This window comes from Nonlabens sp. MB-3u-79, assembly GCF_002831625.1.
Classification (GTDB): Bacteria; Bacteroidota; Bacteroidia; order Flavobacteriales; family Flavobacteriaceae; genus Nonlabens.
The window spans coordinates 2,960,244-3,184,776 of sequence record NZ_CP025116.1; the positions used below are offsets into that span (position 1 = coordinate 2,960,244).

186 protein-coding genes and 1 other RNA gene (1 of these 187 running past the window's edge) are annotated in these 224,533 nt (G+C 37.6%); 87 read left to right on the forward strand and 100 right to left on the reverse strand.

The features are described 5' to 3' along the window. Both CW736_RS13060 and CW736_RS13065 read left to right on the forward strand, forming a co-directional pair. A protein-coding gene (locus CW736_RS13060; RefSeq protein ID WP_101014794.1) for a T9SS type A sorting domain-containing protein crosses the window boundary here: on the forward strand, positions 1-9,100 show its 3' portion. It extends 5,840 nt beyond the left edge of the window; only the last 9,100 of its 14,940 coding nucleotides appear in the window; the start codon falls outside the window, past its left edge; it ends in the stop codon at positions 9,098-9,100. Positions 9,101-9,854: 754 nt separating this feature from the next. Beyond that, a complete protein-coding gene (locus tag CW736_RS13065) occupies positions 9,855-10,520 on the forward strand; it encodes a DUF5932 domain-containing protein (protein WP_101014795.1) in 666 nt (221 codons plus the stop codon). 239 nt (positions 10,521-10,759) lie between these two features. On the opposite strand, the gene CW736_RS13070 is transcribed toward CW736_RS13065, so the two are convergent. The 13 genes from CW736_RS13070 to CW736_RS13130 form a co-directional block, all read right to left on the reverse strand. Then, entirely contained in the window at positions 10,760-11,779 is a 1,020-nt protein-coding gene (locus CW736_RS13070; RefSeq protein WP_101014796.1) for an NAD(P)-dependent oxidoreductase, read from the reverse strand. A gap of 2 nt (positions 11,780-11,781) precedes the next feature. Beyond that, positions 11,782-12,432 carry a hypothetical protein gene (locus tag CW736_RS13075; RefSeq protein ID WP_101014797.1) on the reverse strand — a complete coding sequence of 217 codons (651 nt, stop codon included), beginning with the start codon at positions 12,430-12,432 and terminating at the stop codon, positions 11,782-11,784. A gap of 388 nt (positions 12,433-12,820) precedes the next feature. After that, positions 12,821-14,209: an MBL fold metallo-hydrolase RNA specificity domain-containing protein gene (locus CW736_RS13080; RefSeq protein WP_101014798.1), complete on the reverse strand. Its 1,389-nt coding sequence runs from the start codon at positions 14,207-14,209 to the stop codon at positions 12,821-12,823. Then, positions 14,184-15,035 carry a restriction endonuclease gene (locus CW736_RS13085; RefSeq protein ID WP_101014799.1) on the reverse strand — a complete coding sequence of 284 codons (852 nt, stop codon included), beginning with the start codon at positions 15,033-15,035 and terminating at the stop codon, positions 14,184-14,186. The genes CW736_RS13080 and CW736_RS13085 overlap by 26 nt, the downstream gene beginning before the upstream one ends. A gap of 154 nt (positions 15,036-15,189) precedes the next feature. Further along, positions 15,190-16,041 carry a universal stress protein gene (locus CW736_RS13090; RefSeq protein WP_101014800.1) on the reverse strand — a complete coding sequence of 284 codons (852 nt, stop codon included), beginning with the start codon at positions 16,039-16,041 and terminating at the stop codon, positions 15,190-15,192. Positions 16,042-16,104: 63 nt separating this feature from the next. Continuing rightward, the gene (locus CW736_RS13095; protein ID WP_101014801.1) at positions 16,105-16,953 is read right to left on the reverse strand and encodes a universal stress protein; all 849 of its coding nucleotides are present in this window, start codon (positions 16,951-16,953) and stop codon (positions 16,105-16,107) included. 55 nt (positions 16,954-17,008) lie between these two features. Beyond that, positions 17,009-17,860, reverse strand: coding sequence for a universal stress protein (locus CW736_RS13100; RefSeq protein ID WP_101014802.1), 852 nt, complete (start codon positions 17,858-17,860; stop codon positions 17,009-17,011). Then, entirely contained in the window at positions 17,860-18,714 is an 855-nt protein-coding gene (locus tag CW736_RS13105; RefSeq protein ID WP_101014803.1) for a universal stress protein, read from the reverse strand. Before CW736_RS13105 ends, CW736_RS13100 begins: the two co-directional genes overlap by 1 nt. 11 nt (positions 18,715-18,725) lie before the next feature. After that, a complete protein-coding gene (locus CW736_RS13110; protein ID WP_101014804.1) occupies positions 18,726-19,523 on the reverse strand; it encodes a universal stress protein in 798 nt (265 codons plus the stop codon). Positions 19,524-19,628: 105 nt separating this feature from the next. Next, entirely contained in the window at positions 19,629-20,435 is an 807-nt protein-coding gene (locus tag CW736_RS13115; RefSeq protein WP_101014805.1) for a universal stress protein, read from the reverse strand. Positions 20,436-20,539: 104 nt separating this feature from the next. Continuing rightward, positions 20,540-21,586 (reverse strand): response regulator, encoded by a 1,047-nt coding sequence (locus CW736_RS13120; protein WP_101014806.1) that lies wholly within the window; start codon positions 21,584-21,586, stop codon positions 20,540-20,542. After that, positions 21,583-22,821, reverse strand: coding sequence for a PAS domain-containing sensor histidine kinase (locus tag CW736_RS13125; protein ID WP_101014807.1), 1,239 nt, complete (start codon positions 22,819-22,821; stop codon positions 21,583-21,585). Before CW736_RS13125 ends, CW736_RS13120 begins: the two co-directional genes overlap by 4 nt. A gap of 59 nt (positions 22,822-22,880) precedes the next feature. After that, positions 22,881-23,636: a hypothetical protein gene (locus CW736_RS13130; protein ID WP_101014808.1), complete on the reverse strand. Its 756-nt coding sequence runs from the start codon at positions 23,634-23,636 to the stop codon at positions 22,881-22,883. Positions 23,637-23,752: 116 nt separating this feature from the next. Between CW736_RS13130 and CW736_RS13135 the strand changes: the two genes are divergently transcribed. From CW736_RS13135 to deoD, 8 genes are all read left to right on the forward strand, one after another. After that, complete coding sequence (locus CW736_RS13135) at positions 23,753-24,160, forward strand: hypothetical protein (RefSeq protein ID WP_101014809.1); 408 nt, start codon at positions 23,753-23,755, stop codon at positions 24,158-24,160. Positions 24,161-24,170: 10 nt separating this feature from the next. After that, entirely contained in the window at positions 24,171-25,052 is an 882-nt protein-coding gene (locus tag CW736_RS13140; RefSeq protein WP_101014810.1) for a DnaJ C-terminal domain-containing protein, read from the forward strand. Continuing rightward, positions 25,052-25,342 (forward strand): chaperone modulator CbpM, encoded by a 291-nt coding sequence (locus CW736_RS13145; protein WP_101014811.1) that lies wholly within the window; start codon positions 25,052-25,054, stop codon positions 25,340-25,342. Before CW736_RS13140 ends, CW736_RS13145 begins: the two co-directional genes overlap by 1 nt. Further along, positions 25,342-25,806: a DinB family protein gene (locus tag CW736_RS13150; protein ID WP_101014812.1), complete on the forward strand. Its 465-nt coding sequence runs from the start codon at positions 25,342-25,344 to the stop codon at positions 25,804-25,806. Before CW736_RS13145 ends, CW736_RS13150 begins: the two co-directional genes overlap by 1 nt. Before the next feature lie 290 nt (positions 25,807-26,096). Further along, positions 26,097-26,984, forward strand: coding sequence for a DUF3298 domain-containing protein (locus CW736_RS13160; protein WP_101014813.1), 888 nt, complete (start codon positions 26,097-26,099; stop codon positions 26,982-26,984). Positions 26,985-27,025: 41 nt separating this feature from the next. Beyond that, positions 27,026-27,298, forward strand: a complete 273-nt coding sequence (gene trxA / locus CW736_RS13165; protein ID WP_101014814.1) for a thioredoxin — start codon at positions 27,026-27,028, stop codon at positions 27,296-27,298. Positions 27,299-27,318: 20 nt separating this feature from the next. Beyond that, positions 27,319-27,963: a deoxyribose-phosphate aldolase gene (deoC, locus tag CW736_RS13170; protein ID WP_101014815.1), complete on the forward strand. Its 645-nt coding sequence runs from the start codon at positions 27,319-27,321 to the stop codon at positions 27,961-27,963. A 42-nt stretch (positions 27,964-28,005) separates the two neighbouring features. Then, on the forward strand, positions 28,006-28,704 hold the full coding sequence (deoD, locus tag CW736_RS13175; protein WP_101014816.1) for a purine-nucleoside phosphorylase: 699 nt from the start codon (positions 28,006-28,008) through the stop codon (positions 28,702-28,704). 18 nt (positions 28,705-28,722) lie between these two features. Here the strand turns inward: deoD and CW736_RS13180 are convergent, their stop codons facing one another. Together CW736_RS13180 and CW736_RS13185 are read right to left on the reverse strand one after the other, a co-directional pair. Further along, on the reverse strand, positions 28,723-29,022 hold the full coding sequence (locus CW736_RS13180; RefSeq protein ID WP_101014817.1) for an HPF/RaiA family ribosome-associated protein: 300 nt from the start codon (positions 29,020-29,022) through the stop codon (positions 28,723-28,725). Positions 29,023-29,172: 150 nt separating this feature from the next. Then, positions 29,173-29,745, reverse strand: a complete 573-nt coding sequence (locus CW736_RS13185) for an outer membrane beta-barrel protein (protein WP_157810970.1) — start codon at positions 29,743-29,745, stop codon at positions 29,173-29,175. A gap of 135 nt (positions 29,746-29,880) precedes the next feature. Here CW736_RS13185 and CW736_RS14335 point away from each other — a divergent pair, with 135 nt between their 5' ends. The 5 genes from CW736_RS14335 to CW736_RS13205 all read left to right on the forward strand — a co-directional run bounded on the left by CW736_RS14335 (position 29,881) and on the right by CW736_RS13205 (position 33,949). Further along, positions 29,881-30,006 (forward strand): hypothetical protein, encoded by a 126-nt coding sequence (locus tag CW736_RS14335; RefSeq protein WP_262493800.1) that lies wholly within the window; start codon positions 29,881-29,883, stop codon positions 30,004-30,006. Positions 30,007-30,028: 22 nt separating this feature from the next. After that, positions 30,029-31,111, forward strand: coding sequence for an efflux RND transporter periplasmic adaptor subunit (locus tag CW736_RS13190; RefSeq protein WP_101014819.1), 1,083 nt, complete (start codon positions 30,029-30,031; stop codon positions 31,109-31,111). Next, positions 31,104-32,366 (forward strand): ABC transporter permease, encoded by a 1,263-nt coding sequence (locus tag CW736_RS13195; RefSeq protein WP_101014820.1) that lies wholly within the window; start codon positions 31,104-31,106, stop codon positions 32,364-32,366. Before CW736_RS13190 ends, CW736_RS13195 begins: the two co-directional genes overlap by 8 nt. Position 32,367: 1 nt before the next feature. After that, positions 32,368-33,051 (forward strand): ABC transporter ATP-binding protein, encoded by a 684-nt coding sequence (locus CW736_RS13200; RefSeq protein ID WP_101014821.1) that lies wholly within the window; start codon positions 32,368-32,370, stop codon positions 33,049-33,051. A 133-nt stretch (positions 33,052-33,184) separates the two neighbouring features. Continuing rightward, complete coding sequence (locus CW736_RS13205; protein ID WP_101014822.1) at positions 33,185-33,949, forward strand: patatin-like phospholipase family protein; 765 nt, start codon at positions 33,185-33,187, stop codon at positions 33,947-33,949. Positions 33,950-34,148: 199 nt separating this feature from the next. On the opposite strand, the gene CW736_RS13210 is transcribed toward CW736_RS13205, so the two are convergent. The 9 genes from CW736_RS13210 to CW736_RS13250 form a co-directional block, all read right to left on the reverse strand. Next, positions 34,149-35,153: an MlaD family protein gene (locus tag CW736_RS13210; RefSeq protein WP_101014823.1), complete on the reverse strand. Its 1,005-nt coding sequence runs from the start codon at positions 35,151-35,153 to the stop codon at positions 34,149-34,151. A gap of 6 nt (positions 35,154-35,159) precedes the next feature. Next, positions 35,160-35,912 carry an ABC transporter ATP-binding protein gene (locus CW736_RS13215; RefSeq protein ID WP_232735366.1) on the reverse strand — a complete coding sequence of 251 codons (753 nt, stop codon included), beginning with the start codon at positions 35,910-35,912 and terminating at the stop codon, positions 35,160-35,162. Then, the gene (locus CW736_RS13220) at positions 35,909-36,691 is read right to left on the reverse strand and encodes an MlaE family ABC transporter permease (protein WP_101014824.1); all 783 of its coding nucleotides are present in this window, start codon (positions 36,689-36,691) and stop codon (positions 35,909-35,911) included. Before CW736_RS13220 ends, CW736_RS13215 begins: the two co-directional genes overlap by 4 nt. Before the next feature lie 229 nt (positions 36,692-36,920). After that, positions 36,921-37,769, reverse strand: a complete 849-nt coding sequence (locus CW736_RS13225; protein WP_101014825.1) for a universal stress protein — start codon at positions 37,767-37,769, stop codon at positions 36,921-36,923. Positions 37,770-37,913: 144 nt separating this feature from the next. After that, complete coding sequence (locus CW736_RS13230) at positions 37,914-40,139, reverse strand: response regulator (protein WP_101014826.1); 2,226 nt, start codon at positions 40,137-40,139, stop codon at positions 37,914-37,916. A gap of 624 nt (positions 40,140-40,763) precedes the next feature. Next, positions 40,764-44,015, reverse strand: a complete 3,252-nt coding sequence (locus CW736_RS13235; protein ID WP_101014827.1) for a S41 family peptidase — start codon at positions 44,013-44,015, stop codon at positions 40,764-40,766. A gap of 221 nt (positions 44,016-44,236) precedes the next feature. Then, positions 44,237-44,626, reverse strand: coding sequence for a YchJ family protein (locus CW736_RS13240; protein ID WP_101014828.1), 390 nt, complete (start codon positions 44,624-44,626; stop codon positions 44,237-44,239). A 24-nt stretch (positions 44,627-44,650) separates the two neighbouring features. Continuing rightward, the gene (locus CW736_RS13245) at positions 44,651-45,079 is read right to left on the reverse strand and encodes a hypothetical protein (protein ID WP_101015143.1); all 429 of its coding nucleotides are present in this window, start codon (positions 45,077-45,079) and stop codon (positions 44,651-44,653) included. Positions 45,080-45,308: 229 nt separating this feature from the next. Then, entirely contained in the window at positions 45,309-45,668 is a 360-nt protein-coding gene (locus tag CW736_RS13250) for a hypothetical protein (protein ID WP_101014829.1), read from the reverse strand. 81 nt (positions 45,669-45,749) lie between these two features. Between CW736_RS13250 and CW736_RS14225 the strand changes: the two genes are divergently transcribed. The 5 genes from CW736_RS14225 (at position 45,750) to CW736_RS13270 (ending at position 51,079) form a co-directional block, all read left to right on the forward strand. After that, a complete protein-coding gene (locus tag CW736_RS14225) occupies positions 45,750-45,914 on the forward strand; it encodes a hypothetical protein (protein ID WP_169934544.1) in 165 nt (54 codons plus the stop codon). A 108-nt stretch (positions 45,915-46,022) separates the two neighbouring features. Continuing rightward, positions 46,023-46,850, forward strand: coding sequence for an alpha/beta hydrolase (locus tag CW736_RS13255; protein ID WP_101014830.1), 828 nt, complete (start codon positions 46,023-46,025; stop codon positions 46,848-46,850). Between the two features lie 209 nt (positions 46,851-47,059). Then, positions 47,060-48,649 carry a protein adenylyltransferase SelO gene (locus tag CW736_RS13260; RefSeq protein ID WP_101014831.1) on the forward strand — a complete coding sequence of 530 codons (1,590 nt, stop codon included), beginning with the start codon at positions 47,060-47,062 and terminating at the stop codon, positions 48,647-48,649. Positions 48,650-48,819: 170 nt separating this feature from the next. Then, positions 48,820-49,470: a GNAT family N-acetyltransferase gene (locus CW736_RS13265; protein ID WP_232735367.1), complete on the forward strand. Its 651-nt coding sequence runs from the start codon at positions 48,820-48,822 to the stop codon at positions 49,468-49,470. 208 nt (positions 49,471-49,678) lie between these two features. Continuing rightward, on the forward strand, positions 49,679-51,079 hold the full coding sequence (locus tag CW736_RS13270) for an exonuclease domain-containing protein (protein WP_232735368.1): 1,401 nt from the start codon (positions 49,679-49,681) through the stop codon (positions 51,077-51,079). A gap of 357 nt (positions 51,080-51,436) precedes the next feature. Here CW736_RS13270 and CW736_RS13280 read toward each other — a convergent pair whose 3' ends face one another. From CW736_RS13280 to CW736_RS13310, 7 genes are all read right to left on the reverse strand, one after another. Beyond that, positions 51,437-51,937 carry a pyridoxamine 5'-phosphate oxidase family protein gene (locus CW736_RS13280; RefSeq protein ID WP_101014834.1) on the reverse strand — a complete coding sequence of 167 codons (501 nt, stop codon included), beginning with the start codon at positions 51,935-51,937 and terminating at the stop codon, positions 51,437-51,439. Positions 51,938-52,185: 248 nt separating this feature from the next. Next, on the reverse strand, positions 52,186-53,025 hold the full coding sequence (locus CW736_RS13285) for a biotin-dependent carboxyltransferase family protein (protein ID WP_101014835.1): 840 nt from the start codon (positions 53,023-53,025) through the stop codon (positions 52,186-52,188). Continuing rightward, entirely contained in the window at positions 53,018-53,731 is a 714-nt protein-coding gene (locus tag CW736_RS13290; RefSeq protein WP_101014836.1) for a 5-oxoprolinase subunit B family protein, read from the reverse strand. The genes CW736_RS13285 and CW736_RS13290 overlap by 8 nt, the downstream gene beginning before the upstream one ends. Then, the gene (locus CW736_RS13295; RefSeq protein ID WP_101014837.1) at positions 53,724-54,458 is read right to left on the reverse strand and encodes a LamB/YcsF family protein; all 735 of its coding nucleotides are present in this window, start codon (positions 54,456-54,458) and stop codon (positions 53,724-53,726) included. The genes CW736_RS13290 and CW736_RS13295 overlap by 8 nt, the downstream gene beginning before the upstream one ends. 1 nt (position 54,459) lies before the next feature. Next, positions 54,460-55,656, reverse strand: a complete 1,197-nt coding sequence (locus CW736_RS13300; protein WP_101014838.1) for an Nramp family divalent metal transporter — start codon at positions 55,654-55,656, stop codon at positions 54,460-54,462. Beyond that, entirely contained in the window at positions 55,646-56,779 is a 1,134-nt protein-coding gene (locus CW736_RS13305; protein ID WP_101014839.1) for a DUF2891 domain-containing protein, read from the reverse strand. The genes CW736_RS13300 and CW736_RS13305 overlap by 11 nt, the downstream gene beginning before the upstream one ends. Before the next feature lie 232 nt (positions 56,780-57,011). Next, positions 57,012-58,676, reverse strand: coding sequence for an alpha-amylase family glycosyl hydrolase (locus CW736_RS13310; RefSeq protein WP_101014840.1), 1,665 nt, complete (start codon positions 58,674-58,676; stop codon positions 57,012-57,014). A gap of 132 nt (positions 58,677-58,808) precedes the next feature. Here CW736_RS13310 and CW736_RS13315 point away from each other — a divergent pair, with 132 nt between their 5' ends. Then, positions 58,809-59,696, forward strand: coding sequence for a sterol desaturase family protein (locus tag CW736_RS13315; protein WP_101014841.1), 888 nt, complete (start codon positions 58,809-58,811; stop codon positions 59,694-59,696). 87 nt (positions 59,697-59,783) lie between these two features. On the opposite strand, the gene CW736_RS13320 is transcribed toward CW736_RS13315, so the two are convergent. Both CW736_RS13320 and ffs read right to left on the reverse strand, forming a co-directional pair. Next, complete coding sequence (locus CW736_RS13320) at positions 59,784-60,587, reverse strand: SDR family oxidoreductase (RefSeq protein WP_101014842.1); 804 nt, start codon at positions 60,585-60,587, stop codon at positions 59,784-59,786. Positions 60,588-60,632: 45 nt separating this feature from the next. Then, positions 60,633-60,732: signal recognition particle sRNA small type (ffs, locus tag CW736_RS13325), an RNA gene on the reverse strand. Positions 60,733-60,819: 87 nt separating this feature from the next. Here ffs and CW736_RS13330 point away from each other — a divergent pair. Genes CW736_RS13330 through CW736_RS13340 form a run of 3 tightly spaced genes read left to right on the forward strand, consistent with a single transcriptional unit; the run spans position 60,820 to position 63,811 of the window. Next, positions 60,820-61,869 carry a glutaminyl-peptide cyclotransferase gene (locus CW736_RS13330; protein WP_101014843.1) on the forward strand — a complete coding sequence of 350 codons (1,050 nt, stop codon included), beginning with the start codon at positions 60,820-60,822 and terminating at the stop codon, positions 61,867-61,869. Next, positions 61,869-62,276, forward strand: coding sequence for an acyl-CoA thioesterase (locus CW736_RS13335; RefSeq protein ID WP_101014844.1), 408 nt, complete (start codon positions 61,869-61,871; stop codon positions 62,274-62,276). Before CW736_RS13330 ends, CW736_RS13335 begins: the two co-directional genes overlap by 1 nt. After that, a complete protein-coding gene (locus tag CW736_RS13340) occupies positions 62,273-63,811 on the forward strand; it encodes a hypothetical protein (protein ID WP_101014845.1) in 1,539 nt (512 codons plus the stop codon). Before CW736_RS13335 ends, CW736_RS13340 begins: the two co-directional genes overlap by 4 nt. Before the next feature lie 177 nt (positions 63,812-63,988). Here the strand turns inward: CW736_RS13340 and htpG are convergent, their stop codons facing one another. Continuing rightward, entirely contained in the window at positions 63,989-65,878 is a 1,890-nt protein-coding gene (gene htpG / locus CW736_RS13345; RefSeq protein ID WP_101014846.1) for a molecular chaperone HtpG, read from the reverse strand. Between the two features lie 346 nt (positions 65,879-66,224). Between htpG and CW736_RS13350 the strand changes: the two genes are divergently transcribed. Together CW736_RS13350 and CW736_RS13355 are read left to right on the forward strand one after the other, a co-directional pair. Then, entirely contained in the window at positions 66,225-66,950 is a 726-nt protein-coding gene (locus CW736_RS13350; protein WP_101014847.1) for a class I SAM-dependent methyltransferase, read from the forward strand. Between the two features lie 84 nt (positions 66,951-67,034). Beyond that, positions 67,035-67,814 carry an SDR family NAD(P)-dependent oxidoreductase gene (locus tag CW736_RS13355; RefSeq protein ID WP_101014848.1) on the forward strand — a complete coding sequence of 260 codons (780 nt, stop codon included), beginning with the start codon at positions 67,035-67,037 and terminating at the stop codon, positions 67,812-67,814. A 173-nt stretch (positions 67,815-67,987) separates the two neighbouring features. Here CW736_RS13355 and CW736_RS13360 read toward each other — a convergent pair whose 3' ends face one another. Beyond that, complete coding sequence (locus CW736_RS13360) at positions 67,988-68,587, reverse strand: DNA-3-methyladenine glycosylase (protein ID WP_101014849.1); 600 nt, start codon at positions 68,585-68,587, stop codon at positions 67,988-67,990. Positions 68,588-68,683: 96 nt separating this feature from the next. Here CW736_RS13360 and CW736_RS13365 point away from each other — a divergent pair, with 96 nt between their 5' ends. From CW736_RS13365 to CW736_RS13375, 3 genes are all read left to right on the forward strand, one after another. Further along, positions 68,684-69,823, forward strand: coding sequence for a DEAD/DEAH box helicase (locus CW736_RS13365; protein ID WP_101014850.1), 1,140 nt, complete (start codon positions 68,684-68,686; stop codon positions 69,821-69,823). 302 nt (positions 69,824-70,125) lie between these two features. Then, positions 70,126-70,371: a hypothetical protein gene (locus CW736_RS13370; RefSeq protein ID WP_101014851.1), complete on the forward strand. Its 246-nt coding sequence runs from the start codon at positions 70,126-70,128 to the stop codon at positions 70,369-70,371. 87 nt (positions 70,372-70,458) lie between these two features. After that, entirely contained in the window at positions 70,459-70,839 is a 381-nt protein-coding gene (locus CW736_RS13375) for a hypothetical protein (RefSeq protein WP_101014852.1), read from the forward strand. 322 nt (positions 70,840-71,161) lie between these two features. Here the strand turns inward: CW736_RS13375 and msrB (CW736_RS13380) are convergent, their stop codons facing one another. After that, positions 71,162-71,539 carry a peptide-methionine (R)-S-oxide reductase MsrB gene (gene msrB, locus CW736_RS13380; RefSeq protein WP_101014853.1) on the reverse strand — a complete coding sequence of 126 codons (378 nt, stop codon included), beginning with the start codon at positions 71,537-71,539 and terminating at the stop codon, positions 71,162-71,164. A gap of 115 nt (positions 71,540-71,654) precedes the next feature. Next, entirely contained in the window at positions 71,655-72,185 is a 531-nt protein-coding gene (gene msrB, locus CW736_RS13385) for a peptide-methionine (R)-S-oxide reductase MsrB (protein WP_101014854.1), read from the reverse strand. Positions 72,186-72,582: 397 nt separating this feature from the next. On the opposite strand from msrB (CW736_RS13385), the gene purE reads away from it, so the two are divergent. The 5 genes from purE to CW736_RS13410 all read left to right on the forward strand — a co-directional run bounded on the left by purE (position 72,583) and on the right by CW736_RS13410 (position 76,447). Continuing rightward, positions 72,583-73,077: a 5-(carboxyamino)imidazole ribonucleotide mutase gene (gene purE, locus CW736_RS13390; protein WP_101014855.1), complete on the forward strand. Its 495-nt coding sequence runs from the start codon at positions 72,583-72,585 to the stop codon at positions 73,075-73,077. Then, on the forward strand, positions 73,070-73,309 hold the full coding sequence (locus CW736_RS13395; RefSeq protein WP_101014856.1) for a hypothetical protein: 240 nt from the start codon (positions 73,070-73,072) through the stop codon (positions 73,307-73,309). The genes purE and CW736_RS13395 overlap by 8 nt, the downstream gene beginning before the upstream one ends. A gap of 82 nt (positions 73,310-73,391) precedes the next feature. After that, positions 73,392-75,455, forward strand: a complete 2,064-nt coding sequence (locus CW736_RS13400) for a M3 family metallopeptidase (RefSeq protein WP_101014857.1) — start codon at positions 73,392-73,394, stop codon at positions 75,453-75,455. A 178-nt stretch (positions 75,456-75,633) separates the two neighbouring features. Continuing rightward, positions 75,634-76,197: a sigma-70 family RNA polymerase sigma factor gene (locus CW736_RS13405; RefSeq protein ID WP_101015144.1), complete on the forward strand. Its 564-nt coding sequence runs from the start codon at positions 75,634-75,636 to the stop codon at positions 76,195-76,197. A 4-nt stretch (positions 76,198-76,201) separates the two neighbouring features. After that, positions 76,202-76,447 (forward strand): hypothetical protein, encoded by a 246-nt coding sequence (locus CW736_RS13410; RefSeq protein WP_101014858.1) that lies wholly within the window; start codon positions 76,202-76,204, stop codon positions 76,445-76,447. A 115-nt stretch (positions 76,448-76,562) separates the two neighbouring features. On the opposite strand, the gene CW736_RS13415 is transcribed toward CW736_RS13410, so the two are convergent. Beyond that, positions 76,563-77,417, reverse strand: coding sequence for a hypothetical protein (locus CW736_RS13415; RefSeq protein ID WP_101014859.1), 855 nt, complete (start codon positions 77,415-77,417; stop codon positions 76,563-76,565). Between the two features lie 158 nt (positions 77,418-77,575). Here CW736_RS13415 and gcvP point away from each other — a divergent pair, with 158 nt between their 5' ends. The 3 genes from gcvP to CW736_RS13430 all read left to right on the forward strand — a co-directional run bounded on the left by gcvP (position 77,576) and on the right by CW736_RS13430 (position 83,747). After that, the gene (gene gcvP / locus CW736_RS13420; protein ID WP_101014860.1) at positions 77,576-80,416 is read left to right on the forward strand and encodes an aminomethyl-transferring glycine dehydrogenase; all 2,841 of its coding nucleotides are present in this window, start codon (positions 77,576-77,578) and stop codon (positions 80,414-80,416) included. Positions 80,417-81,327: 911 nt separating this feature from the next. Next, a complete protein-coding gene (locus tag CW736_RS13425; RefSeq protein ID WP_101014861.1) occupies positions 81,328-82,386 on the forward strand; it encodes a 3-oxoacyl-ACP synthase III family protein in 1,059 nt (352 codons plus the stop codon). A gap of 185 nt (positions 82,387-82,571) precedes the next feature. Continuing rightward, positions 82,572-83,747, forward strand: a complete 1,176-nt coding sequence (locus CW736_RS13430; protein WP_101014862.1) for a cytochrome-c peroxidase — start codon at positions 82,572-82,574, stop codon at positions 83,745-83,747. 105 nt (positions 83,748-83,852) lie between these two features. Here CW736_RS13430 and CW736_RS13435 read toward each other — a convergent pair whose 3' ends face one another. Next, the gene (locus tag CW736_RS13435) at positions 83,853-84,578 is read right to left on the reverse strand and encodes a peptidylprolyl isomerase (protein ID WP_101014863.1); all 726 of its coding nucleotides are present in this window, start codon (positions 84,576-84,578) and stop codon (positions 83,853-83,855) included. On the opposite strand from CW736_RS13435, the gene CW736_RS13440 reads away from it, so the two are divergent. Together CW736_RS13440 and CW736_RS13445 are read left to right on the forward strand one after the other, a co-directional pair. Next, entirely contained in the window at positions 84,569-85,216 is a 648-nt protein-coding gene (locus CW736_RS13440; RefSeq protein WP_232735369.1) for an NUDIX hydrolase, read from the forward strand. The genes CW736_RS13435 and CW736_RS13440 overlap by 10 nt on opposite strands. 61 nt (positions 85,217-85,277) lie before the next feature. Continuing rightward, the gene (locus tag CW736_RS13445; RefSeq protein ID WP_101014864.1) at positions 85,278-86,081 is read left to right on the forward strand and encodes a lysophospholipid acyltransferase family protein; all 804 of its coding nucleotides are present in this window, start codon (positions 85,278-85,280) and stop codon (positions 86,079-86,081) included. Positions 86,082-86,149: 68 nt separating this feature from the next. Here the strand turns inward: CW736_RS13445 and CW736_RS13450 are convergent, their stop codons facing one another. The 4 genes from CW736_RS13450 to CW736_RS13465 form a co-directional block, all read right to left on the reverse strand. Next, entirely contained in the window at positions 86,150-87,787 is a 1,638-nt protein-coding gene (locus CW736_RS13450; protein WP_101014865.1) for an ABC-F family ATP-binding cassette domain-containing protein, read from the reverse strand. Between the two features lie 192 nt (positions 87,788-87,979). Next, complete coding sequence (locus CW736_RS13455; protein ID WP_101014866.1) at positions 87,980-89,149, reverse strand: THUMP-like domain-containing protein; 1,170 nt, start codon at positions 89,147-89,149, stop codon at positions 87,980-87,982. Beyond that, positions 89,150-90,250 (reverse strand): AI-2E family transporter, encoded by a 1,101-nt coding sequence (locus CW736_RS13460; protein WP_101014867.1) that lies wholly within the window; start codon positions 90,248-90,250, stop codon positions 89,150-89,152. A 3-nt stretch (positions 90,251-90,253) separates the two neighbouring features. Further along, positions 90,254-90,895 carry a DUF4159 domain-containing protein gene (locus CW736_RS13465; RefSeq protein ID WP_101014868.1) on the reverse strand — a complete coding sequence of 214 codons (642 nt, stop codon included), beginning with the start codon at positions 90,893-90,895 and terminating at the stop codon, positions 90,254-90,256. Between the two features lie 127 nt (positions 90,896-91,022). Between CW736_RS13465 and CW736_RS13470 the strand changes: the two genes are divergently transcribed. Further along, positions 91,023-91,787, forward strand: a complete 765-nt coding sequence (locus tag CW736_RS13470) for a DUF1223 domain-containing protein (RefSeq protein ID WP_101014869.1) — start codon at positions 91,023-91,025, stop codon at positions 91,785-91,787. Here CW736_RS13470 and CW736_RS13475 read toward each other — a convergent pair. Next, the gene (locus CW736_RS13475; protein WP_101014870.1) at positions 91,774-92,481 is read right to left on the reverse strand and encodes a 16S rRNA (uracil(1498)-N(3))-methyltransferase; all 708 of its coding nucleotides are present in this window, start codon (positions 92,479-92,481) and stop codon (positions 91,774-91,776) included. The two genes, CW736_RS13470 and CW736_RS13475, sit on opposite strands and share 14 nt — an antisense overlap. Next, complete coding sequence (gene tsaD / locus CW736_RS13480) at positions 92,481-93,497, reverse strand: tRNA (adenosine(37)-N6)-threonylcarbamoyltransferase complex transferase subunit TsaD (protein WP_101014871.1); 1,017 nt, start codon at positions 93,495-93,497, stop codon at positions 92,481-92,483. The genes CW736_RS13475 and tsaD overlap by 1 nt, the downstream gene beginning before the upstream one ends. A gap of 85 nt (positions 93,498-93,582) precedes the next feature. Between tsaD and CW736_RS13485 the strand changes: the two genes are divergently transcribed. Continuing rightward, complete coding sequence (locus CW736_RS13485) at positions 93,583-97,995, forward strand: translocation/assembly module TamB (protein WP_101015146.1); 4,413 nt, start codon at positions 93,583-93,585, stop codon at positions 97,993-97,995. A gap of 43 nt (positions 97,996-98,038) precedes the next feature. Here CW736_RS13485 and CW736_RS13490 read toward each other — a convergent pair whose 3' ends face one another. From CW736_RS13490 to recF, 3 genes are read right to left on the reverse strand one after another with little or no spacing between them, the layout of a single operon-like run. After that, a complete protein-coding gene (locus tag CW736_RS13490) occupies positions 98,039-98,338 on the reverse strand; it encodes a DUF721 domain-containing protein (RefSeq protein ID WP_101014872.1) in 300 nt (99 codons plus the stop codon). Then, positions 98,328-98,735 (reverse strand): lipocalin family protein, encoded by a 408-nt coding sequence (locus CW736_RS13495; RefSeq protein WP_101014873.1) that lies wholly within the window; start codon positions 98,733-98,735, stop codon positions 98,328-98,330. The genes CW736_RS13490 and CW736_RS13495 overlap by 11 nt, the downstream gene beginning before the upstream one ends. After that, the gene (gene recF, locus CW736_RS13500) at positions 98,732-99,811 is read right to left on the reverse strand and encodes a DNA replication/repair protein RecF (RefSeq protein WP_101014874.1); all 1,080 of its coding nucleotides are present in this window, start codon (positions 99,809-99,811) and stop codon (positions 98,732-98,734) included. The genes CW736_RS13495 and recF overlap by 4 nt, the downstream gene beginning before the upstream one ends. A 186-nt stretch (positions 99,812-99,997) precedes the next feature. On the opposite strand from recF, the gene CW736_RS13505 reads away from it, so the two are divergent. Together CW736_RS13505 and ribH are read left to right on the forward strand one after the other, a co-directional pair. After that, on the forward strand, positions 99,998-100,789 hold the full coding sequence (locus CW736_RS13505) for a tetratricopeptide repeat protein (RefSeq protein ID WP_101014875.1): 792 nt from the start codon (positions 99,998-100,000) through the stop codon (positions 100,787-100,789). 6 nt (positions 100,790-100,795) lie between these two features. Further along, entirely contained in the window at positions 100,796-101,317 is a 522-nt protein-coding gene (ribH, locus tag CW736_RS13510; RefSeq protein ID WP_101014876.1) for a 6,7-dimethyl-8-ribityllumazine synthase, read from the forward strand. A gap of 321 nt (positions 101,318-101,638) precedes the next feature. On the opposite strand, the gene CW736_RS13515 is transcribed toward ribH, so the two are convergent. From CW736_RS13515 to pheT, 4 genes are all read right to left on the reverse strand, one after another. After that, positions 101,639-101,827, reverse strand: a complete 189-nt coding sequence (locus tag CW736_RS13515) for a hypothetical protein (protein ID WP_101014877.1) — start codon at positions 101,825-101,827, stop codon at positions 101,639-101,641. Continuing rightward, positions 101,820-102,014 (reverse strand): hypothetical protein, encoded by a 195-nt coding sequence (locus CW736_RS13520; protein WP_101014878.1) that lies wholly within the window; start codon positions 102,012-102,014, stop codon positions 101,820-101,822. Before CW736_RS13520 ends, CW736_RS13515 begins: the two co-directional genes overlap by 8 nt. 88 nt (positions 102,015-102,102) lie before the next feature. After that, entirely contained in the window at positions 102,103-102,822 is a 720-nt protein-coding gene (locus CW736_RS13525) for a hypothetical protein (protein ID WP_101014879.1), read from the reverse strand. A gap of 521 nt (positions 102,823-103,343) precedes the next feature. Then, a complete protein-coding gene (gene pheT / locus CW736_RS13530) occupies positions 103,344-105,767 on the reverse strand; it encodes a phenylalanine--tRNA ligase subunit beta (RefSeq protein ID WP_101014880.1) in 2,424 nt (807 codons plus the stop codon). Positions 105,768-106,011: 244 nt separating this feature from the next. Here pheT and CW736_RS13535 point away from each other — a divergent pair, with 244 nt between their 5' ends. From CW736_RS13535 to CW736_RS13550, 4 genes are all read left to right on the forward strand, one after another. Further along, a complete protein-coding gene (locus CW736_RS13535) occupies positions 106,012-106,686 on the forward strand; it encodes an SIR2 family NAD-dependent protein deacylase (RefSeq protein ID WP_101014881.1) in 675 nt (224 codons plus the stop codon). 227 nt (positions 106,687-106,913) lie between these two features. After that, positions 106,914-107,474, forward strand: coding sequence for an adenylosuccinate lyase (locus tag CW736_RS13540; protein WP_101014882.1), 561 nt, complete (start codon positions 106,914-106,916; stop codon positions 107,472-107,474). Between the two features lie 57 nt (positions 107,475-107,531). Beyond that, entirely contained in the window at positions 107,532-108,872 is a 1,341-nt protein-coding gene (purB, locus tag CW736_RS13545; RefSeq protein ID WP_101014883.1) for an adenylosuccinate lyase, read from the forward strand. A 261-nt stretch (positions 108,873-109,133) separates the two neighbouring features. Continuing rightward, positions 109,134-109,304 carry a YqaE/Pmp3 family membrane protein gene (locus CW736_RS13550; RefSeq protein ID WP_101014884.1) on the forward strand — a complete coding sequence of 57 codons (171 nt, stop codon included), beginning with the start codon at positions 109,134-109,136 and terminating at the stop codon, positions 109,302-109,304. 32 nt (positions 109,305-109,336) lie between these two features. Here CW736_RS13550 and CW736_RS14340 read toward each other — a convergent pair whose 3' ends face one another. Both CW736_RS14340 and mazG read right to left on the reverse strand, forming a co-directional pair. Beyond that, positions 109,337-109,468, reverse strand: a complete 132-nt coding sequence (locus CW736_RS14340) for a hypothetical protein (protein WP_262493801.1) — start codon at positions 109,466-109,468, stop codon at positions 109,337-109,339. A gap of 84 nt (positions 109,469-109,552) precedes the next feature. Then, positions 109,553-110,326 (reverse strand): nucleoside triphosphate pyrophosphohydrolase, encoded by a 774-nt coding sequence (mazG, locus tag CW736_RS13555; protein ID WP_101014885.1) that lies wholly within the window; start codon positions 110,324-110,326, stop codon positions 109,553-109,555. Between the two features lie 184 nt (positions 110,327-110,510). On the opposite strand from mazG, the gene CW736_RS13560 reads away from it, so the two are divergent. The 4 genes from CW736_RS13560 to CW736_RS14175 all read left to right on the forward strand — a co-directional run bounded on the left by CW736_RS13560 (position 110,511) and on the right by CW736_RS14175 (position 113,511). Beyond that, complete coding sequence (locus CW736_RS13560) at positions 110,511-111,263, forward strand: thioredoxin family protein (protein WP_101014886.1); 753 nt, start codon at positions 110,511-110,513, stop codon at positions 111,261-111,263. Positions 111,264-111,306: 43 nt separating this feature from the next. Continuing rightward, a complete protein-coding gene (locus tag CW736_RS13565; protein WP_101014887.1) occupies positions 111,307-112,086 on the forward strand; it encodes an O-methyltransferase in 780 nt (259 codons plus the stop codon). 571 nt (positions 112,087-112,657) lie between these two features. Then, positions 112,658-113,359, forward strand: coding sequence for an ABC transporter ATP-binding protein (locus CW736_RS13570; protein WP_101014888.1), 702 nt, complete (start codon positions 112,658-112,660; stop codon positions 113,357-113,359). Then, positions 113,347-113,511, forward strand: a complete 165-nt coding sequence (locus CW736_RS14175; protein WP_157810971.1) for a hypothetical protein — start codon at positions 113,347-113,349, stop codon at positions 113,509-113,511. Before CW736_RS13570 ends, CW736_RS14175 begins: the two co-directional genes overlap by 13 nt. A 252-nt stretch (positions 113,512-113,763) precedes the next feature. Here the strand turns inward: CW736_RS14175 and CW736_RS13575 are convergent, their stop codons facing one another. The 4 genes from CW736_RS13575 to CW736_RS13590 form a co-directional block, all read right to left on the reverse strand. Next, positions 113,764-114,567, reverse strand: coding sequence for an alpha/beta hydrolase (locus tag CW736_RS13575; RefSeq protein ID WP_101014889.1), 804 nt, complete (start codon positions 114,565-114,567; stop codon positions 113,764-113,766). A gap of 28 nt (positions 114,568-114,595) precedes the next feature. Beyond that, the gene (locus CW736_RS13580) at positions 114,596-116,224 is read right to left on the reverse strand and encodes an acyl-CoA carboxylase subunit beta (protein WP_101014890.1); all 1,629 of its coding nucleotides are present in this window, start codon (positions 116,222-116,224) and stop codon (positions 114,596-114,598) included. Positions 116,225-116,333: 109 nt separating this feature from the next. Continuing rightward, entirely contained in the window at positions 116,334-117,143 is an 810-nt protein-coding gene (locus CW736_RS13585; RefSeq protein ID WP_157810972.1) for a M23 family metallopeptidase, read from the reverse strand. 221 nt (positions 117,144-117,364) lie between these two features. Next, complete coding sequence (locus tag CW736_RS13590; RefSeq protein ID WP_101014892.1) at positions 117,365-119,005, reverse strand: SulP family inorganic anion transporter; 1,641 nt, start codon at positions 119,003-119,005, stop codon at positions 117,365-117,367. Between the two features lie 148 nt (positions 119,006-119,153). Here CW736_RS13590 and CW736_RS13595 point away from each other — a divergent pair, with 148 nt between their 5' ends. Beyond that, positions 119,154-120,395, forward strand: coding sequence for a hypothetical protein (locus CW736_RS13595; protein ID WP_157810973.1), 1,242 nt, complete (start codon positions 119,154-119,156; stop codon positions 120,393-120,395). 154 nt (positions 120,396-120,549) lie between these two features. Here the strand turns inward: CW736_RS13595 and CW736_RS13600 are convergent, their stop codons facing one another. Further along, complete coding sequence (locus CW736_RS13600; protein ID WP_101014894.1) at positions 120,550-120,888, reverse strand: single-stranded DNA-binding protein; 339 nt, start codon at positions 120,886-120,888, stop codon at positions 120,550-120,552. A 301-nt stretch (positions 120,889-121,189) separates the two neighbouring features. Between CW736_RS13600 and CW736_RS13605 the strand changes: the two genes are divergently transcribed. From CW736_RS13605 to CW736_RS13655, 11 genes are all read left to right on the forward strand, one after another. Beyond that, positions 121,190-121,954, forward strand: a complete 765-nt coding sequence (locus CW736_RS13605; protein WP_101014895.1) for an alpha/beta hydrolase — start codon at positions 121,190-121,192, stop codon at positions 121,952-121,954. Positions 121,955-122,399: 445 nt separating this feature from the next. After that, positions 122,400-123,407: an alpha/beta hydrolase family protein gene (locus CW736_RS13610; protein ID WP_101014896.1), complete on the forward strand. Its 1,008-nt coding sequence runs from the start codon at positions 122,400-122,402 to the stop codon at positions 123,405-123,407. 752 nt (positions 123,408-124,159) lie between these two features. Beyond that, on the forward strand, positions 124,160-125,152 hold the full coding sequence (locus tag CW736_RS13615; protein ID WP_157810975.1) for a hypothetical protein: 993 nt from the start codon (positions 124,160-124,162) through the stop codon (positions 125,150-125,152). Positions 125,153-125,642: 490 nt separating this feature from the next. Beyond that, positions 125,643-128,864, forward strand: coding sequence for an ice-binding family protein (locus CW736_RS13620; RefSeq protein WP_101014898.1), 3,222 nt, complete (start codon positions 125,643-125,645; stop codon positions 128,862-128,864). Between the two features lie 629 nt (positions 128,865-129,493). After that, a complete protein-coding gene (locus CW736_RS13625; protein ID WP_101014899.1) occupies positions 129,494-129,847 on the forward strand; it encodes a hypothetical protein in 354 nt (117 codons plus the stop codon). Positions 129,848-130,456: 609 nt separating this feature from the next. Continuing rightward, positions 130,457-130,975, forward strand: a complete 519-nt coding sequence (locus CW736_RS13630) for a hypothetical protein (protein WP_101014900.1) — start codon at positions 130,457-130,459, stop codon at positions 130,973-130,975. A gap of 250 nt (positions 130,976-131,225) precedes the next feature. Beyond that, positions 131,226-132,164: a hypothetical protein gene (locus tag CW736_RS13635; protein ID WP_101014901.1), complete on the forward strand. Its 939-nt coding sequence runs from the start codon at positions 131,226-131,228 to the stop codon at positions 132,162-132,164. A 154-nt stretch (positions 132,165-132,318) separates the two neighbouring features. Continuing rightward, positions 132,319-133,647: a T9SS type A sorting domain-containing protein gene (locus CW736_RS13640; RefSeq protein ID WP_101014902.1), complete on the forward strand. Its 1,329-nt coding sequence runs from the start codon at positions 132,319-132,321 to the stop codon at positions 133,645-133,647. Positions 133,648-134,227: 580 nt separating this feature from the next. Further along, positions 134,228-134,416, forward strand: coding sequence for a hypothetical protein (locus CW736_RS13645; RefSeq protein ID WP_101014903.1), 189 nt, complete (start codon positions 134,228-134,230; stop codon positions 134,414-134,416). A 293-nt stretch (positions 134,417-134,709) separates the two neighbouring features. Continuing rightward, on the forward strand, positions 134,710-136,017 hold the full coding sequence (locus CW736_RS13650; protein WP_101014904.1) for an ectonucleotide pyrophosphatase/phosphodiesterase: 1,308 nt from the start codon (positions 134,710-134,712) through the stop codon (positions 136,015-136,017). A gap of 68 nt (positions 136,018-136,085) precedes the next feature. Beyond that, the gene (locus tag CW736_RS13655; RefSeq protein ID WP_101014905.1) at positions 136,086-136,598 is read left to right on the forward strand and encodes a DUF4442 domain-containing protein; all 513 of its coding nucleotides are present in this window, start codon (positions 136,086-136,088) and stop codon (positions 136,596-136,598) included. 24 nt (positions 136,599-136,622) lie between these two features. Here CW736_RS13655 and CW736_RS13660 read toward each other — a convergent pair whose 3' ends face one another. Then, complete coding sequence (locus CW736_RS13660) at positions 136,623-137,303, reverse strand: class I SAM-dependent methyltransferase (RefSeq protein WP_101014906.1); 681 nt, start codon at positions 137,301-137,303, stop codon at positions 136,623-136,625. Between the two features lie 242 nt (positions 137,304-137,545). On the opposite strand from CW736_RS13660, the gene CW736_RS13665 reads away from it, so the two are divergent. Continuing rightward, a complete protein-coding gene (locus CW736_RS13665; protein ID WP_101014907.1) occupies positions 137,546-138,544 on the forward strand; it encodes a DUF6588 family protein in 999 nt (332 codons plus the stop codon). Between the two features lie 179 nt (positions 138,545-138,723). On the opposite strand, the gene rplT is transcribed toward CW736_RS13665, so the two are convergent. The 4 genes from rplT to thrS form a co-directional block, all read right to left on the reverse strand. Next, entirely contained in the window at positions 138,724-139,068 is a 345-nt protein-coding gene (rplT, locus tag CW736_RS13670; protein WP_101014908.1) for a 50S ribosomal protein L20, read from the reverse strand. A 107-nt stretch (positions 139,069-139,175) separates the two neighbouring features. Continuing rightward, positions 139,176-139,373, reverse strand: coding sequence for a 50S ribosomal protein L35 (rpmI, locus tag CW736_RS13675; protein ID WP_101014909.1), 198 nt, complete (start codon positions 139,371-139,373; stop codon positions 139,176-139,178). A gap of 442 nt (positions 139,374-139,815) precedes the next feature. Further along, positions 139,816-140,328, reverse strand: coding sequence for a translation initiation factor IF-3 (gene infC / locus CW736_RS13680; protein ID WP_262493815.1), 513 nt, complete (start codon positions 140,326-140,328; stop codon positions 139,816-139,818). Positions 140,329-140,383: 55 nt separating this feature from the next. Beyond that, positions 140,384-142,330: a threonine--tRNA ligase gene (gene thrS / locus CW736_RS13685; RefSeq protein ID WP_101014911.1), complete on the reverse strand. Its 1,947-nt coding sequence runs from the start codon at positions 142,328-142,330 to the stop codon at positions 140,384-140,386. A gap of 521 nt (positions 142,331-142,851) precedes the next feature. Here thrS and CW736_RS13690 point away from each other — a divergent pair. The 3 genes from CW736_RS13690 to CW736_RS13700 all read left to right on the forward strand — a co-directional run bounded on the left by CW736_RS13690 (position 142,852) and on the right by CW736_RS13700 (position 147,097). Further along, a complete protein-coding gene (locus tag CW736_RS13690) occupies positions 142,852-143,268 on the forward strand; it encodes a hypothetical protein (protein WP_101014912.1) in 417 nt (138 codons plus the stop codon). 146 nt (positions 143,269-143,414) lie between these two features. Beyond that, positions 143,415-144,698 (forward strand): DEAD/DEAH box helicase, encoded by a 1,284-nt coding sequence (locus tag CW736_RS13695; protein ID WP_101014913.1) that lies wholly within the window; start codon positions 143,415-143,417, stop codon positions 144,696-144,698. A gap of 188 nt (positions 144,699-144,886) precedes the next feature. Further along, positions 144,887-147,097: a response regulator gene (locus CW736_RS13700; protein WP_101014914.1), complete on the forward strand. Its 2,211-nt coding sequence runs from the start codon at positions 144,887-144,889 to the stop codon at positions 147,095-147,097. A gap of 99 nt (positions 147,098-147,196) precedes the next feature. Here CW736_RS13700 and CW736_RS13705 read toward each other — a convergent pair whose 3' ends face one another. Continuing rightward, positions 147,197-147,814: a hypothetical protein gene (locus tag CW736_RS13705; RefSeq protein ID WP_101014915.1), complete on the reverse strand. Its 618-nt coding sequence runs from the start codon at positions 147,812-147,814 to the stop codon at positions 147,197-147,199. A gap of 873 nt (positions 147,815-148,687) precedes the next feature. Here CW736_RS13705 and CW736_RS13710 point away from each other — a divergent pair. Continuing rightward, a complete protein-coding gene (locus CW736_RS13710) occupies positions 148,688-149,026 on the forward strand; it encodes a single-stranded DNA-binding protein (protein ID WP_101014916.1) in 339 nt (112 codons plus the stop codon). 387 nt (positions 149,027-149,413) lie between these two features. On the opposite strand, the gene CW736_RS13715 is transcribed toward CW736_RS13710, so the two are convergent. The 6 genes from CW736_RS13715 to CW736_RS13740 all read right to left on the reverse strand — a co-directional run bounded on the left by CW736_RS13715 (position 149,414) and on the right by CW736_RS13740 (position 159,077). Beyond that, positions 149,414-150,877 carry a magnesium chelatase gene (locus CW736_RS13715; protein WP_101014917.1) on the reverse strand — a complete coding sequence of 488 codons (1,464 nt, stop codon included), beginning with the start codon at positions 150,875-150,877 and terminating at the stop codon, positions 149,414-149,416. Positions 150,878-151,212: 335 nt separating this feature from the next. Then, positions 151,213-153,318 carry an ATP-dependent DNA helicase RecG gene (gene recG, locus CW736_RS13720; RefSeq protein WP_101014918.1) on the reverse strand — a complete coding sequence of 702 codons (2,106 nt, stop codon included), beginning with the start codon at positions 153,316-153,318 and terminating at the stop codon, positions 151,213-151,215. Between the two features lie 663 nt (positions 153,319-153,981). Further along, on the reverse strand, positions 153,982-154,578 hold the full coding sequence (locus CW736_RS13725; RefSeq protein WP_101014919.1) for a hypothetical protein: 597 nt from the start codon (positions 154,576-154,578) through the stop codon (positions 153,982-153,984). A 47-nt stretch (positions 154,579-154,625) separates the two neighbouring features. Beyond that, entirely contained in the window at positions 154,626-155,447 is an 822-nt protein-coding gene (locus tag CW736_RS13730) for an SDR family oxidoreductase (RefSeq protein ID WP_101014920.1), read from the reverse strand. Between the two features lie 149 nt (positions 155,448-155,596). Then, complete coding sequence (locus CW736_RS13735) at positions 155,597-156,568, reverse strand: 3-oxoacyl-ACP synthase III family protein (RefSeq protein WP_101014921.1); 972 nt, start codon at positions 156,566-156,568, stop codon at positions 155,597-155,599. A 178-nt stretch (positions 156,569-156,746) separates the two neighbouring features. Continuing rightward, complete coding sequence (locus CW736_RS13740) at positions 156,747-159,077, reverse strand: ATP-dependent helicase (protein WP_101014922.1); 2,331 nt, start codon at positions 159,075-159,077, stop codon at positions 156,747-156,749. 308 nt (positions 159,078-159,385) lie between these two features. Between CW736_RS13740 and CW736_RS13745 the strand changes: the two genes are divergently transcribed. Then, the gene (locus CW736_RS13745; protein ID WP_101014923.1) at positions 159,386-159,904 is read left to right on the forward strand and encodes a hypothetical protein; all 519 of its coding nucleotides are present in this window, start codon (positions 159,386-159,388) and stop codon (positions 159,902-159,904) included. 305 nt (positions 159,905-160,209) lie between these two features. Here CW736_RS13745 and CW736_RS13750 read toward each other — a convergent pair whose 3' ends face one another. Beyond that, positions 160,210-162,309 (reverse strand): M1 family metallopeptidase, encoded by a 2,100-nt coding sequence (locus tag CW736_RS13750; RefSeq protein ID WP_101014924.1) that lies wholly within the window; start codon positions 162,307-162,309, stop codon positions 160,210-160,212. A gap of 404 nt (positions 162,310-162,713) precedes the next feature. Here CW736_RS13750 and CW736_RS13755 point away from each other — a divergent pair, with 404 nt between their 5' ends. Then, positions 162,714-163,244 carry a methyltransferase gene (locus CW736_RS13755; RefSeq protein WP_101014925.1) on the forward strand — a complete coding sequence of 177 codons (531 nt, stop codon included), beginning with the start codon at positions 162,714-162,716 and terminating at the stop codon, positions 163,242-163,244. A 3-nt stretch (positions 163,245-163,247) separates the two neighbouring features. Beyond that, positions 163,248-164,120 (forward strand): glycosyltransferase, encoded by an 873-nt coding sequence (locus CW736_RS13760; RefSeq protein WP_101014926.1) that lies wholly within the window; start codon positions 163,248-163,250, stop codon positions 164,118-164,120. On the opposite strand, the gene CW736_RS13765 is transcribed toward CW736_RS13760, so the two are convergent. Both CW736_RS13765 and pafA read right to left on the reverse strand, forming a co-directional pair. Continuing rightward, positions 164,117-164,608, reverse strand: coding sequence for a DUF6646 family protein (locus CW736_RS13765; RefSeq protein ID WP_101014927.1), 492 nt, complete (start codon positions 164,606-164,608; stop codon positions 164,117-164,119). The genes CW736_RS13760 and CW736_RS13765 overlap by 4 nt on opposite strands. 50 nt (positions 164,609-164,658) lie before the next feature. After that, on the reverse strand, positions 164,659-166,356 hold the full coding sequence (pafA, locus tag CW736_RS13770; protein WP_101014928.1) for an alkaline phosphatase PafA: 1,698 nt from the start codon (positions 166,354-166,356) through the stop codon (positions 164,659-164,661). A 97-nt stretch (positions 166,357-166,453) separates the two neighbouring features. Here pafA and CW736_RS13775 point away from each other — a divergent pair, with 97 nt between their 5' ends. Together CW736_RS13775 and CW736_RS13780 are read left to right on the forward strand one after the other, a co-directional pair. After that, positions 166,454-167,191, forward strand: a complete 738-nt coding sequence (locus CW736_RS13775) for an MlaE family ABC transporter permease (protein WP_101014929.1) — start codon at positions 166,454-166,456, stop codon at positions 167,189-167,191. Further along, complete coding sequence (locus CW736_RS13780; RefSeq protein WP_101014930.1) at positions 167,191-167,955, forward strand: ABC transporter ATP-binding protein; 765 nt, start codon at positions 167,191-167,193, stop codon at positions 167,953-167,955. Before CW736_RS13775 ends, CW736_RS13780 begins: the two co-directional genes overlap by 1 nt. A 456-nt stretch (positions 167,956-168,411) precedes the next feature. On the opposite strand, the gene CW736_RS13785 is transcribed toward CW736_RS13780, so the two are convergent. The 3 genes from CW736_RS13785 to CW736_RS13795 are packed head-to-tail and all read right to left on the reverse strand — an operon-like array spanning position 168,412 to position 171,544. Next, a complete protein-coding gene (locus CW736_RS13785) occupies positions 168,412-169,872 on the reverse strand; it encodes a DUF389 domain-containing protein (protein ID WP_101014931.1) in 1,461 nt (486 codons plus the stop codon). Next, the gene (locus CW736_RS13790) at positions 169,872-170,951 is read right to left on the reverse strand and encodes a mannose-1-phosphate guanylyltransferase (protein WP_101014932.1); all 1,080 of its coding nucleotides are present in this window, start codon (positions 170,949-170,951) and stop codon (positions 169,872-169,874) included. The genes CW736_RS13785 and CW736_RS13790 overlap by 1 nt, the downstream gene beginning before the upstream one ends. Continuing rightward, positions 170,948-171,544 (reverse strand): SprT-like domain-containing protein, encoded by a 597-nt coding sequence (locus CW736_RS13795; RefSeq protein ID WP_101014933.1) that lies wholly within the window; start codon positions 171,542-171,544, stop codon positions 170,948-170,950. Before CW736_RS13795 ends, CW736_RS13790 begins: the two co-directional genes overlap by 4 nt. 188 nt (positions 171,545-171,732) lie before the next feature. On the opposite strand from CW736_RS13795, the gene CW736_RS13800 reads away from it, so the two are divergent. The 5 genes from CW736_RS13800 (at position 171,733) to miaA (ending at position 179,624) form a co-directional block, all read left to right on the forward strand. Further along, a complete protein-coding gene (locus CW736_RS13800) occupies positions 171,733-172,422 on the forward strand; it encodes a TIGR00730 family Rossman fold protein (RefSeq protein WP_101014934.1) in 690 nt (229 codons plus the stop codon). Positions 172,423-172,553: 131 nt separating this feature from the next. Continuing rightward, the gene (locus CW736_RS13805) at positions 172,554-175,379 is read left to right on the forward strand and encodes an aminopeptidase (RefSeq protein ID WP_101014935.1); all 2,826 of its coding nucleotides are present in this window, start codon (positions 172,554-172,556) and stop codon (positions 175,377-175,379) included. Positions 175,380-175,435: 56 nt separating this feature from the next. Further along, positions 175,436-177,853 (forward strand): thiamine pyrophosphate-dependent enzyme, encoded by a 2,418-nt coding sequence (locus CW736_RS13810; RefSeq protein WP_101015147.1) that lies wholly within the window; start codon positions 175,436-175,438, stop codon positions 177,851-177,853. Beyond that, positions 177,854-178,717, forward strand: a complete 864-nt coding sequence (locus CW736_RS13815) for an ion transporter (protein ID WP_101014936.1) — start codon at positions 177,854-177,856, stop codon at positions 178,715-178,717. Further along, entirely contained in the window at positions 178,710-179,624 is a 915-nt protein-coding gene (miaA, locus tag CW736_RS13820) for a tRNA (adenosine(37)-N6)-dimethylallyltransferase MiaA (protein ID WP_101014937.1), read from the forward strand. The genes CW736_RS13815 and miaA overlap by 8 nt, the downstream gene beginning before the upstream one ends. A 4-nt stretch (positions 179,625-179,628) precedes the next feature. On the opposite strand, the gene CW736_RS13825 is transcribed toward miaA, so the two are convergent. The 16 genes from CW736_RS13825 to CW736_RS13900 all read right to left on the reverse strand — a co-directional run bounded on the left by CW736_RS13825 (position 179,629) and on the right by CW736_RS13900 (position 206,727). Further along, positions 179,629-180,345 carry a response regulator transcription factor gene (locus tag CW736_RS13825; RefSeq protein ID WP_101014938.1) on the reverse strand — a complete coding sequence of 239 codons (717 nt, stop codon included), beginning with the start codon at positions 180,343-180,345 and terminating at the stop codon, positions 179,629-179,631. Positions 180,346-180,362: 17 nt separating this feature from the next. Next, the gene (locus tag CW736_RS13830; protein WP_101014939.1) at positions 180,363-181,886 is read right to left on the reverse strand and encodes a sensor histidine kinase; all 1,524 of its coding nucleotides are present in this window, start codon (positions 181,884-181,886) and stop codon (positions 180,363-180,365) included. Positions 181,887-182,002: 116 nt separating this feature from the next. Then, a complete protein-coding gene (gene coaE, locus CW736_RS13835) occupies positions 182,003-182,596 on the reverse strand; it encodes a dephospho-CoA kinase (RefSeq protein WP_101014940.1) in 594 nt (197 codons plus the stop codon). Beyond that, positions 182,597-183,526 carry a hypothetical protein gene (locus CW736_RS13840; RefSeq protein ID WP_101014941.1) on the reverse strand — a complete coding sequence of 310 codons (930 nt, stop codon included), beginning with the start codon at positions 183,524-183,526 and terminating at the stop codon, positions 182,597-182,599. Continuing rightward, positions 183,527-184,519 (reverse strand): glycosyltransferase, encoded by a 993-nt coding sequence (locus CW736_RS13845; RefSeq protein ID WP_101015148.1) that lies wholly within the window; start codon positions 184,517-184,519, stop codon positions 183,527-183,529. A 79-nt stretch (positions 184,520-184,598) separates the two neighbouring features. Continuing rightward, positions 184,599-191,243, reverse strand: coding sequence for a fibronectin type III domain-containing protein (locus tag CW736_RS13850; protein WP_101014942.1), 6,645 nt, complete (start codon positions 191,241-191,243; stop codon positions 184,599-184,601). A 327-nt stretch (positions 191,244-191,570) separates the two neighbouring features. Beyond that, complete coding sequence (locus tag CW736_RS14380) at positions 191,571-191,804, reverse strand: glycosyltransferase family A protein (protein ID WP_410503955.1); 234 nt, start codon at positions 191,802-191,804, stop codon at positions 191,571-191,573. A gap of 94 nt (positions 191,805-191,898) precedes the next feature. After that, the gene (locus CW736_RS13860) at positions 191,899-198,753 is read right to left on the reverse strand and encodes a fibronectin type III domain-containing protein (RefSeq protein WP_101014943.1); all 6,855 of its coding nucleotides are present in this window, start codon (positions 198,751-198,753) and stop codon (positions 191,899-191,901) included. A 498-nt stretch (positions 198,754-199,251) separates the two neighbouring features. Beyond that, complete coding sequence (locus CW736_RS13865) at positions 199,252-200,058, reverse strand: enoyl-ACP reductase (protein WP_101014944.1); 807 nt, start codon at positions 200,056-200,058, stop codon at positions 199,252-199,254. A gap of 30 nt (positions 200,059-200,088) precedes the next feature. Beyond that, entirely contained in the window at positions 200,089-201,768 is a 1,680-nt protein-coding gene (gene recN, locus CW736_RS13870) for a DNA repair protein RecN (protein WP_101014945.1), read from the reverse strand. A gap of 84 nt (positions 201,769-201,852) precedes the next feature. Continuing rightward, on the reverse strand, positions 201,853-202,755 hold the full coding sequence (locus tag CW736_RS13875) for a DUF4835 family protein (protein ID WP_101014946.1): 903 nt from the start codon (positions 202,753-202,755) through the stop codon (positions 201,853-201,855). Continuing rightward, positions 202,730-203,938, reverse strand: coding sequence for a bifunctional phosphopantothenoylcysteine decarboxylase/phosphopantothenate--cysteine ligase CoaBC (gene coaBC, locus CW736_RS13880; RefSeq protein WP_198519391.1), 1,209 nt, complete (start codon positions 203,936-203,938; stop codon positions 202,730-202,732). Before coaBC ends, CW736_RS13875 begins: the two co-directional genes overlap by 26 nt. 13 nt (positions 203,939-203,951) lie before the next feature. Next, on the reverse strand, positions 203,952-204,278 hold the full coding sequence (locus CW736_RS13885; protein WP_101014948.1) for a DNA-directed RNA polymerase subunit omega: 327 nt from the start codon (positions 204,276-204,278) through the stop codon (positions 203,952-203,954). A 5-nt stretch (positions 204,279-204,283) separates the two neighbouring features. Next, positions 204,284-205,093: an outer membrane protein assembly factor BamD gene (locus tag CW736_RS13890; protein ID WP_101014949.1), complete on the reverse strand. Its 810-nt coding sequence runs from the start codon at positions 205,091-205,093 to the stop codon at positions 204,284-204,286. Between the two features lie 241 nt (positions 205,094-205,334). Further along, positions 205,335-206,213: a 4-hydroxy-tetrahydrodipicolinate synthase gene (gene dapA, locus CW736_RS13895; protein WP_101014950.1), complete on the reverse strand. Its 879-nt coding sequence runs from the start codon at positions 206,211-206,213 to the stop codon at positions 205,335-205,337. A 1-nt stretch (position 206,214) separates the two neighbouring features. After that, complete coding sequence (locus tag CW736_RS13900; RefSeq protein ID WP_101014951.1) at positions 206,215-206,727, reverse strand: DUF6913 domain-containing protein; 513 nt, start codon at positions 206,725-206,727, stop codon at positions 206,215-206,217. Between the two features lie 53 nt (positions 206,728-206,780). On the opposite strand from CW736_RS13900, the gene CW736_RS13905 reads away from it, so the two are divergent. From CW736_RS13905 to CW736_RS13915, 3 genes are all read left to right on the forward strand, one after another. Next, on the forward strand, positions 206,781-207,578 hold the full coding sequence (locus CW736_RS13905; RefSeq protein WP_101014952.1) for a 5'-nucleotidase C-terminal domain-containing protein: 798 nt from the start codon (positions 206,781-206,783) through the stop codon (positions 207,576-207,578). A 21-nt stretch (positions 207,579-207,599) separates the two neighbouring features. Next, the gene (locus tag CW736_RS13910) at positions 207,600-208,526 is read left to right on the forward strand and encodes a bifunctional metallophosphatase/5'-nucleotidase (protein ID WP_101014953.1); all 927 of its coding nucleotides are present in this window, start codon (positions 207,600-207,602) and stop codon (positions 208,524-208,526) included. Between the two features lie 534 nt (positions 208,527-209,060). Continuing rightward, entirely contained in the window at positions 209,061-210,344 is a 1,284-nt protein-coding gene (locus tag CW736_RS13915) for an ammonium transporter (protein WP_101014954.1), read from the forward strand. A 119-nt stretch (positions 210,345-210,463) separates the two neighbouring features. Here the strand turns inward: CW736_RS13915 and ligA are convergent, their stop codons facing one another. Next, complete coding sequence (ligA, locus tag CW736_RS13920; protein ID WP_101014955.1) at positions 210,464-212,533, reverse strand: NAD-dependent DNA ligase LigA; 2,070 nt, start codon at positions 212,531-212,533, stop codon at positions 210,464-210,466. A gap of 49 nt (positions 212,534-212,582) precedes the next feature. Here ligA and CW736_RS13925 point away from each other — a divergent pair, with 49 nt between their 5' ends. Genes CW736_RS13925 through CW736_RS13935 form a run of 3 tightly spaced genes read left to right on the forward strand, consistent with a single transcriptional unit; the run spans position 212,583 to position 218,092 of the window. Continuing rightward, the gene (locus tag CW736_RS13925) at positions 212,583-214,880 is read left to right on the forward strand and encodes a beta-N-acetylhexosaminidase (RefSeq protein ID WP_101014956.1); all 2,298 of its coding nucleotides are present in this window, start codon (positions 212,583-212,585) and stop codon (positions 214,878-214,880) included. 1 nt (position 214,881) lies between these two features. Further along, entirely contained in the window at positions 214,882-215,613 is a 732-nt protein-coding gene (locus CW736_RS13930) for a copper homeostasis protein CutC (RefSeq protein ID WP_101014957.1), read from the forward strand. Further along, positions 215,603-218,092 (forward strand): beta-mannosidase, encoded by a 2,490-nt coding sequence (locus tag CW736_RS13935; protein ID WP_101014958.1) that lies wholly within the window; start codon positions 215,603-215,605, stop codon positions 218,090-218,092. The genes CW736_RS13930 and CW736_RS13935 overlap by 11 nt, the downstream gene beginning before the upstream one ends. Before the next feature lie 288 nt (positions 218,093-218,380). Here the strand turns inward: CW736_RS13935 and prmC are convergent, their stop codons facing one another. The 3 genes from prmC to CW736_RS13945 form a co-directional block, all read right to left on the reverse strand. Continuing rightward, complete coding sequence (prmC, locus tag CW736_RS13940; RefSeq protein ID WP_101014959.1) at positions 218,381-219,226, reverse strand: peptide chain release factor N(5)-glutamine methyltransferase; 846 nt, start codon at positions 219,224-219,226, stop codon at positions 218,381-218,383. A gap of 147 nt (positions 219,227-219,373) precedes the next feature. Continuing rightward, positions 219,374-219,523 carry a hypothetical protein gene (locus CW736_RS14180; RefSeq protein ID WP_157810976.1) on the reverse strand — a complete coding sequence of 50 codons (150 nt, stop codon included), beginning with the start codon at positions 219,521-219,523 and terminating at the stop codon, positions 219,374-219,376. 1 nt (position 219,524) lies between these two features. Then, positions 219,525-220,001: a GNAT family N-acetyltransferase gene (locus CW736_RS13945; protein ID WP_101014960.1), complete on the reverse strand. Its 477-nt coding sequence runs from the start codon at positions 219,999-220,001 to the stop codon at positions 219,525-219,527. Between the two features lie 140 nt (positions 220,002-220,141). Between CW736_RS13945 and ribD the strand changes: the two genes are divergently transcribed. After that, positions 220,142-221,155: a bifunctional diaminohydroxyphosphoribosylaminopyrimidine deaminase/5-amino-6-(5-phosphoribosylamino)uracil reductase RibD gene (gene ribD / locus CW736_RS13950; RefSeq protein ID WP_101014961.1), complete on the forward strand. Its 1,014-nt coding sequence runs from the start codon at positions 220,142-220,144 to the stop codon at positions 221,153-221,155. Beyond that, a complete protein-coding gene (locus CW736_RS13955; protein WP_101014962.1) occupies positions 221,152-222,018 on the forward strand; it encodes an EamA family transporter in 867 nt (288 codons plus the stop codon). The genes ribD and CW736_RS13955 overlap by 4 nt, the downstream gene beginning before the upstream one ends. 49 nt (positions 222,019-222,067) lie before the next feature. Here the strand turns inward: CW736_RS13955 and CW736_RS13960 are convergent, their stop codons facing one another. After that, entirely contained in the window at positions 222,068-222,646 is a 579-nt protein-coding gene (locus CW736_RS13960; RefSeq protein ID WP_101014963.1) for a hypothetical protein, read from the reverse strand. 82 nt (positions 222,647-222,728) lie between these two features. Between CW736_RS13960 and CW736_RS13965 the strand changes: the two genes are divergently transcribed. Next, on the forward strand, positions 222,729-223,334 hold the full coding sequence (locus CW736_RS13965) for an IMPACT family protein (protein ID WP_101014964.1): 606 nt from the start codon (positions 222,729-222,731) through the stop codon (positions 223,332-223,334). Here CW736_RS13965 and CW736_RS13970 read toward each other — a convergent pair. After that, complete coding sequence (locus tag CW736_RS13970; protein ID WP_101014965.1) at positions 223,331-223,876, reverse strand: pyridoxamine 5'-phosphate oxidase family protein; 546 nt, start codon at positions 223,874-223,876, stop codon at positions 223,331-223,333. The two genes, CW736_RS13965 and CW736_RS13970, sit on opposite strands and share 4 nt — an antisense overlap. A gap of 64 nt (positions 223,877-223,940) precedes the next feature. Continuing rightward, the gene (locus CW736_RS13975) at positions 223,941-224,345 is read right to left on the reverse strand and encodes an acyl-CoA thioesterase (RefSeq protein ID WP_101014966.1); all 405 of its coding nucleotides are present in this window, start codon (positions 224,343-224,345) and stop codon (positions 223,941-223,943) included. Positions 224,346-224,533 lie beyond the last annotated feature (188 nt).

Sequence of the window (224,533 nt, forward strand, 5' to 3'; positions counted from 1 at the left end):
TCCATATACAGTAGATATTTGTGCAGGATATGCCATTACCTATAGATGGACAGCTACAGATAATTGTGGTAACAGCTCAGAGGTGTCAACAACCTTTAATGTGTTGCCTGATACCTTAGCGCCAACTTTTGATGCAGCACCTAGCGCTGTTTCAGATATCGCATGTGATGCTACATTACCAGTTCAGCAGACTTTAACTGCCAGCGATGATTGTTCCACACTCTTAGTAGTACCTAGTGTAGATCCATATACAGTAGATATTTGTGCAGGATATGCCATTACATACCGATGGACAGCGACTGATAATTGTGGTAACAGCTCAGAGGTGTCTACAACATTTAATGTATTGCCTGATGGCGATGCACCAGTTTTTGATGCAGCACCAGTAGCAATTGGAGATATCGCATGTGATGCAACATTACCGGTTCAGCAGACTTTAACTGCCAGCGATGATTGTTCCACACTCTTAGTAGTACCTAGTGTAGATCCATATACAGTAGATATTTGTGCAGGATATGCCATTACATACCGATGGACAGCGACTGATAATTGTGGTAACAGCTCAGAGGTGTCTACAACATTTAATGTATTGCCTGATGGCGATGCACCAGTTTTTGATGCAGCACCAGTAGCAATTGGAGATATCGCATGTGATGCAACATTACCGGTTCAGCAGACTTTAACTGCCAGCGATGATTGTTCCACACTCTTAGTAGTACCTAGTGTAGATCCATATACAGTAGATATTTGTGCAGGTTATGCCATTACATACCGATGGACAGCGACTGATAATTGTGGTAACAGCTCAGAGGTGTCAACAACCTTTAATGTGTTGCCTGATACCTTAGCGCCAACTTTTGATGCAGCACCTAGCGCTGTTTCAGATATCGCATGTGATGCTACATTACCAGTTCAGCAGACTTTAACTGCCAGCGATGATTGTTCCACACTCTTAGTAGTACCTAGTGTAGATCCATATACAGTAGATATTTGTGCAGGATATGCCATTACATACCGATGGACAGCGACTGATAATTGTGGTAACAGCTCAGAGGTGTCAACAACCTTTAATGTATTGCCTGATGGCGATGCACCAGTTTTTGATGCAGCACCAGTAGCAATTGGAGATATCGCATGTGATGCAACATTACCGGTTCAGCAGACTTTAACTGCCAGCGATGATTGTTCCACACTCTTAGTAGTACCTAGTGTAGATCCATATACAGTAGATATCTGTGCAGGATATGCCATTACATACCGTTGGACAGCAACGGATAATTGTGGTAACAGCTCAGAGGTGTCAACAACCTTTAATGTATTGCCTGATGGCGATGCACCAGTTTTTGATGCAGCACCTAGCGCTGTTTCAGATATCGCATGTGATGCAACATTACCGGTTCAGCAGACTTTAACTGCCAGCGATGATTGTTCCACACTCTTAGTAGTACCGAGTGTAGATCCATATACAGTAGATATTTGTGCAGGTTATGCCATTACATACCGATGGACAGCAACTGATAATTGTGGTAACAGCTCAGAGGTGTCAACAACCTTTAATGTGTTGCCTGATACTTTAGCGCCAACTTTTGATGCAGCACCTAGCGCTGTTTCAGATATCGCATGTGATGCAACATTACCGGTTCAGCAGACTTTAACTGCCAGCGATGATTGTTCCACACTCTCAGTAGTACCTAGTGTAGATCCATATACAGTAGATATCTGTGCAGGTTATGCCATTACATACCGATGGACAGCCACTGATAATTGTGGTAACAGCTCAGAGGTGTCAACAACATTTAATGTGTTACCAGATACCTTAGCGCCAACTTTTGATGCAGCACCTAGCGCTGTTTCAGATATCGCATGTGATGCAACATTACCGGTTCAGCAGACTTTAACTGCCAGCGATGATTGTTCCACACTCTTAGTAGTACCGAGTGTAGATCCATATACAGTAGATATCTGTGCAGGATATGCCATTACATACCGTTGGACAGCAACGGATAATTGTGGTAATAGCTCAGAGGTGTCAACAACATTTAATGTGTTGCCTGATACTTTAGCGCCAAGTTTTGATGCAGCACCTAGCGCTGTTTCAGATATAGCATGTGATGCAACATTACCGGTTCAGCAGACTTTAACTGCCAGCGATGATTGTTCCACACTCCTAGTAGTACCGAGTGTAGATCCATATACAGTAGATATCTGTGCAGGTTATGCCGTTACATACCGATGGACAGCAACGGATAATTGTGGTAATAGCTCAGAGGTGTCAACAACATTTAATGTATTGCCAGATACCTTAGCGCCAACTTTTGATGCAGCACCTAGCGCTGTTTCAGATATAGCATGTGATGCAACATTACCGGTTCAGCAGACTTTAACTGCCAGCGATGATTGTTCCACACTCCTAGTAGTACCGAGTGTTGATCCATATACAGTAGATATCTGTGCAGGTTATGCCATTACATACCGATGGACAGCCACTGATAATTGTGGTAACAGCTCAGAGGTGTCAACAACATTTAATGTGTTACCAGATACCTTAGCGCCAACTTTTGATGCAGCACCTAGCGCTGTTTCAGATATCGCATGTGATGCAACATTACCGGTTCAGCAGACTTTAACTGCCAGCGATGATTGTTCCACACTCTTAGTAGTACCGAGTGTAGATCCATATACAGTAGATATCTGTGCAGGTTATGCCATTACATACCGATGGACAGCCACTGATAATTGTGGTAACAGCTCAGAGGTGTCAACAACATTTAATGTATTGCCTGATGGCGATGCACCAGTTTTTGATGCAGCACCTAGCGCTGTTTCAGATATCGCATGTGATGCAACATTACCGGTTCAGCAGACTTTAACTGCCAGCGATGATTGTTCCACACTCTTAGTAGTACCGAGTGTAGATCCATATACAGTAGATATCTGTGCAGGCTATGCCATTACATACCGATGGACAGCAACTGATAATTGTGGTAATAGCTCAGAGGTGTCAACAACATTTAATGTGTTACCAGATACCTTAGCGCCAACTTTTGATGCAGCACCTAGCGCTGTTTCAGATATCGCATGTGATGCAACATTACCGGTTCAGCAGACTTTAACTGCCAGCGATGATTGTTCCACACTCTTAGTAGTACCGAGTGTAGATCCATATACAGTAGATATCTGTGCAGGCTATGCCATTACATACCGATGGACAGCCACTGATAATTGTGGTAACAGCTCAGAGGTGTCAACAACATTTAATGTGTTGCCAGATGGCGATGCACCAGTTTTTGATGCAGCACCTAGCGCTGTTTCAGATATCGCATGTGATGCAACATTACCGGTTCAGCAGACTTTAACTGCCAGCGATGATTGTTCCACACTCTTAGTAGTACCTAGTGTAGATCCATATACAGTAGATATCTGTGCAGGATATGCCATTACATACCGTTGGACAGCAACGGATAATTGTGGTAACAGCTCAGAGGTGTCAACAACCTTTAATGTATTGCCTGATGGCGATGCACCAGTTTTTGATGCAGCACCTAGCGCTGTTTCAGATATCGCATGTGATGCAACATTACCGGTTCAGCAGACTTTAACTGCCAGCGATGATTGTTCCACACTCTTAGTAGTACCTAGTGTAGATCCATATACAGTAGATATCTGTGCAGGATATGCCATTACATACCGTTGGACAGCAACGGATAATTGTGGTAACAGCTCAGAGGTGTCAACAACCTTTAATGTATTGCCTGATGGCGATGCACCAGTTTTTGATGCAGCACCTAGCGCTGTTTCAGATATCGCATGTGATGCAACATTACCGGTTCAGCAGACTTTAACTGCCAGCGATGATTGTTCCACACTCTTAGTAGTACCGAGTGTAGATCCATATACAGTAGATATTTGTGCAGGTTATGCCATTACATACCGATGGACAGCAACTGATAATTGTGGTAACAGCTCAGAGGTGTCAACAACCTTTAATGTGTTGCCTGATACTTTAGCGCCAACTTTTGATGCAGCACCTAGCGCTGTTTCAGATATCGCATGTGATGCAACATTACCGGTTCAGCAGACTTTAACTGCCAGCGATGATTGTTCCACACTCTTAGTAGTACCGAGTGTAGATCCATATACAGTAGATATCTGTGCAGGATATGCCATTACATACCGTTGGACAGCAACGGATAATTGTGGTAATAGCTCAGAGGTGTCAACAACATTTAATGTGTTACCAGATACCTTAGCGCCAACTTTTGATGCAGCACCTAGCGCTGTTTCAGATATCGCATGTGATGCAACATTACCGGTTCAGCAGACTTTAACTGCCAGCGATGATTGTTCCACACTCTTAGTAGTACCGAGTGTAGATCCATATACAGTAGATATTTGTGCAGGTTATGCCATTACATACCGATGGACAGCCACTGATAATTGTGGTAATAGCTCAGAGGTGTCAACAACATTTAATGTGTTACCAGATACCTTAGCGCCAACTTTTGATGCAGCACCTAGCGCTGTTTCAGATATCGCATGTGATGCAACATTACCGGTTCAGCAGACTTTAACTGCCAGCGATGATTGTTCCACACTCTTAGTAGTACCGAGTGTAGATCCATATACAGTAGATATTTGTGCAGGTTATGCCATTACATACCGATGGACAGCCACTGATAATTGTGGTAATAGCTCAGAGGTGTCAACAACATTTAATGTGTTGCCTGATACTTTAGCGCCAAGTTTTGATGCAGCACCTAGCGCTGTTTCAGATATCGCATGTGATGCAACATTACCGGTTCAGCAGACTTTAACTGCCAGCGATGATTGTTCCACACTCCTAGTAGTACCGAGTGTTGATCCATATACAGTAGATATCTGTGCAGGATATGCCGTTACATACCGATGGACAGCAACGGATAATTGTGGTAATAGCTCAGAGGTGTCAACAACATTTAATGTGTTGCCTGATACTTTAGCGCCAAGTTTTGATGCAGCACCTAGCGCTGTTTCAGATATAGCATGTGATGCAACATTACCGGTTCAGCAGACTTTAACTGCCAGCGATGATTGTTCCACACTCCTAGTAGTACCGAGTGTAGATCCATATACAGTAGATATCTGTGCAGGTTATGCCGTTACATACCGATGGACAGCAACGGATAATTGTGGTAATAGCTCAGAGGTGTCAACAACATTTAATGTATTGCCAGATACCTTAGCGCCAACTTTTGATGCAGCACCTAGCGCTGTTTCAGATATAGCATGTGATGCAACATTACCGGTTCAGCAGACTTTAACTGCCAGCGATGATTGTTCCACACTCCTAGTAGTACCGAGTGTTGATCCATATACAGTAGATATCTGTGCAGGTTATGCCATTACATACCGATGGACAGCCACTGATAATTGTGGTAACAGCTCAGAGGTGTCAACAACATTTAATGTGTTACCAGATACCTTAGCGCCAACTTTTGATGCAGCACCTAGCGCTGTTTCAGATATCGCATGTGATGCAACATTACCGGTTCAGCAGACTTTAACTGCCAGCGATGATTGTTCCACACTCTTAGTAGTACCGAGTGTAGATCCATATACAGTAGATATCTGTGCAGGATATGCCATTACATACCGTTGGACAGCAACGGATAATTGTGGTAATAGCTCAGAGGTGTCAACAACATTTAATGTGTTGCCTGATACTTTAGCGCCAAGTTTTGATGCAGCACCTAGCGCTGTTTCAGATATAGCATGTGATGCAACATTACCGGTTCAGCAGACTTTAACTGCCAGCGATGATTGTTCCACACTCCTAGTAGTACCGAGTGTAGATCCATATACAGTAGATATCTGTGCAGGTTATGCCGTTACATACCGATGGACAGCAACGGATAATTGTGGTAATAGCTCAGAGGTGTCAACAACATTTAATGTATTGCCAGATACCTTAGCGCCAACTTTTGATGCAGCACCTAGCGCTGTTTCAGATATAGCATGTGATGCAACATTACCGGTTCAGCAGACTTTAACTGCCAGCGATGATTGTTCCACACTCCTAGTAGTACCGAGTGTTGATCCATATACAGTAGATATCTGTGCAGGTTATGCCATTACATACCGATGGACAGCCACTGATAATTGTGGTAACAGCTCAGAGGTGTCAACAACATTTAATGTGTTACCAGATACCTTAGCGCCAACTTTTGATGCAGCACCTAGCGCTGTTTCAGATATCGCATGTGATGCAACATTACCGGTTCAGCAGACTTTAACTGCCAGCGATGATTGTTCCACACTCTTAGTAGTACCGAGTGTAGATCCATATACAGTAGATATCTGTGCAGGTTATGCCATTACATACCGATGGACAGCCACTGATAATTGTGGTAACAGCTCAGAGGTGTCAACAACATTTAATGTATTGCCTGATGGCGATGCACCAGTTTTTGATGCAGCACCTAGCGCTGTTTCAGATATCGCATGTGATGCAACATTACCGGTTCAGCAGACTTTAACTGCCAGCGATGATTGTTCCACACTCTTAGTAGTACCGAGTGTTGATCCATATACAGTAGATATCTGTGCAGGTTATGCCGTTACATACCGATGGACAGCCACTGATAATTGTGGTAACAGCTCAGAGGTGTCAACAACATTTAATGTGTTACCAGATACCTTAGCGCCAAGTTTTGATGCAGCACCTAGCGCTGTTTCAGATATCGCATGTGATGCAACATTACCGGTTCAGCAGACTTTAACTGCCAGCGATGATTGTTCCACACTCCTAGTAGTACCGAGTGTTGATCCATATACAGTAGATATCTGTGCAGGATATGCCGTTACATACCGATGGACAGCAACGGATAATTGTGGTAATAGCTCAGAGGTGTCAACAACATTTAATGTGTTGCCTGATACTTTAGCGCCAAGTTTTGATGCAGCACCTAGCGCTGTTTCAGATATCGCATGTGATGCAACATTACCGGTTCAGCAGACTTTAACTGCCAGCGATGATTGTTCCACACTCCTAGTAGTACCGAGTGTTGATCCATATACAGTAGATATCTGTGCAGGATATGCCGTTACATACCGATGGACAGCAACGGATAATTGTGGTAATAGCTCAGAGGTGTCAACAACATTTAATGTGTTGCCTGATACTTTAGCGCCAAGTTTTGATGCAGCACCTAGCGCTGTTTCAGATATCGCATGTGATGCAACATTACCGGTTCAGCAGACTTTAACTGCCAGCGATGATTGTTCCACACTCTTAGTAGTACCGAGTGTAGATCCATATACAGTAGATATCTGTGCAGGTTATGCCATTACATACCGATGGACAGCCACTGATAATTGTGGTAACAGCTCAGAGGTGTCAACAACATTTAATGTATTGCCTGATGGCGATGCACCAGTTTTTGATGCAGCACCTAGCGCTGTTTCAGATATCGCATGTGATGCAACATTACCGGTTCAGCAGACTTTAACTGCCAGCGATGATTGTTCCACACTCTTAGTAGTACCGAGTGTTGATCCATATACAGTAGATATCTGTGCAGGTTATGCCGTTACATACCGATGGACAGCCACTGATAATTGTGGTAATAGCTCAGAGGTGTCAACAACCTTTAATGTGTTGCCTGATAAAGAGAAACCAGTATTAATTGGTGTACCTGCTGATATAGTATTATGTGATAACGAAGAGCTTACCTTTTCACTTCCTAATGCGCCTTATGCGAGAGATAATCATGCAGGTGTGGTTACCGTAAATTATGTACGTTCAGATGGACTCGCTTTAGATGCGCCTTACACTGTTGGTATAACGACTATTACTTTTACTGCAACAGATACATGTGAAAATTGGGCTAGCGAAAGTTGTAAGGTTACTGTTAATGAAAGTCCGTCTTGTAATATTACAAGACCAAGCGATATCGTTTCTGGCACCAATTATAATAATAACAATCTGGTTGTTTACCCAAGTTATGATTCAGGCTTTGGTATTGGAGGTTTCACTTATAGTTGGAGTATTGATCAAACAGGTATCGACAACGGCTGGAGTGTGAATGAAGGAGGTGATGCAGAAACTATGAACTTTATAGCAGGTACTGGTCCAGCTGCGTTTACTGCTACCGTTACTGATGCAAATGGTTGTTCAACCATTTGTTCCATTAATCTTGATTCCCTTGTAGTTGACGGTGAATTCTGTACGTTCACTCAAGGGTATTATGGTAATGCCGGTGGTATCCAATTTGGTATGACCACATTAGATATTATCCAAGCAGCATTGAGTAAAGACATTGATGGCGACGGTATTGCAGATCCTTTAGTAGTAGGTGTGCCTGGTAGATCAATTTCCTTTGATCTTGCAGCCGCACAATGTATTATAGACCGATTACCAGGGAATGGACGACCTGTTGCACTTCCTGATAATTTAGGTAATCATGTAGTCGATGCAGCAACTTGCAGTGTAGGCAGCATTCCTTTAGGTAGCGGTAGTAGGATCAAAAATAACTTCTTGACACAGACCATTACCTTGATGTTAAACACCAGATATGATCCAACACTACTGTTTTTGAAACTAGGAGATATTGACTGTGTATCTTTTCCTAATGCTCTCTTTAGAAAACTAGGTGCTAATGCAACTATATATGATTTGATTATTTGCGCTAATGAAGTATTGGGAGGAGAAGATGGATGCGGATTAAAACCTGGCCAGCTCACCGATGTTATTGGCCAGATTAATGATCGCTTTGATGAATGTCAAAGTATAGGTTCTGGTTGCCCTATTGCCTCACGGAATGAAGTATTAGCTGATAAAGAAGAGGCATTCAAGCCAATCGAGATGAGTGCATATCCTGTTCCGTTTAATACTGAACTAAACTTAAGTATCAATATTTCTTACGCATCAAAAGTTAAAGTAGAGCTTTTTGATCTTCAAGGAAGATTGATTATAAGCGTAAATGATAAAGCAGTAGTAAGTGGTAACAATGTGGTTCAATTAAGATTCGATGACAGAAGATTACCTGAAGGATTATTTATGGTAAAAGTGAGTACTAACAAAGAGGTACTAATGAAGAAAGTATTCTCCAAAAATAATTAATAACCACCAAATTATTTATTAACTAAAGCGCCCTATGGGCGCTTTTTTTACTTCCTTTTGATAACTTAAATAAGACCTATGGGAGTTTCTGTAAAGCGAGTTTAATTTGTAGTGCCTTAAGAAAGAAACTGTTTACAGAGATATAAAATCTTTTTTTCTTTAAGAAGTGTAAGCTTTTTTAGATCTAAAATCCTGGAAAGCCATATCGATCATATCAAGGATAAAACTTTTGTTGTTTCATTTTGTTAGTTAACAAACAAAGCACTAACAAAAGCAACTAAAGTATGACACCTTATTTACACCTCTAAGGCTTCAATCCTAATGATTACAGAAATAATTACTTTCTGTATTGGGAAGTAAACCCAAAAAAGTACCTCAACCTATCTTTTTTAAACCCTAGTTCTAAAATAAGCAGGCCTGCTGTTATACCTATTCAAGAAAAGAATGATCCTGCTACCAATAGAAATTCTAACATCAAAATCAAAGAAGTGCTCTCCCCTATTTCTATAAGAGCCCTAATATATATCAAGCGTTTCAAGAACTCTTGACCAACAAAGGGAAGCATAAAAACACCTACATTGTTCAGTTCCATTTCTCATAGGAACTAAAAAATCACCATTAGCTACAAGGAGAATGTAATATAAAAAAGGAATGGCCTTCAAAATACGGGAAACCGTACCGCTTCTATAAATAGAACCATTATTTTTGACTTAGAAAAGGATAAAGGCTTTCAAGTAATAATTACTATTTAACAATGTTTCAAAAAGTATTGATATCAGATGACTTTGGCAGTATTAATCAAGGCGTGCTAAACGTGTTAGAGCAATTAGGTATTCCAGATGTTCAACAAGTGCAATACTGTGATGATGCCTATTTACAAATAAAGAGTGCTCTAAAGAATAAGGATCCTTTTGACCTATTCATTACTGATCTCAATTTTAAAATAGATCATCGGGAACAAAAGTACTCCTCTGGGGAAGCTATTATTGAGCAATTAAAAAAAGAAGTGCCGCAGCTTAAAATCATCGTTTACTCTGTAGAAGATCGATTGCAAAAAGTCAGACAGCTGGTCAATCAACTCGAAATAAGTGCTTACGTATGCAAAGGTAGAAACGGACTAGTTGAGTTATCAAAAGCCATTACGGCTGTTGATGACGACCACTTATTTTTATCTCCTCAAATTGAACAGGCGCTACAACCTAAAAACGATCTGGAAATAGATGATTACGACATAGAGCTTCTAAAATATTTGGCCTTAGGTCATCCTAAAGAAACGATCAGTGCACTTTTTAAAAATACGGGTGTTTCACCTAGTAGTTTGAGCTCTATAGAAAAAAGGCAAAGCAAATTATTTATTCAATTTAGTGCCAATAACGCAGCGCATCTAATCGGTATAGTTAAAGACCTTGGACTCATTTAATTAGACCAATTGAGGAAACCCGTAAGTTTTTTTTAAAATCGCTTCTTATGTTTGTATCATAAATTAGCCGCAAGGCTATTTCCTTAGGGGGAGACGAAGCACATACTGTTACAGTGTGTGCTTTTGTGTTTTTATAGGTTTCGCTTTCGCGAAAGCGAAATAAAATCAAATTAAGTCAATAACATGATACCTCAGCATTATAAAAAGGTTTTAAGTTAAAACCACTTCCCCAACAGATTTTAGTGGTCATCAACATGAACTTGATTTGCTGGCAATAAGGTGTTTTTAGGATGGCGGCCTTGTTGCCAACTGCTCAAATTTTCGACAGTGGTTTGTGCAATATTTGCCAGTGCCTCTTTTGTAGCAAACGCCTGATGCGGTGTGAGAAGAATACGATCCTGGGTAAGCATTTTATCCAGGGTTGCATCATGAGGCTTATTTTTTGACCTGTCGTAAAAGAACACACCACTTTCTTTATCGTACACATCTGTCGCATAACCGCTGATGCGGTTTTTATCCACATATTCCAGCACATCTTGGGTATGTACAACGGCACCTCTTGCTACATTAATCAATAAAGTTTCTTTCTGCATCAAATCGAGTTTTGACTTATCGATAAGATGAAACGTATCTGAAGTTAACGGAACACTTAAAATAATGACAACGCATTGTTCGATCAAGTTGTCCAAGTGAGTATAGGATACATAAAACCGTTTTTTAAGTTCCTCTTTTTCAAAAGGATCTACGGCCATAATACGACAACCGAATCCGTTTAAAATTTGTACAATAACACTTCCTATTTTCCCTGTTCCTATAACGCCTACTGTTTTATCTTTAAGATCAAATCCAATAAGCTTATCAAGGGTGAAGTTGTAATTTTGGGTTTGTTTTCGTGCAAGCGTCACCTTCCTATTTAAGGCTAACAAGAGCGTTATGGCTTGCTCTGCAACAGCATGTGGAGAGTAACCAGGTGAATTTGCTACTTTAATATCCAATCGTTTTGCGACTTTAAGATTGATATTATCGTGCCCCGCTGAGCGCAGCGTTATGTATTTCACCCCAAAATCCTTGAGCTTTTCCAGTACAATCCCACTGGCATCATCTGCAGAGAAAATAGAAATTGCTTCAAATCCTAGGGCCATCATGGCGGTGTTTGTGGTCAGCCTATCTGTGATGTATTTAAAAGTGTGTACGTCCTTATTTGCTTCCTCTAAAAAGGGGATTTCAAAATCTTTTGCAGAGTAGATAAGTGTTTTCATAATTAAAATTTAGAGCTACTGATTAACAGATTTTGTTCTTCAAGAGTCCATAAGAGCATTTTTATATATTCTTTAATGGCTTTTTTGTCAGAGTCTAATTTGGTCACATCTATCGATGCGCGCCATATCACTTGTCGCTCTTTCTCTGGGCAGATACAGTAAAGAACACTTTGCGCATGATATACCACATATTTCTCTATTTGATCTTCTTGGGTGTATAAGTCTTGGCTGGAATAATAATCACTTCCAAAATCCTCAAAGCTCCTGCTGAGGTTGCGATAGCTTTGTACTAGAGTTACCTTGTCTTCAGCACCTAGGACTTTAGAAACTAATATAGCATCATAACCCTCTAAAAGCAATTGAGTTTCCAGAGCTTCCAAATCTTCTTCTGTATAGGGTCTATCAGCTTCATAATCCATAAAAAAGGCATCGCTATTCAATGCATTGACACCTTTAGCTATAAGTTCATTCACGAGCCTTTTTTCAAAAACACTCCTGTTTTCCTTATCATTATATAACGCAAGCACCAGTACTTTCTGTGCTTGAAAGGAGTCTATCTCTGGATTTTTCCAGTTTTCTACTAACTCTGAATCTGAGCAACTAAACAATACAAAGCAAGACAGGACTGCAACATATAGGAATTGGTTTTTCATTATAAAAAAGTTTATTTATAAAATTTTGAGGGCTCCTCTGGGTATAGATGAATTCACAATTGGTTTCAATTTCTAGAATACAGCGCTTAAAAATAAAAAAGGAGACAAGTCCCTACTCCCCTATAAAATAGGAACTGTCTCCTAACGCATCCAATTGGATGGTTTTATTGTAACTTTTATACACTGTTTTAAAAAAAAAATCTGCATGAGGTATGAGATACCAGATACAAAAAGAACCTAAATGCTAATTCCATTTATTATATTGGGATAATAGCTGTCGATTGATCTTTTTAATCAATGTAAAAATAAAGGGTGTACACTTCAAAAAATATGATAAAAATCAGTTAGTGGATCAATTAGAGAAATAAAAATTCTATGATCTTAGATTTTAAACTTCAATGCGTACTACTTCGTTAAGTTCTGGAATATGTATGCGCCACTTTTTTTCTGTTTGTAGTTTTACACGTAAAGTGTCAGCAGCAGAAGCCTCACCATGAACGAGATAGGTCATATCAGGAGCTGATTCTAAATGGTCCAGCCAGTCTAGTAACTCACGTTGATCTGCATGTGCTGATAGACTCCTTAATTGATGCACTTGAGCCTTTACTGGAAAATACTTGCCATATAGCTTGACCTCATGAACGCCTTCTTGTAGGTGTCGACCTCGAGTTCCTTCTGCTTGATACCCTACTAGCAGTATTTGTGTACTTTCCATATCAATCATCTGTTTTAAATAGGTTAGCACCCGCCCACCAGTGACCATACCACTTCCTGCAATTACAATCTTAGGCCCTTGTCGATCTATAACTTCCCAAGTTTCTCTATATGATGTCACGATATTGATGTGATCACACATCGCATGATAATCTTCCAGGGACAGTTTGTGCCATTTAGGAAATTGTTCAAAAACAGCGAGTACGTTATTGCCCATAGGACTATCCGCATAAACGGGAACATTAGGTATTCTATTACGCTGGTACAATTTCCATAGAACATACATAAGGGTTTGTAAACGCTCTACGGCAAAAGAGGGAATAATAAGCGTGCCTCGATTCTCTATAATCTTGTTCACCAGTGCTATAATTTTATGTTCTGGCACCTCCTCCTCATGGAGTCTATCACCATAGGTGCTTTCTAAAAAAAGATAGTCGGCTCGCACTGGTTTTTCTGGAGGATCTAATAAATAATCGTTTGGCCTTCCTATATCACCTGAAAAAACAAATCGTTTCCCATAGATTTCCAGTTCAATAAAGGTCGCACCTATAATATGACCTACCGGTTGAAACCTACATGTTATATGTTGGCTTAATGTGATCCAACTTCTCTCTATTATAGGTTTAAAGAACCGCAGCGTGGCAGCAGCTTCTTTTTGATTGTAAAACGGCTTTGCAGGATGGTGTTTTGTATACTGTTCTTCATTAGCTCGCTTGGCATCCTCTTCATGAATTCGCGCACTGTCTTCTAGTATGATACGAGCAATTTCTAATGTAGGTGCTGTACCCATGATCGTCCCTTTAAACCCTTGTTGCACCAATCTAGGTAAATACCCAGTATGATCCAGATGCCCGTGAGTAACCAGCACCATATCAATAGCCGAAACATCAACAGGTAAATCCACCCAATTGCGCTCTCTGAGTTCTTTAAGACCTTGAAACATACCGCAATCGATTAAAATATGAACTTCTGGTGTTTCTAAAAGGAACTTAGAGCCGGTAACCGTCTTTGCTCCTCCTAAAAAGTGAATTTTTAGACTATGTTTTTCTTTTGGTGGTTTCATTACAAAGGAGTTTTATTTCATGAAGTATTTTTGTTTTTCTCGTAGCTGCAATTCCTAAATGATCCAAATAAAAGCGGTCGTTGAGTAATTGTTTACACAAGACTATATCTCTGCTCAGCAAGAAGTTTTTTTCTCGACTAGAAAGAAGTGTAGATACTGTAATGGGATAAAGACCTAATTGATCAATGCGGTCTTTAAGGCCGCTTTCTTTAGGATAATCCCAACTCAAAAGTTTTAAGCCTACGCAGTTTCCATAAGTAACAGCGTCTATAGTGAAACGAGTATTAGTAACCACCCAACCTTGTGTATGATTTTTATCAAGCTTGTTTTGTTTCTCTACAATATCCTGATATCTAGAATGTATATATAAAGGTATTTTTACATCGCAATTGCGCCCCTCTTCACCGTGAAATTTACATTCTATATATAATTTTTCAGTCCCTAAAGTGGCCACTACATCCACTTCATGCTTCACACATTTACCTTGCAACAGCTCTCCTATTTCTGTCTTATATCCAGAATAATAGAATACTTGACCTATAAATTTTTCAAACGGAAAACCTGTAGGACCCAACTCATAAATTGCCTTTTTAAGTTTGTATTTAGAAGCAAAAACCGATTTCTTCTTTCTGAGTAATTCATAGGCCTTATTGTAAATTTCACTGGTTGGAATCCCTTGGTACAATTCGTCTCTAACGACATCAAGAATGTGCTGCACATCCTTTTCAGTTGCTCCACTATGCCTTAGTGATGACCTCAATTTATCTAGGGAAAAAGCGACCTTTTCTCCAGATGATTTTTCTATAATAATATTAGAACTAGACAATAGCGAGTGTTTAAGATGGTTGATATGTTGTATAGGATTTTGTTTTTTTCCGCTTTCGCGAAAGCGACATAAAACAAAAAGCGCTATCGCAATGAGTTATAGGATGCTCTTGGAAAAAAGGGTATTCCAATGCTGCGTCCGAAAACTCCTGCGATCAATTGCGTAAATCGTGCATGACTAACAAGGGCACTTTACTAAACATACCTAGTTCTTTCACCATAGGTTTTGAAAATATATTATTAAAAAAGCTATGTTTTCTATTGATAAAAGCGACCATATCACTATTGCGACTTTCAACAAATCGCTGTACCCCATTTGCAACATTAGAGCCGCCGAGCTCGTGAAAAGTGAATGACGATCCTTCCAGACATTCTTCTAGAAGTTCTTTGTCTTCTTTTTGCTCCTTATCCAACTCCTGGTTTTCACTGACGTGCAATACGCATATAGTAGCGGCTTGAATTTGTGCGAGCTCTACCAGATATAACAACTCTCTTCTTTTGTAATGCGTTTTAAAACTAGTAGGAAAAACAATCTCTTTTAAATGTACCACACGCGCATCTAACGGAATACCGAGTATAGGACAAGTCCGTAATTCTTCCATAACCCTAACGGTGTTACTACCAAAGAGTCTATTCTCATAATCACTTGCTCCTTTTGTTCCCATAACGACAAGTCCTATGTCTCGCTTTTCTACCACTGAATGGATCGCACTTAAAGGATCGTTAAATTGAGAAACTGTGCTATAGCTGTGTTTATGGTTTTTCTCTCTAAAATCAAGCATGCTCATGACTTTTGCCAGTCCTTCTTCTGACTTTGCTTTTGCAGTATCATAAGAAAGAGTTCCAGGCTCTGAAACCATCATCTCACTGGTACTATATGCCGTGGAGCCATGAGCATTCAGTAAGTAAAAAACACATTCCTTGTCTTTAAAAAGGTCTGCAGCGTAAATGATGGCATTCCAAGCGTTTTTTGAAAAGTCTGTTGGAATAAGTATTTTCTTTTTCATTTTTAAGTCTTTAGATGGAGACATAAAATTAACTAGCCCACGAGTAGTTTACTATGATATTTGTCAGACGCTGTCTGGCAGTATAAGCAGAGGTAGCTCTAAATGAAAGCTGGCTTTTTCTACAAATGACGTTTTGAGTATGCTCTTTAAAAAGCTGTACTTATGGTGCCTGAGTACCAATAAATTAATATGGTGACTCTCACAAAATTCAGTAAGCGTTTCTTCTATTTCTTTATCACTGGCAATCCAGTGCGTGGTATAAGCTACTTCTTGTAATCTATTTTTAAGATTGGTATAATGCAGTTCTGCACCAGGAGCAGCCTTAGAAGGATGGTAAACATGTGCCAAGTGAAAATTTGACTGGTGTTCCTTTATTATCTTTTTTAATAAAACGAACTGATTTCTTTGATAATCATTTCTAAGATCTGCTGCATAAACGATGTTTTTAGGCAACATAAAGTCTGCCTTTTCAGGTATTAAAAACAGCGGAATAGGAGTGATGTTTTTGACCACCTTGACTGCTTGACTTCCTATAAAAATTTCTTTTAAACCAGAGGCTCCTTTAGTCCCCATAACGACAAAGTCGACATCCACGTTATCGATTAAATCATTGATAATATCATTCAAAGGTAATGCGCCGTAGTAGAATTCAACGATAAGAGTTATTCCTTCGCAATCCCTTATAATCTTATGTTTTACAATTTCTAGTTGATCATAAACCTCTGCTCTCATTTCATTTGCAATAGCATCATTTACACGAGTATCTAGTCTGCTTAAAGCTTCCGAAAGTTGGTCTCCATAGGAATGAACTAAGGAAATTTTACAAACTTCACTAGGAATTAATCGCGACGCATAAAATAAAGCATTGTATGCATTATCTGAGAAGTCAGTAGGTACAATTATAGATGCCATAATAGTTGTTTTAAGAGTTAAAGCTACACACTACTATTTTCATTTTCTATGCTAATCAACAGTTAGGAGTAGGTAGTATTAAAAATGGTAACGAAGTATGAAAAGTGATGTTTTTAACGATGGATTTTCCCATCAAACGATCAAAGAAATTCAAAGGATAGTCTATTAAAACCATGAAGTCAATTTCTAAATCTTCCTCAAATACATGAATGCAATTCTCTAAGGAAGAAAACTTAGGAATGACATGAAAACTACACGGAATATCTTTTAATATGGTTTTTAAATGCTGTAGGCGATCTTTTTCTAAAGTACTCAAGTCTGGATTGCTATATACTTGAACGAGGTGTAAAGTTGCTCCCCATATTTTTGAGAGTTGGAGTAAGGGCTGCAACACTGCTTTGCTATAACTTTTCTTAAAATCTGTTTCTAATCCAATTTTTTTTAGAGTATTAAAGCTTGCCTTTTCAGGTATAATAAGAATAGGGATTTCTTGTTGTAAAGAGACGACGCTATAGGTAACACTGCCTAAAAATATTTCTTTAAGTCCTGTAGCACCTTTACTTCCCATAATGATATAGTCGTATGCTTCCTTTTCAAAAGCAGCTATCCCTTCCGTGAGATGTCCTTCATAAGCCTGCATCGCATACTGATGCAATTCTGGCTGGTTTGTTTTAAGAATTTGGGATTGAAGGGCGTTTAATCGTTGAACAGACTTTAGCTTCCAGTCTTGATAGATGGTAGCTAAGCGTTGTGGACTGATATTACCCAGCATCTGAAGGGCAGTGGGCTCATAAGCATGAAATAAAGTAAACTCTACCGCTACTTTTGAAAACAGCTGTTGCGCATAAGATAATGCGTTATAGGAGTGTGTACTAAAATCTGTGGGAAGAAGAACTCGCAACATCATTATGCTTTTTTATAATGTGGCAAAATCAAAAAAGGAACATCAGAGTGATGTACTATTTTTTGAACCATTGGCGTAAAAAGTAAATTCTCAAAAAAGTTGTGTTTATTATGTACCAGTGCCAGTAGTTCTATGTTGTGTTCAGATTTAAAGTCTTCCATCGCATCTAACACTTCCACTCCTTTTACAACATGTGTGATAGAAGTATCTTTTTTAAAGAAGGCTTTTAGGGCTTTTTGATTTTCAATTTGCTGCTCTGTGAGGTGTACACCTTGAAAAACATTTAAAAATATCAACCTAGAAGTGTTTTTTGAACACAACTCTTCTAATAAAGCCAATCCCTTTTGATGAGTGTCTGTTTTAAAATCTGTTGTGAAAAGTATGTCTTTAGGGCTGCTGTAAGCATAGCCTGCTGGCACTCCTATGACAGGAATTTTTGCATCCTTTATAACATGCATGGTCTGTGAACCAATGAAGACTTCTTTTAACCCAGAAGCCCCCTTAGTCCCCATGACTATAACATCAATACCAAGGTTTTCTACCTGTTCTTCCACCTCTACAATCAACATATTAAAAGAGGAAACCCCATGGAAAACATGCTTGGTATCGGGGAATTTTAAAGCGACCTCATCTATTATTTTTTGCACTTTTTTTTCTGAGGTATGCTTAAAAATTTCTCCTATTTCCATATTCAGACCAGGATCCATTCCATAAGCTGTTGCAGAGTATAAGGCTACGGGTTCATATGTATTAAGTACATAAAAAACACAGTCTTCACCTCTAAAAAGCTGTACAGCATATTCAATAGCATTTAAAGAAACATCAGAAAAATCAGTAGGTAACAGGATATTTTTCATAACAGAGTGTTTTATCTAGGTAGATTTTGAAGTATTAGAAAAGGAATTTTTAAATTCAGGCTTAACGAATCTATAGTTGGTAATTGCAGGAAAGACTCCAAAAAAGAATGTTTTGAATTTACTAGTATTAGTAGATCTATATGGTTTTGAGAGATCAAATTATTGATGACTGTAGTAGGAACACCTAAATCGTGATGCTGGTATGTTATTTCGCTTTCGCGAAAGCGAGACTCTACTAAAGCCTTGATTTGTAGCTGACGCTTTGATAAGGAATCAAATTTTGCCATATGGAGTAACCTTAGCTCTGAGCCATGGTGGAGTGCCATACTGCTTATAAGATCTAGCTCCCTATTTTTAAATGGGATCAATAATTCTGAAGGTAATAAGATATGGTCAGGGCTTTTAAACTCCAACTCTAATGGAATGGCCAGTACTGGACATTTCACCTTTTTTATCACCTGTAGTGTGTTACTGCCAAAGCTTAACTTGCGGTCTGCTGTCCTTCCTTGGGTTCCCATAACGACTAGGTCAGCGTTTTGAATATCTACTAGATCATTCAACTGAGTAATGAAGTTGCCACAAATAACTTTAGTTTCAAAATTATGAAGTGGGTTATCCGTTAGATACTCCACTCGTTCGAGTAGGTGATCCATTTGATCGTCAAATTCTTTTAGTTGATGTTGCTCTTTCTCTTCATAAGTATGAACTATAATAAAGGTAGCCTCCTCGTTATTAAAATACTGCAAGGCGCAAGATAAAGCGTTAAAAGCATTCTCTGAAAAATCGGTAGGGATGATAATAACTCTCATAGTAAGGTTGGATTTTATTATTCCAAAACTAGAGGCTGTCCCGATTTAAAACTATGATTTTAATCAGTTCTAAGTGACAACATTTATCATTTGACTAACGAGAGCTTATTCATGAATAATCAAAAAAGGCACTTCCTCATGATAATCCCTACCTCGTTCTTTATTTTTTAAAAACAGTATATGTTCTAAAATATGGATGTTTTTGGCAAATAAAATAACCAGATCTACGTGATTTCTATTGATATAAAATTGTAGCGCCTCATCCATGGTTTTATTGATAACAAAATGAAAACTATGGGGGAGATGACCTAAGGTACTTTGCAAAAAAGATTTGTTGATATTTTGAGTTTCTGTTAAGGCATGGCTGTATTTATGAAGTTGCAAAATATTAAGATGGCTATCATTATCCTTGACAAATTTTACTAAGGTATTTGTGGAACGCGCCCGATGCATAAAGTTAAAATCAGATAGAAGCACTAATTGTTTTGGTCGCTCACATTTAAACTCTTTTGGCAGCACAAGAATCGGGCATTTTACTCTGGTAATGATATCTTTAGCACGGCTTGTCTCCATACTTTGATTTAAAATAGCTGGACCTTCAGTTTCGAGCACGATTAAATCTATATCATAATCCAAAACGGCTTCTTTTATATTTTCTATAAAACTTCCTTTCCATGGTAATGAAAAGATTTTTTGATGAGGAGCCAAAAGCCCTTCAAGGGCTTTTAGTTGTGTTTTTAAATTTAGATCTTTAAGCTCCCGTTGAGTGTCATGTGCCTCTGTTTTAAGATCTGCCACCGTTGTATAGATGAGGTAAAAACGCATTCCTGCCTTTGGGTACATGGATAGCACACACCTAACGGCCTTCCATGAAGGACTTGTGAAATCTATCGGGATAAGGATATGCTTCATTGCAAACACATTTTTAAACACAAATGTATTTGCCTAAGCCTTATGAATTGATGATAAAAATCAGTTGTGGATTATTTAATACCAAATAAGTTTTTAAAAGAGCACTATTCTATATGTTCTAGCTTTTTTAGATGGAGAATTCTAATATTGCGCCCTTCAATTTCAATAAGACCTTCTTTCTTAAATCCAGATAAGGTACGTATCAAACTCTCTGTGGCAATACCGGCAACACTGGCAAGATCGTTACGAGCTATACAAATATTTTCATCGGTATTTTTATCGAGTACTTGTGCAAATTGCAAAATGGTTTGTGCTGTTTTCTTTCGTACCGAGCTATAGGCCATTTGCAATAATTGGTTTTTAACCCCTGCAACATCATCTGTTAAGAGTTGTAAGAGTTCCATCGAGATATTCTTACTGTTGCCGAGTACTTCTCTGAGTGTAGACTTGAGAACCCCGACAACGGTTACATCTTCTAGCGCCTGTGCTGATTCTTGATAAGCAACATTATCAAGAAGAGATGTAAAACCTAAAAAGTCATCAGCTTTATGCAGTGCTGTGGTCAACTCTTTCCCACTTTTATCTATTTTATATGTTTTAACGACTCCCTTTAAGATGAGGTAAATTCTAAAAGAACGACCACTTTCCTTATAAATATGCTCTCCTTTTTGAAAGGTATATTCTTCTCCTTCATCATCAAAAAAGTTCTTCAACTCGTTAAGGTTGCGCAATTGATCTTCTTGAGATGTCGATTGTGTTGCCGCCAATATATTTTTAAGAATAGTAGCTTTTGCTATTCTACTCTCTATAGCGTTTACCAATTCTTCTTCCTCAAATGGCTTGGTTAGATAATCGTCTGCGCCAAGATCCATTCCCTTGCGTATTTCTTTATGCTCTGTTTTTGCAGATAAGAAAATAAAAGGAATTTGATTGGTACTCGTGTCTGCTGATAATGCCTCTAGAACCCCATAGCCATCTACCTCTGGCATCATAATATCACAAAGAATCACGTCCGGACAGTTTTGTTTTGCAAGAGTGATACCTATGCGACCATTAGGTGCAGTCGTCACTTCAAAATTTAATAGTTCTAGTAACTCTGCCGTGTTTTCTCTTAAGGCAGTATCGTCTTCAATAATGAGTACTTTTTTCATGATACACTAGTGTTTATAACTGGGATTAAGATACGAAAAGTGGACCCTTTACCTGCGCTACTAATAAATGAAATAGTAGCATCTAAATTTCTTAAGTGATTTTGAACAATATTAAGACCTATTCCTGTTCCTGGGGTGAGCAACACATTCTCTGCTCTAAAGTAGCGATCAAAAATAGAGTGCTGCTCCTGTTGTGGAATACCTATACCTTGATCTTTAATTTTAATTTCTAGATGTTCGGGAAGTTCATTTACTTCTATGATTACCAGACTGCCCTCTCCAGAGTATTTTATGGCATTGTGGATAAGGTTACTTAAAGATAGTTCGAGAATTTTTTCATCAAAGGCTATGATGATATCCTCAGCATTTTTAGGATATTGAATGTTCTGACCTTCTTTAAGATGCATATTAGCATCATAGACGACTTCATTGAGTACTTTGCTTAATGGGAATGATGTGGTTTTATAAATAGCTTTACCCGTGTCTAATCGCTCTAAAGACAGAAAATCGTCTATAATGGTATTGAGGTATTTTACTTTACTTTTTATGGTATTAAGATGTTTTTCTCTTTTTTCTTGTTGTTCTTCGGTTGTATATTTTCCAATCAATGTCGCAGAGGTCAGAATACCACTAATAGGAGTTTTAAACTCATGTGAAACCAATGATAAGAATTTAGTCTTTAATTCATTGAGCTCTTTTTCTTTTTGTAAGGCTTCTTTAGTATTGTTTTCTGCATGGATACGCAAGCTTACCTCCTTTTTCAATTGTTCTACAGCTTTGTTTAAGGAATCGGTACGTTCTTCAATTTTCTCCTCTAGATGGTCATTAAGATCAGCTATTTGCCTTTCGTTTTCTTTGCGTACCGTGATATCGGTGACAAGTGACATGACGTAGCGATGATTGTGCAATACAAATGGATTCAAACCAGCCTCTACTGGAAATTGAGTTCCGTCCTTGCGCAACCCAAAGAGATCTCTTCCATTTCCCATTTCTCGTTTTTGGCTGTGATCCATAAAACCATGGAAATGAGAATGATGTTCTTTATGATAAGAGCTAGGAATTAGAGTATGGAGGTGTTGACCTTCTAATTCTCTTTTCTCATATCCAAAAATTGTTCTTGCAGAGGCATTTGTTGCCACAATAATTTGAGCAGAATTGACTACCACGATTCCCTCTGAAGCCCCTTCAAATAAAATAAGAAAAGCTTCATCTATACTCTCTTCAAAAAAACCCATATTTCAAAAATACGAATAAAGAGTTATTATTTGTAATAAAAAAATAGGGCTATAAATAACTAGGCATTAAATAGATAAGTTTTAAAATATTCCTTGATTGCATTTATTGCTTGATGTACCTGTTGACTCGACTGACGAGTCACTTCTATAATTTCGGGAATGTTAAGGTGAAAATGAATATACAGGGATGCAATGTTCCTATAGGATGCTGGTAAACTATTAATCATTTCATTTGCTTGCTGGCTCGTCCAAGTTTGCGTGCGTCCTTTATCTAAATGTTCCTCTATGTTATGAGCTGACTCTACTTCAAAAATGGTCTTGAAATTTTCCTTATGTGTCGCGTATGAAATATCATCCAATTCTTCTTCTAGGATGATATCCCCGTCTAACTGTGTTGCCATTTTTTCTCTCATCCTATCTCTTTCTGCCTTTGCATAATCATCAATATTCTCCAGAGATTCATGTATGCTATGTTCCTTCTCTTTAGCTTTTTCTAAAAGCAAGTTCAATTCTTTAAAGAGAAAAATATAAAATTCATCATCAGTTTTAATCTCATCAAAAGCATGGTAGGTGGCTATAAATAGATCGTCTATAAAGTCATCTACTTTATAAAAATTGGAAAGTAATATGCCACTGTGTTCCATCTCCCTTAATTGTGCATTGATATACCTCCCCATCTCTGGAATAGAATTCAGAAAAAGAGCATAAAATGCTTTTGCATCATCTCTTAATTTAAGAAGTTCTAGTTTCTTGTAATTGCGCTGTACCAGTATGCGATAACTTTTGATCCTAAGAATGCGTTTGCGAGCTTTCATGCTGATGTATTTAACGATTACTCTGTAAAACTGCACACAAATGAGTCATTTAGCAATGACAAAAATCATAGATTCTGCTAGTGACTTGATTTAGTTTTGAAAGAAATATGTAGATCATGAAGTCAAATATTAAAACAACAGAAACCTTCTACCACAACTTAGGTAAACTGTTTTATGCCGTTGCCTTTGCAGATAAAACGGTGCGTAAAGAAGAAGTGGACACCCTGCGGGAGTATGTGAAAAAACATTGGTTGAGCTATGATGATTTAAAGGATGTATTTGACAGTGATGCTGCACACCTCATAGAAATCGTTTTTGAAGGAGTTCAAGCTTTTGAGGAAACATCAAAAGATATGTTGGATGCCTTTATTTCTTATAAAAACCAACAGCCTCATCTGTTTACTGAAAAAGTGAATCAACTTATTATAGAAACATCAAAGGCTATCGCTTATTCCTATGCTGGAATTAACAAGTCAGAACTTGTCATAATCAGTCAATTGGAAATAGAATTGAACAGACACTAATTCTTCTTAAATGGAATTTATAGATTACTATAAAATATTAGGCCTTTCAAAAACTGCAAAGGAGAGCGACATTAAAAAGGCTTATCGCAAGTTGGCACGCAAATACCATCCAGACCTCAACCCCAATGACAAAGAGGCCGAACGTAAGTTTAAAGAACTAAACGAAGCTAATGAAGTACTCAGTCATCCAGAAAATCGGAAGAAATACGATAAATATGGGGAGAACTGGCAAAATGCTGAGGCCTATGAACAGGCACAAAGACAACAACAAAGAAGCTCTCAACAACGCACCTATGGAGGACAGCACAACTACAATGAAGAAGATTATTCCGACTTTTTTGAATCTATGTTTAGCGGTGGCCAGCGACAAAGAGCTGCTTACCGAGGTCAAGACTTCCATACCGAATTGCACCTCGATCTTATGGATGTCTATACCACTAGTAAAAGAACACTTACTGTAAACGGAAAAAACATAAGGATTACCATTCCTGCTGGAGTTACCAATGGACAAACCATAAAGATTAAAAATCACGGTGGGAAAAGCCCGTCAAATGGTCCTAAAGGAGACTTGTTGATCACTTTTATCATCAACAACAATACTTCCTTTCACAGAGAGCAAGCAGATTTATTTATCACTCAAAAAATCCCTTTACTTACTGCCGTATTAGGTGGCTCACAGCTTATCAAAACTATAGATGGTCAGGTAAAACTTACCGTTAAAGAAGGTACTCCAAATGGCACCAAAGTCAAATTGAAAGGAAAAGGATTCCCCAAGTACAAGCAAAAGGATGCCTATGGAGATTTGTATGTGACTTACCAAGTAATGGTTCCAAGCGCGCTTTCGCAAAAACAAAAGGAATTGTACCAAGAACTTTTAAAACTGGAAGACTAATGGAAGATAACAGCCTCATACCAGCAATAGATTTTTGCACAAGCCATCGAGTAAAAATCGAATTAGTACACACCCTAAATAAACAAGGGCTTATCGAAGTCATAACTCATAAGAAGCTCCTTTTTATACCAGAAAACCAGGTCAAAAAACTAGAGCGAATTTTAGTGTTTCACAGAGAGCTAGACATCAATCTAGAAGGTGTTGAAACTATTTTGTCTCTGCTACAACGTATGGAATCTATGCAAGAGCACATACTAGAATTAGAAAATAAACTTCAAAGATTTTTATAATGACAACACCTACAAATCATTTGATAACATTATGGATAGCATCCCGTACGAGACTAGAAAACCAACTCGATGTGATAACTGCCTATGACCTTAAAAAGAAACTCGCTCCATCCCCCAACAGTGTGGGCTATTTATTACAACATATCGCCGAAGTAGAATTGCTTTTTGCGAAAAATGTTTTTGGCAAAAAGGATATCAAAATAATTGCCCATACCGTCATTGCCAAAAAGGATACTGGAGAATGGACTGATTTAGAAAAAATACGTTCACTACTAAATCTATCTCGTAACATCTTAATGAACATCCTTTATATGCAAGAGGAAGAAGATTGGGGTAAAAAAATAGTGACTAAAGAATTTGGAACAAAAACAAAGGCACAAGCTCTAGGTCGTATCCTCTCCCATACAGCTTATCATGCTGGACAATTAGGCATACTGCTTAAATACGGTTCTGTTACACATTAGCGCATGGAACTGATGGATAAAAACAGGGATGGATCTTTATATATCTTTTTTGTTAAGGTATAACAGCCTGGCGATCGCATCGAGATTAACGGTATCAACGGCGATGTCATAGATAGCAATAGCATGTATACCACGATGATGGAAATAGGGGAATGGGTCAGCTCAGATCATCACTATGCTGGAAGAATTGCAAAAAATGATAAGCTACAAAAGCTTTAACATCAGAGACTGATTAAAATCATATTCTATTTCTTCTGCTACAATTATCTTAGAGCTTTAAATACATCTGAATGAAGACCATCATCATTATCTTTTTTGCCCTACTTTCTATCTCAAGCTGCAAACAACAAGTTGATGAAGAGAAAACCCCTCCTCAAATTATAGGAGTTGATGAAGATGCTATGCATACAAATCCAGCAGACTCCATGTATTTCATCAATAAAAAAATACAGGAAAAACAACTTAGAAGCCAACTGTTAAAAAAAGAAGGGCTGATCGGAGTAGAAAATAGTATTCCCGCTATACAAGGACTAGTAGAGTCTAAAAGCATCTATAAAGACGCTGACGATTACCTGCTGGATTATACCTATCCGTACCTCAATGAGCGTATAGACCCTGGCTACCAAAAATTTAATGACTTCTTTGCCAAAAACTACCTCAATACGGAGCGTACTATAAATGAAATTCTAGAGGATAATGAAATCATTTGTGATACATTGAGCATTCCGCGATTTAGAGATCAACGCATCATCAATTACAAATTAAAATCTGCTCAAAATAATTTGATAAGCATTCTTCTATACAAAGAAAACTATTACTCAGGCATGTTACATTCTACTTATATGTTTGATTGCATCAATTATGACTCAAAGAATCAAGAGTTCATTTACTTTGATAATTTCTTTATAGAGGGATCTGAAAAAATGGTGTATGACTTGATCAATAAAACCATCTTTGATAAGAGGTACACTGGCGACGTCTATGCGGACTGCTGGCAACTGTCAGCAGACGATTTTATGATTTATAAAAACAACTTTGTCATCAGTGAAAATAACATCGCCTTCTATCTTGACGACTGCATCATTTGTCCAGCTTATACGGGAGAGTACAAAGTAGTCATTCCTATCTCCCAGATAACACACCTTATTAGAAGTCATCATAAATCCTTGCTCCTTTAAATGAAAACCAACGGCTGTTTTAAACCAACTGATTTTATATTGTGAAAAGTAATTTTAAAAATATCATTAATTCTGATATACCGGTTCTAGTAGATTTTTTTGCTAACTGGTGTGGCCCTTGTAAAATGCTTATTCCCATACTAGCAGAAGTTAAGAAAGAACTAGGTGGCACTATTAAAATTATAAAAGTAGACGTAGATAAAAACGAATCTCTTGCCGCACAATTTCAAGTACGAGCTGTTCCTACTCTTTTACTTTTCAAAAAGGGAAAAAAGGTCTGGAGACAGTCTGGCGTTCTCCAAAAAGCAGATTAAATCCATATCATAAAACCCTCATGAATCCTATCAACACCTATATAGATCATACCCAACTCAAAGCAACAGCAACTCCTGAGGAGATTTCTCAGTTATGTAAAGAAGCAGTAGCACACCAGTTTTATGCTGTGTGTATTGCTGGTTTTTATACCGCTTTCGCGAAAGCGGAATTAGAAAAAACATCTGTAAAAATAGCAACTGTAATTGGGTTTCCATTAGGAGCAGATACGACGGCAACCAAGGTGTTTGAAACCCAAGAAGCTATTGCAAATGGAACTCATGAAATTGATATGGTCCTCAACATAGGAGTGTTAAAAGCAGGATATTTAAAACAAGTAAAAGAAGACATCGCAGCGGTGCGCAAGGCCTCACAAAATGAAGTTCTCAAAGTAATATTTGAAAACTGTTACCTGACAGAGCAAGAAAAACGCAACGCTTGTAAGATTTGCTTAGATACTGGAGTAGATTTTATAAAAACCTCAACTGGATTTGGCACAGGTGGAGCTACCGTAAAAGACATCAAACTCATCAAGGCAGAAGTGGGTGATCGCATTAAAATAAAAGCCTCTGGTAAAATAAAAACCTTAGAAACTGCACTTCAATACATAGAGTTAGGTGCTGATAGAATAGGAACCTCCTCTGCTTTACAAATGATAAAGAAATAAAGCATTCCTCCTCCACACATTACATCATAAAAGCTAAGCAATATGAGCACCCATATAGAAGCCAAAAACGGCGAAATAGCAGCAACAGTACTTCTTCCTGGAGATCCTATGCGAGCTAGATGGATCGCAGAAAACTTTCTAGATCATGCCACATGCTACAATAATGTTCGAGGCATGCTAGGCTATACAGGTACTTACAAAGGAAAACAAGTATCTGTTCAAGGAACTGGTATGGGAATACCTTCAGCACTTATCTATTGTCATGAATTAATTAATGATTACGGAGTTAAAAACTTGATACGTTTAGGCACTGCAGGATCCTATCAAAAAGATATAAAAATCAGAGACATTGTAATTGCCCTGGCCGCCAGCACTACATCTGGAATTAATAAGCAACACTTTCAAAATGCCCAATACGCTCCTACCGCAAATGTTGATTTATTTCTCAAGGCCTGTCTTTATGCAAAGAATAACAACATACCCGTTAAAGCCGGTAATGTACTCTCCACAGACGAGTTCTATGAAGAGGATCCTGACAGCTATAAGAAATGGGCAAATTATGGCGTGTTGTGCGTAGAAATGGAGACCGCTGGAATTTATAGCATCGCTGCAAAATATCATGTGAAAGCACTAGCCATACTCACTATTTCTGACTCGCTTGTTACAGGAGAACGCACCACAGCCGATGAGCGAGAAATGACTTTTAAAAAAATGGTAGAGATCGCACTTGGAACTATATAAAGGGCTTGCCAATTATTTTTAGTGCGCTTTAAACGCCTGATTGCGCTTGTTCAGCTGTCTATCTAAGTCAGAGACTGTTTCTTTCATAGCCGCTTCAAAATGAACCTCTTTAGAACTCGCAAAAAGTCTTGGACCAGGCGCACTTAACTCTATCTCGCAAATAGCATTTTCTTGTTCACTAGTATTGCCAACTTTAAAAAACACTTGCGCTCGTATAAGCCATGGATACTTAGCATTTAACCTATCAAGTTGGTCTCTGGTTGCAGCACTTAAAGCTGCACTTTCTTCAAATTTTACGTATTGGAAGCTAATAGTCATAACAGTCGTATTTATGATAAAACTAAGAAGTCTCAGAGGTATGGACTATGATAATTATCAGATAAAGGAGTTTGTATTTTAGTGACAAAGACAGGCATGGTGAAGCATTTCATGACAGTGTACTGATCCAAGAGCTAAAAACTTTTCTGTTTAAAAGGTATGCATCAATGCAGCTGTTATGGACAGGTATTTTAATGCTATAGTTCCTGAGACCCCATCAATTATATAATCATTTGATAGGCTGGAAAAACGCAATTCTGGTAAGAAAAACCAGTTTTCAGTGAGCTCGAGCTCCCAGCCTATTCCCAACTGGCTTCCAACAGATGCATCTGTATCGAAGTTAAATAAAGCATCGTTGCTTTTTGATGTTATAGAACTAAACAACAGTCCAGCACTTAAATAAAAAGGATTGTTTTGATGAGGTGAAATTTTAAAAAAGTACCTGCCACCTAGTAAGACCCCAAATTGTCTCAGCTCCATTATTTGTTCTTCAGCATTTTCTTCATTGTCAAAAAGATTATAAGTAAATCCTGCATATAATTGAAATGGATCGGTCCACCTATATCCCGCAGTGAGATCTAGTCCATTCCCGATGCGCAAAGGTCTATTAAAAACGTTGACAGTGGGAATATGAAGGGAAGGTCTAAAAGTGACACTCCATGCTTCTTGAGAGAGGCAAGTGCTCCCTATCACAAACATCAAAAGGAATAAAATTTTCTTCATAACCATATATTTTAACAACTCCCTTCAAAATTATTGTCTTAGCTCTCTTAGAACTATGACTAATCTCATGATTCAAAAGGAACCTGCTTATCAGGTGGATGGTTTTAGGTAGACTTAAACCTCATTAGTTTTTGTATGTTAAGGCATTTATTTGTGTGTCTCGCTTTCGCGAAAGCGGAATCTAAAACAGGCGTACAACAACTCTTGCCTATAGAGGTGATATTTATCATTCTTAAGCTGGTTGATCTTATTGATATTTGAGTTTTAATAGAATAATGAAAAGATGAAATTAAGCTGTCTAATCAGTTGCTTATTACTACTAGGCTGTACTAGTGAGAATACCAAAGTATTTCCAGAACGCACCAACATAACAGAATCGGTTTATGCCTCTACCACCCTGCAACCCGACAGCTTATATAAAGTGTATTCGAGTGTACAAGGAATTTTAGATACACAGTTTGTTCAAGAAGGTGACCAAGTAGAAAAAGGTGATGCCATTGCACAAATAAAAAACACCTCCTCTACTCTTCAAAGATCAAATGATGCATTATCCTTTACACTCGCACAACAGCAATATGTCGGGAATATCTCGGTTCTAAAAACATTAAAAAATGACATTAAAAGCGCTGCGCTTAAACACAACAACGACTCTATTAATTTTTACAGACAAAAACGATTGTGGGAAAGCAGTATAGGTTCTAAAGCTACCTATGAAAATAAAAAACTGACCTATGAGCTTTCTAAAACAGCTTTAGAATCTCTTAAAAAGAAGTTTGATTTGACCCAAATAGAGTTAGAAACTCAAATGAAACAAGCCCAAAATAACTACAAGAACTCCATAGCAAATGCTCAGGATTTTAAAATTACTAGTGAGATCTCTGGTACGGTATATGGGTTTTATAAAAAGCCTGGCGAACTAATAAATACCCAGGAACCTATAGCCCTAATAGGAAGTAATCACAAATATATCATAGAAATGTTGGTGGACGAAAAAGACATTGTTAAAATAAAAAAGGGACAGTCGGTACGAGTGCTACTAGACGCTTATAAAGAGAGATTGTTTATTGCTACGGTATCAAAAATTTACCCTAAAAAAGACGAACGCACACAAACATTTCTGGTAGAAGCCCTTTTTAATGAACCTCCTAGTGTTTTATATCCCGGACTTACCGGTGAAGGCAACATCATCATCGCACAAAAAAAGGATGTATTGATCATTCCTAAATCCTACCTAATCGGTAACAACCAAGTCCTCACAGAAGGCGGAATGGTAGAAATAGAAACCGGCTTGGAAAACATGGAAAGCATGGAGGTAGTATCTGGCATTACCGAACAAACACAACTTATAAAAAAGAGCGATGATTAATTGGTCTGTCATATTAAGTATTGCAAAAACACATCTCCTCAGCAGATTTAAACAAACTGCTGTGGCCGCGTTAGGGGTGACATTTGGGATAGGTTCTTACATCACATTAGTTTGTTTTATGACAGGTCTGAACGGCATGTTGGACAGTCTTATTCTTAATCAAACACCACATATACATGTCTTTAATGAGATTGAACCATCACAAAGACAGCCTATAAGTTACGATGATGCACTGGTGAATGGCTTCAACATCGTTCACTCCATTAAGCCCAAACAAAACCAGCTGCGCATTACAAATGCTTTGCCGCTCCTGCAATACCTGAACAAAAATCCAGACATATTAAGTGTATTACCCCAAGTTAAAACCCAAGTCTTTTATAAATCTGGAGCCATAGAAATAGGTGGCTTAATTACAGGAATAGATCCATTAAAAGAATCTCAATTTTCTAATCTTGATGATTATATTTTAAATGGCTCTTCTCAGAGTTTGATAAATAGCAGTAATGGTATTTTACTAGGTTCTGGAATTGCAAAGAAGATGGCCCTTAAAGTTGGTGACCGTATTCAAATCATGACACCTAGTAACGAGTTGCTTTCTTTAAAAATTGTAGGATTATTTCAAACAGGAATTGCAGAAATAGATGATAGTAGAAGCTATACTAAAATATCCAAAGTGCAACAGATTTTAATGCAACCTAAAAATTACATTACCGATTTAAACATCAAACTTAAAGATATCACACAAGCTTCTAGAATTGCCCAAGAAATAGCGGCACAATACCATCTTAATGCTGTTGATATCAATACCGCAAATGCACAATTTGAGACAGGTACTACCATACGTAATTTAATTACCTATGCCGTCTCCATTACTTTATTGATCGTTGCTGGTTTTGGGATTTACAACATTCTCAACATGCTTATTTATGAAAAAATGAATGACATCGCTATTCTAAAAGCTACTGGTTTCTCTGGTATAGATGTACAGTACATTTTTATGAGTCAGGCGTTAATTATAGGCATTATAGGTGGTATTCTAGGTCTTTTATTAGGTCTAGGATTAACGCTTCTTATTGACCAGACCCCTTTTAATACTGAAGCCCTTCCGACCATAACGACCTATCCTATCAACAACAACCCTGTATTTTATTTGATAGGAATCGTATTTGCTCTTTTTTCCACCTTTCTAGCAGGCGTATTACCATCGAGAAAGGCTAGAAATATTGATCCCGTATCTATCATAAGAGGCCAATAATATGAAATACATTCTCGAAGCCCGAAATATCGATAAATATTTTAAAAAACCCATGTCTTTTCAAGTTCTTAAAGACATTTCCTTCGGTATCAAAAAAGGAGAATTTACATCGATCATGGGTAAATCTGGTTGTGGAAAATCTACCTTATTGTATATTCTCTCCACCATGGATACCGACTATAAAGGAGCCTTGTATTTTAACAACAGCCTAATTACAGGTCAGGATAAAAAGTTCTTATCTCGTTTTAGAAATGAGCACATAGGTTTTGTATTCCAGTTTCATTATTTACTAGCTGAATTTAGCGTACTAGAGAACGTCATGTTACCTGCAAAAAAATTAGCTAAATTTTCCAATGAGGAAATAGAATTTAAAGCAATCGAAAAGCTGAGAATGTTAGGGATTGAAAAACTGGCTCTTAAAAAAGCTTCACAAATATCTGGTGGTGAAAAACAGCGGGTAGCTATTGCCAGAGCTCTTATCAATGAACCTTCAATTATTATGGGGGATGAACCTACAGGTAATTTAGACAGTCACAATGCATCAAATGTTTTTGATATTTTTAAAGAGCTGAGTCTAAATGACGGGTTGTCATTACTCATCGTCACGCATGACCATGATTTTGCAAATAAAACAGATCGTATTATCGAGATGAGTGATGGTCGTATTATTGATGGTTTATCATAAGTGTTGCATATGTAAGCTAGACTGCTGCTGCTATAAAAATAGGCCTCCCTTAATGTATAGCGCATACAACACAGATGTTACAACCGCTATTTAAAATATGAAATAGAATTTATAATAATTAAAATAGTCACTCATGAAAATAGGATTGGCACTTTCTGGTGGTATCAAAGGCATTGCTCATATAGGCACCCTCAAAGCAATCAATGAACAGGGTATTAAAATAGATCAGATCTCAGGAACCAGTGCTGGAGCTATAGTAGGCGCCCTGTATGCAGCAGGACATTCTTGGGAAGATATTTTAGAGTTCTTTACTCAAACTTCTGTTTTTGATATTAGTAAGTTTGCTTACGGCAAGCCTGGATTTATAGACACTATAAAGTTTGAGAAAGATTTGAGACATTACCTACCAGATAATTCTTTTGAAAAATTAAACATACCTCTCACCATTACAGCCACCGAAATTAAAAGTGGAAAGTTAAAAGTTTTTCAACAAGGCGAGCTTATACAACCGATCCTCGCCTCATTCGCTTTCCCAGGTGTTCTCACGCCCATAGAGATCGATGGTACTTTCTACTTTGACGGTGGCGTGATCGATGATTTTCCAGTAGAGTATTTAATGGATTCGTGTGATTATATCATAGGATCTTATGCAAATCCATTGACTGATATTTCTATAGCATCTTTAGAACATTCCTATCAAGTTCTCAATAGAGCCTTTGAAATAAATCTGCATCATCGAGCACATAAGAAATTTCATAACTGTGATATTCTGATATGTCCGCAAGACTTGTCTCATTATACCACATTCAGCATACGTAACATCAATAACATATTTGAACTGGGATATCGAGAAGCTCATCAACAACTCCTACACTTTAAAAATAAACTAGAATATTAAGGAGTAGAGATAGGTGTATAAAATTGAGATTTATCTTTTATAGTAGCAAATAACTATTCTAAAGATCAGCGCACACGGAATAGGTGGTAATTTCTGCGTTCCTTAATCATATTCAAATTCTGAAACTTTATATTAAGCCCTTTTTATCTGGGCCTGATCCTATTTCTCAAAAAAAGGATCCTACTTATTCCAAAGCGCATTATTCACCTTGTTTTATAGCGGCTTTATTTGCAGCCTCCTTTCGAGCTTTTCGCTCAAGTTTATTGAAATATCCTCTAAAAAGAATATTATGTTGTAAAGCTTCCATGTTTTGATTTAAACGCTCACTACTTTGTTGGATTTCGCGAACGGTGGCCTCAATATCTTTAGGGAGAAGCGTATCGTTTATGATATAGTTAAGCGTTCCTTTGCTGTTTTCAACCTCCGTCAGGAAGCTTTGCAATTGTTCTGTCACAACAACTAATTGCTCACTGGAGACCTCTACATTTTTAATCGCATTCTGTACCGTATTTCCAGAAATAGAGTCTGAAAATAGCGTGTAGGCAACAGTTCCTTCTTTATTTAATAGTTTTGAAAACTCTTGAATCTCGCTTAAACTTTTTGAAGCTAGCGCTGTGCTGCGTTTTATTTGGGCTACAGATTCTTGTAAATCATTTGCGGTTTGTGGATCATTTAAAAGCAAGGCAAGTGTTCCTTCTCCTTCTAATATTTGGGATGTTATTTTAAGTAAATCCTCCGTGAGCAGCGCCGCATTTTGATTGGTCACGCTCAAAGTAGAAAGCATATCGTCAGTCGCAATTTTATTGCTGGTCTGCAAGGTATCGCCAGTTATTACAGGTAAAGCATTGCCTTTTTTAGGTGCAATATTAACGATCATATTACCTACTAGACCATCAGACCCAATAGAAGCAATCGCATTTTTATGTATAAAAGTCAGGGTTTGCTTTTTTATGCGCATTTCTACTAGTATAGTAGAATCTGATGTCATCATTATTTCGCTAACCGTTCCTACATCAATACCAGAAAAGCGCACGTTATTACCTATTTGGAGTCCGTTTACATTTTGGAACTCTGCTTTAAGAATCATATTATTTTGAAATAAATGCTGCCGCTTACCTATGAAATAGAGTGCCAAAATAAGAAGTGTAGTTGAGATAACTACAAAAACACCTAGATTCCATTTTTGTTTTGCTGTTTTTACCATAGGACTTTATTTAAAAAAAGCACGCACTTGAGGATCTGTGCTGCTGAATAGTTCTTGAAAGGTTCCCTCGATATAATTCTTCCCCTGTATCAGTAAAATAACTCGGTCTGCAACCACTCGAGCACAATCCACATCGTGTGTAATGATCAGTGCAGAGGTGCCATAACTGTCTTGAATACTCTTCATCAGTGCAATTATTTCCTTTGCTGTTATAGGATCTAATCCAGTAGTAGGCTCATCATAAATGATAATACTAGGGTTTAATATTAATGCTCGTGCAAGAGCTACTCTTCTTTTCATTCCTCCAGACAGCTCATTAGGCATAAGATCTATAGCATTTAAAAGCCCTACACTTTTTAATGCCTGTTGGACCAGCTTTTCAGTAGTTTCATGTATGTGCAAGCGTTTTTTGTGTTTGCGCAATGGAAATTCTAAATTTTCTCTTACCGTCATAGAATCATACAAAGCACTTCCTTGAAAGAGAAAACCTATTTCTGTGCGTAACATATCCAGCGATTCCTGATTTAAAGATGTAATGTCCTTATTTTTAATGGTAATGCGGCCACTATCTGCTTCCATAAGACCTACGAGACACTTCACCATTACTGATTTTCCAGATCCGGATTTCCCCATGACAACGAGGTTTTCACCTTTGAACAATTGGAGGTTAAAATGATCCAGTACTTTATTAGTACCAAAGGATTTTTGCAACTCGCTTATTGCTAAAACGACCTCTCTATGTTCCATACTATCTGTCATATTTCAAAAAATATATCTGATATAAAAACGGCAATAAAGTCTACCACAAAAAGAATCATAGAGGCATAGACTACAGCAGAGTTAGATGCTTTTCCCACTCCTGCAGTTCCTTTCTCACAATAATAACCCTTATAACATCCTACTAAACCTATTACAAAACCAAAGAAAAACGACTTTATGGTTGCTGGTACCACATCATTAAATGTGATCGCATCAAAAACTTTATTAAAATACAATACAAAAGAAACACCTCCTTTTAAATACTCTACCAGCGCAGAACCAAACAAGGCTACTGCATCGCCAAAGATGATGAGCAGCGGCAACATTAAGGTTGTCGCTGTTATACGAGTCACCACTAAATATTTAAAGGGGTTGGTACCAGAAACTTCCATGGCGTCTATTTGTTCTGTCACCCTCATGGAACCTATCTCTGCTCCCATGCCGGAGGCTATTTTTCCTGCACAAACCAGCGCTGTAATGACTGGCCCTATTTCTCTTACTATAGAGATACCTACCATCGATGGCATCCATGAAACCGCGCCAAACTGTGCTAGTGTAGGTCTGGATTGTAAAGTGAAAACCAGACCTAGAATAAAGCCGGTCACCGCTACTAAGAGCAATGATTTGTTTCCTACTACATAGCATTGCCTCAATAACTCCCTCCATTCAAATGGTATCGTAAAAAAAGATTTAAAATATCTTTTTACAAATAAAGTCATATCGCCTATTTCGACAAGTACGTTATGAGTTTTATCTGCTATGTTTAAAGATGAGGCCATTGTTTGTATCTCTTCAAATTTAAAGCAGTGGGTACGTGAAGAATATGATATAAATCAGTAAAGGTTCTTTAAAGCTTCAAGTCATCAATGAATTCCGCTTTCGCGAAAGCGGAACAAACACATTATACGTCTTGCGCAATATGGCATCATGATTTAAAGACCAATGCATAGGAGAAGCTTGGTTTGAATGCAAAAAAAAAGAACATGTCTGGGCAGGGGTAACTTCTTATTACTGATGACAAGTCCTTAATATTAAAATAGGTAGCCTTGCCATATTGACAATTTTTGACAGATGAGAATTAGAAAATATGCGATCGATAAAAGATTCTTTATGGGCCGACAGGACTTGCATTTGAATAGCTAGTCTTTGCATAGATTCTTCAATTACAGCAATGGGTTCTTCGTCTATATGAATTTCATAAACCACTGGGGTACCGTGAAAGTATTTTATAATGTCCTCCTGTTCCTTTTTATAATCAATAGATTCAATGACAAAACCATAATTAAGACGCATTACATGTATGATTGATTTACATTTTTTAACGAGCTGTAAAAAAGGATCTTTTCCACATTCGTCAAATAAATCATCATAATCCAATAAATACTCAATGTTTCTCGGGTTTACAAACACAAAGCCTTCTGGAACCGCCAGCAATGGACACTCCGTGTTGTGTATAATGCGCAAGGTGTGCGAACTAAATATAGACTCCATAATATCGCTCTTACCATTGGTGCCGCATACGATCAAATCAATGTTGTAGTTCTCTACGGCATCATTAATGGCAGTTGTAAAAACATCATAATCCACTATAGTATGAAAATTAAAATCTTCTTTTTTAGTTTGCTTTATCAGCTGCTCTTTGGCCTCTTTAAGGCTTGCCATATTATCTCCTAGCAAGGCCGAAGAAATATTATCTTTAGGATTTGCTATCATGAGGTCATCCATGGTATATTCCCAAAATTTTTGAATACTCAACAGGTGAAAATTACATTTTTGGCCTTTAAAAAGCTTTAGGGCATACTCATGTGCGTTTTCAGATTTCAGAGTAAAATCGGTAAGTAGTAAAATGTTATTCATCCTGATTTCATTTTAAAGAATTAAAATTAACAGGAATGAGTCAGGAAAAACATGATAAATATCAATGTCTGTAAGTACTCAATTTTAAGTCCGTTGACGCAATTAAACGCCAGCTTTTAGGATGTTTTTGCTTAAAATAACATGTTATAATTCCTGCAACAAGCTATGTAGTAAATGCTCTGTTACATAAGGTTTAACAATAATAGAATTCACACCATAGCAGTACACTTCGTTTTCTGGATCTTCAAAGTCTGTTGCTGTTAAGGCTATAATAGGAGTCTTTTTATCAAACTCTCGTATCTTCTGACTTGCCTCAATACCATTCATTACAGGCATATTGATATCCATAAGTATAAAATCAAATGATTCTTTTTGAACTATTTCTACCGCTTCCTTACCATTACTAGCGGTATGGTGCGCCATAAAATATTGCTCCAATATCTTTTGCGTTACTATCTGGTTGATTTTATTATCATCTACTATCAGCACCTTTTTATTCTCTAAAGAAGCTATGTTTATTAATGGGGCTTGTTGCAGTTGTTGCTCTTTTTCTCCTATATGAATATCCAAAATAAATGAAAAAGTAGTACCCTGATTAAAAACACTATCCATATGAAGAGAAGAACTTAGAATACTTAATATTTTATTTACTATGGGCAAGCCTAAACCAGTGCCATTCATTTCTTGATGATAAGAGTCCTTTACCTGAGTAAATTCTTCAAAAACACTTTTCTGGTCGTCAGGGTGAATACCTCTTCCTGAATCCTTAATCTCAAAGAAGAGTCGTATCTTTTCTCCTGTTTGTTCTAGGCTATTAATTTTAATACTAATCTTTCCATCTTCTGTAAACTTACTGGCATTACTCATCAAATTCATAAGAACTTGAGATATTTTCATCTTATCTCCATAAAGAATAGGTGGAATACTCGAGTCTAATTCTATGAGAACTTTATTGTTATGTTTTTCATTTAAAAATGTAAAAGTTTGAATGATATTTTCTAAAAGTACCGACAAGTCAAAATGCATTTCCGTTAGTGCATGCCCCTTTTTAGAGGAGAATTTATTGATATGAAGCACGTCATTTACTAAAGCGAGTAGGTAATCTGCCGAAAATTTCAAGGAATTAAATTCATCTTTATATCCAGACAATTTGGGGTTTTTTAAAAACGAAGTTGACAAACCTACGATTCCATACAATGGAGTTCTTAATTCATGGCTTATCGTCGATAGAAAACGCGTATTGCTTTTGGCTAATTTTTCAGATTTTTCTTTAGCTTCTAAATATTGACTATTCTTTGCTACCAGGCCATTTAACAACCGCTCTCTCTTATTTTTTGCCTTAAATAATAGTATGATCACTAAAAGGAAAAGGACCGCAACGACTATAAGGAAAATAAGCAGGATTTGATCTACAGAGGCTTTTTGAGTAACCAGTTCATTTTCTAGTTGAGAGGCTCTGAGGTCTTGCTCTATTTTGTCTAGCTGTACTTCTGTTCTTGCAATTTGCTGTTGTTTGATCTTATCCTTTTCATACCGGACCTCTTTTAAGGAATCATAGACTTTATGAACTTCTGGTAACTTTTCATATTGCCCCATACGCTCATAAGCAATCATTAAATTCTTGTAGTTGCCTAATCGATAATTTTCATCATAAGCCTCTTTATATTTTAATGATTCTAAAATATTTTCAATAGATTCTTTAGGATTATTTTCAAGTAAAAGAATACCTGCTTTTATAAAATTAGTAGTTCCCAAATAGGTTTTGCGGCGAGCTGCCATCACTTCTATGTCTATCTTGCCCTCTATTTGCTTTAAGTGGTACCTAGCAAGTTGAGGCTTACGAAGGTCTACATATAACTCTGCTAGGTTATGATGTAAAATAAAATTAATTTGATCGTGTCTATCATTCTGGTACTCATAAGCTAATCCTTTTTTAAGGTAAGCCACTGCTTTATAAGCATCTGTCTCAAAATAAGTGTTTCCTAAATTCACATAAGTAATGAGTATACTTAACGTATCTTTTTGCTCTTTTGCAACTTTAAGTGCTTCCTTAAAAAAGAGTTCGGCATTAACGGTGTCGTCTAATTTTATAAATGAATTCCCCAATATATTACGAAATCTACGTTCTAAATCGTAGGCGCTTATATTTCGGGCATTTTTAATAAGCACTGGGGTTTTTTCCAAAATCTGATTATAGTAACCCTTGTTAAAATAATCCAATAATTCATAGGATATCGAGTCTAGTTGTTGCTCGGTATAAGTAATAGGATTAGTAGAATATGACGAAGACTGACGGTATGCTTCCTGAGAAAAGGATAGGCTTATGCTAAGTAAGATACACCAAAGTGCGACTGTAATTTTTTGGGCCATAATATCCTTAAAATATATGCTGGGATTTGTTTACGCTCGCACTAAAATACTCTATGTTTCAAATTTATCATCATTTACAGCGGGTCTTTTTAATTTAAAATTAACACGCATTCACCTACTCTGTATTATATACTTGATAATCAGGTTTTTATGTGTATTTCAAATTTATCTTAACCCACAAAAGCAGCCTGTCCTTCTTGTATTCTGACAGCATTACTCACTGGTTGTTAAGTTTTTACCTTGTTATCATTGGATGGAGCGTTACCTCTTTTATGAAAGTTTCGCTTTCGCGAAAGCGGTAGATTTAAAAACATCTAAACCCAATATTAATTATACCTCAGGAAAGATAAAATGAAAGTATTGAAAAACCAATAAATATCATAAAAAGATCCATTTTCTATCTTCAAAATGGCACACTCCTCTCTTGTTGACAATTAGCTTTAAAAGCTTACCCGTTATCTGGAATCGATTTACAGCCTTAACAAAGAATAGCTTAGTGAGGCTTTCAAATAAAAACAGCTTCATTAAAAAAAGGAGTTACTAGATCAGTAACTCCTTTTAAAGTGATTTATAAAGTCCCGTTTTCGCACAACGACTACCGGCAGGAAAACGGTATTATTAATATTACTTTACATCTTTAAGCAACTCCATAATCGCCCGATCCAGTTGTTGATCTGATCCATTATCAATTTGTCCAGGCATGTTTTTTACCTTAATCATAGGCTCTGTCTGGCTATTTTCCATCCACTTGCCATTGATATCTTTTGCACTAATTGGAACTACACCCCAGTAAGAACCATCTGGAAGTCCTTCCCAACCTGCAAAACTACAAGTCCCTGGAGTTGGCATTCCAACTGTTTTACCTATTTTAAGATCAGTATAACCACAAGCAAAGCAGTGTCCATCGCTGTACTGTGCTTCATTGATCATCGCCAGTGTAGGTTTTACCCATCTAGAAGTAGGCTCGCCGCCTACTACTTTATCTTCTGTCGCGTAGGTAATGAATGGCGTACCTGTAAAAAACATAGCTAAGTCTGCAACAAGATCTCCACCACCATTAAAACGTGTGTCAATAATCATTGCCTTACGGTCGTAGAATTTACCCATCATTTTTTCATAGACATCTCGGTAAGGTCCATCTCCCATTCCTGGAATATGAACATAACCTAACTGCCCATTACTTTTCTTAGTAACCTCTTCCTCGTTTTGCTTTACCCATCTTTTGTATAGCAATCCACGCTCTTCTCCTAGACTAATAGGCTTTACAGTAATTATGATGCTTTTTTTAGCCGCTGGATCAAGTATCTCTAGCAAAGTAAACTTACCCGATTTACGATTTAAATATGTTGCGATGTCTTTAGTAGCGCTTATGTCCACACCATCGATCTTCTCGATGATCATTCCTTCTTTCACATCAAAACTAGCTTTATCCAGCGGTCCACCTTTGATCACCTCGGTAATTTTAATACCGTTGGTTTTGTGATTGTAGTCCATAAAGATTCCTAAGGATGCAGTTGCGTCTTTATTTTCCATGCTAATACTTGCGCCACCAGCGCCTGCATGAGAGACATTAAGTTCTCCCAACATTTCAGAAAGTAACTCAGTAAATTCATGACTATTCCCTACATAAGGTAAGTGTTTAACGTATTCTTTTTTCATTAAGTCCCAATCTATACCGTGAAAGTCTGGATGATAAAAAATAGCATTAGTACGTATCCATACGTGATCAAACATAGCCTGACGCTCAGCAATGGCATCGTATTCCATCTCGCCAGATATTTTCACAGGCTCTTTCTTGCTTTTTTCAACATCAATCTTAGAGATGCTACCACTGCTCAAAAGGAATAGATTTTTCATCTCTTTGTCCCACTGTAAACTACCAGAAGAAGCATTGAGCTCAATGGCCATTTTAGTTTCTTTAGTACGCAAATCTGTGGTCCACAGGTTGAGTTTATCTTCAAATCTAGTTAAGTAATACAGTTTGCTACCATCCTTAGAAAGAACGGCATCACTAAGACTAGAAGAATGTATAGTAAAGCGTTTGGTACGTTCTTTCATGTCTGCCCAATCAAACTGGAGTTCTTTGACGCTATCTTTATCCTTTTCTTTATCTGCCTTTTTATCCTTTTTACTTTTCTTCTTTTCGTTCTTAAGGCTGTCTTTTTTCTTTTCGGCTGCGGTTAGTTTTTTAATTTCCTTTTGAAGTGCATATTCCTCTTTACTCAGGTTGAATTCGTCCCAAGCATCTTGAGTGAAAAACATAGCATACACATCGCTTTGGGAAGAACCACTTGTGGCATAAGACTTTAACCCATCGCGGTTAGAAAACCAGATCATTTGCTTTCCGTCATTCACCCATTTAGGGCTGTAATCATAGTAACCACTTTCATTGAGGTTGATTCTCTTAGATCCATCTGCAGCTAGTAATAAGACATCACTGTTACTCAAAGTGACCCCCCAATCCATAAGCAACCATTTACTGTCCGGACTCCATACAAAATTCTTATCCCCGTCTCGCATGTGGTACAAGTCCTTAGGAGTCATCAAAGTGACCTCTTCCCCACTTTTTACATCTTTTATTTTCAAGGTGCGTCTGTCTTCTATAAAAGCGATTTTCTTACCATCTGGTGAGTACTTTGCTAGGTAGTTGTCTTTTCCATTTTCTAACACAGCGGTTTCTTTAATCAGGGTAGAGGCAAAAAAGAAAGGCTCTTCTTTACGTACTTTCTCCGTTTTATAAACACTCCATTTTCCATCACGCTCACTGCTGTAGACCACTGACTTCCCATCTGGCCCCCATGTCACAAAACGTTCTGCTTCTGGCGTGTTGGTTATTCTCTTGGTAAAGGACTCCTCAATAGAAGTTACAAATACTTCTCCTCTAGCAATAAAGGCAATTTCTTTACCGTCTGGTGATACTTCCATTTCATTCACTCCGCCGTCAACAGAAATAAATTGATCATTATTACTTATTTGTTGTGTCGTAATATTTACTTGTAGTTTTTTAGGCTCTTGACCTTCCTTCATGGTATATAGTTTCCCATCAAAACCAAAACAAAGAGTCCCATTTCCAACAGATAAAAAACGTACTGGATGCAGGTCAAAAGAGGTCAGTTGAGTTGTATTAGTGCCATCGATATTAGATTTATAAACGTTAAACGTGCCACTTTGCTCACTTAAATAATAAAACGATTTTTCATCATTAGAAAAAATAGGCATTCTATCTTCACCTTTATAGGTAGTGATCATTTGATGGGTATTATTAGCGACGTCATATTTCCAAATGTCTCTGGTTATACTTGATTCATGATGCTTGCGCCATATATTTTCTCCGCCTTTTTTATCGTGGTACAAGATGGTCTTCCCATCCTTACTTACATTTAAAAACTCTGCTGGAACCGTAAATACTTGATCTACCCTCCCTCCACTAACTGGAACGCTATAAACTTCGGGTTGTGATCCTGTAGGGAATTGTCTGTGGTTGACCTCATCCAAACGCACGGCGCCAAAAAGAACTCCTTGATCGTCATGTGTAAATGTAAAGGGTTGTTCGTCGCTGGAGTGAAAAGTGAGCCTGGTCGCGGCACCACCCTTTGCACTCATGACATAAACGTCAAAGTTTCCGTAACGGTTAGAAGCAAAAGCAATTTGTTTTCCGTCTTTACTCCATACGGCTTGGTAATCGTGTGCTTCATGAAAAGTAAGCTGTTGAGCATCACCTCCAATTGCTGCTACTTTGTACAAATCCCCTTTGTAGGTAAATACTATTTGAGAACCGTCTGGTGATATGCTTTGATGACGCAACCAACCTGCATCTTGCTGTGCTTGTAAGGAGATTGCTGTAAAGAGCAATAACCAAGTCAATAGGCTTTTCATAAGTGATTTTTTTGGTAAGGCAATATAGCGACAAGTTGAATAAAACTACGCACGTTTTTTATAAATATTATCGCTCGTTTTTTTACCTACACAGCTCCTCTGAGATCTGTATAGACTTGATCGCTAGAAGAACACAAGTCTGTGCGGCGTTTTCTGTTACTGAGCAGGTCAAAGTAAAAAGTCTTGTGGAGTTGTCCAATTTTAAAGCTTAAAAACGGGTGTCAATCCTGAGCATCCAGATAGACCCAGTGTCCATTTTCTTTACAGAATCGAGAATTTTCATGAATCACCTGCACCTTATTGTTTTCCATATAAAAGGCTTTAAATGCTACAGTACCCGTGCTATCTTTCTCTAATCCTTCGTTAGTTTGAAGTACTACAAGTTTGATCCAGTTCACTGAATTGGTCCAGTTTTCTATTTGTCGAGCCTCTTTTTTATCAGGACTATTGGAAGAATGATGACTCTCCTGTAAAAAAGCAATATTACCCAGTACAAAAGCACTATACCTTGAACGCATGAGCTGCTCTGCAGTGGTAACCTGTAAGATATCGCGATGTGCTTTTGCACAACAATTTTCATATGTACGGTAAGGATTACAAGGACATTTCATAAAAGAGATAACGCTTATAACAAATTAGTTCACACGATAAAACATGACGTTATCGGTGCTGAAATCAACTGGACGATCCATTCCTTCTCCAAATGTCAGAGCTAAATGTAACTCATCTCTCGTATTTATTTCATAAATACCCCTGAGGCGGGTTAGCTCGTTATGAGTCTGGTCTTCATAAATAATGAAATCTATAGTAGCTGGCACTGTCGTTGCATTGAACGAGTATCTCATACTAGCAGTTACACCGCGCATTTTAAAAGATTTCCCACCCATAATCTGATCCTCCGTTTCAAAAGTAGCAAAACCATCTGCTGACAGGGTTAAAAAATTAATATCTTCTTTTTCCTTTCCTTTCCATCTACCCACTAACGCCTCTTCTTTAACAGCTGTAAAAGAATTTAGCAACAACAAGATGATCACAATAAGACTAAGTTTTTGGAATAATTTCATATCTAGTGGGCTACATTGAATAAAATAAAAACGATATGAAAAATAGTTGTCTCTTTCAAAAAATAATTTTAATATCATTAACCGAAAGAAAAATATTAAACAAAGAGTAATTTCCTACAAACTTTAACATGAAGTTAGAACTTTTATGCAGTAAAAATTATCACTAGTGGCTTTTAAATGGTGTTTCTTTGGCTTTCGCGAAAGCGGAATCGTTCAAAGCCTCCCTGCCTTAATGTAATAAAGGCTTCTTTTCATGGATCTTAAAACCTTGCTCTGCTCCTAAAAACAAAGGATCTCCATGCTTCTCCGACCAAAATCCGTCCAACACATCTTTAGAAAGACATTTGTAAACCACCACACCTTTAAAGACCTGATCCTGCTCCCCTAGGTAATTAAAATTAATAACTAAAATTTGATCCTTAAAAAATCCAGTCCCTTTTTGAACCTGATCACCACTGATGTTCCATAAAGCGATGATTCTTCTATTTTTATCTAGGGATAAGCTTAGCTCCCCTTCATAACTGCTCCTTAAAGCGTCTTGATTATGACCTTTTATACGATAATCCCCAACTAGGTCCTCTAATGTCATGTGATTCTAAATTTTATACAAATGTAAGACCTACCGCATTGAGGTGGATATACTTTATCTTTGTGCCTTGATCAAATTATTATGGCTAAGCAAGGGAAAGAAAAAAATCTCAGAAACAAGAATAAGCATACGGAGCTTATCGAGCGCATCAAAAACAAAAAGCGTACAAAGAAGGAACTGCGCACCGAGCGTTTAAAGGCGATTACTAAAGCAGCTCAAGAAGCTGCCAAAAAAGAAAATTCCTGATTGATGCAATAAAGGAATCAACTCATTGGTTTGAACGCTGCTATTTAATTATCAAGAAATAGTCTTCTGCTCTTATATGGTGCGAATTTCGATTCAAAAACTTAGCTGATGTCTTTCAAACATTCCCTTGTTTTTATGTGTTTTGGTTTTATTCTTACGAGTTGTTCTTTGAAAAAATTCAAGAACATAGACTATAAGACCTTTCATATAGAAGAAACACCTGCACCTACCTTAAATATTTTCACGAAACGCGGTACAAAGGATTCCTTACAACCTGTGTTAATTTTTGTTCACGGTGGTTACTGGAACAGTGGTCGTAAAGAAATTTACAATTTCCTTGGCCGCAATTTTGCGCGTAATGAAGTTACTGTTGTCATCCCTGATTATACTAAAAGTCCAGTGGCCAGCTATAAAGAAATGACAGCGCAAATTGCACAATCCATCAAATGGACGCAAAAAAACATTTCAACCTATGGTGGCGATCCCAGTCAAATTTACATTACCGGACACAGTGCTGGTGTGCATTTAAGTTCCCTAGCCGTAATGAATCAGCAATATGGTGTAGCGCCAAATACTGTAAAAGGAATTATTTTAAACGATGCGGCAGGACTGGACATGTATTCCTACTTACTAGAAAATAAGCCTACCGAGCAATACAACTACATCAGTACTTGGACGCTGGACCCAGAAAACTGGAAAGCCGCTTCTCCATATTACTTTATAGATGAGCAAACGCCTGAAATAAAAATCTATACAGGGACAAAAACCTATGCCTCCATTATAGCTGGTAATGAAAAGTTTGTTCAAGAGCTTCAAAAATACCAACCTGATGTTCAAATAGAATTTCTAGATAAAAAGCACATTCCCATGGTAACCCAGCTCTTCTTCCCATGGAATGATCGCATTGATGAGATCGTTGCATTTATGAAGAAGTGATGTAAAGCTTGCTCCATTTGATGCCGTATTCATTTCCCGATAAATAGGATCAGCACCCCCGACATCCTTATTAAAAGTAAGGTCCATAACAACAATTGAGTTAGGATGAATAACTAGAAGTGACCATGTAGAACAAAGTCCCTCTTCACAAGACCTTATCTAGCTCCTAATACCTGTTGTGACTCCCTCTCATTCCTTACCTTTGTAGTATGCGCAAACTACACATCGATAATAGCTTTACCAACGCTTTACCTAAAGATCCTATAGAAGAAAATTATACCCGACAAGTAGAGCATGTGGCGTTTTCAAAAGCGCTGCCATTGAAATTTGCTAAGAGTAGTTTTATACATATTTCAAAGCTCGCAAAAGAACTCGGCTTTACCGAAGAAGACCTGCAGTCCGAAGAGTTTCTACAACTCTTTACGGGCCAGCAGCCTTACCCAAATACAGAATCCTATGCGATGGCCTATGCAGGACATCAATTTGGCAATTGGGCCGGACAGTTAGGCGATGGTCGGGCGATCAATTTATTTGAAACCTTGCAAGATGGTAACCGCTGGGCTTTTCAATTAAAAGGCGCTGGTCCTACTCCATACTCGCGCAGTGGAGATGGTCTTGCCGTGTTGAGATCCAGTATTAGAGAGCATCTTTGTAGTGAGGCCATGCATCATTTAGGCATTCCTTCCACTCGATCGCTATCACTGTCATTAAGTGGTGAAGAAGTATTGCGCGACGTTATGTACGACGGTCATCCCGCTCATGAAAAAGGAGCCATCGTCTGTCGTGTAGCCCCTAGTTTTATACGATTTGGTAATTTTGAGTTGGCTGCCGCTCAAGGCGAAAACGAACTTCTCAAAGAACTTGCCGATTATACGATCGCTACCTTTTTTACAGACATCAAAACCAGTGGTGCCGAAGCTTATTTACAATTCTTTCAAGAAGTAACAGATCGCACCTTAGAAATGATCATGCACTGGCAACGAGTAGGCTTTGTTCATGGGGTGATGAATACCGATAACATGTCCATTCTAGGACTCACTATAGATTATGGACCTTATGGCTGGTTAGAACCTTACGACCACGGCTGGACTCCTAATACCACAGACCGACAGCATAAAAGATATAGATACGGCGCACAACCAGAAATTGGGCTTTGGAATTTACTTCAATTGGCTAATGCTCTTTTTCCACTGATAGAAGATGCTCCGGCACTTCAAAGAATCCTAGACAGTTACAAGACCAATTATCAGGTACAGTATTTAGATACCATGATGAACAAAATAGGTATTTATTACACTCATAAAGACGACCGTGATTTGATGCAAGCACTGGAAGAAAACCTGCACCTTCACGAGACCGACATGACTATTTTCTATCGTGAATTAAGCAAAATCGACTCAAAAACAGCTGTAAAAGATGCTTTTAAGGTGATTTCAGCGTCATTTTATACCAATACTGATGTAGAAGAAAAGCATAAAAACACTTGGCTGCAATGGTTGGAAGCTTACATAGAAAGGCTGGTGTTTGATATGGAGCAAACTGATGATGACCACTCCGCTTTCGCGAAAGCGAGGATAGAAAAAATGAACAAGACCAACCCTAAATACGTCTTGAGAAACTACATCTCACAGCTGGTTATCGATGCGGCTGACCAAGGTGATTATGAATTACTTGGAGAGGTATATGAAATGCTTCAAAACCCATACGACGAGCAACCCGAATTTGAAAAATGGTATGCTTTACGACCAGAATGGGCGCGCTCTAAAGTAGGTTGTAGTATGTTGAGTTGTAGTAGTTAAAAGTGCATCCAACCTCGGTGCTTCCTGTATTGATGTGACCATCATACAGGCCACACCATGTTTTTATTATAGCATAAGAACCACACATTCAATGGATAGGCTGGGTCATTAGGAAGTTGGAGAATTAACTGGTTCTAGTCTGTCAATTGTCTATCAGATAAATATTATATTTGATTTATTCACTGACCAAAAACGATGTCCATTTACCTTACCTACCCCAACCAAATAATGCTGTCAATTTGAGAAAAGCAACTTATCTAGACAAGAAGCTCGTATCCGAAATACTGGTTTCTGCCTTTTTACCATTGACAGAAGAAAACTCTATAAATCTTGTGGTAAAACAAGATCAAAAAAGAGCAGTGCGCATGCAGGTGTTAATGGAATACTTATTTGAAAGAGCCCTACTTTTTGGAGAAGTTTATATATCAGATAATGACAAAGCATGTATCTTAATAAAATTCCCTCATCTAGAAAAAATCAGCTTTAGAACCATCATTCTAGACGTTAAAATGGCATTTAAATGTATAGGCATAGAACGTATTTTTGGTGTGATAAAAAGGCAGCACATGGCACATAAAAACTATCCAAAAGAAGCACATATAAGACCCGTTATACTTGGGGTTAAAAGGGAGTCTGACGGTAAGGGGACTGCCGTACGTTTAATGATAGAAGTCAGAAATAAATATAAGAACAATCAGCTGCCCGTCATCATAGATGCGGCATCCATAAGCAATGCTCAAATGTATCAGAAATTTGGGTTTAGGCTCATTAAAAAAGAAGAAACTCTGGGCTTTCCTATTTACTTTTTAAGGCTCAATTAGTACTTAAAACAATGGTGAAAACAGTAAGATAGTAAGCATAAAAACACCTGGCTGCAATGGCTGGTGTTTAATATGCAGCAAAGGGATGATGACCACTCCGCTTTCGCGAAAGCGAGAATAGAAATAAACTCTGTTAAAAGTAATAACGAGTGTCTTTTATTAGGAATTATTCCATAATTTTGGAACATTTCCAAATAAAAACAACTTAGTGAATTTTAAAGAACAGTATTATTGTGTTATAGATGTAGAGACTACAGGCAATAGAATAAGTAATAACCGCATGACAGAGATCTGTATGGTGCGCATGCTGGGAAGCGAAGTGATTGAAAAATTCACAAGCCTTATTGATCCTGAGAGTTTGATCCCCGATTTTATTACTAGTTTAACTGGGATTGATAACGAAATGGTCGCTGCGGCTCCTTTGTTTTCTGAAGTGGCTGAAGAAATAGAACGCATGACACGCGACTGTATTTTTGTTGCGCATAATGTCAACTTTGATTACAATATCATACACAATGAATTCAAACGTCTAGGTTATGATTTTAAACGTAAAAAGTTGTGTACCGTACGACTTTCAAGAGAATTGATTCCAGGAATGAATTCCTATAGCTTAGGGAAGTTGTGCCATTCTTTGGGCATCTCGCTAGAAAATAGACATCGTGCCGAAGGGGATACCGATGCAACAGTGACTTTATTTCAAAGGTTACTAGAAATAGATACGGATGGTGAAGAGTTTACAAAGTTTCTAAAAGGAAGTAATAAGGAAGGAACTTTTCCGCCGCATTTAGACCGGTCTCTTTTTGATGAATTGCCAGGTACTCCAGGGGTATATCTGTTTAAAAATCAGGCTCAAAAGGTCATTTACGTCGGTAAAGCCATCGATATTAAAAAACGGGTGCTGTCTCATTTTTATTCTAAAACGAGCAAGTCTTATCTGATGTGTCAAGAAATCTTCCATATAGAACACATTCCTACGGGTAATGAATTGGTCGCTTTATTACAAGAAGCAGATCTCATCAAACAGTACTACCCCAAATTCAATAGCGCCCAGAAGAAACCAAGAGCCGCTTATCAAATCCTACACTACAAAAACCAAATAGGAGTTATTCAATTTGCTGTAGGACTGGTGAAGTCTTATGACTATTCGGTAGTCACTCATTACGATAGATCGCATGCGGTAGAACAATTAGAACAACTCTGTGCAGACTTTAACCTCTGTCCGCGATATTGCAGTTTTAAAACTCCAGTAGATTGCTCATCTCACTACAAACTCAAAAACTGCAAAGGCGTCTGTAAAAAAGAAGAACTGGTTTCGCTCTATAATATCAGAGCGACTCAAGCAATCACTGCTTTACACAATCAAAACTCTAATTACATCATCAAACAACCAGGTCGCACAGCTGAAGAAGCTTGTTTTATTATGGTTAAAGATGGAGAGTATCAGGGTTATGGTTTTGTGGATCAATACGCTTCCATAGCCACCATGGAGGATTGTGAGGACTACATAGACCGCAAAGCAGCAAATTACCATACCAATCAGATCATACGCTCCTATCTGAAAAAATACGGAGAGCAAAATGTGGTCTATAATCAACCGCTGGCTGGTTAACGACCTTGAAGATCTTCACTTTTCACTCTTCACTCTTCACTTTTCACCTTTCACTCTTCACTTTTCACTTTTCACCTTTCACTTTTCACTTTAAACTCTTCACTCTTCACTTTTCACTCTTCACTCTTCACTCTTCACTCTTCACCTTTCACTTTTCACTTTTCACCTTTCACCTTTCACTTTTTACTTTTCACTCTTCACTCTTCACTCTTCACTCTTCACTCTTCACTCTTCACTCTTCACTCTTCACTTAACTAGAGCCCATAAAAAAGCCGATCCCCAGATCGGCTTTTTTTTATTTAAAAGATATTTTTCATCATTGCTTTTAAATTATTAGTTCCCTGCAGTTGTCTTGGTTTACATTTTCAGACTGCCTGACACTCCTATTTCTGTCTCGTCGCCAGTTGCTTTTGTGTAAGCTAATTTTGCCAAAGTAATAAGAGCGTTGGTCTTGTTATCCCAGTAATGTCCTTCTTGCGGACTAAAAATAAGCACCGTAAGTGTTGGGTCATTTTTACTTTCAAACCAATTGGCATCTAATTTATCATAGTGCTTTTCAATTAATTCACTATTTCTAGAGACTTCTGTGGTACCGTAGACGCTTAAAAATTCTTTAGATGTCACATCGCTAAAAATTAGTTGCGTCTGATTGTTCTTTTCAATATTGGCATTGTGCTCACTGGTCGACTTACTGAAGAAAATAACATCCCCATTATCGAGTATTTCTTTGGACCCCATTGGTATGGCATGAATAGGCGCTTTCCCTAGCTCTGTCAACATCATGGCAGTTTTAATATTTCTAGAAAGTTCTAAGTATTTTTCTCTTGCTTCTTTTTGGATAAGGTTTTGGTTACTCATTTTTTATTTTAAGATACATATAAAACGGTAGCCTTTTTCTTAATAAAAGCTGAATTAACAGGAGTTTTTGAATTGAAACCCCGCTATGTAGCGCTATCTTTTGTTGGTTCTGTTTTTAGTAAAGCATCTTGTCAAGCATCCTCTTTATCAAGGGGGAAATAGAACTTTCTATGATCAAATAAATACGTCTCGCAAGTATGCACTACCATCTCATCTGAGGAAAAAGAGCAACAACTATGGTTTAACAATTATAGGACTACCAAGTCAATCTGATTTCCTACTCTCTTTTGAGCACAACTGGATATAGAAGCTTCTTCCAATTGCAATACTCGAGGATATCCTCCTGTGGTTTGAGCATCTCGCATCAATACGATAAGCTGTCCATTAGCAGTAAGCTGGACAGTTCCTGGAAGTACGGGACTGCTTTTTAGTTGGTCCAGACTATTGGATATTTTTTCTTCCAATTGGAAGGCCATGCGGTTCCCGTTTTTTGAAATAGTAAAACTAGTATTCAATAATTTCTCTTGCTGTTTTCTATCTAATAAATGAAATTCTGGACCTGCATAGCATCGCAAAGCACTTTCCTGTCCCACGGGTTTCCAATGAGCCTTTGTCAACTGGTTTGTCGTATATGGAGCATAATCTATATCATGTCCTTTTTGTAATTTTCCCATTAACGTAATGCCGCTATAAAAGGATTTGCTCCCCAATACTTCTTCTGTTTGAAAACCACCACCTATAGAAACATAAATAAAATTGCCTGTTGTTGCTGCTCCTATTTTTAATACATCTCCAGAATTTATTTCTAGTAACTTGTTTTGTTCAACCGCTATATCATTTACAGTCACTCTAGCTTTTGCTCCAGTAATTGCTATACAAGTAGGTAATGAAAATAAATAAACGCCTCCTTTTAAAACGAGCTCCAACACTGCAGCATCCAGCCTATTATTCAATAAAGAGTTGCCTAAGTCTGCTGCTTTTTGATCCATAGCACCGCTGTATGGTACACCTAAATGACGGTATTTTCCCCTACCCCTGTCTTGAATAGAATCATAGAAACCTGCATGGAGTATCGTTATTCTAGACATGGCTTTTAAAATTTTCTAGTTCTAATATGCCTGTCTCTCGCTGTGCAATAAGTTGATCGTGTTCTTCCTGAGAAACTGCATAAAATTGTACCTGATCTCCAGACTGAAGCAAGCTAGGTGGAGCTCTATGAACATCAAAAATAGGCAGCGGGCAGTTTCCTAACACGTGCCAGCCTCCTGGACTTGAAGTCGGGTAGATTCCACAATACTCATTAGAAACAGCAACAGATCCTGCGGCAACTTTTAAAGATGGTGTTGTTTTTCTAGGCAGTTGCAAACGACTGTCCAGTCCCTTTAAATAGGGAAAACCTGGTAAAAACCCTATAAAGTCTACCACATAAATAGAAGAACTATGAATGCTAATGATCTCCTTAAAATCGCAAGTAGGTTTTAAAGCTTCGGTCAGACTTTTTTCTATATCGTAGAGGATAGGCAACTTCCATAAGCTGGCGGCTGGTTCTAAACTCTTTTTACTTTGTAAGCGTTTATCAATTAGATCGATCACCTCATTGTGATCCATCTCCAGCTCAGCTACAACTAAAATAGAATAGGCACCGTGATTGATATGTACTGCTTCTTTAAAGAGTTTTTTAATCTGGCGTTCGGCAGTGGTTCTCCTAGAAATCATGTCAGTCGTTTGTTCCTCCCATGAAATCAACAGTGCCTTTTCACTGTAAACATGATATGTAATTTGATGTTTAAGCAATGATAATTCCTTTTGTTTTAAGTTCCTTTACAAGGTATTCTAAACTTGTTGTCAATCCTAAATTATCTCCGTGAAGACAAATAGTATCTGCTTCCAGTCTATTGGAAACACCTTCTATAGAGGTTACTTTTTGCTCCTTGACCAGTACAGCTATTTGTTGTGCTGCTACTTTATAATCGGTAATCAATGCGTTAGGCATAGATCTGGCTACTAGCTTTCCTTGTGTATCGTAATAACGATCTGCAAATGCTTCTCGCATATAAGGAATTTTATTTTTCACACATTTTTTTTCTAATAACGACCCAGGCGGCACATAAAGAACGGTCTCGCTGTAAAAGTCCTTCATCCATTCTACTAACCAGTCAGAAAAGTCTTCTCGATAAGCGGTGGCATGATACAGAGCTCCATGCATTTTTATGTGGTGCAACTCCACTCCTACCTGCTGTGCTGTTTGGGTAAAGAGATGCATTTGTTGGGTGACGCTTTCGCGAAAGCGAGACCTAGAAACATCCATGAATACACGTCCAAAATTCTCTTTATCTTCAAAAGACGGGTGCGCACCTGCTTTTACACCATGACTCAAAGCCAGTTGCAAGGCAGTTCTCACGGATTTTTCATCGCCATAATGACCGCCACAAGCAATATTGCAAGAGCTGATAAATGACATGATGTGTTTGTCAGTCGCCATTCCTTCTCCTAGATCACAATTGATATCGATGCTTTTCATGTTATATGAGTTCAAATACTTTTAAAAGTGTTTTGGCACCTAAAATTACAGCAATAAGAATGACTATAACCGCCATGATATTTTGCCAGAGTTTATTTTGAAAGGGACCCAATAACTTCTGATTCACCAGCCAAAGCAACAAAATAGCGATAATCGGAAGTAACAATCCGTTTGCTATTTGAGCAAATGTGATGATATCAAGCGGCTTCAAACCTATACTAGAAAAGAGAACACCGGTAACGAGAATAAATATCCATACCCCTCTAAACGACCAGCTTTTCATGTTTCCTTTCCAGCCCAAACAGCCTTTTACTACATAAGCGGCAGCAAGAGGTGCGGTAATTGCGCTGGTGATTCCTGCTGCGAGAATACCCAAAGAAAATACATAGGTTGCCCAGGATCCATACACCGGTTCTAGTGCTGAGGCAAGCGCCGCTCCACCAGCGACTTCAGTTCCCTGTAATGCTGTTGCTGCAATAATGATTGCCATAGAAACCAACCCGCCTAGAACGACACTGATCACAGTATCTTTTCGTACCGCACTTAAATCGCTGGGCAAATTCCATTTTTCACTGACCAGCGAGGCGTGAAGAAATAGGTTATAAGGAACAACCGTTGTACCTATCAATCCTACTATGGTCAATATATTATCGCTATTTATTTGGGGTTTAAAGAGACCTTGTAGGACCTCTTTAAAATCTGGACCTATCGCAATAGCCGTGGCGATAAAAGAAGCCCCCATTATGACTACCATGCTGATCAATACTTTTTCCAGTACTTTATAGTTGCCATAAAAAAGCAAACCAAAAGCGATCGCTCCTAAAAGCAAAGGGAAATACCATTGCGCGCCAAAAATGGTTTGCAATCCCAAAACGCCCCCGCTTAAATTTCCAGCTTCATAAGCCGTATTTCCAACAGCGATGGCCGCAAGAACTAAAACAATCAGGGTAACTCTAATGATTTTGTTTGAGATCGCACTTCTTAAAATCTCTGGCAATCCTTTACCCGTGATCAAGCCTAAACGTGCCGCCATTTCTTGTAAAATGATGGTAGCAAAAATAGAAAGCAATAGTGCCCACAAAAGGCTGTAGCCATAATTTGCTCCTGCAAGTGTGCATACCGTAACCGTTCCTGGACCTACAAATGCCGCTGCAATTAATGTTGCTGGGCCTATATTTTTAAACAAATTACGGAACATTTTCGGCATTTTGCAATGCGTAAATAGCAAAGGTCCCTAACCAATGTCCGCCGGCATAATCATCTGCTACCAGATGTGGTAAGGTGTTGGTCATATGTGCATCTGCTATTTCAGTAAGATTACTGTATTGAGGGTATTGAGCCGCAAGTCCATAAATCACCCAAGCACGACTGAGGTTTAAGCCATCTATATGAACCAGTTTGCCATCGGTACGGTCCGAGACTTTACCAATCTCAATATCTAATAGGCCCTTCTCGATTTCAGGTAAAAAGTCTTTTACCCAAGAATGAAATGGAGCCGCAGGAAGTATTCTTCTCATGATGTCTATTTCTTCCAGACATGGCGAGAGAAAGTCATAACCACTAGGTTCCCAAGAAATAGGACAACCCGTGTCGTTAAGATAAAAATCCTTTGCCTTTGCTTCTATGGTCGTTTTTAAAACCTCGTTTTGAGCATGAACTGCATAATCGTAAGCAAAGGCCATCCCAAAAGCTGTATTTGAATGTTCGCCAACTCGTATAGCATAATTTAATTTAGGCAAGTATTCCACGTAGCGTTCTGCTACCACATCTGATAAGGGCTGTAGGATTTGAGTAAGTTTTTCTCCTTCTTTGCTATCCCAAGAATCCAATTCTTGTTGCAATTTGAGCAACCATGCCCAGCCATAAGTGCGTTCAAAACTGGTGTTGTCTTTTGTGTTTAAATAAGCGATTTCTACTTGAATGTTCTCTTCGGTAAGGTTGCGTTGGATCTTTTGAAGCAGCTCTTCTCGTTGGTCCAATTCTGGAAAATTCTTGATTAAAGTTATGGCACTCCAATACCCATGAACGGCACTGTGCCAATCAAAACAACCATAAAAAACGGGATGCTGCACAGTAGGCCTTTTTTGGTCTTCAGGACTGGCAGTAACATGACCCATTTTATTAGGGTATTCTGTTTCTAAACAATGTAATGGCAATTGAGCAAGACGGTTTGCTTGTTCCAAATGGAGTTGAGGTGTTGGAATCTCGTCCCGTACAACTTCATTTTGAGAATTATTCTTATCTATAGACTGATCGGACACACCGATTTCTTTACAACTGATGACACCTAATAAAAGTAGCGCGTAGTAACCGTATTTCATCTTTAAATTTTAATTGAGGTTTAAAGATAGGTGTTTGCAGGAATCTTTTTGCTCTATCCAGTCCCATTGTACTGAAGACGTTTTATTCTAGAAAAACATAGAATAGCAATAGAGTGCAACATCCTAGCACTCATCAACTAGCTTTTTTCCAACCAGCTCATCACAATGGGACCAACTATTCAAGAGGCTTCTTAAAAGGTGGCAAGAAATACCTGCATCAAACAGAATAGTCTTACATCTTTTCCAACAACACCAAACCATTCTCTACCATCACAGTCACTTTTCCGTTGACAACAGGAAGTTTCTTTTCTGTATAAGCGTTGCGCAATCGGGTGGCTTTTGGAAAGACCTTAGCCACTTGAATTTCAAGCAATCCGTCAGCTAATCCAGCACCTATAAGTACGGTATCTTGATGATCGTTTTTATGATAGAATCGGGCAGCCAGTGTTCCAACACCTTCATATTCTAATGAAAAGTGATCTCCTGCACCTACTGCTACATGATTGTTTCTAAATTCCCCAAGCTTTTGCCAGTGGCTAAAGACTTCTTGATTCAAATGTTCCCAGTCCATCACTGAACGTAAATTGGCATCTCCTACGGCACCTTCTACTACTAGAGGTCTAGCAATTTCATCACCATAATATATTTGAGTCATTCCTGGGGTAAGTAATAATTTGGCAGCAGATTCCATTGCTTTTCCACGAAGAGCATCAAAGGGCTGCCCATCATCATGAGAGCTGATGTAATTCATAAAATAAGCTTCACTGTCTGGTTTTTCGTTCAGTAGATTTTTTCTAAAACCATCATATCTTTTAAAAAGCTCTTTGTAGTCAGCTACCGCATGGTTTTTAAATCCAAAGTTGATCATCGCATCATAACCCACGTCAAAGTAATCTGCTTGGTGATCTGAAAACGGATACACTCTTCCTCCACTAGCTTCATAGCCGTACAATTCTCCTACAATAAAAAACGCATCCTCATGAAAGCTTTGTTCCGGATGATTTTTCTTCCATTCTTCAAAGGCTAGTTTTGCTTGTTCATTAAAAGTAGCCCAAACCGATTCTTCCACATGTTTTACCGTATCAATTCTAAAACCATCCACGCCAGTTTCTCTAGCATAATCGGTTACCCATTTAATGATGTAGTTGACTGGAGTTCTTGTCAATCCCGAAGATGTAAAAAAAGCATCCAGTTCTTTTACTTCTTGATCATACCTTCCTTCCTTTTTCCATTTTTCTACTAGAATTTGAGGCAAATCTACTTCTTGGGTACTTTCGGTTTTTATGTCTGGTAAGTTATTAGTCAGTGTGCAGCTTACCGCAGTAGATTGATCTTGATACGTACAACTTGGCCCAGTGCGCACCCATTCCTCTGGCCACAATGGATCTTGCTCTGTTACTGGCCCCGTATGATTGATCACAACGTCCATAAGAATTCTAATATGATTCTTATGTGCCGTATCCACCAGTTTTTTGAACTCTTCTAAAGTTCCATAAGAAGGTTCTACAGCAGTCCAATCCTTTGCCCAATAGCCGTGAAATGCATAGGAATAACCAGTACCTTCATCTACTCCACCGTGAATCTGTTCCCAGATAGGTGTTAACCATATGGCGTTTACTCCTAAATCAGTGAAATAACCCTCTTCTATTTTTTGAATAATTCCAGCAAAATCACCTCCTTCAAAACTGCGTAGTTTCCCTGTTTCCTTTGATCGGTTGATAATGGTATCGTTGGACTTGTCCCCGTTATGAAACCTATCTGTCAGTAAAAAATAAACGTTTGCTGCGCTCCAGTCAAAGTAGGCCGGCTGCTCCGCAAAAACGATTTCTTCTACTACACTTTCTTTACAAGAAGCTGTTAGAAGTAAAAAAGATAAGAAGTAAAAAAAGGATTTCATAAACTCAATTTTGTGCTGTAAAAATAAAATAAGCTAATGATTTTATAACATTATAGATTTCTAATATGATACAACGTTATCGTAAAGGTTAAATGCAGTAATTTTGCTACTCTTCCTACGACTCTAAAAGTAATGGATAAATACATAGACCTATTTACAAAATCCTTTAATGGATATGCATCTTACCTGTGGAGAGAAATAATGAATCCGTCGTGGACCAATTATTTCTATTGGCTTCTGGTCGTTTCCTTATTGGTATTTGCTTTAGAAATATGGCTGCCGTGGCGTAAGAGTCAAAAGATCTTGCGCAAAGACTTCTGGTTGGATTTATTTTATCTGTTTTTCAATTTCTTCTTATTCTCCTTAGTAGGCTACAATGCGATTTCTGACGTGTTTGTAGAATTATTTAATGATGGACTTGCAGCTATAGGAATTGAGAACTTAGTAGCTATCGAGGTGGGTAGTTTTCCTTTTTGGACTCAGTTATTGATCATGTTTGTCATAGCCGATTTTATTCAATGGAATATTCACAGATTACTGCATCGGGTTCCTTTTTTATGGGAATTTCATAAAGTGCACCATAGCGTTAAAGAAATGGGCTTTGCGGCACAGTTTAGGTTCCACTTTATGGAAACTATTATTTACAAAGCCTTACAATACTTGCCTTTAGCAATGATAGGTTTTGGTATCGAGCAATTTATTGTGATCCATATGATCGCTGTATTTATAGGTCATTTAAATCACGCCAATCTCGATTGGGATTATGGACCGCTTAAATACGTCTTTAATAATCCTAAAATGCACCTGTGGCATCATGCAAAGAAAATACCTGATGGAGAAAAATATGGAGTGAATTATGGTCTTTCCTTGAGCATTTGGGATTATTTATTTGGCACTGCACATATACCTTATGACCATGCAGAGTTGGAATTAGGTTTTCCTGGAGACGAGAATTATCCTGAAGCTTTTTATGAACAACTTTTGGAGCCTTTCTCATCAGACCACAGAAAAGATAAATAGTGAAGTATGAGTGCCGGTGTTTATTTTTAGTAAGTGGATAGGACCGTACTCAACTTAATTTTTTACAGTAGCGACATCACGAGCATCCTATAAACCGTAATGTTTCTTTAACATACTTTCATACTGTTTCTCTGGAAGAATTTTCTTGAGAACAATTGAAAACTTTTGTAAAAAGCTACCCACTTTATAGTGAATTCCGGGATTTTTTAGTTGGAGTATTTCGTAAATTTTGTTAGCGACTTCTACAGGGTCACTCCCATCATCCACATGCTCATCAATCAGCTTTAACGTATGCGTATAACCTTCCTCGTAATCACTTCCTGGTACAACAGCTGCATGAAATCTACCTGCAGCAATATTAGTCGCAAAATCTCCTGGTGCTACATTACTAAAATGAATGTTTAGATGTGCGCATTCCATGCGATAGGCTTCTGTAGCTATTTCTAAGGCGCCTTTACTCGCACTATAAATACCGCGATAAGGCAGTCCCATATAACCAGCAATACTAGTAATATTTATGACGCGTCCACTTTTTTGAGCTCTCATTTGAGGCAATACCGCTTGTAACACTCTTAAGGGACCGTAGAAATTAGTTTCCATAGCATTTTTCACCTCATCAATGGGCGTTTCTTCCATGGGACCTGTAATTCCTACTCCGGCATTATTGATTAGAATGTCGAGTTGTCCTTCTTTTTGAATCAGTTCTTTAACAGCAAGATTTATGGAATCTTGGTTTTGAACATCAAGTGCTAGCAATGGAATGGTGCTATCTGGATAGTTAGAAGGATTTCTACTGGTACCGTAAACGGTATATTTTTTTTCTTGAAGAAATAAGGAAATGGCTTTACCTATACCAGAGGAACCGCCGGTAACGAGAACTACTTTTTTCATAAACTCTTTTAAATCAAAGGATTAGATTTCGCTAAAGGGCATAAAAAAAGGCAAGCTACCTACATCACACCGCTACGACCGCTTACCTTTGCTGCGTTCCCGCCCTGGAGGAGTTCAACAGGAGCTGGTTGTGTAGGACTTGCCCGCTGCAAATATACAGCCTTGTTTTACTTACTCAAAGGTTTTTCTCATGCTTTTTTATGGCTATCTTTCGCTTTTATAAAATGATATTATGAAATTGAAATATTTGGTTTTAATGATGGTTGTAGCGCTCTCATTATCAGCCTGTAAAACAGACATAGAGGTTTTTAAAGACAATTACCGACTCGACATTACCAACTCAAAATTAAAATGGAGTGAAGAGGATACTGTACAAATTTCTTTGTTAGACGTCGCCTCCATAGGTATAGATAGTGTCGTATGGACTCAAAATGCTGCTCGTATAGCTGGGGCTGATGGAAGTACGCTTTCGCGAAAGCTAAAAAATCAACCTTACGGAAACCTCACTTTTAAAGCAACCGTTTATAAAAATGGCATGAATGCAACGGTGGCCGCACAAATCAAGAGAATGCCAACTCAAAAAGCTAAGATTTACAATTATAAAATCCTGAACACCTACGTACACGATACCTTATCATACACCCAAGGACTGGAATTCTATGGGGATTCTTTATACGAGAGTACAGGCCAATACAGAGAAAGTGATATCAGAATTACCAATGTAGCCACTGGAGAAACCATAAAGAAAGTAAATCTTCCAGAAAGCCAGTTTGCTGAGGGAATGACTATTCTCAACGATAAAGTATACCAGCTGACTTGGCAAAGTAAGATGGGTTATGTGTACGATCTTGATCTTAATAAAATAGACGACTTTAAATACAATCAAAGTCAAGAAGGTTGGGGACTCACTAATGACGGTTCCTATCTTTATAAGAGTGATGGAAGTTCTAAAATATGGAAAATTGATCCAGATACCTATGAAGAGCTGGGGTATATAGAAGTGGTTTCTAATGACCGCATCGTTTCCAAAATCAATGAACTGGAATGGGTCAATGGTAAAATTTATGCTAATGTTTATACCACCAATTTAATCATGATCATCAATCCAGCTAACGGCGTGGTAGAAGCTGCAATCAATATGAATTCCATAAAAGAAGAGGTTTCTAATTATTCTGAAAAGGATAATGTGCTGAATGGAATTGCATATGATAAGAAGAATGACCGACTTTTTATTACTGGGAAAAGATGGCCTAAATTGTTTGAAATAGAAATTCTTAAATAGTGATTGACCCTAATTTACCTGTTTTTGAAAAAAGACGCGTCGTAACTCATGAGGAGATCGATGACCTGAACCATGTCAATAATGTAGTATATGTGCAATGGGCAGCAAATATAGCAAGTGAACACTGGCTTCAAGTGGCTACGCCAGAAATGCTGGACAGCTTTGGATGGGTGATGCTCAAACACTGTATCACTTATAAAAAATCAGCGGTACTAGGTGATCAAATTTTGATCAGAACTCAGGCAGGAAGGGCAACAAACGTACGTTATGAACGTTCTATTGAAATCTATAACGAAAGCACCATGGATTTACTTGCCAAAACCACCTCTGACTGGTGTGCTATAGATAAGAATGGTAAGCCTATTAAGATATCTCAAGAAATAAGAGACCTATTTGAAACCTCATGAAATATATAGTTACTGTACTTCTTTTCTTCATTACTCTGGTATTCCTATCTTCTTGTAGAAATGATTTTGAATTCACTTCTAGCACAGGAAGTCTAGAATTTTCTCAGGACACCATTTATTTAGACACCGTTTTTTCTACTATAGGATCGAGTACGAGAACTTTTAAAGTGTACAATCGCAGTAGTGATGATATTGTTATTCCTAGAGTAGCGCTAGCACAGGGAACTAACTCTAAATACCGACTGTCTGTGGATGGAGTTCCTGGACAAGTATTTGAAAATGTAGAATTACTAGCTAAAGATTCCATGTTTGTCTTTGTAGAAACTACAGTGGACATTATGGACTTCAGCACCAACACAGAGTTTCTATATGAAGATACTATTGAATTTGACTCTGGTGCCAACCTCCAAAAAGTAGAGCTAGTTACCTTAATACAAGATGCTATTTTCCTCTTTCCTGAACGAGATGCACAAGGTATAGAAGAGACCTTACTTTTGGGAATGGATGAGGAAGGAAATGACATACGTATTTCTGGATTTTTCCTTGCTGACGATCAATTGAATTTCACCAACGAAAAACCTTATGTGATATATGGCTTTGCTGGAGTAGCTTCTAATAAAACGCTCAACATTGATGCTGGCGCAAGAATACATTTCCACTCCAGAAGCGGTATTATAGTAGCTGACGAGGGCACTCTCAAGGTAAATGGAGCCCTTTCTACAACAGAAGATTTAGAAAACGAAGTGATTTTTGAAGGAGACCGATTAGAACCTCTTTACGAAGATGTCGCTGGACAATGGGCTGCGATATGGCTTACCAACGGTAGTAAAGACCATGAGATCAATTATGCCACTATAAAAAATGCCAGTGTAGGAATTATTATGGATAACAACAATCCTACCTCGAATGGGGCTACATTAAAAATAAACAACTCTAAGATTTTAAACAGCGCTAACTCAGCTCTGGTAGGAACCACTGCTTCCATAGAAGCGACCAATTCTATATTTCACAATTCTGGACAGTCAACTGTGGTTGCGCGTTTAGGTGGTGATTATAATTTTAATAACTGTACGATCTCTAATTACTGGAATAATAGCTTTAGACAAGAGCCTATCCTATTGGTGTCTAATATCATCCCCAATACGAGTCTTACAGAAGATGTAACTGCTGCAAATTTTACCAATTGTATTATTTACGGTAACCGAAATATAGAGTTGGCTTTACTAGATGATGGCCTTTCTGCTTTTAATTTCAAATTTGAAAACTCATTGATCCGTTTTAATGATTTCTCTAATAGTTTTAGCGGGATTCCTAATTACGACTTTAGCAACTCAAGTCTTTACGAGCAGTGCGTTCTCAATGCAGATCCTTTATTTGAAGATGTAGATGCTTTTAAACTGCGTATAGACAACACAGGTGGCGCAAATGCAATTGCAAGTCCAACTACTTCAACCCTACAAGATATCTCTGGAACAACAAGAGGTCCTTCCCCTGATGCCGGAGCTTTTGAAAGCACCGATCTTTCTGGCAGCTAGAAAACAAGCTTTCCTTGATCCTATATTTGAATCATCAGCTCCTAAAAACGGAGATCCTACAAAATAGCAACGCCTTTTCAACAACCACAACTAGTGCCTAGCTTGAAGTTGGACGGTATACGCATAAAAAAAGAGCATGTCTTTCAACATGCTCTTCCTAATAAATTGATAATCAATTTATTTGATCAAACCATAACTGCGGTTTACAAATTCAGTTAACTTCTCTCCTTTTAAGAGACCTTGAGATAACTTAGCAAGATCAACTCCTTGTTGGATCAATCCAGCTTGCTTTGTTTTATCCTTCTCGTTAACAATCGATTGAACTAGATCGTTATTTCCATTTACCACAAGGTTATACATGTCAGGCATATTGCCAAAGCCCATCATACCTCCTCCACCAGTAGCTTGCATCTCTTTCATACGACGCATAAATTCTGGTTGGGTGATCATAAATGGTGCTGCATCACTACTCATCGCTTCCACTTGAACTGTATATCCAGAATCTGCGATGGTCTCGGTAATTGTTTTTTGTAGCGTTTCTTTCTCTTCGTCAGAGAGCTTTGAAATTTGCTCTTCTTCTTTCTTGACTAGGTTATCTGCATGCTCAGCATCTACTCTTACAAAAGAAACATTCTCCTTAGAAGATTCTAGTTTTTGCATCAAGTGTGAAATAATAGGAGAATCTAATAAAAGAACTTCATACCCTTTATTTGTTGCTGCAGCAATATAAGAGTGTTGCACTTCTTTATTTGAAGTATAAAGAACAACCGTCTTACCATCTTTATCAGTTTGCGTAGCCTTAATTTTCTCTATGAGTTCGTCCCATAAGAAGTAAGATCCGGCTACGGTAGGATATAGTGCAAATTTGTCAGCTTTGTCAAAGAATTTATCCTCGCTCAACATACCGTACTCAATAACGATTTTGATATCGTTCCACTTTTCTTCAAAAGATTTACGGTCGTCATTGAAGAGGCTCGTTAGCTTATCAGCTACCTTACGAGTAATGTAGCTAGAAATTTTCTTCACTGCTCCATCTGCTTGCAAGTAAGAACGAGATACGTTTAATGGAATATCTGGAGAATCAATAACTCCACGTAACATAGTTAAGAATTCCGGTACAATCCCTTCTACATTATCCGTTACATACACTTGGTTTTGATACAACTGTATGCGGTCCTTTTGTACATTAAGGTCCTGAGTCATCTTAGGGAAATATAAAATCCCCGTCAGATTAAACGGGTAATCCACATTTAAATGAATGTGAAATAAAGGCTCCTCAAATTGCATAGGATACAACTCTCTGTAGAAGCTTTTATAATCTGCATCTTCTAACTCCGTAGGTTGCTTGGTCCATGCTGGAGAAGGGTTATTGATGATGTTATCTACTTCTTGAGTAGGTGCAGCATCTTCTTCCTTTGCTCCTTCTGGCTTTTCTAATGTTTCTGTTTTGGTACCAAATTTAATCGGCACCGGCATGAACTTGTTGTATTTATTAAGAAGTTCTTTGATGCGGTTTTCATCTAGAAACTCTGTATCCTCTTCAGAAATATGAAGAATGATCTCTGTTCCAAAACTTTCTTTTGTTCCTGGCTCAATAGTATAATTAGGAGAACCATCACAAGTCCAATGCACTGCTGGTGTATCCTTATAAGATTTGGTGAGAATCTCTACTTGACTCGATACCATAAAAGCAGAATAGAATCCTAGACCAAAATGACCTATGATACCACTATCCTTTGCTGTATCCTTATATTTTTCAAGAAATTCTTCAGCTCCAGAAAAAGCCACCTCGTTGATGTACTTCTGTACTTCTTCTTCAGACATTCCTAAACCTTGATCAATAATATGAAGCGTTTTTGCTTCTTTATCAATCTTGATCTCTATTTGTTGATCACCTAACTCTACGCCTGCCTCGCCTATTCTTGCAAGGTGCTGTAGTTTAAGCGTTGCATCTGTAGCATTTGAAACGAGTTCTCTTAGGAAAATCTCGTGATCGCTATATAAAAACTTCTTAATTAGCGGGAAAATATTTTCCACCGCAACATTAATTTTTCCTTCTTGTGCCATAATTATATTGTGTTCTATTTAGATTTTAATTATTCCGCTTTCGCGAAAGCGGATTTATTAATAACATTTCCACCATTTCAAGGCTTGTACCATTTATCAGTTTATGACAAGCTGGCAGCAAAATCGTTCTAGTTAAAGAGACGTATCGTCATTCCATAGGGATTGCGTTACTCTGAACTCCTTTAAAATAGAGTGGTCAGTCTTAGATCGATCAGCTTATTTATTTCATGAGGTATCAACAAAAAATTAGGTATTCGATAACAGAGCGTATAGGTCTGCTCTTTAATCGCGCATACAAACACTATAAGCTATTCAAATACCTTAATTTTACCGTTAAATACAAACCGTGGATATTCACTCAGACCTTTATGGGAAAGCATTATTAGATTTCCATCAAGGGAATTATACAGAAGACATTAGCGTTCTTAGTACGAGCATGGAAGATGATGTCATGCCACTACCCTATCTTTTTAGGTTCTATGATCAAATGCCTGTAATGGAGAAAAAAGCATTGGAACTATCTCATGGAACAGTTCTCGATATAGGAGCTGGCGCTGGATCACATTCTCTTTATCTTGAAGAAAAAGGATTTCAAGTGACCGCACTTGATCAAAGTGCCGGAGCGGTTCAAGTAATAAAGGAACGATTTCAACAGCCAGGTTCCAAAGTGCTGCATGAAAACATCTGGAACCATAAAGGGAGCTATGACACCCTTCTACTGCTTATGAATGGAACCGGAATTTTTGAAAAGTTAGAACGTGTTCCTTTGTGTTTGGAATTGCTCAAAAACCTACTTCACAAAAACGGCCAAATTCTAATCGACAGTTCTGACTTGAGATTTCTTTATGAAGACGAAGAAGATGGCGGTCTCTGGGTTGACTCCAGCAAAGAATATTATGGCGAAGTGAGCTTTTCTCTACACTACAAAGGAATGGAATCGACGTCATTTGATTGGTTATATATGGATTACGAACTCTTACAAACCCATGCAACCCGAGCAGGTTTTAAAATCGAAATGGTTCAAAAAGGAGCCCATTACGATTACCTCGCCCGACTTACTATAGATGGCTAGTATAATTGCATGCTGTTAAACTTGAAACAAACACAGAGGTGTTACAATATTCGGTAATTAACTTTACCTCGATAATTCAATCCAATGAAAACAGCATTAATAACTGGCGCCAGTAGCGGCATAGGAAAAGATCTTGCAAAAATACACGCTTCAAAAGGTGGAGATTTAATAATTGTTGCCAGAAGCGGTGATGAGCTGCGCCAGCTTCAATCAGATCTAGAATCGGCCTACCAGATAAACGTTCACGTTATCGTAAAAGACCTGACGGCTCTTAATGCCACACAAGAAATTTATGATGAAGTAAAAGCTGCTGGCATTCCAATAGATTACCTGATCAATAACGCAGGTTTTGGCGGGATAGGTAAATTTTATAAGCGCGATTGGGAAATTGATCAACAGATGATCCTGCTCAATATCATGGCACTCACGCATTTGTGCCGTTTGTTTATTCCTGATTTTGTAAAAAGAAATGAAGGGAAAATATTGAACGTTTCTTCCACAGCCAGTTTGATGCCTGGACCTATGCAAGCCATTTATTTTGCTACTAAAGCCTATGTCACCTCACTAAGTAATGCCATCGCACAAGAATTATCTAAAACTAATATAACCGTAACCAACTTGATGCCTGGGGCAACTGCAACTGGTTTTGGCAAAGTTTCTGGAATGGATAAAACCTCTCTTTTTGATCAAACAGCAACATCAGAAGAGGTGGCACAAACAGGTTATGATGCCATGATCAATGGAGACATAGATGTAAAAGCTGGGCTGTGTTTTTCTCAAAAAGCCATGCTCGCCGCCATCCCACTTGCTCCTAAAAAATTACTTCTTAAGATGATAGAAAAAATGCAGCAACCACGAGAATAGTTATTTATTCCTTGCTCACCTGCTCCAGCAAAACAATGGGTATTCTGCCTATGGGAATTCTAGAGAACAATGGGACAAGGGAAACCAATGGGGCTTTGAAAATCCAGAGTAGCTATAGTAGGTTTCTTTAAGCAATATATTTGTTCTGCTTTCGCGAAAGCGGTACTCTCCAACTACTTTTTACTGACATATATAGAACTGTTGAGATAAAACCGCCACGGAAGGTCTTTATCTTCTTCTGCATAATCAATTCCTATTCTTTTACTAACGCTAATCTCTTCTGCTTTTAAAGCAAGACTTTTATCCTCCTCAATCCATACTTGATCTCCGGTAAGATCTGCACCATAATGAGAGCGATCCAGTCCAAAAGCTTTAGTAAAATTGCCCGGACCAGAAGTAAGTGTTTTATCCAGTTGGTCTTTAGAACGACGCTCTAACATTACTTCTATCCCAGCTAGAGGCTCAACCGCTCGTATAAGAACTGCATCTGCTCGATCTTTAGAGTTGGTAATGACATTGAACAAATGGTGGATCCCGTAACAGAGGTAGACATAGGCCACCCCACCTTCTTCATACATGATTTTTGTGCGCTCTGTGAATCTGCCCAGATGCGCATGACAAGCCTTATCGTCATAGCCTCTGTAGGCCTCTGTTTCTGTAATGATTCCAGAAGTCAGCTCGCCACCCATTACAGAAAGGATCTTTTTACCTATCAAGTCTCTAGCAATGACGACGACATCGTCTTGTAAATAATAAGATTGTGGAAGTTTCAACTTGTTTTTTTGATAAATATAAAACTTGATCAGCTGTCCTGCTTCAGATTTAATACCATCTTAATACTTTACCTTTGTAAATCGAAATCAACCTTTATGTCATTTGAAAAATTAGGACTCGATCCTGCACTCTTAAAGTCCCTTGCCGATCAACAATTACTGGAGCCTACTCCTATACAGGAACAGGCTATTCCTGTTATTTTGGAAGGAAAAGACGTGTTGGGAATTGCCAAAACTGGTTCTGGAAAAACAGCCAGTTATGCCCTTCCTTTACTTCAAAACCTAAAAGGAATTGAATCTAAAAACAGACATATTAGTGCGCTGGTGATGGTCCCTACTCGCGAGCTTGCCGTACAAGTAAGCGACGTGATTAAAACTTTTTCTAAAGCATTAGACAAGCCATTGATCACCATGCCCGTTTATGGTGGTGTGAGCATCAATCCGCAAATGATGAAAATGAATACGGTGGATATACTTGTCGCGACGCCTGGTAGATTGATCGAACTCATAGAGGCAAATGCAGTGGTTCTTAAAGACTGTAAGATATTGGTGCTGGACGAAGCTGATAAAATGCTCTCCATGGGATTCAAGGAAGAAATGGATGCCGTACTTTATCATTTACCGAGAAAGAAGCAAAACCTATTATTCTCGGCTACTTTAAGTCGCGAAGTTAAAAATATTGAAGAAGGCCTTTTAAAAGACCCAGTAGTTATAGAAATTGAAGAGGAAGAGCAAGACTACTCGTTGATCAAACAATTGGGTTACAGAGTTACTGAAGAGAAAAAAGGAGTGCTTCTAAGACATTTGATTGAAGAACATGATATGCAGCAAGTGTTGATTTTCTGTTCTTCTACTTATCAAGTGGAACATGTCAATGACAAACTCAATACCAATGGAATCAAATCAAAAGCCATTCACGGTAAAAAAGCACAAGGAGTTAGAAACACCAATCTAGCCGACTTTAAAAACAGTGCCGAAACTGGGGTGCGATGCCTGGTCACTACCGACTTACTTTCTCGTGGTATAGACATTGAATTCCTTCCTTATGTGATCAATTATGAATTGCCTCGATCTCCTAAAGATTACATTCACCGTATAGGTAGAACTGGTCGAGCAGAAAATCCTGGAACAGCCATTTCTTTGGTGACTAAAGAGGAAGCCAACCATATGCGTATCATCCAAAAAAAGACCAAGTTAAAAGTCTGGATGGAAGATTTACCGGAGTGGAATTCTTGATTAGTTTTCAGTCCCAGCAGCAGTTTTTCAGTAGGCAGTAGGCAGTAGGCAGGTTCATACCGAATTTCATTCGGTATGTGAGCAGGCAGTCTTAGTTTTTTGAAATTTTACACTAGCAATAAGGGATCCTGAATATATCTAGAAGTTACTTCTACCTATTTTTTGAGTTTTTAGCCTAATTTTTCAGATTGATAAGATCGAATAAAACAACCTTATTTTTAGGCATCTACAGAGTTTATCGAAATAGCTAAGCAAAAGGTTTCTACTTTATGCTAAGGTATAAAGATTGATAAGACTTTAACATGAAAACACTACCAGCCTTTTTATTACTAGATGCTCTAATATTAGTCTCTTGTAAAACAGAAACTGAATCTCTTTCTGAAGAAAAAGCTCCCTTTGATTATAGAACTTATTTGTTGAAAGATAAGGATACTAGTATTCCCACTTTTGACTTTCCTTTAAATGCGACTAATGAAGAAGTCTTTAAGATTGTGGATAATTACACACAACAAGACTGTTTTGACACTTTCATTTCAATTACAAAATAGCTGGCTATGAAGTACAAAGTGTTACAGCAGAGTATTGTCATAGATTACCCCCAGCATGTAATCCTAGAATTTAAAGATTGAAAATAAATGAGAACGGTGAGTTATTCTGGAATTATACAATATGACACGGTTAAAAAGCAAACGTTGCGTTTTCTTAATAAAATTGAAAGAGACAATAAACGTTTCCTCATACGTTACGAAATAGATAAAAACGTAAATAGCAGAATTACTGAGAAAATATTACAAGATATAATCGAAGCCTATCTTGAATTTGCAACTACATTATATCAAAAAGAGAACGATATCAAAATAGATCTTGCAACCAAAGGACAACTGGATAACTTTAGGAGTAAACATGCCATAAGGATTTTATTTGACGATTGGGATCATTTTCAAATCCCACCACCCATTTTAAAGGAAACTGAAGAGGTAAACCTTGATTTTGATAAAGAGCTGAATGAAAATTGAAGTGAAAAAACATTGTGATGACACTCGAAGATCCTGAACAAATTTGGGATGCACTCTAGATCTTGATTCAAAAATGTCAATCTAAAATTTTCAAGATGACAAGTCGCATTCCATGAAAGTTAGAGAAAGGCACCAACAGATCTTAGACAAATTTGGAAAAGCATTCCATCCTCTTAGCCATTTGGTTAGCCAAATTTTTTGAGATAATACTGCCTACTCAAATATGCAAGCAAAGCGAGCAAATCAAACAAGTCACTGCCTACTCCTATTGCTAAGCGACAGCGTAGAAATCAACCTGCCTACTGCCTACTGCGACTATATACTAATCCTCTTTCTTAAAATCCAGACTCAAACTATTCACACAATGTCTGATTCCAGTCGGGGTAGGTCCGTCGTTAAAAACATGTCCTAGATGGCTCCCACAATTGGAACACATGATTTCTGTTCGCATCATACCGTGAGTCGTATCTCTCTTGCGCTCGATGGCTCCTTCTACTTCATCATCAAATGAAGGCCAGCCGCAACCAGAATCGAATTTTTGATCTGATTTAAAGAGTTCATTACCGCATGCCGCACAGCTGTAAACTCCCTTGTCATAATGCGTATTGTACTCTCCGGTAAAAGGTCGTTCAGTTCCTTTTTCTCTAAGAATGTGGTATTGGTCTGGAGTCAGTTTTTCTTTATATTCTTTTTCTTTCATTAGATGGTATTTGAATTCATATGATTGATAACTATTCCGCTTTCGCGAAAGCGGAAAAAAAATAAAGCTCCTTAACTAAGTCAGGAGCTTTTATAAATCTTACGTTATACAGCAACTATTTTCTTAAGGCTGGCAGCGCTTCTCCTTTAGGAACAAAGTCTAAAGCCACACCATTAATACAATGACGCTTCCCTGTTGTCTTTTTAGGTCCATCATTAAATTCATGACCTAAATGACTGCCACAAGTATTGCATTTCAACTCTGTACGCGCATAACCTAACTTATAGTCTACATCGCGTTCTACTTGTCCTTCAACAGCTCTGTCGTAACTAGGCCATCCTGTACCCGAATCAAATTTGTTCTCGTTTTCATAAACAGGTGCAAAACAAGCTCCACAAATAAGGGTTCCTGGAGCATACTGTTTATTCAGCGGACTCGTATTTGGTCGTTCTGTCCCTGCTTCTCTTAATACATTATATGCTGCAGGTTCCAAAAGTTCTTTCCACTGGGCGTCTGTTTTGGTAATTTGATATTTTTTTCCTTGCTGTACTTCTTCATTAGAAGAATTCAAAGCTATCTCTTTAGGAGTGTTTCCACAAGAAACTGCTACAAGTGCTATTACGGCGATTACTATCTGTTTGATCATCCTATTTTTATTTAAAGTAAAAATACGCAGTAAAACAATTGTAGATGTTGCAATAATGTTAAGTATTGTGTCAATGATATCATAAAGTGCTAGTTCCAAACATTCTATAAATATCTAGGAATTCATGTGCGATACCCTATTGAAACAAGCATAAAGAAGATCTAATTGGAATACCTAGCGATCAATAAACTTGTAAGCTGGCGTCCTATGAGAAAGTTGAAATTAAAAGGCAGGGCTTGTGGGATCTTCTCGTAGGCTATAATCCTTACACTAAGATCAAATCAAATTAGGTAGCAAAGCCTTTCGGCTAAGACTTCAGGTGATGGAAATATTAGCAATTAATAAATTCAAAAGCAAAGCCTTGAATTTATAATAGGCAATTTTGTAATTTTACACAATGAATAAAAAAGTAGCTATTATCATGGGATCTACGAGCGATCTTCCCGTGATGCAAGACGCCATAGATGTTCTTAAAGAACTAGATATAGAAATTCAAGTAGATGTGGTTAGTGCTCACCGCACCCCAGAAAAGATGTTTGAGTTTGGTAAAACAGCTCATGAAAATGGTATTGCTGTAATTATAGCAGGGGCTGGTGGAGCAGCGCATTTACCTGGAATGGTAGCGAGCTTATCGCCACTACCAGTAATAGGTGTACCAGTAAAATCCAGCAACTCTATAGATGGCTGGGATAGTATTCTTTCTATTTTACAAATGCCAGGTGGCGTTCCTGTGGCAACGGTTGCTCTAAATGGAGCGAAAAATGCTGGAATCCTTGCCGCACAAATTATAGGTGCTACACAAGAAGATGTGAGGTCTAGAATCATTTCTTATAAACTAAGTCTTAAAGATAAAGTCATTCAGGCTGCTGCAGAAATGCAAAAAAATGTCTAAAATCTACCAAGTCGCCTCTGTTATGACCATAGCAGTAACCTTATTATGGTTTTGCTATGCAATGATGCAACGACATCCAGAGAAATGGCAATTTCTAACCGCTGGTGGCGTTCATTTTTTAATGTCTATCATCATCAATAGGCAGTTTATACAAAAAAACCGCAACTACCTAGGTATCATTCACGGCATCTTGATGGTGTCCTTTTTTGGTTTCGGTTATTTCTTCCTTTAAATAATTTGTTTAACGTTCATGATCAAAAGTTTAACAAAATTGTGATAAACAATTGCTCTTGGACCTTTACTTTTACATACATATGAGCATTCAGAATAATCCATTATTACAAAAGTTTGAAACTTTTAATGACACGGCTCCTTTTTCATTGATAAAGGAATCTCATTATGAGTCTGCTTTCGCGAAAGCGATACAACTTGCAAAAAAAGAAATCGATGCCATCACTGAGAATACGGCAAAGCCTACGTTTGAGAATACGATAGAAGCTTTAGACAGCTCTGCAGAGTTATTAGGACGTATTTCCAGCATCTTTTTCAACCTCAACAGCGCAGAAACCAATGACGAAATTCAAAAAATTGCTCGTGATGTAAGTCCGCAATTATCTGAATTTGGTAACGATGTGATCCTTAATGAAGCTCTTTTTAAAAGAGTAAAAACTGTTCATGAAAATAAAGCTTCCTTAGATTTAACAGAGGAACAAAAGACATTGTTGGACAAAGAGTACAAACGTTTTTCTCGCAATGGGGCCAACCTTACGGAAGATAAAAAGAAACGTTTAAGAGAAATAGACAACCAGCTTTCACAATTGTCTTTAGATTTTGGAGAGCGCGTTCTTGCAGCAACTAATGTTTATGAACTGCACATAGAAGAGGACTCCAGATTAACAGGCTTACCAGAAAGTGCTAAAGAAGCTGCTGCCGAAGCAGCAAAGGAAAAAGGTAAAGACGGTTATCTTTTTACTTTAGATTACCCAAGCTACATTCCTTTTATGACTTATTTAGACGATAGGAAATTGCGAGAGGAGCTGTCAAAGGCATTTGGTGCAAAAGCTTATAAAGACGAGTATGATAATCAAGAAAATGTTTTAAAGATTGCGCAGCTTCGTTACGAAAGAGCACAGTTATTAGGTTATCAAACTCATGCACATTTTGTTTTGGAAGAACGAATGGCAAAAACACCTGAAATGGTCAATAATTTTTCTCAAGAGATTCTTGAAAAAGCGACACCTGCAGCACAAAAAGAATTTGATGAGCTTACTAATTTTGCCATCTCGGTTTCTAATCAATCAGAAAACTCAGAATCCATTACCAAATTAGAGAAATGGGATGCTGCTTATTATTCAGAAAAATTAAAGCAACGTCTTTTTGACTTGGACGATGAGCTGTTAAAACCATATTTTAAATTAGAGAATGTGATCAATGGTGTTTTTGAAATCGCCAGTCGTCTGTACGGACTTAGTTTTGAAGAAACGACCGAAATAGAAAAATACCATCCAGATGTTTTTACCTATGTGGTAAAAAATGAAGACAATACATTAAACGCTATCTTCTATGCCGACTTTTTCCCGCGCAAAGGAAAACGCAACGGTGCCTGGATGACTTCTTTTAAAAACCAGTGGCATGATGAGGATGGTCACAACATAAGACCACATATATCTAACGTATGTAATTTCACTAAACCTACAGCTACTAAGCCGTCACTCCTTACTTTTAATGAAGTAACTACTTTATTTCATGAATTTGGCCATGCTCTTCACGGTATGCTAGCAGACACGAAGTACAGAAGTCTATCGGGAACATCAGTATTCTGGGATTTTGTTGAACTACCGAGTCAAATTTTAGAAAACTGGTGCTATGAAAAAGAAGCTCTAGAAATTTTTGCAAGACATTACGAGACAGACGAAGTGATACCATCAACATATATTGATAAAATAAAAGCTGCGGCAAACTTTCAAGAAGGTTTACAAACGTTGAGACAACTTTCTTTTGGAATGATGGATATGAGTTGGCACGGAATTGATCCTACAGGGATTACAGATGTCAAAGCTCATGAGAGAAAAACATTTGATCAAACCGATCTATACCCAGATGTAGCAAGCAGTTGTATGAGTACTGCTTTTGCACATATTTTTCAAGGGGGGTACAGTGCAGGATATTACAGTTATAAATGGGCAGAGGTACTCGATGCAGATGCTTTTGAAGTATTCCAAGAAAAGGGAATTTTTGACAGAACAACGGCAAAGAAATTTAGAGATAACGTACTCTCTAGAGGAGGAACTGAAGACCCAATGTTATTGTATACTCGTTTCCGTGGAAGCGAACCTAAAATAGATGCTTTATTAAAAAGAGCTGGATTAGTGGCTTGATGACATGTATAAGTGATCAATTATAACTAAACAACGACTTAGATCGTTGTTATAAAAAGAATGCTGGAGGTGGGATTTATTCAGCCTCTAATAAAATCAATGCCGAACAACTCGATTGAAAAATTGATAAAAATTTAAATAGATTCCGTAAAGAATGCGGGGAAAAATAGAAAACCAATTGCCAGAAGTTAAATTAATACCAGAAAAATGGGTAGACCGTTACGGTGATTACCTTTTCAACTTTACCATAAGTAGGGTCAATGACCCTATTATGGCCCAAGATCTTGTGTCTGAAACTTTTCTTGCTGGTTTAAAAAGTGCCCACCGATTTAAAGGAAATTCTACAGAGCGCACTTGGTTAATTTCTATTCTCAAACGTAAAATAATCGACTATTATCGCAAGATTAATTCCAATAAGGGTAAGTCTGAAGTGCGCATGAGTTATCTTTCCAGTAGTGATCAAGAAGGCGACTGGATGGAAGAACAAGCGGCAGACCTACGCAATCCTAATGTGGAAGATATGATTGAACAACGAGAGCTAGGTGATGCTCTTGAAGAATGTATCGCTTGTTTACCTGAGCGATATGCCACTATCTTTGTCCAAAAAACCATTGATAATTTGGAAACCGAAACAATATGTAAGGAACATAATATCACGGCGTCCAATCTTTGGGTGATCATTCACAGAGCTCGAGTACAGCTTATGGAATGTCTCAATAATAAATGGCACAAGAATAGTTAATCTAATGAGTAGATTTTTCATCAATTGCGATCAAGCAAGTATATTAAGTACACGAGAACAATATGGCGACCTTAATCCTAAGGAAGCTTTTCGTCACAAACTACACAGAGGTCACTGTATAGGCTGTCGCTCTTTTCATAAAAACAACCAAGGTTTCCAACGCAAACTGAAAGGTCTTAGATGGGTGGCTTTAACAATAGCTCAAAAACAATCTATTAAAAAATGTCTTGCTGAGGCCCTTTTGAAGTAGTTTTAATTCCTGTATTCTTACCTAATGATTTCGTAGACATTCCTGCATTGGAAGCATCTAATTAAATTACTTTTGAGAGCGTTCATTCTAACGCTGCTCAGCAATAGAGCCGCCTTTAATTTAATAAGAGCAGCAATCCGAGCCACAAAACCGGAATTGCCTCCACAAAGAAACTGGTGTAATAATCAGATTTAAATACATCAGAAAACCAGATGGATACAGCTATAATTGGCACTACTATATAGGTACTTACAGCCCATATATTTGTTGCAAACCCAAACTGTATAATCTCCATTACTAAGTAAATTATACATAGGGAAACGCCTAATAATTTGGTGCGATGAATCCCTATCAGTTGTGGAAGTGTTTTAAGCTGAGGAGAATCATATTGCAAATCCCTTATTTCAAAAGGAATACATAGAGCTATGATCAATAAGAATAATTGAACTATATCTAGTCCATAAAGCCACTTGACAGAATCTGTAATAGGAGAAGCTAGAGAGTCATACGAATACTCAAAATTTACATAAACTGATTTCAAAGGAAGAAAACAAATTATAATGACCCATGAAATCGCTACCAGTACCAACTTGATAATAGGTACTTGTCTTAAGTTGTGATGCCTTATCAATGGAAATGCATAGAAAACAGAAAAAGCACTGGCTATAAAAACCATCACAGCAGTCCATAAACTATCGCTAATAATTAAATAAGCCGCAATACCACTAGCGGTTGCTGTAATAGTTATGATAGCTGTTTTAAAACGGAAATATTTTCTTTCCAAAAGCAGCGCTGCATATTTTATAATGTTATAGCCTATAACCACTCCACAAAAAATAAGAAGTAGCATCGCATCATCCAACTTTATAAAGTTCCTAAAATGGAACGCTAGAAACAAGGCCACAAAGCAAAAAGCCACATGAAAACTACTCCTTATATAAAAATCTAATAGCGTTTGAAACCCCTTCATACGGCAAATGTAAACCTGATAGTTAATAACTAAGCAAAAAGCGTTGAGAAATCATTTATTTAGTAACTAACTCTTGTTAGTTAGGCCATCATAAACGACTACTTTTGCAGAGAATTCAGCAAGAATTCAATATCTTAAATATAGACCACATAAGTACTATGAATACAGATCGTTTTGCCCTAAGACATATCGGACCTCGCGAGGAAGACCTTGCCTCCATGCTTGAAACAATAGGTGTTGAATCTATTGACCAACTAGTTTATGAAACTGTACCAGAAAACATACGCCTTCAACAGGATTTACAATTAGATCCAGCGATGAGTGAGTATGAATTCCTGAGTCATATCAATAAATTAGGTAGTAAAAATAAACAATTTAGAACCTATATAGGTCTTGGTTATCACGCCCCTATTACACCGGCTGTTATCCAAAGAAATGTTTTAGAAAATCCAGGTTGGTATACCGCTTACACTCCTTATCAGGCAGAGATTGCCCAAGGACGTCTAGAGGCTTTATTGAATTACCAGACCATGATATCAGACCTTACTGGTATGGAATTATCTAATGCATCCCTACTAGATGAATCTACAGCTGCTGCTGAGGCGATGACCTTACTTTTCTCTGTTCGTGACCGTGCTCAGAAGAAAGAAAATATAGTAAAGTTCTTTGTAGATCAAGATACTTTACCACAAACTAAGGAACTTTTGAAAACTCGTGCTATTCCTCTAGGAATTGAGTTGGTAGAAGGAAACCCTGAAGACATGGATTTTAATGATGGTTATTATGCCATTTTATTACAATATCCTGGTGCGAGTGGAAATGTCGTAGACTATACCGCTTTCGCGAAAACTTGCCAAGAAAATGATATCCGTATAGCAGTAGCTGCAGATATACTTTCCCTTGCATTACTAGAAGCTCCAGGACATTGGGGAGCAGATGTAGTAGTAGGAACAACACAACGTTTTGGTATTCCATTAGGTTATGGTGGACCACACGCAGCCTACTTTGCAACACGTGAAGAATTTAAAAGACAAATTCCAGGACGTATCATAGGTGTAACTAAAGACACCGATGGAAAACGTGCCTTACGCATGGCGTTACAAACGCGTGAGCAACACATTAAAAGAGATAAAGCGACTTCAAATATTTGTACCGCACAAGTATTACTTGCTGTAATGGCCGGTATGTATGGAGTATATCATGGCCCACGTGGCTTGAAGTTTATTGCAAACAAAGTTCACGCTCAAACAGCTACTCTTGCAGACGCTGTTGAAAAATTGGGTATTTACCAAACCAATACTAACTTCTTTGACACCTTGAGTTTCAAAGTAGATGCGGCAGCGGTTGAAAAAGAAGCCTTGAAATTAGAAATTAATTTCTATTATCCTGATGCCAACACGGTTCAAGTTTCTTTAAATGAAACTACTTCTTTGGCAGACGTGAATGATATTGTTTCCGCTTTCGCGAAAGCGGTCAACAAAGACTTCTCTCCTATCACAGAGTTATTAGAGAAAACACATTTAGGAACAGGTCGTCAAACGGAATTCATGACCTATAAAGTATTCAACTCTTATCATTCTGAAACAGAGTTGATGCGTTACATCAAAAAATTAGAGCGCAAAGATTTAGCATTGAATCACTCGATGATTGCACTAGGTTCTTGTACGATGAAATTGAACGCTGCAGCCGAAATGTTGCCTCTTTCAAATCCGCAATGGGGAAATATTCACCCATTTGTACCCCTAGATCAGGCCGAAGGTTATCAGCAAATGTTGAAGAAACTAGAATTGCAATTGAATGAAGCAACTGGTTTTGCTGGAACTTCACTGCAACCTAATTCTGGAGCGCAAGGAGAGTTTGCAGGTTTAATGACCATACGTGCCTATCATATATCACGAGGTGATGAACACAGAAACATCTGTTTGATTCCGTCAAGTGCTCATGGAACAAATCCGGCGAGTGCAGTAATGGCTGGAATGAAAGTAGTTGTGACTAAAGCACTAGAAAACGGAAACATCGACGTAAAAGATTTGCGTGAAAAAGCAGAGAAATACAAAGACAACTTAAGTGCGTTGATGGTGACTTACCCATCTACTCATGGAGTTTATGAAAGTGCCATTCAAGAAATTACAGGACTCATCCATGAAAATGGTGGTCAAGTATACATGGATGGAGCTAATATGAATGCACAAGTAGGATTAACAAACCCTGGAAACATTGGTGCAGACGTTTGTCACTTAAATTTACACAAAACTTTTGCCATCCCTCATGGTGGTGGTGGACCTGGTGTAGGACCTATATGTGTGGCACCACAACTGGTTCCTTTCTTACCTACTAACCCTATCATACCTACTGGTGGTGCTCAAGCAATCTCTCCTATTAGTGCAGCCCCTTTCGGTAGTGCGCTAGCCTGTTTGATTTCTTATGGTTACATCTGTATGTTAGGCGCTGAGGGCTTAAAAAGCTCTACCGAATATGCTATTGTAAACGCCAATTATATCAAGGAACGTCTGGAAGGTAGTTATGCTTGTTTATATGTAGGCGAAAAAGGTCGTGCTGCTCACGAAATGATTATTGACTGTCGTCCATTTAAAGACCACGGTATTGAAGTAGTAGATATTGCAAAACGTTTGATGGATTATGGCTTCCACTCTCCTACCGTATCTTTCCCAGTAGCGGGAACAATGATGATTGAGCCTACAGAATCAGAATCTAAAGAAGAAATGGATCGTTTCTGTGACGCGATGATTTCCATTAAAAAAGAGATTGATGCAACTTCTGCAGACGAGCCTAACAACCTGCTTAAGAACAGTCCGCATACCTTACAAATGATCACTGCAGACGAGTGGGATTTCCCATACACAAGAAGTCAAGCGGCATATCCTTTAGAATATGTCTCTGACAATAAATTCTGGCCTACCGTACGTCGTGCAGACGATGCTTATGGAGACCGTAATTTGATGTGTACTTGTGCTCCTATGGAGGAGTATATGGATTAATCGAACTTGAACATCTGATTTTCCTCACTCGATGCGGAAACTGCTAGTATAAGATTCAGTGTTCGGAAACGTTCTCGACTCTCGCTCGAACTGACATTAAAAACCGAATCAACTTTTGTTGATTCGGTTTTTTATTATCTTCATTTAATTAGGAATTGGAATTATGGTTTAGCTCATCGTTGTTTAGCTAAAAGAAACTATTTTAAGTGGTTTATTTATCATTAGTGTCCGATAAAGTTTTTCCAATACCGTTAAACATGCTGCCATTGAAGAGTTTCAAAAAAAACATTTATACAACCACCATGCTTTTGTCGTTCTTCATTATTTATGAAATGAATGCGCTTAGAATAGGAATAAATCAAATGATGATTACTGTTTTTTAGTTAGTTATAGTGTAGTCTATATGCTATAATCTTAGAGCGCAGCGATCTATGATCTTTTCTCAGACATTAGTGTTTATTTAGATACCTTACCGATTATGATACTTTTCATAATTATTGCCCTTGCTTTAATTTCTGTTACAACCGCAACTTTACAGAGTTGTGAAGAAATCATTGAATTTGTCGAATCAGAAGATTATGGAGTAGTAATCGTTATTCGAATTTGAAAGGATGAATTTAAAAATTCTAGCAGCAGTTGATCATCTATTTTAAATGGTTAAGCGAACCAAAAAAGCTCAAAAAATGTACTCTATCAAAACATAAAAAGCGTGTTGCTTTCTTTAGCTTTTATACCGATAATTCTCAAATAGCGTCTTTACTATTCATTGCATTATATAATTCTCAATAAAACCACTTGAAAATTTGATGATTCTCAATAAAATAAAAAACACCACATATTCCATGGGATTTTATTAGGAACAAACCATATAAATCACTTTTTTTGTTACTTCTAAGATAGAAAACGGCTGCATGAGAGCAAAAATTACTGGAGTGGGAAGTCACATTCCTGATGTTGTGAGAAAAAACGAGGAGTTCATGAATCATGAATTCTTGAATAATGATGGAAGTTCCTTTGGTAGCGATAACGCTATCATCATACAAAAATTTGTAGCAATCACAGGTATTGAAGAGCGCAGGTACATGAGCAAAGAACTCCTGACCAGCGATATCGCTACCTTTGCCGCGCAAAAAGCAATTGCAGATGCTCATTGTGATCCAGAAACTATTGATTTTATAATCGTAGCACATAATTATGGTGACGTAAAACCAGATGGCGGTTCTAGTGATATGGTTCCTAGTCTTGCCAGTCGCGTAAAGAACAAACTGGGAATAAATAATCCTAAATGTGTTGCTTATGACCTCTTATTTGGTTGTCCTGGCTGGATTCTAGGTGTTACTCAAGCAGACTCTTTTATCAAATCTGGACTTGCTAAAAAAGTACTAGTCATAGGTGCTGAAGCTTTATCTCGCGTCGTAGATCCTCATGATAGAGATTCTATGATCTATTCTGATGGTGCTGGAGCAGCTGTATTAGAACCTAGTCATGATGAACATGGTATTTTAGGACAGGCAACAGCTACTTATACAGAAGAAGAAACCTATTTTATCTTCAATGAGATTTCTTATAATAAAGTTCTAGAAAACAAAACCAAGTACATTAAAATGCACGGGCGTCGTATTTACAACTTTGCGCTTTCTAAAGTCCCTGAGGGAATGAAAGAAGCAATGGATCAAGCTGGTGTAGATATTAAAGATCTTAAAAAGATTTTTATTCATCAGGCTAATGAAAAAATGGACGAAGCTATCGTCCATCGTTTCTACAAACTCTACGGTATGGAAGTACCTAAAGACATTATGCCTATGGTCATTCACAAATTAGGAAACAGCTCTGTAGCAACAGTTCCTACGGTGATGGATCTTGTTATACGTGGAAAAATGCCACAACACAAAGTAGAAAAAGGAGATGTAGTTATGTTTGCTAGTGTAGGTGCTGGTATGAATATCAATGCGATCGTGTACAGGTATTAGGTTTGTTTTTCTGTTGTTCTGGAAATTTAGCTAACTGTAGCCCCTTTTTATCTGTGAAAAGTCATTTTAAAGGAATCCTATTAGATGCAAAGACAGGTTCTAAAACAGGTTCTAAAAATAAAATATTAACATTTATTTAAACCTTTTCATGAATTGGAGGTCTGATCTATAAAGACCCCTTTTTTATGAAAACTATACAGTTGTTTGCATTCCTAATACTAAGCACTTCTTTCATAACTTCTTGCAGTGAAGAATCAGATTATACCCCTATCAACGCGTCCAGTATATTAAACTTACCTGAAGCTCCCTATAATTACACCGATATAAATATACCTAATCACTTGTCCAATAATGTACTTATGGGTATGGGACAAAATGCAGCGATTGATAATGACAATACGCCTACTACTAATCCGACGACTAACGAGGGGGCTACGCTAGGACGGGTTTTGTTTTATGATAAAAACCTAAGCACCAATGGAACTATCGCCTGTGCCTCTTGTCACATACAAGCTGAAGGGTTTTCAGATAGCAGAGTTCTCAGTATAGGTTTTGACATAGCAAGTACAAGAAGGCATTCTATGAGTCTCATTAATGCGCGGTGGTATGCGAGAGGACGTTTTTTCTGGGATGAAAGAGCAGCTACTCTGGAAGAACAAGTCTTAGAACCATTTCAAGATCCAGTAGAAATGGGAATGACCTTAGCAGAAGTTGTGACCAATGTTCAAAATCAAGAATTCTATCCACAACTTTTTACGAATGCATTTGGCACTGAAGAGATCACATCAGATAAAATATCAAAAGCCTTATCTCAATTTATTAGAAGTATAGTGAGTGTTTCTAGTAAATACGATACTGGTAGGGCTACAGTTAATATACCTAATACCAACTTCGCTAATTTTACTCCAAGTGAAAATAATGGTAAGAGTTTATTCTTTAGACCCAAAGCGGCTGGGGGCTTAAGCTGTATAGGCTGTCATTCTACGGAGGCTTTTATTAATCCTAGTGCAGGAGCCACTAATAATGGTCTGGACTTAGTCTCCACTGACGATTTAGGTGTTTTTGAGGCTATAGCTAATCCTCAGTTTTTAGGGGCATTCAAAGTACCCTCATTAAAGAATATTGAACTCACCGCACCATACATGCATGACGGCAGGTTTGCCACACTTCAAGAAGTAGTGGAGCATTATAATAGTGGTGTACAAGACCACCCTAATTTAAGTAACAGCTTGAAAGATCCAAATGGAATGCCGCAGCGTCTCAACCTTACAGATCAACAAATAACAGATGTTGTGAATTTTCTAAAAACCTTAACCGATACCGATATTACTGCAGACCCAAAGTTTAGCGATCCATTTTAATACAATACGGACTAACTTCAATGATTGACCTCCATATACCTGTAGAAGGAGCCTCCCCTATTTTTAAACTAAACGTTGATCCTATCAGTATAACAGGGAAAGAATCTAATAAACGACCTCCATATCTATAAAAATATCATCTTTAGGCCAGTCGCTATCATCCCTCGGCACTCTCGCAATTTGATCTGCGATTTCCATTCCTTTTGTAACCCTACCAAATATGGTATGCTCCTTATCCAGATGTGGCGAGGAATTTAAAGTGATAAAAAAATCAAACGGATCGTGCCAGTTCTGAGGATTATCAATCCATTGTTTGGCACTGCTTAAAGAACCTCTTTCATGCTTCACCCCTGGCAAAAAATGTGGTGGCAATTTATAATTACCCGCACTCGCTCTTTTCAAAGACGGTAAGACTTCATCACTATTTCCAGCTTGTATTACAAAGTCTTCTACTACTCGATGAACATAAGTACCATTAAAATATCCGTTTTTTACTAGGAAAATAAAGCTACCCCTGTAAATAGGAGTCTCTGTAAACAGCTCCATTTCTATGATTCCATAGGTGGTTATTAAACGTACTCTGGTCTCGGGGTTTTCTTTAGCATACCTCGTAAAAAACACCTGTACACTGTCTTGTGGTATGTACGCAAGCAAGGTGTCACCGCTGGTAGAAATCTGGCGTTTGTATGTTTTTTCTAGAATACGCTGCTCCTTTGTTAATCGTTTTACCGTATCCTGTGCTTCTTCTTTTATGATTTTTTGAACTTGTGGAGTATCTTTACAAGAGAAACAACACCACACCAGTATTAAAACGAGGAAAATTGACTTCATTTGATGATTTTTTGAATCAGCTATCAAAGCTAAAGAAATTACCACTTCCAGGCATAGAATCACAGCTTAAAATGGCTGCGGTACAACGCTTGGATGAAATGCAGCGCATTACTTTAGAGGATCGCACTCCAAAAGAAGCCTCTGTAATGATGTTGATTTACCCAAAAGGTGATATTCCGCATTTTGTTCTTATTGAGCGCACAACATCTACTGGCAAGCACAGCGGTCAGATTGCTTTTCCTGGCGGTAGAAAGGAGAGGAGTGATCATGACCACAGTGTGACCGCTTTACGTGAAACAGAGGAGGAAATTGGAATAGACAGGAACGATCAACACTTGATCATGCCGTTGACTTCTATTTACATTCCTCCAAGCAATTATATGGTTTATCCTTATCTCGCTTTCGCGAAAGCGGAATTAAAATTCACCCCTCAAATAAGCGAAGTAAAATCTGTGATCGAAATAAAACTTTCAGAATTGCTGGACCATAAAAACCAAAAACGTACGGTATTATCAACCAGTTATATGAAAGAAGTGAGTGTGCCTTGCTTTTACTTCGGGGAGGTGATGGTCTGGGGAGCCACGGCAATGATGTTACAAGAAATAAAAGATGCTTTTATCGCTGCGGAGTTTGAGTAGGCACTGCCTTAATTTAAAAAGCTATTCTTATATTTGTTAATTCTATAAAATTTAAAATTACATGGGATTATTTAAAGAAAATCCTTTTGGCCATATCTTATTTTTAAAAAAATGGCTTATACGTATTGCTGGAGTATTATCTCACCGACGTTATCGAGGCTTTAACGAGATGGAAATTGAAGGCAGCGAGATTATCAGAAACCTACCAGAAACGGGGGTTTTGTTTGTTTCTAATCATCAAACCTATTTTGCTGATGTGGTCAGCATGTTTCATGTTTTCAATGCTTCTTTAAAAGGAAGGGATGACAGCATTAAAAACGTAGGCTACCTCTGGAATCCTAAACTTAATATCTATTACGTTGCTGCCAAGGAAACCATGCAAAGTGGCTTATTACCTAAAATATTTGCCTATGCTGGTGCCATTACCGTAGAGAGAACATGGAGAGCAAAAGGAGAAGAAGTGAGTCGCTCTGTAAATCCAGACGACACTAAAAATATAGGCATTGCATTAGAGGATGGTTGGGTGATCACTTTCCCACAAGGAACTACCAAACCTTTTAAACCCATCAGAAAAGGTACTGCCCACATTATTAAACAATACAAACCTATTGTTGTGCCTATCGTAATTGACGGTTTCCGTAGGAGTTTTGACAAAAAAGGACTGCGCATCAAAAAGCGTAATATTCTTCAATCCATGGTAATTAAGGAACCTCTTGAAATCGATTATGAAAACGACTCTATTGAGAAGATTGTAGAGCAGTTGGAATATTCCATCGAGCAACACCAGTCGTTCTTAAAAGTGATTCCTCTAGAAGAAGTTGAGGCACAAGAAGAATTGAACAAAATGCGTAAGTGGGAGTACTAGAACTCTGTTAATGATCTGATCGCTTTAACACTATACTATAGGTATAAAAGCATACTTTCAATCCTACTCTATTGCATCAAATTAATGTCTGCTATACTCTTGATTCTATTGCGTTCTAAAAAGGCATCTATAGTTTCAAAATGCTCCATCACTCGTTGTTGTTTAAATTCAAACACCTTTTCAGAAAGTCCTTGAAGAAAATCACGGTCATGAGAAACTAAAATCAATGTCCCATCGTAGGTGGAGAGTGCTTCTTTGAGCACGTCTTTAGACTTGAGGTCCAAGTGGTTGGTAGGTTCATCGAGAATAAGCAAGTTCACAGGCTCTAGAAGTAACTTTACCATGGCGAGTCTTGTCTTTTCACCTCCAGAAAGAACACCCACTTTCTTTTCTAGATCATCACCACTGAACATAAAGCGACCCAAAATATTCTTCATTTGAGTGCGTATATCACCTTCTGCTACTTCATCAACCGTTTGAAAAATAGTAAGGTCTTTAGCTAGCAACGCCGCTTGGTTTTGTGCAAAATACCCCACCTTAATATTATGTCCTAACTGGCAGGTTCCATCTACTTCTATTTCTCCTAAAATCGCTTTTATCATGGTAGATTTCCCTTCACCATTGCGGCCTACAAAAGATACTTTCTCCCCTCGAGCAATAGACATGTTAGCATCCTTAAAAACCACATGATTCTCATAAGACATGGACACATCTTTTACGGTCACTGGATAATCTCCAGATCGAGGCGAGGGAGGAAAACGCAGCTTTAAAGCACTGGTATCTACCTCATCAATTTCGATAATTTGTAATTTATCCAACATCTTCTCACGAGAAGATACTTGATTTGTTTTGGAATAAGTTCCTTTAAAACGCTCTATAAAAGTCTTATTATCGGCAATGAATTTTTGCTGTTCTTGATAAGCCTTTATCTGGTGAACTCTACGCTCTTCTCGCAATACCAAGTAATGAGAATAGGTGGCTTTATAATCAAAAATACGCCCCATAGTTACTTCAATAGTACGATTGGTAATCGCATCAATAAATGCTCTATCGTGAGAGATAACCATTACTGCATTAGCTTTATGGACCAAAAAATCTTCTAGCCATATCACCGATTCAATGTCGATATGATTGGTAGGCTCATCGAGTAAAATCAAATCTGGTTTTTGAAGCAATATTTTAGCCAGCTCCATACGCATGCGCCATCCACCACTAAACTCGGCAGTCTGCCTAGTGAAATCTTCTTGTTTAAAGCCTAATCCTTTGAGCGCTTTTTCAACTTCAGCATCATAATTGACCTCTTCTAGAGCATAGAATTTGTCTCCTAACTCGGTCACCTTTTCTATGATTGCCATGTACTGATCACTTTCATAATCTGTTCTTACGGTAAGCTCGGTATTGAGACGCTCCATCTCTTCCTTCATAGCAAAGACTTGTTTAAAGGCTTTGGCAGCTTCTTCAAAAACAGTACAATCGTCTTCAGTGAGCAAATGCTGTGGTAAGTAAGCGATCACCATATCTTTAGGGGCTCGTACATGTCCACGAGTGGCTGTTTGTTCCCCGGCGATGATCTTCATCATCGTAGATTTTCCTGCGCCGTTTTTCCCCATCAATGCTATTTTATCGGTAGGATTGATAACAAAGGAAACATCGCTAAATAAGGTAGTACCGCTAAATGCTACGGCAAGATTATCTACTGTGATCATGATCTGTTTTTAGAAGCTGCAAAAGTAAGAACAAAAGAAGAGAGAATATATAGCGCTAACTAAAAGAAACGATAAACAAGAGACGAGAGACGAGAGTAAAGTTAATGAAGCAGCCTTATCATTTTTGAGAAGTCAAGGATGCAAAGTATGAAAAAGCACCAACTCTTCAAGCGGCTATGTCTCCAAAAAAACTCAAACTTTAACAGCCTCAATAACAATAGCTCCTAATTCCTGCGCACTTGTAAAAAACAAATAGTCACTTTCGTGTTCAGAAAACCGGTATTTCTTGCGCAGCTGCGCTACCGTTTCTTTGTTGTTGCGAGTGACGATTGCTCTAGCACTTTTAGCATAAAGCCTTTTTAATATTTTGGGTTTGTTTTGAGAAACCTTTTTAATTTCAAAAACGCGACCAGGGAAATCAAATAAGTTTTCTGAAGTAAATAAGTGGGCATCTTGATCCAACTTTTGCAAGGCATATTGCTGCATTAGGGAATCAAACTGTTGGGATTTCATAACAGCAGCGTTAGGCTCATACAGGTATTTTTGAGGCTTGGAGTAAGTAGTACTGTACTGTACTTCCAGAATGCTTTTAAAAATGGGTTGATCTGTCAAAAGGTTGACACAGGTTAAACTGACCTGACTTACCTCTTCCTTGGTTAAAACCCAAAGCAATTCTTTGACTTCATTTTTTACCGCCACGATATGTAAAGAGCTCACCTTTTCTAATTGTAAGATACCTGCGGTAATATCTAGCATGGGAGATGTTTTGATCATGACCCTTTTACCTCTATCGAGTAATAACTCTAAGTTTTCAATCACATTAGGCTCGTAGTCTTTTAACAAGATTGCCTTCGTGTGTGTCGCTGTTTTTCTACTGGGATCTAAGTAAATTAAATCATAAAACTCTTGATTTGCTCTAACAAATTGAATTCCGTCACCTTGAAATGACATCGTTTGAAGTTCTTGTACTTTAAATGAATGTTGTGCGTATTCCTGCAAAGATTTAGAAAGTTCTATATGGGTTGTTGAGGAGCAGGCTTTCGCGAAAGCGGAAACGTCAATACCAAATCCACCCGTAAGATCAATCATGCTATCGATCTGATACAGTTGCGATTTGTAGACAGCCGTTATTTCGGAACTGGTTTGCTCTAAATTTACTTTAGGCGGATACATGATTTGATGATTCTCAAAAAGAGAAGGGAATTTATGACGCGCCTTCTGCAAGCCTACTAATTGCTGTGTGAGTTCCTGATTGGAGACCCTGTCAAAAGGATGCTTCTGGAGCATAAAAGCCGCTGCAGTCTCTTGCAAATGAGCTTTTAAATAAGTGTCTATTTCTGTTCTTATGACAGCCTGATTCATCTATAAATTTTGAGTCAGTTTCTTAACGATCTTGTATTCGCTTAAAAACTCCTTAGAGATCACTTTAATAGCGGTATACGTAGGCACAGCTAAAACTAAGCCTAGAATACCAAATAAAATTCCAGCCACCAGAATGATGATGAAAATCTCTAGAGGATGTGATTTTACACTTTTTCCAAATATCAACGGCTGATTTAAAAAATTATCGATCGCCTGTACAAATCCGTAGCCTATAACTATAATGATTAATTTAGGAAGAATGATATCAGAAAAATTAGAACCTAGATTATCACTAATCACAAAAGCAGACATCAATACATATCCGATTGCAGGACCCAAATAAGGGACTAGGTTAAGCAATGCACAGAAAAAGGCGATAATGATCGCATTCTCCACTCCTACGATAAACAAAATGATGCTGTACAAAACAAATAATATAATGACCTGAAAAACCAATCCTATAAAATATCTAGAAAGCAGTTGCTTTATTTTAGTAAATGCTCTTAAAAACTGACTTTCATTTCCTTTTTTAGAAAACACTAAAACTCCTTCTAATAACAGTCGGCTGTCCTTAAGAAGGAAAAATGTAATGAATAATATGGAGAATAGCCCTATTGCAAAACTACCTAAAGTTCCAAAAAAACCATTTACAAACTGTGGAATAAGATCTATGTTCAGATTCTCATAATAATCCATTTGTTGAAGTCGCTCCAGAATATTAACTCTTTGAATACCAAAATAATCACTGATTTGCTGATTGAGAATTTCTACATTTACTTGCAGCTCTTCAAGATCTATTTGACTTAAGTTTTCACTTTGCTCCGTAATCACTGGTATCATCAATAGTATAGCTCCTATAATGATCATAAAGAGTATCAATAGAGTCACTATGACAGCAATTGTATTATGAAGTTTCAACCTATCGCGCAATAGTAGCACAATAGGCCTTCCTATCAATGAAAGTACCGCCGCAACACCTATATAGGCTAGTACTGACTGTATCTCCCACAGGAACCAAAAAAGGATTAAGGTTCCAAAAATAATTCCTAAGGCTCTTAGAATACCAAAAGCTATTGATTTTGAATGTAATGCTTTGCTCATAGCTTAGTTGGTAAAAACGTATTTGATAATATTTGCTCCCATATCTAGGGCTTTTTTGCGTACCTCGGGTGGATCGTTATGTACTTCTGGACTTTCCCATCCATCACCTAAATCACTCTCATAGGTAAACAATAAAACTAACCTTCCCTCATGAAACAGACCTTTAGCTTGCGGTCGTTGGCCTTCATGCTCATGAATTTTAGGCAAGCCTTTAGGGAATTTTACATACGTACTAAAAATAAGATGTGAGGCGGGTAATTCCACTAATTCTTTTTGAGGGAATAATTTAATAAGCTCTTTATTCAGATAAGGTTCCATTCCATAATTATCGTCTATGTGAAGGAAACCTCCACTTAAAAGGTAATTTCTCAAGTTTTGAACATCTGCTTCATTAAAAACAAGGTTACCATGTCCTGTCATATGAATAAATGGGTACTGAAAGATATCTATACTACTGGATTCTACGGTTGCTACCTCTGTATTTAATCGGGTGCCTATATGATCGTTACAATAGCTTATTAAATTAGGAACCGCAGTAGGGTTAGCGTACCAGTCGCCACCACCGTTGTATTTTAATACCGCTAGTTGTTGCGCATAAACATTACTCAGAAGCAACAGGCAGATGAAAAGGAATGCTTTTTTCATAAGTTAGCAAATTACAAACTTATCTGACATTAATAATTAATGTTGATTATTAATGTGTAAATAAAACATAATTTAATATGATCACAAGGTTAAGTTTTTATATTTAAGGTTCACATATCCCTTTGTTATGTATCTACTACCATCTTATAAAGTATTTATTCCCCTATTAAGCTTATTTGGAGCTTTTACTATACTGGCATTTCAACATGCTGAAAATAGTTCAGAGCCTATCACAGGGACTCCACAAAAGAACCCAATCGTTTTAGAGCTATTTACTTCTCAAAGTTGTCCAACTTGCGAAAATGCTGACATTCTTGCTAATACCATTAAAGATTATAAGAACGTAATCGTCTTGTCATATCATATAGATTACTGGAATCAACTAGGGTGGATAGATACATTTTCAGACGCAAGCCATACCGATTACCAACGCAATTATGAAAGAAGATTTGATCGCAATTCTTACGCGCCTCAGATGGTATTGAACGGTAGATCTGAATTTGATGGAGCAAATGTTAGGTTACTTAACTCTTCTTTAAAAGAACAAAGTACTACAGAAAAACTACGTACTCCTCAAATTAATAGAAATGAGAATAAATCTGTAAGCGTGTCTTATGATTTTTTTACAGAAAAAAAATATGATAAAGCTTACGCATTGCTCATCATAGATTCTTATGATGTAGCGATTGATAATGGTCCCAACATAGGTAAATTGATGACCAATACCAATATTGTTATTAACCGAGCACCTCTTCAACTGGACAGCTCTAAGGGGAATTATACTTTTGAATTAGCTCCCAATGTAAAAGAAACTGATCAATTTAAAGTTGCTATTATTCTACAGGATAACAACTTGAATATTGTAGGAGCCTCTGTATCTAAGATTCAGTAATACTATTAAAAATAGCAGCGGTGTAAACACCTGCGGTCTCTGTACGCAGCCTTTTAGTTCCTAAAGATGTAGGTATAAAGCCGTTTTTTAAGGCCATTTCTATTTCGATTAATGATAAGTCTCCTTCTGGACCTATAATCATGGTGAGATCTTGATCTTTATGTAAGAGTTGAGAAAGCATCTTCTTATCTGTTTCTTCACAATGCGCAATACCTTTTACTCCCTTTAGATCTGCTTTTATAAAATCAGTAAATGGAGTAAGCTCTTCTAAAACTGGAAGATAAAACTGATTGCTTTGTTTCATTGCACTGATTAAAATCTTCTGAAATCGAGCTGAATTTATTTTTTTACGTTCGCTATGCTCACATAGTAAAGGGGTTATTTTTGAAATCCCCATTTCTGTAGCTTTTTCTAGAAACCACTCCATACGATCGTTCATTTTAGTGGGTGCAATAGCGATATGTAACTGTGACGTTGGTGGAGGATACGCTTTCGCGAAAGCGACATCTATATTACATTTACTACTGGTCACAAGGCTTATCGTGCCATGGAATAGATTTCCTACTCCATCTGTGATATGAACTTGATCACCTGCTTTTTTACGCAACACCTTAGTCATATGGGTGGCTTGTTCCTTATCAAGTTCCAGGCTGTTGGATTCTGGAGATATACTGGAATAATAAAATAATTGCATTAGAGCTCTATTCTAGGTGAAGCAGCAGTTTCCATTCCTGCGGTGTAACCTTCTAAAAATTTATAATATCCAGAAATCCCTATCATAGCGGCATTATCTGTGGTATATTCAAATGGAGGGATAAAGGTATTCCAGCCCATTTTATCATAAGACACCAACTTAGCTCTTATTCCAGTATTAGCACTCACACCACCACCTATAGCAACAGTTTTTATTCCAGTTTGCTGCACTGCCTTTTCGACTTTTTGGAACAATATCTTTATTAAAGTAAATTGAATACTGGCGCAAATATCATAGAGGTTTTCTTTGATAAAATCAGGATTATTCTTTTGCTCTCGTTGTATGAAATACAATACAGCAGTTTTAAACCCACTGAAACTGTAATTTAAATCCGGCGCTTTAGGAACAGGGAATGGAAACTTCTTAGGATCCCCTAGTTTTGCAAGTTGATCTATTTGTGGGCCTGCAGGATATCCCAATCCCAGCATCTTACCACTTTTATCAAAAGCCTCTCCTATCGCATCGTCTTGTGTAGTTCCTATCACTTCCATTTCATGGTAATCGGTCACTTTTACAATTTGAGTATGTCCACCACTTATAGTCACTGCAAGAAAAGGAAATGTAGGTTTTTCTTGACCAGTATCAATAAAGTGTGCTAAAATATGCCCCTGCATGTGATGTACATCGATAAGAGGTATATCTAGTGCCAGCGCTAAAGACTTTGCAAAACTCGTTCCTACCAGAAGACTCCCCATAAGTCCAGGACCTCTTGTAAAAGCAATAGCGCTTAAATCTTCTTTTGTGATACCTGCCTTTTTTAATGCTTGATCTACCACTGGAACTATATGCGATTGATGCGCCCTAGAAGCAAGCTCAGGTACTACTCCTCCGTACTGTCGGTGTATTTCTTGACCAGCAACTACGTTGGATAAGACTTGATCATTTTTAAGAATAGCGCAAGCAGTATCATCGCAGGAGGATTCAATTGCAAGAATGTAAGAATTTTGTGTCTGCATGAAGGCTTTAAGGCATAAAAATTGTAATCTTTGCAAAAGTAAAGGATATATCATTAGGAAACTTCTTAAAATACTAATCAAAACCATGATGGTGCTGCTTATATTATTCATAATATTAGCAGTAACATTCTCATTTCCAAGAGTTCAAACAGCGGCAGCACAGTATACCACTTCTTATCTTAATGAGAAATACGGTACCGATATAGAGATTAAAGCCATAGACATTTCCTTTTCTGGAGATGTCATCCTTAAGGAAACCAGAGCTTTAGACGGTCGTAAAGACACAATTATTTACTTTAAAGAGCTCCGATCTTCCATTCTTGGTTTTGGAGACATGATCGCTGGACATCCAGATCTAGGAGATACTTCCATAGATGGACTGTACCTCAACATGAAAAAATACAAAGGTGATAAAGATGATAACCTCAATGAATTTATAAATAAATTTGGAACAAGTCAGGGAAGCTCTTCCACACCTTTTATACTTACCACAGACGACTTAAATATCACCAATTCCAGGATTAGTATCATAGATGAAAATCTTAAATACCCAGAAACATTCATTGCAAAGAACTTGAACCTACAATCTGATGGACTTACCATAGAAGGCTCTGACGTAAGTGCTGAAATAAAAGACGCTAATTTTGACATGTATACAGGTGTCATGAAAGCAGATGCAAACGGCAATAAAAACTTAAGAATTAAAAATTTAAAAGCAGACTTCTCCTACACACCTGCTCAAATTCTTGCTCATGACTTAGTCATCAATACGGCGGGTTCAAAATTAGAGGGGGATCTTAATTTATCCTATAATAGAGAAGATTTTGCCGATTTCATAAAAAAAGTAGCATGGGATTTCGATATTAAAAACGCCAATTTATCTACTAACGAGCTTAGAAAATTCTACGATGAAATTGTAGAGAATGATAAGGTGAATTTAAAAGGGCGCTTAAAAGGAACGCTCAACGATTTTGTAGTAGAAGATCTTGTTGCAACTACCTTAGGTGATATTACTGTAGATGGAGAAATGCACTTTAAAAACCTTATCGAGAACGAAGATGATTTTTTTATAGAAGGTGACTTTAACAACCTGCAAGTCAGCAATACCGATCTTAAAAAATTCTTACCTAACATTTTAGGCGATAATTTACCAACAAAGTTAAATCAACTAGGGACTATAAAAGCAACAGGTTATGCGAGCGTTAATGCCAACCAAGTAGTTACTAGGCTTTCTGGGAGTAGTCGTAAAGGAAATTTTAATTCAGATCTGGTGCTCAACAATATACAGAGTGGCACTATTGCATACAACGGAAACATAAAATTACAACGCGTTGATCTGGGTTCTTTACTTGGTCTTGAAGAGCTTGGTAAAGTGAGCTTAGATCTTGATGTCAATGGTCGCGGCTTTGATCCTGAAAATGCCAATGCTACATTAAAAGGAAGAATCGCTCAACTAGATTTCAACGGGTATTCCTATCGCAATATTAAAGTAAATGGCGAGTTCAAAAAACCCATATTTAACGGTAAGGTATCTGTAAATGATCCTAACCTTCAAATGGATTTTGACGGTCTTGCAGACCTTACTGCTGCTGTAAACACCTACGACTTTAAGGCAAAAATCAAGTATGCTGACTTAAATGCTATCAATGTTTTTAAACGTGATTCTCTCGCTATTCTCCAAGGAGATATCGTGATGAACATGCAAGGTACTACCCTAGATGATGCCGTAGGAACTATAGACATTAATGATGCTAGTTATAAAAACCCTAACGATACTTATGTTTTTGCTGACTTCAGTATTGTTTCCAGCTTTAAAAACAAAGAGCGTTTTATTTCTATAAACAGTACAGATATCATTGAAGGAGAACTATCTGGGGTCTTTAAAATTGCTGAAATCCCCGAATTATTTAAAAATAGTATTGGTAATGTCTATACCAATTACAAATCAGAAAATATTACGCAAGATCAATATTTAGATTATGAATTTAAGATTTATGATAAAATAGTAGATCTTGTTTTTCCTGATATCGCTCTAGGCGAAAACACGATTTTAAAAGGCCAAGTAGCCAGTAACGAGGCACAATTCCGTATGACCTTTAGATCGCCAGACATTAAGATTTACGATATAAAACTGGATCAGGTTAATGTGCAAATCAATAACCAAAACCCTTTATTCAACACATTTATTAAGATAGATGGAGTTAAAAATGGTGTTTATGACATCAATGACTTCCAGCTTATTAATGTTACTAATAAAGATACCTTGCTCTTCCGTACCAAATTTAATAGCTCTTCTAGAGATACCGATAAGTTCAACCTAAGCTTTTACCACACGATAAATAACCTGAATCAATCTGTGATAGGAATTAGAAAAAGCGACGTTGTTTTTCAAGGTCAAAAATGGTTTTTAAACAAAGCAGATAAAGAGGTGCAACTTAAATTTGATCACGACTTTAAAACCTTTAAAATAGACAGCTTGGTAGCCAAACACCAAGAAGAACTGATTACTCTTGCAGGGGATATTACTGGTAAGGATGATAAAGACTTGCATTTAAACTTTAAAGATGTCAGGGTTTCTAGCCTTACCTCACCTATTGACAGTTTAAAACTCAAAGGCTATATTGATGGTGTATTATCCTTAAAACAAACCAATGGTAATTATGCTCCTACCAGTGAATTTACAGTAAAAGGTTTTGAAGTCAATGGGACTCCTTTAGGAGATTTTGAACTATCGCTTGCTGGTAACGAAGATTTAAGCCTTTACAATGTAAAAGCTCAGCTCAAAGACGAGGTTCAAAAAACATTTACCGCACAAGGAAATATAAATACCAGTGGGGAAAATAGTGAAGTCAATGTAACCGCTGTTTTCAAAGATTTTAACCTCTTAGCCTTAAGTCCGTTAGGAGGAGAGGTATTAGATAATATAAGAGGATTCACCTCTGGACAAGCACGACTTACCGGAGACCTCGCTGCTCCTGATATCAATGGATCTTTAAGATTAAGAGATGCCGGGCTGCGTATTCCATATTTAAATACCGATTTTGATATCGAGAATGGCTCACAAGTCAGCATCACTTCTACAGCTTTTAATTTTAATAATTTACAACTCAAGGATACCAAATACGATACTCGAGGACTATTATCTGGAGCCATCAACCACAAAAACTTCGGCTTTTGGGATCTGGACTTGAAAGTAGAATCAGAAAGATTGTTAGCCTTAGACACCGAGTTGACACCAGAAGCCTTGTACTATGGAACTGCATTTATAGATGGCCAAGCAACCATTACAGGACCTGTAAAAGAGCTTTTTATCAATGTAATTGCTACGACTGGAGAAGCAACTGTTTTTAAAGTACCTATTGATGATGGAGAATCTCTGGGAGATACATCAGCTATATACTTCTTAAGTCCCGAAGAAAAGAAAGCGCGCATCTCTGGTGAAACCGTCATTACAGATAAAATAAGCGGCCTAGAGCTCCGATTTGAACTACAGGTGACACCAGCAGCAGAGGTAGAAATAACCGTAGATCCAACTAACGGGAGTTACATACGAGGAAGAGGTGTTGGGAATTTACTTATGGAAATCAATACCAATGGTAAATTCATTATGAATGGGGATTTCATTGTTACAGAGGGAATTTATAATTTCAAATACGCCGGCATAGTAAATAAAAACTTTACTATTCAGCCTGGTGGGACTATGGACTGGAACGGAAACCCTACTAATGCAAATATAGATGTAGAAGCGGTTTATACCACTAGAGCAAATCCATCCATACTTCTAGACAACCCTAACCTGAACGCTCAAGTTCCAGTAGAAGTATTGACCAAGTTGCAAGGTGATCTCAGTTTCTTTGACCCAGAATTTTTTATCAGATTCCCTAACACCAACTCTGTGGTGAGCTCTGAGCTGCAATACCGATTAGAGGATAAGTCGCAAAGACAATTACAAGCCTTATCCTTAGTAGCCACAGGTTCTTTTTACAACCCTAATAGTATAGGACAAAATGCCGTAACTGGAAATGTAGTAGAAAGTGTTACCGGAATTGTAAATGATTTGGTGAGTCGCGAGGACAGTAAATTCGACTTCGGAGTGAGTTACGAAGCTTCAGAACGCAACCCCAACTCTGATTTACAACGTTCAGACCGTTTTGGAATAACGCTAAGTACACAAATAACAGATCGTGTTTTAATCAATGGTAAACTAGGGGTTCCTGTAGGTTCTACGAGTTCTAGTGAACGCGCGGTCATAGGAAATGTAGAGATTGAATTTCTTATCAATGAAGATGGTACGTTGCGATTAAAACTATTTAATCGAGAAAACACGCTTCAGCAATTAGGACAACAAGAAGATTACACCCAAGGCCTAGGCTTGCAATACCGCATAGACTTTAATAGTCTTAAAGAACTTTATGAGCGTATTTTCAAAAAGGAAATGGTGAAACAAAGAGACATTAAAGCAATTGAAGAAGTGGACAGTGCCCCTGTGAAATTTTAGTCAAACATATACTCTACTCTGAGCGCAAAAACCTAATAAATTTTTATCTCAACACTAATTTTTCTATCATTTCACGATCTAGATGATCATTGAGGTTTTTAATTATTTTAGCTCGGCCGTAAAGCAATTCCTGTCTTAATACAGAAGAAGAAAGACTTATAAACAAGGTACCTGTTGTGAACTTTATTTGAGTGGTGTAATTAGCGACACCGCTTCCCATAACCGTTTTCCAAGCACCTTCTACATCTACCTTCTCAAAACCTTTTTGCAGCTTGTCTTGAGCTTTAAAATCACTCAACACATCGCTCATGCGTACAAAATCTTCTTTTTTATTATTCCTCATTAGGGGTGTATGCTTTGTAAGTGTAACGCGTCCCATTCTCGTGTAGAAGGACGAGTATATCTTTAGTTGCTTTTTCTACCGTTTGTGTGTATGCGCCATCGCCTTTTTGAAAGGTAAGGCTTAAATCACCATCTTTCTCCTCCCATTGAAAATATATAGGGTTTCCATAGTTTACAAAACTACCGTCGTAAGTTGGACTTACTCTGTTTTTAACGCCTTTAAATCCATCGACCTCAAAGTGATCCATATGATTAGAAAAAGGAAATTCACGCTCGCTTCCATTTGGTAAAATTACTTCATCTATATTCCAATAGCCTTCTAAGGCTTTTATTTTCTCTTCATTACTCGTGCAAGAAATAAGGACTAGTGAAAGTAATAGGTAAATGATGTTTTTCATAACTTAAAAATCTTATAAGATTGCTGTGTTTGCTTGATCACGGCCTCGGTTCTTTCAGGATGCGTATCGCTTATAAACAACTGACCAAATTGATCATCATTCACCATATCAATGATCTGAGCAACTCTAGAGGCGTCTAATTTATCAAAAATATCATCGAGAAGCAAGATAGGAACCGTTCCACTTTCTTGTTTGATAAATTCAAACTGTGCTAATTTTAAAGCGGTTAAAAAGCTCTTTTGTTGTCCTTGACTACCGAATTTCTTCACCGCATGATCATCCAGCAAAAACAACAAATCGTCTTTATGGGTCCCTACACTGGTATATTGCAGCTGCATATCTTTTTGTTGCGCATCTTTTAAAACTTGAGCAGGATCCGTATGGTTAAAATCGGCTTTATAGTAAATATCTACGACCTCTTCTGAACGAGAAATTTGCTTGTAATACTTTCTAAAAATAGGAATAAATGATTCTAAAAAAGCAGTTCGAGTGACATGGATATAACTCCCTAAATCAACCAATTGCTCGTCATATACCGACAGAGCTGTACTGTCAAAAGTACGGTTGATATAAAAGTATTTGAGCAAAGCATTACGTTGTTGAAGCAATTTATTATAGGTGATCAACTTATTCAAATACTTTGAATTACTCAAAGAAATCACACCATCTAGAAACTTACGTCGGGTATCGCTTCCTTCAACGATCAAATCGCGATCTGTAGGAGAAATGATCACCAGCGGAATCAATCCTATATGATCACTGACCCTATCGTATATTTTACCGTTGCGCTTCACGACACGTTTAACACCTTTTTTAGCACTAACGACAATTTTTTCTTCTCGTTCATTTTTGAAAAAGTTCCCGTTCACCACAAAAAACTCTTCGTCATGCTTGATATTTTGTACCGTTATAGGATTGAAGTAGCTTTTTGCAAAAGCAAGGTGATAAATAGCGTCCAAAACGTTGGTTTTTCCGACACCATTGTTTCCCACAAAGCAATTTATCTTCTCATCGAACTCAAAATCAGCTGAGGAGAAACTTTTATAGTTGATAAGACTTATGGAATTAAGTTGCATAAAATATTTTGTAACTATTTATGGATTAGGTATTTGTAGACGATTTGCTTTCGCGAAAGCGAGATAACCAGCAGCCGGATAACCCAGTTGCAAATTTAACCTAACAAAAGGTAGAGAATAAAGCTTTCACACATTTTTATATACGGATAAAAATTATATTTTTACGCGCTCAATTTAAAGACTATTATGGCTACTTATAACAAACGAGGATACAAACCGAAATCAAAACCAGAAAAGGATGATCAGGATGAACTTTTTAATGATTCTGACTCGACTACGGCTGAAGTATTTAGCACCCTTGATGAAGGTGCTAGTAAAACCGAAAAATGGTTAGAGAAAAACCAAAAGTTTATTATTATAGTGGTCGCTCTTATAGCGATAAGTGCTGTAGGTGCATGGGCGTACAATCAATTTGTAATGAAGCCGAAGCAAATAGAAGCTTTTTCAGAGACTACTGAAGCAAACAAGTATTATGATCTTGCGCTTAATTCTACTGGAAAAGAAAAGGACTCTTTATATAACGTTGCACTGCAAGGGGCAAATGGAAAATACGGTCTTCTTCAAATAGCTGAAGAATATAAAGGTACTGACGCAGGAAACCTTGCTACTTACCAAGCGGGAATGGCTTATCTTAACATAGGTGGTGATCAACTTCAAAACGCAATTGATTATTTAAAAGCATATGAAGGCGGAGACTCTGTTCTGAAATCTATAGCGCAAGCAGGAATAGGTGATGCCCTAGTACAAGCAGGACAAACTGGCGATGCTATTTCTTATTACATGGATGCAGCCAATACCAACCAGAATGAGTTTTCTACTCCTAAATACCTTCTTAAAGCGGCACAGGCAGCTATAACCACTGGAGATTACAGCACAGCAATTACTGCCTTAGAGCAAATTGAGGAAAAGTATCCAGATGCCGTTGAAGCAAAAACAGCACAAGTTCTTTTAGGACAAGCTCAAGCAGCTTCTAACTAATAACTCATGGCTACTGTAGGTAAAGATTTATCGCATTACGACAAGGAAAGTCTTCCAGACGCTTCACAGATGCGTATAGGTATCGTTGTTTCTGAATGGAACGACGATATCACTGAAAATCTTTTTAAAGGAGCCCAAGAGACCTTATTGGATTGTGGTATAGATGCAGATCGCATCTTCCGCATGGATGTTCCTGGTTCTTTTGAATTGATCTACGGATGCAAAAACATGCAGTATGCTTCTTATCCGGTAAAAAATAGTAAATTAAGAAAAGGCTTAGATGCTATAATTGCTATAGGTAATGTCATCCGTGGCGAAACAGCTCACTTTGATTTTGTATGCCAAGGTGTTACCAATGGCATCAAGGATTTGAATCTCAATAAATCTAGAGTTCCCGTTATTTTTTGCGTCTTAACAGACGACACTCATGCACAGTCGGTCGCTCGTAGCGGTGGCGTTCATGGTAATAAAGGTAGTGAAGCAGCCGTTGCATCGATTAAAATGGCTGCGATAAAGCAAGGCTTATAAATAAGCTATAGTATTAAAATATAAATCGGCTCACAAATTAAAGTTTGTAAGCCGATTTTTTTTATTTCAAGAGTATTTGAGAACCTTAGAAACGATACCTGCGCTTTGCAATGTAATGATGATCAACTATTACTTCACACAGCCTTTAGCTTTTGGCATAAATGACTTTTTATATACCTATTGCATTCCTATACTTCCTCTTAACAAAGAGCGTAGATGCAGCCAAATAAATCTTATTGTAACTCCTGAGCGCTTTAAAGAGATGCTCCTGCATGGCTTAAAAAAGTGCCCAAAGAGTCTTTTAAAATACTAAGAAGACCACTATTTCTTTCTCAGACCTATCAATTGATACACTCCTAAAACAACAAGTCCCGCAGCAAGAATCCATTGGTAACTTTCCACCTCTTTTTCTTGAACAAATTTATCGTACAACTTCCAAGCACCTATTGCTATAAATGCAATAGAAAGCAATAACGTATAATTGCGCTTATTTGAATTGGGTTCAGGCATCTTTTTGAGCAATTAAGGCATATACCAAGTACAGTCCATAAGCGACAATACCATAACCCAATACCAGCTGCCAGCCAGGCATCTCCTCTCCTAGGCCGTAATACCTATATAACCTGTAACTTCCAAAACCTATAAAAGCTGCTGCCATTAATCCGCCTAGAATCGGATTTCTTTTTCTTACTGCCATAATATTATTTTATAATGGTAAAGATAAATAAAAAGCGCTCCATAGATTCATCTAGGAGCGCTTCAAATAATGTCATGTAACGACCTGCTTAGGCGTTGAAATATTTAGAATTCCAGATAGCTGTATTAAAATTCTTTCCTGCTGCAAAAGAATAGTACAGCACCATACTTGCTATAGACTTAAACGTAAAAAAGAAAATCAGTAAAAACTCTACTCCTGTCGGGTTCTTTGAAAAGATACCGTTAGGAATTAAATAGGAAGCTAGTAAACTTACTAGAACAGTGGAAAATATGAGGTTTTCAAAACTTTTAAAATTCCATGCCCATATCTTTCTAAAGGCATTCAAATCATTTCCCCATTTGTGGATCAAATAGAAATACCCGTTCCCTATAGGCGCAAAAAGAAGTGGATCATCAGCATTTTCTAATTTGAACAATTTTGATGGTGCAACGATTTTAAAACCACGCATTTCTAAATCGTGGGCTTTTTCCATGTCTTTAATTTTCATCAAAGCTTCGTAAGGGATTTCGTTTTTGAAATATTTGGTGTCCAGAAATCTAAGACGATAAGTAACACAAATATCTCGTATTTGATCTACGTGATAAATACGATCTGTTTCTAAAAGGTCAATGTTAAAATGATTGCGAGGAGTAGGTTTCTGTGGGCTTTTCATACGCGCCATGATCTCATCTTCCTTGCGATCTTCTTCTTTTAGAATAGCCGTTACCTGATCAAGAATGTCGTTTCCTTTGAAAGCTTTAGCTTTAGACTTCTTGAGTTTATCTTCAATATTGGTGCGTTTCAACATAATTAGTGTCTGGTTAAACTTTTTAAATTCTAAGGAGCCGTTTTAAAATAAAAGCTCCAACACCCTATAGGTCGTAAAGGAGTTTTAATTATTTCAAAAAGAAGATGTTAAATTTTTTATTGCTTTCGCGAAAGCGAAACTGATCACCAGCTATATCAATACTTGTTGGAACCAGCAAGGGTTTTTCAAATACTGCTATTTCATTTGATCATAACGTTCTAAGAATAAATGTACTTATCCTTTAAAAAAACTAAAAGCTCTAGCTATTATCCAAAATATAAAAGGGAGTAAAAGAACTCGTAATCGATTCCATTAAAAAACAGGATTGTGCTTAATAACATACCAACTAACAAGCTAATAGTTAATACATATGTCCGTGTTAGATTCCTGAAATCATTACTAACTACCTAGTGATGATCCATAGAAGTTCTTAAACAAAATTTAAAATTGGCCTTAGCCCATTTTAAAATCTGAAAACCTATCGACAAAACGAAAATCGAGATTTTTCGTTTTGACAAATATTACCTCAACACGGCACCAGCTTGATTCTCTAGCTGCTGCTGTATCTTATTCATAGTCTTATCAATTTGCTTATCAGTAAGTGTTTTGCTGGTATCTTGAAGTGTAAAATTCAAGGCATAAGACTTCTTGCCTTCAGGCAATTTATTCCCTTCATAAACGTCAAATAACTGCACTGATTTCAATAGCTTCTTTTCAGAATTAAATGCTATTTCTCTCAGTTCTTTAAAGCTTACCGCATGATCCACAAGAAGTGCAAAATCCCTACTTACTTCAGGGAATTTAGGAATCTGGTTTACTGGAGCATGTTTCTTAGAAACCAATTTTAAAACCTCACCCCAATAAATATTGGCAAAGTGTACCGTTACTTCTACCCCAAAATGTTTAGCTACCTTCTTTTTTACTACTCCTAAATCAGCAATTTTTGTCCCACTACTCAATGCAATTCCTTCACTTAAAAATTCTAATTTAGTGGGGTTTTCATTTACCGTATTGATCCCTAGTCGTTTCAAAATAGAAATCACAGCTCCTTTTAAATAAAAGAAATCGGCAGGCTGGGAAGCGCTATTCCAACTTTGATCACCTGTATTTCCAGCAGTGATGATACTTAGGTGTTTGTTTTCTGTAAACTGACGTTCTTGATATTGATGATAAGAGCTACCGAATTCAAATAATCTTAAATTCTCTTGTTTCCTATTTAAATTATGTGCTACTGCTTCAAGACCACCATAAATCAAGCTCTGTCGCATCACAGCAAGATCACTACTCAAGGGGTTCAACATACGTACTTCGTTTTTAGGCGAGATATGATCTGTCAGCGTATGATTCTTTTCTGATGTCAGACTATTGGCCATCATCTCTACAAAACCTTGCCCTACGAGTTGTTGCGCTACAATATTTTGTAATTTATTACTTTCTAATCTAGACGAGGTTGCAACGGTAGCATTCAGTTTAGAAGATCCTTTTATACGATCGTACCCATAAACCCTTAGAATCTCTTCAATCACATCTACCGGACGAGTCACATCATTTCTATAAGCAGGGATAGTGAGTCCTAAACCAGATTCAGTAACATTATTCACATTGATATCAAGCGTTCTTAAAATACTCTTGATTTCCTCACGAGGAATTTCTTGTCCTATCAAGGAGTCTACTTTTTCAAAAGGAAGAAATACTTGTTGGTCTTCAATTTTCTGAGGGTACACATCGGTAATATCACTGGAGATTTCTCCTCCAGCAGTTTCTTGAATAAGCAAGGCTGCCCTTTTCAAAGCATACTCCGTAATATTAGGATCGATACCGCGTTCAAATCTAAAAGAAGCATCGGTATTAAAGTTATGCCTTTTGGCAGTTTTACGTACGCTCACGGGATTGAAATAAGCACTTTCTAAAAATATAGAAGTTGTACCTTCAGTAACGCCGCTATTTTCACCACCATAAACTCCAGCAATACACAAAGGTTTCTCTGTATCACAGATCATTAAATCTTCTTCGTGCAACAGGTGTTCCACGCCATCTAAAGTTGTAAAAGGAGTGTCTTTTGCCAGTGTTTTAACGATTATTTTATTGCCTGTTATTTTGTTTAAGTCAAAAGCATGTAAGGGCTGCCCTAATTCGTGCATCACGTAATTGGTAACATCAACCACATTATTTTTAGGGACCAGACCTATAGCTTTCAATCTGTTTTTAATCCACTCAGGAGATTCTTTTATTTTTATCCCAGTAAGGGTTACTCCACAATAACGGGGTGCCAACTCTATATTCTCTACTTCTATATCGACTCTTCCAGAACGGTTATCTACTTGAAAACCACTTACTGACGGAGTAATGAATTCTATGGCGTCTGCCTTTACAGCAAGACCAGCTCTTAAATCACGAGCAACACCCATATGCGACATCGCATCAGAGCGGTTAGGTGTTAAACCTATTTCAATCACTTGATCATTTTCTATAGAAAACACGTCTTTAAGTAAGGTGCCTACCTCTAGATTTTCATCCAGCACCATGATTCCTGCATGAGAAATTCCCAAGCCTAATTCGTCTTCAGCACAGATCATCCCGTGGCTTTCTTCACCTCGTATTTTACCTTTTTTAATCTTCCAGGCTTCGCCTTTATCGTCGTAGAGCGTAGTTCCTATGGTAGCTACAGGCACCTTTTGACCAACAGCAACATTAGGGGCTCCACATACAATTTGTAGCGTCTCGGTTCCTATGTTGACTCTGGTCACTTTAAGCTTATCGGCATTAGTATGTTGTTCACAAGATTCTATATGACCTACAACGATGCCTTCTAGGCCGCCTTTGACACTTTCAAATTTTTCCACGCCTTCCACTTCTAAGCCTAAAGAAGTCAGTAATGCGGTATGATCTTCTAGCGCTTCTGGGACGTTGATAAATTGCTTGATCCAGTTATAGGAAACTTTCATAAAATCGTTGCTTTTTAAGGTGGGTAAAGATACTATTATGTACGCTTTCGCGAAAGCGGAACTTTAACAAACCTCTCTTTTAAATTTGCCGCCTGAGAAGTCAGTAGACAGTGGGGAAATTGGCCCCAAACTGAGTTCTCGATCTCAGTATGCCTTAAAATGTCATTACCCTGTAACTAAGAAACGGTCCGAGTAATTTCAAAGTTATTGGAAAACCCCTATTTTTATACCTAAAACAATTTCTATGAAAAATCTAGTCGTCCTCTCTGGAGCTGGCGTCAGCGCCGAAAGTGGTATTTCTACCTTTAGAGATGCTGGCGGTCTCTGGGAAGGGCACGATATTATGGAAGTAGCTTCTCCTGAAGGATTTGCAGCAAACCCAACTTTAGTGCTCGATTTTTACAACAAGCGCCGTGCACAACTGCACCAAGTACAGCCTAATGAAGCGCATTTTTGCATTGCTGGACTGGAACGAAATTACCAAGTGCATGTAATCACACAAAATGTAGATGATCTTCATGAACGCGCTGGGTCTTCTCAAGTAACGCATCTACATGGCGAGTTGAGAAAAGCACGTAGTACTGAGAATAGTTATGAGATTCAAGACTGTAATGGCGACATCAATTTAGGTGATTTAAGTCCCGATGGATCGCAACTGCGCCCACATATTGTATGGTTTGGTGAAGAAGTTCCTGCCATGGATCAAGCTATAGAAGTGGTATCAAAAGCAGATGTGTTGCTCATTGTAGGAACTTCTTTGCAAGTCTATCCAGCGGCTGGACTAAAAGATTTTGCTCCCAGCAACACACCTATTTATTTTGTAGATCCAGCGCCGTCTATAGATTCTCATGGCCGTCTACAGGTAATTAAAGAAAAAGCTGGAAAAGGAGTTCAAATGGTAGCCGATTTACTTTCTTAACTACGAAAAAGGAATCTAAAAGATTTTAAATTTTGACGGTATAAGTTTTTTGAAAGCACTTAAAAAGGGAATGCGATGGAGCGATATAACAATGACCTGAATAAAGGGTAGAGCAGAATTCCCAGGAGAACTAACTAAAGGTGCCGACAACTCAGTATACACTAATGTCGTTACAAAATCTAGCAACTTGAATTATTAAATCGCTTTTTAATGCCGTACCTATATTTATGACTTCCAAAGATCTAAAGCAAGAACTTCAAAATCTAAAAGCTTATAAACAAGAGCGTGTACGAATAGGAGAAGCTGTGGTGCAACACCAGTTATTACCAGATTTAATCGCTTTTTGCCGTCCAGAAAGCGGCGTTTCTCACCAAGCATGTTGGAGTCTGGAGCAATCTTTTTTATTACAGGAAGAAGCTTGTTATCCTTTTCTTAAAGAAATATGCGAACTCTACACACGGAATATTAATTCTTCTGGAAAACGTCCCTTGTGTAAAATCTCTGGGATACTGACTAAAAAGTACTACTGCAATAAAGACAACTTAATAAAGAAAATACTGCACCAATCCATGAGAGAACAAATAGTCGAAGGTTGTTTTCAAGAATTGATAAGCACTGATAGAACAGCTAATATGGCTTACTCGGTGTACAGCCTTTATGAATTGGGGAAAGAATTTGATTGGATCTATCCAGAACTCATTCCTGTATTACAGCAAAAACTTCAAGAAAATTACGGAAATGGATTCAAGTCGAGTGCCAGAAGAATCTTGGCAAAAATAGAAGGTTAAATTAATGTTTTCACACCTTAAAAAACCGTAATTTAGCAGGCTTTAAAGACATAAACTATGCCTACTGCTTTACAAGCTATTTCTCCTATCGATGGACGCTACCGTTCTAAAGTCGAGCCCCTTGCCAATTACTTTTCTGAGTCTGCCTTGATACGTTACCGCGTTCTTGTAGAAGTGGAGTATTTTATCGCTTTAAGCGAAAGCGGAATTAAACAACTGCAGCCCCTCCCTGAGCCTACTCAAGAACAATTAAGAGACTTATACCGCAAGTTTACAGATAAGGATGCACAGGCTATCAAGGACATAGAAAAGGTGACCAACCACGATGTCAAAGCCGTAGAATATTTTCTAAAAGAACAATTTGATCTTTTGGGCTTATCGGCTCATAAAGAATTTATCCATTTTGGATTGACTTCACAAGACATCAATAACACGGCTATCCCGCTTTCTATAAAAGATGCCATAGAAAACGTATACCTACCAGAATTAGAGGAAGTACGCGATGAAATCTACCGTCTGTCCAACAACTGGAAGGACATCCCATTGTTAGCTCGCACCCATGGACAGCCAGCTTCTCCTACACGTTTAGGTAAAGAATTCTATGTATTTGTAGTGCGTATAGAAGAGCAAATGAATATGCTGGAACAAGTAAAGCATGCAGCAAAATTTGGTGGAGCAACAGGAAATTACAACGCTCATCATGTGGCATTCCCGCAAGTGAACTGGCAAAAATTTGGTCAGGACTTTGTAGAAAACAGTCTAGGTCTTAAACACAGTTTTCCAACAACTCAAATCGAGCATTACGACCATATGGCATCTCTTTTTGATAACCTAAAGAGAATCAATACCATTTTTATAGATTTAGATAGAGATATCTGGACCTATATATCAATGGATTACTTCAAGCAAAAAATTAAAGCTGGTGAGATAGGTTCTAGCGCAATGCCACATAAAGTGAACCCTATAGATTTTGAAAACTCTGAAGGGAACTTAGGAATTGCAAATGCTCTTTTTGAGCACCTATCTGCAAAATTACCGATCTCTAGATTACAACGCGATTTAACCGATTCTACTGTATTAAGAAATGTAGGAGTGCCATTAGCACATACTATTATTGCCTTTAAAGCCACTTTGAAAGGACTTAGCAAGCTTTTATTAAATGAAGCCAAAATCGCTCAAGACTTAGAGAATAATTGGGCTGTAGTTGCAGAAGCTATTCAAACTATTTTACGTCGTGAGGCTTATCCTAATCCGTATGAAGCTTTAAAAGAACTGACGCGCACTAACGAAAAGATCACTGGAAAAAGCATTGCTAATTTTATTGAAACTTTAGAGATAAGCGAAGACATCAAAGCAGAAATGAGAGTCATCACTCCAAGTACCTTTACGGGTATTTAATAATAAATCTTAATTCACTTAAAAAAAAACCGATGCGCTTTAAGGCATCGGTTTTTTTTATGTGTACTGATCTTAAATCAATGGTAACCAGCCTACTAAAAAGAAATCTGAAATCAACTTACCTTCCTGAAGACACAATTCCAGATAATACATAAAAAAAAGTTATTCATCCTATAAAAATGACTTATACCTGATTAATATTTTTTTTAGCTTAAAACACATGATAAATGGTTGTTTATTATATTTTTGTAAGAAAAAACTTTGAATACATCAACTATAATTTTAAATATAGTCGCACCACCGGTAAGCATCTTTAGGAAAAGAGGTATAGACAATGATTTAGCCATAAATATACTGCTCACCATGCTCTTTTTTTTTCCAGGGATTATTCATGCCTTTTATTTGACATCAAGAAAGAATGAGATTCTATAAGTAATTAAGATGCATGGTATTTAGTTGAGGCATTAATCTTTAGTATGCTCAAAAAGTACTTCTAATTCGATTTCTGGTGCATGATGTTCTAGAAACGCCATAAGTTGAAGTACATCTCCATCGCTCATTAGATATCCGCCTAATCGATCACGGCGACCATCCATACCAATAAAGACAAAATGACCAATAGCATGTCTTTTAAGGATCTATTATCCGACTTCAAAAATCGATTAGAATTCCACATCAACCTACACCTTCTTAGCCTCTTCCCAGTACACATCCATCTCAGCAAGAGTCATATCCCGCAATTCCTTACCTATTTCTTTAGCTTTGGACTCTAGGTATTGAAAGCGTTTGATGAACTTTTTATTGGTGCGTTCTAAGGCGTTTTCTGGATTCACTCCTAAATGTTTACCGTAGTTCACTAAGGAAAACAACACATCACCAAATTCGGCTTCCATTTTATCATGATCCCCCGCGTCTACCTCTACTTGCAACTCAGCCAGTTCTTCCTCTAGTTTTTCTTTAACCTGTTCTGGCCGTTCCCAATCAAAGCCTATTCCAGCGACTTTGTCTTGGATGCGCTGGCTTTTGACTAAGGCTGGCAAAGATTTAGGCACACCTTCCAACACACTGGTTTTCCCTTCCTTCAGTTTCAGCGCTTCCCAGTTGGCTTTTACCTCTTCTTCATCCTTCACTTTTACATCCCCATAAATATGTGGATGCCTGGAGATAAGCTTGTCGCAAATACCATTTGCTACACTTGCCATGTCGAAGTGGTTGGTCTCTGAACCTATTTTAGCATAAAAAACAATGTGCAACAACAAATCACCTAACTCCTTAGGAATCTCTTCCATGTCCTTATCTAGAATTGCATCGCCCAGCTCATAAGTTTCTTCAATGGTCAGGTGACGCAAAGATTCTAAGGTTTGCTTTTTATCCCATGGACATTGCTCCCGCAATTCCTCCATAATGGTTAACAATCGGTCTATAGCGGCAAGCTGTTCTTTTCTATTATTCATTTATGTATTTTAAAACGTATCAATTTTGAAAATAACTCTATTCTATAAAGAACTATTTTGTGAGCTTTGAAGTTTATATTTGTCTTGCTTTCACGCCCTACAAGACCGCAGGTGAAAAAGCGACATTATCCTCCAACAATAATACTGGCATAAAACTAGTTAGTATAAAAAGAAAAACAGCCCCATGCGAATTCTATTTATAATTACTTTTTCACTTTTATTAACGACGGCTTCCTACGCACAAGAATATGTAACCGATGCGACAATGGAAGAAACCCTAATGGCAAAGGATGACCAGATCAAAGTCCTCTATTTTACCGCGCCTTGGTGTGGCCCTTGTAAATATATGGCACCAGTTATCAAATCCATTTCAGAAGATAAAACCATAGATGTGACCATCTATAAAATGAATACAGACGATAATATCACAGACGATATTCTTAAAGTCAATTCCATTCCTACTTACTTTTTCATAAAAAACGGTCGTAAATTAGGACATAGCAGCAGTGTCATGCGCCGCAATAAAATGGTCGAATTGATAGAAAAACACGATGCCATGGAGGTGAAAGGAGGCCTTCTACCCTACCGCGGAAAACCTTCTAAATATAAAATCGTAGCAGGTGCCCATGAAAATTTAACCAAAAAAAACATAGAGCAACTGTGGCACAACCCACAAGAATTAAATGAATTGAGCTGGAAGATCTATAAAAATCTAACCACTCAAAAAGACCTCAAATGTGCCCTAAGCCTTGTGAACCGTTCTATTGAGTTGGAAGAAAAAGGTTATAACCTTCAGACTAAGGCACATGTACTTTATAAAATGAAAGATCATAAAGAGTCCTTAAAAACGGCTCAAAAGGCAAAAAAACGAGCTGCTCGTAGCGGCACCTCCACCACGATTATAGAAGAGTTAATTAAAAAATTAGAAGCCGAATAACACGCGTTTTTAAGGCATCTTTGCTCCGGTAAAAAACTAAAAATTGTTTCACTTTATATTTACTTATTTTTCTCACCTCATCAAGTCATTTCACTTGCATGGCATACACTCCCCTTTTGTTTTTCAATTGGAAAAAAAGTGTCTTAGAGATGCTGGATCCTATGTGGATTATGTAAAATTATCTCGCTTTCGCGAAAGCTTACACCACAACAACAGCAGCTTACATATAGAAGATCACGGTGCGGGAAGTAGGGTTTTTAAATCTAATGACAGAACGGTAAGCCAAATTCTCCAGCACAATTGCAGTACTAAAAAAGACGCTCAATTGCTGTACCGATTGTGTACTTATTTTAAAGTGAACAGGGTTCTGGAATTAGGCACCTCTTTAGGAGTAGCGACTCATGCTATGGCAACCTCAAGACCTCAAGCACAAATTACGACTGTAGAAGGAAGTCCTGAAGTTTATGAATTTGCAAAAAAAACGTTTGAAAAAGAAGGCGTGCAACAGGTGAATCTTGTGAATGCTACTTTTAAAAAATTCTTTAAAAAACAAAATACTCCTTCTCCTGTTTACGATCTGATTTATATAGATGGCCATCACAATGGTGCCGCTACCTGTTCTTACTTTGAGAGCATTTTGAATCAAGTACATAATGATACGGTCGTGATCTTTGACGACATCTACTGGTCTAAAGACATGACTCGTGCGTGGAATCAAATTTGCCATCATCCACAAGTGACGGCAAGCGTGGACTGTTTTGATTTTGGACTGATTTTCTTTAGAAAAGAACAGAAGCAAGAGCGATTTTATGTGAAGTTGTAAATCTTTGAATTGGAAGTTCCAAAGGCTAATTTATTCATTTGAATCAAACACTCCTAGAAACCAAGACCAGGTACAGCTGTAAAATAATTATGCCGACTTATTTTATTAGCTGGATTCAAGTTATTTTAATTCACAAATGTCCGAGAAAAGATCATAGATCGCTGCGCTCTAAGATTATAGACTACACTATAACTAACTGAAAAACAGTAATTATCAGTTGATTTATTCCTATTCTAAGCGCATGCATTTCATAAATAATGAAGAACGACAAAAGCATGGTGGTTGTATAAATGTTTCTTTTTAAACTCTTCAATGGCAGCATGTTGAACGGTATTGGAAAAACTTTATCGGACACTAATGATTTTAATTGAGGAAAAACAGCTTACAACGTGTGTCAAAATTAGTTTTTGATTTGGTGAAATGACAGACTTGCGCTGAGTTTGTCGGTTTGCGGACAATGAACTACAATTCCAGAACATCATTTTTTAAATACCAAAAATTGTAACTAAATAACCATCGTTGCGTCATACACATAAGATTCTTTCAAATCAAAAATTCATAATTTAGTCGCATGAGTGAAAATGTTATCGAAGTACGCAATATTATTCGCGATTTTAAACTAGGTCAAGAAATCGTTCACGTTCTTAAGGGAATAGATTTAGACATCAAAAAAGGAGACTACGTTGCATTTATGGGGCCTTCTGGTTCTGGTAAATCTACTTTAATGAATTTATTAGGCTGTCTAGACACAGCTACTGCAGGTAGTTACAAACTCAATGGTACTGACGTTTCTAGCTTGAGTGATGATCAACTGGCCGATATTAGAAATACAGAAATAGGTTTTGTTTTCCAGACCTTTAACCTCTTACCCAGAACCACAGCCTTAGATAATGTCGCCTTACCTATGATTTATGCAGGAATGTCTAAAAAGGACCGAGTGGCAAGAGCAAAAGAAGTTCTAACTAGTGTAGGACTAGCAGACCGTATGGACCATCAACCCAGCCAGCTTTCTGGTGGACAGCGCCAGCGTGTTGCCGTAGGTAGAGCCCTGGTAAACAATCCGTCTATTATTCTAGCCGATGAACCTACAGGAAATCTAGATTCCAAAACTGGTGTAGAAATTATGGCCCTTTTTGAAAAAATCCATGAAAACGGTAATACAGTTATAGTAGTAACTCACGAAGAAGAAATTGCAGAGCATGCGCATCGAGTGATTAGACTGCGTGATGGCGTTATAGAAAGTGATATAAGAAATCAACCATGGAAATCTTAAGCGAACATAAAGACTGGGTTTATATAGGAGCTGTTTTACTGGCTTTTGTCATATTCTTGTTTTGGAACAGAGGCAAACAAGGAAGTGTCAAGGACCGAAAACGAAGAAATTTTAAGCAACGTCTTAAGGACAAACGAGAAGGACGTGACTAGACATAGTAAAGAGTTGTAACTCCTTTTTATAAAGGACCGTCTTAGTTTGAAATCAATTCAGATTTTTTTTTTTAAACTCTAAGCTTGTCCTATAGGGCAATAGCGCATCATTCCTATTCTTTAAAAATACAAGGCTTTAATAAATAGAGCAACAGGTATGGAGATGATCTTCTTTTAGCTTAAAAAAAGAGATGCTTTTATAGATAAACGAACTGCATATACAAATATACTTAGTAGTTGTAAAGAATTCTTCTAATTATTCAGAACCTTCTTTAATTGAAATAAAGCCTCCGCATTACCAGCCAAGTTATTATGTCCTTGATCGGTTAACTTATATAAAGGAAGATCAAACTCCGTACTCAACAGCTCTGAAGATTCTACAGGAATTAAACCATCATCAACTCCATGAAAAAGGTATACGGGCATCTTGCACTTTTTTAAATAGATATTGGTAGCCAGGTCGTATTTTAAAATAAATGTGGGTATGTACGAATAATTAAGTCGCATCATATAAGTCATGCTATAATAAGGAGCATGTAAAACCAATTTATCAGGACGGTTATTAGAGGCAAGCTTTGCCGCAAGGCCAGTACCTAAAGAATAACCTAAAACTACTATGCTGTTTTCTGAATATACTTTTTTAAGGTCGTTGTAAACATCTTGAATATCTTCAAAAAGCTCATCTTGATCTGTAATTACTGAAGAACTCTTTCCATAACCAGGATAATCGATCATAAAAACATCGTAGCCTAAAGGCAAGAAGTGCTGAGAAACATCCCCTACAGACCTCAAACTACCCCCATTTCCATGCAAATAAAATATAACTCCTTTTGAATTCTCTTTCTTAAATAACAGCGTATTAATAATATGGCCCGAGCCTGCAACAATATCCCTTTCTTCAAAATCATTTTGAAACTCAAACCGATATCCTGCTTTTAATTTCTCCGGAAAGAAAAGCAGGCTTTCTTGATAAAAGTATAGCAGGCCACAAATCAATAGGTAGCCTGCCATTACTAATATAAATAGTAGTTTAAAAAATCTCTTTAAAAATTTCATAAGTACCTATTTCAAAAGATTCAAATTCTTAAGTCTGTATAACACCAAGGTTAAAGTCCTTAGTAATAGGAGCGTGATTTGCCGCTTTTATTCCCATAGAAATCCATTTTCTTGTATCTCTAGGGTCTATGATCGCATCGGTCCAGATTCTAGAAGCTGCGTAATAAGGAGATACTTGCTTATCGTACCTATCTTTAGTTTTAGCAAACAGCGCTTTCTCTTCTTCTTCCGTTAGTTTTTTTCCTGCTTTTTCTAATGATGCTTTTTCTATTTGCATCAATACTTTTGCCGCACTATTACCACTCATTACAGCAAGCTCTGCCGATGGCCATGCAACTATTAATCTCGGGTCATATGCTTTACCACACATCGCATAATTTCCTGCCCCATAGCTATTCCCTATAATAACCGTAAACTTAGGAACTACAGAATTAGAAACAGCGTTCACCATTTTTGCTCCATCCTTAATAATACCGCCATGTTCTGATTTAGAACCAACCATAAAGCCTGTAACATCTTGTAAAAATACTAAAGGAATTTTCTTTTGATTACAATTGGCTATAAATCTCGTTGCTTTATCTGCGCTGTCGCTATAAATTACACCACCGAATTGCATTTCACCTTTCTTTGTTTTTACGATTTTTCTTTGGTTAGCTACAATACCAACTGCCCAACCGTCCATACGAGCATAACCTGTAATGAGCGTCTGTCCATAACCGTCTTTATAGGCCTCAAAGGAGTCTGCGTCTACCATACGGTTAATAAGTTCCATCATGTCGTATTGTGCATTGCGTGCTCTAGGAAGCGCACCAAACAATCCTTCTGGATCTAACGCTGGTTTTTTAGCCTCTACTCTATTAAAACCAGCTTTGTCACTAGCACCTATTTTATCAAAAATCTTTTTGATCTTATCTAATGCGTCTTTATCATCCTTTGCTTTGTAATCAGTCACACCACTGATCTCACAATGCGTTGTCGCTCCACCTAAAGTTTCATTGTCAATTGTTTCTCCTATGGCTGCTTTTACTAGGTAAGAACCCGCTAAGAAAATACTTCCTGTTTTATCCACTATCAATGCTTCATCGCTCATGATAGGTAGGTAAGCTCCACCGGCAACACAACTACCCATAACCGCAGCTATTTGAGTGATCCCCATACTACTCATCACGGCATTATTTCTAAAAATACGGCCGAAGTGTTCTTTATCTGGAAAGATCTCGTCCTGCAAAGGCAAATAAACTCCTGCACTATCTACTAGATAAATAATTGGCAGTCTGTTTTCTATTGAAATTTCTTGAGCTCGCAGGTTTTTCTTTCCTGTAATAGGAAACCAGGCACCCGCTTTTACGGTTGCATCATTGGCAACAACAATAACTTGTCGACCTTGAACATATCCGATTTTCACCACAACGCCACCGCTCGGGCAACCGCCGTGTTCTTCATACATACCATCTCCAGCAAAGGCTCCTATTTCTATAGCATCATCAGCTTTATCAAGCAGGTAGTCGATACGTTCACGAGCCGTCATTTTACCCTTTGCATGTAGTTTTTCAATGCGGCTTTTACCTCCACCTAGAGCTACTTGGGCAAACTTTCTTCTCAGGTCAGAAAGCAGCATTTTATTGTGATCTTCGTTTTTATTGAAGTCTAAATCCATTTCATAAATCTTTGTTCAAAAATAAGGATTTTGAATTGTAAATGATAGGGAATTATTTCGCTTTCGCGAAAGCGAGACACTGCTCCAATTCCGCGCTGAAAACCAGCCTTTAAGGTTTGCGATAACTGCGATTTTCTACCAGCAAACTTGAAATAACATCAGTACCTATTTGGAATCGAACAGGCAGCGTTTTACTTTTCTTTCCAAAACACGGCTGGTACACTGTAAAATGAAGATGTGGCCCTGTAGTCCACCCCGTATTGCCACTATAAGCAATACGATCGTCTTGCTTTACAAAATCGCCTTTCTTCACTATAGAACCGTTTTGTTTTAAATGCGTGTACTCGGCAATAGTACCGTCTTTATGTAGGATTCTAATAAAGTTGGCTTTTTCCAAACATTTAAGAGCGTTACAACCTATGGCTTCATTCTCCTTGACTTGAATAACCGTGCCGCTGCGAGAGGCATGAATTGCTGTACCTATAGGCATCGTAAAATCTATAGCATAGGTGTTTTTATGAGTACTGCTGCCATTATAACCTTGAGAAACACGCCAAGAAGCACTTTTCGCATAAGGTAAATGATAGTTGAATAGCTCGTCATACTGCAGTTCTCGTTGATCGCCCCATAAATAGGAAGCCGTCACTTGATAAGCATACCTTCCTTTCTTAATTCTTGTGAAATCGAGAATTTTATAATTCACAGCATGAGCTGGAATGACAAAAATTTGATCTGTTCTAAGACTGGATCTAAGGTTGATAAGTTCTAAGTCCAGCTTTACAGAAATAGAAACCGGCTCCCCATTAGTAACGTAATAAGAATAACCCGTATCCGTCTTTACCGCACCACTATGCACCTGCGGACTTTGAGCCGAGAGCAACGAGTAAATAAATAAACTTAAAAAAACACTTAACCGCATATATAGGGACCCTTTCGTGAATCCTATCATTCACAATATGATAACGATAGCCTCCTGTAAAATAGTGCCCTAAAAAGTTTTAAAAAGTACTGAAAATAAAAACAGGAAACAGATGTACCTGTCATACTATGATGGACCCCTTGATTATTTCATAACACCATCAGATAATGCGCTACAGAGGTTATATCAAGTAGCAAAAATCATTTAAGACTCGTAAAACACTAAACTTCTGCGTCTAATAAATCTGTAGCAATATGATAACGCGGATCTTCGATACTGCTTTCTATAATCGTATCAAATTCTGGATTATGACGCATCAGTAATTCTTTACATTCTGGGCTTAAGTGCGTGAGTTTGATTTTTTTTCCTAAATCCAAATATTTATTTGCTACACCTCTTAAAGCCTCAATACCAGAATGATCTTGTACTCTTGATTCAATAAAGTCTATTTCTATTTTATCTGGATCGCTTTTAGGATCAAATTTCTTATTAAAATCTGTTACCGAACCAAAGAATAACGGCCCCCAAATTTCGTACACTTTAGTTCCATCTTCTTTGATGCTTTTGCGAGCTCTAATGCGTTTTGCACTTTCCCAAGCAAATACTAATGCCGAAATAATTACTCCTACAAATACAGCTATAGCAAGATCAAAAATAACAGTCACTACAGAAACAATAACTAAAACAACTGCATCTGATTTGGGTATTTTGCCTAAAATTCTAAAACTAGACCAAGCAAAAGTCTCAATAACCATCATAAACATCACACCTATCAAAGCAGCTATAGGCACTTGCTCGATGAGCTTATCTGTAAACAATAGAAAGGTTAATAAGGTCACTGACGTCATGACACCAGATAAACGACCACGTCCACCAGCATTGATATTAATTACGGTCTGACCTATCATACCACAACCACCTGTCCCACCAAACAATCCGCTAATGATGTTTCCTGCGCCTTGAGCCACACATTCTCGGTTACCACTACCTCGAGTTTCTGTTAATTCATCGACCAGATTCATGGTCATTAATGATTCAATAAGACCTACAGCTGCAGCAAGAAAGGCATAGGGTAAGATGAACAAAAAGGTATCATAACCTATAGGTAAATTCTCCCAAAGCTCCATATTAGGCGTTGGCAGCTCCCCTTTCAGCCCAGTTCCTCCACCTTCTATAATATAAGAACCTACCGTACTTGCATCCATACCACTAAAAATAACTACCGCTGTGGTCACTAATATAGCCGTAAGTGCCGCTGGAATTTTCTTAGTTAATTTAGGCAATAACCATATGATCGCCATGGTTAGAGCAACCAGACCTATCATGATCCACAACTCTGTTCCTTGCATGTAAGTAGAGGTGTATTTGTCTATACCATCTGCTCCTACTTCTAGTTTTTTATGGGTAAACATTTTTACCTGTGCGATAAAAATGACAATGGCTAGACCATTTACAAATCCCATCATTACAGGATGCGGAATCAGTCGTACAAATTTCCCTATTTTAAAAACACCTGCTAAAATCTGGATCAATCCCATAAGAATTACAGCACCGAAGAGGTAATAAAAACCCATATTCTCCACTGGTGTTTCCATCAACATTCCTCTCTCATGTCCTTTGATGATCAAATCCACAAAAATAACGGCCACTGCTCCAGCAGCTCCTGAAATCAATCCAGGTCTACCACCGAAAAGTGCTGTGATCAAACCAATAATAAAAGCACCAGAAAGCGCCACTAAAGGATCTATTCCTGCTACAAATGCAAAGGCAACTACCTCTGGTATCATTGCTAGAGAAACAGTGATTCCCGCCAGAATATCGTCCTTCGGATTTTTACTGAAATTATTGAAGATCTTGCGCATAGTGCTTGATTTTTAAGCGTGCAAAAGTACGGCTTTTTAAAAGATATATGAGTGTTCCGCTTTCGCGAAAGCGGAATCAAAATCATAGCTCTAGAACAAATTTAACAGAAGTGCTATTTCTAACTTAGGAAAACAATATTTTTACCACATGAGTAGCAATCCTTTCTTCTTATCAAAAAAGCATGTATGCTTTAGCGTTTGGATAGTCCTATTTTGTAGCGCTCTATGCCTCGCACAAAAGGATTCCTTAAAAGTAGAGGTCAATGGGCTACTCAAACCACATTTAGCATCTACGCATCATTTTGGATTGTTCTCTTCTCGCATGACACAAAATTTTAAAGTGCGCGCAAGTACTACCCCTCAATTGCATCTAGAGACACAATCAGGAAATAATTTTCATGCTCCTGTACAGGCCTTTCTTCCTGATGACCCAGGCCTAAGAGCTCAATTTGCTGACCAAATCTGGTATTTTAGAGTTTTTGATTTTGTAGATCAAGAAACAACTCCTGCGCAGGTAATGGATATAGAAATCGATGCGGTTTACAAAGTCTATCGTCCAGCACTAACTTTGCCTTTAAACGATCGCAACGAGATAAGAATAGGCTTGCGAGCTTTTCAAACGCTAAAAGGTAATTTCGTTAATTCCCCTTTTACCAATGATGCCTCTATTGAATGGTTTCACAGCAATATTGCTGGTGGTGAAGATCCTTTTGGCAGGAAGTTTTATGGGGTGAATGAAGTGGCAGTAAACTACACAGATCGCAATGGTAAGACGTTGAATATGCAAGCTGGCGATATCATTTTAGGAGGTGTCGAACTGGCACACACTTATTATCCCGAATTGCAAAAATGGAACGAGCGCAATCTGTTTTTTAACTTGCAGTCACAGATAGGCTGGAACACCAGTGCCTACAATAATTCACTGGACTTAGGGGTAGGAATTAATGCGGTAAAAAAATACCGCTTAAACACTAAAAGTGATCTTTGGTTCGGTTTGGGATATAGTGTATTGTATAAAAATGCTATTGATGGACGTGATAATCTCGATCTAGGAAACAACAGGTTTTTAGGCTCTGGAGAGGTCATGGCACAATGGACCCATCAAAGCTCCAAAGGAAACCAAAACATCATAGGCGTAAATTATCAAAATCAGACCTCTTACTTTAAAAAAGAAGAAGCTGACTATTTTCATCTCAAAGGAGATTATGCTGCCATCAATCAAGGCTGGCATTATGGCTATACCACGCTTATTGAAAATTTAAGCAGCTGGTCTTTGTTATACACACATGCACGACCTAAAATATCTTATACCATTTATGTCAAAGAAGACCTTAACGTCAATAATGCCCCTGATGTAGAAACAGGTATTTCTGTGCAAATTCCATTGTAATGAATACGAGCGGGTTTACTAGAAAAATTAGTGCTTGACACAAAAAGAAAGCCTACCAGTTCCAAATTTACCTGGACTCTAATAAGCTTTCTATAGTTCTAATCTGTAGTTAACGCTTTCAGGTACTGAGAATGCGTTAGCGCAATTTTGTTGATCAAGCCTTCGTATCTAGCATTAATACTTGATCACATACTACTTCGGTGGTATACTGTTTTTCGCCGTCTTTGTCTTCCCACTGTCTATGAACTAGTTTTCCTTGAACGCATATTTTACTCCCTTTCTTTACATACTCAGAAATAATGTTTGCCGTAGCATTAAAGGCTAGGAGACGATGCCATTGTGTGTCGGTCACCTTCTCGCCTAGCTTATTGGTATAACGATCTGAGGTGGCAAGTGAGAACTTTACTAGTATTTTGTCATCGTTTAAATTTACGATTTCTGGATCCTGACCTAGGTGTCCGATTAACTGTACTCTGTTGCTTAGATTGCTCATAATAAATTAGTTTGTATGGGTTAAAAAAAAAGTTGCTGCCATCTATTGTTTTTGATGACGGTACAAAGATGAGCAGGCTTGAAATCTACAATCGACTATTAACCGTTTGTTTACGTTTATTTTCGTTTGTACTTGATTGATAATAATAAACCAAGCGCCATTACCCAAGAAGGGCCATTGGTATCTGTTATAAAAAAGCGCCTGTGGTAGCAGCTAGCATTGTTGTAGTACTGCAGCATTTGGTCAAAAATTAGAGCCAAAAGACAGAAAAACAGAGCCAGACCATACCGTATTCTCCAAGATTAGAGGAAGAAATTATCAATTGTACATTTCTTTTCCTACAAATTATTCGACAAAAGACACAATTACTTATCCCGTTTTGTATATTTTGGACGGTGAGTATGCTTTTCCCACAACCAGAGGAACAAGAGAAATTTTGGATTGGGGAAACAAAATAGAAGATCTAATCATAGTAGGAATTGGTTCAGGACTTAATTTTCTTTCTTGGTACAATGATAGATTTGACGACTACACGACGTCAAGAGATACTGTTTGGGAAAATGACGCGAATTATGGTAAAAATGCAATTCTAAAAGGATCTTTCACAACTGGTGGCGCAGCTGAATTTCTTAAATCAATTAAAACCGAAATAATCCCATTCGTAGATAATAATTATAAAACTAATTCTGATAGAGGTATTACAGGACACTCAGCTGGGGGCCTTTTTACAGCTTATTGTTTAATAAATTCAGATGGCTATTTTACTCGATTTGGCATCAGTAGTCCTTCATTTTGGTGGGATAATAATAAATTATTAAACCAATCCGTTACTCAATTCAGAAAAAATAAAACTTGGAATATACCGCAAACTAAAATTTTTATTTCTTGTGGTGAATATGAAGGGATAAGATTTATTCCCTCAATGCAAAAGATACAAACATCTCTTGAAAATGCTGATTATCAAAATATCGAATTAAGTTGTCAAATATTTGATGGCGAATCACATCTTTCCGTATGGCCTGCCAATATAAGTAAAACCCTTATCACCTTGTATGGTAAAAAATAAAGGAATTATAAAGTATATTTACAAAACACTACAGCAACCAGCGTTAATAGCAAACAATACCTCGCGAAATGCTACAGCACACGAATCTAACCTTAAAAGAATTTAAGACAAACTTTACCAATGAAAAAAATTACTATCCTTACAATGATGCTCTTTGCGGTACTACTTTTACCTTCTTGTGAACCAGAATCCGGTGGTCCCTGCGATGAAACTTTCTATACGGTAGACGGACCGCAGCTAATAGAATTTCCTTGTGCAACTACTGATTAAAACAAAAGCTTTTTATTAAACAAAATGGGCCAAAACCATTCATTATATGTTCTATCAGAATTTTATTGATGCAATCCAGAAGCATAATAAATAACATGCAAACAGCAACGCATAGCACACATTAAAACGTTTTGTTATACTTCACGTTAACCCTAGTTATCCGATAAATAAAATTATGAATAAGAAAGTCTTGCTAATCATTATAGTATCTCTAGGTGTCGGAGTAATTGTTGAAAATCAGTTTAATCTATTACCGAATTTCCTGAATGAAGAAGACCAAAATGTTGAAATCAGGGAAACTCCAAAATGGAGTGATGAATTTAATATTGTGGAAATTAAATCTCCCATAGATGAAACGCTGCAATCTGCCTATTTTCACAAAACTAAATCGTCTGACCCACAACCCTTAATAGTTAGTCTCCACACATGGAGCGCTACTTACACTCAGTACGATTCAATAAATGAGTTCTCATTTGAAAAAGACTACAACTACATCCACCCAAATTTTAGAGGTATGAACAATACGAAAGATGCTTGTTGCAGTGAAATGGTAATATCAGACATTGATGCGTCAATAGATTTTGCTATAGAAAATGCAAACGTAGATACAACAAGAATTTATGTGATTGGAATGAGCGGAGGCGGGTATGCAACTTTAGCAATGTTTATGAAATCGAAACATAAAATTAAAAAATTCTCGTCTTGGGTTCCTTTGGTAGATTTGATACAATGGCATGAAGAAACTAAAACTCTCAAGCTTAAATATGCTGCTGAAATTCTTGCTTGCACCCAATCTAAAGGTGACGTTTTAAATGAGGAAATTGCGAAACAGAAATCACCAATATTCTGGAAAACACCTATTGATAAATTGAATTATTCAACATTAGAAATATCAACAGGAATATATGATGGCATGATTGGGAATGGTGTTATTCCTATTACACATTCCATTAACTTTTATAATAAATTACTTAAGGATCTCAGTGTTACTGATAGTACTAAGTATGTATCAGATACCGAAAAATTAGCACTCCTTGAATTCAGAAAACCGCTAGGTGACTTTGGACAAATTTCAGGAAGAGAAGTAATACTTCGTAAGGAAACGAATAATATCAAACTAACATTATTCGAAGGAGGCCATGAAATACTCACAAAATACGCTTTTGAAGAATTAATAAAATAACTACCACTAACAAAACATAAAGTGCATTTTATCAAAATCGCTATCGGTAAGCTAAAAAAAATGGGCATTTAGACTTGACAGATACCCAATACCTTTATGCAAAAGAGATCGTTACAACCTCCTATAGGACTATCAAATAGCTGTTTCTGCGGCAAACCCAAATTAATTAAAAAAATCATAGCCACGCAGTGGTAAAAGCGAGCTAGACCAAAAACTAAATTACAGTAGCCATCCTAACAAGTAACAGCAGCAACTCCGTCAAATACAGCAAGTGCCTTAAAGATAAACAGCTTCTAATAAATTACTTAAGGTATTCCTCAGATTTATCGTACAAAAAGTACCGCTCATTTTTTTTTACCCAAGCAAAGACTATATATTCGCGGCCGACATAAAAATTTGTAAGTCATTAAAAAAGACATACGACAAGTATTATAAAAAATAACGAGCTCTTTAGTTTCTTGATAATTTCTATTTAGAACCCGGAGACACTCTAATAACCATTAATGAAACAAGCTTAGATGGCTCAAAAGTGTTTTATAATAATGATAGCCATATTATCATAGTGAATACTGCGAGCTTAGAAATAAATACTTTGTTAGCTCACAATACTTTAGGAAAAAAGTTGCTTCGTAGAAAGAATTTAAGAAAAGAAAGAAATTCAATTTCACAAACCAAAATAGGTATATGTTATTGTTGTTGAAAAAGAAAAAGGAAAAAAAATCATATTATACTATCAATTAACCTATAAAGTTATGTTCAAAAATGCAATTGTAGTTGTTATTTTAATTATTTTAAGTTGCCATACGAGGCTAATGGCACAGGTAGGAATAAACACTACTACTCCAGACCCAAGTTCCATGCTCGATATTCAATCTACAGATAAAGGGTTGCTCATACCAAGGATGACACTAGTTGAACGAGGTAATATACCCAATCCTTCACAAGGCTTAATGGTTTATCAAACCGATAATACTCCAGGGTTTTATTACTTTAATGGCAGCACATGGAATGCCATAGCGGTTGCTGAAGCTGATAAATGGACTTTTGATGGTAACAACATGTACAATGCCAACAGCAGCAATGTTGGTATTGGAACTACTGCGCCAGATGAGCTACTTCACGTGAGCGGCACCTCAGTTGGTACGGGAGCACATCTGGGGAATTTATTTGCGGGGGTGTGGGAAACAAACAGCGCTTATGCTGTAATTACTCACAATGACGTTAAATTTGATACTAATGGCTATGCGCTGATACAACGTAATGATGGTACAACCTTTTTAAATTCTGTTGCCGGAAAAAAATTGGGTCTTAGAATTGGCAATTCAGAGAAAATAACAATTCTTTCAGATGGGAAAGTAGGTATTGGAACTACTGCGCCTACTGCTAAGTTAGAGGTTAATGGTACTCTTGTGGTTGGTAATATAACAGATAATGCTGATGTTAGTATGATCATGCAAAACAATTGGGTTACGTACTCAAATGGTTGGTCTTTTCCAGAATACTACAAGGATAAACTAGGTAGGGTTCATTTACAAGGATTAATTAAAAATGGTACCTTAGGTAATTACGCGACCATTTTGCCAGCTGGCTATAGACCGATAAGAAGTCGGATTTTCACCGTTGAAACTAAAGGTGGAGAACGATGTAGGGTTGATGTTAGGTATTCAGGCGGTGTTTTTATAAGTCAAGGCTGTGATAATGATTGGGTCTCATTAGAAGGTATTTCATTTAGAGCAGAACGATAGTCTCAATTATTATTTTGCTAGAGTCTTTTACACGAGCCATTTATTGAAGCATAAAAACAAAAAACCGATACCTATAAAAAACTCTCCGCACTAGAAACAAAACTAAACGCCCCGTTATCACTAAATAGAAAGTTCCAGTTTTAACAGTTGAGAAGTAATTTAACGTTGTAATACTTGCTGTTAGTAGTCTTTAAATAAACGGTGCAATACGATTTATCCTTTAAAGACCGTGGCACCGAACCAATCCAAAAGCAATAGGAAAACAAACTTCCTAAAAAAGACTAGCTAACAATTTCAAAATAAGCATGAAACAAAATTGAACTTTTTGAAAATTAGAAAAAAGTAAGCTGGATTTCTTTGGTTCACACAATGGGTAAAAGCCATTCGTCGACAGTAAATTGTATCCCAACGTTGTCCGTTTTGCATCAATCGAAAATTGAAAAATGACCTGTATTTGTAGTATACTTTCGCAGCATAAATAAATGAGGTCATGAAAATAATATTACTATCAATCCTTATCATCGCCTGTAGTTTTAATACAACAGCTCAGAGTAATCAGTCATCAACAGATTTCTATTTTGGTTCTGCGGCTAATTTTATACTGTTTACAGGAGCTGGAGCAGTAGCCAATACCGGTATTTCTACAGTTACGGGTGATGTTGGTTCTAATATAGGAGCAATATCTGGCTTTGGATCACCTACAGTTCTAAACGGAACTATAGAAAATGCCAATCCAATTACTACACAAGCCGCTATAGATTTAGCAGCAGCCTGCGTTCAAATTCAAAACACACCAGTCACAATATCGAATCATAGTACAATTTATGGCAGTGTTGCCGGGGAGACTATTTACCCGGGAGTGTATACTGCTGGAGCAGCTGCATCCATTCTTGGAACTCTGACATTAGATGCTCAGGGAGATCCTGATGCTCTGTTTGTTTTTAAAATTGAAGGAGCGCTTTCTTCAGTGGCTGGCTCGAATATTATTTTAGCAAATGGCGCTTCGTCTGACAATGTTTTTTGGATTGCCGTTGGCGCAGTTGGTTTGGGGGCAAATACTACCATGGTTGGCACATTTATAGGATATCCAGGAGCAGTTGAATTGGGAGCCGGAGGAAATCTAGACGGCAGATTATATTCTACTGTTGGCGCGATCGCAATCAATGGAACCGTTGCGACAATTCCATCTTATAATATTCCTTTTGGTTGCGATTCCAGTGCTTATCTATTCCAGAACAATGATATTTACGCTCTAGATTTAGCATCAGGGAACTCTTATGAAATTGCTGCAGACATTACTACAGGAAGTATAAATGCAGTAGGATACAATCCAGTAGACGGGTATATTTGGGGTTCTTTAAGTTCTCCAGAAAAAACGATAGTACGTATTGGTGGAAATTTCAATACAACCCGCTTCTATATAAATGAACTACCAACTAGTGATAGAACTATTGGAGATATAAGTGCAGACGGCATCTATTATTTAAAGGGTGAAGGCACTACCTACTATAAAATAGATCTTGATCCTAATTCTGCAAATTACACTCAACACCAATCAACAGAAAGTTTATCTCTAAATATAAGTATTGATGATTGGGCTTTTAATGCAGTTGACGGAAATTTATACACCGTAGAGAGAAACTCAAATATTTTATATCGCATTGATCCTTCAAACGGAAACGTACAAGCTTTAGGCGAAGTGCCAATCTTATCAGGAGTAACCTATACGTATGATGCAACGTACTTCGATGCAGATGGTCGTTTTTATGTATCAGCAAGTGAAACAGGAACAATATATGCCATTCAAAGTGTACAAAGCGTAATAGTCAATGGTACAATAAATTCGAAACTATTTGCTTTCGGACCCTCAAGCTCTAACAATGATGGTGCACGTTGCCCTACAGCTATTGTGAGCCAAGAAATTTGTGATAATGGAATTGATGATGATGGTGACGGCCTTATAGATTGTGAAGATCCTTCATGTTCAACTTATGGTGATTGTTCCCTCTCACTAGATGCAACAACGGGAAGTAGTGACGGTGGTTTAGAAAGTAATAACCGATTATCAGAACAGATCAATAAGCGTAATTTTAATCGTGCAAAAACAGGATATACATTCGATAGAAATTCTGCAAGAAGAGTTATTAAAAAGGGGGTATATGCACAACGTGCTACTAATAATAATTTTAGTTTAGAAGATTTTATTCCTTTAGATATTATTAATGAAGATGAGGTTATTGATGCTTCACCTTCAGATTTAGTAAGTATTACAAATGCAACTGAGATATATGGTGTAGATTATTTAAGAAACAACATTCCAGTAGCTTCTATTCTGGCCATAAAAACTGAGAATGGGGTTTATGAACATACTAAATACATTTGTGATCGTTTGTTAGGAGCAGAGTTAATATCCGTAAATACGATTGACATCAACGGACAATCATTCATTAAGTCTATTATAAAAAATGTAGATGGCACTTATGAGTTTGTATTAAGTCTATCGGCTAAGGTGGTAAACAATGATGGAAACTTCGCGATAGAGAGTCACTGGAATCTCGATCAATACGAACAAAATGTCACCTTTTATAACTTTCAAATTTGGACGAACTCAATTGATGATTTATTTAAACTTGGGCAAGAAGTCTTATTTTTACTAGATGTGAAAAAATTAATTTCAACATATAACAACTCAACACCTCCAACAGTATTTGTTAGAAAAGGAAAGTATGTTAATGGTGCTTTAGATTTACAAATCATCAATATGAATGCTACGGAAACCATACATTTTGATGCTAATCTTAGAACCACGGAAACGAGTGAATTTGACAACATGAACTCAACAGTAGCATTGAATGAACAATACATTACAAACCTACAATTAGAAACTGGAAACTTATTTGATATCGGCTTTAGAATTGGTGATGGCTTTGCAACACCAGACGATTTATTCATGTCTGATGGACCTTGGGGAATTGATTATTCACAAGGAGACACTACAGTAGACACCTATGCAATTCTACCAAACGATTTTACCTATGCTCCCAATGATTTCCCGATAGAACGCAACATTGTCTTGAAAGCAACAACAAATAGCTATGTAGCGGCTTACAGAGCGCTTACCCCAAGATTCAAAGCCGTAGACTTAAGTGACTACAATAGCTTAAAATTTAGTGCAAAAGGGACAGGAAGTTTAGAAATTACATTTGTAAAAGCAAGTGTTTCTAACTGGGAAGAACAATATAAAAGCAACATTACTTTAGATAATATAACACAAAATTACGTTTTACCCATATCGAGTTTTAAATCAGGAAATAGCACCGGTTTAGAATTAAATGATGTCGTGACCGTGGTGTTTACTATGATAAGCGAAGATGGCTCAATTAGTTCAAAGGAATTAACACTAGAAAACCTACATTTATCTCAAGACACACCAGGTGTAGAAGACGTAACTCAACAAACAATGAATCTTTTTGCATCACCAAATCCAATAACCTCCGCAACAACGATACAATTTACAACGAAGCAAACAGAAACTGTACAACTTGTCGTCTATGACCAATTAGGAAAAGTAATATCCCAAACAACACATAGTACAACACCTGGAGAAAATAGAATTTCATTAAACAGCAACAACTTAAGCACAGGTATCTATTTCTGTAGCATTGTAAGTCAACAAATATTTTACAATGCCATAAAATTAATAGCCAGATAATTATAAGTTTTTAAGGTACTCCTAATTCCAAGATACAAGTAATATTTAGTTAAGGTTTGACGCTTTCGCGAAAGCGATATACTCTCGTGAATATAGAACAGTCAACATCATCACGAATTGGGCTATTGTTACATAAACATTTGCTACGCAAACCCAAATAGCCTAGTTATAGTGCACATAGCACACAATAAGCTAGGTAATACAAATCTTACCGTATTAATTGGACTCCCAAATGCTGAGCCTTTGCATCGAAACTAAGGGGGACAACCAAACAGTGTAACACAATTCAATAGCCTTTGCTTTGACTTTTCAGAAAAACAGGTCAAGAATAACTTCCCTTATTTTGGTGTAATTACTCAATGCTAGCAGGGAATAAAAAATGGCAATACACGATATAATCTATTGGTTGAAAGTTGGGCATCATTAACTTAAAAAGATAAAAGTGAAATACTTCGCTACATTATCGTTTCTCACAGTACTTATTCTATCATTCTGTGGATGCAAGCAGCAAACAGAACTATTAAATTCTCAAGAAGAAAAACGCAAGAAAATTGAAATAATAACCAATTATGGGTCTGTAATTATCGAACTGTATAATGAGACACCATTACATCGCGTTGTGCATAATTATGAGAAACATTCTAATCTCAATTTTAATTCTTTGCTTCATCGGAGTCAACGCTCAACATTGGAGTAAAATTAATGCGGATTTAAGAGTCTCAGATACTCTTAATAATCCGACCGAAATCAGAATCTATGCAAGTGGCGGAATAAAAAATTATACTTCACTTTTTAGAATGTACGAAAGTGAGCCTGATAATTGGACTGCTGAATTTCACGAGCATTGGTCAAAAGTTGATGGCATGATGGAAATGAAAACGCAAGAAAGAATATTGACTTCAAAAAGTGAAATGGAATATGTTTACTTGAATTTATTTCGGAGCTATATTTTTGACTTACCAAGCAGAAGTGATATAAGCTGAAAATTAATTGACCGTGGGGAAATCGAGAAAGCAGAACAATTCCCAAAAAGAAAGATGAAGAACCAATTATGAAATGGGAAGTTTTGGGCAAGCAGTCGATGGCACTTAATAGAAAAAGTTATTGTTTTTAAACGAAAAACCCATACAAATCAAACGAATTTGAATCTGGAAATCCATTTTTTTATAAAGACAAATATCCTGAAATTGATGGGCCGAAATATATTTGCGAACTGATTGAAATAGTACGCTCTGAAGTGTAGAATCCTTCCTAACAATTAACAGTAGCAACTTCATCAATTACAGCTAGCACCTTAAAGATAAACAGCTCCTACCGCACCAACTCACGGTATTTGTCAGATTTATCGTACAATAAACGCCGCTGCACCTTTTTCACCTAGCTCCATCCCCTATATTTGAGTGTTGATAAGGAGTTACCTGTAATTCCAAAAATGATATTTGATATTTAAACTATATCAAAATTTCTTTTAGTGTTATTAAGGTTACTCTATAAAATTAGGGAAATTTATTTACACAATTATTCCATTCTTAGTAGCAATTTTTAAACTTTATCGTCATCATTATATATCATATTTAAATAAAAAAACTTTTATGAGATTCAAATTAATTTTTTTTAGTTTTTTCCTTTCTTTCTTTTTTATAAATGCTCAAACAACTAAAGATTCTAAAGCGGAGTTGGAGAAAGTAATTGATGTTTTTAGAGTATCAATAATAGAGCGTAATGATTTTGAAAAATTTTCTAATTTATTTTTACACGATTCTATTACTTGGGCAGCAATTATAACAGGAGAGACTAAAAAAAGAGTGCTACAACAAAAACCTGATTTTACATTTCAAACTAGTAATTACAAGGCTTTCTTTGAGGAATTGAAAGATGGCAGTGAAGAAAAATTTTATAACGTTAAAATAGATGTTCGAAATGAATTTGCAACTATATCATTTGACTACAGTTTCAATGTTAATTCAAAAACTCAAAATTGGGGAACTGAATACTGGTCTCTAATTCTAATAAATAATATATGGAAAATCACAAGTGTAACTTGGTCTCAGAATATGCAAAAATTAGAAGCTTGCCCTTTTGAATCTAAGGATCTCTTAGAAATGAATTAATAAAAATAATAGTAATGCAAAGTACAGATAGCACCGTGTATAGTTAATTACTCAGTCACTGCCAACTTACGAACATTCCTTCGGAATATTCTATCTGTGATTTATTTACTAAATCAGTTGCTTAAACACGAAACTAAGAATACACAAAACCCTTAATTTAATTTACAAATAACGATACGTCCTTGAATTAGCAAAATTCGGAAAGTAACCGAAGAATTTAAAATTTGAGTTCCATAACAAATCCAACCAAATGAATAAAACATTCCAGATTTTAAAGAAAGTCCTTTTTACTATAATCCTAATTTTAATAATTTTTACCGTTTCTGGATATACCTATTTATACATTCTTCCTAAAGGCCCAGAATTAACTGAAACAAAAACGTTAAAAAAAGAAACTGATTCTTTTGTCATGTATGCATATAAAAATAGCGAAAGAAAATCTATTAAAGTTTGGACGTACAAACCTGAAAATTGGAAAAATGAAGGTAGAATTCTTTTTGTAATGCATGGAGGTGGTAGAAATGCAGATGATTATTTAGACGCATGGAAAGAGCTTGCAGACAGCAACAACATTTTAGTGGTAGCTCCTGAGTTTGAAAACAAATATTCAAAATATATTACCAACGATTATCAGGAAGGTAACCTATTTACCTTTTTCGGTTCTAAAAACCCAAAAGAAGAATGGACATATTCTGTAATTGAAAATATATTCGATGACATTAAGAAAAATAACAATATCACAAATGAAACATATGATATTTTTGGTCATTCCGCAGGTGGCCAGTTTGTACATAGAATGATCATGCTTATGCCCGAAGCAAGAATTAAAACCGCAATAGCAGCTAATGCTGGGCTCTACACTTTTCCAGATGAAAATCTGGAATATCCTTATGGATCAAAGAATACACCTATTACAGATAATTCCATCAAAAATTCTTTTAAAAAGCACTTAATCATTTTATTAGGTGAGAATGATAATGATCCAAAATTAGGTACTTTCAGAGAAACCGAGCTTGCTATGAAACAAGGAGCACACAGATTAGAAAGAGGATCTAATTTTTATCAAAAATCACTTGAATTAGCTACTCAAACATCCTCGATTTTTAATTGGGAAGTTGATACTATTGAAAAGGTTGGTCACAATTACAGAAAAATGTCTTCTCAATCAGTGAAGTACTTGTCCAACTAAAACCTAATCCCGGCACATCGCAAATAGTTGTCAGTTGAGTGAAAAGAGTTGTTTTAGACACCCAGTAAAAACCCACTAAGCCCACAAGGAGGTTTGCCTTATAGAGGCTGCTTGCGTTAACCAAGACCATTATACGTCATGATATAGGCACCATATGAAAACAATTTATTTTATTTTACTCATAGTTTCTTTTCCACTAATTGTGACTGCCCAAATAGGTACAGTAAGTTTTATAGATACATCTGTTCAAACAGCAGGTGTAACAAAGCTCGAATCTATTGATATAGATAATGATGGACATAATGAAATTCTCACTTCTACAAATGGCAATTCTGGCAGATTAGGATTTTATCAGAACCTGACAAACAACAGTTTTTCAGCTTTTAACTTAATAGAATCATATGATTTTTGTAGAGGGTTTGCTATAGGCGACTTTAATAATGACAATTGGAATGATATTGTTTCTATTGGAGGTATCAACCAAGATGCTAAAATTCACCTCAATAATTCTAGTACATTTAGTCCAGGAGTACTTCTAGATACTAATATTTCGATACAAGTAAATGATGTGGTTGTTGCAGATTTTGATCTGAACAACTCTGATGACATTGTTATTATCGGACAACACTCTATTGATTTTTATCGAAATAATGGTAGTGGAAGTTTTACCAAAGAGGAAATCTTAAGCACGAGTACGTCTCCTTTGATCCTGGAGTGTTTAGACTTAGCAGCAAGGGACATGGACAATGATGGTGATATGGATTTAATAAGCGGAGAAACAGCAGGATTAGTAGTTTATATCAACGATGGAAATGCTGTGTTTACTCCCCACTATTATTCGGTAAACCCCGAAATTTTTGGTCTTATACACCCAATAGATATAGACAATGATGGCGACTATGATGTGGCAGGCTATAACAGCGCAGGAGAAGTAAAATGGTTTAGTAATAACGGAAATGCTATCATGACATTTGAAGCCACACTACCTCATATTCCCGATTTAATATCATTAAGTTCCATAGATTATAATAACAATGGGGTTGAAGATTTATACACTTCCTACGCCAATAACATTTCAATTTTTGAGAATGATACCAATCATACTTTTAATAACGAAATAACAGTTTATCAAGATAATAGTCTTTTAATGGGCACTGTTCAGCCTGTAGATATTGATCATCAAGGAGCTTTAGATTTTCTATGGTCAGGAGGCACTAACAGCATTGCCTTTCACCTTAATCAATCCCCTTTATCTATAAGTGAAGTAAATGCAACAAGTAATTTCTTTTATCCAAATCCAACAACTGGATTAGTGAATTTTACCAAACCAGTTAAAAAACTGGCGATGTATAATTTATTAGGTCAAAAATATATAGAAGCTTATCATGTAAATGAAATAAATTTAACAAACTACCCGTCTGGAATGTACTTACTGGTTTTGGATGATAATGTCCAATTTCCACAAAAAATTATTAAAGAATAACGACTTACAACTAGGTGCATAATTAATTACTGGCATAGCATACCTTCAAGCCTTTACGCAAAAGAAATGTATGCCGTGTTCTATAGGACTATCAAATAAATGTTGCCACTGTAAACCCAAATTGTCCATCCAAATAGTGCGATTAAGAAGACTTGTTTATAGATAAAATAAAAGAGCCCTTTATAATAACACCAAAAAAAGGCAATCTACTTCCCCTTTGTTATAAAGGTGTAAATTCTGCAATAAAAATTACGGTTGCAGCTTTCATCTCTCCACCTTTATCATTCTTTTCTAATCCTGAAACATGGGGGCTTGCGAAATATAAAAGTTATCGTATCGAATGTATTTGAAATTTAGGAGCAATTCGTTTCTATCAACTACAGAACAGGAAACCCGTTTTAATTATTAAAATCGCAGTCACGCAGGGGTAACAACTCAGCAAGAACAAGGGATTTCCTTATATATAAACTCAAAAAATGTTCTCCGTGATTGACATTCATCTACAGACTTTAAGACAGTATTAATAAGCTTTCGCTATTAAACTTGTATTCTGTCGGATAACAATTAAATCAATCACATTATGAGTACCACATTTTTGAATACCAAGACCAGAGGGATCACCAAGACTGTAGCTGAATTCACCAAACAGGAGGGTCAGAGCAATAAAGAGTTCCGTGAATTTATAAGTGAACAAGTTGTGGAGCACAGAAAAGAAGGAATGGATGTATTCAAATCCCCAAGACCAGGAGATATTCAAGAAAACGAATAGCTTTCTATCCATAACACAAAGGCTAGTAAATAACAACAAAGCAAAAAGGCTATTTAGGAAATCTAAATAGCCTTTTTCTTTGTTGTATAATTATAAAAAAGCAACAGGTAAACCTGCAAACTTTAGGGCTAAACCAAATGGTTGGTGTACTTTTATAAAGTCGTAAAATCTTAATGATTTTGCTTAAAAAAAATAAAACAAAAGGCTTTGACCAGATGCCAATAGAGAACCAAAACATTTCTTACATGCTAATCACTAACAGTTCAAGCGACTCCTTATAAACCCATACTAAAATGACAAAGCAACATAGGATCATTACATTAATTGCTATCGTGGGTATGCTCAGCCTGAATTCCTGCAGCAGCAAATTATCACCTACCACACAAAAAGCAACTACTTCAAATTCTGAATCGGCCCTTAAAAAACCATATGTACTATTGATTTCTCTAGATGGTTTTCGTTGGGATTATGTAGATAAATATAGACCTCCCAACTTAATCAATTTTATTTCTAAAGGTGTTAAGGCACAATCATTAATACCCTCCTATCCTTCTAAGACCTTCCCTAATCACTATACGATTGCAACGGGAATGTACCCAGATAAACATGGTATTATAGGTAATATTTTTTACAGTTATGAAAAGGAAGCTACTTATAACATTAGGAATCGAGAAATGGCTGAAGACGGAAGTTTTTACGGAGGTTCTCCCATATGGATAGAAGCAAATAAGGCATCTATGGTTACGGCCAGTTACTTCTTTGTGGGTACAGAAGCAAACATTCAAGGAATGTCACCTACCTATTACTATAAATACGATGGTAGTGTAAAAAATGAAACTCGTGTTGCTCAAGCCGTAAAATGGCTAAAGATGCCTGCAAAAAAAAGACCCCATCTAGTCACTATGTACTTTAGTGATATGGATGATGCAGGGCATAATTTTAGCCCATCCAATGATGAAGAGCTAAAAAACAAACTACTGGCTTTAGATAAGAACTTAGGTGATTTATTTAAAGGCATAGCAGCTACAGGACTGCCTGTAAACATTATTATAGTTTCAGATCACGGCATGGCAAATCAATCTATCGAAAACCTTATACCCGTAGATGACATTCAAAACGACAGTTTGTTTTCAACCATTAATAACGGCTCCATAGTCAATATTCATCCCAAAGACCATATAGATACCAATGATTTGTTGGAGGATTTAAAACGAAAGGAACATCATTTTAAAGTCTATAAAACCGAAGATACCCCTGGTTTTGAAAACATCCCTACCAATAAAGACTGGGGACCTTTACAACTAGTGCCTGATCTGGGCTATTATTTTTCAACTAAAAAAAGTATAGCTGCAAGAATTGAAAAAAATATAACAACTATAGGTGTGCATGGTTTTGATACCAAATACAAAGATATGCACGGCATCTTTTATGCAAAAGGTCCTGCCTTTAAAAAGAATTACGAGATACCAGCAGTAAAAAACATTCATATTTATCCATTAATGTGCAGGCTATTAGGACTAGAAATTCCAGAAGGTATTGACGGAGATTTAGACCAAATAAAAAGTGTTTTAACTCCACTCTTAAACAAGGAGCAGGATTGAAAATAAAACAAATTATAAACTCGCTCTTGTAAACGCCACGTAACCTACTATCTAAAAACTATAAATTGATGTATAACAAATTGTACGAATGGGGTACTAGGTTTTTATCTAAAGCCGCCTTATTTAAATTTGGCTTGAACTGGTCACCTATGTACAGAAGAAGTACAGCAAAAATAATTTACGTATCAACAGATTTATTGCAGGTAAAAATGAAGTTACCCATCAGCTGGAAAAATAAAAACTATATGAACTCCATATTTGGCGGTAGCATATATGCCTCGGTAGACCCCATACCTATGTTTCAGTTGATCAATATAATAGGAGATCATTACGTAGTTTGGGACAAGGCGGCTACGATCAAATTTAAGAAACCCGCAAAAGAAAACCTATACGCAGAGTTTCTATACTCAGAAAAAGAATTGGCAGAAATCAAACAACTAGTAGAGCGAGATAAAGAAATCGAAATCGTAAAATTAGTAAAGTTGACCAACAAAAGCAGTACTCAGGTGTATTGCGAAATAGAAAAGATCATCTACGTTGCAAATAAGGAGTTCTATAAAAATAAACGTCTAGGTGAGTAAAAAGATACTAGAGAATATAAAACTTTAATAAACTTCATAAAGTATGGTCTCAATAACCCCCCTCCCTTTATCTAATCTAGTAGAAAGCAAATGCCGTGCTTCTTTTACTTTGAAATGAAACGGTGCTGCTAATACGTCCAATCCACTTTGGCTTTTAAGTCTTATACCTTGACCAGAGATGATATCCTTGTTAGGTACAAAATCACCTTCAGGCAGGTGCTCCGTTAGTACCACATATTTATAACCTCTTAATTGATTTAGGGTACTTTGAATTTCGGAATTAGATAGGTGTTGTAAGACCTGTCTTAGTAACGCACAATCTGCAACAGGTAAAGGATCAACTGCTATATCTAAACAATGAAATTTTAAATTTTCTTTTTGGAACATTTTTTTATTATGCGCGATCACATTGGACGCGACATCAACACCTTCATAGTTCTTTGTATGTGGTACTAATTGTTTACCTATATTAAAATCCCCACAACCCATATCGCATACGGAAATGGGATCTTCAAAAGAATTTAAAAATAAGGTGACTGCGTTTATATAAGGGGCTACTATATCTGGATGATGTGACCCGCTTCCTGAATAATAAGGAGCACCAGTAGTCGTTCCCCATAATCCATTGTCATAAATCTGCTCCATGGCCGCTTTAGTAGGCCAGGGCTTCTTAATTCGTTGCTTGTTACCATCCTTATGATTCATACCACTTTTATGAGATCAAGATAAGCTATAACTACTGTTTTGTACACCAACACATCCATAACTTATTTTCCATAAAAAATAGGTTGTATAACTACCTGTCTACAAAATATTTATAAAATGGAAAGCAGGACGCGTAAGGAATCCAGAAAAATTATTGAACAACTCGACTTCATTCATTATGGCTAAAAAACACCAACTATATATATCAATTATCATTTGTACATTTGGCAACAAGCCCATTTATGAAAAAGCATTACTTACTAGTAGTTCTCAGCCTCTCTTTTTTTTGTTTTCAAAATACCACAGCGCAAAATAACGATGTAGAAAATGTATTGACCGACATCCTCTTTATACTCGATCAATACAACGATCCCGCGGCTGAAGCCAGCGTTATGCAAACAGGTGCTGGATGGTTTCATACTGCCAAATCTTTAGATAAATTCAAGGTGAATGTAGCTGTTGGGATGAGCGGCCTTCCCTTTCCCAAAAGCAAACAAAATTTTAGTGTGCGAGAATCAGATTTTATCAACTTGGACATAAGAGATGGAGATCAAGCTTCTATACCTACTGCTTTAGGTGGACAGCGCCGTGTGTTTTTCGACTTTATGATCGATGGAGAAACCTATGAATTTCAAGCTTTTTCTGGATTAAATACAGACTTTTTTGCTTTACCTTATATCCAAGGCCAGATAGGTTTATGGAAAGAAACAGAAGTAAGCTTGCGTTTTGTACCGCAAATTACTATAGAAAGGTCTAGCTATGCCATTTATGGTTTAGGAATCAAACACAACCTTTCTCAATACTTTTATAAAGAGCAACGCGGTTTTGACCTTGCTTTTTATACTAATTACAGCCTTACAGATCTCAATTTAGGTTATGACGAGCCACTGGATCTAGAACCATCAGACGGTGGGGCACCACTAGCAATTATCGATGGGTCACTTATTGATTTTCATTCTATTAATGCTGGTCTAGTGGCCAGTAAGGATTTTAATAAGTGGACTCTTTCTAGCGCACTTAATTACAATACGAGTTGGGTAGATTACAGCCTTACTGGAGAACGCAGCTTGTTTTTTGATCTGTTCAATAACGTACTAAGCACCCTTAGTGAGACCAAGCACTCTTTTAAGCTGGACCTGGGAGCTGCTTATCAACTCACCCCTAAATGGAATTTAAACACACAGTTGAGCGCTGGACAGTTTGTCAACCTTAATATTAGCGGTGTTTACAACATCAATTAAGCTTTTTACTTCTTAAGGGCTTATGAGGATTCCGCTTTCGCGAAAGCGGAACACCTACCAACTTTACCACACAAGATCCTTACTCCTATCCTCGAGACATTATTTAGAGTAAATCCATAAAAAAATCCCCATCATTGCTGATGAGGATTTTCTATTTGCGAGAGGTTGTTAAACCTAAATTATTTTACTTTGTTTACTACTGCTTCAAAAGCTTCTGGATGATTCATGGCAAGATCTGCAAGAACTTTACGATTTAACTCGATGTTGTTCTTTTTTACAGCTCCCATAAATACAGAGTAGCTCATACCGTGCATACGTGAACCAGCGTTGATACGCGTGATCCATAATCTACGGAATGATCTTTTCTTGTTTCTTCTATCGCGGTAAGAATAAGACATTGCTTTCTCTACTGCGTTCTTTGCTACTGTCCATACGTTTTTACGACGTCCGAAGTAACCTTTTGCCTGCTTGAGGACTTTTTTTCTACGAGCTCTACGAGCTACGGCATTTACTGATCTAGGCATAATTTTAATTTTTTAACAGCAGGCGATCCATTTCTAGATTCTTTAATTGTGCACTACTATTGGGTTAATGTGTGAATTAACAAACCGTCAAGGTTTACAATGTCGTCTTACTTAAGACGTAATTGTAACATGACATTAGGTACATCTGCTTTGTGCACAACTGTATCGTGAGTCAAAGCTAGTTTACGTTTCTTGCTCTTTTTAGTCAGGATGTGACTTTTAAAAGCGTGTTTTCTTTTGATCTTTCCAGTACCAGTAAGCTTAAAACGCTTCTTAGCACTAGATTTTGTTTTCATTTTAGGCATAATTTCCTTTTTTAAATTCTCGCATTCCTTATTTAAAACCTATCTAATTACCTGATTCCGTGTGGTATAAAATCTATTGAAAATAGACTTTAAAAACAACTGAACAAGACATCAATGAAGCTCCTTTATTAAGGAGTGCAAAAATAGGTTTTTATTTGGAAAATGTATGATAAATCACCGATTTATTCCTCCTTATCCTTTAGATAATAAAAGATAAATGCAGCACCTATAGTCAAGTCTCTAGAGACTTGAAGTCGCTTGGTATAATTTTAGGGATTTGTACCTGCATAATCTAGCCGTTGAATAAGGTTTTCAACTCTTGGCTTTTAACCAAAAAAAAACTGCCTCTTAGATAGAAGCAGCCTTTTATGATTATTCTTTAAGTGACCTTTGTTAGGTGGGCTTTATTCAGCGCACTTACATCTGTCCTTTAGGGAGTAACTTACTTTTTCTTAGGTGCGATAAACATATTCATACGTTTACCTTCCATTTTAGGCATTTGTTCTACTTTACCTAACTCTTCTAGATCTTGAGCTAATCTCAATAATAAGATTTCACCTTGATCCTTATAAATAATGGAACGACCTTTAAAGAACACATAGGCTTTTAATTTAGATCCTTCTTTAAGGAACTTCTCACCGTGTTTTCTTTTAAATTCATAATCATGATCATCTGTATTGGGTCCAAAACGGATTTCCTTAATAACGACCTTACTAGCATTTTGCTTGATTATTTTCTCCCGCTTCTTTTGCTCATAGACAAATTTCTTATAGTCCATGATTTTTGCCACAGGTGGGTCAGCATTAGGAGAAATCTCAACCAGGTCGAGTTCTTTCTCTTGTGCTTCTTTAAGGGCTTCACGAGTGTCCATAACACGTGGTTCTCCATCGCCTACAAGGCGTACTTGTCTTGCACGTATCTTTTCATTGATTGCATGCTTGTCTTCTTTGATAATTCGAGCCGGACCACGGCTTCTGCGTCTACGTATTGCTATGACTATATAATTTTAATTAAACTTCAAATGTTTTTATAGTTTCGGAGATTTCTTTTTGCACGAGCTCTGTAAATGCTTCAACGCTCATACTTCCTAGATCCTCTCCACCATGTTTTCTTACAGAAATTGAACCCTCTTTTTCTTCCTGCTCACCAACGATAAGCATATATGGTAATTTGTTCATTTCTGCCTCACGGATCTTTTTACCCATGGTTTCTGCACGATTATCTACTACTGTGCGAATTTCGTTAATTTCTAACAAATTTGCTACCTGTTTAGCATAATTTTCGTATTTCTCACTGAGAGATAAGATAGCACATTGCTCAGGCATCAACCATAGCGGGAAATTCCCCCCTGTATGCTCTAATAAAATGGCTATAAAACGCTCCATGCTACCAAAAGGTGCACGATGTATCATTACAGGTCTATGCGACTCATTATCAGCGCCTTTATACTGTAAATCAAAACGTTCTGGCAAATTATAATCCACCTGTATAGTACCTAATTGCCAGCTTCTACCTAAGGCATCTTTCACCATAAAGTCTAATTTAGGACCATAAAAGGCAGCTTCACCTTCTTCAATCACATAATTAAGACCTTTATCTTTTGCAGCACTGATAATTGCATTTTCTGCAATTTCCCAATTCTTAGTATCTCCTATATATTTTTCTGGTTTTTTAGGATCGCGTATGCTTACCTGCGCGGTAAAATTTTCAAAACCTAACGAACCAAAAACATACATAACTAAGTCTATAACTGCTTTAAATTCTTTATCTAATTGTTCTGGCATACAGAAAATATGCGCATCATCCTGAGTAAACCCGCGTACACGAGTCAATCCATGTAGTTCACCACTTTGCTCGTATCTATACACCGTACCAAATTCTGCAAAACGCTTTGGTAAATCTTTATACGACCACTGGGCACTTTTATAAATTTCACAGTGATGTGGACAGTTCATAGGCTTTAATAAAAACTCCTCACCTTCGTTAGGTGTCTTTATAGACTGGAAAGAATCTGCTCCATACTTTTCATAATGACCAGAAGTCACATACAATTCTTTAGAACCTATATGCGGCGTCACCACCATTTCATAACCTGCTTTTTTCTGGGCGGCTTTTAAGAAGTTTTCTAGTCGCTCGCGCAAAGCCGCACCTTTAGGTAACCATAAAGGAAGCCCTTGACCTACGCGTTGAGAAAAAGTAAACAACTGTAATTCTTTACCTAATTTTCTGTGATCTCGTTTTTTTGCTTCTTCTAGTAACTCCAGGTATTCTTTTAAGTCTTTTTGCTTAGGGAAAGAGGTCCCATACAAACGAGTAAGTTGTGGATTTTTTTCATCTCCACGCCAGTAAGCACCAGCTATACTCATTACTTTTACCGCCTTGATAATTCCTGTGTTAGGAACATGACCACCGCGACATAAATCTGTAAAGGTATCGTGATCACAAAAAGTGATCTCCCCGTCCGTAAGATTCTCTATCAGCTCTACTTTGAATGGATTGTTTTGATCCTTATAAAGTTGTATCGCATCAGCTTTAGAGACACTACGCATGGTGAACTCATGTTTTCCACGTGCTATTTCTAACATGCGAGCTTCTATTCTAGGAATATCAGTCTCCGATATAGAATGTTCTTTAAAATCAATATCATAATAGAACCCATTATCGATTGCAGGCCCTATGGTCAGACTTACTCCAGGAAACAATTCCTCAATAGCTTGTGCCATGATGTGAGAAGTAGAATGCCAGAAAGCCTCTTTCCCTTCAGGATTGCTAAACGTAAAAAGAACCAAGCTACCATCTTCTATTAGAGGTGTTTTGGTTTCTACCTTTATACCGTTAAAGCTAGCGCTGATTACATTACGAGCAAGTCCGTGTGATATACTCATAGCGACATCCATAGGAGTGGTACCGCTTTCCATTTCTTTGATACTGCCGTCAGGCAAAGTGATTTTAATCATAACTACAAAATATGAACCGGCAAAGGTAAACCTTTATGCAAAATCACCATTAATTAATGCAACAGTTTTTGACGTTTTTAAGTCGGTTTTAGTTCTTGATACATCAGTGGCACTTCCATTAGAACGGCTTTCGACTTTAGAAGAAATGCTGAGCTGAAACCCTAAGCTTTTTTAGGTTGAATTAATAGGCAGCCTTCCATCTTGTGTATAAGCTTTTTTAGTTATCAAGATAAATAAAACTCCCTTTAGGGATTGAAGAAGGTTCCTAATTCAAACTCTAATTGTTCGGGTTTTCCATTGTCTGGCACTGAAAGGTCTGGAAACACAAGGCCTTTCGTTTATTCTTTAAAGAAAAAGAAAGCCTCCCTTTAGAGCTAGGAGAAGCAGCCGAAACAAAAACTCTAATTTTTGATTCTGATATTTTAACAGCTCTATGCCTTTTGATCACAAGCAAACACAGTTTAATAAAGGTTAAAAGCTAAAATGGCGCGCACTTTGATACTGTCGTTAAAATCTCACTTATGAAAAAGCTCTTACTTCTCATTGCAGTTGTTCTATTTTTAGGCAGTTGTGACAGGTGGACAGATTGTATCATTAACAACAGTCCACAACTCAACCAACATGATTTTCTTACCGGATTTTTAGACATTTATTACGAAGACAGCTTAAATGCCGAAATCAATAACGACCCACGAGATAACAATTACTACTATTATTTCTCTGTACATGGATTGCCTCGCGGCATGGATTATGAATCCTATGGTAGGGAGCTGGTTATTTTTGGGACACCTCAAGAATCAGGTCGTTTTAATATAGAGGTATATCTTAACGTGGAAGCTGCGATTCTCTACTATGATGAAAGTGATGGCCCATTTGAAGATGGAGATACGCTTTGTAAAGACAGTACCAGCAGGTGGTATTCATTAAGCATTCAATAGGGCTTGTGTCGGGCAGCATACTTGTTGTAATTCCGCTTTCGCGAAAGCGGAACAAACATCCAACAATAAGATCTAAAACAATGAATCGTTAAGAAAAACACACTTAAACTCTTGTAATAGCTTACCTTTGCAGCTTAATTGAATACATGACATTTAAAGAATTAGGGTTAGTAGAACCCATCTTGCGAGCTTTGCAAGACCAAGGATATGAACGTCCTACACCTATACAAGCACAAGCCATTCCAGTACTATTAGAAGGAAAAGATTTATTAGGCTGTGCACAGACTGGAACCGGTAAAACTGCCGCGTTTTCCATTCCCATCGTTCAAGACTTATACAACCGCCAGCCGCCAAAAGGAAAAAGGCGCATCAAAACATTAGTGGTTACTCCTACCAGAGAACTGGCTATCCAAATAGGCGAGAATTTTTCAGCTTACGCAAAATATACCGATATTAAAAATACGGTCATCTTTGGTGGAGTGAAGCAAACTTCTCAAGTATATGCGTTGCATCAAGGAATTGATGTATTAGTTGCTACTCCAGGAAGATTACTGGATTTAATCAATCAACGTTACATCTCACTAGATCATGTCGAGCATTTTGTGCTGGATGAGGCAGACCAGATGTTGGACATGGGTTTTATACACGATATCAAAAAGTTGTTAAAGCTTTTACCTCAAAAAAGACAGTCGCTATTTTTTAGTGCTACCATGCCTAGCACCATCGTAAAACTCTCTAACGAGATTTTAGGAAATCCAGCAAGAGTAACTATAGAGCCAGAAAAAACAACTGCTGAAAAAGTAGAGCAACGTATTTACCACGTTAATAAAATGAACAAGACCAAGCTCTTGATCGATTTATTAAGTAATGAATTGAACGATGCTACCTTAGTGTTCTCTAGAACCAAGCACGGAGCCAATAAGATTGTAAAAGATCTAGATAAAGCGGGTATTAAGAGTGCCGCTATACATGGTAATAAATCTCAAGCTGCAAGGCAAAGAGCTTTACAACAGTTTAAAGACGGAGATCTTCAAGCACTTATCGCGACAGATATTGCTGCTCGTGGTATAGACATCGACGAGTTGAGCTATGTAGTGAATTACGATTTACCTAATGTACCAGAGTCTTATGTACACAGAATAGGAAGAACTGGTAGAGCTGGAGCAAGCGGTCTTGCCGTTTCCTTTTGTATGCTAGAAGAACGCCCTTTCTTAAAAGACATCGAGAAGTTGATCAGAACAAGTATTCATGTTGTGGAAGTGCACGAGTTTGAATTTAAGATGGAAGACGCTGCAGAGCCTAGTTTGAAAAAACAAAGTGGTGGTGGTGGCCGCGGTCGTTCACAAGGAAGAAGTAACAAACCTAAAAGTGGTGGCGGTAACAGTTCTTCCAGAAGTGGTGGAGGGAATCGCAGCAATCGCAGTAGATAGTTTTAGCTATTAAATAGAATACGCATACATCTAAAAGCCTTTTATCTATCGATAAAAGGCTTTTTTTATATAAAATCAGCAGATTAACACTTCATCCTTAGTAAGATAACTAAAGTTTTATGATTTTAACGTAACTTTAGGAAGTGAGAAAGCAGTAACTTCTCTTACTAATCATTTAATACTCATAAATGACGACAAGACCAACCATCTTTATAGCTCTTTTATTTATTTATTTTAATATTCTTTTATTGCCTGCACAAAATACCGGCTTAGTAAACAAGCCTCCAGTTTCTACAGAGCAGCTGGAATTAGATAGTTTACTAAAGGTAGTAAGGAATCATTACTACGATAAAGATTATAAAAACGCCATTGAAAAAGGGAATTTACTTCTCCAATTGTCTGAAGAAATCGGTTCTGTAAAAAATGAAATTGCAGCTTCGAGCCTAATAGGTAATTCCCTATTACAACGCGGAGACACAATAGCATCTCAGAAGATTTTTGAGAAATCACTTTTAAAAGCGCAAAAAGCTAACGATCTAGAAAAGATTATTATCGCTTCCATCGACTTGGGTAATGTTTATGCTATTAGTAAACAGTACGAAAAAGCGATTAAAAGCTATACAAAAGTCCTCCCCCTGGCAGTAGAATTTAATCAACCTGTTTATTTATTTCTATTAAATTATAATGTAGGAGAGTCTTATTTGGAACTGAACTTACCAAATCAGGCATCTGTTTTCATTTCAAAAACCAATAAATATGTTAACGGCTTGGCCACTGCCTATAAAGCAAGTCAAAAATCTCTTTCAGGCAAACTTTCTTATGCTTTAGGTGATTATAAAAAAGCTGCAAAGGACTTTGATCAAGGAATTGTTTATGCTAAAGAATCTGATTTTAAGGAAATCCTACTTGAAATTTACGAGTATTACGCTTTAACAGAAGAGAAAAAAGGTGACTATAGAAAAGCAAATGAATTATTAAAGCAATACAACGGTCTGAATGAAGAAAAGTATAAGCTGGATAAAATAGCAGCTGTGGAAAATGCAGTGGCTAAATTTAATGTAGAGCAAATGGAGCAAGAACTTCTAACTACGCAATATGAAAATGAAATAGCCAAGGAACGAGCAGCAAGGAATACCATCTTAATATCCGGTGCCATAGCATTAGTATTTTTGAGTATTCTAACACTTTTTCTATTTAGAAATCAAAGCAAGCGTAAAAAGCTCTTGATAGATTTAAAAAACAACAACTTTTTACTAGCTGTTGCTAAAGAAAAGAGTGATCGATTAAGAACGTCTAAAGATGCTTTATTCTCTAGAATCAGTCATGAATTACGAACTCCTATGTATGGAATCATAGGGATTTCGAATCTAATGGTAAGTGATAAAGCAGAAGCGGTCAATTCTGATAACATTAGATCTTTAAAGTACAGTGCAGACTACCTGCTTTCATTGATCAATAACGTTTTGGAAATGAACAAAATAAACAGGGTAAAGGACGATCTTTTGAAAAAGGATATTATTAATATCAGGCAAGTCTGTGATTATGTTATGGATTCTGCTCGCTATATTTCGCAAAAAAACGCTAATGTACACCAACTTTGTATAGATGAATCTATACCAGAAAAAGTGATTGGAGACTCTTCTAGATTATCTCAAGTACTTATCAATTTATTGGGTAACGCAGGTAAATTTACAGAAAACGGCAAAATCACACTTGATGTGACCCTTACATCACTAACTGATTTGGAGTGCTTTATCATGTTTAAAGTAAAAGACAACGGGATAGGAATAGCCAAAGATAGGCAATTGGCTATCTTTGAAGAGGCCGCATTTATAGAGCATCATCATGAAAATGAAGGGACAGGTTTGGGGTTACCTATCTCCAAAAGCATTATTGAATTGCATAATTCTAAACTTGACCTGATAAGTGATCTTGGCAAAGGAACAGAAGTAAGATTTGTATTACGCTATGAGCTAGCAAAAGAAAAACCACTGGAGAATAATATTTTACAATTAAATGGCAATCTTAGCTTATTAAAAGGAAAGAAAATACTAGTAGTTGAAGACAATAAAATAAATCAGGTGGTCACTCGTAAAATGCTGGAAAACTTAGAAATTAAAGTAGATACCGCCTCTGATGGAATAACAGCTATAGAAAAAGCACAAACGGTAAATTACGACCTTATTTTAATGGATATTAACATGCCTCCAGGCATGGATGGTTTTGAAACTGCAAAAAAGATAAGAGCGTTTGATGAAAATACACCCATCATAGCACTCACAGCGGCAGAACAAAGAGAAGTTAAAAAGCGTATAAAAGATAGCGCTATGAATGATTATATTATAAAACCATTTAAGATGGAATACTTTCAGAGCAGTCTATTAAAACTCATGAAATAGAGGCTCGTTATCTAGAGGTCATAGCTTAACTAAAGGCTAATCAAGGTCATTTTAAACGGACATTCAGAAATATAAAAAATACTCATCAGAAAACTATTATTAATGGTGATTCATGACAACCCACTTTTCAGCAGCTCTATCATATACCAACTGTATCATTTCATATTGACTGCATCGCAAACGTATATTATTTTGAATTTGATTTTCTGTAGATGAATTGGTATTTAAATCCAATAATACCAAGTCGCCTTCTGTAGGGTATAACCATATTTGAGTTCCATCTGGCGCCGATTTGATTCCCGAAATAGTTAATTGGTTACTCCCACTTGTAGTTGGATTAGGATGCACTAACCTAATAATAGATTTACCATGGTTGGGCTCTCCGGGTAAAATAACAATATCTAAATTATCAATCCTTCCATTCCCAGGAATAATAAGTGATGGAAGCTCTCCGAATTCTAATCTTTGTTTTTTTGCAACTACTTTATTATCCTCAAGCTCTACGTTTTCCCCCATAGCTACAGGAACCATCCTGCCTGTGGCATCAACTCCTACCAGTCTAACAGCTCTTCTCGTTGTATGATTGGTATTCAAAGATCTTACAATAAGACTTCCATTAACATCGAGCTCTGCTTGAGGATCGGTTGTATTGATTCCCACTTGAGCAAAAGCAAAAGCACTAAATAACAAAGCCAAAGGTAAAGTAGTGATTTTCATGTGGTCAAAGTTTGTTTGAATTTAAGCGAAATAAACTATTTGAAAAAAAATATTTCAATTTCCTGTACAATTTTACAAAAATAAGGTCATTCATCGATTTTTTTTCAGTAATGATTTGGAAAAGAACTACATATGACACTCATCGAGCATTTTAAGAGAACAAACCCCATAATCACATCAAACTAGCAGTCAACAAATTAAAAAACATAGTTTTTTGTAAAAATAAATTAATATGGCTTTTTTGTTCCTCTTTAGAACAACAAAAAAAATAAAAATAAGGTCAATTGTATAGCCTCGAGAACACCTATCATCAATGCTTATTTAACACTATTATATTGATCAACATATTTTTGAACTTTAAAACCATACTTCTAACTAGATTATTGAGCCGCATTTAGATGATATAAAATTTTATTGATGAAAAAGAGCTCTCTATAGCTTTATAAAAACATCTGTTATTCCATACCAATCAGCTGCCTTGGAACAGCATATTTTGATTTCAAAATTGTTCGTTATTATTTGTGAGCACTTTTAAACACCTTTTATAGCTTCTACTTGCATATATTCCAATAGCATCTTCAATTTTTAAGAAAACAGAACCTTTACTCTACTTCAAATAGCCCCCTCAGTAGTTTTACCAAATAGTTTACATACTGTTCTAGAATAAAAGTTTAAAATACTTTGGGAAATATAAATCTGAGAACTCCTTTATTCATAGGACCCTTTGCAATCATAATCAGTTACAAACGTAAATAAACGTAAGTAAACGGTTAACATACGATTGAAGCTTGGATGCTGTTACATCTTTGCAGTGTCATCAAAAACAATAGATGGCAATAACTATTTTTTTTAACCCATACAAACTAATTTATTATGAGCAATCTAAGCAACAGAGTACAGTTAATCGGACACCTAGGACAGGATCCAGAAATCGTAAATTTAAACGATGATAAAAAACTTGTGAGGTTATCACTTGCCACCTCAGACCGTTATACCAACAAGCTAGGTGAGAAGGTGACCGACACACAATGGCATCGTATCGTAGCGTTTAACGGTACAGCAAACATCATTTCTGAGTATGTAAAGAAAGGAAGCAAAATAGGTGTAGAAGGAAAGCTAGTTACTAGACAATGGGAAGACAAGGACGGTAAGAAACAATTCACCACAGAAGTTGTTTGTGATCAAGTATTAATGCTAGATCCTAAGGCTTAATTACCGGAAATTGCGCTAACGCATTATCAGCAGCTGATAGCGTTAAATCAAGACTATAAATATAGAAAGCTTATTGGTTCCAATTTTATATGGACCCAATAAGCTTTCTTTTTTTAATAAATTCAATCCACATTTAATGAAGTGATTCAGGTATGTATTACTTCAGAGCAATATTTCTACCCGATAGGCTTGTGGAAATAAATTCAGTGTCAGTTGTACTTCTTTACTTATTAAATTGCCAAGCCATTCAACAATACAGCGATGGAATAACTGGTAAGTTCATTATCGCTCCACTGATTCAACAAGAATCTAATTTATTTACGACTCCCTGCAAAAAACAGAATAACAAGCAAACAAAATAAATACCTACTGAATTAAAAGCCTTACTTAAATACCTCTTACAAATTCACTGTACAAATCATTGAATTGGTAGCCTTCTGTAAATCGTTTTTTACTTAGCTTGTCGAATTCTACTAAAGACCAAAGAATAAATTCTTTCATAAAATTACGATCTTCCTTACTTGTCTGTGGTTGGTATTTCTGAACTAAATCTTCCAAGGGTTCTATTTGATCGATCAACACTTGATAATCGCTATCATTCAACTCGTCTAATAATTCTAAACCTTCATTGTTGAAAAACCACTCGATCAATTTATCGTAAGGGGTATCTTCATTTTCTTTTACCAGTTTCTTAATCTCTGGAAAATACAGTGGAAACAATGTTTTAGTCGCTGCTCCTATCAACTCGTTTGCCACAAAAGCAGCACCCTCTTGCTCTCCTTCATACACCAACTCAATCTTTCCTGTAATAGAAGGAATAACTCCTGTAAAATCAGAAAAACGTATTGTTGTTTTATCGTCTCCATTCATTAAGGAGCGACGCTCTGCTGTACTCAATAAATTTTCAAAAGCCGTGATACTCATACGAGCACTTACACCACTTTTTTCATCCACATATTCACTATCTCTTGCACAAAAACTAATTTGTTCTAATAAGTCTTTAGCTAGTTCTGGCACATAAACAGCCTCAGCAGTACGCAAGTCGTTCTTAGCCTCTTGTTGAGTGATCGTTTTCGCGATTTCAATATTTTCAGGATAATGGGTCAAAATTTGAGATCCTATCCTGTCTTTTAACGGTGTTACAATACTACCACGGTTGGTATAATCTTCTGGATTTGCTGTAAAGACAAATTGCATATCTAAGGATAAACGCAATTTGAATCCGCGTATTTGTATGTCCCCTTCTTGCAGAATATTAAAAAGCGCTACCTGTATACGAGCTTGTAAATCTGGCAGCTCATTAATAACAAAAATACATCGGTTAGCACGAGGTATCATACCGTAATGAATCACGCGATCATCAGCATAACTCAATTTTAAGTTGGCCGCTTTTATAGGATCTATATCTCCTATTAAATCTGCAACAGTCACATCTGGTGTAGCTAGTTTTTCATAAAACCTATCGTCTCTATGCAACCAAGAAATAGGGGTGTCATCTCCATGTTCTTCAATCAGCTGCTTTGCTGTTCTTGAAAGTGGCTCTAAGGGATCATCATGAATCTCACTTTGTGTCACGTAAGGAATATACTCATCTAGTAATCCCGTCATAAGCCTTGCCAGTCGTGTCTTTGCTTGACCTCGCAATCCTAATAAATTGATGTTGTGACGGGATAAGATCGCACGTTCCAGTTCTGGAATAACCGTGTTGTCATAACCGTGAATTCCTGAAAAAGAGTTCACATCATTTTTAATGTTGTGAATCAGGTTATCTCTTAATTCTTCTTTTATCGACTTAGATTTCCATCCCGATTTTTTGAGTTGGCCTAATGTATTTATTTTATTGTGATCCATAATTGTTCTCCTAGAGGTTTACAAATTACAACCCATGGCCTACTCTGGCAATCATTAAAGAGATATTTAACAAAAGTGTTTCCCAACCCATGTTCTTCATTCCAACAAGCTTTTTTTTAATCTCGCTTTCGCGAAAGCGGAACACTTTTATTCATCCAACACTCGCAGATTTATTATTTCAGTTTTCAAGTTAGTATAAGGTTGAATTGCTTGATCGTTAAAAAACCTTGAAAGGGTTTTAACTTTTTATTTTCGAATGAAATATTGAGCATTGCGCAAGCTCATTGGTATCATACCATTGGATCAGGTATTTTTTTCTTCCATTTCAATTTCTTCTAACTGATGTACTTCCAGAGTCCTTTTTTATTCTGCAGAAAAGTCAAGACTCGTTTTACTCCAACATGTTCTGGCCTTTCAATTTTGACATCTTTGGCAAGTAATTTCTGAGCCGCTTCTCTAGCTAGGGCAAGGATCTGGTTGTCTTTAACAATATCGGCAAGTCGTAAATCCATCACCCCACTTTGTTGCGTTCCCATCAAATCTCCTGGACCACGCAATTTTAAATCTACCTCAGCGATTTGAAATCCGTCAGTTGTGGCCACCATGGTTTGTAGTCTGGTTTTAGAATCGCTACTCAATTTGTGGCCCGTCATTAGAATACAATAACTCTGGTCTGCTCCACGCCCTACTCTACCGCGCAATTGGTGCAATTGAGAAAGCCCAAAACGCTCAGCACTCTCAATGATCATCACACTGGCATTAGGCACATTGACCCCTACTTCTATGACGGTGGTTGCCACCATAATTTGTGTTTCCCCTTTTACAAAGCGATTCATCTCGTAGTCTTTATCTTCTGGCTTCATACGACCGTGAAGAATACTTACTTTATATTGAGGCAAAGGAAACTCCCTAACGATGCTCTCATAACCATCCTGAAGATCCTTATAATCCAAAGTTTCTGATTCTTCTATCAGCGGGTACACCATGTATATTTGACGTCCAAGAGCTATTTCATCTCTGATAAAAGCAAAAACAGCCAATCTATTTTTATCAAATCGATGCACCGTTTTGATCTCTTTACGACCTGGCGGTAACTCGTCAATGACCGATATATCTAAGTCTCCATATAAACTCATGGCCAGCGTTCTAGGAATAGGTGTTGCTGTCATGACAAGTACATGAGGTGGCAGGTCATTTTTCTTCCATAGTTTGGCTCTTTGTGCCACGCCAAAACGGTGTTGCTCATCAACGATAGCAACCCCTATATTTTTAAACTTTACTTTATCCTCTATGAGCGCGTGCGTGCCTATCAAGATATCTAGACTGCCATCTTCCAGCGCTTCATGAATCACCCGGCGATTTTTAGTTTTTACAGATCCTGTTAAAATGGATACCGTAATTCCTGTTCCTTCCAGCAATTCTGAAATGCCGCTGTAATGTTGCTGAGCAAGTATTTCTGTAGGTGCCATAATACAAGCTTGGAAGCCATTATCAAGAGCTAGTAAAGCAGTGAGTACCGCAACAATGGTTTTTCCCGAGCCTACATCTCCTTGGAGCAATCGATTCATATGAGCCCCAGTTGCCATATCGGCACGTATTTCTTTTACGACTCGTTTTTGAGCTCCAGTGAGCTCAAAAGGCAAGTGATTCTTATAAAAATTAGTGAATTTATCGCCTACATGGTCAAAGACGTATCCTTTAATTTTGGTTTTTCTAATTCGGTTTTGAAGCAGCAATTCCATCTGTATAAAGAAGAGCTCTTCAAACTTTAATCTATAGATAGCCTGCTGCAGCAGCTCTGGAGTGCTTGGAAAGTGAGCATTGAGCATGGCTTCATTTTTACCTATGAGTTTATAATGTACCTGCATATCGTCTGGCAAGGTTTCTACAAAAGCACCGTTGATTTCACTAAAAAGCTTTCGCATGCATTTAACGATATAGGTGTTGGTAATCTTGCGTTTAGCAAGCATTTCTGTACTTGGATAAACTGGGGTCATCGCACTTTGTTTGCGTGACTTATGTTCTGCCAGTAATTCTAAATCCGGATGTGCAATATTATATTGAGAACCATAACGAGCTACTTTACCAAAAGCCACATAAGGCTCGTTGATCTTTAAACTGTCTCTAAAATGTTTCTGACTGCGGAACCATACCAGTTCCATTCTTCCGGTCTCGTCTGCAAAAGTGGCTACCAGTCGTTCTGATTTTCCTGCTCCTGCGGTTTTGATGTTTAGGATTTTACCTAAAATCTGTACTTGGGCACTATCGGGAACCAGCTGGTTGATTTTATAGTACTTGGTTTTATCAATATATCGATTGGGAAATAAATTTGCTAAATCACCATAAGTGTGTATATGCAATTCACTGCGCAACAACTTAGCTCTTTCTGGACCGATGCCAGCGAGATAATCTATAGGAGTAGAAAGAAAGTTAAGTGGCAAGTGCTAATTATTTCTAGTGCGTATTCAAAGGTAATTGAAAGATGTTTTAAATCCCAATTTGATAAATTAGCAAATGATTAAATCATTAAAACCAAATACCCGTCTGAGCGACAGTCCAAGACGTGAATCTATAAAAGGAGGTCGTGCTAGGTAAAAAGGTTTCGACTGTCGCTCAACCAAACATTTTTCTTATTCAACAAACGTAACCGTGCCAGTCTGAGCGAGAGTCGAAGACGTAAATCTATAAAAGGAGAGCATGCTAGGCAAAAAGGTTTCGACTATCGCTAAACCAAACATTTTTCTTATTCAACAGGCTTAACCTTGCCAGTCTGAGCGACAGTCGAAGACGTGAATCTATAAAAGGAGGTCGTGCTAGGCAAAAAGGTTTTGACTGTCGCTCAACCAAATATTTTTCTTATTCAACAGGCTTAACCTTGCCAGTCTGAGCGACAGTCGAAGACGTGAATCTATAAAAGGAGGTCGTGCTAGGCAAAAAGGTTTTGACTATCGCTCAACCAAACATTTTTTTATTCAACAGGCTTAACCTTGCCAGTCCGAGCGAAAGTCGAAGACGTGAATCTGTCTGAACATTCCTTTCATCAAAAAGCCTAGACATGATGAAGTCAAGTCTAGGCTTCTGTTAAAACCATTCGATTTATTTTTTTAGCCTCTGCGTCTTTCTAGAAGAATCATCATCATAAGACCTAACATTACTCGTTCTTTATCGTCTTCATCGATATCAGCAACCTTGGTCAATTCAAATTCTTTACCAAAGAAAGAAGGCATCTTTTTGAGCTTTACTGCGATCTGACCAGCTTTATTGGTTATATTATAAGTAGGATTGAACAAATAACCAGTGAATGCGCCTATAATAGGTATCCCTCCTAATAGAGAGTCTGCTATGCGCACCCAAGCATTCTCTTCTTGTACTTTGTATTGCGGCTGGTCGTTTTGATTTACAATATCATACTCTGCCTTCCACATACTGCGCCAGCCTTTACGAGCAATCTTTCCTATCTCCGTATTATTTTGGTCATACATCGAGTATGCAGCACTAAAATCCAGCCACTTGTTTGCAGCAATAGTAAACAAAATCTTTGTTTTACTCTCATCGCTATAAACGTTAATGGCCTCTTTAAGCTTGAACATTTTTTGCTTTACGTAGGCGATGGTTTGCCCTGAAGCGTTTTTTGCAGTAAAATCATTACTAAGCGTCGTGATTTTAAAAGAAAAGGTAATGGGGTATTGTAGGTTATTCATATGATGATAGTTGAGTATATAAATGTAATAAAACTTAAATAAATATTTTAACCAGTAATGTGATAACCACCATCTACATGTCTTATTTCACCTGTTATTCTACTTTCTGGTCTGAAGAGGTGACAAATTTCGTATGCCAGATCCATAGGCACTGCATTTCCTAGAGGGCTCATTTTATTTGACGTAGCTACATCTTCTATTTTTAAAGTGGCATTACCAGCTTTGCTACCCATATAGGGAGAAAACCGAATAGCGTTCACACGTATACCGTGTTTGCGACCTAGTTCATCTGCCAGTTCTACGGTAATACGTTCCAGAGCAGCTTTTGCAATACTTATATTTCTATAAGGGTGGAATGTTACTTTTGCGGCAGCTATATAACTCAAAGAACAAATGGAGGCACCATCTTGCAAAACACCATGCTTTAGCAAATAATGGGATACTCGTATTAAAGAATAGGCACTCACGTTCATGGTATCACAAAACTCATCTTTTGTAACCTCAATAAGTGGCTTAACTTCCTTATTGCGTATGGTCTTATCCATAGCTATGGCATGTAGGAAACCGTCCAGCTTAATACCTTTTTGAGCCAAGTCTTTTGCAAAATGTTCTATGTTTTCATCTATAGTCACATCTAAGATTTCTACCATAGCATCGCCTAAAAACTCATGAACAGAGCGTTTAAAATCCTCAAAATTCTGATTTAGAAAAGCTTTTGCTTTATCTGATAAGTTATGGTGAAATGGACTTACACCTAGACCAGTGCAAACTACTTTACCGCCATTTTTTATAATTTCTTTTGCAGCGTACATGGCAAGTGAATGCTCATCTGCGATACCGGTAATTAAAAAAGTTTTATTTGTAAACATTTGTATGTCATTTTAGTTCTTATCTATTCTAGGTATCCTGTTGAATTTGTTTCTGTTTTCGCTTTCGCGAAAGCGTTCCCTACATCTAATCAACAACTCACGCTCTATGATTCAACACAACAATTAGTCGGTTGTTGAACAATAAAAAACTACCATTTATAAAGTGCCGTTCCCCAAGTCCAGCCAGCACCTACAGCGGCAAACAAAACCAGATCCCCTTCTTTAAGCAGGTTTTTCTTGACTGTTTCATCCAGCATCATCGGTATGGTACCTCCAGAGGTGTTGGCATAACGATCCATGTTAGTCATTACTTTCTCCCAAGGTAAAGAGATGCGATTTGCAACCTCTTCCAGTATTCTTACACTGGGTTGATGGGGTATGAGGTAGTTCACCTCATCTATAGAAACCTTATTTTTGGAGAGTAACTTTTTTATGGATTCTGGAACTACTTTTATGGCAGTTTGAAAAACAGCGGGCCCATCCATTTGAAAATACTGAAGACCTTTTTTAAGAGTTTCCTCAGAGGTAGGTAACAGAGATCCTCCAGCTGGTATATTCCAACTGTCTTTACCACGGCCATCTGTGTGCAATAGAAAATCTATAAAACCTTTATCTTCATGGGTGTGAGAGATCACCATGGCTCCAGCACCATCGCCAAAAAACACGGCATCTCTGCGATTCCAATCGGTAATATTTGAAAAGGTATCGGCACCTATGACCAGTACATTTTTATACATTCCAGACTTAATAAATTGTACCGCTGTTGTCGTTGCAAACAAAGCTCCCGAGCAAACGGCTGATATATCAAAGGCAACAGCGTTATAAGCTTCTATTTTTTCTTGTACAAAACAGGCACAAGAAGGAGCAAGCCTGTCTGGAGTTGCTGTAGCTAGAATGATTAGGTCAATATCTTGCGGAGTTAAGCCTGCGCTTTTAATGGCTTCTTTTCCAGCCATAGCAGCAAGGTCACTTGTGGTTTCTCCTGTAGAAATGCGTCGTTCTTTAATTCCTAAGTTTTTTTGTATCCAAGCATCGGTTGATCCTACAGATTCAAAAAAATCGTTTTTTACGACATTCTCCGGAGCATAAGATCCGGTTCCTTTAATATATGCATTATCCATAGGTTAGTATAAGCCTATAAAAATGTGCTTTTTTATTAAAATAAAACAGTAATTTTAATGAAAATTTTAAATAATTGCACGATTGTTAGTCAACAACAATATAAAATGATAATACGATAAAATTAAGCTTGTGGAATATGAAATTCTTAAGGAAGAAAGAAAGCTTTTTAGAGCTGTTCTATCCCACCACATCCAACTTAGCAAAACGCAACAACAGCTTTTTTAATCCGCCTACGTTAAAATTTATTTCGGCTTTTTTCTCGCCGCCTATTCCTTCCAGATTAACAACTGTTCCCCTACCAAAACGAGCGTGTTCCACAATCATTCCAGATTGCAAATCACCTTCAAAGCCTGCTGGTGCACTAGAATCACTTGTCGCACGACTCACAGGACGCATCTTTCTCAACTTCTTGATTTGTTCTTCATTAGGCTGGCTCACGCTAGGTGGTGTTCCATTCTTAGGTTTGGACTGACGCAGTTTAGATTTATCTGGCTCGTCCCACAAATCGTTACTCATTAAAGGTTTGTAACGGTAATCATCTGGCGGAGTGGTGTATTCTACATACTGATCGTCTATTTCAGTAATAAAACGACTCGGCTCTGCATCTACTAATTTACCCCATCGGTAACGGCTTAATGTGTAAGTTAAATAAGCCTGATGCTCAGCCCTGGTTAGTGCCACATAAAAAAGACGGCGTTCTTCTTCCAGGTCTTCACGGGTATTCATCGCCATCCCACTAGGGAATAGGTCTTCTTCCATTCCAACGATGTACAAGTATGGAAATTCAAGACCTTTAGACAAATGAATGGTCATTAAAGAAACGCGATCATCATCTCCTGTATCATTATCGAGATCTGTAGCAAGGGCTACATCTTCTAGGAATTCAGAAAGTGCGCCACGAGCATCTGCTACTTCTTTTTGGCCTTCGACAAAATCACGCATACCGTTGAGCAATTCCTCCATATTTTCTATACGGGAAATTCCTTCTTGAGTTCCATCTTTTTTGAGTTCTGTGATCAAGGCACTTTTCTTTAAAACGTATTCTGTAAGTTCAAATACATTTTGAGTTTCATCCAGTGCTTGAAAACTCTTGATCATAGTGGCAAAGTTCTTTAACTTTGTTTTGGTGGCACTGTTGATCCCTATATCTAATCGATCGATATTATCGATCACTTCAAATAGAGTGCGATCGTATTGCTTTGCAGCAACGATCAATTTGTCCATAGTTGTAGCTCCTATTCCACGAGCTGGATAATTGATCACGCGTTTGAGCGCTTCTTCATCTTTAGAATTGACAACGAGACGCAAGTAAGAAAGCACATCTTTTACTTCTTTACGCTGGTAAAAACTCAAGCCACCATAGATACGGTAAGGAATATCACGTTTACGTAAGGCATCTTCCATCGCACGAGATTGTGCGTTTGTTCTGTAAAGAATGGCAAATTTCCCATTATCCAGCTGGTGATTCATCTTATTTTCAAAAATAGAACCTGCTACATAACGTCCTTCTTCAGAATCGCTCATCAATCGATGGACGATTATTTTAGGACCGTCTTCATTTGCCGTCCATACGACTTTATCGAGTTTGGTTTTATTGTGTTCTATAATAGAGTTTGCCGCTTCTACAATGTTTTTAGTAGAGCGGTAATTTTGCTCTAATCTATAGGCTTTTACATCATCATAATCCCGTTGGAAATTCAGGATGTTATTGATATTTGCTCCTCTAAAGGCATATATAGACTGTGCATCATCTCCTACCACACATATATTCTGGAATTTATCCGACAATGCCTTTACGATCAAATACTGGGAGTGGTTGGTATCTTGGTACTCATCTACGAGTATGTATTGAAATCTGTTTTGGTATTTTGCAAGTACATCTGGAAAACGGTTGATCAACTCATTTGTTTTCAATAAGAGGTCGTCAAAATCCATCGCTCCGGCCTTAAAACATCGCTCTACATATTCTTTATAAATTTCACCAAAACGCGGTCGGCGCGCCATCGCATCTGCCTCTTGTAAGTCGGCATCATTATAGTAGGCTCGCACCGTGATCAAACTGTTTTTTAAAGAAGAGATACGCGAGAAAATCTGTTTGTATTTATAGACATCTTTATCCAGTCCCATTTCTTTGATTATCGCACTGGTAAGGCGTTGAGAATCTTGCGCATCGTAAATTGTAAAATTAGAAGGGTACCCTAATTTGTCTGCTTCTACACGCAATAAACGAGCAAAAACCGAGTGAAAAGTACCCATCCATAGGTTTTTTGCCTCACTTGCACCGACGATCTCGCCAATACGTTTTTTCATTTCTTTTGCCGCTTTATTGGTAAACGTAAGCGACAGAATATTGAAGGGATCTACACCTTGTTGCATCAAATAAGCGATACGTATGGTCAGCACACGCGTCTTTCCTGACCCTGCGCCAGCAATGATGATCATAGGACCTTCTTTTTGTAAAACAGGTTCTTTTTGGGCGTCGTTAAGCTGGGAAATATGATCTTGCACTGGTCTTCTTTTTGTAGACTATAAAGATACGGTTTGTGAGGTTCTCGCTTTCGCGAAAGCGGAACATTTACAAGTGTTTTTTCAACAATTAATTATTGAAAATAGATATCATTAGCCTCTCAAAATTTTTCTTTACCTGTTTAGAGTTGATAAAATGAATAGGAGCATCAAAAGTCCTCAGCTAACTTTTTTTTCCGAGCTATTGATAAGCCTATTTTTAATTGATGTCGTAAAATTGAATCTTAAAATTGCAGTCGATAGAAAATAACCCCTTATTTTTGATCTTTACCTATCACTAAAATTAGACTATGCAAGACAGTATTTTTTCTTTGTTTCAAACTTTATTACCAACCTTTATTGTAGCGGTAATTGCCTATTATTTTCTCTCTTCTTTTATGAAAAACGAAGAACGTAGAAGAAGGTTTATCACGGTAAGAGAGTCTCAAGCAAAAACACTTCCTACTCGTATGGCTGCTTATGAACGATTGGTTCTTTTTCTGGAGCGAATAAAACCAGCCAGTCTAGTGGTCAGAACAAAATCTGGCAATATGACTAAAGCAGATTATGAGCAAACGCTAATAGCAGCGATAGAGCAAGAGTTTGAGCACAATATTGCGCAACAAGTCTACGTCAGTGAAGAGTGCTGGAATATCATACGCGCTGTAAAAAACACTACGATTCAAAAAATACGTCAAGTCTCCATGTCAGAAAAAGTGTCTACCGCAGACGGATTGCGTGAAGCTATTCTGAATGACTTGATGGACAAACGCGCTCCTAGCGCTACCGCTATCAGCTTTTTAAAAGCTGAAGTGAATGATTTGTTTTAAGGTTTAAAAAAGAATCAAGAAAACAGAAACAGTTTCCAGACAAATTTGGCAATAAATCCTATACCTATTTTAAAGGCTTTCAGGTAAATTTTCCGGGATAACAGATTGGGTAATTAAAAAAATATTGACTTAGAACAAGCAAGCCCCATTGTCCTGCGGACATTTCCCAAAAGGGGAAAGTTTATAAAACACCTATTTTAACTCTTTTGAGTTTTCTAAAAAAGATAATGAAAACGAGTGTCTTCCTCACTGTTAACTGAGACTGCAAACTGTTACTGTGATAAGACTCTGCCTGTGATTAAAAACTAATCCTTCAAACCTAAAACTCGCTTTAATCGCTCCTGACTCTTTGTATCAAAATTGCCCAAAGATTGATCAATGAAGAATTGACCATTTTCTTTTTTGTATTGAGCCTTTAAAATACCTCGTGCATTTTCATAAAATCGCCATACATGATGCAAGCTGGCATTCATAAGGTCGGTGTAATTTTGCTGACTCATCGCATCGAGATTGATCAAGTAATCAAAAGATGCTGTTCTAGTTTCTGTGCTATATTCTGAACCTGTATAAGCCTGTAAGCGAACTAAAAAAGGCAATAATTCTTCATTAGTATAGCCTGCAGAATTGAGTGCCAATACGATCCATGCCATGTCCAAGCTAGAATTCATTTCCTCCCATTGTGCTTTTGCGCTTTCTAAAACGGCTCTTTTATCGCTGGCATCATTCCACAATAAAAACAATACTGATTCTCTAGTTATATAAGAGGCATCATTAAGCATACTGGTAATCAATTCCCGATTCTTATTGTTTAAAGTTGGCGTGCTTAAAACAATAAGCTGGTTTACTTCTACATCGTTCAATGCAGCTGCTTGCTGCAACAGTTCGTATTTCTTGTCATTATCATGAATGCTCAATTGAGCCACCATTTCTTTTACCAATACCATCTCAACAGGTTTTTGAAGTGTCTCTTTATACGAGTTATAAGACTCTTCAAAAGTAGAAATACGTCTTGCTGCCAGTTGAAGGTATTGTTCCATCACAGACTGTTTCCTAAGTATTCTTAATGCTTCGGCAGTAGGGAAGACTTCTGAAGTCAACCAAGTAGCTTTAAAATCAGTTAAGTCTTTTTCACTGACCTCAGCCACTACATCTAGAAAACTAGCTGTCGTAACATTTTGATACTTGTTTCTTAAAAGGTATTTGGTGACGCTTTCGCGAAAGCTGAACGCTCCAACCTCATCTTTCAACGCATGTAAAGCCCAGGCTCCATGTTGGTAAAAGGTAAGTGAATTTGCCTTTGCATCGAGAAGTGAAGTGCTATTTCCTTTAGAACTTTGCTCATTCAAAGCCTCTGCATATTCAAATAATTGTGCTTGGAAATAGGAGTTTCCGTATAAGTTTTGCTCTGCTAGTAATGCGTAATAACTGGCAAAGCCTTCGTGCAACCAGTGGTGTTTTGCTTCTGTTTCTGTTACCAGATCACCAAACCATTGATGTGCCAGTTCGTGTGCGTTTACATTTACATAACTGCGATCGTTTGCACCTAACTCATCTGTAAAAAATTCGTCATTAAAGATGGTCATTCCAGTATTTTCCATACCTGAATACAAGAAATCTTTTACGGGAACTTGCTTGTAATTTTGCCATGGATAAGCAACTCCTATCTCTCCCTCTAAGAAATCAAAGATCTCTTTAGAATGTTGATAGGTAGGTGCTACTTTTTTCTCATCTTCCTGATAATAGTAATATTCTAAAGGCACACCAGAAACGCTGCTGTCTCTTTTTACTTGATAATCTCCTGCAGCAAGAGCAACGAGATAACTGGACATGGGTTTTTCCATGTTGTAGTTCCATATCATTTGATCAGCGGCAGGTTGTACTTCTGTAAGTTTGCCATTTGCAATCACCCGTTTTGACCCTGGGGCGGTGATCTGAAAACTCCAAATCATTTTATCGTTCATATCATCGATACTCGGCAGCCAGTTGCTGGTGTACTTTCCTTGTCCTTGGGTCCAGACTTGATCCCATATCCGATCATTATCTTCGTCTATATGGTACATGGCCTTAGATGGATAGCTGGTAAACCTAATTTTAAGTTGCCGGTTATCGCTTGCGCGAAAAGGAGCTTCCACAACTAACTTCTCGCCGTCATAAATAGCTTTTACCTCTTTATTATCGAGAAAAGCCTGGTAAGCCACTAGATTTTTTGCATCTATAAAAATAGAAGAAGCGTCTTTGAGAATAGTTAAATCAAAAAGAATTTCTCCTTTTACTTCGTTAGATGATTCATCTAACAAAATGACCACCATAGCCTTTTGAAAATCAACCAGTTCTAGCTGGCTAGATGTATTTTGAGATTGCGATAAAAACGTGACAAACAAAGCAATAATTGTGATCCATTTCATAGATGCGAAAAATACAAAAGATGTAGCTCAATTAACTGGTTACTTCTTATGCTTAACTTTTATTAACCTTGTAGTGTATTTTAAACTAGAGCAATGATTGTTTTGTGTTATTCAAAACTCTTTTTAATTTGCTCCATCTTTTGCATAAGTTCCCGTCTTCGACTATCGCTCAGACTGGCATCGTTAAGTTTGTTGAATAAGAAAAATGTTTGGTTGAGCGACAGTCGAAACCTTTGTGCCTAGCACAATCTCCTTTTATAAGTTTACGTCTTCGACTGTCGCTCAGACTGGCACCTGTAACATTTATGCACTCTTCACTAAGTTTTCTATTTCAACTTTTCACAAAAGGCAGTCTATTCAAAGGCAAGAAACCTTTATTTTCGTATTCTAAATAAGATTGAACTTTGTACGAAAAAAACTTTCCTCATAAAAGATTTGGCCTTACCCTAGAATTTCTAGAGAAACACATTCCTAAAACAGATACTGTCATGGATTTAGGAGTGGAAAATCCGTTTACACTTATTATGAAAGATGCTGGATATCAAGTTTCTAATACAGGTGGAGAAGATCTAGATGATGACACCTCATCTATAGAAAGTTTTAAAGGTGAAGTGGTCACTGCTTTTGAGATTTTTGAACATTTAGTTTCCCCTTACACCTCAGTGAAAGCGATTCCGTGTAACAAATGTGTGATTAGTGTTCCTTTAAAGCTTTGGTTTTCCAATGCGTATCGCAATAAAAACGATATCAGAGACCAACACTATCATGAATTTGAACCTTGGCAACTGGATTATGTGCTTGAAAAAGCAGGTTGGAAAGTCGTCGATCGCATCAAATTCACAAATCCTGTAAAGAAATTTGGAATCCGTCCACTTCTTAGAAAATTTACGGATCGATATTATGTGGTGTATTGTGAAAAGGCAAATCCTTCCTAAATTTTGAAAATAGCCATCATCATACCAGCTCATAACGAAGAGCAATTTATACACTTGACACTGGACAGCCTGGTGCAACAATCGCTGGCAGTTACTCAAATAGTCGTGGTAGATGACAACTCAACCGACCGTACTTTTGAAATCGCCAGCTCCTACTCGACTTCATTACCTATCAAAGTAGTGCAAACCTTATCCAGTGCAGAGAATGTTCCTGGCTCTAAAGTTATACATGCCTTTAACTATGGACTGGCTCAAATAGATCTAGCAGGTTTTGACATCATTTGTAAGTACGATGCCGACTTAATTTTTCCTTCTGATTATTTGGAACAGGTAGTAGATCACTTTGACGCCCGACCTCTCGGCGAACAGGAAAGCGATCGCATAGGAATGGTTGCTGGACATTGCAGTATCCTTAAGGAAGGTCAATGGGAAATTGAAAACCAAAACAATCCAGATCATATCAGAGGAGCTCTTAAAGCCTACAGACGCGAATGTTTTGAACAAATAGGCGGGCTTCAAGCCAGTATAGGTTGGGATACGATTGACGAAATGCTGGCGCGATTTTACGGCTGGCAAGTGATTACTATTCCCGAATTGTATGTAAAACACTTAAAACCTACTGGTGCTGCTTATAACTCTAGATCCAAATACTTGCAAGGAGAAGCTTTTTATAAAATGCGTTATGGTAAGTTACTTACCTTAATAACTGCCTTAAAAATGGCCTGGAGTAAAAAGCAATTCCAATTGATACCTGACTACTTAAAAGGTTATCAACTGGCACAAAAAAAGAACCTTGCTCCTCTGGTAACAGAAGAACAAGGTCGTTTTATTAGAAAGTACCGCTGGAAGGGTATCAAATCAAAATTGGGACTTTAGAAGTTAAATGCCAAACCAAAACTCATCGTAAACTGATTGTAAATATCTTCAGCTGGAGTTAGGTTTTCCGTTTTATATTTTGCTAGTGGAAAAGCTGCTTCTGTATACACACCAAAACCATCTGTAAAGAAATACCTTGCGCCTAGGTGCCCACCAAAGTTTTTAGTGCTAAAAGCAAGTCCAGGATAGAAGTCAAACATAGGGTCGATATTCAAAACATTACCTATGTTGGCATTGAAACGCAATTTTACAGCAGCTCTTTCATCAAAGTCAGCATCTATAGTATCGTCCAAACTTAGTGCATAATTCAAGCCTAGACCCATAGAAAAGTTTTCTGCTATTCCAAAATCGTAAGTTCCTTGAATTCCATTAGCCAAACTCTGAAAGTCAGCTCCTATTTGTACTTTTTGATCTCCTTTACCCTTAAATATTTGAGCATTTGCCGTTACAACAGCTACAAGAGCTGCGATAAGTAGTATTTTTTTCATCTTATTCCTTTAATTTTCTATTACAAATATAGGATTATCAGTTGAAATCGCTATGATTTAATTAATACTTCGTTTATGGGATTTCCAGTCGCTCCGTTAGGAAAGCTAATTTTTAGTAGGCTAGAAATGGTAGGAGCAATGTCTATAATTTCTGTGCGCTTGCTACTCGACCCTTGCTTAATTCCGTTTCCATAAAACAACAAAGGTACATGAGTGTCATAACTCTGAGAGCTTCCGTGAGTAGAGCCTGTTTTAGAATAAGAAATCACCGCTGGCTCTAACACATAAATCACATCCCCACTGCGTTTTTGATGAAACCCATTCTGAATGAGTTTACCGGTTCCGTCCTGCATAACTCCAGAAACAAGTGCTTTTCTCGTAAACACTTTATCTATATGTTTATAATCTATTATGGTGCTAGCAATAAAGTTTTCTAGGTCAATGGCATTGATGTTGTTCTTTATCAGATTTGCTTTATTAAAGAAAATCTGATCATTATAAATATTGGAGATCAAATCCTCAGAGCCATATTTTTCTATCAGAGCTTTATTGAGTTTGTCTCTAAAATCTGATCTATCAAAATATCCAGCATTGATATTCCTGCTTTGTAAATAAGCTGGATTATTTACCGCACCATGGTCTGCTGTTAAGAAAAGGCTGTAGTTTCCTTTTCCCACTTCTTGATCTAATGCCTTTAAAAAACGTGCTATATCTTGGTCTAATCTTAAATAAGTATCTTCTATCTCCACAGAGTTCACCCCGTATTGATGCCCTATATAGTCCGTGCTAGAAAAACTTACTGCTAGAAAGTCTGTAATGGCATCCTTTCCCATTTCTTCCTTCTTCAAAGCTTGGATGGCAAAATCTGCTACGATACTATTACCATACGGAGTTGCTTTTATAAGACTGTAATTCCCATTTTCACCTCTTAAGCTCTTTAAGTCGTAAGGAAAAACAGCCGTTTCTTTTCCTATTGGAGCTTTTTCAAAGTCATTGAGATCTGATCCACTTGCCGTGTAAGTTTCTATGGGATATAACGTATTCCAAGTTTTTAAATACGCATCTGCATTTTTTGAAGCATTAAAGTCTGTCACCCATTGTGGTAATTGCTCCATATAAAAGCTGCTGGAAATAAAATTTCCTCGATCGCTTCCTTCAAACCAGTAAGCAGCATCTGCAGCATGTCCAGCGGATAAAATCGCCCCGCGATCTTTAATAGAAATCCCTATTACCTTTGCTCTTCCTTGGGTTTGCAGCTCTAACTGGTCGGTCATGGTGGTGGTTAACATTCTGCGTGGTGACATTTTACCTATATCACTCGCTGTCCCTACTCCTGTAACCTGATCATCATCGGCATTGTAAATGACTTTATCCTCAAATTTATCGTACCAATTGTTTCCTATAATACCGTGATTCATAGGCGATGTTCCTGTATAAATAGACGCGTGTCCAGGAGCTGTATAAGTAGGTACAAAATTATAATGATTGTTGGTAAGCTGATAGCCTTGCTTCATCAACCGTTTAAAACCGTCCTCACTATACCTATTGTAGAACCGGCTTAAATAATCATATCGCATTTGATCTACCACAATTCCTACCACCAGTTTGGGACCTCGCCCCTCTACATTAGAAGAGTTTAACGCAGTCTGTTGGGTAGAAGAATCTTTATGTTGATCTCGCTTTCGCGAAAGCGTGCTACAAGAAGTTACCAAGACAAAAGCAACTATTAGAAAAAGTGCATTTTTCATCAAAATTTATTTGTTGCAAAAGTAATCTTTGAAAAAAAGAACAAGTTTAAGAAAGCATTAAATTGTGAAGGATTTTTTTTATCTACTTTTGCCAACAATGAAATTTTTCAGACACATAGGTCGTTACACGATCATGCTTTTTAACGTTTTTAGGCAACCGACTAAAGCAATCGTTCTTAAAGAATTGATTCTTAAAGAAATAGACGATTTAATTATAGGATCCTTAGGCATTACCGCATTCATATCTTTATTTATGGGAGCGGTTGTTGCGTTACAGACTTCTTTGAACCTGGACAACCCTTTGATTCCTAAGTCCTTGATAGGTTTTGCCACCAGACAGTCCATTATTTTGGAATTTGCTCCCACGTTTATATCCGTAATTATGGCTGGTAAAGTAGGCTCTTATATCACCTCGAGCATAGGCTCAATGCGTGTTACAGAGCAAATAGATGCACTAGAGGTTATGGGTATCAATCCGCTTAATTATTTGATCTTTCCTAAGATTATCGCCTTACTTTTCTATCCTTTTTTGATTGCTATCATCATGTTTGTAGGTATAGGTGGTGGATATCTAGCAAGCGTCTATGGAAACTTGGTAAGCTCAGAAGACTTTATTGTGGGGTTACAGGATAATTTTATTCCGTGGCACATTGGTTATGCGTTTATAAAAACGATGGTTTTCGGTCTTATTCTCGCTACTATACCTAGTTATCACGGCTATTATATGGAAGGTGGTGCACTAGAAGTAGGGAAGGCAAGTACGACTAGTTTTGTATGGACTTGTGTTGCGATTATTATAGCCAATTATATTTTAACTCAATTACTGCTTAGCTAATGATACAGGTAAATGATTTACGAAAGAGCTTTGGCGGCGAGGAGGTTTTAAAGGGAATTACAGCAACCTTTGAAAAAGGGAAAACAAATATGATTATAGGAGCCAGTGGTTCTGGTAAATCTGTTTTTCTTAAAAATATGCTCGGCCTTTTTGAACCAGACGCAGGTGAGATTATTTATGATGGCGAGCCGCTTCATGAAATGGAAATAGAACGCAAAAGTGAATTGCGTAAGGAAATGGGAATGCTCTTCCAGCACAGTGCCCTTTTTGATTCCATGACCGTAGAGGAGAATGTCATGTTCCCATTGCGCATGTTTACCAAAATGAAACTTCAGGAACGATTGGAAAGAGCAGACGAAATCCTGGATCGAGTCAACCTGATAGGTCTCAATAAGAAAATGCCTAGTGAGATTTCTGGCGGACAACAAAAACGCGTTGCTCTTGCCAGAGCAGTAGTGAACAACCCAAGATTTCTTTTTTGTGACGAACCCAATTCTGGTCTTGACCCAAATACAGCTACTGTTATAGACAAACTTATCCAAGAAATTACCCATGAACGTGAAATTACTACGGTAATTATCTCTCATGATATGAATTCAGTAATGGAAATAGGAGAAACCATTGTATTCCTAAAAGACGGAAAACTGGCTTGGAAAGGAACTAACGAAGAGATTTTTAGAACCGATAACAAAGCGGTAACAGAGTTTGTCTACAGTTCCAATTTGTTTAAAAAAGTGCGTATTGCTCAGAATGAAGGCTTTTAAGCCTTATTACTTATTCTTAAATAATTACTTCTAGCTTAAAACAAGGATTTTACCTTATGATCAAATCGTTCTTCTTCTCAAAAAAAGATCGAAAATTTTATAGAAGACTTTTCAAAAACTGCTTTAACACGCAATGAAGAACGAATCTTTGAACGCCTAAAAGAAGAGAGCAGTCTATTATTCTCTCTAGAAACCACCTATTTACATACGGCAAACGACCAAAATTCTTCCACAAGACTTAAAGAGCAAACTAAAAAGATCAATAATACTATAGCCCAGCTATCAGATATTCAAATAGCCGAAGGTCAAAGACAAATGCACGTAGGTAGGAAAGCCATGGAATCTATTGATTTATTAACTCAATTGGAAATATGGATCATGATCATCCTAGGTGTTCTGATACAAGTTGTGATTCTTTACAGCCCAAAGAAGGAGAGTGAGAATTAGGGAAGTAACTTATTTTACAGAATCTGAAGCCACAGTAATTTTAGCCTTGACTTCATTAATTTTTATTTTATCAGATTGCAATCGGTAACGAAGCCAGTTGGCCATACGTGTTTTTACTTCTAAGCGGTTTTTAGCGGGTAAAGTACTATCGTTAAAAATGATATTATAAACAGCTGTGGTATCTGTCTTCTGTGTTATAAAATCCTTCTGTACTGATGCTGCATAGCTCATACTAGCTATTTGCGGATAATTCAATCGCACCTCTTCACTTAAAATATTAAAATCTTTGCTTTTCTCATGGAGACCCATCAATTGATCTTCCAGTGCTTTGATATGAATATCTTTATCTTGAATTAGTCGCAGCTTTTCAATCAACTCTTCTTGCACTATTTCTACACCTTCATTGGACGCCATTGTCATAGAACTACCTTGGTAGAAACGTACTGAACTTGATTTTAAGTACTTTGTTTGTTTAAATTTCTTACGCCATTCCTCTACAATAACCTCTGGCACTGGCACTCCTAACATGACTATGTCTAAAGTTTGAGTAGCCTTATCCCATTCATCATTAGGTCGCATACCCTCATACTGAACAATTTCTTTAACAAATGAGCTGGCAGCACTCTGCTTTACCTGATCTTGATACAATTGATAAAACAACCATACGGACGGCAATAAAACCAAAAACCCTATCAATGAAGCTAATCGAGAAACGCGCTTGCGCTTTGCTTGATTGGCATATTTCACCATAGGAAACTTGAGTAACTTACATACTAAAAAAGTAGCTAGAGCTATAAAAACAGCGTTGATACAAAACAAATACATCGCACCACCAAAGTAGGTCCACTGCCCAGTGGCAATCCCATAACCTGCAGTACATAATGGTGGCATTAAAGCCGTAGCTATAGCCACACCAGCAATAGCGTTAGAAATAGTTCCTTTTTTTGCCTTAGCCACTATGAGTGCCAGACCACCAAAAATAGCGATCAACACATCCAGAATCGTAGGATAGGTACGAGCAGCTAACTCATCTGTAATCTCTTTCATAGGTGAGATAAAAAAGTACAATGTGGCGGTGAGTAAGGAGAGTCCTACCATGACCCCAAGATTAATTAACGAGCGACGCAACATGGTCGCATCATTAATTGCTGTTCCTAGTCCCATACCTACAATTGGCCCCATAAGTGGTGAGATCAACATGGCTCCTATCACCACCGCAGTAGAGTCTGCATTTAATCCTATAGAAGCAACAAAAATGGAGAAAATAAGAATCCACGCATTATGACCTTGAAAAGAAATATCCTTCCTCACCGCTTCAATAGTCTCGTCACGGTCAGAGTCTTTCCTTATGTCTAATAAGTCATCCAAAAACGACATGATGTTTTCCCAAATACCGGTAATGCGTTGTTGATTTGTATCCAGATTATTGTCTGCTGAGGACTGCTGGCTTTGTGATTCTTGTGACTCCATTACCCTATTTCATTACCATATTTATCCATAGCTGCATTGCGTATTTCTTTAATTTCTTGTTCGGCAATTTTAGGAATAATCATCAATACATCGTCTTGATCTATAATGATATAATCTTCCATACCTTGTAAGATCACTTTTTTTCCGGCAGCTGTTCGCACCATATTCCCATGAGAATGGATAGAGGTAAGGCTGGCATTTATAACAGCATTTGCGTCTTCATTTTTATCGAGTTTGTCATAGAGAGATCCCCAAGTTCCTAGGTCGTTCCAAGAGAATCGCGCTGGCAGTACAAATACAGTATCGCTTTTTTCCATGATTGCATAATCCACCGATATGTTCTCGGCATTCGGATAGTTTTCTTTCAGCCACTGGGATTCTTTATTGGTATTAAAGGCAGCTAACCCATTATTAAATAATGAAGTTAATTGAGGTTGCGCTTTCGCGAAAGCGGATACCACACCGGCTACATTCCAAATAAAAATACCTGCATTCCATAAAAAGTTACCTGAAGCGATAAATTCCTGAGCCTTTTGTAAATCTGGTTTTTCTCTAAATTGAGACACCTTTTTTATTTGTTTTTCTTCCTTATTATATTCAATATACCCATAACCCGTATTAGGTGAAGTAGGTTGAATACCAAGGGTCATTAATGCGTGTGGATGCGCTGCACAGAAATCAAAAGCAGCAGCCAGATCTTCATTAAAAATATCCTCCTCGGCGATGTAATGATCGCTAGGAGCGACGATCATGCTGGCCTCAGGATTCATTTTTTGAATCTTTAAAGCTGCCAGTAAAATACAGGGCGCCGTATTGCGCATAGCAGGCTCTGCAACGATATTACTAAAGTCCATATTGGGAAGTTGTTCTTTTACAAGATCCACATAATCCTCGTTAGTAAGTACCAAAATTTGTCGGGGTGGTATTTGTTGCTTTAACCGGTCAAAGGTCATTTGTAACAAAGACTTACCCATTCCCAACATGTCGTGAAACTGCTTAGGAAAAGCTTGCTTGCTTACTGGCCAAAAACGAGATCCGACGCCACCGGCCATGATTACGGCATATTTATTATTGCTCATACTTTTAATACTTCTACTTGCGCATTGGGCTGAAAAAGGTACACCTTACCAGAGATAATCTCTACACAACGGTAGCGCTTGCGCAGCTTGTTTCCTTTTTGAAATTTTTTACCGCTAGGCCCTAAAAATATGCTGCCTTGCTGCAGTTCAAATATATAGCTTTTATCAGTTTCTGGGTCGTAAGATTTTAAAGCGACACTCATCATCGCATCTGTATCACTACTGGCTTTAGGACTTTTAAAATGACGCGCTAAAACAGGTAGCAAATCGTTAGGAAAAATATCTGGTCGCAAAAAGGGCAACATAAACTGTTGAAAAGTGTGCTTCCACTCTGCTCCGTGAGGTTTGATAAGACGACCATATTTTTGAAAGGCTACTAAATGGGCTATTTCATGGACAAGAGTGATTAAAAATCTATAGGTATTGAGATTTGCGTTGATGGTAATGGCATGAGAACCATCAGGGTTTTTACGGTAATCACCGTGCCTGGTCTTGCGCTCATCTACAATTTTTAGGTGTACGTGATACTGCTCCAGTAGTGCTGTTAATGGTGCCACCGCAAGATGTGGTAAATACTTATCTAAAACACTCATAAATACTAATAAAATTCTGCTCCTGCGATATTAAAAAATAATTAAAGAAATAATACACATTTTGGGTTACAATTATTAATTAAAAATCAAATAAACTCATTAATTATTAATGCTTTGTCAGTATGTTTGTTAGTCTGACAACCAGATTATAGATTTTTGAAATTACCAGTTAAACTTAAAGAATTGAAATGAGAAAAGAAGTAGGAGAAAAGGGTTGGAACGATTTAAAAACCAACGATAGCTGGGCGACCTTTAAGATTTTATCTGAATTTGTAATGGGATTTGAACGCATGAGCCGCATAGGCCCTTGTGTTTCTATATTCGGTAGTGCCCGATTAAAACCAGATAATGAATACTATCAACTAGCTACAGAAATAGCTGGAAAAATTGTAGAAAATGGTTACGGTGTGATTACCGGCGGTGGACCTGGTGTTATGGAAGCGGGTAACAAAGGAGCGCACCTTGCTGGTGGGACTTCTGTAGGATTAAATATCGCATTGCCCTTTGAACAACATGACAACCCTTATATAGACAGTGATAAGAGTCTTGATTTTGATTACTTTTTTGCACGTAAAGTAATGTTTGTCAAGTATTCTCAGGGATTTGTAGTGATGCCAGGAGGGTTTGGAACACTGGACGAGTTGTTTGAAGCGATCACTCTTATTCAAACTAATAAAATAGCTAAATTTCCTATCATCCTTGTCGGTACTCAGTTTTGGAGCGGATTACTAGCCTGGATCAACAGTACCTTAGATCATCAATTTCATACGGTAAGTCCTGGCGATATTGATTTATTACACGTAGTAGACACCAGTGATGAAGCTGTAGATATTATAAACGAATTCTATGCTAAATACAGTTTGAGTCCTAATTTTTAAAAAATTGAAATATAAAGCTGCATTTTGTGTTATCCTTAGACACAAAACTTTGTCCTTTCGCCAAAACGTAAAATGAAGCTTTTTTGACTATTAATTACCCCCTATCCCAGCAAAAGCAAATCTTATAATCAATGATTAAAAAGCTCACGCTCTTATTGCTTTTATTTTCCAGCGCCTTGTATGCGCAGCACAAAACACAAATCATTGCTTTCTTAGACAGCGATAAGGATATTCTTAGAATAGAACAAAAACTAGAAATTTATAACAACAGTGATGCCTCTTGGGATCATATCATACTGCTGGATTGGGCCAATGCGTTTTCTTCCAACCAGACACCGCTAGCTACGCGCTTTGCCGAAGATTTTAAGAATAGATTTCAGTTTGCCATTGATGAGGATAGAGGCAGTACTACGTTTACAGCAACAGATAGCCTTAACACTAATTACAGACTCGAACGAGTGAAAGGACAGCAGGATATTATCAAGCTTTATCTTAAAGAGCCTTTACCACCTGGAGCAACTCGACAACTGGAAATGAACTACGTAGTTAAGATCCCAGAGGACAACTTTACCGGTTATGGTAAAAACTCCATCGGGGAGTATTCTTTAAAGTATTGGTATTTGCATCCTGCGCCTTTTATTGATGGAAAATGGGAGTATTATTCACACAAAGATTTAGACGATTTTTATGGAGCTCCTATGGATTTTTCCATCTCTCTTCATTTACCAGTGACCCATCGTGCCATAAGCAGTTTAACAACAGGATTAGAAACAAAACAGAGCCAGCGCAACAGCTATTTATTTACAGGAGAACAACTGGATGCCGCTGTAGTGCACATCTTGCGTAATACCGATACCTTTAAAACCTATAGCGTTCCTGGAATTAATGTGATTACCGATATAGAAGATCTGGATGTACCGCTAGAATTGAAAGTCATTTTTAACGATAGAATCGCTAGTTTTTTACAAAGTAGATTAGGACGTTTTCCTCAAAAAGATCTATTGGTTTCTGACCGATACTACCGTGAAAATCCTGTTTATGGATTGAGCTCTTTACCTAGTTTTATCAATCCGTTTCCAGCTGGTTTTACTTACGAGATAAAAATGTTGAAGACCTTATCTCGTAAATGGATAGAAAGAGGTATTCACGTAAACCCAAGAGAGGAAGCCTGGGTAAAACAATCTATCATGATTTATTTAATGATGGAATACCAGCAGTTGTATTATCCTGACTTAAAAATAAGCGGTAAACTGAGTGAAGTATGGGGAGTAAGAGGCTTTAATGTCTCCCAGCTTAAGTTTAATGAAAGCTATCCTTTATTATATTTAAACAGCGCTAGACTTAATCTCGACGAAGCCATTAATACCCCGGCAGATCAACTCGTTAAATACAACCAACAATTAGGGATGCCTTTTAAGGCGGCTATAGGACTGCGCTTTTTAAACGATTATTTAGGAGATGACAGTCTGGAAAAATCGATTAGGACCTTTTATTTAGAAAACCAACAACGAATTACGAACGCTTCCGTTTTCAGAAAAATACTCGATAAAAATGCCCAAAAAAATACAGACTGGTTTTTTGATGATTATATCACTACTCATAAAAGGCTGGACTGGAAAATTAATCAAGTTAAAAAGACAGAAGATTCCGTCTTCTTTAGAGTGAAAAATAAATCACAACTCAAGATCCCGGTCCCCGTCTACCTACTAGATAACGACAGTATTATTACTAAGAAATGGATAGAAGGGATCAAGGAAGACAGTTTGATCTCGCTTCCGCGAAAGCGTGCAGATAGAATAGCCATTAACTATGAACAACTAATTGCAGAGTTTAATCCGCGTGATAATTATAAAACATTAAAAGGGTTTCCTTCTTTAAACAGACCTTTAGAATTTAGGTTATTCAAGGATGTGGAAGACCCGGAGAGATCCCAGATATTTTTAATGCCCGACATAGAGTTTAATATTTATGATGGTCTTACATTGGGAACCCGTTTTTACAATGGCAATTTACTTCCTAAACCTTTACGTTACAGTATCAAACCAGGCTATGGGACTAATTCTAATAGACTGGTAGGCTCTATAAGTTTAGGATATGCCTATCCCGTCCAGAACCGCGACGAACGTTTATATGAAGTGAGGTATGGAGCAAGTGCCAACACGTTTTCCTATGCTGACGACTTATTGTACCGTCGTGCCAGTGGCTGGCTGCAATTTAATTACAGACCTGAAGACTTGCGCAAAAACAAAAGGCAAAGTCTTAGCTTTAGAAATACATATGTAGATCGCGACCGTGATCCATTAAACGCTGTGAATGAACCCGACTATAATGTGTTTTCTATAAATTACTCGCAATCTGATGATAATCTCAAACGCCTTTTTAATTACAATATAGGTACTGAAATATCAAGCAACTTTACAAAAGCCACCTATAGACTGCGATGGCGCAAATTATTTAAGGATAACAGACAGCTAGATTTCAGAGTTTTTGGCGGTGTATTTCTAACGAACAGTTCTCAGGCGAGTGGTGACTTTTTTTCCTTTGCCTTGGATCGTCCTACAGATTATTTATTTGATTATAATTATTACGGCAGATCAGAAGACAGTGGTCTTTTTTCACAACAGTTAGTCGTTGCCGAAGGAGGTTTTAAATCCCAACTAGAGCCTGCTTTTGCAAATGAATGGATTACAACGGCAAACGCTTCCTACAGTTTATGGAATTACATTCATGCTTATGGAGATATAGGCTTTGTAAAAAACAAAGGTCGCGACGCAAAATTTGTTTATGATTCTGGTATAAGATTGAACTTTTTACAGGATTATTTTGAATTCTACTTCCCTATATACAGCAATAATGGCTGGGAAATAGCGCAAGATAATTACGATGAAAAAATACGTTTTATAGTAACTCTAGATATTAACACTTTTGTAAAACTTTTTACCAGGCGTTGGTACTAGCTTTGCCTTTGCAACTCGCAGCTTAAAAACGTATCTTTGCGATAATGGAAAAAGTAATGCAAAACTCAGTAAAAGAATCTCAACAACTAGGTAAAGAAGACTTTAAAGAAGAACTTATTAAAGATTACAAAATCGCTGTTACCAGTAGAGAATGTAGTCTGTTAGGGCGACGTGAAGTTCTTACCGGTAAAGCAAAATTCGGAATTTTCGGAGACGGGAAAGAGCTACCTCAATTAGCCTGGGCAAGATCCTTTGAAAATGGAGATTTTAGAAGTGGTTATTATCGCGACCAGACGTTCATGATGGCCATAGGAGAACTTACTATACAGCAGTTTTTTGCAGGACTCTACGGTACAAGCGACATTAAGGATGAGCCTATGAGTGCCGGCCGTCAAATGGGTGGTCATTTTTCTACACACAGTTTAAATGAAGATGGCACCTGGAAAAGATTGATAGATCAGAAAAACTCAAGTGCAGACATCTCTCCTACCGCTGGACAAATGCCTAGATTATTAGGTCTTGCACAAGCATCTAAAGTATACAGACACAACGACCTTATTGCAAATGATAACGGTTTCTCTAACAAAGGAAATGAAGTTGCTTGGGGAACAATAGGTAATGCCAGTACAAGCGAAGGTCATTTCTGGGAAACTTTCAACGCTGCAGGTGTACTTCAAGTACCTATGGTCATTAGTGTTTGGGATGATGATTACGGTATTTCTGTCCATGCCAGACACCAGACTACTAAGGAAAGTATCAGTAAAATTCAAGCTGGTTTTCAAAGGGATGAAGAACACGATGGTTATGAAATCATTGTGGTTAAAGGTTGGGACTATGTTGCCCTGGTGGAGGCTTATGAAAAAGCCAATAAAATTGCTAGGGAAGAACACGTGCCTGTTTTAATTCACGTGGAAGAACTTACACAACCACAAGGACACAGTACAAGTGGTTCTCATGAACGATATAAAGATGAAGACCGTCTTAATTGGGAACGGGAGTATGACTGTAATATTCAATTTAGAAAATGGTTGATCGAAAACGACTTTGCTAAAGAAGAAGAACTTTCTGAAATAGAAAAAGTTATAAAAAAAGAAGTAAGAGAAGGGAAAAAAGCGGCATGGAATGCTTACTTGAACCCTATCCTTGAAGAACGTAATGAGGCTATTGGACTCATCAATGCGGTTGCAGCAGTATCCGAAAACGGTGTTTTTATAAAACCCCTTGCCTCAAAATTGGAGAAAGAAAATGAGCTGTACCGCAAGGATATTTTAGAGGCTGTGAGAAAAACTTTAAGACTTACCCTTAAAGAGAACCATGCTTCTATTACCGCACTGCACCAATGGCTTATTAAAAATAAGGCAAAAAACCAACAAAAATTCAGCAGTCTATTATTTAGCGAATCTAAAAACGCCGCTATAAATATAGCTGCCGTTGCCCCTATATATGACGACACAAGTGAAGAAGTAGATGCACGACTTATAATGCGTGATAACTTTGACGCTTTATTTGCAGCTCATCCAGAGATCATGGTGTTTGGTGAAGATGCTGGAAAAATAGGTGATGTCAACCAAGGCCTTGAAGGCATGCAGGAAAAGTATGGCGAGATAAGAGTTTCTGACACAGGAATTAGAGAAGCTACTATATTAGGTCAAGGTATAGGTCTGGCCATGAGAGGATTACGCCCTATTGCAGAGATTCAATACTTGGACTATTTACTTTATTGCTTGCAAGTAATGAGTGATGATCTAGCAACCCTTCAATACCGTAGCGCGGGAAAACAAAAAGCTCCTCTGATTATTAGAACAAGAGGTCACAGACTAGAAGGAATATGGCATAGTGGTTCTCCAATGGGCGGAATCATTAATCTTGTAAGAGGTATACACGTGCTCGTACCTAGAAATATGACACAAGCGGCAGGGTTTTACAACACCCTAATGGCAAGCGACGAACCAGCGCTGATTGTAGAATGTTTAAACGGTTATAGACTAAAAGAAAAATTACCCGCAAACCTTGGGGAATTTAGAACGGCATTAGGAAAAATCGAAACCTTAAAAGAAGGAACAGATATAACGCTAGTATCTTATGGCTCTACCCTGAGACTTGTAGATATGGCCGCTACTGAATTAGAACGAGTTGGAATAAGCGTAGAAATTATTGATGTTCAGTCACTTTTACCTTTTGATTTAGATCATGAAATACTAGAAAGCGTTAAAAAGACCAATAGACTGCTTGTCATAGATGAGGATGTACCTGGTGGAGGAAGTGCTTATATTTTACAAAAAATTGTAGACACCCAACATGCATGGCCTTATCTAGATAGCAAACCACAGTGTCTTTCTGCACAGCCTCACAGGCCTGCTTATGGAACTGATGGAGATTATTTTTCTAAACCTAGTGCAGATGATATTTTTGATAAAGTGTATGAAATAATGCATGAAGTAAACCCTACTAAATTCCCGAAGCACAAAGAATAAATGGCTATAGAACAAAAGCATATTTCCAGTAAATGGAGGCGTAAAGTTCATGAAATTATTTATGAGGCAGACACGCCTACTGGTAAGCTCTTTGATATTGTTCTTTTAATCATCATCATCATCAGTCTGATACTAGTAATGATGGAAAGTGTGCCGAGTTTAGGAGCAAAATATGCCGAGGAATTTATTCTTGCAGAGTGGATCATAACCATCTTTTTTACCATAGAATACGCCCTGAGAATCATATCGATTAATAAACCTTCTAAATATATTTTTAGCTTTTACGGTATAATCGACCTCTTATCCACCATACCCTTGTATCTCACCTTTTTCTTCGGCGGTCTCAATGCATTGTTAGCTGTAAGGTCTTTAAGATTACTTAGAATCTTTAGGATATTAAAAATCACACGTTATGTAGGTGAGGCAGATAAACTGACTAAAGCTCTTAAATCTAGCGGTCCTAAAATTGCTGTTTTCCTATTTGCAGTTTTGGTCGTTTCCATTATCATGGGCACAGTAATGTACCTGGTAGAAGGTCCAGAAAGTGGTTTTGTAAGTATCCCAACATCTATTTACTGGTGTATTGTCACACTGACTACCGTAGGTTTTGGAGATATTGCTCCTGTAACGCCTTTAGGACAGTTTCTAGCTACTATAATTATGATCCTGGGTTATGGAATAATAGCCGTTCCAACAGGAATCGTTAGTGTCGAATACTCTCAAAATAAAAAGGCTAAGGACGCCTCTGCACAAGATCCTAATCCCCGACAAGTCAACACACAAACTTGTCAAAATTGTCATTCAGAAAAACATCAAGACGGTTCTCACTTTTGTCATAACTGTGGATATTCCTTAGATGAATAAGAAGACTCTTTTATGTATTGTTGGGCCTACTGGTATAGGCAAAACTGCTTTAAGCATCGCTTTCGCGAAAGCTTATAACACTTCCATTATCTCCTCTGATTCCAGACAATTTTACAAGGAAATGACTATTGGCACAGCTGTTCCAGAAAAGGAAGAGCTAGAGGCTGCACCACATTACTTTATTCAAGATAGAAGCATTCACGAAGACTATTCTGTGGGGGATTTTGAACGAGATGTAATGGGAAAATTGCCAGAGCTTTTTAAAAAGAATGACCTTGTGGTTATGGTAGGAGGAAGTGCGCTATATGAAAAAGCAGTGACCCATGGCCTTGATGTGCTTCCAGACGTACCCCTAGAAATTCAAGGAGAATTAAAGGAGGAATTTGAAGTAAAAGGTATTTTTTGGCTACAAGAAGAATTGAAAAAAAACGATCCCGAATATTTTAACACGGTAGACATTCACAATGCTCACAGACTGTTAAGAGCTATAGGTATTTTTCGCGCAAGCGGTAAAAAGATGAGTGAATTAAGAACTGGAAAAGCCCAAGAAAGAAACTTTAATATCCTTAAAATAGGGCTTGAAGCTGATCGTGAAGATCTTTATAACCGCATCAACCACCGTGTGGACCTCATGCTAGAAAGAGGTCTTGAAAAAGAAGCCGAACAACTCAAAGACCACAAAGAATTAAACGCATTACAGACCGTAGGCTATAAAGAACTCTTTGCATATTTTGCAGGGACATGCGATTTTACAGAAGCCGTAAGACTTATAAAACGCAATACACGTCGATTTGCAAAACGACAGCTTACGTGGTACCGCAAAGACGAGAGCGTTACTTGGTATCACCACAAAACTCACCATACAGAAATAGTACAGCGAGTGAGTGAAAAACTTATGGATGTATAACTATTTAATAATCTACTTGATCCTTAACTAACAGTCGGAATCCTTCTCCGTGAATGTTAACGATTTCTACATTATCATCTTCTTTAAGATATTTACGCAACTTTGCTATGTAAACGTCCATTGATCTGGATGTGAAATAATTATCATCTCTCCAGATTTTTGTAAGTGCTAATTCACGAGGCATTAAATCGTTGAGATGCAAGGCTAGTAAACGCAGCAATTCATTTTCTTTAGGAGAAAGTTTGATAGGTTCTTTATCACTTACAGAAAGAAATCTAAGCTTAGAATTTAGGTGAAAGTTTCCTATCTGGAATTCAAATTCCTTAGAGTCAGCGACACTGTCTTGACCTTTACGTTGCATGATTGCTCTGATCTTCATAAGAAGAACCTCACTATCAAAGGGCTTGTTTAAGTAGTCATCTGCTCCTACTTTATAACCTCTTAATACATCTTCTTTCATCGCCTTAGCCGTTAAGAAAATAATAGGCACTTCTTCATTTTTTTCTCTGATCTCTTTTGCTAGAGTAAACCCGTCCTTATAAGGCATCATAACATCTAGAATACAAAGATCATAATTATCCTTTTTGAATTTCTCAAAGCCTTCCATACCGTTTTTTGCATGAGTGACATCAAAGTCATTCATTAAAAGGTAATCTTTCAATACTGTTCCGAAATTCGGGTCGTCCTCTACTAAGAGTATTTTTTTGTTTTCAGTTTCCATAAGTAATTAATTTAAATTTATGTTATTATAGGCAGATGAATACTAAAGGTACTGCCTTTTCCTTTGATACTATCTACGTGTATTTCACCGTGGCAATCGTCTAAAATTCTTTTTGCGTAAGCCAGCCCTAATCCATGGCCTTTTACGTTGTGTATATCACCCGTATGCTCCCTAAAGAATTTTTGAAAGATCTTGCGCTGCGCTTGTTTGCTCATTCCTATTCCTTGGTCGCGCACTTTGATAACCAGCTTGTCTTTTATATTTTCTGTAAACACATCGATTACAGGTGCGCCTTCTGTGTATTTTATAGCGTTCTCAAGAACATTTACTACTACATTGGTAATATGACTCTCGTTGACAAGAACCTCTGTTCTAAGGGCTCCTAAATGAGTTTTAATTACGCCACCTTTTTCTTCTAATATAAGCTGGATGTGAGAAATACTATCCTCAATAATCTCATCCATATCCAATGGTTCTTTATCTATATTGAGATCGTCTCTCTCTAGTTTTGAAATCCTCAGTACGTTTTCTACCTGACTGTGCATACGCTTGTTTTCTTCTCTAATCATTCTCAGGTAATTAGAAACTTTATCTGGATCTGATGATATTTTAGGATGCTTTAAAGAATCCAAAGCAAGATTTATAGTAGCAATAGGCGTCTTAAACTCATGAGTCATGTTATTGATAAAATCTGTCTTGATCTGAGAGATTTGACGCTGTTTAAAAATTTGCTTTATAGCATTGGAATAAGCGACTACGATAACAGTGGTAAACATCAATGATAATAAAGCCATTCCAGCTACAGAAGAAAGTATGTACTTCTTTCTATCAGGCATATTTAAGTATAGCAAATAAGGTTCTGTCTCTAAATTGCTGTTTTTATAAATAGGATAGCCCCAAGTCGCCTCTGCTAAAAAGTCAAAATCATCAGATTGAACTCGTGTAGCAAACCCGTCTTGATAAATCGCAAATTCAAAATCTGCTTCTATAGGTCTATTTTGTAATTCTTCTCGTATGATTTGTTGTAGCTCCTCTTTGGAGATACGTTGAGAAATAGGTAATAGACTATTGTAGTTGCTGATCAACTCTTCATCAACTTTTCTAGCGTATTTATCCAGCTGCGAAAGCTCTTGAAAGGTCTTTTTCTTTCTTTCAGGATTGACCTCTGTATCCAATACACTTTTTTTACTCAGTAGCTTATTGAAGGTTATACTGTCTAACTCAAGGTCCAATAACTGAGGGTTGAGCTTGTAATTTTCATTAAGCAAGCTATTGCTGTACGTAGAAGCTTCCTCTTGATTTTGATTGCGCTGGATAAGCATCAGCTCACTAATCGTTCTTGTATCGGGCTGTACGCCTAAACTATCTCTTATTTGATCCAGGACATTGTAAAAATTTTCTACTTCGCGGCTATCTAATTCTGAGGATACCGAAGCTAGTGTTTGCTTAACTGCAAATGAAAATTGATATTCCTTATCGCTTACACTATTAATGATCCAGTAGATCTGAACCATTACAATTCCTGCAAGGGATACACTCATTAATCCGATAAGAAAATATAAAACTCGTTTTTGCACAAGACAAATCTAACATATAGAGAAAGTGTTAAAAACTCTTTAACCATATATTAACTTTGTGAAAATCGTAGAAGTAATTATTATTTTAACAAAACTTCATGAATACTCCATACAGATGCTGCTATTTGTTGAAGATCTTCATTTACTATGACAAAATCTGACAATCCCAGTCGTTGTCCTTCAGACCATTGATGACCAAGTCTGGAGACTACTTCTGCTCTACTCGCAGTATCACGATCCATAACCCTTCTTATTCTTTCTTCTATACCAGCAGTTACTAAAACAACCTTATCACATAAAAGGTGACCGTTACTTTCGAACAAAACCGCAGCCTCATAGATAATATACGGAGAATTTTGTTGGAGAATCCACTCCTTAAAGTAAGCCCTAACTGCGGGATGCATAATTTTATTTAGTGATGTCAAAAGCGTTTTATCGCTAAACACCTTGGAAGCAATATATTTTTTATTAGGCACTACTATTCCATTGTCCTCTCGATCATAAGAATTCTTACCTAATAAATTAATAACAGCTTCGATAACTTGAGGGTCTGTAGCTAATAATTTTTTAGAAACATCATCTGCAATAAAAATAGGAATCCCTAAATTTTCAAATTCGTGGGCCACTGTAGATTTACCACTGCCTATTCCACCTGTCAGACCTACTATTTTCATTTATTTAATAGTTAAGACTTGTACTTGTTTAGGATTGATGCGATAAGAAATAATTTTATCATTGCTTATTTCTATCTCAGGTATGACAGCTATGTTTAACTGCTCGATAAGTTCATAATTTATGAAAACACTAATATCTTGTGCTTTAATTTGATTAAAGTTAGCAACCGCTGTAGAATAAACAACTTGCACATTATCAGGTATCAGCTTTACTTGCTGATCTACGGGCACGTTTAAAAGTCTTACAGGGATGTTTATTTTACCTTCAGTCATTTGGGTTGCTTCTACGCGTAAGCTCAGTATTGGAGGCTCAAAATTTAACTCCCGATCAATTTCCTTCAAATCAATTTCTAGTGTAGTTAAGCTGTCCTTAATAAGGAGTTTTGAATCTCTAGTGATAACAAGCTCCTGAAGCGCATTTACTTTTACATCATTACCAGTAATGGTAACACTGTCTACTTGAAAATAAGGCTCTTTAACAGCAAGATAATTCAAGGTGTAATCAAGAGCTACTTTATTTACAACAGGAACCTTCTTTGACTTGAATCTTTTAAACTCGATGGGAATATCCAGATCATCTGCACTCAAGATTTCATAAGAAAGGGTATTGGATCTTTTGATCTTTTTGACACTTTTCGTAGGGTTAAAGTACAAGGTATCATTGCGTGAAAAGGTGTTTTCCTTAAAATCCAATTTTACCTGATGTCCGAATATTTTTTCCCAAATAAGGGTAAATCCGGTAGCACTTATCTCCACTGGCACATTTAGCTGCTTAGAATTAGCATCCAAAGTAACACTATTAGGTACATTTATAAAACTGACATTAAAAATAACTTCTTCCTTATAAACATCTTTATACTTAGATATAAACCACAAGCTGGCTACTACCACTACTACAAGAAAGAAACCTATGATGCGTTTGTATTTCATTTATTTAAAGAATAATTTAGGAAATGCAGTTCTCTCTTCCTGTTTTAAGATGGTAATTTTTATCCAAGATTTTAAAAACCCTGTTCCATAAGCGCAAAACTGAATTAGTGCTGCAAAAACAGATCTCAAGCCTATAGCCACTCCGTTTTTAATAGAAGAATGGATAAACAAGATAATGAAATAAAGCAGATATAAACTTAAAAACAAAAGATTCCCCGAAATTGATAAAATTACTGCTGCCAAAAAAAACAAACAAAATAAAGTAGGAAGCCAGTAGGTGATGCGCTTAGTACTGGGATGCCACTTGTTAAGAATCACTCTAACTTTTCCAAATTTATTTACTTGTCTATAAAATAACTTCCAAGAGATGCGTCTTTCATGATAAACATAAGCTTCCTTTATCAGTACGGTATCAAATCCGTGTTGCCACAACCTGATCGTTAGGTCTGGATCTTCCCCTGGATGCATTTTTCCAAAGCCACTCGTTTGTTCAAAAGCTTTTTTACTCAATCCCATATTAAAACTTCTGGGTTGAAATTTACCTAATTTTTCACTGCCTCCTCTAATTCCTCCAGTAGTAAGAAAGGAAGTCATGGAGTAGTCAATCGCTTTTTGAAGGCTACTAAAACTATCATGAGCCGCATCAGGACCTCCATAACAATCTACATAATGATGAGACAAATAGGTGTCCACATTCTTTAGATACTGTTTAGGTAAAATACAATCACTATCTAGAATAATAAAATAATCCCCCACAGCCTGCCTCATACCAAAATTCCTAGAGTCTCCAGGGCCAGAATTAGGCTTGTAAAAATAGTTGATTGTTAAGCTTTCGCGAAAGCGAGAACAAATCACCTCACTGCTCAAATCAGATCCATCCTCAATAATGACTACTTCAAAATCTCTTTCAAAGACTAATTGAGAAAGACTAACAAGTAATTTTTCTATCTCTTCAGGTCTGTTAAAAACAGGTATGATAAAGGAGTAATGGATTGCATTCACATTTCAAAAATAGACAATAAAAAAAGGCCATTCTGTAAAGAATGGCCTTTTTATCAATTAGAATTATATTCTAGTTTCGAATCACCTTCACTACTCTGCTCTGTTCTCCTGAGGACACCTCAATAAGATACAATCCAGAAGGGAAAGGAGATAAGTCTATGCTAGAAGAAGTCGCATTAGGCTGAGCAACTAGTAATTGCTGTCCTAATAGGTTTCTTACAATTATTCCATCAATAACTTGCTGACCATTAAAGCTTACCAAGTTATCTGTAGGATTAGGATAATAGCTGAATTCAAAAGAATCAATATCATCAACCCCTACTGTGCCATCTACCGTAAAGTTATCTACGAAGAAGTCCACATCATTACCATCGGCAACAGTACCATTAGTAGACCAGAAAGCAAATCTAACAACACCCGAATAAGCTCCTAATGAGAACGTTTCAAGCTGACCAATAGCTGGTAAGCTATCTGCAGCATCATAGGTTGTGATGTTATTCCAAGTAACTCCAGAATCTGTAGTAATCAAGAATTGAACTTGATCATCACTACCAAAGTTATCTGTAGTTGTAGATGCAAAAGCAGTCAATGCCACATCAAATGTAACACTAAAAGAAGAACCTGGATTTGTACCTAGATCAATTTCTGGAGAAACTAACCAGTCCATATCGCCACCACTGTTCCAGATATTTACACGAGCTGCCTGACCAAATACATTTGCTGTATCATTTCCAAAATCATCAGCTCCCCAAGAACCGTTTAATCCGTTAGGACCAGTTACTATATCTGTATTACTACCTTCTTCCCAGCACACGCCTGCGAAAGTTGTAAAGTCATTTCCAGCAGTTCCTCCTGCAGTTCCGTAAGGAGCTACAAAAGGAGCACATGGTGTAATAAATGTAAACGGACCAACCCAAGTAGAGAAATCGCCAGCACCACAATCGGCTCTAACAAAATAATCATAACTCGTCGAAGCGACTAAACCGGTAGCTGTAACTGGATTTGTTGCATTCAAGCTTTCATAAACCGCACCGGCAGTTCCTTGAGCTATTCCAATAGGTTGCACCTCTACTTGCCATACCGTTGCCGAACCACTTTCAGTCCATGACAAATCTGCAGTAGAACTAGTAATTTGAGACACTGCTAATGCTGAAGGAGCAGTACATGAAGGTGGAGGCGCACAAGTTACCGTTGCAGACCAACCATCTCTTACTGCTGAACCATCTGAGGACCATACAAAAGTTAAACATCCAGAAGCACTGGTACCGACTAAATTTTCTAAAGTCAAATCACCTGTACCTGAACCATTGTCCCAGCACCACTCTGTATCACCACTAGGAGTGTTGATTGTAGGAAAAGTAGTATCAGGACCGTCGTATATAGTAAGACCATCAAAACATCCTGCAAATGAATCTTCCATTTCATTAGATGTGAAGTTTACATAAACCACATCACCAGGATTATCTGGACAGATATTGTAAGTGATGTTTTCATTATTTTGATACTGGCCTGAAGCACCTCCTGAATCTAGGAACAAATCACCCGCACAATAATCTGGAGTAGTACTAAAACTAAACGGACCTATCCATAAACTAGTTTCAGTCGGACTACAAATAGATCTAACATAGTATTCGTAATCGGTATCAGATAAAAGTCCTGTAATAGGGTTGGTCGTATTATCCATTGTAGAGACAATACCGTTAGCTCCCATTCCTTGGGTAAACCCAGCTACATCTATTTCATATTCCCATGTAGTAGCAGTCCCATTTTCTGTCCAACTAAGGTCAGCAGAAGAGCTAGACACGCCTGTTGCTGTAAGCGCGGTAGGATCTGGACAAAAGTTACCACAAGCGGCAACTTCAATCAAATCTATAGACATATCTCCTTCAAAACCTGTTGAAACATGACTGTTAGCAAATTCAAGATAAATCACCTGACCGTTGTAGGCAGTAAGATCAACACCAATAGGTGCCCATGAGTCCATGTCACTCGTTTGCAAATCACCACTCCATGTAAACACATTGGTAAAAGGACCTGTTGCAGCGGTAGAAACACCTACTTCTAAAGTACCCATATCTCCACCAAAAGCGTGCATATAGAAACTCAATTCTGCTGCTCCAGTACCTGTTGAAAGGTTGATCGCTGGAGAAATAGCAGAAGCTCGGGTGTTATTGGCACCAGATGCTTCAAACTCCATATGATTAGTAGCATCAAAAGAAGCTAAAGGACCTGTATTGAAACTATTGGTATTACCCGCAGTAATATCCCAATCTCCAGCATTACCAGAGAAGGTAGTCCCTGTCCATCCGATAGCACCACTCTCAAAGCTTTCTGTAAAAACAGTCGCTGGAGAACCCGTAGTACAAGTAACTCCTTGTGGCCCTGTAGGGAATGTTCTAATTAATAAAGGATTTGTAGAAGGACTGATATCCATAGGTGCACATACAGCAAATACTCTTATTTCATATTGTGTATTAGCAGTAAGCATATCTAGCAAGTAACTCGTATTAGAGGTCAGACCAGTTCTAGTTCCTAATGAACCAGCTCCACCAGGAGTAAATCCAGGAGTACCGTATTCTACAATCCATTCTGTTTCTGTCCCACCTACTGTCCATGACAATTCAACAGAGCTATCTGCTAAATTTGCTATAGTTACAGCACTAGGTTGTGGACAACTAGGAATTTCTTCATAATTCACATCATCTAAGTACATCGCGTCAAAAGTTCCTGCAGGAACAAACCTGAAAGCAACCCATCCACCTGTAGTCGTTAAGGCAGAGAAATTAACCGTTTGTTCTGCGTATTGATCATCTGGTAAATCAGCGTTTGTAAAGGTTTGAGCAACTGTAAATGTTGTTGCATCAGCAGGATCTGTCATAGTTCCTACCTCAAGTCCACCTAAATCTCTATCATAAGCAAAGAAACGAACTCGTTTAGTGGCATCTAGATCAGAGAATTCTGGTAAGATATAATACAACTCTGCAGTAGCTCCTGTGGAACCACTGTACATATAAATATGTTGGTTACCTGAGTTGGCAATTAAATCATCTACTCGTACAAGAGGTGCCGTTCCAGAACCAGAACCTACTACTATATTGCTATCACAATTATTCAAACCATCCAAAGGATCGGCATCAAAGTTTGTGAAATAAGCAGCTGTAGTGGCTAAACAACGTGTTCTAAAAGTAAACGGACCAATATAAATACTTTCATCACCAGGAGCACATACGGCTCTTACCCAGTAATCATATGATGTATCATCTGTTAATCCTGTAACTGTTGTTGTAGGAGTTGTTAACACATCTATAACAGATCCTATTTGTGCCCCTGTATTAGGAACAAAGCCAGGTAAACCTACTTCAACATCCCATTCTGTTTCTGTTCCACCAGCAACCCATGAAATATCTGCTGTAGTTGAAGTTACCGCATCTAAGGCTAACATATCTGGTGCGTCACATGTTGGTGGAGGCGCACAAGTAACACTAGCAGACCATCCTGCTCTTTGCACTGAACCGTCTGAAGAAAATACAAATGTTAAACAACCTGAAGTGGAAGTCCCTATTAGTAATTCTTGTGTTAAATCTCCAGTACCACTCGTACCGTCCCAACACCATTCTGTACCACCGCCTGGTGTATTGATAGTAGGAAAAGTAGTATCAGGACCATCATATATAGTAAGCCCATCAAAACAACCGGAAAATGAATCTTCCATCTCATTAAATGTGAAATTCACAAAAACCACATCTCCAGCATTATCAGGACATATATTATAAGTAGTGTTTTCATTGTTTTGATAGTCACCTGAGGCTCCACCAGAATCTAAGAACACATCACCCGCACAATAATCTGGCGTAGTAGTAACTGTTGCACAAGACTGGCTAGAAACATCATTTGTTGTGCTATCACATATTGCAGTCACACAAACTTCATACTCTGTCGCGCTCGTCAAGCCTGAAATGCTAACACTAGCAGTTGTAGGATTAGGAGTAACTGCGGTAAAGGCCATAGTTCCAACCGCTCTGTATTCTACTAAGAATTCTGATGCTGTAGAATTATTCACCCATGAAAAATCAACAGAAGTTGCTGCTGGAGCTCCAAAGGACAATTGAGTAGGCTCCGCACAAGATGGGGACACTTCATAAGTGATGTCATCAAGATACATCGCATCAAAAGTTCCTGCAGGGTTAAATTTGAATGCTATAAACCCACCAGTTGTGGTTAATGTATTAAAGTAAACAGTATTCTCTTCATATGTATCATCTGTCAGATCTGCATCAGCAAATGTTGCAATAGAATTAAAAGTTGTCAAATCTGCAGGATCGGTCATCGTACCTACTTCAAGACCTCCATTATCTCTATCGTAAACATTGAATTTCACTCTTTTATCAGAGGAAAGATCAGAGAATTCTGGAAGAACGTAGATAATATCAGCCGCTCCATCACTACCACTATACATATAAATATGCTGGGAACCAGATAAAGAAACCAAGTCTTCTACTTCAACAAGTAAGTTGGTACTACCTGTAACTATTAAAGAACTGTCACAGTTATTCAATCCGTCTAAAGGATCTGACTCATAATCGGTTGTATAAGGTGCCGTAAGAGGAGCACATCGTGTTCTAAATTCAAACGGACCTACCCAGCTGCTTGTTCCATCAACACCACAGTCGGACTGTACATAAAATTCATAAACAGTGTCTGCAGATAATCCAGTTACATTAAAAGGATTACTAGTTGCCGCAAATGCAAACAACTCAGCACTCGTATCAACAACAAAACCAGGAGCTCCAACTTCAATATTCCAGTTGGTCGTACTTCCTAATTCACTCCAGCCTAAATCAGCTGAATCACTTGTTACTGCTGTAGCAGTTAACGCATAAGGATCAACACATGAAGGAGACTCTGCTATTGTTAAGTTATCTACCGCTATATCAGATGCAAAACCAGCACCTCTAGTCGCTTTAAATACGACTTGTATAGATTGAGAAGCAAAACTAGGAAGAGGCACAATAATAGATTCATAAGGTGCCGTTTCTGTAGTCTGTTGTTGACCAGAAATAGTAAACACTGTTGTATCTGTACCACCAGCTCTTATAACTAACTCAAGAACACCCATATCACCACCAAACATATGGTAGTCAAAACTCACAGCTGGAGTTGTTAAAGGAGTAAGATCAATAATAGGAGAAGAAAGCTCAGCTACATCACCAGTTCCTCCTGAAGAACCTTCTGTAATGAAATAATCACCTGTTGCAATAGAAGGACTTGGTCCAGTTCCTGTAGATCCAGTTAGACCAGCTCCAGCAGCAACCCAATTATATTGGTTTTCTGTTCCTGCCCAACAATTTTCGTTAGAAAATCCACTAGCAGCATTAGGAAAACCGGTAGAAATTACAGTAAAACCAGCATCAAAGTTTTCACTATAAGGAGCCGTAAATGGCAAACATAAAGTAGTTACCGTAAGCTGAGTTACCGAACTATAATCTGGCAACACTGGATCACATACCGCTCTTACAAAAACATCGTACACGGTAGCATCTGTTAAACCTGTTATAGAGGTGGACGGAGTTGTCATTATAGTAGTAACAGTTCCTTGCGCTGGAGTAGAGAAAGGAGTTGTTATGGTTCCTGCAACTGCATATTCCACTTCCCATTCTGTCTCTGATCCACCGGCAGTCCAAGACACATCAAGAGAAGACTCTGTTACCACATCTGCTTGAAATCCAGTTGTTACTGGACATGAAATTGCTGTAGTTGCCGTATAAGGACCTGCCCATAGACTTAAGTCTCCCATACCACAATCAATTCTTACATAAAAGTCATATGTCGTATCAGACATTAAACCACCTACAATAGCAAAAGGCGCTGTAAAACCTAAATCAGTTAGCCCACCAGGATCCCCTTGATTAAAAGGAGCAACACCGTAATTAACTTCATAGCTAGCACTTGTATTACCATTGGCATCCCAAATAAATTGAATCTCAAAAGCAGACTGAGTTACCGGTGCAAAGTTAGATGGAGACGGGCAAGATTCTGCCGTTGTAAAAGTGATAGGACCTACTGAATTACTAATATCAGTTACTGGAACACATACCGCTCGTACATATATATCATATGTAGTAATACTGTTTAATCCAGTTAAAGTAAATGGATTTGTAGTAGCTGAAGTAATAACTCCACCAGAACCTACAGTATAAGGACTCAAACCGTATTCTATTTCCCATTCTGTTTCAGAACCTCCATTGGTCCAGCTTAAGACTGCTTCATTTGCACTAACGCTTGAAGAAACAAGATTTGTTATTACGGGACAGGTAGGGCATGATGCCACTCCTGTGAAAATATTCATCATGGATGATTGAGCAATAGGAGTTTCATAGACTAAAAGAGCCTCAGAATCGACAAGTCGAAACTGTCCGTCTCCAGGAAGACTGGTAGCACGGTAGTCGACTGCTATGCTTGATCCATTGTTTACCGCTATGGTATAAGTCTCTGTCACTGGCGTATTAGCCGTTGGACTAGGATTTACAATAAGATAAGTTGTGGTGACACCATCAATGGTGACATCAACACCTGTGTTAGCGGTAGCATTTGCTCCACTATCCCAATCGTTACCGAAGAAATCTGTCAACTCTAATTGATAATCACACTGTGCTTGTGCATTAAGGGAGAGAGTTAAACAGATTATCGAAACGAGAAAAACGTAAATTTGTTTCATAATAATTGTTTAAAAAATTGTTTTAGAAAAGCTTAAATTAAAACTAATCATTCACATAGGAAGAATGAATCTTAATTAATCGTTAACATGCATAAAATTGAGTTAAAGAAGATTGTCATCTAGAGGTTATTTAATGAAGGAATTTCATTGAAATAATTTACTCCTTCAAAAAAAGAATACATTTTACATTTGGCATTCTTCAATGTTGAGAAAAATTTCCATGAATACCAGTTTGAAAGGAGAAGGTGGAGATATTCCAGTTAGATATTGTCAAACAACCTCTTTATTGCATTGAAAGCGAACCAATTATCATTGAGAACACTTACTTTAAAAGGCGGTAATTGAAGTATTGGAGGAAACATAACTAGTTAGACCTCTCTCGAAAGGAGCACTGAATGAACCTCCTTTGAAATAAAAAAGAAATCGAGAACACATCATTTCAAAGCTCAAATCAGATCCGTCCTCAATAATGACTACTTCAAAATCTCTTTCAAAGACTAATTGAGAAAGACTAACAAGTAATTTTTCTATCTCTTCAGGTCTGTTAAAAACAGGTAAAATAAAGGAGTAACAGACCGCATTCGCAGGTCAAAAATAGAGCATAAAAAAAGGCCATTCTGTAAAGAATGGCCTTTTTGTTATTTAGAATTCTATTCTAGTTTCGAATCACCTTCACTACTCTGCTCTGTTCTCCTGAGGACACCTCAATAAGATACAATCCAGATGGGAAAGGAGATAAGTCTATGCTAGAAGAAGTCGCATTAGGCTGAGCAACTAGTAATTGCTGTCCTAATAGGTTTCTTACAATTATTCCATCAATAACTTGCTGACCATTAAAGCTTACCAAGTTATCTGTAGGATTAGGATAATAGCTGAATTCAAAAGAATCAATATCATCAACCCCTACTGTGCCATCTACCGTAAAGTTATCTACGAAGAAGTCCACATCATTACCATCGGCAACAGTACCATTAGTAGACCAGAAAGCAAATCTAACAACACCCGAATAAGCTCCTAATGAGAACGTTTCAAGCTGACCAATAGCTGGTAAGCTATCTGCAGCATCATAGGTTGTGATGTTATTCCAAGTAACTCCAGAATCTGTAGTAATCAAGAATTGAACTTGATCATCACTACCAAAGTTATCTGTAGTTGTAGATGCAAAAGCAGTCAATGCCACATCAAATGTAACACTAAAAGAAGAACCTGGATTTGTACCTAGATCAATTTCTGGAGAAACTAACCAGTCCATATCGCCACCACTGTTCCAGATATTTACACGAGCTGCCTGACCAAATACATTTGCTGTATCATTTCCAAAATCATCAGCTCCCCAAGAACCGTTTAATCCGTTAGGACCAGTTGCTATATCTGTATTACTACCTTCTTCCCAGCATACGCCTGCGAAAGTTGTAAAGTCATTTCCAGCAGTTCCTCCTGCAGTTCCGTAAGGAGCTACAAAAGGAGCACATAGTGTTGTAAGGGTTTGGACAGATGTCCAATCGCTAAAGAACCCTCCACCACAATCTGCTCTTACATAAACTTCATAATCAGTTTGTGAAGAAAGACCAGTTGCTGTATAAGGATTGTTTATAGTACTCACACCATTACCTGTAGGAATTCCTGTTCCGGCAGTTTCAACTGCAACTTCCCATGTGGTAGCAGTACCATTTTCAGTCCAATCTATAATTACTGAATCACTACCTATAGCAGAAAGAGTAACTCCAGAAGGAGTTGCACAGAACGTACCACAAGTTTGAATTCTCATTAGATCAATAGCAACATCTCCTACAAATCCACCTTCATTACCAACTTCTTCGGTTCCTGAAATTTGAATATAAATAGTCTGTCCTATTAGAGAAGAAGGCAACATTGCGCCTACTGCTTGAAAAGGATCCCCTTGAGCAGCTTGCACTGGACCAGAATAGGAGAATATTGGAGTAAATGGTCCTGCTGCTGCAGTACCATAAGCCACTTGAACTTGGGTAAGATCTCCACCAAAGGAATGGTAGTAGAAAGACAATTCTAGTTCGTCATTTGCTCCTGTTGTTAAATCAATAGGAGGTGAAACAACACTAGCTGTACCAACATTAGTTCCTGAAGTTTCAAAGAATAAGTATCCTGATCCATCAAAGGCTCCGTTAGGGCCAGTACCAAAAGATCCAGTAGCTCCATTTCTACCAAAGTTCCAGTCACCACTTGTTGACCCTGTACCTACATCACCTGTCCAGGTGGTAGCTATAGTTTCAAAACTATCTTCCCAGATATAACCTGGCGCACCAGTAGTACAAGAAACTCCTTGAGGAGCTCCAAGAGCAGTGAAGAAAGTGTAAGGACCTACCCACGTACTAGATGTAGTTGGACTACAAATAGCTCTTACGTAATACTCATAAGAGGTCGCAGACGAAAGTCCTGTAATAGAATTAGTAATGTTACTCATAGTGGGAACTATACCATTTACACCCATTCCTTGGGTAAAACCAGCTATATCAAATTCATATTCCCATGCTGTAGCAGTTCCATTTTCCAACCAATCTAAATTAGCTGAAGTATCTGTTACTGAAGATGCTCCAAGGGATGAAGGTGCTGGACAAGATGGTGCAACATCGTAAGAGACATCATCAATGTAAAGAGCATCAAATGTTCCATTAGGGACAAACCTGAAGGCTATAAAGCCTCCTGTAGTGGTTAATGTATTGAAATAAACTGTTTCAAATTGATACGTATCATCAGCCATATCGGCATCTGTGTACGTTCTTAAAGCTGTAAACGTACTAGCATCAGCAGGGTTAGTAATTACACCTACTTCTAATGAACCGTTATCTCTATCATATACTTGAAATTCTACTTGCTTATCGCTTGATAAATCTGAGAATTCCGGTAAGATATAATACAACTCTGCAGTAGCTCCGGTTGAACCACTGTACATATAAATATGCTGTGCACCAGAATTTGCAGTAAAATCATCTACTCTTACTTCAGTTGCGGTTCCTATACCAGAACCAACCACAATACGACTATCACAATTATTCAATCCATTAAGAGGATCAGTATCATAATTTGTAGAATAAGCAGCTGTAGTAGCTACACATCGTGTTCTAAAAGCAAAAGGACCTATATAAATACTTTCATCTCCAGGAGCACAAACTGCTCTTACCCAGTATTCATAAGCGGTGTCATCAGTCAATCCTGTAACGGTTGTTGTAGGAGTGGTTAACACATCTATAACAGATCCTATTTGTGCACCTGTATTAGGAACAAAACCAGGTAAACCTACTTCAACATCCCATTCTGTTTCTGTACCACCAGCAACCCAAGAAAGACCTGCAGTAGTGGATGTTGAAGCATCCAAAGTTAACATATCAGGAGAAGGACAAGTAGGTGGTGACGCACAAGTAACATTAGCAGACCAACCTTGTCTTGTTATAGAACCATCTGATGACCATACTAAAGTTATACATCCAGAAGTAGACGTACCTATCAAAAGTTCTTGAGTTAAATCTCCTGTACCACTCGTACCGTCCCAACACCATTCTGTACCACCGCCTGGTGTATTGATAGTAGGGAAAGTTGCATCAGGACCATCATAAATTGTAAGACCATCAAAACAACCTGAACCAGAATCTTCCATCTCATTAAATGTGAAGTTTACATAAACCACATCTCCCGCATTATCAGGACATATATTATAGATAATATTTTCACTATTTTGATAATCACCTGCAGCTCCACCAGAATCTAAGAACAAATCACCAGAACAATAATCTGGGCTAGTCGATACATTTGTACAAGTTTGTTGAGAGATATCAGTAGGCCCACAAACAGCAGATACACAGAATTCATAATCTGTACCACTGTTTAACCCAGTTACCGTTATTGCAGGAGTCGTAGGATTAGGACTTACTGCAGTAAAAGCGGTGGTCCCTACTACTCTATATTCTACAACCCATTCTACTTCCGTTGCACCAGCTACCCAGTTCAAATCTACACTACTAGAGTTTACAACTCCAGTAGATAACATTGTAATACTAGGACAGGTTGGGATATCATCTACTCTAAAATCGTCTATAGAAATATCACCTTGAAAAGTACCATTATTCTCGCCTCTTAATCTTACCTGAATAACATTACCTACAAGCGTTACCGGAGCTAAGTCTATAATTGCATCCAACCAATCATCTGCCTGAGCAGTCTGTTGCTGTCCTACAATCATGTCCACATCATCAATCCATCCAGTACCGTCATTTACATCGATATGCAATGTTCCCATATCACCACCAAACATGTGATACTTGAATTGTATAGATGGCGTAGTTAAGGCCGAAATATCAATCAAAGGAGATATTAATCTAGCTTCATCACCCACTGTTGCAGAGGAAGACTCTATATAGAAATAATTAGTACCGCTAAATGCTCCAGTAGGACCAGTTCCTCCCGAAGGAGTAGACCCACTACCGTCTACATTCCAATCATAACCAGAATCTGCATTTGCTTCCCAACAATTTTCCTCAACAAAGTTAGTTGAAGCTGTAAATGCCTCAAAGGTGTCAAAGAAAGGAGCTAAAAACGCTGCACATTCAGTTGTGAAAGTACCTGGACCAGTTGCGGCACTTAGAGTACCCATACCACAGTCTGCTGTAATATAATATTCATAACAAGTGAAAGCCGTTAATCCAGTTAAGGTAAAAGGATTAGTTCCAGTAGCAACAGTAGTAGATGTTCCATCTCCAGGAGTAAATCCACAAGGACCATATTCTATATCCCATGATGCAGCAGTCCCGTTTTCATTCCAAAGAATTTCTGCAGTTGTATCTGTTAATGTTCCAGAGTTTAAAGCTGATGGCTGTGCACATGCTGGAAGCTCGTCAAATACAATATCATCTATTGATATATCAGATGTGCCAGTAAATCCTGTTTCAGTTCTTTCTGCTCTAAACCTCACTTGTACCGTTCCTGTTCCATTATAAGGTAGTAAATCTACTACTTGAACATCCCATGGAGCAGCACTGCTAGTTTGCTGCTGTCCTGTTAATATTAAAACGTCATTTACAAATCCACCTCCATCATTTACATCTACGTGAAGTATACCAGTAGCTGCTCCAAACATGTGCGAAGCAAATTGCATTGCAGGAGCTGTAAGTCCAGAAATATCAACAATAGGTGCAAGTAAAACTGCTTCGTTTCCTGCACTACCTCCATTTCCTTCTATATAAAAATAGTTAGCACCACTATTTGCGCCATCTGGTCCTGTATTATTTGAAGGAGTTCCTCCTGCGCCATCAACGTTCCAATTCCACTCGGTAAAAGAAGTAGAATCCCAAGAACCTTCCCAACAGTTCTCAGCAGCAAAGTCAAGACCTGCTGTAAGCGTCTCCACATCTTCCGTGTAAGGCGCTGCTATAGGAGCACATTTTGTTGTAAAAGTAAAAGGTCCTACCCACGCACTAAAGCCGTCAACTCCACAATTAGAGCGCACATAATAGTCATAAGTAGTTTCTGGCGTTAAACCTGTTGCCGTTTCTGGATTAGTAGCCGTAAGGTTTTCATAAGCTGCAGCAGGAGTACCTTGGGCAACTCCAGTAGGTTGTACTTCAACTTCCCACGAAGTAGCAAGTCCATTCTCTGACCAACTTAAAATCGCTGTAGAGTCTAATATGGCATCAGTAGCCAATAGATTAGCATCTGGACATGCAGGCAGCTCACCTACGGTGACATCATCCAAAGCTATATCTCCTTCAAAAGACCCACCTGAAATAGCTCTAAATCTTATTTGAACAGTCTGACCAGCATAAGCTCCTAAGTTTACAATTTGTAATAACCAGGCATCTCCTTGAGCTGTTTGTTGAGCTCCAGAAATGGTATTCACCGCTGTCCATCCTGCACCTGAGAAATCTTCAACTTCAAGAATCAAATCACCTATTTGACCTCCAAACATGTGGTAATAAAACTGCACAGATGGATTAGTTAATCCTGAAAGATCAAATTGAGGCCCAGTAAGTGTAGCTATACTAGTTCCAGCAGAAGCACCACTAGCTTCTGTATAGAAGTAATTTGTTCCTGAAAAAGCTGCATTAGGACCAGTTCCAGATGATGGAGTCCCTGCATTGTTATCAAGGTTCCAATCATAAGAATCTACTGCGGATCCTGTCCAACATAATTCTTCTGTAAATCCTAAAGCGGCTGTAAAAGATTCAAAATCTTGTACATAAGGAGCAGCAGGAGTTGGAGTAAATGACAAACATAAAGTAGTTACCGTAAGCTGAGTTGCCGAGCTATAATCTGGCAACACTGGATCACATACCGCTCTTACAAAAACATCGTACACAGAAGCATCTGTTAAACCTGTTATAGAGGTTGATGACATCGATAAACCATTAATTCTAGTTCCCTGCGCAGGAGTAGAGAATGGAGTTGTTATGGTTCCTGCAACTGCATATTCCACTTCCCATTCTGTCTCTGCTCCACCGGCAGTCCAAGACACATCAAGAGAATTATCTGTGATCACGTCTGCTTGAAGTCCCGTTATTGCTGGACATGAAATTGCTGTAGTTGCCGTATAAGGACCTGCCCATAGACTTAAGTCTCCCATACCACAATCAATTCTTACATAAAAGTCATATGTCGTATCAGACATTAAACCACCTACAATAGCAAAAGGCGCTGTAAAACCTAAATCAGTTAGCCCACCAGGATCCCCTTGATTAAAAGGAGCAACACCGTAATTAACTTCATAGCTAGCACTTGTATTACCATTGGCATCCCAAATAAATTGAATCTCAAAAGCAGACTGAGTTACCGGTGCAAAGTTAGATGGAGACGGGCAAGATTCTGCCGTTGTAAAAGTGATAGGACCTACTGAATTACTAATATCAGTTACTGGAACACATACCGCTCGTACATATATATCATATGTAGTAATACTGTTTAATCCAGTTAAAGTAAATGGATTTGTAGTAGCTGAAGTAATAACTCCACCAGAACCTACAGTATAAGGACTCAAACCGTATTCTATTTCCCATTCTGTTTCAGAACCTCCATTGGTCCAGCTTAAGACTGCTTCATTTGCACTAACGCTTGAAGAAACAAGATTTGTTATTACGGGACAGGTAGGGCATGATGCCACTCCTGTGAAAATATTCATCATGGATGATTGAGCAATAGGAGTTTCATAGACTAAAAGAGCCTCAGAATCGACAAGTCGAAACTGTCCGTCTCCAGGAAGACTGGTAGCACGGTAGTCGACTGCTATGCTTGATCCATTGTTTACCGCTATGGTATAAGTCTCTGTCACTGGCGTATTAGCCGTTGGACTAGGATTTACAATAAGATAAGTTGTGGTGACACCATCAATGGTGACATCAACACCTGTGTTAGCGGTAGCATTTGCTCCACTATCCCAATCGTTACCGAAGAAATCTGTCAACTCTAATTGATAATTACACTGTGCTTGTGCATTAAGGGAGAGAGTTAAACAGATTATCGAAACGAGAAAAACGTAAATTTGTTTCATAATAATTGTTTAAAAAATTGTTTTTAGAAAAGCTTAAATTAGAACTAATCATTCACATCCGAAGAATGAATCTTAATTAATCGTTAACATGCATAAAACCGCGTTAAAAAATAGGATTAAAATTCAAAGTTTGTGTGCTGAAAGAACATTAGTAGCGAGTACTCTTCTTAAAAACAATTAACTTCTTTTTTTGAGTGCCCCTTTTTACTTTTGACTTCCTGACTATTGAATACCTGTAAAGAAATAGAACCCTGAGAATATTGAAATAAGATAGGTTTTATACAAGGGTCTCATTGATAAGTACATAGCTAAATTATCATCTAAAAACCTATACTAGTAACTAATTTTCAGCTGCTGGATCTAGGCTCTTAATTCAGTAAACTTTAGCAAGACGACTTATGATGCACAAACTTCTATTTTGAAGAAAAAAAGAAAAAGAGCACAAAAAAAAGCCTTATCTATAGATAAGGCTTTTAAGAATTTATAAATGTAATGCTACTAAAACTTCTCGATCACTTCTTGACTAACGCCAGTATTGGAGAATCCTCCATCGTGAAATAGGTTTTGCATCGTCACCTTTTTAGTATAATCTGAAAATAAAGTCATGGTATACTCTGCACAATCTTGAGCGGTAGCATTCCCTAATGGACTCATCTTCTCTGCATAACTTAAGAAACCTTCAAATCCCTTAACACCACTTCCTGCAGTTGTAGGAGTTGGTGATTGAGAAATGGTATTTACTCTTACCTTTTTATCTTTCCCGAAGAAATAACCAAAGCTACGAGCAATGGATTCTAGATAGGCTTTGTTATCTGCCATATCGTTGTAGTCTGGAAAAGTACGTTGTGCAGCCATATAGGTCAAAGCCACTATACTACCCCATTCATTCATGGCGTCATTTTTATGAAGCGTTTGCATCACCTTATGAAAAGAGACCGCACTTACATCCCATCCTTTTTCTGTGTATTTATAATTTTGATCCGTATAATGATTTCCTTTACGCACATTGACACTCATCCCTATAGAATGTAAAACAAAATCTAATTTACCACCTAAAATCTCTACTGATTTAGACACTAAATTTTCAAGATCTTCAATACTGGTAGCATCTGCTGGAATAATTTCACTTCCTGTGCTCTTAGCTAGTTCGCTGATTTGCCCCATACGCATAGCCACTGGAGCATTTGTAAGTACAAAAGTCGCTCCTTCTTCATGAGCTAATTGTGCTGTTTTCCAAGCAATAGAATTTTCATCCAACGCGCCAAATATGATTCCGCGTTTTCCTTTTAATAAATTGTAAGCCATAGTTATTGATTAGGTAGCAAATATATAAAACTAATTGAGTAGCGCACGTGCATTTTCTCTCGCAGCGTTGGAAATAGTTCCGCCACTTAACATCTGTGCAATTTCTTCTAAGCGTGCCTCTTTATCCAGACGTTGTATGGTGCTGTAGGTCATATGCTCATCGGTTACTTTTTTTACAATCAAGTGATCCTTACCTGCAGCAGCAATTTGCGGTAAGTGTGTTATCGACATCACCTGCATTTCTTCACTCATTGATTTCATGATCTGGGCCATTTTTGTGGCTATAACACCGCTCACTCCAGTATCAATCTCGTCAAATATAATAGTAGGCAACTTTTTACATCTTGAAAGTATGGACTTGATCGCCAGCATCAATCTAGAAAGCTCCCCGCCAGAAGCTGCTTTATCTAGCGCTAGCAATTGAGACCCTTTATTTGCAGTGAACGTGAACTGGATAAAGTCTACACCTGAATAACTGTAAATACCTTGTGGCAATACTTCTACTAAGAATTGTGCATCTGGCATACCTAGATCATTCACAATGTTTACCACCTCAACTTCAAGAGCTGTTTTGTGTTTTATTTTCAAGCCCGTAAGCTCCTTCCCTATTTGAAGCAACTTATCTTCAGAATCTTGAAGCTGCTTTTCTTGGGTTTTAATCTTCTTTTCCAGACCTAGGGAAACGAAAACCTTGTCGGCCAATTCGTCTCTTAACTGAACTAATGACGCCACATCTTCGACTTGGTGTTTTCTATAAAGATTCTCCAAAAGACTCAATGAAGTATTGATTTGAAGCAAACGCTCCGGATCTGCTTCTACCTTATCTGCTTCATTAGAAGATTCTTGATAGACATCTTCTAACTCTAACAAGACCGAAGACATTCTTTCCTTAAGAGCTGCATAAGTCGTTGAATAAGGGCCTATGCTTTGTAGTTTGTTTTGCAACTGTCTTAGTTGATCTAAGATCCCCAAATCGTCTTCAGAGAGTACTGCATTGAACTCGGTAAGCACTTCAGTGATACTCTCTACATTACTGAGCTGTTCATTTTCTTCTTCTAATGCTTGTTGATCTAATTGATCGAGTCCGGCTTCTTCCAACTCTTCTAGCAAGAAATTATTATAATCCAATTCCTTAGACAATTCGGCTTCCTGACCTTTTAACCTTTTTAGTTCTTTTTGGGAATTTTTAAAAATGACCAACTCGGCTCTATAACTCTGTAATATTTGAGAAGCTGGCTTTGAATCATTCTTAGTGGCCTCAATAATAAAAGCGTTTAAAACATCCGTTTGAAATACATCTTTAGAAAGCTGTAGGGTTTGATGCTGGGAATGAATATCAACAAGGCGCTTGCCTATGGTATTCATTACAGAAAGTGTAACAGGAGTATCATTAATAAATGCCCTGCTTTTTCCAGAAGGCAATATCTCCCTTCTTAAAAAGCTCAGGTCTTCATAATCCAGATCCAGCTCTTCAAACAATTCTTTTAGGCCTAAACTTGAAATTTGAAACTGTGCTTCTACCACACATTTACGAGAGGTGTCTCTAATGGCACTCAAATCTGCTCGATTACCTAAAATTAAACCTAGTGCACCCAATAGGATAGATTTTCCCGCACCCGTTTCTCCTGTGATCATGGTGAGGTCTTTTTGAAGCTCTAATTCTAAAGAATCGATCAACGCAAAATTTTCTATTTGAATATGTTTAAGCAATTTATATACAGTAATTTAAACAGCAAATAAGCTGTCTGATTATAAAGCATAAAACTAGGTAAAAACTAGGTAGTAAAAAAGATACTAAACTTTAATATTACGCCATTTTGAAGACTGGTTAGGAGCTAGTTTTTGCAAGGTTGCTTTTAACTCTCTAATATCAACTGCTGGACCTGAAGAATAAATACTCATAATCTCGTCTGCCTTTGCGTCAAAGAAGGTGCGTTGAAGTAAACTATTCGGTCTGCGGTTGTGCAATTCATTAAACTCTTGTAAGTAGTTCTTTAGAATAATTTTACCAGCTTTGGAATCTTTTGAGAAGGTGTCTAGGCCTTTTAGATGGTAGGAATACATGACTTCTCTATATTCTTTATAAGTGTCGGAAAGCATATCATCATTTAACCTAAATCTAGAAATCAACCCATCGCTTGCCTTCCATCCCTCAGCTCCTAGCGATCCTTGAGCGAGGTTGACGATGGTCTGAGCTTCTTCGTGAAAAGGCTGTCCTCCTCTAAGCTCAAACGTATCAGAGTCGATTCCCAAAACGGTATAGGCATAAAATGAAATGAGAGAAATTAAATTATTTTCAAACCTGTTGGAATTATAGAAAAACGGAGCGTACTCTACATATTCAAAAGCGATGTCATCATCCTTAAAGTTAAAAACAGGTGTCGTATAGGAGGAATTAAAAACAGGTCGAGATGCCGAAATTTGAAAATTCCCTCTGAATCGATCATTATCATAACTGGTCACCACAAAAACTAATGACGCATTGATCTTTTCTTCATCTCTAAATTTTTGATCGGTCCATTTTGTATTGTTCAAAAACTCCTGCATAGAAGTTTCTAACGTTTTAAAAATAGTCTGATCTGGTTGCGCGACATTTTGAGCATTTACCTGGATGGTAAAATTCAACTCTTGCGCATTTGACAGGAACAAAGCAAATAAAGCCAGTAAAAAACTATAAAATCCTTTTGATAATTTCATGTACGATATCTTTTGCCACTTCCGTTTTTGGTTTGGTATCAAATCTGGAAATATTTTTATCTTTATCTATAATAGTAATTTTATTGGTATCCACACCAAAACCGGCACCTTTATCTCGCATAGAGTTCAATACGAGCAAATCGGTTTGTTTGCTTTCCGCTTTCGCGAAAGCGTGCTGCATTTCATTCTCCGTCTCCAACGCAAAACCTACTAAAAAAGGTTTTTTATCCATTGCTCCGACACTCGCAAGAATATCTGGGTTTTTAACCAACTCCATAGATAACGTATCAGACTTCTTTTTTATTTTTTGATCTACAGGATTTAAAGGTCGATAGTCTGCTACCGCAGCGCTAAAAATAGCAATATCTACCTTTTGAACCACTAGGTGAACCTCATCGTACATTTCCTGAGCAGTTTTAATATCTACTCGATGGATCAACGGATGATTGATAATCACAACACTAGGGCCCATAACCAAATGAACTTGCGCACCTTGATTAGCCATTTCTAGGGCAATTGCAGCGCCCATTTTACCGCTACTGTGATTCCCTATAAATCTTACAGGGTCAATAGCCTCATAAGTAGGTCCCGCTGTAATAAGGCATGTCTTACCTCTTAACGGTAACTTACTTGAGATGTTTTTTTCTATAAACTGAATAATTTCTTCCGGCTCTGCCATGCGTCCCTTTCCAGAAAGACCGCTTGCGAGCTCACCATCTCCAGCAGGAATCATGAGATTACCGTAAGAGGTTAATTGATCAAAATTATGTTGCGTAGAAGGATGTTTATACATGTCCAGATCCATAGCTGGGGCATAATAAACAGGACACTTTGCGCTACAATAGGTAGCGAGAAGCAAATTATCTATAGCACCACTAACCATTTTACTCATGGTATTTGCAGTCGCTGGTGCGATAATCATCAAGTCTGCCCAGAGACCTAACTCTACGTGGTTATTCCAAGTATCGTTTTCATCTTCTTCATTTGTAAAATGACTTAAGACAGGGTTTTTAGAAAGAGTAGATAAGGTGAGTGGTGTCACAAAATCCCTTGCTGCAGGAGTCATAATTACCTGAACAGAAGCGCCCGCTTTTACAAGCAGGCGCACTATATAAGTAGACTTATAAGCAGCAATACCGCCAGTGACTCCTAGCAATACCTTTTTACCACTTAATACTGACATCATTTTGTTTGAATTACTCTTCAGTAGCTCCAGTATCTCTAAAGTAGATTTTACCTTGTAACCATTCTTCAATTGCTATTGCAGCTGGTTTAGGCAAACGCTCGTAGTACTTAGAAACTTCGATTTGTTCTTTGTTTTCAAAGATCTCTTCTAGAGAATCATTGTAAGTAGCAAATTCTTCTAGCTTTTCAATAAGCTCTTCCTTAACATCTGTATTGATTTGTTCAGCGCGTTTTGCGATGATAGAAATCGCCTCATACATATTGCCTGTAGGTGCGGTTAAAGCATCGCGGTTATAGGTAATAGTCGTGTTAGGAGCAGTTAGATTTTTAGTATCCATTGTTATTATTTACTTGTATTCTTAGAATTATAATCCTCTATTTTAGCTAGTATAATGTCGGCATCTTCTTTATACTCACTATTAGGATATCGATTTGCAAAGGTATCATAATATTTCTTAGCTTTTGCTAGTCTTTCTGGAACTAACTCAGGAAAACTATTAATACCATATTCATATTGAGATTCCAACAGGTAAAACTGAGCATCATCTTGATAATCGGACCCTGGATGATCTAATATAAAATTCTCAAAAGCACTAATCGCCGAAATATACCCACCTCTAAAGTTACCAAAATGATGGTATTGTTTTGCCGTTTCGTACGCTTTCTTATCTAGTTTATCTCTTAACTCATCTACCAGTGAGTTGGCTTCAGGCAAGTATTCACCTGAAGAATACACGTTGATATATTCTTGCAGTTTTGTTAAAGCAATATTGGTATCCGTTTGATCCTTAGAATATATAGGAGACATTTTATAATGACTTTTTGCAGCCATAAATAAGGCCTGCTCTGCATTAGGATCTTGAGGGTGCGACTGTATAAAACGTTCGTATTGATAAGCGCTATTGATATAACTTTCATCTTCATACAAGGCTTTTGCATATTTAATAGCCATAGGCGCAGCACTATCTGTACCTCTATAAGCAGGGATGATTTGTTCAAAAAGGGCTAAAGATTTACCGAATTTCCCTTTTGCAAAGAGCGTGTCTATCATGGCCACTTTCACTGCGTTATCTTCAGATTTAATGGCTTTTTGATAAGAACCACAACTGGCAAGAGTTATGACGAGAATCAATACAATAACAAGGTTTTTCATAGGTAATTTTAATGGAGTACAAAGGTAACTTTTTCTAGGGAAAAAGAAAGCGAGTTCACACTGCTTAACGCAGGAATACAATTTATCGTTCAAAACCAGTCTCCTAATAATTTATATCTCGCACATATTTGAAAATAAAAGGAATCCATCACTATAGACCTACTTTAACTTTCTATTTCATCTCCTCCTGTACTTTTCAAAATTATGCTGGTCTATTATAAGCACTAATCTTATGCCGTTCTTAATACTCGTATTGCTCTAGAAAAGTCTTTAAACGATTTTGAAGACTATCATCTGCTTTTACCAATGGCAACCTTACTTTATCACTGCATAATTCTAAATGGTTTAACAAGGCCTTTATCCCGGCTGGATTACCTTGCTCAAAGATCATATCTATAACCGATGCCATCTTATAATGTAGCTCATAGGATTCTTCAACGTCACCGTTCAACGCATAACGTATCATATCAGAAAAATCTTGTACCATCGCTTGACCTATAACAGAAATAACCCCGGCGCCACCCGCAAGTGTCATGGCATTTGCAATCATGTCATCTCCAGAGATCACTAGAAAATCTTTAGGTGTGTACTGAATCATTTTCATCGCTTGTACCAGATCTCCAGCAGCTTCTTTAATAGCTACCACATTTTCAAAAGCAGCTAACCTTACTACAGTCTCTACCGACATGTTAGAAGCTGTCCTTCCAGGAACGTTATACAAAATAATAGGCAATGGACTGGCTTCAGAAACAGCTTTAAAATGCTGGTAAATCCCTTCTTGTGTAGGCTTGTTATAAGATGGAGAAACAGATAAAATAGCGACAAAGCCTTTTAAATCTGCTGCTTTTAGCTCATTTACTACAACCGCTGTGTCGTTCCCACCTATTCCTATAACTAATGGAAGACGTCCATCATTCACCTGTTGAATAGTATGGATCACCTCTTTTTTCTCTTGTTTAGAAAGCGTCACACTTTCCCCAGTAGTGCCGAGCACCACTAAATAGTCGACACCATTTTCTACTTGATAATTAACAACACGAGCTAGTGCCTCGTGATCTACCGTTCCTTGAGCGTTGAATGGGGTTACTAAAGCAACACCAGTTCCTATTATTTCTTGCATTTTATGGATTAAGGATTTTTAAATATTTAGCAATTTCGGAGATAAAAAGCTCTTGCTTTGTTAACGGAACGTTAACAGCAAGATCATACGTATTTTCTTTATGAGAGGCATGTCCCACCTTGAAATTTGCGTCCAACCTCCTACTTACATAGGTGGTTATCTGACTTGGCTTCTCGTAATAATTGATTTGCAAGTCGTAGGGAGCCGTTAACAGCTCTGAAAGAGGACCTTCTTTTAAACCACCATACCATTTTACTACACGATTATCAAAAAGCGTTACTCCTTCTAAAGCATTCTTCTTAACATTATCGGTATATCCTAAAAGACTTAAGTTTTTTAATGGAATTTGCAAGGCTGTGCACCATTTTTTAAACAGCTCCACATCAGTACATTTATTTGCATCAAACACAACCACAAGAGATTGAGGCCATTGACGCTGGTGACTTCTGGAAATATTTTCCAGTTTATAAAACTCTTTGCGCAACCATCGCTGCTTTAAAATATCAAAAATCATGTACTTTTACTGCTTATTCTACTTCGCAAAAGTAGCACAATCACACGAGGCTTATGAAAAAATATAGGTTAGAAAATTGGAAGAGGACTTGGAGCTATTCCGCTTTCGCGAAAGCGGCAGTATTAGCCACCATCCTGCTGGTTTCCTGTAACAAAAAAGAATACCAATTAAAAAAAGTAGTCGGAAGTAAAACTGCAATTGATAGCAGCCTAACTAGTGCAAAAGAAATCGAGGATTATATCGCTCCTTTTAAAAAGTCTTTAGATGTACAGATGAATGAGCAGTTGAGTTACAATCCTGTTTCCATGAACAAAAGTGATTACAAGCTCAATACACCTATAGGAAATATGATGGCAGCCATTGTAAAGACACAAGGAGAGCCCGTTTACAAATCTAGAACTGGAAAAACCATAGATATCGTATTGCTTAATAACGGAGGGATCAGAGCGGGTATGCCGGCTGGTCCAGTAACCATGCGTAGCGCTTATGAAATCATGCCTTTTGACAATGAGATCGTTATTGCCCAGCTCACTGGTGACCAGGTCAACGAACTCATTAATTATCTTATCGAACGTAAAAGTGCACACCCTATTGATGGGTTACAAATCTTACTCCATGAAGATGGTACTGCAGCCAGCGTTCTAATTAACAACCAGCCGCTAGACAGGGATAACGTTTATAACGTTGCAACAAATGATTACCTCTATAACGGTGGTGATAACATGAGTTTCTTTAAAGACACACCACTTACTACCATAGAGTATAAAATCAGAAATGCGATGATCGATTACTTTAAAAAGGTGGACACCTTAAAGTTTAAAAGAGACAACAGATTTGACTACGTGAACTAATTAGTTCCCTAAAGCAAGAAAATGGAAAGAAGAAAATTTATACGCAATACCAGTGCAGGAATAGTAGTAGGAACTGCTTTATGGTCTAATTACGCTTTGGCAAACGGGATCTTTACCGCTCCAGAGTTAGCGCCTGGAACTAAGAAAATAACCATTCTCCATACCAATGATACTCATTCTCACATAGAGCCTATTTCTGGCGGTCGTAACCATGGTCGCGGTGGTGTTGCTCGTAGAGCCACATTGATAAATACGGTAAGAGAAGAAAACCCTAACAGCCTTTTATTAGACTGTGGTGATATCTTTCAAGGAACTCCTTATTTCAACTTTTACGGAGGTGAGCTGGAAATAAAGCTGATGAGCATGATGGGCTATGATGCCGCTACCATAGGAAATCACGACTTTGACAACAGTATTGAAGGTTTATATGCGCAACTGCCTCATGCTACTTTTGATTTTGTTATTTCCAACTACGATTTTTCCAATACCATTATGGACGGTCAAATAAAAACTAGAAAAGTCATTGTCAAAGACGGGGTACGTATAGGTTTGTTCGGTTTAGGAATACAGCTGCAAGGATTAGTAGATCCTAAGATGTATAAAGAAACAGTTTATAATGATCCTGTTGAAGTTGCCAAAGACCAAGTGCGTTTATTAAGAGAAGAAGACCACTGTGACATCGTTATTTGCATGTCTCATTTGGGTTATTCTTACCGTAGCGATAAAGTTTCTGATGTATCCCTAGCAGCAGCAACCTCTGGAATTGATTTGATTATAGGTGGTCACACGCACACTTTTCTCGATGCACCAGTCATCGTAAAGAACGCCGCTGGAAAAGAGGTTCTGGTCAACCAAGTAGGTTGTTACGGAATCAACCTAGGCCGTATAGATTTTTACCTCAATGAAGGGAAAGTAGATAAAGGTATGGATGTGGTTTATGAGGTGTAAAATTAAAAAGCTTTTACTTCGTCCTTAATTCAATAAACGTACCTGGACAACAAAAGGATTACTAAAGGCTTTACTAGTTATTTCATTCCCAAGAGCTACCCTTTCACGATGCCCTGCCTTGGATTAGTAATGATGATGCTTTGCGGCGCTGCCCACATCGCCTTTTTAACACCTTTGAAAACGTAAAATGATTGATAGGCATTTTTGCAATTGAAAAGCTGACTTATGTTTTCTATTATGGCTTTTGGTTTGCCGATCACAGCCTTACAGATGTCTACGACAAAGATCTTCTAGCGCGTATATGATACTCTATTTATGGACTGAATTATTTTCTATGTATGACGTTCTTTAGCTATATTTTTATAAAAACAATAAATAAACAACAAGAGACCACCCCTTACCTATTGATTACTTAAGAGATTAAAGTGCCATTTAATTTACGTACACCCTTATTTTTGAAGGGTTATTCATTAAACATGTGTATTAATTTAACCTCATACCCTATATTTGAAAAATCAATCAAATGATTTGAACATGGCAAAAAAGGTCAATTTTATAGTTTTAGCAGTTTTAGTTTTAATTAGCTTACTCTACGGCAGTCCTTATACAGAAAATGGCGACATGAGCGCTATTGATAGTGGCGATACCGCTTGGATGTTAATTGCATCTGCTTTTGTATTGTTAATGACTCCAGGACTGGCTTTTTTCTATGGTGGTATGGTGAATAAAAAATCCATGATATCTACCATGCTGCAAAGCTTTGTAGCTTTAGGTGTGGTTAGTATTCTGTGGGTTTTAGTGGGTTTCTCCCTCGCCTTTGGAGAAAGTTGGCACGGTATCATAGGAAACCCTATGACCTATTTCAATTTTAGAAATGTAGGTCTAGCACCTAATCCAGACTTTGCAGAAACCGTTCCTTTTCTAGTTTTTGCTTTGTTCCAACTCAAATTTGCTATTATCACACCAGCCTTGATTACGGGTAGCTTTGCCGAGCGCGTTCGTTTTAGAAGTTACATTCTTTTCATGGTATTATTCACCTTGTTTATATACACCCCACTAGCGCATATGACCTGGCATCCAGATGGATTGTTACGCAACCTTGGAGTACTGGATTTTGCCGGTGGAACTGTGGTTCATATGAGCGCAGGATTTGCCGCACTTGCTGGAGCTGTTTATTTAGGTAAACGCAAAAAAATAACACACGACCCAGCAAATGTGCCCTATATCATTTTAGGAACTGGTTTACTATGGTTCGGTTGGTTCGGGTTCAATGCCGGTAGTGCACTTGCCGCAAATGCTGATGCTGTTATCGCTTTTGCCAACACTAATATAGCTAGTGCTACCGCTATGATTACTTGGATGTTTTACGAACGTTTCTCTAATCGTAAAATGAGCGCTATAGGTGCTTGTATAGGCGCGATAGTAGGACTGGTTGCTATAACGCCAGCGGCAGGTTTTGTTACTATCTCCCAAAGTATATTTATAGGTTTTACAGCCGCAATAACTAGTAATTTAGCTATTTCTTGGTTCTCTAAAACTGGAATTGACGACACACTAGACGTCTTTCCTAGTCATGGTGTTGGAGGTATTGTAGGAATGATTCTAACCGCTGTATTTGCAAAAGACGTAGGTCTTGTAAATGGAGAAACAGAAACTTTTATGTGGCATATTATTGCATTAGTAGCTGTTGCTATATTCACTTTTGGCGGTAGTTTGATTTTTTATAAGATCGTAGACATATTAATACCCATAAGAGTTACTGCCGATCAGGAAGAACGCGGTTTAGACGCCAGTCAACACGGAGAAGTTGTAGATTAGTCTAACACTACATTCTTTTAAAAGCCATTTCTGTATAAGCGGCGTCCAGCTCTGTTGATGTTTTTTGAAGAATAAGAGGACGCTTTCGCGAAAGCGAAAGCCAACGAATAATTATACCATTAACTATTTGACCCCTCAACCATTTCTAAAAACTCCAACTCACTAAGCATATTTATCCCTAGTTTCTCCGCTTTTTCTAATTTAGACGGCCCCATATTTTCACCGCGAACTAAGTAATCTGTCTTACTGGAAAGCGAACTACTTACTTTTCCACCGTTGTCCTCAATAAGCTTTTTCAAAGCGTTTCTAGACATTTCAAAAACGCCTGAAATCACAAAACTCTTCCCCACTAACTTATCTGTCTGACCTTCTAGTTGTTCTTCAGAAAGTGCCAATTGCAATCCTGATGCTTGAAGTCTTTCTACAATATCTAGTTGGTATGGATCAGTAATAAAGGCCACCACAGACTGAGCAATACGCTCCCCTATCTCTGGCACAGCGGTAAGTTCTTCTGTTTTTTTATCAGCTGCGCTGGTAATATCTGCAAAAAGATCTAAGTTGTCCTTCTCCGGCTCTGCAGGTATTTTAAGCAGTGCCTCTATATTTTTATAATGTTTGGCAAGTTTTTTAGCTACCGTTTCTCCTACATATCTAATTCCAAGACCAAATAACACCCGCTCAAAAGGAACTTGTTTACTAGCTTCAATTCCTTGGACCATATTTTCGGCACTTTTTTGCGCCATACGCTCCAATGGCAATACTTGTTCTACAGTTAAATCGTATAAATCGGCATAATTGTGAATCAATCCAGCTTCTACTAACTGGTCTACCGTTTCAGAACCGATGCCGTCTATATCCATAGCTTTACGAGATATAAAATGCTGTATGCGACCTTTTACTTGTGGCGGACATGCCATTTCGTTCGGACAGTAATGTTTTGCATCACCTTCATTGCGCACTAATGCTGTATGACATTCTGGACAATGTGTGGCGTAAATGGTAGGAACCGAGTTTTCTGGTCGTTTTGATAAATCCACCGCTACGATTTTAGGAATGATCTCACCGCCTTTTTCTACATATACCTCATCGCCTACTCTGATATCCAACCTTTCAATTTGGTCAGCATTATGCAAACTTGCTCGCCTTACGGTTGTTCCAGAGATTTCCACCGCTTCTAAATTTGCTACCGGTGTTATAGAACCGGTGCGACCTACTTGATAGGTAATTTCTTCTAGCCGTGTAGAAACTTGCTCTGCAGCAAACTTGTATGCCATCGCCCACTTGGGCGATTTAGCCGTAAAACCCAACTCTTCTTGCTGACGCAACGAATTCACTTTTACAACAACCCCATCCGTTTCATAAGGCAACTCCCTTCTTGCCACATCCCAGTGATTGATAAACTCAAAAACCTCTTCAATAGAGCTCACTAACTTGGATTCCTTGGGTGCTTTAAAACCCCATTTTCTAGCATATTCTAAAGAGTCTGACTGTGTTGTTGCAGGTAAATCATCTCCAGCAAGCGAGTACAAAAGACAGTCTAAAGGTCGTTTGGCCACTTCAGCACTGTCCTGTAATTTCAAACTACCACTAGCCGTATTACGCGGGTTGCGATATAAATCCAGTCCTTGAGCCTCCCGTTCTTCATTCATTTTATGAAAACCTTCCCAAGGCAACACAATCTCACCACGTATTTCAAATTTGGCCGGTACATCATCTCCTTTTAATTGCAATGGAACCGACTTGATCGTACGCACATTAGCCGTTACCTCATCACCTTGATTTCCATCGCCACGGGTAACCGCTTGTACAAATTTTCCGTTTTCATAATGTAAGGAAATACTCGCGCCGTCGTATTTCAACTCACAAGTGAACTGAATATCGCCATCAACTATTTTTTTGATGCGGGTTTCCCAATCTTTTAAATCCTCTATAGAATAAGAATTATCCAGGGAGTACATGCGATTGATATGCTTTACCGTATGGAAGTTTTTGGTCACTTCACCACCTACTCGTACCGATGGACTAGTCGCGTCATAAAACTCAGGATGAGTGGCTTCCAGCGTTTTTAATTGCTCCAGTTTCTTATCAAACTCAAAGTCTGATATGGTAGGATTATCATTAACGTAGTAGTTATAATTGTGCTCACGCAATTCGATACGTAAGGATTGTATTTGTTCTTTTGGACTCATAGAAAATGTGCTATCTTCTGCTCAAATTTTAAAATTCTAAAATACAATAATGAGCGCTAGATTTTTAATTCTTTGCAGTTTGATATTAACACTGTTGTCATGCAGGGAGCCAGACATAAAACTGTCGAGTCCCTCCATTATTCCAGCCCCACAATCGCTGCTGGTTAAACCCGGGTATTTTACTATGGACCCGTCGACCGTCATTAGCAACGCAGATGACTTTACGCATTCGGTGGATTTTTTAAAAAGCTTTTTAGAAGTTAAGACCAACCGCAGTTGGGAAACAAAATACGCCACAGAAAACGTCATCCTATTTGAATACGATGCCTCCATAACAGCTGCCGAAGCTTACACCCTAGAAAGTAATGCCCAGCAAATTCTAATTAAAGCAAGTACCGACGCTGGAGCTTTTTATGCGGTGCAAACATTGATCCAGCTCCTGCCTTTTGAATTGGAAAAACCAGTCCCTACTCACCCAATTCACCTGCCAGCCGTCAGCATAAAAGATCAACCTCGTTTCTCTTATCGAGGCATGCACCTAGATGTTTCCCGACACTTATTTGATGTGGAGTTCATTAAAAAATACATAGATGCAATGGCCATGCTCAAGATGAATTCCTTTCACTGGCACCTTACAGACGATCAAGGCTGGCGCATTGAAATTAAAAAATACCCCAAACTTCAAGAAATTGCAGCCTATCGTGACAGTACTTTGATCGGACATTATAACGACTCCCCAAGATTATATGCTGATAAAAAGTACGGTGGTTTTTATACGCAGGAAGATGTTCGTGAGGTGATCGCTTTCGCGAAAGCGAGACACATCAACATCATCCCAGAAATAGAAATGCCTGGTCACGCGCAAGCCGCTATAGCTGCTTATCCAGAATTGGGCTGTACCGGAAAAGAAATAGGCGTAGCAACAGAATGGGGTGTTTTTGAAGATATTTATTGTCCGAGTGAAGCAACCTTTATATTCCTTGAAAACGTTCTGGACGAAGTCATGGAGTTATTCCCATCGTCCTACATTCACATAGGTGGTGATGAGGCGCCTAAAACACAATGGAAAACAAGTGCTATCGCACAACAAGTAATTCAAGAAAACGGCTTAAAAGACGAAGCCGAACTCCAATCCTATTTTATACAGCGCATGGAAAAGTATGTCAATTCCAAAGGCCGCAATATCATAGGTTGGGACGAGATTCTAGAAGGTGGTCTGGCGCCCAACGCAACGGTGATGAGCTGGCGGGGGACCACAGGCGCTGTGGAAGCAGCAAAGGCGGGTCACGACGTCATCATGACGCCTACTTCTCATTCCTATTTTGATTATTATCAAAGTGAAAGCGATGACGAACCTACCGCAATAGGCGGATTCTTACCCCTAGAAAAAGTGTATCATTTCCAACCCATTCCAAAAGAACTCACTGCCGAAGAAGCAAAACACATTCTAGGCCCACAAGGAAACATCTGGACAGAATACATAACTACGGGCGACCAAGTAGAATACATGGCTTTTCCACGTATGCTGGCTATGAGCGAGGTGGCATGGACCGCAGCCGAAAATAAAGACTATGCTAGTTTTATAAATCGAGTGGAATATTTCCATAAAAAAATGGATGCGCTGGATATCAATTATGCCAACCATTTATATGAAGTCAGCGGATTTCTAAATGACCAACAACAATATGAGTTGAGCACCACAACCTTAGGGAAAGAAATTCGTTACACCACAGATGGTACCCAGCCTACAGCCTCTTCTAAACTGTATCAACAAGCTCTTCCTTTTACAGAAAACCTATACCTAAATGCAGCTGTTTTTAAAGACGGGGAATTATTAGGTAAGGTATTTACTCAAGAAATGCTTTTCCATAAAGGAATAGGCGCCATCATTACTGTTGATAAAGAGCCTCATAAATCCTATCCAGGCAGCGGTGCAGCAGGATTGATCAATGGAATTAAAGGAAGTGACTCGCGTTATGGCGATAGCGAATGGCTGGGGTTTTGGGGCGATGATATAGAGATTAAAATTACTTTTAAAGAACCTATTGAAATAAATGAAATCGAGTTGAGATTTTATAATGCACCTGGGCAATGGATTTATGCGCCGAAAGAATTTGAGCTATTCTTCACTCTTGAATTGGGTGACACTGTTTATGACCGAAGAGAAATTAAGGAAAGTGAGAACAACATCATCGAAATCAATTATAAATTATACAAGCCTAAAAGCATTACTCCTAAATACACCAAATTAAAAATTAAAATCCCCAACTACGGCATTATTCCAGACGGCAAACAAGGCGCTGGAAATAAAGCTTGGACATTCATAGACGAAATAATCATTAACTAATATGCTACTAGAAATTTGCGCCTCCAATTATCAAAGCGCCCTTAACGCTCAAAATGCTGGAGCGCAACGCATAGAATTGTGTAGCGAGCTTGCCGTAGGTGGCATCACACCTAGTTATGGATTGCTCAAAAAAGTAATGGAAGAACTCACTATCCCAGTAATGGTATTGATACGTCCACGTTCTGGTAATTTTGTTTATACTGATGATGAATTTGACATCATGAAACGTGACATCCAACTTTGCAAAGAGCTGGGCTGTGCTGGAATTGTTTCTGGCGTTTTAAATGAAGATTTTTCGGTAGATCTAGAATCAACCAAGGTGCTGATTGAACTCGCAAAACCTATGAGCTTTACGTTCCACAGAGCTTTTGACCATGTAAAAAATCCTGAAGAGGCTCTTAAAGAGTTGGCTGCAATAGGAGTTTCCAGAATCCTAACTTCTGGCCAACATTCTAGAGCTGTGGACGGTATAGCAAATTTGAAAGCTTATCAACGTATCGCGGGTGAGTCTTTAATCATCTTACCTGCTGGTGGTATTAATAGGGAGAACTGTTCCGCTTTCGCGAAAGCAAATTTTAAAGAAATTCATGCCAGCGCTACAGAGATTATAGAACAAACTACGCGTACTTTAGTACCTATGAATTCGCTTAAATTTATTCAAGAAAACATAGAAGTAATTTCTGATACCAACCAAATAAAAGCCATTCTTAAAAATAGTCATCATGAGGTATAGTGTGCTTTTACTTTTGCTGGTCTTCTGCTATTCCTGTCAAGTAGAAAAACCTAATTTACAAAGACAATACATAGATGCTCCTTGGGAGTTGTATCTAGAGCAATTCACCAATCCTATTGCCGACTCTATTACTATTCCTTCTACTGTTCATAGCGCTATCATAGCTAAGACCAGACATCCTTTTATAGGTAATAATGAAAATCGCATGCAATGGATTACCGAGACGGACTGGACCTACAAAACGCAATTTAAAGTAGATCGCAACACTCTAAAAAAAGAATATATAAATCTCAATTTTGAAGGAATAGACACCTATGCTTCTATTTCACTCAACGGTGTCACTATTCTAGAAACTGACAATGCTTTTTTACACTGGAAAACAGACGTAAAACCATACTTAAAAGAAGAAAACGAGCTGCTTATCGCCATCAAATCTCCGCTTCCAATCGAAGAAGAAAAAGCTGCGGCAAATCCGTATACCTTACCTGTTGGAAATCGAGTGTATACCCGCAAAGCTCAATTTCAATACGGTTGGGACTGGGGACCTAAGCTCAACACCATGGGGATTATCAAACCGGTGTATCTCGAAGCTTATGATCATTTTAAAATTGAAGATGTATACATCAAGCAAAACTATATACAAGATTCTATAGCCAATCTCACAGCTCAAATCAAACTTTCCAGACCTATAACAGAGCAACTCACTTACCAAATCAAGGTGAATGATAGCCTCTACCCTATTAAAATCACAGACTCCTTATTGGCATCTGATGTTCATGCAACTCAAGAAGTTCATTTTGAAATCAGTAATCCACAACTTTGGTGGCCGCATAATATAGGCGAGCCTTACTTGTATGAGATGGAAGTTTTGGTTTTAAAAGACGGAAAATTAATCGACTCCAAAAAGCTCCAAAGAGGAATACGCACCATAGAGTTAGTTAATGAGCCCGATGATTTAGGAACTTCCTTTTATTTTAAGGTAAATGGTGTTCCTGTTTATATGAAAGGTGCTAATTACATACCGCAAAACTCCATGCAAGATCTCGTCACCGATCAGCATTATGAAGAATTACTGAGCGATGCAGTAGACGCTAATATGAACATGCTTAGAGTTTGGGGCGGTGGCAGTTATGAGAACGATGTGTTTTATGAAAAATGCGATAAGAAAGGAATTCTAGTATGGCAAGACTTTATGTTTGCATGTGCGATGTACCCTGGAGATGATCGCTTTCGCGAAAGCGTAACTCAAGAAATAACCCAACAAATCACCAGGTTGAGAAATCACAGCAGCATTGCCTTATGGTGTGGTAATAACGAGACCAGTGAAGCTTGGAAACACTGGGGCTGGCAAAATGGAAGACCGCAAACAGAACGGGATAGTATTTGGGAAGACTACCGTGCTGTTTTTCAAATCGCCATGCCTAAATATGTAAGCGAACTCACCAAGGAACCTTATTGGGAGAGTACTCCAAAATTAGGTCGTGGGAATCCGCGTTATGAATTTGAAGGTGATGCGCACGACTGGCGTGTGTGGCACGACGCTTATCCGTTTGAACATTTTGAAGATCATGTTCCTCGTTTTATGAGCGAATTTGGTTTCCAATCGCATCCCTCTTATGAAACGATACAATACATTAATAAAGATGGAAGCCTCAACATTCATTCGGTAGATTATGCCTCGCATCAAAAACACGAGCGCGGTAATGAACTCATACAAGAGTATATGGCACGAGACTTCCCTGTTCCTACTAACGATGAAGATTATGTATATGTGAGCCAATTATTGCAAGCTTACGGAATGTCCAAAGGATTCCAAGCGCACCGACGCGCCAGACCTTATAATATGGGAACTTTATTCTGGCAACTCAATGATTGCTGGCCTGCAGTGAGCTGGTCCAGTATTGATTATTTTGGGAATTGGAAAGCCTTGCATTATCAGGCAAAACGCGATTTTGAAAATTTATTGATCAGCAATTATGTAAAAGACGGTGTTTTACACAGCTATGTGGTTAACGACGATCTCAATGATCTTACTAGTGGTTACAGCATAAAGATCATGGATTTTTACGGTAAAGAACTTTACCAAGAATCTTTTGTAGGTACCGCAGGAATGAATTCTAGTACTAAATTTCACCACATCGATTTAAGTAGTTTAGATATTGACCTATCGTCCGTTTATGTGTATACTGAGTTTGGGTCTAGAAGAGCCATCGATGTGCTGGTCCGTCCGAAAGATTTGAAATTACCAAAGGAAGAACTATCTCTAAAAAGTATTAAAACCTCAGTTGGGTATCAGATTACTTTAAAGTCTGCTGTTTTTGTAAAAGATGCTTTTTTATACAGTCCTGTAAAAGGACATTTTTCAGACAACTTTTTTGACCTGGAACCTGATGTAGAAAAAACACTTTTCTTTGAGACAGATAGTGATGTAGCGCCTTTGTTTAAATATAAAACCTTGAATGGGTTGATGGATCACTAGATGTCAGTTCGAGTGAAGTCGAGAACAGTTTAACAAGTATTGAGATTAAACTAGCAGATTCCGCATCGAGTTTCCGTTCCCCAACCCTAAAGGGTGCGGAAACAAACAGAATTCTTTTTCAAATTCAAATTTCACTTGTTATTCTGAAATCGTTTCAGGATCTGCTTTTGATGAAAACTGAGGATTGTGCTAACTATTAACCTACGTCTTCGTAATGTAGAGACGCTGAAATAAATTCAGCGTGTAAGGCTTTGAAGTTCAAATTCAAGTTCGAGTTCGAGTTCAAGTTCAAATCCTCACACATTTCATCATCCTATAATTGCCGTTCAAGTCTTTAAAAACTTCAGAATCAAAACCCAGTTCTTTGGCTAGAGTTTTCATCTCTTCAGGTAAGTATTGATTGATTTCAAAATATAAAGTGCCATCAGGTTTTAAGGCTTTTTGAGCCAATTCTAGAATCTTGCGATAAAAAATTAAGGCATTAGTGTCGTCCACAAACAAAGCTAAATAAGGCTCGTGTTCCAGTACATTTCTGTGAATTTCTTTTTTCTCTAAATTTCGTACATATGGCGGGTTGCTTACGATCACGTCATAGGTCTCTGGCAATTTATCTAAAACCAAAACATCTTCCAATAGGGTTGTTACCGGAGTTTTTAAATGGATGGCATTTGATTGTGCGAGTTCTAAAGCTTCTGGAGAAATATCGAGCAATGTCATGCTGCAACTAGGCAAGGCTTCTTTAATAGATAAGCCTATACAACCCGTTCCAGTTCCTATATCAATCATACGGAGATAGGTTTCCTTTTTATGGTTCTCAATAATCATATGAACCAGTTCTTCCGTCTCCTGACGCGGTATCAATGTATGCTCATTTACAGCAAACTCATGTCCATAGAAATGTGCTGTTCTGGTGACGTATTGCACCGGTTTTGACGTGCACAATTCTCTTAATGATTTATGGAGTATCCCTTCTTGAAGATGATTCAATTCTTCTCTATTATTCATTAAAAAATCAGCACGAGTCCAGTTCAACAAATCTTCACACACAATTTGTAAAATGCTGTGGATCTCATTTTCTGGATAAAGCGATGAAAGTTGATCTTGATAAAGAAGCTTGAATTGGTTTAAAGTCATTTTATGAAATTGAATTTGAAATTGAAATTGAACTCGAAATCAATATGTAAAGATAAGAATGAAGAGTATAAAAACTGTTCTCGACCTGCCTTTGCCGGCAGGCAGGCTGCGCTCGATCAGACAATAAGCTTGACATGAGCTTTGTAGTTAAATTTCAAGCTGTCCGTCTTTCCCGTGCGGGGCATTATTTTTATCTATCCCTTCTTTAGTTGACAAACCGATATCTAGTAGACTCCAAAGAAAAGAGAAGATTTTAATTAAAGGCCAAAACAAAATTCTTAATATAATTTCTGTCATGTCAGAATTTTAAAAGCATCTGTACCGGACAGGAGAAATGACCTGTATCGCCTAAGGGACCTTGGAGCAATTCAAAACCTACGTTTTTATACAATCCTTGTGCGTCGTACATATTATCCATAGTTTCTAGATAGATGCTGTCAAATCTCAGTTGAGCAGCTCGTTCTAAACAAACCGACATCATTTTCTTTCCGTATCCTTTTCCTCTAACTTCTGGTTTAAAGTACATCTTTTGGAGTTCGCTCACATTTCCGTTGTAATTATCAAGTGGTGCAACGCCAGCACCGCCTACCACTTCCCCATCCACTTCGAGAACATAATAATCTCTACGGGGTTTTTGGTAGTGCTGGTACATAGCTTGTGTGGCAGCATCGCTATAAGCCGTTCCTATTTTAGGAGCACCGTGCTCTAAGATGGATTGCTGTATGATATTTTTGATCGCCTCATTATCTTGAGGCAGTATTTTACGTATGTTCATAGTGCAAATTTAGAATTAAGAGCTTAAAAAAATGAATTGCTCATCACAAATTATAAAGACTCCTAAAACATTCTTTACAGCCCTTTAGTTCGTCATTGTTTATTGTTTTTACTTTTAATTCCTCCTTACCTTTGTTGCTCATGACTGCGCACGAGAAATACATGCAACGCTGTTTGCAACTGGCACAAAACGGCTTGGGCACTACTTATCCTAATCCGCTGGTGGGAAGTGTGATAGTGTCTGATACTGATGAGATTCTTGGAGAAGGATGGCATAAAAAATCTGGAGAACCTCATGCAGAAGTAAACGCAGTGTTGGATGCAGAGCAAAAGGGCTGTAATGAGTCCGCTTTCGCGAAAGCGGTACTATACGTCAACCTAGAACCCTGTTCCCACACTGGAAAAACACCAGCATGCGCCACGATGATCATCAAAAAAGGCTTTAAAAAAGTGGTGATCGGCACACTGGACCCGCATGATAAAGTAGCGGGAAAAGGTATTGCCATGCTAGAAGCAGCAGGAATAGAAGTTAGTGCAGGTGTTTTAGAGCAGGAATGCAACGAGCTCAACAGGAGGTTTTTTACGTTCCACAAAAAGCAACGTCCGTATATCATTTTAAAATGGGCCGAAACCAGCGATGGCTTTATCGCGCCAACCCAAAAAGACGAGCAAAAGCCGATCTGGATCACCAACAAGCACTCCAGACAACTTGCACACCGGTTAAGAGCAGAAGAAAACGCCATTTTAGTAGGTGCCAAAACCGTTCTACACGACAACCCATCGCTCACTTGTCGCGATTGGAAAGGAATTCACCCAACACGTGTTGTACTGGATTCTAGAAATAGCATCTCAGCAGATTTTAAAGTTATGGACAGCGCTGCTCCTACTTTAAAACTAGACCATTCTTCTACTGATGTGGATGAGATACTTCACGAGCTTTATAAAAACGGTCTTCAATCGGTTATTATTGAAGGGGGTACGGCTACGATTCAGGCGTTTATAGATGCCCAACTATGGGATGAAGCCTATCAATTTATGGGAACTGAAGTCTTGTTTTATCAAGGTTTAAAAGCACCTGTTTTAAAAGGAAATTACCACATCAAAGAACGCAAGACCATAAAAAAGGATGTGTTGAAAATATACAGAAACGCATGATTTGGTTAGTTCTAAGTATAGCGACGTCCAGCTTTCTATATGTAATTTTCAAGTATTTTGAAGTATTTAAAGTACACACACTTCACGCCATTATAGTGAATTATATCGTGGCTTGCACCACAGGCTTTCTAGCTTACGGAAGTGTACCAGATGTAGAGGAAATCATTCATGCAGACTGGCTGTTTTACGCTTTATTTTTAGGAGCTTTATTCATCACCATTTTTAATGTCATGGCATTAACCAGTCAGAGAAACGGCTTGTCAGTCGCTGCTGTATCTGGTAAAATGTCGCTAGTTATTCCTGTAATAGCAGGGATATGGCTGTATGAAGAATCCATAGGATGGATGAAGGTAGTAGGGATTCTTCTCGCTTTGGCATCGGTTTATCTTACATCTGTAAAGTCCAAAGAGGGGTTGACATTCAACAAGAGCTTGTTGCTGCTTCCTTTTGTTTTGTTCTTAGGAAGTGGGGTGATAGACACCACCATCAAATATGCAGAGATCACTCATGTTCCTAGCGGTGACGAATCTTTATTTAGCGCAATTTGCTTTGCGATGGCTTTTGTCATTGGAGTTCTAGTCCTGATCTATGAGGCGACTCAAAAGCGCTTTTTAACTTTAAGATCTATAGTTGCAGGTGTTATTTTAGGAGTGCCTAATTATTACTCCATTTATTTTCTGATCAAAACCCTTAAAAACGGAATGGAAAGTAGTGTGGTGTATCCTATCAACCATGTGGGAACGGTACTTTTCACTTCTGTATTAGGCGTATTGCTTTTTAAAGAAAAGCTGATTCCTAAAAACTATATAGGGATTGTGGTGGCTATAGCAGCTATTCTTATGATCGCTTTCGCGAAAGCATGACACAAAAAAAAGCCCCTCAGTACGAGAAGCTTTTATAAAAAAATAGTTTTTACTGTCTCGTAAAGTCTCCAAAACCATCTACCTCAATTCTTTGAGTGGCACCATTAACGTTTTGAGTAGTGTCAGAGTTAATTAGGATAACGAGATCTGTAGCAGTTAGTATATCAATAGTAAAATCTGCATCCTGGCCAAATTGAGGGAGTCCAGAACTGCTTTGACTGGAGGAAGGAACCAGATCCAAATCGGATCCATTTACAACATAAGTCCCAGAATCATTAATACTTATTGTTTGGTTACCTTGTGATATTCCTTGTGAAAATATTTCAAAAGTTTGATCACCTACAACGGTATACGTACCATCGCTATTGAATGAGAGAACTGAAGTTGCACTTACCAACTCATTAGAACTGGTAGAAGCAACTGTATTACCCATAACAGTTGCAGTAAGAGTCGTGTTTGTGACATAGTCATCATAATCCCAATCTCCTACTATAGAAGCTGTTACAGTTCCTCCACCAGAACCGGAGCCACCTCCAGGAGTTCCTCCATTAAGACTTGGGTCTAAAGGTTCTGTTTCACAAGCAATTAAGGCGGTTGCTAAAAATAATAAGCCGAGGATCTTTTTCATGGTAAGGTTTAATGATTATTTTGCAAAAATAATCCAAGCTTTCCATTATACAAAGTATTGAGATGGCATAAAAAAATTACCATTGACTGATTCTTATAAAACCATCATCAAAGCCTCTGAGGAGATTCTTTATAAAGACAGAGGTAGTAAGTTCTATGGCAACGCATTTCCATTAACGGACTCTGAAGAGGTCACTGATCTCATCGCAGTCTTGCGCAATAAGCACCCAAAAGCCGGACACCACTGTTATGCCTGGAAACTAGGTCCTAGCGATGATAATTACAGAGCAAATGATGATGGAGAACCTAGTCACAGTGCAGGAGACCCTATATTAGGACAATTAATTGCTCATGAACTAAGTGATGTTCTTGTAGTTGTTTCTAGAATCTTCGGTGGAACAAAATTAGGAGTAGGAGGTTTGATAAGCGCATACCGGGAGACGGCAAAACTAGCCCTATCCAATGCAAAAATAGTAACACGAACCATTACCGCCGATGTAGAGATTTATTTTGAATACCCGCAAATAAGCCAAGTCATGCGCTATATAGAGGAAGAGCATTTTAAGATAAAAAAACAAGAAATGACAACTTCCTGCTCCATCACCATTGCCGTGCCTAAATCTAGGCAACAAGAAGTGGCTGATGTTCTTAACACCATGTACCCGATTACATCAAAACCTGCAAACTAAGGAACCAACCACTGCCCTTTCCAATCGTCTTCAGTTTTAAAAACCGCTCGTAAGTGATTGGGTCTTTTCAATCTTAAATATTCTATGGTATGTGGAACAAACTTTAAGGCTACAAAGTTACTTTCTGATCTAGGAACATAATCAACCTGATCAGGCTGATCAATTGCGCTCCCCGGAGGGACGGATGTCGTATAATCCTTTATAGACTTTTCAGAAACTTTTTGAAACAACCTTTTGATCTCTTTTTCATCTTGCACCACTTTCAATTTGCCGTCTAATCTTATTTGCAATAACTTTTTAGGATGATAAGCCAGTATACAAGCATTATCATTAGTCGTTACATAAGACATCTTCTGTGATCTTGCGTCAGTAAAAATGATACATTCTAAAGATTCGGACACTTCTCTTAACACTACCGTGCGAGATCTTGGTGAATTTTGTTCATCAACGGTTGATAAGGTGACATATTTGAAGGGATGTCTTCTCATAGTCATAGCCCCTCTGAGCTCGTGTGTTAAGTCAGAAAATAACTCTTGCAACATTTATCTAGCTGTTTTTTGTTTAAAATTGCGCTTTCGCGAAAGCGAAACTTATAATTATCATTTGTTAAAAAAGCTTCTTACAAGCTTCTAAAAATTCTGGGATAGGCTTTCTGGGCCTAAAAGTTTGTGCATCAGTAAACACCAAGGTGAGCTGACAAACGGCACAAATTTGATTATTTTGATTAACTATTTCATAATCAAAAACTACTCTAGTAGTAGGCATGGATTGAAGGAAAACTCTGACATAAATTTCATCTCCAAATTTTATCGGATTTTTATACTTTATATCGATATTATACACCGGTAGAAGCACGCCGGCCTCTTCCATTTTAACATAAGAGAATCCTAACTGGTTCAACCATTCCAGCCTTGCTTCTTCTAAGTATATCAAATAGTTAGCATGATGAATGATCCCCATCTGATCTGTTTCTGAATATCTAGGGATGATGTTAATTGTAACTGGAGTCATAAAATTTATGATGATTATTAGTTTTATAAGAATTCAAAATCCCTGCGACTTTTTTTTAAGAAATCAAACCTTAAATAAATTTTTTTTAAGGTTTTTTATACACATATTTGTCATCGATTGTAACAACAGTATTTCCTTGTGATTTGTAGTTCTTAATCGACCCAACACTAACTAAAAAAAAGTAACTT

Coding starts and splice junctions, on each gene's coding strand:
- CW736_RS13805 (WP_101014935.1), top strand. CDS start 172,554: ATGATTAAAAAGCTCACGCTCTTATTGCTTTTATTTTCCAGCGCCTTG.
- CW736_RS13625 (WP_101014899.1), top strand. CDS start 129,494: ATGAGAAACATTCTAATCTCAATTTTAATTCTTTGCTTCATCGGAGTC.
- CW736_RS13160 (WP_101014813.1), top strand. CDS start 26,097: ATGAAGACCATCATCATTATCTTTTTTGCCCTACTTTCTATCTCAAGC.
- CW736_RS13600 (WP_101014894.1), bottom strand. CDS start 120,888: ATGAGCAATCTAAGCAACAGAGTACAGTTAATCGGACACCTAGGTCAG.
- CW736_RS13065 (WP_101014795.1), top strand. CDS start 9,855: ATGTTTCAAAAAGTATTGATATCAGATGACTTTGGCAGTATTAATCAA.
- CW736_RS13205 (WP_101014822.1), top strand. CDS start 33,185: ATGAAAATAGGATTGGCACTTTCTGGTGGTATCAAAGGCATTGCTCAT.
- CW736_RS13860 (WP_101014943.1), bottom strand. CDS start 198,753: ATGAAACAAATTTACGTTTTTCTCGTTTCGATAATCTGTTTAACTCTC.
- pafA (WP_101014928.1), bottom strand. CDS start 166,356: ATGAAAAATGCACTTTTTCTAATAGTTGCTTTTGTCTTGGTAACTTCT.
- CW736_RS13295 (WP_101014837.1), bottom strand. CDS start 54,458: ATGAAAAGCATCGATATCAATTGTGATCTAGGAGAAGGAATGGCGACT.
- CW736_RS13075 (WP_101014797.1), bottom strand. CDS start 12,432: ATGAAAAACCAATTCCTATATGTTGCAGTCCTGTCTTGCTTTGTATTG.
- CW736_RS13105 (WP_101014803.1), bottom strand. CDS start 18,714: ATGAAAAATATCCTGTTACCTACTGATTTTTCTGATGTTTCTTTAAAT.
- CW736_RS13765 (WP_101014927.1), bottom strand. CDS start 164,608: ATGAAAAAAATACTACTTATCGCAGCTCTTGTAGCTGTTGTAACGGCA.
- CW736_RS13795 (WP_101014933.1), bottom strand. CDS start 171,544: ATGAGTGTTTTAGATAAGTATTTACCACATCTTGCGGTGGCACCATTA.
- CW736_RS13080 (WP_101014798.1), bottom strand. CDS start 14,209: ATGAAACCACCAAAAGAAAAACATAGTCTAAAAATTCACTTTTTAGGA.
- CW736_RS13230 (WP_101014826.1), bottom strand. CDS start 40,139: ATGGCCCAAAAAATTACAGTCGCACTTTGGTGTATCTTACTTAGCATA.
- CW736_RS13620 (WP_101014898.1), top strand. CDS start 125,643: ATGAAAATAATATTACTATCAATCCTTATCATCGCCTGTAGTTTTAAT.
- CW736_RS13310 (WP_101014840.1), bottom strand. CDS start 58,676: ATGAAATCCTTTTTTTACTTCTTATCTTTTTTACTTCTAACAGCTTCT.
- CW736_RS13485 (WP_101015146.1), top strand. CDS start 93,583: ATGATGGTGCTGCTTATATTATTCATAATATTAGCAGTAACATTCTCA.
- coaE (WP_101014940.1), bottom strand. CDS start 182,596: ATGAAAATAGTAGGTCTGACAGGTGGAATAGGCAGTGGTAAATCTACA.
- CW736_RS14180 (WP_157810976.1), bottom strand. CDS start 219,523: ATGACAGAAATTATATTAAGAATTTTGTTTTGGCCTTTAATTAAAATC.
- CW736_RS13375 (WP_101014852.1), top strand. CDS start 70,459: ATGAGAACGGTGAGTTATTCTGGAATTATACAATATGACACGGTTAAA.
- CW736_RS13960 (WP_101014963.1), bottom strand. CDS start 222,646: ATGAAAAAGATCCTCGGCTTATTATTTTTAGCAACCGCCTTAATTGCT.
- CW736_RS13395 (WP_101014856.1), top strand. CDS start 73,070: ATGTCTAAAATCTACCAAGTCGCCTCTGTTATGACCATAGCAGTAACC.
- CW736_RS13320 (WP_101014842.1), bottom strand. CDS start 60,587: ATGAAAAAAGTAGTTCTCGTTACCGGCGGTTCCTCTGGTATAGGTAAA.
- CW736_RS13930 (WP_101014957.1), top strand. CDS start 214,882: ATGCTACTAGAAATTTGCGCCTCCAATTATCAAAGCGCCCTTAACGCT.
- CW736_RS13540 (WP_101014882.1), top strand. CDS start 106,914: ATGACTTCCAAAGATCTAAAGCAAGAACTTCAAAATCTAAAAGCTTAT.
- CW736_RS13225 (WP_101014825.1), bottom strand. CDS start 37,769: ATGAATAACATTTTACTACTTACCGATTTTACTCTGAAATCTGAAAAC.
- CW736_RS13115 (WP_101014805.1), bottom strand. CDS start 20,435: ATGAAGCATATCCTTATCCCGATAGATTTCACAAGTCCTTCATGGAAG.
- CW736_RS13150 (WP_101014812.1), top strand. CDS start 25,342: ATGACAACACCTACAAATCATTTGATAACATTATGGATAGCATCCCGT.
- CW736_RS13645 (WP_101014903.1), top strand. CDS start 134,228: ATGAGTACCACATTTTTGAATACCAAGACCAGAGGGATCACCAAGACT.
- CW736_RS13705 (WP_101014915.1), bottom strand. CDS start 147,814: ATGAAAATCACTACTTTACCTTTGGCTTTGTTATTTAGTGCTTTTGCT.
- ribH (WP_101014876.1), top strand. CDS start 100,796: ATGGCTACTGTAGGTAAAGATTTATCGCATTACGACAAGGAAAGTCTT.
- CW736_RS13215 (WP_232735366.1), bottom strand. CDS start 35,912: ATGACAGATAGTATGGAACATAGAGAGGTCGTTTTAGCAATAAGCGAG.
- prmC (WP_101014959.1), bottom strand. CDS start 219,226: ATGACTTTAAACCAATTCAAGCTTCTTTATCAAGATCAACTTTCATCG.
- CW736_RS13590 (WP_101014892.1), bottom strand. CDS start 119,005: ATGCGCAAGATCTTCAATAATTTCAGTAAAAATCCGAAGGACGATATT.
- CW736_RS13570 (WP_101014888.1), top strand. CDS start 112,658: ATGAGTGAAAATGTTATCGAAGTACGCAATATTATTCGCGATTTTAAA.
- miaA (WP_101014937.1), top strand. CDS start 178,710: ATGAATAAGAAGACTCTTTTATGTATTGTTGGGCCTACTGGTATAGGC.
- CW736_RS13285 (WP_101014835.1), bottom strand. CDS start 53,025: ATGTCTAGAATAACGATACTCCATGCAGGTTTCTATGATTCTATTCAA.
- pheT (WP_101014880.1), bottom strand. CDS start 105,767: ATGAAAGTTTCCTATAACTGGATCAAGCAATTTATCAACGTCCCAGAA.
- CW736_RS13655 (WP_101014905.1), top strand. CDS start 136,086: ATGTATAACAAATTGTACGAATGGGGTACTAGGTTTTTATCTAAAGCC.
- CW736_RS13890 (WP_101014949.1), bottom strand. CDS start 205,093: ATGAAAAACCTTGTTATTGTATTGATTCTCGTCATAACTCTTGCCAGT.
- ribD (WP_101014961.1), top strand. CDS start 220,142: ATGACTGCGCACGAGAAATACATGCAACGCTGTTTGCAACTGGCACAA.
- CW736_RS13730 (WP_101014920.1), bottom strand. CDS start 155,447: ATGTTTACAAATAAAACTTTTTTAATTACCGGTATCGCAGATGAGCAT.
- CW736_RS13535 (WP_101014881.1), top strand. CDS start 106,012: ATGAAAAATCTAGTCGTCCTCTCTGGAGCTGGCGTCAGCGCCGAAAGT.
- purB (WP_101014883.1), top strand. CDS start 107,532: ATGCCTACTGCTTTACAAGCTATTTCTCCTATCGATGGACGCTACCGT.
- CW736_RS13220 (WP_101014824.1), bottom strand. CDS start 36,691: ATGGCCTCATCTTTAAACATAGCAGATAAAACTCATAACGTACTTGTC.
- CW736_RS13365 (WP_101014850.1), top strand. CDS start 68,684: ATGTCATTTGAAAAATTAGGACTCGATCCTGCACTCTTAAAGTCCCTT.
- CW736_RS13935 (WP_101014958.1), top strand. CDS start 215,603: ATGAGGTATAGTGTGCTTTTACTTTTGCTGGTCTTCTGCTATTCCTGT.
- gcvP (WP_101014860.1), top strand. CDS start 77,576: ATGAATACAGATCGTTTTGCCCTAAGACATATCGGACCTCGCGAGGAA.
- CW736_RS13800 (WP_101014934.1), top strand. CDS start 171,733: ATGAGAAAAGAAGTAGGAGAAAAGGGTTGGAACGATTTAAAAACCAAC.
- CW736_RS13710 (WP_101014916.1), top strand. CDS start 148,688: ATGAGCAATCTAAGCAACAGAGTACAGTTAATCGGACACCTAGGACAG.
- CW736_RS13825 (WP_101014938.1), bottom strand. CDS start 180,345: ATGGAAACTGAAAACAAAAAAATACTCTTAGTAGAGGACGACCCGAAT.
- CW736_RS13525 (WP_101014879.1), bottom strand. CDS start 102,822: ATGTTGAAACGCACCAATATTGAAGATAAACTCAAGAAGTCTAAAGCT.
- CW736_RS13735 (WP_101014921.1), bottom strand. CDS start 156,568: ATGGATAATGCATATATTAAAGGAACCGGATCTTATGCTCCGGAGAAT.
- CW736_RS13665 (WP_101014907.1), top strand. CDS start 137,546: ATGAAAAAGCATTACTTACTAGTAGTTCTCAGCCTCTCTTTTTTTTGT.
- CW736_RS13810 (WP_101015147.1), top strand. CDS start 175,436: ATGCAAAACTCAGTAAAAGAATCTCAACAACTAGGTAAAGAAGACTTT.
- CW736_RS13180 (WP_101014817.1), bottom strand. CDS start 29,022: ATGACTATTAGCTTCCAATACGTAAAATTTGAAGAAAGTGCAGCTTTA.
- CW736_RS13470 (WP_101014869.1), top strand. CDS start 91,023: ATGTATCTACTACCATCTTATAAAGTATTTATTCCCCTATTAAGCTTA.
- CW736_RS13340 (WP_101014845.1), top strand. CDS start 62,273: ATGAAATATATAGTTACTGTACTTCTTTTCTTCATTACTCTGGTATTC.
- CW736_RS13865 (WP_101014944.1), bottom strand. CDS start 200,058: ATGGCTTACAATTTATTAAAAGGAAAACGCGGAATCATATTTGGCGCG.
- CW736_RS13475 (WP_101014870.1), bottom strand. CDS start 92,481: ATGCAATTATTTTATTATTCCAGTATATCTCCAGAATCCAACAGCCTG.
- CW736_RS13580 (WP_101014890.1), bottom strand. CDS start 116,224: ATGGATTTAGACTTCAATAAAAACGAAGATCACAATAAAATGCTGCTT.
- CW736_RS13560 (WP_101014886.1), top strand. CDS start 110,511: ATGCGAATTCTATTTATAATTACTTTTTCACTTTTATTAACGACGGCT.
- CW736_RS13260 (WP_101014831.1), top strand. CDS start 47,060: ATGCGCAAACTACACATCGATAATAGCTTTACCAACGCTTTACCTAAA.
- CW736_RS13445 (WP_101014864.1), top strand. CDS start 85,278: ATGGGATTATTTAAAGAAAATCCTTTTGGCCATATCTTATTTTTAAAA.
- CW736_RS13585 (WP_157810972.1), bottom strand. CDS start 117,143: ATGCGGTTAAGTGTTTTTTTAAGTTTATTTATTTACTCGTTGCTCTCG.
- CW736_RS13100 (WP_101014802.1), bottom strand. CDS start 17,860: ATGATGTTGCGAGTTCTTCTTCCCACAGATTTTAGTACACACTCCTAT.
- CW736_RS13640 (WP_101014902.1), top strand. CDS start 132,319: ATGAAAACAATTTATTTTATTTTACTCATAGTTTCTTTTCCACTAATT.
- CW736_RS13410 (WP_101014858.1), top strand. CDS start 76,202: ATGAGTAGATTTTTCATCAATTGCGATCAAGCAAGTATATTAAGTACA.
- CW736_RS13300 (WP_101014838.1), bottom strand. CDS start 55,656: ATGTTCCGTAATTTGTTTAAAAATATAGGCCCAGCAACATTAATTGCA.
- CW736_RS13725 (WP_101014919.1), bottom strand. CDS start 154,578: ATGAATAACCTACAATACCCCATTACCTTTTCTTTTAAAATCACGACG.
- CW736_RS13255 (WP_101014830.1), top strand. CDS start 46,023: ATGTCTTTCAAACATTCCCTTGTTTTTATGTGTTTTGGTTTTATTCTT.
- CW736_RS14335 (WP_262493800.1), top strand. CDS start 29,881: ATGTTAAGGCATTTATTTGTGTGTCTCGCTTTCGCGAAAGCGGAATCT.
- CW736_RS13630 (WP_101014900.1), top strand. CDS start 130,457: ATGAGATTCAAATTAATTTTTTTTAGTTTTTTCCTTTCTTTCTTTTTT.
- CW736_RS13090 (WP_101014800.1), bottom strand. CDS start 16,041: ATGAAAAAGAAAATACTTATTCCAACAGACTTTTCAAAAAACGCTTGG.
- CW736_RS13885 (WP_101014948.1), bottom strand. CDS start 204,278: ATGGATACTAAAAATCTAACTGCTCCTAACACGACTATTACCTATAAC.
- CW736_RS13955 (WP_101014962.1), top strand. CDS start 221,152: ATGATTTGGTTAGTTCTAAGTATAGCGACGTCCAGCTTTCTATATGTA.
- CW736_RS13695 (WP_101014913.1), top strand. CDS start 143,415: ATGACATTTAAAGAATTAGGGTTAGTAGAACCCATCTTGCGAGCTTTG.
- CW736_RS13190 (WP_101014819.1), top strand. CDS start 30,029: ATGAAATTAAGCTGTCTAATCAGTTGCTTATTACTACTAGGCTGTACT.
- CW736_RS13110 (WP_101014804.1), bottom strand. CDS start 19,523: ATGAGAGTTATTATCATCCCTACCGATTTTTCAGAGAATGCTTTTAAC.
- CW736_RS13430 (WP_101014862.1), top strand. CDS start 82,572: ATGAAAACTATACAGTTGTTTGCATTCCTAATACTAAGCACTTCTTTC.
- CW736_RS13615 (WP_157810975.1), top strand. CDS start 124,160: ATGTTCAAAAATGCAATTGTAGTTGTTATTTTAATTATTTTAAGTTGC.
- CW736_RS13775 (WP_101014929.1), top strand. CDS start 166,454: ATGAAATTTTTCAGACACATAGGTCGTTACACGATCATGCTTTTTAAC.
- htpG (WP_101014846.1), bottom strand. CDS start 65,878: ATGGCACAAGAAGGAAAAATTAATGTTGCGGTGGAAAATATTTTCCCG.
- deoC (WP_101014815.1), top strand. CDS start 27,319: ATGAATCCTATCAACACCTATATAGATCATACCCAACTCAAAGCAACA.
- CW736_RS13745 (WP_101014923.1), top strand. CDS start 159,386: ATGCAAGACAGTATTTTTTCTTTGTTTCAAACTTTATTACCAACCTTT.
- coaBC (WP_198519391.1), bottom strand. CDS start 203,938: ATGTCAGTATTAAGTGGTAAAAAGGTATTGCTAGGAGTCACTGGCGGT.
- CW736_RS13330 (WP_101014843.1), top strand. CDS start 60,820: ATGAAATTGAAATATTTGGTTTTAATGATGGTTGTAGCGCTCTCATTA.
- CW736_RS13945 (WP_101014960.1), bottom strand. CDS start 220,001: ATGAACATACGTAAAATACTGCCTCAAGATAATGAGGCGATCAAAAAT.
- CW736_RS13400 (WP_101014857.1), top strand. CDS start 73,392: ATGAGCATTCAGAATAATCCATTATTACAAAAGTTTGAAACTTTTAAT.
- mazG (WP_101014885.1), bottom strand. CDS start 110,326: ATGAATAATAGAAAAGAACAGCTTGCCGCTATAGACCGATTGTTAACC.
- CW736_RS13515 (WP_101014877.1), bottom strand. CDS start 101,827: ATGCCTGAACCCAATTCAAATAAGCGCAATTATACGTTATTGCTTTCT.
- CW736_RS13195 (WP_101014820.1), top strand. CDS start 31,104: ATGATTAATTGGTCTGTCATATTAAGTATTGCAAAAACACATCTCCTC.
- CW736_RS13415 (WP_101014859.1), bottom strand. CDS start 77,417: ATGAAGGGGTTTCAAACGCTATTAGATTTTTATATAAGGAGTAGTTTT.
- CW736_RS13185 (WP_157810970.1), bottom strand. CDS start 29,745: ATGAAGAAAATTTTATTCCTTTTGATGTTTGTGATAGGGAGCACTTGC.
- CW736_RS13900 (WP_101014951.1), bottom strand. CDS start 206,727: ATGATTTTTGATATTTTAAAGCAGCGATGGTTGCGCAAAGAGTTTTAT.
- dapA (WP_101014950.1), bottom strand. CDS start 206,213: ATGCAAGAAATAATAGGAACTGGTGTTGCTTTAGTAACCCCATTCAAC.
- CW736_RS13650 (WP_101014904.1), top strand. CDS start 134,710: ATGACAAAGCAACATAGGATCATTACATTAATTGCTATCGTGGGTATG.
- CW736_RS13305 (WP_101014839.1), bottom strand. CDS start 56,779: ATGAAATACGGTTACTACGCGCTACTTTTATTAGGTGTCATCAGTTGT.
- CW736_RS13460 (WP_101014867.1), bottom strand. CDS start 90,250: ATGAGCAAAGCATTACATTCAAAATCAATAGCTTTTGGTATTCTAAGA.
- CW736_RS13315 (WP_101014841.1), top strand. CDS start 58,809: ATGGATAAATACATAGACCTATTTACAAAATCCTTTAATGGATATGCA.
- CW736_RS13070 (WP_101014796.1), bottom strand. CDS start 11,779: ATGAAAACACTTATCTACTCTGCAAAAGATTTTGAAATCCCCTTTTTA.
- CW736_RS13970 (WP_101014965.1), bottom strand. CDS start 223,876: ATGTTGCAAGAGTTATTTTCTGACTTAACACACGAGCTCAGAGGGGCT.
- CW736_RS13520 (WP_101014878.1), bottom strand. CDS start 102,014: ATGGCAGTAAGAAAAAGAAATCCGATTCTAGGCGGATTAATGGCAGCA.
- tsaD (WP_101014871.1), bottom strand. CDS start 93,497: ATGCAGACACAAAATTCTTACATTCTTGCAATTGAATCCTCCTGCGAT.
- CW736_RS13210 (WP_101014823.1), bottom strand. CDS start 35,153: ATGGTAAAAACAGCAAAACAAAAATGGAATCTAGGTGTTTTTGTAGTT.
- purE (WP_101014855.1), top strand. CDS start 72,583: ATGAATAAAAAAGTAGCTATTATCATGGGATCTACGAGCGATCTTCCC.
- ligA (WP_101014955.1), bottom strand. CDS start 212,533: ATGAGTCCAAAAGAACAAATACAATCCTTACGTATCGAATTGCGTGAG.
- CW736_RS13505 (WP_101014875.1), top strand. CDS start 99,998: ATGGCTACTTATAACAAACGAGGATACAAACCGAAATCAAAACCAGAA.
- CW736_RS13095 (WP_101014801.1), bottom strand. CDS start 16,953: ATGGCATCTATAATTGTACCTACTGACTTCTCAGATAATGCATACAAT.
- CW736_RS13780 (WP_101014930.1), top strand. CDS start 167,191: ATGATACAGGTAAATGATTTACGAAAGAGCTTTGGCGGCGAGGAGGTT.
- CW736_RS13975 (WP_101014966.1), bottom strand. CDS start 224,345: ATGACTCCAGTTACAATTAACATCATCCCTAGATATTCAGAAACAGAT.
- CW736_RS14225 (WP_169934544.1), top strand. CDS start 45,750: ATGGCTAAGCAAGGGAAAGAAAAAAATCTCAGAAACAAGAATAAGCAT.
- CW736_RS13120 (WP_101014806.1), bottom strand. CDS start 21,586: ATGAAAAAAGTACTCATTATTGAAGACGATACTGCCTTAAGAGAAAAC.
- CW736_RS13250 (WP_101014829.1), bottom strand. CDS start 45,668: ATGACATTAGAGGACCTAGTTGGGGATTATCGTATAAAAGGTCATAAT.
- CW736_RS13425 (WP_101014861.1), top strand. CDS start 81,328: ATGAGAGCAAAAATTACTGGAGTGGGAAGTCACATTCCTGATGTTGTG.
- CW736_RS13135 (WP_101014809.1), top strand. CDS start 23,753: ATGAAGTCAAATATTAAAACAACAGAAACCTTCTACCACAACTTAGGT.
- CW736_RS14175 (WP_157810971.1), top strand. CDS start 113,347: ATGGAAATCTTAAGCGAACATAAAGACTGGGTTTATATAGGAGCTGTT.
- CW736_RS13850 (WP_101014942.1), bottom strand. CDS start 191,243: ATGAAACAAATTTACGTTTTTCTCGTTTCGATAATCTGTTTAACTCTC.
- recF (WP_101014874.1), bottom strand. CDS start 99,811: ATGCAACTTAATTCCATAAGTCTTATCAACTATAAAAGTTTCTCCTCA.
- CW736_RS13455 (WP_101014866.1), bottom strand. CDS start 89,149: ATGAATCAGGCTGTCATAAGAACAGAAATAGACACTTATTTAAAAGCT.
- CW736_RS13790 (WP_101014932.1), bottom strand. CDS start 170,951: ATGAGCAATAATAAATATGCCGTAATCATGGCCGGTGGCGTCGGATCT.
- CW736_RS13490 (WP_101014872.1), bottom strand. CDS start 98,338: ATGAGGAATAATAAAAAAGAAGATTTTGTACGCATGAGCGATGTGTTG.
- CW736_RS13240 (WP_101014828.1), bottom strand. CDS start 44,626: ATGAAATGTCCTTGTAATCCTTACCGTACATATGAAAATTGTTGTGCA.
- CW736_RS13610 (WP_101014896.1), top strand. CDS start 122,400: ATGAATAAGAAAGTCTTGCTAATCATTATAGTATCTCTAGGTGTCGGA.
- CW736_RS13875 (WP_101014946.1), bottom strand. CDS start 202,755: ATGAAATTATCAAAAGGATTTTATAGTTTTTTACTGGCTTTATTTGCT.
- CW736_RS13575 (WP_101014889.1), bottom strand. CDS start 114,567: ATGAAATTTTTAAAGAGATTTTTTAAACTACTATTTATATTAGTAATG.
- rplT (WP_101014908.1), bottom strand. CDS start 139,068: ATGCCTAGATCAGTAAATGCCGTAGCTCGTAGAGCTCGTAGAAAAAAA.
- CW736_RS13715 (WP_101014917.1), bottom strand. CDS start 150,877: ATGGATCACAATAAAATAAATACATTAGGCCAACTCAAAAAATCGGGA.
- msrB (WP_101014854.1), bottom strand. CDS start 72,185: ATGATCAAACAGATAGTAATCGCCGTAATAGCACTTGTAGCAGTTTCT.
- rpmI (WP_101014909.1), bottom strand. CDS start 139,373: ATGCCTAAAATGAAAACAAAATCTAGTGCTAAGAAGCGTTTTAAGCTT.
- CW736_RS13830 (WP_101014939.1), bottom strand. CDS start 181,886: ATGAGTGTATCCCTTGCAGGAATTGTAATGGTTCAGATCTACTGGATC.
- CW736_RS13915 (WP_101014954.1), top strand. CDS start 209,061: ATGGCAAAAAAGGTCAATTTTATAGTTTTAGCAGTTTTAGTTTTAATT.
- CW736_RS13465 (WP_101014868.1), bottom strand. CDS start 90,895: ATGAAAAAAGCATTCCTTTTCATCTGCCTGTTGCTTCTGAGTAATGTT.
- CW736_RS13785 (WP_101014931.1), bottom strand. CDS start 169,872: ATGGAGTCACAAGAATCACAAAGCCAGCAGTCCTCAGCAGACAATAAT.
- CW736_RS13355 (WP_101014848.1), top strand. CDS start 67,035: ATGAAAACAGCATTAATAACTGGCGCCAGTAGCGGCATAGGAAAAGAT.
- CW736_RS13200 (WP_101014821.1), top strand. CDS start 32,368: ATGAAATACATTCTCGAAGCCCGAAATATCGATAAATATTTTAAAAAA.
- thrS (WP_101014911.1), bottom strand. CDS start 142,330: ATGATTAAAATCACTTTGCCTGACGGCAGTATCAAAGAAATGGAAAGC.
- CW736_RS13635 (WP_101014901.1), top strand. CDS start 131,226: ATGAATAAAACATTCCAGATTTTAAAGAAAGTCCTTTTTACTATAATC.
- CW736_RS13370 (WP_101014851.1), top strand. CDS start 70,126: ATGAAAACACTACCAGCCTTTTTATTACTAGATGCTCTAATATTAGTC.
- CW736_RS13235 (WP_101014827.1), bottom strand. CDS start 44,015: ATGAAAAGCCTATTGACTTGGTTATTGCTCTTTACAGCAATCTCCTTA.
- CW736_RS13905 (WP_101014952.1), top strand. CDS start 206,781: ATGAAAAAATATAGGTTAGAAAATTGGAAGAGGACTTGGAGCTATTCC.
- CW736_RS13245 (WP_101015143.1), bottom strand. CDS start 45,079: ATGAAATTATTCCAAAAACTTAGTCTTATTGTGATCATCTTGTTGTTG.
- CW736_RS13435 (WP_101014863.1), bottom strand. CDS start 84,578: ATGAAGTCAATTTTCCTCGTTTTAATACTGGTGTGGTGTTGTTTCTCT.
- CW736_RS13145 (WP_101014811.1), top strand. CDS start 25,052: ATGGAAGATAACAGCCTCATACCAGCAATAGATTTTTGCACAAGCCAT.
- deoD (WP_101014816.1), top strand. CDS start 28,006: ATGAGCACCCATATAGAAGCCAAAAACGGCGAAATAGCAGCAACAGTA.
- msrB (WP_101014853.1), bottom strand. CDS start 71,539: ATGAAAGAAAAAGAATATAAAGAAAAACTGACTCCAGACCAATACCAC.
- CW736_RS13840 (WP_101014941.1), bottom strand. CDS start 183,526: ATGAAATACAAACGCATCATAGGTTTCTTTCTTGTAGTAGTGGTAGTA.
- CW736_RS13130 (WP_101014808.1), bottom strand. CDS start 23,636: ATGAAAGCTCGCAAACGCATTCTTAGGATCAAAAGTTATCGCATACTG.
- CW736_RS13595 (WP_157810973.1), top strand. CDS start 119,154: ATGAGTAGCAATCCTTTCTTCTTATCAAAAAAGCATGTATGCTTTAGC.
- CW736_RS13700 (WP_101014914.1), top strand. CDS start 144,887: ATGACGACAAGACCAACCATCTTTATAGCTCTTTTATTTATTTATTTT.
- CW736_RS13450 (WP_101014865.1), bottom strand. CDS start 87,787: ATGATCACAGTAGATAATCTTGCCGTAGCATTTAGCGGTACTACCTTA.
- CW736_RS14340 (WP_262493801.1), bottom strand. CDS start 109,468: ATGGATGGTCGCCGTGATCGATTAGGCGGATATCTAATGAGCGATGGA.
- CW736_RS13140 (WP_101014810.1), top strand. CDS start 24,171: ATGGAATTTATAGATTACTATAAAATATTAGGCCTTTCAAAAACTGCA.
- CW736_RS13815 (WP_101014936.1), top strand. CDS start 177,854: ATGGCTATAGAACAAAAGCATATTTCCAGTAAATGGAGGCGTAAAGTT.
- CW736_RS13280 (WP_101014834.1), bottom strand. CDS start 51,937: ATGAGTAACCAAAACCTTATCCAAAAAGAAGCAAGAGAAAAATACTTA.
- CW736_RS13690 (WP_101014912.1), top strand. CDS start 142,852: ATGAAAAAGCTCTTACTTCTCATTGCAGTTGTTCTATTTTTAGGCAGT.
- CW736_RS13125 (WP_101014807.1), bottom strand. CDS start 22,821: ATGGGTTTTTTTGAAGAGAGTATAGATGAAGCTTTTCTTATTTTATTT.
- CW736_RS13660 (WP_101014906.1), bottom strand. CDS start 137,303: ATGAATCATAAGGATGGTAACAAGCAACGAATTAAGAAGCCCTGGCCT.
- CW736_RS13910 (WP_101014953.1), top strand. CDS start 207,600: ATGGAAAGAAGAAAATTTATACGCAATACCAGTGCAGGAATAGTAGTA.
- CW736_RS13750 (WP_101014924.1), bottom strand. CDS start 162,309: ATGAAATGGATCACAATTATTGCTTTGTTTGTCACGTTTTTATCGCAA.
- CW736_RS13925 (WP_101014956.1), top strand. CDS start 212,583: ATGAGCGCTAGATTTTTAATTCTTTGCAGTTTGATATTAACACTGTTG.
- CW736_RS13495 (WP_101014873.1), bottom strand. CDS start 98,735: ATGAAAAACATCATTTACCTATTACTTTCACTAGTCCTTATTTCTTGC.